The organism is bacterium, assembly GCA_016699045.1.
GTDB lineage: Bacteria > Babelota > Babeliae > Babelales > RVW-14 > AaIE-18.
In genome coordinates this window covers 691,232-921,917 of the sequence record CP064957.1, presented here as the reverse complement: position 1 = coordinate 921,917, position 230,686 = coordinate 691,232, and the positions used below count along the sequence as shown (strand labels likewise).

The 230,686-nt window shown below is 39.6% G+C and carries 191 protein-coding genes, 7 tRNA genes, 2 other RNA genes and 2 pseudogenes (1 of these 202 only partly in view); 81 read left to right on the top strand and 121 right to left on the bottom strand.

Annotation, left to right across the window (positions count from 1 at the left end; all coding sequences use genetic code 11):
- Nucleotide 1: 1 nt before the first annotated feature.
- Together IPF37_04145 and IPF37_04140 are read left to right on the top strand one after the other, a co-directional pair.
- A complete protein-coding gene (locus IPF37_04145) occupies nt 2-1,228 on the top strand; it encodes a hypothetical protein (protein ID QQR48728.1) in 1,227 nt (408 codons plus the stop codon).
- A 100-nt stretch (nt 1,229-1,328) separates the two neighbouring features.
- Entirely contained in the window at nt 1,329-1,847 is a 519-nt protein-coding gene (locus IPF37_04140) for an NUDIX domain-containing protein (protein QQR48727.1), read from the top strand.
- On the opposite strand, the gene IPF37_04135 is transcribed toward IPF37_04140, so the two are convergent.
- The 5 genes from IPF37_04135 to IPF37_04115 all read right to left on the bottom strand — a co-directional run bounded on the left by IPF37_04135 (nt 1,839) and on the right by IPF37_04115 (nt 4,868).
- A complete protein-coding gene (locus IPF37_04135) occupies nt 1,839-2,351 on the bottom strand; it encodes a hypothetical protein (GenBank protein ID QQR48726.1) in 513 nt (170 codons plus the stop codon). The two genes, IPF37_04140 and IPF37_04135, sit on opposite strands and share 9 nt — an antisense overlap.
- 87 nt (nt 2,352-2,438) lie before the next feature.
- A complete protein-coding gene (locus IPF37_04130; protein ID QQR48725.1) occupies nt 2,439-2,969 on the bottom strand; it encodes a hypothetical protein in 531 nt (176 codons plus the stop codon).
- 25 nt (nt 2,970-2,994) lie between these two features.
- Nucleotides 2,995-3,588, bottom strand: a complete 594-nt coding sequence (locus IPF37_04125; protein QQR48724.1) for a heavy-metal-associated domain-containing protein — start codon at nt 3,586-3,588, stop codon at nt 2,995-2,997.
- 22 nt (nt 3,589-3,610) lie between these two features.
- Nucleotides 3,611-4,444, bottom strand: coding sequence for a hypothetical protein (locus IPF37_04120; GenBank protein QQR48723.1), 834 nt, complete (start codon nt 4,442-4,444; stop codon nt 3,611-3,613).
- A 16-nt stretch (nt 4,445-4,460) separates the two neighbouring features.
- Nucleotides 4,461-4,868 carry a hypothetical protein gene (locus tag IPF37_04115; protein ID QQR48722.1) on the bottom strand — a complete coding sequence of 136 codons (408 nt, stop codon included), beginning with the start codon at nt 4,866-4,868 and terminating at the stop codon, nt 4,461-4,463.
- A gap of 262 nt (nt 4,869-5,130) precedes the next feature.
- Between IPF37_04115 and IPF37_04110 the strand changes: the two genes are divergently transcribed.
- The 10 genes from IPF37_04110 (at nt 5,131) to IPF37_04065 (ending at nt 12,517) form a co-directional block, all read left to right on the top strand.
- Entirely contained in the window at nt 5,131-5,292 is a 162-nt protein-coding gene (locus tag IPF37_04110; GenBank protein ID QQR48721.1) for a hypothetical protein, read from the top strand.
- Nucleotides 5,293-5,436: 144 nt separating this feature from the next.
- Complete coding sequence (locus tag IPF37_04105) at nt 5,437-6,225, top strand: amino acid ABC transporter substrate-binding protein (protein QQR48720.1); 789 nt, start codon at nt 5,437-5,439, stop codon at nt 6,223-6,225.
- On the top strand, nt 6,222-6,869 hold the full coding sequence (locus IPF37_04100; protein QQR48719.1) for an amino acid ABC transporter permease: 648 nt from the start codon (nt 6,222-6,224) through the stop codon (nt 6,867-6,869). Before IPF37_04105 ends, IPF37_04100 begins: the two co-directional genes overlap by 4 nt.
- Nucleotides 6,866-7,564: an amino acid ABC transporter ATP-binding protein gene (locus tag IPF37_04095; GenBank protein ID QQR48718.1), complete on the top strand. Its 699-nt coding sequence runs from the start codon at nt 6,866-6,868 to the stop codon at nt 7,562-7,564. Before IPF37_04100 ends, IPF37_04095 begins: the two co-directional genes overlap by 4 nt.
- Nucleotides 7,565-7,665: 101 nt before the next feature.
- Nucleotides 7,666-8,343, top strand: a complete 678-nt coding sequence (locus IPF37_04090) for a hypothetical protein (GenBank protein ID QQR48717.1) — start codon at nt 7,666-7,668, stop codon at nt 8,341-8,343.
- 122 nt (nt 8,344-8,465) lie between these two features.
- Nucleotides 8,466-9,329 (top strand): hypothetical protein, encoded by an 864-nt coding sequence (locus tag IPF37_04085; GenBank protein QQR48716.1) that lies wholly within the window; start codon nt 8,466-8,468, stop codon nt 9,327-9,329.
- 273 nt (nt 9,330-9,602) lie between these two features.
- Entirely contained in the window at nt 9,603-11,384 is a 1,782-nt protein-coding gene (locus tag IPF37_04080) for a DEAD/DEAH box helicase (protein QQR48715.1), read from the top strand.
- Entirely contained in the window at nt 11,384-11,848 is a 465-nt protein-coding gene (locus IPF37_04075; protein QQR48714.1) for a hypothetical protein, read from the top strand. Before IPF37_04080 ends, IPF37_04075 begins: the two co-directional genes overlap by 1 nt.
- Before the next feature lie 34 nt (nt 11,849-11,882).
- Nucleotides 11,883-12,101, top strand: coding sequence for a hypothetical protein (locus IPF37_04070; protein ID QQR48713.1), 219 nt, complete (start codon nt 11,883-11,885; stop codon nt 12,099-12,101).
- A gap of 191 nt (nt 12,102-12,292) precedes the next feature.
- On the top strand, nt 12,293-12,517 hold the full coding sequence (locus IPF37_04065) for a hypothetical protein (protein QQR48712.1): 225 nt from the start codon (nt 12,293-12,295) through the stop codon (nt 12,515-12,517).
- 96 nt (nt 12,518-12,613) lie between these two features.
- Here the strand turns inward: IPF37_04065 and IPF37_04060 are convergent, their stop codons facing one another.
- A complete protein-coding gene (locus tag IPF37_04060) occupies nt 12,614-14,146 on the bottom strand; it encodes a hypothetical protein (GenBank protein ID QQR48711.1) in 1,533 nt (510 codons plus the stop codon).
- Nucleotides 14,147-14,430: 284 nt separating this feature from the next.
- Here IPF37_04060 and IPF37_04055 point away from each other — a divergent pair, with 284 nt between their 5' ends.
- From IPF37_04055 to IPF37_04045, 3 genes are read left to right on the top strand one after another with little or no spacing between them, the layout of a single operon-like run.
- Nucleotides 14,431-16,881 (top strand): valine--tRNA ligase, encoded by a 2,451-nt coding sequence (locus IPF37_04055; protein ID QQR48710.1) that lies wholly within the window; start codon nt 14,431-14,433, stop codon nt 16,879-16,881.
- A gap of 11 nt (nt 16,882-16,892) precedes the next feature.
- On the top strand, nt 16,893-17,342 hold the full coding sequence (gene ybeY / locus IPF37_04050) for an rRNA maturation RNase YbeY (GenBank protein ID QQR48709.1): 450 nt from the start codon (nt 16,893-16,895) through the stop codon (nt 17,340-17,342).
- 19 nt (nt 17,343-17,361) lie between these two features.
- Nucleotides 17,362-17,982: a hypothetical protein gene (locus tag IPF37_04045; GenBank protein QQR48708.1), complete on the top strand. Its 621-nt coding sequence runs from the start codon at nt 17,362-17,364 to the stop codon at nt 17,980-17,982.
- Here the strand turns inward: IPF37_04045 and IPF37_04040 are convergent.
- The 3 genes from IPF37_04040 to IPF37_04030 form a co-directional block, all read right to left on the bottom strand.
- Complete coding sequence (locus tag IPF37_04040; protein QQR48707.1) at nt 17,938-19,326, bottom strand: hypothetical protein; 1,389 nt, start codon at nt 19,324-19,326, stop codon at nt 17,938-17,940. The genes IPF37_04045 and IPF37_04040 overlap by 45 nt on opposite strands.
- A gap of 161 nt (nt 19,327-19,487) precedes the next feature.
- Nucleotides 19,488-20,768: a hypothetical protein gene (locus tag IPF37_04035; GenBank protein QQR48706.1), complete on the bottom strand. Its 1,281-nt coding sequence runs from the start codon at nt 20,766-20,768 to the stop codon at nt 19,488-19,490.
- 22 nt (nt 20,769-20,790) lie between these two features.
- Nucleotides 20,791-21,477, bottom strand: a complete 687-nt coding sequence (locus IPF37_04030) for a TVP38/TMEM64 family protein (protein ID QQR48705.1) — start codon at nt 21,475-21,477, stop codon at nt 20,791-20,793.
- Between the two features lie 148 nt (nt 21,478-21,625).
- On the opposite strand from IPF37_04030, the gene IPF37_04025 reads away from it, so the two are divergent.
- Nucleotides 21,626-22,666: a mechanosensitive ion channel family protein gene (locus IPF37_04025; GenBank protein QQR48704.1), complete on the top strand. Its 1,041-nt coding sequence runs from the start codon at nt 21,626-21,628 to the stop codon at nt 22,664-22,666.
- Nucleotides 22,667-22,812: 146 nt separating this feature from the next.
- Nucleotides 22,813-23,193 (top strand): thioredoxin family protein, encoded by a 381-nt coding sequence (locus IPF37_04020; protein ID QQR48703.1) that lies wholly within the window; start codon nt 22,813-22,815, stop codon nt 23,191-23,193.
- On the opposite strand, the gene IPF37_04015 is transcribed toward IPF37_04020, so the two are convergent.
- Nucleotides 23,177-23,854: a deoxynucleoside kinase gene (locus tag IPF37_04015; protein ID QQR48702.1), complete on the bottom strand. Its 678-nt coding sequence runs from the start codon at nt 23,852-23,854 to the stop codon at nt 23,177-23,179. The genes IPF37_04020 and IPF37_04015 overlap by 17 nt on opposite strands.
- Nucleotides 23,855-24,136: 282 nt before the next feature.
- On the opposite strand from IPF37_04015, the gene IPF37_04010 reads away from it, so the two are divergent.
- The 4 genes from IPF37_04010 (at nt 24,137) to IPF37_03995 (ending at nt 28,455) form a co-directional block, all read left to right on the top strand.
- Entirely contained in the window at nt 24,137-24,838 is a 702-nt protein-coding gene (locus IPF37_04010; GenBank protein QQR48701.1) for an RNA methyltransferase, read from the top strand.
- A 284-nt stretch (nt 24,839-25,122) separates the two neighbouring features.
- Nucleotides 25,123-25,629 (top strand): hypothetical protein, encoded by a 507-nt coding sequence (locus IPF37_04005; GenBank protein ID QQR48700.1) that lies wholly within the window; start codon nt 25,123-25,125, stop codon nt 25,627-25,629.
- A 205-nt stretch (nt 25,630-25,834) separates the two neighbouring features.
- A complete protein-coding gene (locus IPF37_04000; protein ID QQR48699.1) occupies nt 25,835-27,022 on the top strand; it encodes an ATP-binding protein in 1,188 nt (395 codons plus the stop codon).
- Nucleotides 27,023-27,255: 233 nt separating this feature from the next.
- Nucleotides 27,256-28,455, top strand: coding sequence for a beta-lactamase family protein (locus tag IPF37_03995; protein QQR48698.1), 1,200 nt, complete (start codon nt 27,256-27,258; stop codon nt 28,453-28,455).
- Nucleotides 28,456-28,537: 82 nt separating this feature from the next.
- Here IPF37_03995 and IPF37_03990 read toward each other — a convergent pair whose 3' ends face one another.
- Nucleotides 28,538-29,845, bottom strand: coding sequence for a hypothetical protein (locus IPF37_03990; GenBank protein QQR48697.1), 1,308 nt, complete (start codon nt 29,843-29,845; stop codon nt 28,538-28,540).
- Between the two features lie 403 nt (nt 29,846-30,248).
- On the opposite strand from IPF37_03990, the gene IPF37_03985 reads away from it, so the two are divergent.
- The 6 genes from IPF37_03985 (at nt 30,249) to IPF37_03960 (ending at nt 36,297) form a co-directional block, all read left to right on the top strand.
- A complete protein-coding gene (locus tag IPF37_03985; protein ID QQR48696.1) occupies nt 30,249-31,256 on the top strand; it encodes a hypothetical protein in 1,008 nt (335 codons plus the stop codon).
- A gap of 233 nt (nt 31,257-31,489) precedes the next feature.
- Nucleotides 31,490-31,927: an NUDIX domain-containing protein gene (locus IPF37_03980; GenBank protein QQR48695.1), complete on the top strand. Its 438-nt coding sequence runs from the start codon at nt 31,490-31,492 to the stop codon at nt 31,925-31,927.
- A 14-nt stretch (nt 31,928-31,941) separates the two neighbouring features.
- The gene (locus IPF37_03975) at nt 31,942-32,718 is read left to right on the top strand and encodes an ankyrin repeat domain-containing protein (protein QQR48694.1); all 777 of its coding nucleotides are present in this window, start codon (nt 31,942-31,944) and stop codon (nt 32,716-32,718) included.
- Between the two features lie 175 nt (nt 32,719-32,893).
- A complete protein-coding gene (locus tag IPF37_03970; protein QQR48693.1) occupies nt 32,894-33,697 on the top strand; it encodes a hypothetical protein in 804 nt (267 codons plus the stop codon).
- Between the two features lie 34 nt (nt 33,698-33,731).
- Entirely contained in the window at nt 33,732-35,432 is a 1,701-nt protein-coding gene (locus tag IPF37_03965) for a vanadium-dependent haloperoxidase (GenBank protein QQR48692.1), read from the top strand.
- 142 nt (nt 35,433-35,574) lie between these two features.
- Nucleotides 35,575-36,297, top strand: coding sequence for an ankyrin repeat domain-containing protein (locus IPF37_03960; protein ID QQR48691.1), 723 nt, complete (start codon nt 35,575-35,577; stop codon nt 36,295-36,297).
- A 66-nt stretch (nt 36,298-36,363) separates the two neighbouring features.
- On the opposite strand, the gene metG is transcribed toward IPF37_03960, so the two are convergent.
- The 9 genes from metG to IPF37_03915 are packed head-to-tail and all read right to left on the bottom strand — an operon-like array spanning nt 36,364 to nt 45,538.
- Nucleotides 36,364-37,683, bottom strand: a complete 1,320-nt coding sequence (gene metG, locus IPF37_03955; GenBank protein QQR48690.1) for a methionine--tRNA ligase subunit beta — start codon at nt 37,681-37,683, stop codon at nt 36,364-36,366.
- Nucleotides 37,620-38,330: a class I tRNA ligase family protein gene (locus IPF37_03950; GenBank protein QQR48689.1), complete on the bottom strand. Its 711-nt coding sequence runs from the start codon at nt 38,328-38,330 to the stop codon at nt 37,620-37,622. Before IPF37_03950 ends, metG begins: the two co-directional genes overlap by 64 nt.
- Nucleotides 38,327-39,574 carry a signal peptidase I gene (gene lepB, locus IPF37_03945; GenBank protein QQR48688.1) on the bottom strand — a complete coding sequence of 416 codons (1,248 nt, stop codon included), beginning with the start codon at nt 39,572-39,574 and terminating at the stop codon, nt 38,327-38,329. Before lepB (IPF37_03945) ends, IPF37_03950 begins: the two co-directional genes overlap by 4 nt.
- 17 nt (nt 39,575-39,591) lie before the next feature.
- A complete protein-coding gene (gene lepB / locus IPF37_03940) occupies nt 39,592-40,815 on the bottom strand; it encodes a signal peptidase I (protein ID QQR48687.1) in 1,224 nt (407 codons plus the stop codon).
- 28 nt (nt 40,816-40,843) lie between these two features.
- Nucleotides 40,844-41,980: a spermidine/putrescine ABC transporter substrate-binding protein gene (locus tag IPF37_03935; GenBank protein QQR48686.1), complete on the bottom strand. Its 1,137-nt coding sequence runs from the start codon at nt 41,978-41,980 to the stop codon at nt 40,844-40,846.
- Nucleotides 41,973-42,767 carry an ABC transporter permease gene (locus IPF37_03930; GenBank protein QQR48685.1) on the bottom strand — a complete coding sequence of 265 codons (795 nt, stop codon included), beginning with the start codon at nt 42,765-42,767 and terminating at the stop codon, nt 41,973-41,975. The genes IPF37_03935 and IPF37_03930 overlap by 8 nt, the downstream gene beginning before the upstream one ends.
- Complete coding sequence (locus IPF37_03925) at nt 42,760-43,674, bottom strand: ABC transporter permease (GenBank protein QQR48684.1); 915 nt, start codon at nt 43,672-43,674, stop codon at nt 42,760-42,762. The genes IPF37_03930 and IPF37_03925 overlap by 8 nt, the downstream gene beginning before the upstream one ends.
- Entirely contained in the window at nt 43,674-44,765 is a 1,092-nt protein-coding gene (locus IPF37_03920; GenBank protein ID QQR48683.1) for an ABC transporter ATP-binding protein, read from the bottom strand. Before IPF37_03920 ends, IPF37_03925 begins: the two co-directional genes overlap by 1 nt.
- 35 nt (nt 44,766-44,800) lie before the next feature.
- Nucleotides 44,801-45,538, bottom strand: a complete 738-nt coding sequence (locus tag IPF37_03915; GenBank protein ID QQR48682.1) for a hypothetical protein — start codon at nt 45,536-45,538, stop codon at nt 44,801-44,803.
- A gap of 328 nt (nt 45,539-45,866) precedes the next feature.
- Here IPF37_03915 and IPF37_03910 point away from each other — a divergent pair, with 328 nt between their 5' ends.
- Both IPF37_03910 and IPF37_03905 read left to right on the top strand, forming a co-directional pair.
- Nucleotides 45,867-46,580, top strand: a complete 714-nt coding sequence (locus IPF37_03910; GenBank protein QQR48681.1) for a hypothetical protein — start codon at nt 45,867-45,869, stop codon at nt 46,578-46,580.
- Between the two features lie 37 nt (nt 46,581-46,617).
- On the top strand, nt 46,618-47,214 hold the full coding sequence (locus IPF37_03905) for a hypothetical protein (protein QQR48680.1): 597 nt from the start codon (nt 46,618-46,620) through the stop codon (nt 47,212-47,214).
- Nucleotides 47,215-47,253: 39 nt separating this feature from the next.
- Here the strand turns inward: IPF37_03905 and IPF37_03900 are convergent, their stop codons facing one another.
- The 11 genes from IPF37_03900 to IPF37_03850 form a co-directional block, all read right to left on the bottom strand.
- Complete coding sequence (locus IPF37_03900; GenBank protein QQR48679.1) at nt 47,254-47,964, bottom strand: PASTA domain-containing protein; 711 nt, start codon at nt 47,962-47,964, stop codon at nt 47,254-47,256.
- A gap of 77 nt (nt 47,965-48,041) precedes the next feature.
- Nucleotides 48,042-48,416: RNase P RNA component class A (rnpB, locus tag IPF37_03895), an RNA gene on the bottom strand.
- 65 nt (nt 48,417-48,481) lie between these two features.
- Nucleotides 48,482-48,724 (bottom strand): hypothetical protein, encoded by a 243-nt coding sequence (locus tag IPF37_03890; GenBank protein QQR48678.1) that lies wholly within the window; start codon nt 48,722-48,724, stop codon nt 48,482-48,484.
- A gap of 118 nt (nt 48,725-48,842) precedes the next feature.
- On the bottom strand, nt 48,843-49,805 hold the full coding sequence (locus tag IPF37_03885; GenBank protein ID QQR48677.1) for an MBL fold metallo-hydrolase: 963 nt from the start codon (nt 49,803-49,805) through the stop codon (nt 48,843-48,845).
- 13 nt (nt 49,806-49,818) lie between these two features.
- Nucleotides 49,819-50,877 (bottom strand): tRNA 2-thiouridine(34) synthase MnmA, encoded by a 1,059-nt coding sequence (gene mnmA, locus IPF37_03880; protein QQR48676.1) that lies wholly within the window; start codon nt 50,875-50,877, stop codon nt 49,819-49,821.
- A gap of 154 nt (nt 50,878-51,031) precedes the next feature.
- Nucleotides 51,032-52,231 (bottom strand): NupC/NupG family nucleoside CNT transporter, encoded by a 1,200-nt coding sequence (locus IPF37_03875; protein QQR49849.1) that lies wholly within the window; start codon nt 52,229-52,231, stop codon nt 51,032-51,034.
- Nucleotides 52,232-52,351: 120 nt separating this feature from the next.
- Nucleotides 52,352-53,413 carry a peptide chain release factor 1 gene (prfA, locus tag IPF37_03870; protein ID QQR48675.1) on the bottom strand — a complete coding sequence of 354 codons (1,062 nt, stop codon included), beginning with the start codon at nt 53,411-53,413 and terminating at the stop codon, nt 52,352-52,354.
- A 15-nt stretch (nt 53,414-53,428) separates the two neighbouring features.
- Nucleotides 53,429-53,656, bottom strand: coding sequence for a 50S ribosomal protein L31 (gene rpmE / locus IPF37_03865; protein ID QQR48674.1), 228 nt, complete (start codon nt 53,654-53,656; stop codon nt 53,429-53,431).
- A 13-nt stretch (nt 53,657-53,669) separates the two neighbouring features.
- Nucleotides 53,670-54,680: an SIS domain-containing protein gene (locus IPF37_03860; GenBank protein QQR48673.1), complete on the bottom strand. Its 1,011-nt coding sequence runs from the start codon at nt 54,678-54,680 to the stop codon at nt 53,670-53,672.
- 85 nt (nt 54,681-54,765) lie between these two features.
- Nucleotides 54,766-56,976, bottom strand: a complete 2,211-nt coding sequence (locus IPF37_03855; protein ID QQR48672.1) for a tetratricopeptide repeat protein — start codon at nt 56,974-56,976, stop codon at nt 54,766-54,768.
- Between the two features lie 33 nt (nt 56,977-57,009).
- Nucleotides 57,010-59,388: a tetratricopeptide repeat protein gene (locus IPF37_03850; GenBank protein QQR48671.1), complete on the bottom strand. Its 2,379-nt coding sequence runs from the start codon at nt 59,386-59,388 to the stop codon at nt 57,010-57,012.
- A gap of 191 nt (nt 59,389-59,579) precedes the next feature.
- On the opposite strand from IPF37_03850, the gene IPF37_03845 reads away from it, so the two are divergent.
- The 5 genes and pseudogenes from IPF37_03845 to IPF37_03825 all read left to right on the top strand — a co-directional run bounded on the left by IPF37_03845 (nt 59,580) and on the right by IPF37_03825 (nt 64,137).
- Nucleotides 59,580-60,305: a site-2 protease family protein gene (locus tag IPF37_03845; GenBank protein QQR48670.1), complete on the top strand. Its 726-nt coding sequence runs from the start codon at nt 59,580-59,582 to the stop codon at nt 60,303-60,305.
- Between the two features lie 8 nt (nt 60,306-60,313).
- The gene (locus tag IPF37_03840) at nt 60,314-60,946 is read left to right on the top strand and encodes a site-2 protease family protein (GenBank protein ID QQR48669.1); all 633 of its coding nucleotides are present in this window, start codon (nt 60,314-60,316) and stop codon (nt 60,944-60,946) included.
- Nucleotides 60,947-60,963: 17 nt separating this feature from the next.
- Nucleotides 60,964-62,158 (top strand): annotated as a pseudogene (locus IPF37_03835) (tyrosine--tRNA ligase).
- 29 nt (nt 62,159-62,187) lie between these two features.
- Nucleotides 62,188-62,715, top strand: coding sequence for an ankyrin repeat domain-containing protein (locus IPF37_03830; protein QQR48668.1), 528 nt, complete (start codon nt 62,188-62,190; stop codon nt 62,713-62,715).
- Nucleotides 62,716-62,832: 117 nt separating this feature from the next.
- The gene (locus IPF37_03825; protein QQR48667.1) at nt 62,833-64,137 is read left to right on the top strand and encodes a hypothetical protein; all 1,305 of its coding nucleotides are present in this window, start codon (nt 62,833-62,835) and stop codon (nt 64,135-64,137) included.
- A 3-nt stretch (nt 64,138-64,140) separates the two neighbouring features.
- Here the strand turns inward: IPF37_03825 and IPF37_03820 are convergent, their stop codons facing one another.
- The 3 genes from IPF37_03820 to IPF37_03810 all read right to left on the bottom strand — a co-directional run bounded on the left by IPF37_03820 (nt 64,141) and on the right by IPF37_03810 (nt 68,106).
- A complete protein-coding gene (locus IPF37_03820; GenBank protein QQR48666.1) occupies nt 64,141-65,457 on the bottom strand; it encodes a sodium:alanine symporter family protein in 1,317 nt (438 codons plus the stop codon).
- Between the two features lie 71 nt (nt 65,458-65,528).
- Nucleotides 65,529-66,815 carry an APC family permease gene (locus IPF37_03815; GenBank protein ID QQR48665.1) on the bottom strand — a complete coding sequence of 429 codons (1,287 nt, stop codon included), beginning with the start codon at nt 66,813-66,815 and terminating at the stop codon, nt 65,529-65,531.
- Nucleotides 66,816-66,819: 4 nt separating this feature from the next.
- Complete coding sequence (locus IPF37_03810; GenBank protein QQR48664.1) at nt 66,820-68,106, bottom strand: amino acid permease; 1,287 nt, start codon at nt 68,104-68,106, stop codon at nt 66,820-66,822.
- Between the two features lie 167 nt (nt 68,107-68,273).
- On the opposite strand from IPF37_03810, the gene IPF37_03805 reads away from it, so the two are divergent.
- The 7 genes from IPF37_03805 to IPF37_03775 all read left to right on the top strand — a co-directional run bounded on the left by IPF37_03805 (nt 68,274) and on the right by IPF37_03775 (nt 76,809).
- Nucleotides 68,274-69,359, top strand: a complete 1,086-nt coding sequence (locus tag IPF37_03805) for a peptidyl-prolyl cis-trans isomerase (protein ID QQR48663.1) — start codon at nt 68,274-68,276, stop codon at nt 69,357-69,359.
- Between the two features lie 83 nt (nt 69,360-69,442).
- Nucleotides 69,443-70,447 carry a hypothetical protein gene (locus tag IPF37_03800; protein QQR48662.1) on the top strand — a complete coding sequence of 335 codons (1,005 nt, stop codon included), beginning with the start codon at nt 69,443-69,445 and terminating at the stop codon, nt 70,445-70,447.
- A 96-nt stretch (nt 70,448-70,543) separates the two neighbouring features.
- Complete coding sequence (locus tag IPF37_03795) at nt 70,544-71,365, top strand: hypothetical protein (GenBank protein QQR48661.1); 822 nt, start codon at nt 70,544-70,546, stop codon at nt 71,363-71,365.
- Between the two features lie 135 nt (nt 71,366-71,500).
- A complete protein-coding gene (gene wecB, locus IPF37_03790; protein ID QQR48660.1) occupies nt 71,501-72,685 on the top strand; it encodes a UDP-N-acetylglucosamine 2-epimerase (non-hydrolyzing) in 1,185 nt (394 codons plus the stop codon).
- Nucleotides 72,686-72,719: 34 nt separating this feature from the next.
- Nucleotides 72,720-74,027, top strand: coding sequence for a nucleotide sugar dehydrogenase (locus tag IPF37_03785; GenBank protein ID QQR48659.1), 1,308 nt, complete (start codon nt 72,720-72,722; stop codon nt 74,025-74,027).
- A gap of 41 nt (nt 74,028-74,068) precedes the next feature.
- Entirely contained in the window at nt 74,069-76,270 is a 2,202-nt protein-coding gene (locus IPF37_03780) for a bi-domain-containing oxidoreductase (GenBank protein ID QQR48658.1), read from the top strand.
- Nucleotides 76,271-76,308: 38 nt separating this feature from the next.
- Nucleotides 76,309-76,809, top strand: a complete 501-nt coding sequence (locus IPF37_03775) for an ankyrin repeat domain-containing protein (protein QQR48657.1) — start codon at nt 76,309-76,311, stop codon at nt 76,807-76,809.
- A gap of 5 nt (nt 76,810-76,814) precedes the next feature.
- Here IPF37_03775 and mutL read toward each other — a convergent pair whose 3' ends face one another.
- The 5 genes from mutL to IPF37_03750 all read right to left on the bottom strand — a co-directional run bounded on the left by mutL (nt 76,815) and on the right by IPF37_03750 (nt 82,812).
- Entirely contained in the window at nt 76,815-78,677 is a 1,863-nt protein-coding gene (gene mutL, locus IPF37_03770) for a DNA mismatch repair endonuclease MutL (protein QQR48656.1), read from the bottom strand.
- Nucleotides 78,678-78,763: 86 nt separating this feature from the next.
- A complete protein-coding gene (locus IPF37_03765; GenBank protein ID QQR48655.1) occupies nt 78,764-79,519 on the bottom strand; it encodes a hypothetical protein in 756 nt (251 codons plus the stop codon).
- An 18-nt stretch (nt 79,520-79,537) separates the two neighbouring features.
- Nucleotides 79,538-80,152, bottom strand: a complete 615-nt coding sequence (locus tag IPF37_03760) for a hypothetical protein (GenBank protein ID QQR48654.1) — start codon at nt 80,150-80,152, stop codon at nt 79,538-79,540.
- A gap of 17 nt (nt 80,153-80,169) precedes the next feature.
- A complete protein-coding gene (locus IPF37_03755) occupies nt 80,170-80,649 on the bottom strand; it encodes a hypothetical protein (GenBank protein ID QQR48653.1) in 480 nt (159 codons plus the stop codon).
- 171 nt (nt 80,650-80,820) lie between these two features.
- Nucleotides 80,821-82,812 (bottom strand): sodium-translocating pyrophosphatase, encoded by a 1,992-nt coding sequence (locus IPF37_03750; protein QQR49848.1) that lies wholly within the window; start codon nt 82,810-82,812, stop codon nt 80,821-80,823.
- A gap of 201 nt (nt 82,813-83,013) precedes the next feature.
- On the opposite strand from IPF37_03750, the gene IPF37_03745 reads away from it, so the two are divergent.
- Nucleotides 83,014-83,571: a biotin transporter BioY gene (locus IPF37_03745; GenBank protein QQR48652.1), complete on the top strand. Its 558-nt coding sequence runs from the start codon at nt 83,014-83,016 to the stop codon at nt 83,569-83,571.
- Between the two features lie 64 nt (nt 83,572-83,635).
- Nucleotides 83,636-84,904 carry an amino acid permease gene (locus tag IPF37_03740; GenBank protein ID QQR48651.1) on the top strand — a complete coding sequence of 423 codons (1,269 nt, stop codon included), beginning with the start codon at nt 83,636-83,638 and terminating at the stop codon, nt 84,902-84,904.
- Between the two features lie 9 nt (nt 84,905-84,913).
- Here IPF37_03740 and IPF37_03735 read toward each other — a convergent pair whose 3' ends face one another.
- On the bottom strand, nt 84,914-86,470 hold the full coding sequence (locus IPF37_03735) for a 2,3-bisphosphoglycerate-independent phosphoglycerate mutase (protein QQR48650.1): 1,557 nt from the start codon (nt 86,468-86,470) through the stop codon (nt 84,914-84,916).
- A 120-nt stretch (nt 86,471-86,590) separates the two neighbouring features.
- On the opposite strand from IPF37_03735, the gene IPF37_03730 reads away from it, so the two are divergent.
- Together IPF37_03730 and IPF37_03725 are read left to right on the top strand one after the other, a co-directional pair.
- The gene (locus IPF37_03730; protein ID QQR48649.1) at nt 86,591-87,016 is read left to right on the top strand and encodes a hypothetical protein; all 426 of its coding nucleotides are present in this window, start codon (nt 86,591-86,593) and stop codon (nt 87,014-87,016) included.
- A 7-nt stretch (nt 87,017-87,023) separates the two neighbouring features.
- Complete coding sequence (locus IPF37_03725) at nt 87,024-87,770, top strand: 16S rRNA (uracil(1498)-N(3))-methyltransferase (protein ID QQR48648.1); 747 nt, start codon at nt 87,024-87,026, stop codon at nt 87,768-87,770.
- On the opposite strand, the gene tsaB is transcribed toward IPF37_03725, so the two are convergent.
- The 3 genes from tsaB to IPF37_03710 form a co-directional block, all read right to left on the bottom strand.
- Nucleotides 87,771-88,463: a tRNA (adenosine(37)-N6)-threonylcarbamoyltransferase complex dimerization subunit type 1 TsaB gene (gene tsaB / locus IPF37_03720; GenBank protein QQR48647.1), complete on the bottom strand. Its 693-nt coding sequence runs from the start codon at nt 88,461-88,463 to the stop codon at nt 87,771-87,773. It lies immediately after the preceding gene.
- A gap of 5 nt (nt 88,464-88,468) precedes the next feature.
- Nucleotides 88,469-88,651, bottom strand: coding sequence for a hypothetical protein (locus IPF37_03715; GenBank protein QQR48646.1), 183 nt, complete (start codon nt 88,649-88,651; stop codon nt 88,469-88,471).
- 268 nt (nt 88,652-88,919) lie between these two features.
- Nucleotides 88,920-91,139: a hypothetical protein gene (locus IPF37_03710; protein QQR48645.1), complete on the bottom strand. Its 2,220-nt coding sequence runs from the start codon at nt 91,137-91,139 to the stop codon at nt 88,920-88,922.
- Nucleotides 91,140-91,569: 430 nt separating this feature from the next.
- Here IPF37_03710 and IPF37_03705 point away from each other — a divergent pair, with 430 nt between their 5' ends.
- Nucleotides 91,570-93,039 carry a hypothetical protein gene (locus tag IPF37_03705; GenBank protein ID QQR48644.1) on the top strand — a complete coding sequence of 490 codons (1,470 nt, stop codon included), beginning with the start codon at nt 91,570-91,572 and terminating at the stop codon, nt 93,037-93,039.
- Between the two features lie 124 nt (nt 93,040-93,163).
- Nucleotides 93,164-95,590 (top strand): outer membrane protein assembly factor BamA, encoded by a 2,427-nt coding sequence (bamA, locus tag IPF37_03700; protein QQR48643.1) that lies wholly within the window; start codon nt 93,164-93,166, stop codon nt 95,588-95,590.
- Nucleotides 95,591-95,637: 47 nt separating this feature from the next.
- Here bamA and IPF37_03695 read toward each other — a convergent pair whose 3' ends face one another.
- The 3 genes from IPF37_03695 to IPF37_03685 form a co-directional block, all read right to left on the bottom strand.
- Nucleotides 95,638-96,072: a hypothetical protein gene (locus tag IPF37_03695; GenBank protein ID QQR48642.1), complete on the bottom strand. Its 435-nt coding sequence runs from the start codon at nt 96,070-96,072 to the stop codon at nt 95,638-95,640.
- A gap of 30 nt (nt 96,073-96,102) precedes the next feature.
- Nucleotides 96,103-96,330 carry a hypothetical protein gene (locus IPF37_03690; protein ID QQR48641.1) on the bottom strand — a complete coding sequence of 76 codons (228 nt, stop codon included), beginning with the start codon at nt 96,328-96,330 and terminating at the stop codon, nt 96,103-96,105.
- A gap of 68 nt (nt 96,331-96,398) precedes the next feature.
- Entirely contained in the window at nt 96,399-96,809 is a 411-nt protein-coding gene (locus IPF37_03685) for a hypothetical protein (GenBank protein QQR48640.1), read from the bottom strand.
- 269 nt (nt 96,810-97,078) lie between these two features.
- Between IPF37_03685 and IPF37_03680 the strand changes: the two genes are divergently transcribed.
- From IPF37_03680 to IPF37_03665, 4 genes are read left to right on the top strand one after another with little or no spacing between them, the layout of a single operon-like run.
- A complete protein-coding gene (locus tag IPF37_03680) occupies nt 97,079-97,714 on the top strand; it encodes a hypothetical protein (protein QQR48639.1) in 636 nt (211 codons plus the stop codon).
- Between the two features lie 19 nt (nt 97,715-97,733).
- Nucleotides 97,734-101,354, top strand: coding sequence for a mechanosensitive ion channel (locus IPF37_03675; protein QQR48638.1), 3,621 nt, complete (start codon nt 97,734-97,736; stop codon nt 101,352-101,354).
- A 29-nt stretch (nt 101,355-101,383) separates the two neighbouring features.
- Nucleotides 101,384-102,763 (top strand): ubiquitin carboxyl-terminal hydrolase, encoded by a 1,380-nt coding sequence (locus IPF37_03670; GenBank protein QQR48637.1) that lies wholly within the window; start codon nt 101,384-101,386, stop codon nt 102,761-102,763.
- 12 nt (nt 102,764-102,775) lie between these two features.
- Complete coding sequence (locus IPF37_03665; protein QQR48636.1) at nt 102,776-103,438, top strand: GNAT family N-acetyltransferase; 663 nt, start codon at nt 102,776-102,778, stop codon at nt 103,436-103,438.
- 242 nt (nt 103,439-103,680) lie between these two features.
- Here IPF37_03665 and ssrA read toward each other — a convergent pair.
- Nucleotides 103,681-104,077: a transfer-messenger RNA gene (ssrA, locus tag IPF37_03660) on the bottom strand.
- Between the two features lie 90 nt (nt 104,078-104,167).
- On the bottom strand, nt 104,168-105,862 hold the full coding sequence (locus IPF37_03655) for a serine/threonine protein phosphatase (protein QQR48635.1): 1,695 nt from the start codon (nt 105,860-105,862) through the stop codon (nt 104,168-104,170).
- A 136-nt stretch (nt 105,863-105,998) separates the two neighbouring features.
- Between IPF37_03655 and rsmA the strand changes: the two genes are divergently transcribed.
- Complete coding sequence (rsmA, locus tag IPF37_03650) at nt 105,999-106,808, top strand: ribosomal RNA small subunit methyltransferase A (protein QQR48634.1); 810 nt, start codon at nt 105,999-106,001, stop codon at nt 106,806-106,808.
- Here rsmA and IPF37_03645 read toward each other — a convergent pair.
- Nucleotides 106,709-107,923, bottom strand: coding sequence for a hypothetical protein (locus tag IPF37_03645; GenBank protein QQR48633.1), 1,215 nt, complete (start codon nt 107,921-107,923; stop codon nt 106,709-106,711). The genes rsmA and IPF37_03645 overlap by 100 nt on opposite strands.
- 104 nt (nt 107,924-108,027) lie before the next feature.
- Here IPF37_03645 and ppsA point away from each other — a divergent pair.
- A pseudogene (gene ppsA, locus IPF37_03640) lies at nt 108,028-110,417 on the top strand (phosphoenolpyruvate synthase).
- A gap of 62 nt (nt 110,418-110,479) precedes the next feature.
- On the opposite strand, the gene IPF37_03635 reads toward ppsA, so the two are convergent.
- Nucleotides 110,480-111,064 carry a hypothetical protein gene (locus tag IPF37_03635; protein QQR48632.1) on the bottom strand — a complete coding sequence of 195 codons (585 nt, stop codon included), beginning with the start codon at nt 111,062-111,064 and terminating at the stop codon, nt 110,480-110,482.
- A gap of 228 nt (nt 111,065-111,292) precedes the next feature.
- On the opposite strand from IPF37_03635, the gene IPF37_03630 reads away from it, so the two are divergent.
- The 7 genes from IPF37_03630 to IPF37_03600 all read left to right on the top strand — a co-directional run bounded on the left by IPF37_03630 (nt 111,293) and on the right by IPF37_03600 (nt 118,660).
- The gene (locus tag IPF37_03630) at nt 111,293-111,583 is read left to right on the top strand and encodes a hypothetical protein (protein QQR48631.1); all 291 of its coding nucleotides are present in this window, start codon (nt 111,293-111,295) and stop codon (nt 111,581-111,583) included.
- Nucleotides 111,580-112,446: a F0F1 ATP synthase subunit A gene (locus tag IPF37_03625; protein QQR48630.1), complete on the top strand. Its 867-nt coding sequence runs from the start codon at nt 111,580-111,582 to the stop codon at nt 112,444-112,446. Before IPF37_03630 ends, IPF37_03625 begins: the two co-directional genes overlap by 4 nt.
- Nucleotides 112,436-113,398 carry a hypothetical protein gene (locus IPF37_03620; GenBank protein QQR48629.1) on the top strand — a complete coding sequence of 321 codons (963 nt, stop codon included), beginning with the start codon at nt 112,436-112,438 and terminating at the stop codon, nt 113,396-113,398. The genes IPF37_03625 and IPF37_03620 overlap by 11 nt, the downstream gene beginning before the upstream one ends.
- 20 nt (nt 113,399-113,418) lie before the next feature.
- Nucleotides 113,419-114,564: a glycosyltransferase gene (locus IPF37_03615; GenBank protein QQR48628.1), complete on the top strand. Its 1,146-nt coding sequence runs from the start codon at nt 113,419-113,421 to the stop codon at nt 114,562-114,564.
- A 173-nt stretch (nt 114,565-114,737) separates the two neighbouring features.
- Nucleotides 114,738-115,010, top strand: a complete 273-nt coding sequence (locus IPF37_03610) for an acylphosphatase (protein ID QQR49847.1) — start codon at nt 114,738-114,740, stop codon at nt 115,008-115,010.
- A gap of 165 nt (nt 115,011-115,175) precedes the next feature.
- Nucleotides 115,176-118,046, top strand: a complete 2,871-nt coding sequence (locus tag IPF37_03605) for a BamA/TamA family outer membrane protein (GenBank protein QQR48627.1) — start codon at nt 115,176-115,178, stop codon at nt 118,044-118,046.
- 74 nt (nt 118,047-118,120) lie between these two features.
- Nucleotides 118,121-118,660: a dihydrofolate reductase gene (locus IPF37_03600; GenBank protein ID QQR48626.1), complete on the top strand. Its 540-nt coding sequence runs from the start codon at nt 118,121-118,123 to the stop codon at nt 118,658-118,660.
- A gap of 24 nt (nt 118,661-118,684) precedes the next feature.
- On the opposite strand, the gene IPF37_03595 is transcribed toward IPF37_03600, so the two are convergent.
- From IPF37_03595 to IPF37_03565, 7 genes are all read right to left on the bottom strand, one after another.
- A complete protein-coding gene (locus IPF37_03595; GenBank protein QQR48625.1) occupies nt 118,685-119,347 on the bottom strand; it encodes an ankyrin repeat domain-containing protein in 663 nt (220 codons plus the stop codon).
- Between the two features lie 26 nt (nt 119,348-119,373).
- Nucleotides 119,374-120,240, bottom strand: coding sequence for a non-homologous end-joining DNA ligase (ligD, locus tag IPF37_03590; GenBank protein QQR48624.1), 867 nt, complete (start codon nt 120,238-120,240; stop codon nt 119,374-119,376).
- A 57-nt stretch (nt 120,241-120,297) separates the two neighbouring features.
- Complete coding sequence (locus IPF37_03585) at nt 120,298-121,320, bottom strand: ribonucleotide-diphosphate reductase subunit beta (GenBank protein ID QQR48623.1); 1,023 nt, start codon at nt 121,318-121,320, stop codon at nt 120,298-120,300.
- 33 nt (nt 121,321-121,353) lie between these two features.
- Complete coding sequence (locus tag IPF37_03580) at nt 121,354-123,864, bottom strand: ribonucleoside-diphosphate reductase subunit alpha (protein QQR48622.1); 2,511 nt, start codon at nt 123,862-123,864, stop codon at nt 121,354-121,356.
- A gap of 418 nt (nt 123,865-124,282) precedes the next feature.
- Complete coding sequence (locus IPF37_03575) at nt 124,283-125,512, bottom strand: cation:dicarboxylase symporter family transporter (protein QQR48621.1); 1,230 nt, start codon at nt 125,510-125,512, stop codon at nt 124,283-124,285.
- 229 nt (nt 125,513-125,741) lie between these two features.
- On the bottom strand, nt 125,742-127,379 hold the full coding sequence (gene groL / locus IPF37_03570; GenBank protein ID QQR48620.1) for a chaperonin GroEL: 1,638 nt from the start codon (nt 127,377-127,379) through the stop codon (nt 125,742-125,744).
- A 27-nt stretch (nt 127,380-127,406) separates the two neighbouring features.
- Nucleotides 127,407-127,715, bottom strand: coding sequence for a co-chaperone GroES (locus tag IPF37_03565; protein QQR48619.1), 309 nt, complete (start codon nt 127,713-127,715; stop codon nt 127,407-127,409).
- A 398-nt stretch (nt 127,716-128,113) separates the two neighbouring features.
- Between IPF37_03565 and IPF37_03560 the strand changes: the two genes are divergently transcribed.
- Nucleotides 128,114-129,784: a hypothetical protein gene (locus IPF37_03560; GenBank protein ID QQR48618.1), complete on the top strand. Its 1,671-nt coding sequence runs from the start codon at nt 128,114-128,116 to the stop codon at nt 129,782-129,784.
- A 152-nt stretch (nt 129,785-129,936) separates the two neighbouring features.
- A complete protein-coding gene (locus tag IPF37_03555) occupies nt 129,937-131,262 on the top strand; it encodes a DUF1015 domain-containing protein (GenBank protein ID QQR48617.1) in 1,326 nt (441 codons plus the stop codon).
- Here IPF37_03555 and IPF37_03550 read toward each other — a convergent pair.
- Complete coding sequence (locus IPF37_03550; GenBank protein QQR48616.1) at nt 131,259-133,073, bottom strand: hypothetical protein; 1,815 nt, start codon at nt 133,071-133,073, stop codon at nt 131,259-131,261. The genes IPF37_03555 and IPF37_03550 overlap by 4 nt on opposite strands.
- Nucleotides 133,074-133,183: 110 nt before the next feature.
- On the opposite strand from IPF37_03550, the gene IPF37_03545 reads away from it, so the two are divergent.
- A complete protein-coding gene (locus IPF37_03545; protein QQR48615.1) occupies nt 133,184-134,026 on the top strand; it encodes a deoxyribonuclease IV in 843 nt (280 codons plus the stop codon).
- A gap of 2 nt (nt 134,027-134,028) precedes the next feature.
- Here the strand turns inward: IPF37_03545 and IPF37_03540 are convergent, their stop codons facing one another.
- From IPF37_03540 to nusA, 5 genes are all read right to left on the bottom strand, one after another.
- Nucleotides 134,029-135,126 carry an undecaprenyl/decaprenyl-phosphate alpha-N-acetylglucosaminyl 1-phosphate transferase gene (locus IPF37_03540; GenBank protein QQR48614.1) on the bottom strand — a complete coding sequence of 366 codons (1,098 nt, stop codon included), beginning with the start codon at nt 135,124-135,126 and terminating at the stop codon, nt 134,029-134,031.
- 83 nt (nt 135,127-135,209) lie between these two features.
- Nucleotides 135,210-136,328, bottom strand: coding sequence for a tetraacyldisaccharide 4'-kinase (lpxK, locus tag IPF37_03535; GenBank protein ID QQR48613.1), 1,119 nt, complete (start codon nt 136,326-136,328; stop codon nt 135,210-135,212).
- Nucleotides 136,329-136,357: 29 nt separating this feature from the next.
- Nucleotides 136,358-137,572: a hypothetical protein gene (locus IPF37_03530; protein ID QQR48612.1), complete on the bottom strand. Its 1,215-nt coding sequence runs from the start codon at nt 137,570-137,572 to the stop codon at nt 136,358-136,360.
- 9 nt (nt 137,573-137,581) lie between these two features.
- A complete protein-coding gene (locus IPF37_03525) occupies nt 137,582-138,769 on the bottom strand; it encodes a translation initiation factor IF-2 N-terminal domain-containing protein (GenBank protein QQR48611.1) in 1,188 nt (395 codons plus the stop codon).
- Nucleotides 138,770-138,841: 72 nt separating this feature from the next.
- Nucleotides 138,842-139,933 carry a transcription termination factor NusA gene (gene nusA / locus IPF37_03520; protein ID QQR48610.1) on the bottom strand — a complete coding sequence of 364 codons (1,092 nt, stop codon included), beginning with the start codon at nt 139,931-139,933 and terminating at the stop codon, nt 138,842-138,844.
- Nucleotides 139,934-140,678: 745 nt separating this feature from the next.
- Between nusA and IPF37_03515 the strand changes: the two genes are divergently transcribed.
- Both IPF37_03515 and IPF37_03510 read left to right on the top strand, forming a co-directional pair.
- Nucleotides 140,679-141,743 (top strand): C40 family peptidase, encoded by a 1,065-nt coding sequence (locus tag IPF37_03515; GenBank protein ID QQR48609.1) that lies wholly within the window; start codon nt 140,679-140,681, stop codon nt 141,741-141,743.
- Between the two features lie 90 nt (nt 141,744-141,833).
- Nucleotides 141,834-142,556: a M15 family metallopeptidase gene (locus IPF37_03510; protein ID QQR48608.1), complete on the top strand. Its 723-nt coding sequence runs from the start codon at nt 141,834-141,836 to the stop codon at nt 142,554-142,556.
- A 14-nt stretch (nt 142,557-142,570) separates the two neighbouring features.
- On the opposite strand, the gene IPF37_03505 is transcribed toward IPF37_03510, so the two are convergent.
- The 5 genes from IPF37_03505 to IPF37_03485 all read right to left on the bottom strand — a co-directional run bounded on the left by IPF37_03505 (nt 142,571) and on the right by IPF37_03485 (nt 148,823).
- Nucleotides 142,571-143,149 (bottom strand): uracil-DNA glycosylase, encoded by a 579-nt coding sequence (locus tag IPF37_03505; GenBank protein QQR48607.1) that lies wholly within the window; start codon nt 143,147-143,149, stop codon nt 142,571-142,573.
- Between the two features lie 84 nt (nt 143,150-143,233).
- Nucleotides 143,234-144,649 carry a hypothetical protein gene (locus tag IPF37_03500; GenBank protein QQR48606.1) on the bottom strand — a complete coding sequence of 472 codons (1,416 nt, stop codon included), beginning with the start codon at nt 144,647-144,649 and terminating at the stop codon, nt 143,234-143,236.
- A gap of 70 nt (nt 144,650-144,719) precedes the next feature.
- The gene (locus IPF37_03495) at nt 144,720-146,042 is read right to left on the bottom strand and encodes a hypothetical protein (GenBank protein ID QQR48605.1); all 1,323 of its coding nucleotides are present in this window, start codon (nt 146,040-146,042) and stop codon (nt 144,720-144,722) included.
- Between the two features lie 5 nt (nt 146,043-146,047).
- Nucleotides 146,048-147,553 carry a hypothetical protein gene (locus IPF37_03490; protein QQR48604.1) on the bottom strand — a complete coding sequence of 502 codons (1,506 nt, stop codon included), beginning with the start codon at nt 147,551-147,553 and terminating at the stop codon, nt 146,048-146,050.
- Between the two features lie 46 nt (nt 147,554-147,599).
- Nucleotides 147,600-148,823 carry a ComEC/Rec2 family competence protein gene (locus IPF37_03485; protein QQR48603.1) on the bottom strand — a complete coding sequence of 408 codons (1,224 nt, stop codon included), beginning with the start codon at nt 148,821-148,823 and terminating at the stop codon, nt 147,600-147,602.
- Nucleotides 148,824-148,854: 31 nt separating this feature from the next.
- Between IPF37_03485 and eno the strand changes: the two genes are divergently transcribed.
- Nucleotides 148,855-150,111, top strand: a complete 1,257-nt coding sequence (gene eno / locus IPF37_03480; GenBank protein QQR48602.1) for a phosphopyruvate hydratase — start codon at nt 148,855-148,857, stop codon at nt 150,109-150,111.
- Between the two features lie 67 nt (nt 150,112-150,178).
- Here the strand turns inward: eno and IPF37_03475 are convergent, their stop codons facing one another.
- The gene (locus IPF37_03475) at nt 150,179-152,458 is read right to left on the bottom strand and encodes a hypothetical protein (GenBank protein ID QQR48601.1); all 2,280 of its coding nucleotides are present in this window, start codon (nt 152,456-152,458) and stop codon (nt 150,179-150,181) included.
- Nucleotides 152,459-152,701: 243 nt separating this feature from the next.
- On the opposite strand from IPF37_03475, the gene IPF37_03470 reads away from it, so the two are divergent.
- Both IPF37_03470 and IPF37_03465 read left to right on the top strand, forming a co-directional pair.
- On the top strand, nt 152,702-153,436 hold the full coding sequence (locus tag IPF37_03470) for a hypothetical protein (protein QQR48600.1): 735 nt from the start codon (nt 152,702-152,704) through the stop codon (nt 153,434-153,436).
- A gap of 162 nt (nt 153,437-153,598) precedes the next feature.
- Nucleotides 153,599-153,853: a hypothetical protein gene (locus IPF37_03465; GenBank protein ID QQR48599.1), complete on the top strand. Its 255-nt coding sequence runs from the start codon at nt 153,599-153,601 to the stop codon at nt 153,851-153,853.
- On the opposite strand, the gene IPF37_03460 is transcribed toward IPF37_03465, so the two are convergent.
- Nucleotides 153,850-155,277 carry a glutamate--tRNA ligase gene (locus IPF37_03460; protein QQR48598.1) on the bottom strand — a complete coding sequence of 476 codons (1,428 nt, stop codon included), beginning with the start codon at nt 155,275-155,277 and terminating at the stop codon, nt 153,850-153,852. The genes IPF37_03465 and IPF37_03460 overlap by 4 nt on opposite strands.
- Before the next feature lie 190 nt (nt 155,278-155,467).
- Between IPF37_03460 and IPF37_03455 the strand changes: the two genes are divergently transcribed.
- The 4 genes from IPF37_03455 to IPF37_03440 all read left to right on the top strand — a co-directional run bounded on the left by IPF37_03455 (nt 155,468) and on the right by IPF37_03440 (nt 159,004).
- On the top strand, nt 155,468-156,442 hold the full coding sequence (locus tag IPF37_03455) for a cysteine synthase family protein (GenBank protein QQR48597.1): 975 nt from the start codon (nt 155,468-155,470) through the stop codon (nt 156,440-156,442).
- On the top strand, nt 156,420-157,256 hold the full coding sequence (gene dapF / locus IPF37_03450; protein ID QQR48596.1) for a diaminopimelate epimerase: 837 nt from the start codon (nt 156,420-156,422) through the stop codon (nt 157,254-157,256). The genes IPF37_03455 and dapF overlap by 23 nt, the downstream gene beginning before the upstream one ends.
- Before the next feature lie 87 nt (nt 157,257-157,343).
- Nucleotides 157,344-158,285, top strand: a complete 942-nt coding sequence (locus tag IPF37_03445) for an aldolase (protein ID QQR48595.1) — start codon at nt 157,344-157,346, stop codon at nt 158,283-158,285.
- A 26-nt stretch (nt 158,286-158,311) separates the two neighbouring features.
- Nucleotides 158,312-159,004 (top strand): TIGR00730 family Rossman fold protein, encoded by a 693-nt coding sequence (locus IPF37_03440; GenBank protein ID QQR48594.1) that lies wholly within the window; start codon nt 158,312-158,314, stop codon nt 159,002-159,004.
- Nucleotides 159,005-159,021: 17 nt separating this feature from the next.
- On the opposite strand, the gene IPF37_03435 is transcribed toward IPF37_03440, so the two are convergent.
- The 11 genes from IPF37_03435 to tpiA form a co-directional block, all read right to left on the bottom strand.
- Complete coding sequence (locus tag IPF37_03435; protein ID QQR48593.1) at nt 159,022-161,514, bottom strand: hypothetical protein; 2,493 nt, start codon at nt 161,512-161,514, stop codon at nt 159,022-159,024.
- An 11-nt stretch (nt 161,515-161,525) separates the two neighbouring features.
- Nucleotides 161,526-161,993, bottom strand: coding sequence for a hypothetical protein (locus tag IPF37_03430; protein QQR48592.1), 468 nt, complete (start codon nt 161,991-161,993; stop codon nt 161,526-161,528).
- Between the two features lie 67 nt (nt 161,994-162,060).
- Nucleotides 162,061-163,761 (bottom strand): pilus assembly protein PilM, encoded by a 1,701-nt coding sequence (gene pilM, locus IPF37_03425; protein QQR48591.1) that lies wholly within the window; start codon nt 163,759-163,761, stop codon nt 162,061-162,063.
- On the bottom strand, nt 163,758-166,877 hold the full coding sequence (locus IPF37_03420) for a hypothetical protein (GenBank protein QQR48590.1): 3,120 nt from the start codon (nt 166,875-166,877) through the stop codon (nt 163,758-163,760). The genes pilM and IPF37_03420 overlap by 4 nt, the downstream gene beginning before the upstream one ends.
- 45 nt (nt 166,878-166,922) lie before the next feature.
- On the bottom strand, nt 166,923-168,227 hold the full coding sequence (locus tag IPF37_03415; protein ID QQR48589.1) for a hypothetical protein: 1,305 nt from the start codon (nt 168,225-168,227) through the stop codon (nt 166,923-166,925).
- A gap of 105 nt (nt 168,228-168,332) precedes the next feature.
- Complete coding sequence (locus tag IPF37_03410) at nt 168,333-169,316, bottom strand: MoxR family ATPase (GenBank protein ID QQR48588.1); 984 nt, start codon at nt 169,314-169,316, stop codon at nt 168,333-168,335.
- A gap of 112 nt (nt 169,317-169,428) precedes the next feature.
- Complete coding sequence (locus IPF37_03405; GenBank protein QQR48587.1) at nt 169,429-170,724, bottom strand: sigma-54-dependent Fis family transcriptional regulator; 1,296 nt, start codon at nt 170,722-170,724, stop codon at nt 169,429-169,431.
- Between the two features lie 3 nt (nt 170,725-170,727).
- A complete protein-coding gene (locus tag IPF37_03400) occupies nt 170,728-171,522 on the bottom strand; it encodes an ATP-binding cassette domain-containing protein (GenBank protein ID QQR48586.1) in 795 nt (264 codons plus the stop codon).
- Between the two features lie 2 nt (nt 171,523-171,524).
- Nucleotides 171,525-172,298 (bottom strand): ABC transporter permease, encoded by a 774-nt coding sequence (locus IPF37_03395; protein QQR48585.1) that lies wholly within the window; start codon nt 172,296-172,298, stop codon nt 171,525-171,527.
- Between the two features lie 74 nt (nt 172,299-172,372).
- The gene (secG, locus tag IPF37_03390; GenBank protein ID QQR48584.1) at nt 172,373-172,717 is read right to left on the bottom strand and encodes a preprotein translocase subunit SecG; all 345 of its coding nucleotides are present in this window, start codon (nt 172,715-172,717) and stop codon (nt 172,373-172,375) included.
- A gap of 49 nt (nt 172,718-172,766) precedes the next feature.
- A complete protein-coding gene (gene tpiA, locus IPF37_03385) occupies nt 172,767-173,585 on the bottom strand; it encodes a triose-phosphate isomerase (GenBank protein QQR48583.1) in 819 nt (272 codons plus the stop codon).
- Nucleotides 173,586-174,013: 428 nt separating this feature from the next.
- Between tpiA and IPF37_03380 the strand changes: the two genes are divergently transcribed.
- Both IPF37_03380 and IPF37_03375 read left to right on the top strand, forming a co-directional pair.
- Nucleotides 174,014-175,192, top strand: coding sequence for a hypothetical protein (locus IPF37_03380; GenBank protein ID QQR48582.1), 1,179 nt, complete (start codon nt 174,014-174,016; stop codon nt 175,190-175,192).
- A gap of 19 nt (nt 175,193-175,211) precedes the next feature.
- The gene (locus IPF37_03375; GenBank protein ID QQR48581.1) at nt 175,212-176,249 is read left to right on the top strand and encodes a rod shape-determining protein; all 1,038 of its coding nucleotides are present in this window, start codon (nt 175,212-175,214) and stop codon (nt 176,247-176,249) included.
- 3 nt (nt 176,250-176,252) lie between these two features.
- Here the strand turns inward: IPF37_03375 and IPF37_03370 are convergent, their stop codons facing one another.
- From IPF37_03370 to IPF37_03260, 23 genes are all read right to left on the bottom strand, one after another.
- Nucleotides 176,253-176,516: a hypothetical protein gene (locus IPF37_03370; protein QQR48580.1), complete on the bottom strand. Its 264-nt coding sequence runs from the start codon at nt 176,514-176,516 to the stop codon at nt 176,253-176,255.
- A gap of 5 nt (nt 176,517-176,521) precedes the next feature.
- A complete protein-coding gene (locus IPF37_03365; protein QQR48579.1) occupies nt 176,522-177,394 on the bottom strand; it encodes a hypothetical protein in 873 nt (290 codons plus the stop codon).
- Nucleotides 177,395-177,488: 94 nt separating this feature from the next.
- Nucleotides 177,489-177,890 (bottom strand): hypothetical protein, encoded by a 402-nt coding sequence (locus IPF37_03360; GenBank protein QQR48578.1) that lies wholly within the window; start codon nt 177,888-177,890, stop codon nt 177,489-177,491.
- A 115-nt stretch (nt 177,891-178,005) separates the two neighbouring features.
- Nucleotides 178,006-178,881: a ribonuclease PH gene (gene rph / locus IPF37_03355; GenBank protein QQR48577.1), complete on the bottom strand. Its 876-nt coding sequence runs from the start codon at nt 178,879-178,881 to the stop codon at nt 178,006-178,008.
- A 27-nt stretch (nt 178,882-178,908) separates the two neighbouring features.
- Nucleotides 178,909-180,999, bottom strand: coding sequence for a polyribonucleotide nucleotidyltransferase (pnp, locus tag IPF37_03350; GenBank protein ID QQR48576.1), 2,091 nt, complete (start codon nt 180,997-180,999; stop codon nt 178,909-178,911).
- Nucleotides 181,000-181,064: 65 nt separating this feature from the next.
- Nucleotides 181,065-181,331 carry a 30S ribosomal protein S15 gene (gene rpsO, locus IPF37_03345; GenBank protein ID QQR48575.1) on the bottom strand — a complete coding sequence of 89 codons (267 nt, stop codon included), beginning with the start codon at nt 181,329-181,331 and terminating at the stop codon, nt 181,065-181,067.
- Between the two features lie 122 nt (nt 181,332-181,453).
- Nucleotides 181,454-181,529: transfer RNA gene (locus IPF37_03340), tRNA-Val, on the bottom strand.
- 10 nt (nt 181,530-181,539) lie between these two features.
- Nucleotides 181,540-185,652 (bottom strand): DNA-directed RNA polymerase subunit beta', encoded by a 4,113-nt coding sequence (rpoC, locus tag IPF37_03335; protein QQR49846.1) that lies wholly within the window; start codon nt 185,650-185,652, stop codon nt 181,540-181,542.
- A gap of 4 nt (nt 185,653-185,656) precedes the next feature.
- Nucleotides 185,657-189,982: a DNA-directed RNA polymerase subunit beta gene (gene rpoB / locus IPF37_03330; GenBank protein ID QQR48574.1), complete on the bottom strand. Its 4,326-nt coding sequence runs from the start codon at nt 189,980-189,982 to the stop codon at nt 185,657-185,659.
- Between the two features lie 151 nt (nt 189,983-190,133).
- Complete coding sequence (gene rplL / locus IPF37_03325; GenBank protein QQR48573.1) at nt 190,134-190,499, bottom strand: 50S ribosomal protein L7/L12; 366 nt, start codon at nt 190,497-190,499, stop codon at nt 190,134-190,136.
- A gap of 171 nt (nt 190,500-190,670) precedes the next feature.
- Nucleotides 190,671-191,180: a 50S ribosomal protein L10 gene (locus tag IPF37_03320; protein QQR48572.1), complete on the bottom strand. Its 510-nt coding sequence runs from the start codon at nt 191,178-191,180 to the stop codon at nt 190,671-190,673.
- A 29-nt stretch (nt 191,181-191,209) separates the two neighbouring features.
- On the bottom strand, nt 191,210-191,902 hold the full coding sequence (locus IPF37_03315; GenBank protein ID QQR48571.1) for a 50S ribosomal protein L1: 693 nt from the start codon (nt 191,900-191,902) through the stop codon (nt 191,210-191,212).
- 57 nt (nt 191,903-191,959) lie between these two features.
- The gene (rplK, locus tag IPF37_03310; protein ID QQR48570.1) at nt 191,960-192,385 is read right to left on the bottom strand and encodes a 50S ribosomal protein L11; all 426 of its coding nucleotides are present in this window, start codon (nt 192,383-192,385) and stop codon (nt 191,960-191,962) included.
- Nucleotides 192,386-192,435: 50 nt separating this feature from the next.
- Entirely contained in the window at nt 192,436-192,954 is a 519-nt protein-coding gene (nusG, locus tag IPF37_03305) for a transcription termination/antitermination factor NusG (protein QQR48569.1), read from the bottom strand.
- Nucleotides 192,955-193,022: 68 nt separating this feature from the next.
- On the bottom strand, nt 193,023-193,205 hold the full coding sequence (gene secE, locus IPF37_03300; GenBank protein QQR48568.1) for a preprotein translocase subunit SecE: 183 nt from the start codon (nt 193,203-193,205) through the stop codon (nt 193,023-193,025).
- A gap of 38 nt (nt 193,206-193,243) precedes the next feature.
- A tRNA-Trp gene (locus tag IPF37_03295) sits at nt 193,244-193,319 on the bottom strand.
- Between the two features lie 6 nt (nt 193,320-193,325).
- Nucleotides 193,326-193,484, bottom strand: coding sequence for a 50S ribosomal protein L33 (gene rpmG, locus IPF37_03290; protein ID QQR48567.1), 159 nt, complete (start codon nt 193,482-193,484; stop codon nt 193,326-193,328).
- Nucleotides 193,485-193,522: 38 nt separating this feature from the next.
- A tRNA-Thr gene (locus IPF37_03285) sits at nt 193,523-193,598 on the bottom strand.
- A 142-nt stretch (nt 193,599-193,740) separates the two neighbouring features.
- Nucleotides 193,741-193,816, bottom strand: a tRNA-Thr gene (locus IPF37_03280).
- Between the two features lie 12 nt (nt 193,817-193,828).
- Nucleotides 193,829-193,905 (bottom strand) — tRNA-Gly (locus IPF37_03275).
- 23 nt (nt 193,906-193,928) lie between these two features.
- A tRNA-Tyr gene (locus tag IPF37_03270) sits at nt 193,929-194,013 on the bottom strand.
- A gap of 106 nt (nt 194,014-194,119) precedes the next feature.
- Nucleotides 194,120-194,557, bottom strand: coding sequence for a tRNA (adenosine(37)-N6)-threonylcarbamoyltransferase complex ATPase subunit type 1 TsaE (gene tsaE, locus IPF37_03265; GenBank protein ID QQR48566.1), 438 nt, complete (start codon nt 194,555-194,557; stop codon nt 194,120-194,122).
- Nucleotides 194,558-194,584: 27 nt separating this feature from the next.
- Complete coding sequence (locus IPF37_03260; GenBank protein QQR48565.1) at nt 194,585-195,229, bottom strand: NYN domain-containing protein; 645 nt, start codon at nt 195,227-195,229, stop codon at nt 194,585-194,587.
- Between the two features lie 129 nt (nt 195,230-195,358).
- Here IPF37_03260 and IPF37_03255 point away from each other — a divergent pair, with 129 nt between their 5' ends.
- A complete protein-coding gene (locus tag IPF37_03255) occupies nt 195,359-196,270 on the top strand; it encodes a F0F1 ATP synthase subunit gamma (protein ID QQR48564.1) in 912 nt (303 codons plus the stop codon).
- Here the strand turns inward: IPF37_03255 and murA are convergent.
- Complete coding sequence (gene murA / locus IPF37_03250) at nt 196,251-197,585, bottom strand: UDP-N-acetylglucosamine 1-carboxyvinyltransferase (GenBank protein ID QQR49831.1); 1,335 nt, start codon at nt 197,583-197,585, stop codon at nt 196,251-196,253. The genes IPF37_03255 and murA overlap by 20 nt on opposite strands.
- 103 nt (nt 197,586-197,688) lie before the next feature.
- Here murA and kdsB point away from each other — a divergent pair, with 103 nt between their 5' ends.
- The 4 genes from kdsB to radA all read left to right on the top strand — a co-directional run bounded on the left by kdsB (nt 197,689) and on the right by radA (nt 202,098).
- Nucleotides 197,689-198,441 carry a 3-deoxy-manno-octulosonate cytidylyltransferase gene (gene kdsB, locus IPF37_03245; protein QQR49830.1) on the top strand — a complete coding sequence of 251 codons (753 nt, stop codon included), beginning with the start codon at nt 197,689-197,691 and terminating at the stop codon, nt 198,439-198,441.
- Between the two features lie 171 nt (nt 198,442-198,612).
- Nucleotides 198,613-199,971: a hypothetical protein gene (locus IPF37_03240; GenBank protein ID QQR49829.1), complete on the top strand. Its 1,359-nt coding sequence runs from the start codon at nt 198,613-198,615 to the stop codon at nt 199,969-199,971.
- Between the two features lie 124 nt (nt 199,972-200,095).
- The gene (locus tag IPF37_03235; GenBank protein ID QQR49828.1) at nt 200,096-200,719 is read left to right on the top strand and encodes a thymidine kinase; all 624 of its coding nucleotides are present in this window, start codon (nt 200,096-200,098) and stop codon (nt 200,717-200,719) included.
- A 26-nt stretch (nt 200,720-200,745) separates the two neighbouring features.
- Complete coding sequence (gene radA / locus IPF37_03230; protein ID QQR49827.1) at nt 200,746-202,098, top strand: DNA repair protein RadA; 1,353 nt, start codon at nt 200,746-200,748, stop codon at nt 202,096-202,098.
- On the opposite strand, the gene IPF37_03225 is transcribed toward radA, so the two are convergent.
- The 6 genes from IPF37_03225 to IPF37_03200 all read right to left on the bottom strand — a co-directional run bounded on the left by IPF37_03225 (nt 202,095) and on the right by IPF37_03200 (nt 207,125).
- Nucleotides 202,095-203,528, bottom strand: a complete 1,434-nt coding sequence (locus IPF37_03225; GenBank protein QQR49826.1) for a sodium/proline symporter — start codon at nt 203,526-203,528, stop codon at nt 202,095-202,097. The two genes, radA and IPF37_03225, sit on opposite strands and share 4 nt — an antisense overlap.
- 81 nt (nt 203,529-203,609) lie before the next feature.
- Entirely contained in the window at nt 203,610-205,085 is a 1,476-nt protein-coding gene (glmS, locus tag IPF37_03220) for a glutamine--fructose-6-phosphate transaminase (isomerizing) (protein QQR49825.1), read from the bottom strand.
- Between the two features lie 530 nt (nt 205,086-205,615).
- Nucleotides 205,616-206,026 carry a 30S ribosomal protein S9 gene (rpsI, locus tag IPF37_03215; GenBank protein ID QQR49824.1) on the bottom strand — a complete coding sequence of 137 codons (411 nt, stop codon included), beginning with the start codon at nt 206,024-206,026 and terminating at the stop codon, nt 205,616-205,618.
- Between the two features lie 155 nt (nt 206,027-206,181).
- Nucleotides 206,182-206,256: transfer RNA gene (locus tag IPF37_03210), tRNA-Thr, on the bottom strand.
- Nucleotides 206,257-206,307: 51 nt separating this feature from the next.
- Nucleotides 206,308-206,652 carry a TraR/DksA C4-type zinc finger protein gene (locus IPF37_03205; protein QQR49823.1) on the bottom strand — a complete coding sequence of 115 codons (345 nt, stop codon included), beginning with the start codon at nt 206,650-206,652 and terminating at the stop codon, nt 206,308-206,310.
- Nucleotides 206,649-207,125, bottom strand: a complete 477-nt coding sequence (locus tag IPF37_03200) for a nucleoside deaminase (protein ID QQR49822.1) — start codon at nt 207,123-207,125, stop codon at nt 206,649-206,651. Before IPF37_03200 ends, IPF37_03205 begins: the two co-directional genes overlap by 4 nt.
- A gap of 163 nt (nt 207,126-207,288) precedes the next feature.
- Between IPF37_03200 and gyrB the strand changes: the two genes are divergently transcribed.
- Nucleotides 207,289-209,712, top strand: a complete 2,424-nt coding sequence (gyrB, locus tag IPF37_03195; GenBank protein QQR49821.1) for a DNA topoisomerase (ATP-hydrolyzing) subunit B — start codon at nt 207,289-207,291, stop codon at nt 209,710-209,712.
- Between the two features lie 71 nt (nt 209,713-209,783).
- Here the strand turns inward: gyrB and IPF37_03190 are convergent, their stop codons facing one another.
- The 9 genes from IPF37_03190 to IPF37_03150 form a co-directional block, all read right to left on the bottom strand.
- The gene (locus IPF37_03190; protein QQR49820.1) at nt 209,784-214,718 is read right to left on the bottom strand and encodes a hypothetical protein; all 4,935 of its coding nucleotides are present in this window, start codon (nt 214,716-214,718) and stop codon (nt 209,784-209,786) included.
- Nucleotides 214,719-214,877: 159 nt separating this feature from the next.
- A complete protein-coding gene (locus tag IPF37_03185) occupies nt 214,878-219,980 on the bottom strand; it encodes a hypothetical protein (protein QQR49819.1) in 5,103 nt (1,700 codons plus the stop codon).
- 141 nt (nt 219,981-220,121) lie between these two features.
- Nucleotides 220,122-220,988 (bottom strand): A/G-specific adenine glycosylase, encoded by an 867-nt coding sequence (locus IPF37_03180; GenBank protein QQR49818.1) that lies wholly within the window; start codon nt 220,986-220,988, stop codon nt 220,122-220,124.
- Nucleotides 220,988-222,973 carry an excinuclease ABC subunit UvrB gene (gene uvrB, locus IPF37_03175; protein QQR49817.1) on the bottom strand — a complete coding sequence of 662 codons (1,986 nt, stop codon included), beginning with the start codon at nt 222,971-222,973 and terminating at the stop codon, nt 220,988-220,990. The genes IPF37_03180 and uvrB overlap by 1 nt, the downstream gene beginning before the upstream one ends.
- Before the next feature lie 184 nt (nt 222,974-223,157).
- The gene (locus IPF37_03170) at nt 223,158-225,560 is read right to left on the bottom strand and encodes a hypothetical protein (protein ID QQR49816.1); all 2,403 of its coding nucleotides are present in this window, start codon (nt 225,558-225,560) and stop codon (nt 223,158-223,160) included.
- Between the two features lie 311 nt (nt 225,561-225,871).
- Complete coding sequence (locus tag IPF37_03165) at nt 225,872-227,740, bottom strand: hypothetical protein (protein QQR49815.1); 1,869 nt, start codon at nt 227,738-227,740, stop codon at nt 225,872-225,874.
- A gap of 24 nt (nt 227,741-227,764) precedes the next feature.
- The gene (locus tag IPF37_03160; protein QQR49814.1) at nt 227,765-228,133 is read right to left on the bottom strand and encodes a hypothetical protein; all 369 of its coding nucleotides are present in this window, start codon (nt 228,131-228,133) and stop codon (nt 227,765-227,767) included.
- A 111-nt stretch (nt 228,134-228,244) separates the two neighbouring features.
- Complete coding sequence (locus IPF37_03155) at nt 228,245-228,613, bottom strand: hypothetical protein (protein ID QQR49813.1); 369 nt, start codon at nt 228,611-228,613, stop codon at nt 228,245-228,247.
- Nucleotides 228,606-229,127 carry a cupin domain-containing protein gene (locus IPF37_03150; GenBank protein ID QQR49812.1) on the bottom strand — a complete coding sequence of 174 codons (522 nt, stop codon included), beginning with the start codon at nt 229,125-229,127 and terminating at the stop codon, nt 228,606-228,608. Before IPF37_03150 ends, IPF37_03155 begins: the two co-directional genes overlap by 8 nt.
- A 123-nt stretch (nt 229,128-229,250) precedes the next feature.
- On the opposite strand from IPF37_03150, the gene IPF37_03145 reads away from it, so the two are divergent.
- Complete coding sequence (locus IPF37_03145) at nt 229,251-230,261, top strand: aminoglycoside phosphotransferase family protein (GenBank protein QQR49811.1); 1,011 nt, start codon at nt 229,251-229,253, stop codon at nt 230,259-230,261.
- On the opposite strand, the gene IPF37_03140 is transcribed toward IPF37_03145, so the two are convergent.
- A protein-coding gene (locus IPF37_03140) for a hypothetical protein (protein QQR49810.1) crosses the window boundary here: on the bottom strand, nt 230,262-230,686 show its 3' portion. Its footprint extends 253 nt past the window's final position; the window shows 425 of its 678 coding nt (coding positions 254-678); its start codon lies beyond the right edge, outside the window; it ends in the stop codon at nt 230,262-230,264.

Sequence of the window (230,686 nt, the reverse complement as noted above, 5' to 3'; positions counted from 1 at the left end):
TATGAAAAACATACTATCAAATCGCAAGTCTCTTGTATTTCATGATGAGTCGTTTGATTTTCAACTGATGCGCACCATGGCGCATACTGTTTGTGGCATGGCAGATATTAATGAATGTTTAGTAACTGCTCGCAACATTCAAGAAGGCAACTTTGAAAGCTGGTACCATGCATGGCACACACTTGCTGAACGAATCTTTAATATCGCAGAGCAATGCTTAAAAGAAGGACACCAGATCAGCGCTTTGTCTGCTTTTTTACGCGCAAGTAATTATTATCGAACATCAGAATTTTATCTTCACGGCAACCCGCAAGATACTCGCATACGCAGTGTCAGCAATAAAAGTCGCATCTGTTTTACAAAAGCCACGATGCTGGCGCCAACCACGATTACCGCAATAAAAATTCCCTACGAAAATACAATACTACCTGGCTACTTTTATCGTGTCGATACTAAACAACGACCAACACTTATCATACAATCCGGTTTTGATGGAACACAAGAAGAACTTTATGGCTACGCACTGGAAGGCGTTAAACGTGGTTATCATGTTGTAACCTTTGAAGGCCCGGGGCAAGGAAGTGTCTTGCGAGAACAACAATTACCTTTTAGGCCTGATTGGGAAGTAGTTATTCAAGCCGTTACCGATTTTGCAATAAAACAACCTGAAATAAACCCATCAATGCTTATTCTTTTTGGACTCAGCTTTGGTGGGCATCTGGCGCCACGCGGCGCCAGCGGCAATGACCACATAAAGATTTTGATTGCCAATACCGGCATTTATGATTGGCTTGAAGGTATTGCCAACAAATCAGGTTCATCAAAAAATGAGCTTTTACAAAAAGCAAAAAATCATAGTTCATCTTTTGATCATGCCGTTCAAGAAATTATGAAGGTAAAAACCGAAATACGCTGGGCATTTGAACACGGCATGTTTAGTTTTCAGGCTACATCGCCCAGCAACCTTATGAAAAAATACGCCGATTACACGCTTCAAAATCGTGCACATCTCATTACCAGCACAAGCCTAATTTTGGATTCAGAACATGAGCTGGCTCCAATGCAAGGACAAGCTCAGCGTCTGTACGATCATCTTACCTGCTCAAAAACCTTTATGTATTTTACGGCAGCAGAAGGGGCCGGCCTTCATTGCCAACTCGGCGCATTTCAGCTATCCTCACAACGTATTTTTGACTGGCTTGATACAAAAGTTAAAGAGTTATCATAAACCAAGAACGTTGCTATGAAAAATAATGTTGCCTTGCTTTGTCTAACAATTTTACTTTTATTCACAGCATCATACTTACAAAATAATTAATTACACAAACTTGCTCCGGAAAAAAATCATGCAAACGACTATCAGAAACACCGTTCGCTTTCTACTGCTCAATGATAACAACGAGCTCTTGCTTATGCGCGTCGAAAGCTTTGATATTGCCACACCCACCGGCAAAAGAAATAAACGCTTTTGGTGCACGCTTGGCGGACAGATTGAAGCTAATGAACCGCTGCACGACGCAGCCTTGCGAGAACTTTATGAAGAAGCTGGCATTAAAACGCACGAAGTTGAACTCGGGCCTGTGGTGTGGACCAATGAAGTTGACTTGGTGATTCATGGCAAACCAATCCACCTTTACCAGCAATTTATAGTCGCACGAACACAACAGCACACCGTTTCTCTTGATAACGCAACGCCAGAAGAACAGGATGTTGTTAAAGAATTGCGCTGGTTTTCATTGAAAGATATCCAAACAAGCAATGAGACGATCTTTCCTACTTTTTTGACTGATTATTTGCCAAGCGTTATTGCCGGGCACTACCCACCAAAACCGTTATATTTAGTCTAAAAATAATGCAGAAATAATCATTATTGCAGCCATGAGTATCATTAATAGATCTTCAAATAATGTTACGTAGGTCATGGAAATTTTAAAGACAGTCCCAAGACATGCACACATAATTTTTTTCCCTTGCAATAATTCATGCGCGACCCCTGCAGCACTTATCAGCATTAAGATTAAAGTAACCAAATTAACAAACGATAACTGCCAGCGCAACAAATACAAAGCCCCCAATGAAACCTCTATAAATGGGTATAGTAAGGCATATGATCGACTACGTTTTGCAACAAGATCATACATCGCATATGCTTCTGCAAAATTCCCTAATTTTATTATTTTGAAACCACCAAAAATAATAAAAAAGAATCCCATGAAATCAAGCATACTTGATTGTATAAATGAATAAATTTCAATGGCTGGCAATAAAATTTGTTTAATAATTACGAAAATGATGATAATCAAATACATAATAATGATGGGAAAAAAATCCTTCAGAGAATAATTTTTCATAGTTTTACCTACTTTAATTTAAGCTTTATAAAATATTTTGCACTACCAAAATGCCTATGGAAAAGAAGTCATAGAGTTAAAAAATATCTATTTTTCAGACACCTGAATCTTAGAAATCACAAGCACTTGTCCAGGCTTTTCATAGACCCGCCCTGTTATTTTTATCTCTACTTGATCATTAAAAGCTTCCTGCACAACCTCTTTAAGCCGTTGGTCATGCTCGTCTATTTCAAGATAAAAGGTATCATTTGTAGTTCCGATATGGAAAACAAGTTTTTGATTATTTTCTTTTATGGTTCCAGTTGCTGTAATATTGTGCATAAGATTACATGCACATCCGGCCTTTTTTACTGCCCTAAAAAGAAGCTGCTCAATGTCCTCAAAAGAAAGATTATTGCCTCTTTTTAAGTTGACACGAAATAATCCCTCTTTTAGCTCAAGAAGAGCAGTTTTTTCAACCTCTTTAATGTTTTTTACTGTATTGATTACCCCAGTAATATAACTTGATCCAACCAGCCCTTTAATTTTTATATCGACTTCTTTAATTTCTTCTTTGGCATATAAAACATTAGCTGTAAATAATGCAACAAGATACGTAGCCCTTCGAAACATTGTCATAATATATATTCCCCGCGATAAGAGACTATTCTGTAACAGCTGGCTTCATATTTTTTAGATCTGATACTCCGAATGAACCATCCGGATGCTTATGAATAAGTGCTATAATTTCAATCACACTGCTCTCATCAACAAAATGTGCCATACGTGATTCTTTTTCTTTGGATAAAGTATCGCCCTTTTTATGAGTATCATTCAAATAGATTTTTGATCCTACCACATTTGCAAAAAATCCAAAATCATCCTTTTTTACAACGCCGGTAGCAAAGATTGTATCAATGCCATCAAAAGAAAATGTTGCTTTTTTTATCGTATCATCAAGGCTTTTTTCAATCTCACCAAGTGATTTTGATGTATTTCCCTTAATTATTAAATCAACCTTACCACTTTGCAAGTCAATATTTTTTACCTTCTGAATATAGGGTAAGGCTTCAAGCGCCTTTTCCAAACTATAAGAACAAAATGGACACACCATACCTTTAATTTTAACAATCAGCTCTTGTACACTTCCCTTGGCATCAGGCTGCTTTATGCTATCCATTTGGGAATGTACTGAAGCAAATATCAGAATAAAAAAATACAAAACAACTGTTCTTTTGATAATGATTGAGTTCATCATCTTAAAAATCTCCTTAATTTATTTAAAAATGAAGGTCAAGACCTACGGCAAATCGCAAATCATGTTTAACTTGTTGACCATTTACATGCTCAATCATTGGTACCTGTATACCAGCTTTAAGTAATATATTTTTTTTCGATGCAAAAATCGTTGGGCCAATAAAAAATACATACCCACCCGAATCTTGATCTTCTTGATCAGCGCTTCTGTCTTTTGCGGTAAAAACACCATCAATTTCAATAAAAAATAACCAGTCCAAATTGTAATAAGTAGCTGTTTCCGGTCTAAATCCAGCAGCAAGGGTTAATGTTAACTCATTCCCATCTTGAAGACCATTTGCTTGTGTTTTAATATCATATGCGACAGTACCAAAGTAACTATTTTTTAGCATTTCCCTACCAGCTGCCAGTGCAATAATAAAATCAAGCAATCGATTTTCTAAGAAAGGATTTTTGTGCAAACCAACAGTAGGCAATCTAAAGCCTCCAATGAGTACCGCTTGGTCTCTTTTTCCATACAGATAATCTTTGTATATTCGTAACTTTGCTCGTATTTCTATTTTTCCAAGCCCCGCTGATTTATTAATCTGATTAGTTTGTTCATCTAAATCTTCTTTGTTAATAAAAAAAGGAATTTCTGCAGATATGGCAAGGTATTCGGTAACGCCATACATAATGTCATAATTTACCGTTGTTTCCTTTTCGTAACCCCTTTTTTCATGCTCAATTTCGCCCTCAATGGCAAAACCTCCCGTCCTAATAAGCTCAGGCCCTAGCCCAAAAAGAGGTTCATGCGCCCAAAGTTGTTTTGAGCAAAACAAAAAGACACTAAGCAATAGATAAAAAATCTTTTTCATGTCTACCTTAAATTTGTTACATGATTCCCAAAAATTTAAATAATGGAAGCGCAAGATATGCCATAAAAAAACCAATTAAAAGTATCGCTGCTGAAATAAAAAACATTGTCTTATTTAAGTTAGTTGCTATATCACATCCAGAATTGTGTTCTTGATGACTAGGCGAAATTGAAATAGGACATTCTTGTTGAATTTTGAAAAAAACATAATAAGCATTAATTCCAAGAAGGATAAAGCCTGCAATAAATAACCATATCTTAATTTTGCTTAAGGTTATAAGAAATGGAAAAATAGCAACAAGCCCTGCAAATGCAGCACCAAAACCCATCAGCCCTAAAAATGCCGGCAAAGCACAACACACAAGTGTGGAAAAAGAAAAAAAAAGCGAAACAACCTTGATTATCTTTGATACTATTTGGTTCATAAACCCTCATAAATATTTAGCATCCTTTTATTTTTATTTAGTACATGCTTTAGTACATACTATAATTATTATGAAAATTTCAACAAATTGATTATTTGGGTAGCCCTGCGCCAAGAAAACGCATAATTTAAAAAAGATTATATTGCGCACTTTTTTAGGATTAATCCAATCATTTTTCTCACATTTGACAAGATTATCTCAATAAAAGTATACTGGAGCTGAATAGTGATTTTATTAATTCTTTTTCAATGAGGGACTTCTCATGAAGAAAACATGCGCCGCAGCGCCAATGCAAGAACTGGCAAGCCAGTTACGCAGCACGCAAAACGCTCGCTCAATCACAAACTCTTTCGATGCTTTAGCATCATCAGTTGCTATTCAAGCACTTTCTCATTCCCATCTTCATCATCATCGCGCTCATTAATTCTGAGCACTTATTCCCATTTTTTTAATTAGTTAAAACGCTTTAAGCGTTGTTGTTTATATTTTTTTAGTTTTCCAAAACCGCCGAGTACTTGCACACTTTTGTGCACACACTTGCTGTTTTTTTTATACGAAAGGCTTTGTCATGAAAGCTTCAGTTAACATGTTTTTTGCATGCTTTGTATTCATTTGCATGAGTTTAGTTGCGTGGTCAACATGCCGTTTTACCACTAAAAAACAAACTACGAACACGTTGGTTGTTGGCACGGTAGGCGGCTACGCGCCATTTGTCAGCATGAACGAAAAGGGCGACTACGAAGGTTTTGATATCGATGTTGCACAAGCGCTGGCCGCAAAGCTAGGCAAAACATTGGTCCTGCAAGATCTTGGTTCCATGGCACCACTTTTGATGACACTTGAACAAGGCTCCGTTGACGTTGTCATCTGGGACATGACCATCACCAGCGAACGCTTACAAAAGTTTGCGATGGTGAGCTACCAAAATACCGAAATCAAAACAACTAACCCACTTATTTTTTGGCAAAAAGTTCCGGCTGGCATTACCACGCTGGCGGATCTGAAAGGCATGACCGTGTGCGTTGAGCCCACATCAGCCCAAAGTTCTATCATCAATAAATACCGCGACATCTTTATTTTACCAACAGAAAAGATCGATGATGCGCTCTTAAACATTCAGTACGGCAAAGCTGATGCAGCATTTGTTGACCAAGCCATTGCGCAAAAATTTAAGGCAAAATATCCAGAAATTCAAATCGTCGACATGCCGCTTGACGAAGAAGATTTTTTGCGCGGCAGCGGTATCATGATCAAAAAAAATAACACCGAACTGATTCGTAATGTTGAAGCCGCCGTCGAACAATTAAAAAAGAGCGGCGCCATCGCCACCTTCGAAACAAAATGGGGGCTAGCATGAACGCGCTGACAAACTACAGTGTTTTATTATTCAACGGCAGTTGTGTAACGCTTGGTGCCTGGCTTTTTGCCGGCACCATCAGCATGATACTAGGCACCTGCCTGGGCATTATCAGCTGCCAACAAATCGGCTCACGCGGCATTATTGCTACGATCAGAATTTATACGTTTGTGACAAAAGGCATCCCCGTTTATGTACAGATTTTACTAGCGTACTTTGTGTTGCCGCAACTGATTGGTATTAACCTGCCAGCATTTTTTGCAGCGACCGGCGCGTTGGCAATCTGCTCAAGCGGGTATGTTACCGAAATTGTACGAGCGCAGATTAATGCGATTCCGCGCGGCCAGTGGGATGCCTGCTTTGTGCTGGGTTACTCATTGCCACAAACTATTAAAAGAATTATTGCGCCACAAGCGCTTAAACATGCCCTACCGCCACTGATCGGCGAACTGGAACAACTGCTCAAAAGTACCTCACTACTGGCCACGATTGGCGTGACCGAGCTAACGCGCGTTGGCATGAATATCATCTCGCGCGAACTCAACCCACTCCCCGTCTACCTTACCATTGCCGTTATTTATTTACTGTTTTCAGGAATGTTAAATTGCTTAGCATGGCTTATTAATCGAAAGGCTTGCTCATGATCAGCGTTAAAAATCTTACCGTCGCCATCAACAACCAACCGTTATTACAAAATGTATCCTGTTCATTAACCGCGGGGCGCATCACGAGCTTTATTGGCAAGAGCGGGGCGGGCAAAACAACGTTGCTTAAAACCTTGGCGGGCTTGATGATGCCGACCAGCGGAAACATTATCGTGAATGATAAAAAACTTTCTACGCTTACCGCACGCCAACGCTCTGAAGAAATTGGCTACGTCTTTCAAGATTTTAATCTGTTTCCACAACTGACCGTTCTTGAAAATTGCATCGATCCGCTGCTTGTTCATGGGCAAGCGTACGAGCAAGCGCGGCAACGCGCGCTCAACTGTTTGCAAGATTTGGACATGACTGATTTTGCAAATCGCTACCCAAACCAACTTTCTGGCGGCCAGCAACAACGCGTTGCCATTGCACGTGCTTTGTGCTTGCAACCACGCGTTATGCTGTTTGATGAACCAACCGCTTCGCTTGATCCGGCCAACACCACCATCTTGATTGCGTTACTCAAAAAGCTTGCCGCCAACGGTTTGACAATCGGCTTTTCAAGCCAGGACATGAGCTTTGTGCGTGGTATGGTTGATCGCGTTTATTATCTTGAAGCAGGCATAATTGTTGAAAGTTGTGAAAATGTGCAAGAGCTTGAACAGTGCGTAAAAATAAAAGACTGGGTTGCGTGATAAGTTAATCACTCTTTTTTGCCATACAATTGACTTGCCTTTCTTAATTTCAGTACGGTCATCACAACAAATGATAATTGTGTATAAAAAGAAGGTTTTGTATGAAAAAAATGTTTGTGCTGTTACTTTTGATGAGTACTAAAATTTTTACTGCAAGCAGCAGCAAAGATGCACGTTCTTATCAAAAACCTTATCTTTGCATCGGCGCAACACCCATCGATGGCTCTCTTGATTTTTTTAATGAAGAGGGAATAAAATTCGCCCAAGAACAAATAATCCTTACACTAAAACATACAGAAAAAGAAACAACCCCAACGCCACTCCTGGAACTCTATCAATCACTAGCAAACACCGGCATAGAAGGAGCTTGCGATGAAGAAAGAGAACTAGTCAGAAATTTATTTTCTTTATTGTATCAATACAAACCAGAACCAGAAATACAAGCAAAAAAAAGCATTATTCCTTTTCCGCTCGCACTTGCTTGCATTATGGGTGCCCGAGCAGCCGATGACCGAGACCTAGAAAAACTTGCCTGGCACAAATGGCGCCGTTCAAGCATCTGGATTCTTAAAGAGATTGCAGAATACTCGATAAATAAAGATATTGATGATGCCGCACAACATCTCAACTTGCGCACTAAAGACCGAGCTACAGGCTTACAAAACCTTGTTGTAGCAAGTAAGCAAAAAAAATTACTCCGAGCTACACTATTTGCCTTGCTGCTTTTGTCTGAATATCATCGGCAACTTGATTATGAAAGCTTTGAACCTTATATCTAAAATTAATCCTAAAAAATCTATCTGACGGGCGTTTTACAAGTTTTATCATTTTTGAGATACTGGAAATTGGCGGGGGATTTATCCCAAAAAAAGACTATTTCTTTAAAAAAAATGGGGCAAACATGAAAAACGTTCTAAAAAAAATAATTCTTGGCGTAATCTTTTTTTGTTCGCATCTTCATGGCGCAGCCAACGCTGACTATAAAATTTTTGCAATTCCTGGTCAAAACGGCTTGGGCAGTAACCAATATTATGTCGCTCAGCAAGTGGGTGTATCACCAGAAAAGATTCTTATGGTTGATATTCCAACCGCGCAAGAAACAATTGATTTGGGCCAAGATAACTGCATCAAATATCTTGAAGATTGTTATCAAAATGCCAATGCGAAAAATTCGGATTATATCATTCACGCAACATCGCAGGGAACGGCAACGGCACTTAACTTTTTAGCCAAACATCCTGAAGCACAAACAAATCTCAAGGCTTTAATTTTGGAAGCACCAATGGCCAGCGGTAACAGCGCGATTATTCACAACGCCCACCAATTGGCCTGGTTGCCTGATTGGATCGTTCAATCAACAGCACCCCGCATTGCTAAAAAATTCATATTTCCAGCCTACGACCCCGCAGGCATGCAAGTGATCAAATCAATCGCAAAATTAACGAATAAAAAGATTCTTATCGTCCTTGTTCATTCGACCCATGACCGCTGTCTGCCATACCAAGGCGCATGCGCTCTGTACTATGGTCTGAAAGAAAATGGCTTTGAAAATGTCTATTTTATTACACAACAAGATTCTGACACCCACGTATACATTTTGAAAGATTCAAGCCTTATTCTCTCTATTCTTGAAAAGAGCAACATTGTGCCCGCACAACCTTGGGTAGTTAATGATGTCGATAACGGCAATTTGACCGTTCATCAGCCCGATCATGCCAAATTCAAAGACGATTACAAAGCCATCATGGCAAACGAATGGCTATAAAACAACATCCGAAGCTTACAAAAGGCCATTTTTTAGGCTTTTTTCTCGCTGAATAAATTATTAAAAAGAGGCCAATAGATCCATTGAATCGGCCCACTGGCCTCTTTTAATGACAAATATGTTATTTGGCGGTAGTATTTTTTGTCAAAGTCGAGTAAAATAAGATAGTAGGTACCCGTATCTATATGAATATATCCGATGTGTCGAGTGAGCTTCAGCATTATTCGCAGATTCTGATATTGGAAGAATTACTAATTTAAACCGAAGGACACTGTGAATAATACGTTTGATGATTTTTTACTCATGCCACAAATGCACGATGCACTCAAGACTCTTGGCTTTTCCACACCAACGCCTGTACAATCTGACGTCGTTCCACTTTTACTCGAAAATTTTAAACAAGACGTGCACGTACAAGCACAAACCGGAACCGGCAAAACATTAGCATTTGGTATCCCACTTATCCACGCTATTGACCCAACCAACAAGGCGGTTCAAGGCTTGGTTATGGCACCAACACGCGAACTTGTTTTGCAAATCTATGAAAGCCTTAAAAATGTTTCAAAAGGTACCGGCATTGTTATTGAACACATTTGTGGCGGCATGCCTATCAACGCTCAAATTTCTGCACTGAGACGCGGCGTACACATTATCATTGGTACACCGGGCCGTATCAATGACCACTTGGAACGCAAGACTCTCAAACTTGATGGTCTTAAAGTTTTAGTATTGGACGAAGCGGATATCATGCTCGACATGGGCTTCATGCTTGAAATTGATGCCATTTTAAAATTTGTTCCTGAAGAACGCAGCATTTGGTTGTATTCAGCAACAGTCATGTCTGGTATTCAAAAATTAATCCGCTCACACATGAAAAATGTGATCAGCATTAAATCATCACAAGGCGCTCCATCAAGCGCATGCATTAAGCAATATTATTGCATGGTGCCGATGAAAAAACGCCTTGAAGCAACTATCCGCTTTATTGAAGCAGCACCAAGTTTTTATGGTATTATCTTTTGTCGCACAAAAACTTTGACAACTGAAGTTACCGAAGAATTGGCAAGCAGAGGCTTTAAAGTTAACTGTTTACATGGTGATATGAAACAAACATTGCGTAATCATGTTATCAAAGGTTTTAAAAACAGAGACTTTTCTATCTTGATCGCAACTGACGTTGCTGGTCGTGGTATTGACGTTTCAGATTTGACTCACGTTATCAACTACTCGATTCCTGATGAATCTGAAGCATATGTCCACCGCATTGGCCGTACAGGCCGTGCCGGTAAAGAAGGCATCGCAATTATGTTTATTACTGGCTCAGAACGATATCGCCTCAAGCGCATTGAAGCCGTTGTAAAAACATCATTGTCTGAAATTGCCGTGCCACCAATCGATTCAATCATTACCGCTAAAATGAGCGGCATTGCTGATTTTATTGAACAAGCTAAAAAAATCGCTATTAAAGAAACGGGTGTAGACAAAGCGTTGACTGAGCTTATTAACTCATTCACCGACCAAGAAATTCGTTATTCCTTCGCTGTTGCGTTGAAAGAAAAGTTCTTGCAAGGCATTCGCGAAGATGCACACGATACTGAATTTACTGAACGCGGTTCATCTTCCGCTTATGGTCACAATGCACAGATTCCTCAAGAAATTTGTATTGAACTTGGGCAAGATGATGGACTTGACGAAGACATGATCAGCGAGTACATTTTAGCGGTGTGTGGTATTGAGCCACAAGACGTGAGCAAGTTACGCGTTTTGAGAAACAAGACGTTTATTGCCGTTCCTGAAAGCAAACTAAAAACAAGTATCAGCCAAATGCAAAGCACACCGATCATCGACAAAGCGCATCGCGTTCACGTGGTGCAAGATGTATACAGAGAAAAACAACAACAAAGCAGCGGCAGACCTCGTCGTTTAAGCCCACGCAGAGACAACAACAGAAGCAACGACAACCGTGGCAATGATAGCCGTGGTTCTGACAACAGAAGCCGCGATTACCGCTCTCGTGATAACAACAGAGATTCACGAAACCGAAGAAGTGCATAATGATTGTTGATGCAGTAGTAGTTTTTATTATTCTGCAAATTACTTTGTTACTATTTATGGTGGGACATGATTGGATTCATGTCCCACCATTTACCAATATTCCCGATCTCAAAAAAGCACATTCGTTTAACGACCGTGTACTCACCACCTGCATTAATACCAGTTTCGTATTGCTGCCATTGTTGCTCACCGTTCGGTACCAACCATACTTTCCAGAACGCGTTTCCATTATTTTGATTATTTTTTACAGCATACTTACGCTTGGCACCTTGTGCGCCTGGTGGATTCCTTATATTTGGGGTAGCTCTGAGCAACACAAGCACGGGTTTAGAGAATATCGTAAAACACACCATTTTCTGCCAAAACGCGGCACCAACGTTGTACCAAACACACTTCATGTTATACTGCATTTACAGGTTTGGGCGTGTCTTGCACTCTCAATCTATTTTTTGTTGCAACAATAATCGTACACAATGAAAACAATAAAGGAACTCGGCCATGCTTAGAGCACCACAATTTATCGTTGGTTTCATATTAACTTTTCTTGGTGTGTTTATTATTATGCCATTTCTTACCGCTGGCATCATTCGGCTTCTCATTGTCGTACTTGGATTTTATTTGTTGCTGTCTGGCCTCAGACTTATTCGCGAGTCATCAGTACCCAACAAAAAACACCGTCATCGAGATTTTTACGATATCAACGACGATCAAGAATAATATCCAATCCTATTCTTACTGCCTCATATAAAGTCATCTTACCCCATAGATTTTTCAAGAATCTTGCTTCATGAAAGCAAATCTTGCTATGCTCGGCGTACAAAATATAATATTTTCTGATATAAAATAGTAACGCAACGGTCATTAATGATTGGTAGAATGTTAACTAAAAAATGTAAAGGGAAGTAATAATGGATAATATGAATATGCCAAATCTAGAAATTGTTAAAGGCTTACTTGCTGTTATTGGCGGGGTTGTTCTGATATTTTTCGCCTTTAAAATGATCTTTCAGATCGTTTGCTTTGTAACAGGATTTTTGCTTATTTATTATGGACTTGCCATTCTCAATATCAAACAAGCTACCGATTATATTGATCAATTTTTAGCAAAAGTTAAATCAATCTTTGGGCGCTAAAAATTTTGCATAACGTTAAAATAAGAGAGAGCCTGTCATTTTAAAATGACAGGCTCTCTCTTATTTGACCTAATAATTATAGATTAAAAATATTAATCAAGCATTCGTCATGCGTTTTTTTAAGCGCTCACTTCTACGAGGCCCCTCATTCTGTAGCGTTCGTGCGAAAGAAAGATCTAGATCACGATCAGCTTGAGTTTGAGCTGGTACACTGATTTCTTGAACTGGAGCTACTGTCAGATCTTGATTAACTGCTTCTTCTGGTGCCAAAGCCACTGACTCCGAAACTGCATTTACAACAGGCTCAGCATCGCTTGAATTTTGAATGAGTTCTTGCAATGGAGCTGCTTGCTCAGCTGGAGCTGGCGCATTTTGATCAGCTTCTGCATTAAGAACTGGTTGCTGAACCGAAGCCTCTACCTCTGAATCTGAAGCTACTGGTAAATTCTGAACTGAGTTTACGTCAGGAACAAATGCTGGCATATTTATCGTCAAAACTACCGATTCATTGTGAGGAACTAAGCCATTCTTAACCGAAGCTCTGTCTTGAGTAAGCGTCGCCTCTACAACAACTCTTACACCTGAATTAGCTTCTGAATTGGAAGCAGCTTGCTGAACCGAAGCTTCTACTTCTGAACCTGAAGCTACTGGGATAACTTGAGCTGGGACTAAGTTAGGAACAGGTGCTTGTGTACCAGAAACAGAAATTTGTTCTTCGGCCACTTTGTCTACTGCTTGACCATCAGAACCAACCACAGATTCTGCGGCAATAGGCTTTTCACCAGAACCTGATGGTGCGTTAGCTTTCTCAGCTTCTTTACCATTTTCAACATCGTTCTTTTCTAAAATGTCTTTTTCAGGCTCTTTATCATTCAAAGAACTATCAGATTTTTTGTCATCAGATTCTGAACCTTGAGATTGTTGTCCAGCAGGTTGGCCTCCTGCGGGTTTATCATCTGCTGGTTTTTTAAATTCTTGCCATACCATCCACGCACTCAAGCCCAACAACGCAAGTTCCAATTTTGCTTCAAGAGACTTTGGCTTGCTTGCCAAAAACACCGAAGCCATACGAACAAAAGAATTCAATGCATCAGCTTTTACTTGTTGTTCTGGATTATCAGTTGCCAGAGCTGAAAAAGTAGTCAGTACGGCTTCTGACAGCGGCAACAAAACATATTGAAGACTTACTAAAAGTTTATCAACTTTTTTATGAAGCTTGGCATCACCTTTTTGTTTTTCTGGTGCATCAAAAGATGTTATCATAGCAACTAAGTCGGCAGACAACGCGGCTACGTCATAACCAAGCCACGCAAGATTGTAATGTTGTTTATTTGTTGTCGAATTATGCAACGCCAAAACACCATTGCTGACACGTAACACATCAAGTAACACCGCAAGCGCTGCCGCCCTTTTAACATTACCTTTTTTTTCATGATAAATATGCGAGAAAAGCGCTGGGCCTCTCAACGCTGCGGTAGTAATTTGTGCCAACTGTTCATAAGAATATTTATCATTGGTGCTTGATAAAGCCTTATTTTCTTCGACTGAATAAACATTGAACAAGCAAAAACCTGCAACAAGTAACGTAGCTATGCCTGAACGCAACGTCTTGTGATGGAACAAGTACATAAAAAAATCTCCTGAGTGTGTGATTAAAAAACAACAGAAATTGCCGCAAATATATGAACAACCCTTGCTAAAACCGTGTTGCATTTTAACAAATGAACAATGAATGTAAAGCAAATAATCAAGACTCTTTCGCTATTTCATACTATCTGAAAACATGATTGCGCAATTTTTTGCCCAGCTATTTACTAACACTCAAAAAACAGACATCCGTGCGTTTTTAATTTTGAATTTTGTGATATACTAATTTCCACATTCAGTCATTTTTTTATCATAAAGGCAGGGCCATGGATAAACGGTACGATCATTTAGTATGTGAACAAACTGCACGTACATTGTGGGAAAAAGAGTCTATTTATTCTTTTAATCATGAAAGCACAAAACCAGTCTACAGTATTGATACCCCACCACCAACCGTCTCTGGTACATTACATATTGGCCATGTTTTCTCATACACTCATGCCGACCTTGTTGCTCGCTATAAACGCATGCAAGGTTACAACGTTTTCTATCCGATGGGCTTTGACGACAACGGCCTACCAACCGAACGCTTTGTAGAAAAAAAAAATAAGACCAAGGCCCACTTAATGAAGCGCTCTGAATTTGTAGCACTTTGTTTAAAAGAAACTGCCGACATAGAAAAATTATTTGAAAACTTGTGGCGCACCATGGGCTTGTCGGTTGACTGGACAAAAATTTACTCAACCATTTCTGATAATGTACGCAAAGTTTCTCAATACTCTTTTATCGATTTATATAATAAAAAATTAGTCTATCGCAAACAAGAACCATCGTTGTATTGCACTACCTGCCAAACATCAGTTGCGCAAGCTGAAATAGACAACATGGAAGTTGCAACAACATTTAACGACATTTCGTTCACCACAGAAGACGGACAACAATTAACCATTGCTACAACACGCCCCGAATTGTTGCCTGCATGCGTTGCAGTATTTTATCATCCCACCGATGCGCGCTACCAACACTTGGCGGGCAAGTATGCCATTACGCCAATTTTTGAAAAAAGAGTGCCACTCATTGCTGACGATCAAGTAGACCCTGAAAAAGGTTCTGGCTTGGTTATGTGTTGTACCTTTGGCGACCAGATGGATATTGCCTGGTTTAAAAAACATTCGCTGCCAATTATCGAAACGATTGGCCGTGATGGCAAATGGGCAGCATTGGCAGGCGAACTTGCAGGACTGCGTGTGCACGAAGCGCGCAAAAAAGTACTTGAGTTACTTGAGCAAACCGGCAAGCTTATTGCTAAAAAAAATATTACGCACAATGTTAATACCCATGAACGCTGCAAACAAGAAATTGAATATCAAATTCTTGAGCAATGGTTTGTTAAAATTCTTGAAAACAAAGATACATTCATTGCCTTGGCAGACAAAATTAATTGGCGACCTGCGTATATGAAAGCCCGCTACAAAGACTGGGTTCAAAATTTAAACTGGGACTGGTGCATTTCACGCCAACGTTTCTTTGGTATACCGTTCCCATTGTGGCATTGTACCGATTGTAAAACCATTGTTTTAGCTGATCTTAAAGATTTACCAATAGATCCACAAGAGCAAGCATTTCCCGGCGGCAGCTGCACCAACTGCGGCTCAACAGCACTCACACCAGAAACTGATGTGATGGATACCTGGAACACTTCATCGCTCACGCCGCAAATAAATGCTTTGTGGCCAAGCAACAACTCACCATTTTCTATGCCGATGTCTATGCGCCCTCAAGCACATGACATTATTCGTACGTGGGCATTTTATACCATCATAAAATCATACTATCACCACAACCAAATTCCGTGGAATGATATCATGATTTCTGGGCACGTACTGGCCGGCAAAGGTGAAAAAATTTCCAAATCTAAAGAAAATGAAAAAATGACGCCTGACGGACTTTTAAAAGAATTTCCTGCAGACGTCATACGTTTTTGGGCCGCAAGCGGCAAACTTGGTACTGATACAGCCTTTAGCGATAATCAGCTTAAAATCGGTCAAAAATTAGTCACAAAATTATGGAACGCTTTTAGATTTTGCAAAGACTTTTTAGCAGACTATCGCCCATTAACAAACAAACCATCGCTCAATCAATTGAATGAATGGTTATTCGATAGACTCGAAAAAACCACAAAGCAATATAAAGAAGCTTTTGAAGAATACGAATACAGCCAAGCACTTGATGCTGTTGAACGATTCTTTTGGCATGATTTTTGTGATAATTATCTTGAGTTAATTAAAGATCAATTATTCAATCCTGCCAATTATGATCAAGCAATTATACAAGGAACGCAGCACACGCTCTACGAAGTTGGCTTTGGTATTTTACAATTGTATGCACCATTTGTGCCACACATCACCGAAAGCATTTATCAGCTGATGTTTAAAAAACACGAATCCACGATTTCGTTGCACATCACCAAACTTGACTACCAACGCTTTGCTCAATCGTACAGCTCCAGTGCGCAGATCATAGAACACGTGCTGGCAATTGTTGCTCATGTACGCCGACTTAAAAGTGAACAACAAGTCTCGCTAAAAACTTCATTGCAATGTTTAACCATTTGCGGTAAAGACCAAGATTTATTAGACTCTCTGCGTACCCAAGCTACTTTGTTGCAAGGCATAACCAAAGCTGAAACAATTTCTTTTGTAGCAAACGATAGCGCGACACGTATAAGCCTTGATGGCGAGATTCTTGCCGCAACTGTATCGTTAAGGCTCGAGTAGAAAGTAAATCCATGATTAGAATAATTAATAAGCAGCGCAAAATTTTAGTTAATGAAACATTAATTAAAAAGACTGTGCATAAAATGCTGGCAGTCCTTGGCTACGAACATTTTGATATTGGGATTTATTTAACAACCAATAACACCATCAGAAAATATAATCGTGAGTTTCGTAAAAAAGATAAACCGACCGATATTTTATCGTTTCCTTTTCATCCAGACTTGGTAGCAGGTAAGCGCATTGTTGTTACCTGCCCAGAAGATGAAAATCTTGGGGACATTATTATTTCGCTTGAATATGTACAAAAAAAAGCACCTGAGTGGGAGCGTTCTTTTGAAGAACACGTAACCGCCTTGCTTGCACACGGCATCGCACATCTTTTAAATTATGATCACATCACTGACAAAGAATATCGCATCATGAGTAAAGTTGAACGTAAACTTTTAAAAACAGTTGAATAATAAATCGTAAGGAAATTTTATGAAAAAAATAAGAGTAATCAACGTTTTTGTATTTATGCTTATGCCTTTTTTTATAGAAGCAAAACAACTCACCAGCCCTGAAATGCAATTTTTGAATATGTCATTGCAAACAATGCCATACGTTGCAGCGCGCATCAAATTGTCTAAACAAAAAAGCAAAGCCATTCTTACGGATCTTAAACAAGAACGCGATGCCTCCAAGGAAAATAAAGAAAACGTAGAAACAAAAAATACCGCACAACCAAGCGCTGAAGAAAAAGCGTTTATTCTTACACGCCTTCAACACATGATTCATCCAATTCAAGAATTCTTTAATGAGGTACGCAATTTTAGCGGGATTGTACTTTCTTTAATTAAAGAAAGTTTCCCAGAAGAAAAAGTTGGAAAACTCTACATTAGCAATTTCTTAAATGGAACCGAAAAAGATATCCTTGTCTACTTCCATCGAGAAATTACCACAAAGAAACAACTTGCTTCCTTGGCAAAAGAATTTACAACACTATTCACAAATATTGAAGACAGTATGTCAAAAGAAGCACAAGAAGCGTATCAACAATTTGTTAAAGATCTCAAATCAAAAAAATCGGTCAACACTCATCCTGGTGCGCCCGCTGCATAAGTAATTATACCAAAATCGATTGATATGAGCATTTTTAGCATAAGAGCTTTTTGAAGTCATAACACTACGCAAAAAGTTTTGTTGATGATCAACAAAGCGCAGTCTTCTCGGAGGGCACATGGTATTAATCAGGTGCCCTATTTTCTTATAAAAATCCTCTTTTTCAAATGAAGTAATATTACTTTTAATCGCTTGATAATAGTTACGGTCATCAATATAACGATAAATAATGCGCTTGAGATCACCAAGGCTCTTAACTTCATCACCAAGCCTGTTGTTGGTAACGAAAGAAATATTAATATTTTCCCAAAACGGATGTACTGTCGTATGATCAATCAGCATAGGCAGCTTCATGTACAAAGCCTCAGTAATAATACTTGGCCCTGGCTTAGTAATTAATAAATCTGACGCAGCCATCAAGTCTGAAACACGATCAGTAAACTCAACAACACGCAAAGATACTTTCTTTGAGCACGATATTTTTTTCAAGCGCGTGCCCAAATATTCATTCTTGCCAACCAACACCATGAGATGAACATCGCGATTTAATTTAGCAATGATACGAGCGTAGCGGTACATCAAATTAGAACCAGCCCCACCCATCACTAACGTTATTACAAACTTATCGTCAGGAATCTCCCAATTCCTTTTTATAGCCGCTATATCCTTGGTTTCAAGAAAATCTTTGCGCACCGGAAAGCCAGACATGGTAATGCGTGTATCAGGAATACCTGCATCTCGCAGCATAGGCCTGGTAAGAGGTGTTTCAAAACCAATGGTCGTCGCAAATTTTTGATGCGTTAAGTCTTTAAGTCCCGGAACCCATGCCGTCAAATCGTTATCCAACGTAATTAATAAAAAAGGAATATTAAGATTTTTTGCCGCATTGCTAGCCGGCAAACTAATAACAGGAATAACTGAAATAAGCATATCAGGTTTTATTTCGGCCAAATAATTAGTCAATAATTTTTCTACTTGATTTGCTTGCCGTCTGGCAGTAGGCAGACCAATATTGCGCAGACAAAAATTAAGCACACGCGTCCATCCAGAACGAAGCATCGAATTGTACGCTTCTTCGCCATCATAATTATTGAAGGTTATTTTTTTTACGATATCAAGAGAAACAAGAACTGTTTCAAAAGGATTAATCGTAATCATTTCATAATCATGCCCAAAAAATTCTTCTAACGATTTTGCAACAGCCATATGCGTATAGCCACCCTTGCTCGTTAAGATAACAATTTTCTTTTTAGCAGAATTTCCCACAATATGAGCATACGCACCATGCTGTACTGACAAAAACATACCAAGCAATAATAATATAAAACGGCACCAATTTTTCATGAATTTTCTCTTGTGTAAAAAACAATAACAACCCATCTGTCGCTCTACCTTATAATCCTATCACAAAAGTGACTAATTGAAAAATGGGAGAGGGGCGTTAAGCACTCTCCATCATTTTCATGGAAAAAGGGGATTTTTATCGATTTTTGAGGTTTTTAAACTTAGCCTGAAAGCTGAAAATTAACCTCTGGCAACGTTGGCGGACACATGGAAAAGACAATTGGCTTTATATTTTGAGCAAAATTATACTGAGAAGATTGCTCAAGTTTTTGCTTGAAACCCTGATAATATTCCTTATCATCCCTCATTTTTTGCAAAATTCCGGGCACATGACGTAAACTTTTTATCACCAAGCCATACCCATTATTTTTAACATATTCCATATTGGGCCGCTCCCAAAATAGGGCGGGCTTAGTGTAGTCCAGTAACATTGGCAACTTCATAGTCAACGCTTCACTAATACTGCCCGGCCCTGGCTTGGTTATCAAAAGATCTGAAACTGCCATCAAATCTGAAACACGTTCGGTAAATGGAATAATCGTTACCGAAACATTTGAAGGAGATTTTTTTTGCATAAACCGTGCTATCTTTGTTTGCAACTTTTTGTTTCTTCCGATACACACCAGCACATGCGAATCAATATCTGCCGAAACAATCTTTTGCACATAATCAAAGGCGGTTGCACCACCGGCACCGCCCATCAAAATCATCGTCGTAAATTTATTATCAGGAATTGCCCACTTTTTGCGAATCGCCTTAACATCTTTTAATTCAAAGAAATCATTGCGAACGGCAAAACCAGTAAGTCTAATTTTTTCATCTGGAATAGCACACTGATGCAAAAATCCACGTGTTTGAGGAATATCAAAGCCAATTGTTATCAAATAATTTGAATGCGAAATATCTTTAAGACCTACTCGCCAATTATGCAGGCCACCATCAACCGTTACGATTAAAAATGGAATATTGAGATTTTTTGCCACATTACTTGCTGGGAAATTAACAAACGGCATCGTTGAAATAAGCATGTCAGGCTTTTCTCGATTAAGATATGCAGCAAGCGCTTTTTCCATTTTTTTGTAATTGAACCGTACAACAAACGGTACAATATTATCACACACAACATTGAACGTCCGTATCCAACCACGCTGCAAAATACCATTATACATATCTTCAGAATTTGCTTTGCCTCGCGTCATTTTTTTTATGATATCAAATTCGTCAAACAACTCTTCGATCGGCGTCACAATTTTGATGTCATAATAATCTTTAAATATATTATTCAGTGCATTGCACGCAGCAACATGGCCATAACCACCCTTGCATTGCAAAAGCACTAATTTCTTTTTTTTAAAAGAATGCAATCCGGTACCCATAACGACAGGAAATAACGTTGTTGTTAAAAAATATCCCAAAAGAATCATCATTTTTTTTATTAACACAAGCTCTCCCTGCATTTTTATTTTATGATTTTAAATCTTCATTATCAGTTAAAGCATGCACAATAACCGGTAATAAAACAAGCAGGCTGAACATAACAAGAGCTATAATAATACGCGGCGACAAAGCATTGTCGACAGCAACAAGCGACCCACTTTGTTCCGCAATAAACGCATATACCAATGAACATGGCAATACGCCAATGGTTGTTGTCCATAAAAAAGTAACCGGCGATAGTGTGGTAAAACCTGCCGCAATATTCACTAGAAAAAATGGAACAAATGGCATGAGTCGCAATGAAAATAAATACCACAAACCATGGTGCTTAACATGGCTATTAAACGAAGCAAGCCGAGATGCATAACGTTTTTGAAAATCATTACCCACAAGATACCGCGTGAGTAAAAAAGATCCAAAAGCTCCCAAAGTTGCTCCCACAGTCATCAACACTGACCCGCCAACCATACCAAATAAAAAACCGCCAACGATACTAAGCGGAAACAAGCCATACAAAGAAAAACTTGCAAGCACGGCATACGCAGCAACATAACCAAAACTTGCAAGTACGTAATTGTAGTCAACAAGTTTTTTTATCTCAAGCATATCAATTGAGGTGTACTCAAAAGGCAGATAATGTATTAACGGACTGCAGCACATACTGACAACCATACTACTCACGATTAAAAGAAATACTATCCATTTCTTATTCATAAAATAACCCTTTCGTCAATTTTTCAAATCATAAAATACCACACCAGCGTATGCCTAGATTTTTTAAGAAAAGGGCCTTTTTTTGATCTCTCAGGTAATTTGTGGTTTAATGAAGACAGACATCAACACTCCTTCTCTTAAAAATACAATGGACCTAAATATGGAATTGTCTTGTGCACTAATCAGTGAATTATTATTTATTATTTTTCTAACCGGCATAGCTTTTGCAGGAGCACGCTTTTTAATGAAATTGTTATCAACATCAAAGCATGTCTGGCAACAATCGTTGGCCGATGCGCTCTGCCTGCCACTCAGATGTTTTATTTTACTTCAAACATTTTTTACCATTTTTTCACTCTTTTTTACTGATCAGTTTTTGATCGGACGGCTCGCACAACTACGCGTAGTCTGTTTAACGGGTGTCTTGGCATGGCTGCTCTTACGCACTAAATATATGTTTGAAAAACTACTAGAGCGCTATTTTACCACCAACAGCGCTGACAAAATCTTTATCACCGCCGCCGACAAAATTATAACGCTTGGCATTATTATGGTCGCCCTCATCATGATTCTAGATGCTTTTGGTATCTCATTAACCGCTCTTTTTGCCTTTGGTGGGATCAGCGGCATTGCTATAAGCTTGGCAGCAAAAGATGTGATAGCCAATTTTTTTGGCGGACTCATGATTTACATTAATCGCCCGTTTGTAATTGGCGACTGGATTCGCTCTTCTAATAAAGGATTTGAAGGCGTCGTTGAAGATATTGGTTGGTACATGACCAGCATCAGAACACGGGACCGCCGACCATTGTACATTCCGAATGCCCTGGTAATTGACGCCATGGTAGAAAACTACGGGAAAATGCACAACAAGCGGCTTAAAACAATAATCGGCATTCACTATGAAGACCTCTGTTTTGTTGAACAGATTGTTACTTCAATAGACACCTTTTTGCACCATCATCACGACGTTGACCAAGCGCAAAAGATTAGCGTTTCTCTTATTAATTTAGCTAACTACGCTCTAGAAATTGAATGCTCTGCTTTTATCAAAACGATGGATCCTGTAGAATTTTCCATCATTAAACAGGACGTCCTTTTAAATATTGCCAAAATCATTCAACATCATGGCGCCCGCATAGCCCTGCCAATCAACATAAACCAGCTCAAGCAAGGAAATTCTTTATAATCATCACGCCAAATTTATTATTTGTTGATTTTTCTATTTGAAAACTTTTATGCTTATTATAGGTAAATATGGGACCTTGCGTAAAGTTTAAAAGTTTCTCACTAAAAAGAATTGGGCGTATTATGAGATTTTTTAGGTTATCATCCATGACTGTAGCTGGCCTTGCTTTGATGTCTGTTTGGTACATAACAGCCCGCGCTAGTGAGCTGAATATCAATAAAAAGGGTGAATTTCTCGACCTTTTAACAAACAACGAATACGTTGTCGTCAAGTTTCATGCAACGTGGTGTGGTGCCTGCAAAGCCATGAAATCAGTGGACGAAAAGATTATCGACAACTTTGGCTCTAAACTAACATTTGTTCATATCGATGTTGATCAAGCCCAAGAACTGCAAAAAGAATACGGCATCCAAGGAATACCAACCTATCTTCTGTTCTTTCGAGGCAACGAAGAAAAGCGACTTGTCGGCTCAATAGACTATGACGTCTTTAAAAATCATGTTGAAAGCTTTATTGGCGACCGATAACTGACTGAGCTTGCTTAAAAAAATTTTTGAGTAAGTCGACATAAGAAGCAAAAAGCTCATCATTGTTGACAAAATCTTGCGTACAATCAAGTACCAAAACGGGAATATTTTTAACATTATCCGCAAGTCCTTCCTTCTTAATCAAGAAGTTTTCGTGCTGATCATGGATTTGGCGTACATATTCAAGGCTTATTCCTTTTTCACTTTCACGCCCTCGCAGACCAATCCGCTCAAAACAAACTTCTGGTGTTGTACGCAAGTAAATAAAACCGTGAGGCGGTAGGCATTTTTTGCTAAACGAATAATCAATCCATTGTGAATAAATCAACCATTCTAGATCTGAAAGAAAGCCATTAAGCTTGCTATTAATCCCAAAACAATAATGCCCGGAATAAATAGAGCGCTCCATCACGCGCAAAGGATTAGCGTTTTCTTGCTCACGCAAGTGGTCTCGAATACGAGCTATCATGGTCATCGTTTCAAGCGTGTATGCCCAACGTTTTGGGTCAGCATAAAAACGCTCAAGAAGGGACTGACCCGAAAAATGCTTATCCCAGCTATCTAATGGTTCTTGAACAACCGTAATTTCTGGACAATGCTGTGCAAATTTGGTTAAAAAGGTTGACTTACCCACGCCAATATTACCTTCTAACAAAAACATGATCATTGCCCTTTTTTTATTAATACAGTTTCTTAAATCTCGGCCCTCAGTATAGACACTAATGGGCAGTCTGTGAATTATTATTGATTATCACCAGCCAAGACATGTTTATTAAAAAACCTATATTTTTAGCTGAAAATCAGCTTTAATGATGCAACCAATGGCACTTTTTTAGAAAAATATGGACAGAGTTTGCTGATTGTCTTTCTTTGGAGTAAACTCTAAAAAGATTGAATATATAAAGACTTTCTCCCCATACGCTCCTTTTTTACTGGATTAATTGTGGCTAAAGAAAAATCAAAGAATATAAAGTCCATTTTATATGGCGCACATCCTATTATTGAGATGCTCAAGGCAAAGCGCCGTAAGCTTTACACACTCTACACACGCAAGCCATTATCAAAATCATGGGACCGGCTCAAACCCTACCTGCCAAAAACTATGCCCAACATTCAATATGTTGAAAAAAATGCTCTCGATGGCATTGCAGAAACAACTGACCACATGGGCATTGTAGCGCTGGTTTCGCCCTACCAATTTATCTCCAAAATGTTTGACCCTAAAAAGAAACCATTCATTTTGTTGCTCGATGGCGTACAAGATGTTGGCAACCTGGGCGCCATTTTACGTTCAGCATACTGCGCCGGCGTTGATGGCATAATTTTGTGCAAATCAAACTCAGCACCCATGACGCCCGCCGTGTTTAAAGCATCGGCCGGGTATGCAGAGCATTTAGACATTTATGTTGCCGCATCAGCTAAAAGCGCGGTACAAGAAATTATTGAAGCTGGCTACAATTTATATATGGCGGTTATTGACGGCAAAGACGCCACCAAGATTGACTTTCAAAGACCAACCTGCTTGGTAATTGGTAACAAGCTTCTGGTATTGATAAAGATATCCGTAAAAAGGGCGAACTTATTACCATTCCACAACGCTCACCAGATATTTCATACAACGCTTCAGTTGCCGCCGGTATATTAATTTTTACCATTGCAACACACTGCCAAAAATCTTAAAACAATCACATAAACTTTGTCTTGAAAAAGAGGGCTGTTTTTCTACAGCCCTCGTAATTTTTATAACAAAATCTCCTATTTTTCACACCAAACTACTCACAATCAAAATACTATTTCAAATGTAAAATATTTATATAGGCTTTGCTACAAAGCAGCCATTAACCCATTTGCATAAATCTGCCAAAATGCGAAACTAAGAGGAGATTGAAAGATGAATCGATTACGGAAAATCACCAAAAGGACACTTTTATGAAATTTTTCAAACTATTCTCTTTTATTTTCTTATGCTTGTTTTCGGACATTGATCCAGAAATCAACCAAGCATCAACTCCGACAACCGTTGCCCAAACTCAAACCCTCACCATCGACAGCATCCAGTGGGGCAAAATTATTGTTAACACAAGCAGCGATAGCCAAGCAAAATTTAAAGATTGTATCTGTACACCACAAGGTGCCAAAGCTTGGGACTGGGGCATTACTGGCATGAGCCACAATCCAGGCATCGGCATTGCCGAAGTTAAAGATTTAGTCGACCAAACCGACGTTTTTGTTCTTTCTCGCGGCGTTGACCTTGTTTTACAAGTGCAGCCAGCCGTTGTGGACTATCTCAAAAAAGCTGGGAAAACAGTTATGGTAGCAAGAACTATTAACAAGCCTGACTATGACATAACCGTTCCTGGTACTGCTGTTTATGAATACAACAAGCTGGTTCAAGAAGGAAAACGTGTTGTAGGGCTTTTCCACTCAACCTGCTAAAAGCAGAAAATTCTCGTTATTTCAAAGGGTCTTGTTGAAAAACAGGGCCCTTTTTTATTAGCATCTTTTCAAATCCATTCATTCAAACTATTGACTTTGCGAGATGCATTGAGTAATTTTACGAGATGCGCTGAGTAATTTTACTCAACGTATTGAGTATTTTTACTCAGCGCATTGAGTAAATTCCTAAATCGAATGGATTTTTATGCAAAAACGCCACATTTTTGAGGTGCTCCTCAAACGAGTCCAAGAGCCACGCCGGTTCATTCAAGTCCTTTTGGGCCCCCGCCAAGTTGGTAAAACAACCCTGGCCATCCAAGTGACCGAGGCACTCAACAAGCCATACCATTTTGTTTCGGCAGACTTGGCGTCTTTACAAGATTTGGCAGCACTTCAACAACAATGGGAAGTTGCACGCACAAAAATAGTCCCGGGCAAAGGCTGTATTTTTATTATCGACGAAGTACAAAAAATTCCTCATTGGTCTGATTTGATAAAATCCTTGTGGGATGCCGATACCCGCAACGGGATCGATTTGTCTGTCATGATCCTTGACTCATCGCCATGGCTTATTCAAAAAGGGCTGACTGAAAGCATGGCAGGGCGCTTTGAAATCACGCCAATCACACACTGGTCATTTGCCGAAATGAATCAAATATTTGGTTGGTCTTTAGAACAATATGCCTATTTTGGCGGCTACCCTGGCGCCGCTCCACTGGCTGATGATCACAACCCATCGCGCTGGATAAATTACATTAATGACTCGCTCATTGAAACAACTATTTCTCGCGACATTCTGTTAATGACGCAAGTAAACAAGCCCATTTTATTGCGCCGCCTTTTTCAGTTGGGCTGCATTTATTCTGGACAAATGCTTTCGTACACCAAAATGCTGGGCCAAGTTCAAGATGCAGGCAATACCACAACATTGGCACATTATTTAGATTTATTCGCGGGAGCAGGGCTTTTATGCGGCTTGCAAAAATTTGCACAACAAGCGGTTAGACAGCGCATGTCCAGCCCAAAATTTGCTGTGTACAATACTGCACTTATGACCGCCCAATCAAACAAGACCTTTAAAGAAGCACAAGAGGACCGCGCGTTTTGGGGAAGACTGATTGAATCTACCATTGGCGCTCATTTGTTAAATAGTATCCGCGGCACCCAAATTGAACTTTTTTATTGGCGCGAGGGCGACAAAGAGGTTGATTTTATATTAAAATATGGCGACAGCCTTACCGCTCTTGAAGTGAAAAGCGGCTCTGAAACCTTTAATAAATCGGGCATAGATCTCTTTGTAAAAGAGTTTAAGCCAACGCGTGTTTTATTGGTCGGGGACCAGGGCATTCCTGTTGAAAAATTTCTTAGGGCGCCCATTACTGATTTTGTATAAACTGCTAGGCAACAATATCGGCCAACAGCATATAAATACCAAAAGTTGTGCTAATTTGTACCTTGGCTACCAAATTAGCACAACTTTTTAATTCAAACCAAAATAACCCTAACTGAAACTATTTGGTGATTATAATATTACGAACGACAACCACCCATTTGCAGTTATTGCCTAAATGAGATACAATAGCTAAGTAATTGAACCGTACTCATATCAACACAATTGGAGTCGTTATGATTTTTTCAAACAAGAAATCTACCATCGTTACAAATTTATTTTTTGCTCTTTTATTTTCTGTTGTCAGTTCTTACAGCCCTTTGGTAGCCACAATCGATCAGGGATCAAGCGACGCATCAATCGAAGCACTACTTGAAAAACTTGCCGATAAAGGAAATTTTTCTGGCAGCGTGCTGGTCATGCGCAACAAAAAACCAGTCTTGCGCAAAGCGTACGGCGTCTCTGATTTAAAAAGAAGCCAAGATGATCATACTGAAATGTCTTTTATCCTTTCGCCAAACACCGCCTTTTTGATTGGCTCGTTAACCAAATCATTCACCGCAAATATTATTTTGCAGCTTGCGCAAGAAGGCAAATTGTCGCTCGACACGCCGGCGTTCTCTTTTGTTATAAATTGCGACGCACAGTATTTTATGGATCCCGCACTGATGTACAAACACACCGGCATAGATTGGTCCACCACCATCGAAGACCTGTTAACGCACACTGACAAAACTTGGGGCAAATTTGAGCACGAAGATTATATGTCAACCAGCAACAGCTTGCTCTCTCGAATTATTGCAATCGTTGATGAATGCTCATATGAGCAAAGCTTGCAAACACGTATTTTTGATAAACTTGGCATGCATCACTCATTTGCATCAGATGATGCCTACTGGCAAGCACGCGCCAATTATTATAAAAATTCCAAACCTGATCAAAAAAATACTTTCCCATTGCTGGCACTCATACCTTGCTCGGGCCAAGCTTATTGGATGGATGAAGGTCAAGATTACTATAGAACCTCACCTCAGACTTCTTATGCGTACGAATCAATCATTTCGACCGTTGATGATTTATATCTTTGGGCGCAAGAGGTCAAGCAACCAACTTTACTTTCGCCAAAATATGATGCAATTTTAAAAACATCATGTGCACATTATGATTGCAACCACGGTAAAAAATATCACGAATCAAACTACTTGCCTGAAAAGTGTTGCCACGACGGCTTGATAGCACACTTTACTTCAAAAAAGACTACCACTCCACAAGATGCTGATGACGAGGTGGTTATGATTTTCTTATCAAACACCGGCACCATTCCACACGTTGTTGAAACAATTTTGGCGGCCGCAGACATTTGTGGCTGCGAAATCGCATTGAAAACCGTCATTGAAGATCCAATGTTTTTGTTTGGTAACATTACGTTAGCGTAAATTATTCTTAAGAAAATTTTAGAGGCCGAGCTGCGTTGAATGCAGCTTGGCCTCTTTTTATTCGATCATTTTTTAATGCGATTTATTCGATCGTTTCACCATTTTGAATCAACTTGTTATTTGTTCTACCAACAAACAACGCAATTGGAATCCACACGGCAATGATTGCCAAAGAAATTACTGAACCGTACGTCAGCAACACCGAAGTTGCTGGGAACATGGCGACAATCGTTGCACCACTCGTTTTTGCAGAGCGGCTACCTTGCACATCAATCCAGCTCTTTGCTTTAAACTTAATGTCCTTGCTCGTCGGAATGTACATCATTTCTTTGCATGGATTATTGAGTGCATAACTCAGCCCTTTGGCCGCCACTACTGCTACCAAAAATGCCCACATACTTGGAAGCGCCCACGTGTAGCACACTAAACATGCCAGCATGGCTGGATACGCAATCAAACAGGCAGCGATGCCAAAGCGACGCATAAAAAAGCTCGCACCAAGCAACGCAAACAACAGCGAGACCGTGTTGGTTGCCATGCCATAAATGCCCAAAAACGATGAGACTTTTTCTATACTGTCAAACGTTGCATACGCTGTAGAATTCATATGAAATTCAAACAAAACCGTTATTACTTCGTATACCGTTGAAACAACCAAAATACCCATCAAATATGGCTTGGTACAAATAAGTCGAAGCCCTTCAATAATGCCCGTTGGTTTTTTATTTTCTTGCGCACCTGAAACCACAAATGCTCGTGGGTGGTGAACGGTAAAAAGTCTAATCATTGGTGAAATCATCAGCATCGACATCGCGGCAATGGCCGTCAGTAATGGTATGCCAAGTGTTGTTGATTGTGTTGCCACCAACGCCGTGCCAAGTATTGAGCCAAATTGCGCACCAAAAACAATGAGCGGATACCCGCGCTTGCCAGATGCTGGGTCCATCGAACTTGCAACAAAAGACCAAAAGAGCGCGATAACAATCGAGCCATAACTTTCTGTCGCAACATAAAAAATCCAACCAAGCGCCTGATTAGCTGCCGATGGCAATACGGAACTACCAATGGAAGAAAGCGTAAACAAATATGAAAATGATAAAAAGAGGGCGCCATAAAAAATAGTAACCAAATAAATCAGATTAGTTTTTTCAAACCAGTCGACCAATTTGTTATAAAAAAGCACCAGCACAAGCAAAGATACCAACGATACCATTTTGGCATATGGCAAATGCTGCGGCGAAACTAAATGCATAAACGATGCATTTTTAATCAAGCGCACCATCCAGTACGCACCAATCATAAAAAGAAAGACAGCAGAAAGAAGTCCAAATTTTTTGAACTCTTCACGAGAAATATCGCCCCACAGGACGCGGCATAGTTTTGAAAACATAAGAAGCTCCTCGAGATAACAACCGGTTATCTCATAAAAATATCAGCGACAATTTTATACTACGGAAGCGCCACCTATCGCTTTTGCAGCGCGGCGGGAAACATCCGTGTTTTAATATGCCCAGATATTAAGGAGAAGAAAGCCAAACTCGCAACATTTCTATAAAATGCCCATTGGCCCCACGGTATTTTCCCGTGTAATGATCATTTCTGCATCATTATGCATACTTTTTCAAGTTAATGATTATTACGTTTTAGTATATTATGCGAAAAAAAATTCTGCAAATTTAACTAAAAAAATGACTATCTTTAAAGAAAAATAGGATAAGTTTTTGAAATAGGCAGTTTTGATCCTTTTTGCTAAACTTGCCAAAATAAACATTTTCAAAAAAAGAGTACTGAGTATGGTTCTGAAGAAAAAATTAACCACGACGTTATTTAGCTTCATAATAAGCATTGCTGCATTTAATAGCATACAAGCTAACGAAATGAACTTACAAAAAGATGCCGATTTGCCATTGCACGCTTCAAACGAGTACGCGGCCCAGGTTCAAGAAATGATTAAACTGGTGCGCGAAGCTGCGCATCAGGAAATCTTACCACGCTGGCAAAACGTAACGATAGAAAACAAAAGCCAAGAACATTCGTTTAAAGATTTGGTTACCGAGGCCGACAAGCAAGCAAGTTTGTATATCCTTAAGCGCATCAGGCCAACAATCCCCGGCTCATATTCTGAAGAACACAAACACGCCGACCGCTTTGATCATGATATCGTGTGGCAAATTGATCCGGTTGACGGCACACAAGAATTTTGTGAAGGATACGAAAACGGCTACACAACACTTGCCGCACTCTTAAAACGTCAAGATGATGGCACCTACGCATCGATAGCCGGCATTATTTATCTGCCAGCAACTGACACGTTGTGGTACACCAACGATTCAACCACCGTTGTTTTTATGCGTAACAGCAACGAGCTCCCACTCCCAACCTACCAACGAAATGAGTTACGCATTTATCAGCGAGCGGTAGACCATCTCAAAGGCATTAATGATTTTGCCGAATATTTGGGCAACCAACTTAATCTTCCAACGCACATCGTTGAATCTGGCGGCGCTGGAGCGGCGGTTGCCGATCTTTTAGAGGGGAAAATTAATCTTTTAATTTTCAATAACGATAGCACTAAAGACTGGGATTGCGGCATGGCGGCACCGCTTGTTAAGGCGCTTGGTGGTTTTATTTGTGATCTTGACGGCAATGATCTTACCTTCAACCGACATGACGAACCAGGCCTTTCGGAACCATACAATTTACGCGGCTTTATTATGTCGATCGTTTTTAAAAAAGAAGAAATTATGCCGCACACCAAACACCTAGTTTTTGACCATCGATTGGTAATGCCAAAGAAATAAATGTCTGAGAAAATTTTAGAGGCCGGGCTGCGCTGAATGCAGCCCGGCCTCTTTTTATTTTTGATCTCTTGCCTCAATTATTTTATATCCAAGCATTTATGACATCCTTTTTCTGCAGCAATAATTATTGAAAGAAAATTAAAAAAAATAAGCACGATTTCTCTTTCTCTTCATAAAAATTTAATCTACAATCCTCGAAATATCTCCATTTCACAACACGAGGAGTTTGTTCAATGCCCCATCAACTTGCAGCTTACGCAATAGTCATCATGCGTAAAGACAATAAAATTTTGCTCTTGCAGCGAAACGAAAGCGCATCGTTTGCACCAAACCATTATTCATTAATTGGCGGCGCACTGGAAAAAGATGAATCATTTCGAGAAGCAGCCGTTCGCGAAGTATTTGAAGAAATTGGCATAAAAATTAAAGTAGATGATCTTAAATTTGTTCACACCTTTCAGCGCAGAAAAGTTGCTCACGAACTCGTTGTCTGCGTTTTTGAATGCACAACCTGGCAGGGCGAACCGTACAACAAAGAACTCAAAAAGCATACCGCTCTGGCATGGTTTAGCGAAGAGGCCTTACCAAAAAAAATGATTCCCGCACATCGCAACGCTTTAACGCTCATTAAACAACACCTATTTTATTCTGAACATCAAGACCCCTCATAACCAAAGCGAGTATCATGAAAACATTTGCACAATCACTAAGTACTACAAGTTTTGTTTTCTTTCTCACTATAAATTCCTGTTTTGGCGCCGCACAACTTATAAAAAAACCTAATCCACCATTTGCCGATCTTGCTCTAACAATTGAATGCTACCATCATATTTCTAAACTAACCGATCAATCAATTTTTTTTAAAGCAATCAATAAAGGCAAAGTGCATCACGTAAAAAAATATCTTGAACAACACTATCCTATCGCCATGCAAGATAAACTTGGTAAGACACCCTTGCACATTGCCACAGCTCGTGGTGACATAAAAATGACCAATTTTTTATTGAAAAACAATGCTCCAATTGAAACACAAGATTGTGAAGGCAAGACTCCGCTCTTTGAAACCGTTAAACATACCGAAACCACCATTGCTCTTTTATTGCTCGAAAATGGCGCTAATCAAAAACAACAAGATATGTATGGCTCAACAGTACTTCATTACGCTGTTATTGCCGGCAATGAAAAACTAGTAAAATTTTTAATGACTCTCGATGTCGATATTTTACAACAAGACGATCAAGGCAATTCATCACTTGATTATTCAGTAATGAGTAATTTTCCAGAAATTACCAATCTTCTCAAAATTGGGCTTGCAACACAAGCACGAGCGAAAAGACTAATGCGAGACCACATCAATAGCCCCTGTTTTGAAGAAATTTTCAGACCACGCAGCCCTGTAATACCACTCAGCTTTCACAAGCATCATCGACAAGGAAGCCTTCCGGACACGGCGAGTGCATAAGCACAGCAGCTCCCTGCGGATTTATTTCTTACATCACACAAACTTTTATCATGCAAAAATAGCTCCAGATGGAGCTATTTTTATTTTTTTTAAAGATTGTTGAAAAAAAAAAGAATCATTTTTTATAATGATGGTGATTCGTAAAAAGTCCGCGTCCGTAAAACAAGGAGTCTCCATGAAGCACCGCTCTTTCCGCACACTCGTCGTGTTGGGCATGGTTGCATCGAGCTTGAGCGCTCGGCATTGCAACCTCGATCAAACGATGCAGTTCAATGTCGGATCAACATTCTGTCATGTTCAGTCAGATTTTGGCGATATGCCAACCACGCTTGGATATCAAGCCGGTATTCATACCGATTTGACCTATTCCAAAGAAGAAAGTTTTTACGCACAACTTCAGTTTGATGGCAGCTGGAACGCTGGCTACATCGCTGGACCACTCGCACAAAAAAGCAAAGTTGGCGACTACCGCCCAGAAGGTTTAATCGGTTACAACTTTGTCAGCTCTTGCGGCAAAATGGTTTTCACACCATTAATCGGTTTTGGTTATCATCATTTTTCTAACGAATTGTCACCAGACATCATAACCTACAACTACCACCATCTTTACATCCCAGTTGGTTTTGATTTTGCTTATCCAATCCGTAATTGCAATTTTGAAATTGGCGCGCGCGTAGTTGCACGTCTCGGCGTTGCAGCATGGTTAGATTTAGAAACACCATTAATTAACCTTGGCAATGACGACGACGATAATGACCTTGATCTTGAATGGTCATATGGCGTTCGCGTTGAAGTGCCACTCACTTGGCACAAAACCACCGGCAACGACATCAATTGGCAAGTCAAAGTTGTTCCGTATTTTGATTGGAACCATTTTGGCGAAACTGAAGACACCGGCATATTTAACTTGCCAATCGGCGTGCCAGAAGTTGACCGTTGGCAGCTTGGCCTTCACGTAGATTTCGGCATGCGATTCTAAATAAAACGAAAATTGAAGAAACGAGGCAATTATTATGAATAAAAAAATTATCCTGACACTGACGGTTCTCTGCTCGTACGGGCTTGTACACGCAGATCCGTTTACCGTTGTCCGCCGCGCCAACCGCCGGTTTAATGCAGAACTCGTGCGCAATGGCACCGCTGACCGTTGTGTGCGACAAGACCTTGCGGCACAACCAACCAATGGCGATGAACAGCTTTATGAAGACTTGCGTGGAAATTTTGGTAAGGGCTTGAAACAAATAACTAATGATACTGACTCAAGCTTGGTTGACCCAGAAGCTTATAACTCATTATTGTTTGCACTTGCAACTGGAAACTCAAGTGATTTTGATAAAATTCAAATGCACCTTACCCCTGCTCAACGTAAACTCGTTACCCCGCAAGCAGGGCTAGATTTCAACCTAGCTGGTCCAGACAGCTGGATTCATTCAATCATAGCACCGCCAGCCATTGCATCAGCAGAAAAAGCTGGTGAAATGGTCGAAATGTATGAAATAGCTTTGTTGCGCGATTTTAATTTAAGTTATACAGCTCCCATCTCATTCACCGCTCAAAATGCAATTAATGCCTTAAATGCTTTATCAGATTTCAAAGGACCAAAAGAAGGCGGAGTAGTTACTCCTCAAACACTTTTCAGATCAAATATTCCTGGCGCAACAACTGGTAATTATATTTCACAATTTTTATTACAAAATGTTTCTTTTTCAGATACCTCATTTCTTCAACAATATATGGTTCAAGCAAAGAACATTAACTATTTAACAACGCGCACTGGCTGGGTTGATAGTCAAAAAGGAATAAATGTTACTGCCGTTGCCCCATCCGTAGGACCTCGCTATATCATCACACCTCGAGACCTTGCTAGTTTTGTTCATAACGATGCAGGACAACTTCCTTATATTTTTGCATTGTTAATTCTTCTTAGTTGGGCAGATACTGACCCAATGAATGTTTTTGATGCTAACAACCCATATCTTGGCACCAATTCACAACAAGCATTTGCAGAATTTTATACCAAGCAACTCATTAGTTTGATTGGCATGGCTTGCGATATGGCAATCCGCGCAGCATGGTATCAAAAATGGTTTGTACATAGAACCATTCGTCCAGAATATTTTGCATGGCTTGTTGATAGAGCAAAAACAGGAACTCCTGGCTTTACCGGAATATTGCATAATGATGTTCTCAATTCAGCAGTTACCGCTGCAAATCCAGCGGGAGGCAGTATAAATACCTTCAATACTAATGCTGGTGAAGACAACTGGCTCCTTCCTCAAGCATATGTTGAAGGTTGCCCACTACATCCAACCTATCCAGCTGGACATGCAACAACTGCAGGCGCTTCAGTTACTATTCTCAAGGCATTTTTCAATGAAGATCATCCATTTCCTCAAACTGCGGTTACTTGCCAGGCTATGCAGCCAAATGATGATGGCTCTGCACTCACACCATATGCAGGCGATCCTATTACCATCGGCGGCGAACTCAACAAGCTAGCAGCAAATATTGCTTATGGCCGTAACTTTGCCGGCATTCACTACCGCTCAGATGCTGAAGAATCTATGCGTCTTGGTGAAAAAATTGCCATCTCACTCTTGGAAGATTGGGCATACACCATGAACATTGATTTCAAAGGCTTCTCATTAACCAAATTCGATGGTACCAAAATAACCGTTGGCACCAAGAAAGTTATGGCAGGCTTGCCTCGCTAACACATCGTTCTGATTTTAAAAGAGGGCTCCGATCGGGGCCCTCTTTTCATGCCTTGCTTTGGCACAAAAAAGCGGCTATAATCCATCGCACTTAAATATCATGTTAACTTTAAGCACACAACAAGCACGACGATTGTCCTTCATGAAAAAAGAATGCTCTTTCTTGTTCGCGCTCTTAGGAATTTTGCTGATTGGTGGGGGAGCTACTGCTCAGGCACAACCACACACCATGAACGAAATTAAAGCCGCTCAGGCATTGGTCATGCTTAGCCAACAATCATTGTTTTTTTATCATAATCTCAACAGAAGTTTTATGGACAACTTCGTCAGCCAAGACCCATCAAAAATTACAGAAACTCTTAGGCAAGCTCCTCGTTTGATTACTATTCGAGATACAAAGGGAAACACTCTGCTGCACCGCGCTATCAAGCTCAATACACACCCAAGAGTCAAACAAGTTTTGCTCGAATGCTTCGCTAACTCATATCTCATAAATGAAGAAAGCATATTTTTGGCAAAAACACACTTTCTTGCCTTACCCAATAAAAAAGGAAAAACCGCCCTTCATGCCGCGATAATTAAGGGCTCAGAGGATATTGTTTATGAGCTTTTAATGCACGGCGCCAATCCAAATGCCGCAACCTACGAAAGAGGTTCTTTCTCTTATCTCACGCCACTTCACACCGCCATCATATTCGACCGCATAGAAATTCTTAACCTGTTATTACAGCATCCCTCAACAGATATTTATGCTCATGCTTGTATGAATGAATCAGTAATTTCTGCTTTTAGCCTTGCATCGATATATGATCGTCCCTACTGCCTTGCCCTACTCAAAAACTATTTTAATAAAAACAATAATTAAATCGATAACTAAAAAAGAGGGCCTTCAGTCTGAGAGCCCTCTTTTTATTTGTTTAAAAAACTATTTTTATTGAAGCCTGGTGCCATTTGGTACAGCATGCCCAACCGTGCTCATGCGCAGCACATCGTCAGCATCTTTAGCAAACAACATCATGCCGTGAGATTCCAGTCCCATCATTTTACGCGGCGCCAAGTTGGTAACAAAAATACCTTGCTTACCAACTAAATCTTCTGGCGTGAAATCTTTTTTGATACCTGAAAGGACTTGTCGCATACCAAGCTGCCCAAAATTAACCTGCAACTTATACAATTTGTCTGAGCCTTCAATGGCCTCACACTGCTCAATAGTACCAACGCACAATTCAACTTTTGCAAAATCATCAATCGTAATCACGTTCTGTTCCTGTTTTTTTTCTTCTTGAGTATTTGTCGTTGCTGGTACTTCAACCGATGGCTCAGGGCGCACAAAAAGCGGCTCTGATGTCATGGTCAACACAAATGATTTGTTCCATTTATTTTCACGCAAATCTTGTTCGTAATCTTTGCCAAGTTCAAGCGTATGCCCAAGCGAGGCTAACAGCGCTTCCATTTTGGCAGGCATAATCGGCCACAGCATAATGCCGATCGCACGCAAACAATGGCAGGTAGCAGCAATAACTTCGTCAAATAATTCACGATTCGTTTGCGCTAAGGCCCATGGTTGCTGTTCGTGAAAAAATGCATTTACCAAAGAAATAAATTTCCAAAGTTCAGCCAACGCAACGTGGTACAGGCCTTTGTTCATTTCTTCCCAATAAAAGCGGTAGGTCTCGGCGCAATGCTCACGCAAAATCAGCGAGCGCTTTTCCCACGCACTGGTATGGCACGTACCATCTTCAGTCATTGGCGGGGTTACTTTATCAAGACCATGCTTTAATGCCAGCGATAACGTGCGATTAAGCAGATTGCCCAAATTGTTTGCTAAGTCTGCAGTAATATGTTCTTCAAGATCTTTCAAACTAAAGCTACCGTCTTGCGTGATAGCCATTTGCCGAATCAAATAATAACGCACTTGATCAACACCATAACGCTCAGCTAACGATAATGGATCTACCGCGTTGCCAAGTGATTTAGACATCTTTTGACTGTCAATCAAAATGTAACCGTGCACAAGCAAACGCTTTGGTAGCGCTAAGCCAGCAGCCATCAAAAAAGCTGGCCAATAAACGGCATGAAAACGCACAATATCTTTTGCTAGCAGCTGCACTTCTGCCGGCCACCAAAAGTTAAAATTTTCACGCGCTTGTGCAGAATCATTTCCATACCCAAGTCCACTGATGTAGTTCACGAGCGCATCGCCCCACACATAAACGGTATGCGCTGGATCCCCGGAAATGGAATACCCCACGAAACGGTCTTGCGCGAAATACTTAAATCTTTTAAGCCCGACTTAACAAACGAAATCACTTCGTTGATGCGATCTTTGGGCGTAATAAAGTTAGGATTATTTTCATAGAAATTGAGCAACTGCTCTTCGTACGCCGAAAGCCTGAAAAAATAACTTTCTTCAGAAACTTCTCGCATCGTACGAACACATGAAGGACAAATATAAAGACCTTGAGCATCTTTTGGCGACTCATTATCAATTGTCACAAATGTTTCGCATGGCACACAATACCAACCGGTATAGGCCGATTTATAAATATCGCCTTGATCGATAAGTTTATTAATAAACGCTGTTACTGCTTGCACATGTTCAGCGTCGATGGTGCGAATAAATTTGTCATAGCCAATATTGTAATGCTGCCACACTTTTTTAAATTCAGGCACAATTGCATCAACAAATGCTTTTGGTTGCTTGCCAGCTTCAAGCGCTTTTTCTTGAATTTTTTGGCCATGCTCGTCTGTTCCTGTTAAGAAAAAAACCTTTTGACCAAGCAACTTGTGCCAGCGTGCAGCCGCGTCTGCCAACAAGGTTGAATAGAGCGTTCCTAAGTGCGGCTTGGCATTAACATAATAAATAGGAGTTGTTATATAAAATTTATTTTTGTTCATGACTTTCTTTCTTCTGCTTGGTAGCGTGGCTCATTAAAAGTATCGAGCCTTGCAAGGATAGAGCCCCAGCGTACACGCTTGGTCCAAAACGTTACCGGATGTTTTACTAAATCTAACAGCCATAACGGCTCTTCACTATCTATCGAATACATCACAAAGCTGGCGCGACCATGAATTAATCGTTGGTCAAGCAAGCCCCAATAACGGCTATCCCGACTATTTTTGCGGTTGTCGCCCATCACCCAGCACATGCCAGGCGGTACTGTTATCGGTCCAAATTTGTCGATATTGTAAATAGATTCTTGATGCATTGTTTTTTTCATAACATAAGTCGGTGTAAATGGCTGGCTCAACATAAGCTCACGAGATGCTACATCACGCACCACATCACGTTCTTTGAGATGATAAAAAGGTTGCTGATCAAAAGAAGCACGAGGATCGTACGAATAGTAGGTTGTTTTATGTGACGCGCATAATGCTGCGGGCATTTTAAGGCCTAAAACTTTGTGCTGTTTAAAAAGACCGGTTCTTTTTTCAACTTTAACTAACGGATACCGATTTACGTAAGGCTCTTCAAGTAAGGCGCCATTTAAATAAAGCACCGTACGACCATTTTCAATCCGACCTTCAACCGTATCGCCCGGCACGGCAATAACACGCTTAACCCAATTGTCCGCCCCGCCAGAAAGCCCAAGGGCTGGAATACCAATGCCCACATAGCGCTGCCACCACAAAGCGAAACAATTTTTTTTGTCATATTCAAATTCTGGATTATCAAAAATAACCAAATCGCCATGTTTAATTTTGTCTAAATAGTAGGCCATTTTGTTGCCCCAAATTCGATGGCCAACCAAAATGTTAGGCTCTGCAGAACCGCTTGGCACATGATAAAGCCCAAAGATAAAGCTCCGCAAAACTACCGCAACAACAAAAGCAAGTGTGATGGAATTAACCCATTGCCGCCACTCAGGCAACGTGAGATTGTACAACTCACCATAAACTGAACGCAAATCGCGCAATTTATTTTTGAGTACCATTTCTTCAGCTTGACCTTCAGCTGTTGGTAGCAAGCCCATATTAATTTCGGTCACATAATTTTCAGCATCGCGCAAAAGCTGCTCTGCCTCATCAGCTTTTTTTACTGAACCGGACGCACGCCATCGACCAATACGCTTTAAGAAAAATTTCTTACGTCGCTCAAATTGAGCACGCGTTTTTTCAAATGAACGGCTTATTTCGCTCATACCACCTACCAGGTTTATTATTCTTTTGCTTGCGCAATTACCGTATTGTTCAACATTTTAAGCGTACGATTCCAACGAACATGCTTTGTCCAAAAATCTAGTGGGTGCTTAACCAAGTCAAACAACCAAAAATCTTCTTCGCTATCAAGCGAGAAAAGAACAAAACTTGCACGACCACGAATATACTTTTTATGCAATGGACCCCAGTAGCGGCTATCTTCACTATTTTTTCTACTATCGCCCATGGTCCAATACATATCTTTTGGCAACGTAAACGGACCAAATGTATCGCGACTGAAAAATTCTTTATAACCAACTTTCATATCATAATTTGGCGTGTATGGCTGATACAAAACAGGCTGGCCGGTGTGTGAATCACACACAATGTTTTTTTGAATAATTTCATAAAACGGCTGTGCTTCGTACGGCTTGGTTGGCACATAGGTATAGCGCAATTCATGCGTCCAGTGTCTACGCAAAAAGCCAGGAACCATAAACGGCCCAACGTTATCTAAATTAATAAAACCTTTTTCTTTGCGCATGGCAATGAGTGGATATGGATTTACATACGGCTCATCTAATTTTTTTCCATTCAAATAAACAGCTGTCTTCCCATCTTCAACACGACCTTCAACCGTATCGCCAGGAATCCCAATAACACGTTTTACCACATTAATCGGGCCGGCATGTAAACCAAGAAGCGGGACCGGCAAACCAACAAAACGCTGCCACAAATATTGAATGGTGCTCGAGCGATCGTAAATATGGCGAGGGTCATCAAAAATAACCAACTCACCGCGCTGAATCGGATGAAAATAATAGGCCATTTTATTGCCCCAAATTCGATCGCCAACCAAAATGTTTGGCTCGGCAGAACCGGTGGGCACATGATAAGGACTAAAAATAGTATGCCGTAAGATAAATGCTAAGACCAAGGCAACAACAATTGCTTCTACCCACTGCTGCAAAATTGGCTTAGTTATTTCATGCAATTCTTTATAAATTTTGGCAAAACGTTTTACTTTTTCTCGAGCCACCGCTATATCAGCTGTTACTGAAGAAAGTTCGTTTTGTAATTCTTGTGAGAGAATATCTGCTTGCTCAAGCAACTGTTTACCGTTACGACACTGTTCATCGTTACCTTGTACGCACCACTTTGCAACTTTTTTTTTAAAAAAATCTTTCTTGCTTTGATACTTACCATTAGTAGCTGTAAATTTTTTTCTTAAGCTTTCTATCATAATCATCAACCTAACTTTTTATGCGCCTTTAGGAACTTTTAACCGTCAGCCACATCTCTTCAAGTTTTTTGCGTGGCGTATCGTTATGCAATAATTGAAGCTTAGCAAAGATATCGTCACTTGGGAAAAAATGCTTATTCTGAGAAAATTCTGGGTCTACCAAATCATAAGCAAATCGATTGGGTGGGTTGTAACCATAATATTCGGCATTGTACGCAGAAATCTTTTTGGTCAACATAAAATTAATAAACAAATGTGCCGCATCAACTTTTTTAGATTCTGCTGAAATACAATAACCTTCCAGCGTAAAAATGCTGCCTTCGGTTGGAATCTGAAAACCAATATCGTCAGAAACGGCATACACTCGACGAATATACTGGTTCGGCGTAATGGCAACCTGAAAAACATCCGCGAGGAAAAAATAGCGCAAATCTTGATGAAAATAACTTTCTGCCCATTTTTTTTGGTTAAGTAACAAGTCTTGAATCTTTGCAATACGTTCGTCTGTAAAGTCTTGCGCATGCTCATGGCCAAATAAATAAAAGCCAGCAAAGCAACTCATTTCACGCGAGTCTTCAAGAACCGCAATTTTATAATCTGATGTTATTAAATCAGGATGTACCGATTGAGACGGTTTTTCAAAAATTAATGAAAGACTAATTTTTTCCGGCTCTTTGGAAAAAATACTTTTTTTATAAGCAATACCATAAGGCGCCCAGCAACCTGGCATCGAATAAATATTACCAGGATCACAAAAATGATTCATCAAGCGCGGATCAAGCTCTTCTTTGACTGGCAGCTTGCTATGATCAAGCCGCATTAAAAGATTTTCTTTACGCAAAATATCAATCATATACGCACTTGGTATTACTACATCGTAACCTTTGCCTCGTGTTATTTTAAACTTTGCCAAAAGTTCTTCGTTGCTATCAAAATATTTTAAGCCAACTTTAATGCCATAAAGCTGCTCAAATTCTTGTATCGTTTCAATCGCTATCATGTCGGCATAGCTATAGATATACAACTTATTGTCGGCCATAAAAAATTCTTGAACGTGGGGAATATATAAAAAGAATCCAATAACTACCAAGTAACCAAAAGTAATAAGAGAACGGATACCCCATTTTCTTAACAACACAGGATCAAGAGTGAAATATTTATTCATGACCAAGCACCTGATCGGCAACGCCACATGCACATAAAAGCAAGACAACCACACTGCTGACAATTAAAAAACAAGCAGAAAGCGCATTAATCGTTGGATCTATCCCTGCGCGCGCTAACGAATAAATGTAAACCGAAAGCGTTTGCACTGATGGATTAGAACAGAAAAATGCAATCAAGAAATCATCGAGAGACAAGGTAAAAACTAATAATGATGAAGCAAGAAGCGATGGCCTGAGCAACGGAATATAAATTTTGCGCAACGTCTGGCCATAGGTTGCCCCAAGATCGAGCGAAGCCTCAGTCAAATAAGGATCAAGTTCTACAAAACGAGCTCGCACAATCGGCACTACAAAACCAAGCCCCAGCAAAGTATGCCCGGTAATTAAACTGCCATAACCAAGTGGAATATTAAAAAAAACAAAAACACTCAACAAGCCGATAGCCATCACAATTTCTGGCAACAAAATGTTGGTGTAAAAAATATTAAACAAGAAGGGCGTCTTCCACCAACGACTTGCCAACACAAAACAAGTGCCCAGCAACACGCTCAAAAATGTCGCGCTAACCGCAACCACAAAAGACACTTGTAATGATTCTAATAAATCAGCATTCTTAAAAAGTTCTTGGTACCAACGCACGGTAAACCCAACCCAATGAGAAGAAACTTCAGAATCATTAAAGGAAAAAATTGCTAAAACAATGACCGGCAAATATAAAAAAACATACGCCATCGCAACAAAAATTGGATGCAAAAAGCGAAAGAAGAAGCGTCTATTTTCAACCATTGTCCACATCCTTCATAAAATCTGTATACAACGCATACGCAACACGCTGAAATTTTTTGTGCAGGGTATCGAGACAATAAGCCAAAAATATCATCGTCAACGGAAAACTCACCATGACCAACGCCAAAGCAGCACCCGCTCGCCAATCACGCGATATTAAAAAGTTATTAACAATGATGTTGCCTAAAAAAATTGTCTTCCCGCCACCAAGCAATGTTGGCACTGCAAACTCACCAAATGAAGGCAAAAAAACCAGCACAAATCCGGCATAAACACCCGGCAATGATTGCGGAAACACTACGCGGCGCAGGGTATCAAAACGACCAGCTCCAAGGTCTGCAGCTGCTTCCAACAAGCGTTTGTCCATACGCTCAAGAACGGTAAAAATTGGCAATATCATGAACGGCAAATAAACCGATACCATACCAACAATAACAGAAAAATAACTATTGGTCAGGTTAATCGATTGCGGCAAAAGACCGGTCCAATAAAAAAATTGATTTAAAAAACTATTTTTATCAAGCAAAAACATCCACGCATAAATTTGTACAATCAAGCTGGTCCACGATGGTAAAATTAATGAAAAAAGCAAAATCGTACGAAAACGCTTTCTTACTTTTAATGCTAAAAAATAAGCAACCGGGTAAGCAATGGCAAAAGAAATCATAGTCGTTGTAAATGCTACGCTCAATGAATTTAAAAATACTTTGAAATACACAGCAGAAAAAATATCACGATAATATTTGAGTGTGAAAGTAAAAGTCCCCGTCGCTTCAGCATAATCACAAAAACTATACAAAACGAGTAATGCCAACGGCAAATATAAAAAGAAAAATTGCCACAACAAAACAGGACACGCTAGGAAATAAGAAAATTCTTCAGCAATCAATACACGCAATCGTTTCATTAATACTCCAATAATCCAACGTTTTCTTTTTGAAAGTATAAGTAAACTTCATCATCGTAATCAATCGTTTCTGTTGGAAAATGCTCGTCATTTTGTTGAAAAACCATCAAGCGTTGTCCACTGTCTACCACCACGCGAAAGGCAGTTGAGCGACCATAATAAATCAAATCGATCACTTTGCCTTTAACACAATTCGAAAAACCTTCATTAGGCTTTTTGGTGATATAAATTTTTTCTGGTCGAATATTCATAAGCAAGCGACAACCAGAAATCAGCCATGGTTTTTCCAAAGGAAAGTAAACTGAAAAAGTACCTAAGCTATCAACATTAACAATCTGTTTGCCGTCAATAACATGATAGGTACCTTCAATAAGATTAGTACTGCCCACAAACGTTGCGACAAATCGCGAGGTTGGAAATTCATAAATTTCTTTAGGTTTACCAATTTGCTCAATGCGTCCGTTGGTGCTCATGATCGCCATTTGGTCGGCAACCGTCAGCGCTTCAAATTGATCGTGCGTAACGTACACAAAGGTTGTTTTAAGCTTGTCTTGCAAGTCAATGAGCTCAAGCAACATCTTTTCTTTAAGTTTAAGATCAAGCGCTGCTAATGGTTCGTCGAGCAATAAAACTTCTGGCTTGTTGATAACAGCCCGCGCCAAAGCTACACGTTGCTGCTGCCCACCCGAAAGACTGCGTGGGTATTTATTTTCATGACCAAGTAACCGCACAATAGCCAACGTTTCGGCAACACGCTCCTGAACTTCTTGGTTCGGCACACCCTTGACGCGCAAACCAAAAGCAACATTTTCAGCAACGGTTAAATGAGGAAACAACGCGTATTGTTGAAAGACGGTATTCACACGACGCTGATTGATGGGCACATTGGTAATGTCTTCGTCTCCCAAAAATATTTTACCAGAATCGACCGTTTCAAGGCCAGCAATAAGACGCAACAACGTGGTTTTGCCACAGCCGCTGGGCCCCAGCAATGCAAAGAATTTACCAGCGGGAATCTCGAGCGAAAGATTATCAATAATAACTTCGCCATCATAATATTTGGTTACAGATTCAAATCTAATGCGTCTCATCTATCGCTCACCTTTTAATCAAAAAGATTACCTGATCACTTTTTTGCTTTGCCAAGTTTCGCTTTACCAAACAAGGCAGGAATAACAACGTCGGCCAAGGTACATGGAACCAACACTACAACGATCATGTACAAGAATACAAAACCCATGCGCGTCCACCAGTCATGAAAACCAAAGCTAACCAAATATAAAATTGACGCCATTGAACTGATGAAAATATGAAAAAAATGAAAACTTACTGAATAAAAAACTTGGCGACTGCGCTCATGCCCACTCATCACCCAACCATTGATAATACCAACAATCAAGAATGGCAGGACGGTATCCAAATGCTTCAAAAAGCACCAGTGAAAGTGCATTGGCAAATTAATAAACTTACCACCAAGGTAGGGCAGTATTGCATCGGACATGGTACAAAATACCGCCGGCACACAAAAACCAACGACCATGCCGCCCAGCGTACTTTTGGAATATTTGCGAAACATCAAAATAGTTCCCGTACCGGCAAACAACAAATGCAGATAATGGAAATTATGAAATAATTTGTACGCAATTGAATGATGCCCGCTCACAGCTCCTTGGTCGCCAGAAATTGAAATCAAGCTTAAAAAAACCATCGACAATGCTACCGAAAAAATGGCAAACGGAAGATGACACAAAATCTCTTCCCAAATCGTGTGATGATGCTCTAAAACGCTATGGTCTTTCGTACCATTTTCTAACTCAGTATGGTGGTGGTCGTGTTTCATGATGATAGCTTTCTCATTACTCATTTTTGACATATGTTAATAGCTCAAAATTCTTTGCTTTTATGCGCTTTAAAGATAGCTCTAAAAGGCCTAGAGCGCAAATAAAACAAGGAGATTTATGATATCCTATAAAAAATGAATGTAAAGAATAGTCATTAAAATTCAAAAAGAAAGATGTTTCTATTTGTCACTCTGGCAATCTATACCAGCACAACGGCCTACACGCTCTCAAATACGCTTTTCTCTTCTTTTAATTTTTAGCTTGAATTATACTCCGAAACGCGTATTAAATGAGAACGTGCACGAAAACTGTATGGTGTTATTTTTTATGAAAAAGGTCATGAGTATGTTAATGAAAAAATGTCTTTTGCTCGTTCTTTTTGTTGTGTCGACCAACGCTGTTCACGGAATGGGAAATTGGCTGGAAAACTACTGGGCAAGTAGGCAAGCTGCTCGCATTGAAGCCTATCGAAAAGAAAAAGCTCAAGCAAAAATAGCAGCGCTTGAAAAAAAAAGAGCCGACGCCGAAGAATCTTTTTACCAAAATTTGAAGCCTGCAACAGCGTGGTGGCCCGATCTAAGCGATATAGAACGATATCGTCACGACGAATGTATCCAAGCTATTGAAAGAAAATATGGCATCAGCGGCGATATTTTTAGGGCCTCAGACTTAGTTAAAGAAGCGTATACCCAGATGCTTATCTACTTTCTTAGACACCACGTCGCGGGCGATGACCAGGTAACTATTGTGACCGACAACTACAAAACTATTTCGCTCAATCTCGACAAGCAATCACTAAAAAACCTTGTTCGCTATGCTCATGAGTATTTCTGGCAACGGCATGGATTTCTTTATGAATTTATTTTTGATCAAGTCGCATCGGACTATGAACAATTTATTGAACACATTATTATCAAAAAAAAATCGAGCAGTTTTAAAAAAGTTCCGAAAGATCTGATCCCCGAAACTTTCCATAGCTTATTATGTTTTTGGTTTCTTAAAATAGTTGCTCTTCAACTCGATAGTCCCGACCTTGAAAATTGCGCTGGTTCGTTTTGCTGTTAGTAAAATAAGCAGTAAAAAAGTGAAAGGTTTTTCGTTTATGCTTACATTAGTTGCATTATTGTTGATCATCTCAAACTCGCTGTACGGCGCCGCAGGTAAGGAAAAAGAAGAGGCCAAAGAAGTAAATGATTCAACTCAGTCCGCCAATTTCCTTCTTGCTTATTGGGCAGATCCAGAGGATATTGCACAATACGGACCAAGCGTTAAAAAACGCTATGACGATTCATTGATTGGTTTTCTTAAAGAACATGCAGCAGGCAATCAAACTATCATTATTCAAACCTGGGCTGATGAACAATACGAACTAAACAAGGTCTGTATCGCAACGTTATCAACACTTGTCAGCTTTGCATCTCGCGAACTTTATGAAAGAAGTTGTGCGTATAAGAACAAAAACCCCCTGATAAAAAGCTACCTCACCTTTATTGCCAAAACTATGTTTGATGAAGAGATTGATGGACAAACAATTATACGCAACAACTACCATCAAACGCTGCTCCACATGCTACCAGGACTCGCCAACAAAATCGCGAAGGAAAGACAGACTGAGGAATATACCTACGATGACGATGAAGCAATCGAAGGAATTGAAGCGTTATTCTTTATATTCAAACGTGTTTTAGGAGGTAGGTAATATTTTTACGTGAGGCGGTGCCGTTGGTGGTAACGAGCGCTATTGAAGCCCAACTTGCAAATGAACATGCTTAAATTTTGCGAGATCGATAATCGTGCCGACCATGGGATTTTGCTCAACAATCGTCACGCGATCAGTTGGTAAGCGTGGGCCATCAAGCCCCACCACCTGAACCTGAACACCTGAACGTTTGAAAAAATCTTGCGCTTGATCAAGTGGCAAACCAACAACATTGGGCATGATCACTAATTCATCATCACCAGCAGAAATATACGCAATCATTTTAAGTCGCTCAAGTGGCTGGCCCGGCGTTACTGACTGCGCAAAACAGAGATTTTTTGGATAACGACTTTTGAGCTGAATTTGCTTGGTCGCAATTTTTAAATGAGCAGCATTGCGTTCAATCGTGCTACTATCTTTATGAAAAAAATCAGGCGCCAGTATTTTTTGCGGAGCCTTGGCAATCGTCACAAAAATCGATTGTTGCGGCCGCACGCGCTGATACGCTGCCGGCACCTGCTGTAAAATAGTCCCTTCAGGAAATTGTTCATCTTCTTTTTCCGCACGCAAACGCATGGCCATGTTGTGGCGCGCCAAAACGCCGACCGCCTCTTGCACCGTCAAGCCCATAATGCTAGGCACCTCAACGCTTTTTTTTTGCATATAAAAATAAGCACCGGCATAGCCAACCATAAAAAATAGAAAGGGAACTGCCCACATTGCATAAGAAATTTTTTGTAGAATCTTCATGATTTACTCACTCAACCGTAACCGATACCCAAAAAAAAGAGCCGCACTGAGTGCGGCACATTTAAACATACATAATTCTTCTGGGTTTGCTTGTAAGCTGGATTCTGTACTTTTTACACAGCGAACTGTGATCAAAGTGGCAACCATCTATCTAAGCGACGTACCCGCAAATATGTAAGAACAAGAAACTTGTCATTTGCTGCTCTGTCTTGCTCCAGGTGGGGTTTGCCTCGAGAATACATTACTGCATTCAAGTGTGCGCTCTTACCGCACTGTTTCACCCTTACCCTCAAGCTACCTCAAAGGCGGTTTATTTTCTGTGGCACTTTCCGTGAACTTACGCCCCCCTCACTTGAAACCATGTTCTCGTGAGACACCTCTCTTGTTTGGAGTCCAGACTTTCCTCTCACGTGCAAACAATGTCTGCAGCAAGCGATTGCCCCACATACCCAAAAGAACAACATATGTTACTGAAAGTGTAGCAGAGATCTTCATAAAAGTAACCAGCAAGCTCACATTATGGCCTAAAATAAGCTTTTTTATAACAAATTGGTCGGTAATCAGGGCGATAGTCACAAGCAACGGGACGGCCAGCTCGCCAGAGCCGCGGACCATTTTTTTGATAAAAATGACCAAGGCAAAGAGCGGCAACAAATACAAAAGAGCCACGCCAAAGCGCGCGTGTAAAAAGCAATCTTCCAATAAAAAAAAGATCAATGCCAGCCACCATTGCACACTCAGTTCTTTGTTGTTGTAACAATGAAACGAGACTCTAAAAAGATGTACCAAAAGACTTGAAACCAACCATTGCTGGACTAACGCAAAACAAAAAAAATCAACGAAAAAAAAGAGTAAAAACAGCATAATTACTACTCAATTCAAAAATGACACGGCTCCCCGAACTTCACAATGTGCAGCGTCTTGCAACGCAACACTTCAGCACGAGTCTGCCATAATTCTTGCAAAAGAAGTAGCGGTCCTTCAAAAAGATCTGAACCAGATTTAAAAGTGCCCCAGTGCATCGGAATAAAATGACGCGCACCCAAATCTAAAAATGCTTGCACCGCCTCATGCGTGCTGACATGCGAACCTTTCATAATATAGCGCGGCTCGTTGGGGCCGATAGGCATTAGCACTACATCAATCATTTTAAAATACCGCCCGATCAGCGCGAAGTGCGAGGAGTAGGCCGTATCTCCCGCAAAATAAAGCGTAAAATTTTTATAGGTAACCATCCAACTTGCCCACAAAGCTTTGTTTAAATTGAAGGCATGGCGCGCCGACCAATGAGCGGCCGGCAGACAATGAAATGAAATATTAAGCGCACTCAAGACCTCCATCTCCCACCAATTTTTTTCAACAACGTTGGTAAGGCCCCACTGCTCCAGCAAACGCTTATTGCCAAGTGGCACCAGAATGGTGGCGTTATGATCACGCAATGCCTGCATGCTGCGCTTGTCTAAATGATCTTTGTGGTTATGAGAAATTAAAATATAATCGATACGCGGTAACTGCTCAATTGTCAAAGCTGGAGGCATCAAGCGACGCGAGAATGCTGAAATTTCAAAAAAAACGGGGTCCGTTAAAATGTTCAGCTCGCCAATTTGAATCAAAAAAGTAGCATGTCCTATCCAGGTAATAATGGGCTCAATACTGCGCCCTTGTGGCATACCCTCGTGGCGCCAGGCCACCAAGGCGGGAATCATATCTTTTTTAAACTGCCAAATTTTACTTTTAAGAAAATGGAGAGCCGTACGAGCAATACTCAGAATGTGCTGCCAGATACTTTCTCGACGATGATTATAAAATCTTCGCCACCAACGATGCGGTTTAATCTTCACAAAATCCCATCATTTAACAAATGGTCGCCGAACCTAAACAAATATCGTGCTGATAAAAAACGGCAAACTGACCAGGCGCAATTCCTTGATCTTGTCCATCAATAACAATCTGAGCTTTTGTTTGGTCCTGATCAAGAAAGGTGACCGAACAACCGTATTCAAGCTCACCATGACGCAATTTAAGTGTCAGCCCGTCGAAACACGCCGGCTTGCCGGAAAGCCAATTAATATGGCTCACGTCAAACTGATTACGCAGTTTTTCTGGATCGTGATACTGTCGCGAAATATAGACAATATTTGCTACCGTATCTTTTGAAACAACGTACCACGGCCCACCCGAAAGGCCTATACCTTTGCGCTGGCCGATAGTGTAGTACCAAAAACCTTCTTGCTCGCCAATTTTTTCATTCGTTTCAAATTCTATCAAATCGCCTTTTTGAATACCAAGATGATGTTTAACAAAATCACTAAATTTTATTTTTCCCAAAAAACAAATACCTTGGCTATCTTTGCGACTTTGGGTTGGCAAAGCAAACTGTTCTGCCGCTGCGCGCACTTCGCTTTTGAGTAAATGGCCGATGGGAAAAAGAATGCGTGACAACTGTTCTTGGTTTAATTGGGACAAAAAATAAGTCTGATCTTTAACCGGATCTTTGGCTTTTTTAAGATACGTTACGCCAGCAATGGTCTCAACCTGTGCATAATGCCCAGTCGCAACTTTTTCAAAACTTGAATCAAGTGTGTCAAAAAAGGCACCAAATTTAATAAGTTGGTTACACATCAAATCTGGGCTTGGCGTGCGACCAACTTTGACTTCGGCCAACGTATACGAAACCACCTTGCTCCAGTAAGCTTCTTGCAATGGAACGACTTCTAACGGGACATCAAGCTTTTCACAAACAGCGCGGGCGTAGGCAAGATCCTCTTCCCACGGACAGTCACCCAAATACGCCAGCTCGTCTTCAAGCCAGATTTTAAGATAAAAAGCAGTAACGTCGTGACCTTGTGCTTTAAGCAGCGCAAGTGCAACAGAGCTGTCTACTCCACCAGAAACTAAAACTGCAATTTTCATACCGTCATAATCCGTTAAATATGCCCCCTGAGAAACTTATTACGCTTTCAGGTTATCATAAAAAACATTTTAATTAAAGACACGGCTAGAATTAGAAAAGTCTTTAATTGGGTCTGGCGATGAATTTTGCTACCGCCAGACCTTGTAAAAAATCTTAAACAAATAAACTGGCAATGGCCGCATTAAGCAAATTGGTTAGCATACCACCCAAAAGCGCCAGCAAACCAAGCTTGGTCAGCATCGTGCGTTTTTCAGGACAGATAGCACCAATGCCGCCAATTTGAATACCAATGCATGAAAAGTTTGAAAAGCCAGCAAGCGCATAAGTCATAATAGCGCGAGAACGCTCAAGCATTTCAGAACCGGTAAATGTTGCATAGGCAACAAATTCATTAATAACCACTTTTTGACCAAGCAAGCTTGCAGCCAATGAACGATCTTCTGGCGCAATACCAAGAAAGAACGCAACAAAGTAAAATGCTTTTGCAAAAATATCGTTCAACGACAAACCAACAACTGACGTCAAAATGGTATTCACAAGCGCCATCAAACTAATAAAAGCAATAAGCATAGCGCCAACATTAACAGCCAAATTTAAACCATCGGTAGTACCACGTGAAATAGCATCAAGAGAATTTTTGGTTTCTACTTCAAGTTTGATTACTTTGCCACCCATCGTCTCTGGCATACCGGTCTCTGGTATCAAAATTTTAGCAATCAAAACAGCACCAGGAATGGCCATGATCGTCGAAGAGAGCAAGTGCTCGATTGGTACACCCATACTGCCATAAACAGCCAACAGCGAACCACTCAAGTGCGACATGCCACCAACCATAACCAGTAACATTTCTGATGAGGTCATTTTTGGCAAATAATGTTTGATGAGCAATGGCGCTTCAGTTTGCCCAAGCATACTGTTGGCAGCAACTGAAAGCGTTTCGGCGCCCGAGGTGCCAAGAATTGGTCGAATAACAATCGCCAAGCCTTTAACAAAAATTTGTACAATGCCAAGATGGAACAACAACGCCATCAATGCACCAAAAAAGATAATGGTCGGAATAACTTTGATCGCAAAAATCATGCCCCATGGGCCTTGGATATCTGCCAAATTGCCAAACACAAAACGTGCACCTTCATCGGCAAAATGATACAACGCCTCAAAGCCATGCGAAATGGCCAAGAAAATACTTCTACCAACAGACGTATTTAAAATAAAAAAAGCCAGCACAAACTGCATGAGCAGGGCGCTAGCAACAAGGCGCGGATTAATTTTTGTTTTATTGTTCGAAAAGAGAAAGGCAATGCCGATGATAACAAATATGCCGATAATACTGATATAATGATTATCTTTCATCAAAAATTCAACAATATTAAACATAAAAAATCCTGTCGAAAAAAGGTGAGTAAAACAGTTACGCAAGTTTGGGTACTATACCCGAAAACGTTGAAACCTTCTACAAAAGATTACAGGATTTTATTCGATAGAACTTTTCTTGCGTCGCTGTTCACGATCCCAGTCGATCAGCGGCTCAAGTAAGTCATTAAGATCGCCTTCCATCACTAAATCAAGCTTTTTAAGCGTAACATCAATGCGATGGTCGGTTATGCGATTTTGTGGAAAATTGTAAGTGCGAATTTTTTCTGAACGATCGCCAGAACCAATTTGCTCTTTTCGTTGCGCACTCATTTCTGCATCGCGGCGCTGACGCTCAGCTTCATAAATACGAGATTGCAGCACTTTCATAGCGCGCGCTCTATTTTTAATTTGAGAACGCTCATCCTGACATGAAACAACAACGCCGGTTGGTATGTGTGTAATACGCACGGCCGAATCGGTTGTGTTAACATGTTGGCCACCGGCACCCGTTGAACGATACACATCGATCCGCAAATCTTTTTGATCAATGTTAACTTCGATATCTTCAACTTCAGGCATTACCGCAACGGTAACCGTCGACGTGTGGACACGCCCAGCGGTTTCAGTTTTTGGTACGCGCTGCACACGATGCACGCCAGACTCGTGCTTAAAATATTTATAACCGTTTTTACCTTTGACGTGAGCAACAATTTTGCTGTACCCGCCAATGTCGGTATCGTTTGCTTCAACAACCGACATAGTCCAATGTCGACTCAGAGCATAGTTAGAATACATACGAAATAAATCAGCAACGAAAAGCGCCGCTTCTTGTCCGCCGGCGCCTGCCCTGATTTCTAAAAATACCGAACGGCTATCACGCTCATCTGGTGGATAAAGAATATCCTCCAATTCCTTGGTCAGCTCCTGGACTGCTTTTTTAGAAGATTCTATCTCTTCCAAATACAATTCTTTAAGCTCACCTTCTTCGCCCGCGGCTTGCTGTTCATTATCCGCTATGGTTTTTTCAAGTGCTTCAATTTCTTTATGCAGTTTAAGCAAGCCAGAAAGTTGCGAAGCACGTCGTTGCATTTCTATGCGCTCTTTTGGCGCAACCGACGAAGAAGAAAGTTTGTCTACAAGCAGATCATATTCTGCTTGTATGATATTCCAGTCCAACATATAAGCGTAATACTCTTAACGTTTCTTGTTTGATTTGACAGAAGAACCTTGTTGGAATTTTTGTTGAAACTTTTCAATACGACCAGCGGTATCAACAAATTTTTGTTCGCCCGTAAACAACGGATGGCATTTTGAACAAATATCAACAGACAACTCAGTTGAGGTGGTAATTGTTTGGAATGAACTACCGCATACGCAATGAGCGCTTACTTCGTAAATTTCTGGGTGAATACCTTTTTTCATGATGATCCTCGTTTTATATTAAAATACCTTTTTGCTGATGTTTATTTTTAAGCGCATCAATTAGTTGGACGGGAGCAGAATCCACACCCCGTTTTAAAGCCAGATAATATGAGGCACAATCAGCCCATAAAACCATATTAAAAAGCTGATCACTCAAAGTATCGCCCAAAATAGGCGGTTTGTAAAGATTAACCCCATGTTCCTGCATAAGTTCTTCAGTCGCGCCAATCGCTTTTTTGAGGTTTTCTGGCAAAAAATGAGTGTAGAAAAATAGAACACATGGGGCTTTTTTTACCTGCGTAAAGCCAACAATGAGGTTGTGACACAGCTCTGGGAAGGCAGAACTTACTGGATGAACCTTGCTATTTTCATTAAATTGGGTCTGGGCCCGATACGCAAATGCCTCACTATCGCCACTCACGCCCCAAATATGAAAAAATTCATCATCCTGCACCTGGGCAAAAAAATCATCAAAATAAGCACTATTGGTCAACTTTGGCAAATTTTGCTGCGCTTGCTTTTTAAAACCCTCAGCCATAGCCTTGCCATTTTTTAGAAAGCCACCAAATTCTAAAAGGGTCATAATAAAGCCTAAAAAGTTACCTAAAGCTGACCGCGGCGTCTTAGAGGCAGGGACGATTGCGTATGGCAAACCATGCTTTTTAGCTAACTCAAGGGCTCGTCCACCATGCGTAATAACAACAGTAGGAACCTTTTTTTCAATAAGTTGATGCAAAACATCAAGCGTTTCCCAGGTATTGCCAGAATATGAAATAACAAGAGCCAGAGTCGTTGAATCCAGGTAAGCCGGCACCATCGACGTGGCAATAACAGTTGATGTAACGCCTTCGCGATCTAAAAATGTTTTGAGCATGCGCCCAGCAATCCCCGAGCCACCCATCCCCACAAAGGCTATATTGTTACTATTTTTTGGCAATACATCAGCAAATTGCTCAATAAATATTTGTGCACAAGCAATACCATCGCTCAATTTTTGTTGCCACAAGCGGACTTCTTCAATCATATCCCACCTCAAATGTTTACCTTACCAAATAAAAAGAGCCCTCGTTGTCGAGAGCTCTTCGTCTTATTTTTAACAAGCACTCTTTTTATGCAAAACCAAGTTCTTTCATTAAATTCAAGCCATCTTGCTTAATATGCTCATGCTTGGTATTAGCAACCAACTGCTTAAGTTCGCTCACGGCCTCTGTTCGGTTGCCAAGTTCATTCAAACATTTTGCAACATGTAGTTTAGCGTATGGATAATTTTCAGCATCTTTTTCATCACACAATTTAAACATAGCCAACGCTTCGTCATAGTTCTTTGAATTAATCAATGATTGCGCATAATTATAGCACAACCCAATATCGCCGTTGCTACGCTTAAATGCATGGCCAAAATTTTCAGCTGCTCTGCTAAAATCACCCAAACTATAATACGCACCACCCAACAATACAGCCACGTCTTGATAATTTTTATCAAGCGGCTCCAACAACTGCGCTGTGCGTTGATAATTGCCAATACTATAAAATGAGGTAGCGCACAAATATTGTACATCTTGATCACTATAGTCACCACGCAATGCTGCTTCAAAAGCTTCCGCAGCTTCAGTCATGCGATTTTGCTGTTGATATATTTTACCCAAACTAATGTTTGCTCTGCTGTAATACGGACGCAGTTGCAGGGCTTGTTTAAAGCATAATTCAGCTGCTTCAAGATTGTTGGTGGTATAATGCAAAATACCAAGATTATTGAAAAGCTCTGGATGTCCTTCGCCAATTTCAATTGCTCGACGATAATTTTCAAACGCTTTATCGTTATCACCCATATTTTGATAAATTGAACCTAGGTTGATGTGAGGCTCTGCGTACCAATCATCACGCTTAATTGCCATATTAAAAGCTTCAATTGCTTCAGCAGCTTTACCAACGGTATAAAGCGAAGTACCAAGATTATTGAAACAACGAGCCTTGCCAGACTTTTCACTCGCGTCTTGCCAAAATGCTAACTCTGAGCTCCACACCAAGTTTCTTGTTTGTGTTGCATAACCCATTAATAAAACAAAAACACTGACCATGCCAATACTATATTGATGCATTTTTTCTTTGGTCAACGAACTTGTTGCCATTTTAACAAGATAAGCCAGACCAACTGCAATCAAAAGCAGCACACCAAACGAAGACAAATAGGTCTTATAATCACATACTAATTCTGTTGAAGGGAAAATACTTGCACGAAGTGCAATACCAACAAAAAACCATGCCACACAAAAACTAATAACATTTGTTTTCTCTTGCCACCACAAACGCACAGCAACACAAATCATTGAAAGTAAAATAATAAATGGCACAACAACATCAACACTGAAAACACTTTTAGAAATGCGCACATCGTAATCAAAACACAAACCAAATGGCCAAAAGAAAATTTTGATGTAATGCAAAATAATCTTAAATTGAGAAATAAAGTAAGGAAACAGCGTAATACGTTCGGTTACTGCTTCAGTCAACACATTGCCACGATTGTTGGCCAACGGCGTTACCGTTACTGATGCAAGGTAGTTAGTTTTAATAATATTAAATTTAACCAACAGGCCAATCATCACCAAAAAGTACATGCCATGAATATACCAACGACTTACAAATTGTTGCCAATCACCTTCTGCCAAAAAGAACCAATCAAAAAGAGCGATGAGTACTGGCAAAACAACAATCGCTTCTTTAGTCCCAACCCCAAAAGCAAGCAGCACATACGACAGTACATACCAGCCAATTTGTGCAGATTGAGTCTTTGCTTTAACCGCCAACACAAATGTCAATAACACAGCAAACGTGAAAAGGACCACCAAGCCTTCTAGTCGCATTTGTGTGACATACGTTGCTGTTTGTGTTTGCACAGGATGTAGTAAAAACAAAGCACTGACCAGCGTTGCAAGTAAATAAGCATTACGTTGTAAAAAATCATTCTTTTTCAAATCTTTAAATACCATTGATACCAAAGCAAATATCATTAGCCCAATGGTAATATGCATAAAAAGATTAAAGCTGCGATAAGCAAATGGCTCTGTTTGCCAGTAACGATAGGTAAACTGATTTAAAACACGAGAAACCCACCGTGAATTAGCAAAAAATTGCTCCGCAGGATTGAAAACACGAACATAAAAATATTCAACAATTGTTGGCAAATCGTCAAAAACAAATCCATACCACAATGATGATTTATAAAATAAAAAAGTTACAAACGCCAAAAGCGTTGGGATAATTACCGAAGGCTGCAAAATCCATTTTTGTAGAGTTTCAAAACTATTCGTTTTTTGCATTTTTTCTCCTTTTTTCTAACAACTCTTCATTCATTACGCAACGGATGTAGACATTTGTTTTACCGCTGTTTTAAAATCACTCAACTTCACCGAACCATTACCTTCTATCATTTTCTCTTGTAAAGACAACCGTGCAAGCTCTGTATTAACGGCATTTTTAAAATTATCATCAGACTTGAGCGTAAGTAATTCGTTTAAATATCCCTTGGCATGGTCTTCTTGCTTAAGCATCTCAAAACATTTAGCAACTCTAAAAAATGCTTGTGGCAATGGATCGGAAAAAGTAGTCGATTTTTTAAACAAGTTTAATGCTTTGTCATAATCTGCCTTGCTAAAATGTGTTTCTGCTAAATTGTACACATAGCGCTTGTCAAGCGGATTACTTTTTACCAAGCGTAAAAATATAGACTCAGCTTTATCAAACTGATTTACCATAAAATAGGCATTGGCCAAGTTAAATAACACTTGTTCATTTTGCATACCACGCGCCCACGTTGTTTCAAGAGCCTTTACCGCCTCGTCATATTTTTGCAATTTCAAGCCCATCAAACCAAGCTTGAAGAAAACTTCAGGAACGTCTAAATCACCCAACGTTGCTTGCTTTAAATGGTGCCACATTTTTTCTTCATTATTTTTGACTTCGTACATCCGTGCAAGATTGTAGTGAGCCTTGCCATAATACGGACGCAAATAAAGCGCAAATGTCAACGCACGTTCAGCATCTTCAAATTCTTCTTTTTGTAACAATAATGACCCGATATTGTTGTACGCTTCAGCATAATTTGGACAAATTTGAATAGCAGCTCGCAATGACTCAATCGCTTTATCTATCTCACCCTTCATTGAATAAGCAACGGCAATATTACTCAGTGGATCTTGATAATGTCGATCCATTGAAATTGCTTTTTTATAAGCAACAATTGCTTCATCAAGCTTTTCAACTTCTGAATAAGCAACACCAAGATTGTTATGTACTCGCGCTTTGCCAGGAGCTTTTTTTGCGTTATCTTCCCAAAAATCAACCGCAGAACGCCAAATTTGATTACGCAACACCGTACCCACGCCGTACGGCACACTCACAAGAGCTAACAACACAAAATAAACATGTGCTTCACGCGCATAACTTTTTTGAGCAAATTGTTTAAAAAAATAAGCTGATCGTATGAACGCACAAAGTTTATTAAGTACATAAATCAATCCAACACTCATAATAAAAAGCACGCCAATTGAAGCAAGATAGGTCTTATAATCACAGACTAATTCTGGCGAAGGAAAAAAGGTAGAGCGTGGAGCAAGCGCAATTAAAAACCATGTAATACCAAATGCCATAAATGTATGCCGTTTTTTTATCGTTGCCCATAAAACATACAAACCAAGGGCTAACAATGCTAAAAATGGAAAAAGGGCATCAATTGCCAAAAATCCTTTTACTAACTTCCAATCATATTCAACACTGATGCCAATCGGCATTAGGAAAATAAATATGTAATGCAAAATTACTTTAAATTCAGAAATAAAAAACATGTAGGGCGTAATATCATCCAATGGCTCAACTGTTAACACATTTCCACGATTATTAGTGGTAGCAGTATCAAGCGAGACAACTTGCTTAGCAAAACCAACGCCCAAATAATGCATCATCAAACCGATAATAAAAACGGTAAATAATGCGTGCACCCACAAACGCGTTTTAAAACTTGACCATTTTTGTTGAGCAACAAAAAACCAGTCAGTGATCAGCAACAAGAACGGCAACACAATAACAATTTCTTTGGTGCCGCACGAAAAAAAGCCAATAATCAGCGAAAGCGCCAAGAAGGACCATTTTTGTATTTGACTTTTCGTCGTAAATGCCTGCACAAAAAGGGTTACTGTTGCAACAATAAATAATGTTGCCAAACCTTCAATACGCGCTTGAATTACATAACTTACTGTTTGCGATTGAACAGGATGAAGCAAAAAGAGTGCAGAGGTTGTTGTGGCAATCAACAGTGCATTGTCATGCAAAAATCCTTTAATTTTGCGACTCAGACTCAATACCAAAAAGAACACAAAAACACCAGTTGCTACGTGAATTAAAACGTTAAAAAGACGATACGAAAAAGGATCAAATCGACCAATTTGAAAATTAAGCGTATTCAACCAATCACCAAACCAACGAGAGTTGGTCCACCAACGGCCCAATGGATTGTCAAAGCGAATAGCAAACTTTTTAGTAATGTTGGCAATGTCATCAAATTGAAAGGGGTAGCTGAGCGATGGCGCATAAATAATAAGTGTCAAAATGCTCAGAACAGCAGGGGGAAGAATTTTTTCCCATAACGTCAATTCGCGCTCACTTGCCGCCGTACCGTAGGCGGAGCCGCTAACTTGATCAACAATATGATCATTTTTCTTTTTCTTCTTCATCATCGCATCTTCTCCTTGTTTTTCTCAAGCTCTTCATTCGGGTCATTGCTCTCTACCGAAAATTCTAATCCAAAAAAAGAAGATGTCGAATAAAAATAAGATCTGTATTATTTTCAAGATATTTGACCATCAAGCTAAACTTGCTTAATCTTTGAGTTTTGATGGTATTGTGCGACATTTTGAATTTTTAGGGTATGACAATGGTATCACCACATTTTTTGGGCTTGATCAATGAACTAGCTCTACTCTTTCCAATCTTCCTTCTTGTTTTTACCTTTCGTGGTTTTTTCAAAGCACTTATGGCTTTTATGATGGGCGATAACACGCCACAACGCCACGGCTTTTTAAGCTTGAATCCTCTGGTTCATCTTGATATTGTCGGCATGAGTATCTTTATTATTTTATTTTTTTTAATTGGCAGTATCTTATCTGGTTCTATTCAGCGCCAATTATTACTTTTTATGTTACTCGCTCTTGGCGTGCGCTGGACTATCGATGTTCCTATTGATGACAGCAATTTCAAACATTACAAATTTGGTGGCATCATGACCTGCTTGGCTGGCTCCATTGGAAATTTCTTGCTTGCTTTTGTTGCGTTGGCATTTTTACGCTTTATACCTTTTAGTAACCTGCCTCCCTACGCTGCCTTAACATTTTTAGAAATTTTAAATGGCATCATCGATATTGGTATTTGGTTTGGCGTGCTCGATTTAGTACCAATCCCACCATTTGATGCGGGATACATTTTTTACTATTGCTTGCCTTACAACAAGCGCTTTATCATTTCGTGGCTTGAAGAATATTCTCTCATTATCATTATGATACTGTTTGTGGTACCAATCGTAAGCCATGTGTGGTGGGGGCTTCTTTCTGTCGCAAGTAACTTTATTAAGCAAGGTATGTTTCGTCTGTTATTTTAGGAACAATTATGTTGAATCCAAGCGTAGGTTTTTTTGCACAACTTGCAATTATGCTTCCTGCTTTTTTAATTTCTTTGTCGGTACATGAATGCTCACACGCACTAGCAGCAACGTTGCTGGGCGATAATACTGCCCGCCGCCAAGGCCGCCTTACCCTCAATCCACTCGCACACATCGATCCAATCGGATTACTTTTTTTAATGGTTTTTAAAATTGGCTGGGCCAAGCCGGTTATCTTTGATCAGCGTAATTTTAAACATCCCCGCTTATACGCCATCTTGACTGCACTTGCTGGACCACTCTCAAATTTCGCGCTCGCACTGATGTGTTTTTATATGTTGGCTTATTTTCCAACGGGATTCTTTTCAATCGCAATTGGTTTAACATTCATTCAAATTATTCAGGCAACAGCGTATGTTAATCTTATGCTGGGCGTTTTTAATATGCTGCCCATTCCACCACTTGACGGCAGCCATGTCATTATCGCATTACTCATGAAACACCACCCACACCTTGTTACCTTGCTTTATGAGTATTCAATTTTTTTCATTTTATTTATATTTTTATTACCACAAACGCGCACTCTTCTGGTACAATTGATCATTATTGCCGAAAACGTATTACGAAGCTTGGTGTTTTAACCTACAAAGTGAATCACATGAGTATTAAACAAGATGTATTCGAATTTTTGAAACAAGGCACCATTCAAGTTACGCCTGAAGAAGATTTCAAAAAAAATTAGCTAAAAATAAACCACTCAGAATTAAGCTTGGCGCCGACCCAACCGCTCCCGATCTTCATTTGGGCCATGCGGTTGTTTTAAATAAAATGCGTCAATTTCAAGATTTAGGACATACGGTTATTTTTTAATTGGTGATTTTACCGCTCGCATCGGCGACCCTTCAGGACGTTCAAAAACACGCCCCGCGATGACAGAAGAAGAAATTAAAAAAAATGCTCGTACCTACTTGGAACAAGTCAGCAAAGTACTTGATCCGGAAAAAACCATTATTTGCTATAACTCAGAGTGGCTTGGCAAACTTAACCTGGTCGACATGATTAAATTAGCAGGACACGTAACCCTTGCCCGAATTATCGAACGTGAAGATTTTCAAATGCGTCTTCAAGAAAAAGTGACCATCGGTTTCCACGAATTATTTTATCCTATTTTTCAAGGATATGATTCCGTTGCACTTGAAGCAGACGTTGAATTAGGCGGCACCGACCAAACATTCAACTTGTTAATGGGCCGACACTTGCAAGAACAATATGGCCAAGAAGCGCAAGTTATCATGACATTGCCATTACTTGAAGGACTTGATGGCGTAAAAAAAATGTCCAAGAGTTTAGGTAACTACATTGGTTTGTGGGAACCTGCTCAGCAGGCGTTTGGCAAACTTATGTCCATGTCTGATCAATTGATGTGGCGTTACTATCTTTTGTTACTCGACAAAACTGAGCACGAAATTGCTCAACTACAACAGGACGTTCAACAAGGAACTTTGCATCCCATGAACGTAAAAAAACAAATGGCGTTCGGCATTATTAAGCGTTATTGGAGTGAAGCTGAAGCACAAGAAGCCCAACAAAGCTTTGAAAATCTTTTCCAAAAACAAGATTATTCTCAAGCTCAGGAAGTCCAATTGCTCGATAAATTTCCAGATCCAGTTTGGATTGTAACATTGCTCAAAGAACTTGGCGCACTAACCACCTCATCAGAAGCCAAGCGATTGATTGAGTCCAATGCTGTTCATGTTGATGGAAGCATCATCAATGATTTTAAAGCAGAGATTTCGTGCACGGCAGGAATGATTATTAAAGTTGGTAAACATCGTATTTATAAAATATCATAAAACTTAAAACATCAAGGACAAACAAAATTATGATCAAAAAATATGGTTATTTTTTTATGGCAGCTTTTTTTGCAACCTATTCACAAGGATCACTACAAGCAACCGCAAAAAAACCTGCAAAAGCACCTCAAGATCTTTACCGCAATACTCCACTACATCTTGCATGCGCACGCCCAAATGAAGGCGAGGTCGAGATGTTGTTATTTCTAAACAAAGATGATATCTACGCAAAAAATATCTCACAATCACAACCAATTCATCTCGCTTGTTTTTCAGGCAATGCTAATATTGTTAAGCTTCTCATAGAATCAGATACTCAGCTTAATGAAGTTGATGGCTCTGGTAGAACGCCGCTCATGATTGCTCGAGAACGCTACGAAAGCTATATGCTTTATCAAACCGTACTTTGTAAAACAGAAAATGGCAGAGATGAGATACGAGTACCGTCGAAATATAATCAAGAAATGGCAAAAAAATTTAAGACCATTATCGATTTGTTAACAACAGCACTAGACCAAGAACTAGCTCAGTTAGCACAAGAACTAAACCTCGATTAATTTTTTATTAAAAAAATCAATGCAACTCAAATAATTTAAAAATTTGGGTTGCATTAACCAACCACATTCGATACGCTTTTTTCTGTTGTTATTCCCCCAAAAAGAACGGAGAAAAAGATGAAGAATATAAAACAATCATTGTTGAGGATTGTGCTCTCGCTAGCATTTTTTCCTCCTCTTGTTGGCGTAGAAAAAACGGCCCAGGAAGTTTTTGGCGATTTATTTTTAACACAAAAGATCTATGCCGACTGCAATCTAACAACCATGAGCACCCAGCTCAATGACGATTTTGTCAAAGCATTTGAGCATCAATGCGAATGTAACGCTGTCACACTTAACTCAGCCTATCCATTTATTACAAGACTCACCGGACAAGATGGCGTTCCTTTTGATCGACCCATCAATCCTATTTTTTATAATAACTTATCAACAATCTATCACTATTTAGAAAACAGCGACCCCGCACTTATTGATTTTTTACAAACATTACACATGTCAACGCCTGAAACATTGATGATTGAACATGATACACATGGAGCAGAACTTGCCGTAGAAAAATATTCTATTCTTTTTGAGATGTTTTTTGCACAATCATCTACACATGCACAAAAGACATATTCCCTTGCTGCAGCAAATCGCATCTTTGAATTATGTTTTGGGGTCAACACATTTAATATGTGTTATCGAGCTTATCTTAATACATGGCAATATTCGATTTTGCGTTTTTTTTACGTTGGCATGTGGAAAAATTTTTCTGTTGAAAGCTGGCATTGTTGGCATGAAAATTGCATCAACGAACTGAAGCAAAAAGCAGCAGAAAATAAAAAAATTATATATATCCATGGCGGCTATGATATCTGCCAGCTTTTACGCTCAGGCATTTATAGTTTTACAATCATCGATCTCTTTCTTAATCAGCATGAAAATGCAAAAACCGAATGGCTCATTAAGAGTGATCAAGATAATCTTGGCATTGGCGACAAACTTATTTTTAAATGGGAAGATAAAACACTAACTCTTGAACGAAAATCGATTGAAACGGCTGATACTTTTTCTTTACATACCCCCAACGAGCAAAAGCTTGAAATGATGGCCAGTGTAACAACGTGGACAGTCACGAACGACACTCAAGAAACATTGGGCCTTATAAAATTTGTTCGTCGACCATTAAAAAGTGCTGATTTTGAATATCACAAAAATAAAATTATTCTCATGTCTTTTGACACTCTTTTCCACACAGCAATTCCTGATTTTCTTGGCGGCTATGGGATTGATGTAAAAAATTTAGATCCTCATATTTCTCTTGCAATCAAACAACTGCGCGCACCCGTAAGCAAAGAAGTGATGCTTAATATCCGCATCGCAACACTACTAAACTTAAGCGATCTTCAATTTATTTCACTGGGCAACACTAGGTCATAATTATTATTGTTTAAACGTAAATATATCTTTGCGCTTGCATGCCAAAATAATAATGGCACATAAATTGATCAATGCGACCGGTACAACAAAGAAATCTTTAATCGTCCACAATAACTCTACATCAAAAATTGACCCGATATAAACAATCGCTGCAACAAGCAGATAATAAAAACCCATACCACGTTTTTTGGTTAAATATACGTAGCACTGGCTACCATTAAACGAGTTGCCCAAAATGGTACCAAATGCAAACAAGAAAACACTAGCAACCAAAATAATTGAACTTGATGGAAAATATTGTGCAAAAGCAACGGCCACCATGTTGATACCCAGGCTAACTGATGGATCTTCCCAGGTGCCACTTAACAAAACTACCAAACCACTCAACAAACAAATAAAGCCAATTGAGTACGCACTGACCATCGACAAAACACCTTGATCAAAAGCATTTTGTCCACCAGATTCTGAATGTGGAATGGTAGCAGTTCCAATACCAGCCTCGCTTGCATAAATGCCATTCGCAAGACCCCAACGCAACATCTTTTGCCAACCATAACCAAGAAGCATACCAGACGCACCTGCAGGGGTAAAAAATGATTGGAACATCAAACTCAACATGGCAGGCACGCGACCAATATTCAGGGCAATAATCCACAATGCCGCACCACAATAAAGCACAAACATGCATGGCACCAAAGTACTTGATAAGTTCCCAATTTTTTTAATACCACCCATCAAATAAAATGTTACCAACCCTGCCATTAACAAACCAGTAACACCAGTTGGCATGCCGTGCGTATGCAAAATGTCGGCCAACGTATTTGCTTGATTGCCCGACCAAACCATCAATAAAATTGCGGCAAAAAATGCATACATCGTTGCCAATTTTGGATGAAATTCTTGACTCAAATACGCCATTGGGCCGCCGCTGTACGAACCATCTTTACGCTTAGTTCGATAGTGCATTGCCAGCGTCACTTCAACAAAGTTCGTTGCCGCACCAAAAAATATTGCGATCAAAAAACCTAACAAAGCACCTGGCCCACCAAGACGGATTACCACGGCTGGCGACACAATATTGCCAATACCAATGGTTGTCGACATGGCAGTAAACAGCGCCTTGTGAGCAAGGACGGTATGCTCACCCTCTTGTTTTTTTCTGAAAAGACTTCTAAAAAGCAACCGCACCATGTACGGCAACATACGCACTTGTACAAAGCCAGTCTTAAATGATAAAAAAATACTACCAAAAAAAAGGGCCACGAGCGGTACTAAAAGAACGGTTTCGCTCAATTCTTTAACTGAATAACCAAACAACATAAAAGACCCTTTTCTTTAAAATTCTTGCATTACATGATTTTAAATAAGTACTACAAAGAAACAAGCGGCTACTAAGAGCGAGACGGTTGATTCAAAAACTGTTTGCCTTGATACGCAACAATGCCAATACCAACGACAATTAATAACGGAATAAGATTATACATGCCGGCTTCGACCAAAGTTCTAGAGCACAAGTATAACAGAAACGAACAACTGCCCAAGGCCGCCAAAGTAACAATTTTATTCTTACTCGCTACCAAAAATGCAATGGTTGTCAGCAAGTAGCCGATGGTAACACCAAAATCACCAATCACCACCAAATAGCTGTCTGCTGTCGTTAACAACAAAAAGATGCTCAACAGAGAAAACTGCACCATCAAACAAGCCCATGGAATTTGGTTTTTGGTTAATTTGGTTAAGAATGCCCCGCCAATGATATTTTTGTTCTGCGCAATGGCATACAAATTCCAACTGTTGTAAAAATACATGCCATAAAAGCCGCCCAAAAATGACAACATAATGGTTGCATACACAACCGTGCTGAGCGCATCAACCATACCCTGATTGCTCGTTAATTGGCTGATAGCATGCAAGAACGGATTAACATCAGCACCTGCCTGCACACGCAATGCGCAATATTGCAGAACAACGTAAACCAACATGATAATCCCAAACGACGACCAAATCACTGCCGATGCTTTTTTCTCATTATCGCCAATTTTATCGGCAACTGCGCAGCAGGCCTCAAAACCAACATATGCAAAAAAGACCATCGGAATCGTTCCAAAAAAATTAGTGAAATTCCACGATTGCGCAACAATTGGCGCCGTTGTGCCCACACACAAAGCGCCAACTACCAGTACCAACATCGGAATCGTTTTCATGATAACAAAAAAGACGTGCGCACGTTCCATAAATTGAACGTTCATCATATTCAACATCGTAAAAAATAATACAAGGAACAAATCAAATTTTAAACCAAGAAGTCCACATGGTACTAGCATCTGATGCACAGGCGGCACATTTTGTAAGTAGCTTGAAAATGCGTGGATCACGGCCGCATTGCCAGCCGTAGTACCAACAAAGTAACCCCACCCGCTCAAAAAGCCCCAAAAGCTTCCCAGTGATTTTTGACTATAAACATACAAACCGCCAGCTTCAGGATAGCGCTTGGCAAACCACGCAAATACGGCAACAAGAGGCATTAATAAAAAGCCACAAAACAGCCATGCAAATGGACTCAAAAATCCACTTTTCATGCTAATTGATTGCGCACCTAAAAAAAATGCAGCACCAATCACAATGTTAATATTAATAATAACCGCTATCCAAAAAGGGATCGTTTGTTTTTTCATCATATAATTATTTTTTCTTGCTTAAATATAAAAAAGTTCCGAGAGCGACACCAACAAGCAACGGACTTGCATAACAAAGCCGCAGCATATTGCTGCCTTCAATTGAAACCCAAGAAAAATAACCAAGTGCGCCACATGAACCAAAACCAAGAACGGTTAAAAATAATTTCCCAAAATCCTTTTGTTTAAGCTGCACACGAGCAACTGCCACCAACGTCAAAGTATAAGCAGTTAAAACGCCCAGCGTTGAAAGCGCTAACAAAATTTCAGTCTTTGGAATAAGCGTTATGAAACCAAAAGTTATCAAAGCTATAATCGCAATAACGCACACAGGACGATCGTAGCCATTAACCATTGTCATTTTTTTTGGATAAGGAAAAAGCTTTTCCTGTGCCATATTGAAAAAATTCGTAATATTGGACAGGGTAACGCCATAAATTGCATTCGCAAAACTTAAGAGCAAAATTACCGTCAAGCCACGTTGCATGATGGCAACAACATCGGCTGATTGGAAACCCAAGAAATTAACCATAGACGGAACGCCTTGAGCTGCTAACTGCGCAGCACCCATGATATGCAAAACGCCCAAATGAAAAATTGCATACAAAGACACAACAATAAAGAACGCAGTCAAAATAACACCAAACGCTTTTTGCGAACCACCTTTGAGCAAGTGACTGATATTGCTGCAACTTTCAAATCCAGAATAACCAAAAATAGCAACTGGGATAGCTAGTCCCAAATTACTCATATCAGCAACATTAAAGACATACAAACTGTCCCAATAAAAAGGCAAAATAAATATAACCGCGACCATCGGAAGGATTTTGATAATCGTTACAAAACTTTGTATTTTGCTAATAAGTTCAACTGAAACCAAGTTAAGCAAAGCCAAAATAAAGATAAATCCAGCATTAAATAGCAAACTATGCTCTTGCCAAAATGGAGTAGGAAATTGAGCAATCAAAAGATCTCGAAACGCCAACGTTTGCGTAGCCGCTACACCAATAAATCCCCACAGATATGCCCAAATAGCAATAACGCCAAAGGTTTTATTAATACCTTGAGTACAATAATTGTAGAAACTGCCACCACCAGGAAACATACGCGCAGCCAAGGCAACGCCCCAAATAACAGGAAAAAGCATCAAAGCAACAAGCGGCCAGCCCAGAAAACTCATAGAGCCAGCTCGGGTTGTCATAATTTGCGGACCAAAATAAATACCAACACCCACAATAATGTTAATACTCATTAATACTGCAGATAGAAATGAAATTGAACCTTGTTCTTTCATAATCGAAAACCTTTCTTGATTTGCTTTAAATCACCTTAAAAACAAAAAACCCCACCCCCAACGCTACTCTTGCAAAATTAAGTTCGTGTGATACGATGGTTATGTTATTTTGCGTAAAGTTAGTACAGTGATGTGGCACTCATATTAGGTTATATTAGGGATTTTTTATGAAAAACACAACCATCAAATCAGCGCTACTTGCCCTTTCGGTCGTGGTTTTACCAGGATGTACTCTTGTCAACACCATCAAGGAAAAACTTGTTGGATCTTCCGATGCTCAATCTGCTGAATCAAAAAAAGAAGCAAAGCCAAAAAAAGTAAAGGCAGCAACTAAAGACGGCGGCAAGGTTTTGTGCAGTATCAACGGCACCCCGGCCATTACCGAAAAAGACTTCAACCAAAGCATCCAACAAATGCTCCAAGCAAATCCATATTTTCGAGGCGCAGGCGCTGAATCACTTCCCGCTTCCATCAAGAAAAAATTCTTCGATGAGTTGGTAAAACAAAGAATTATTATCACCAACGCTCAAGAATCTGGCTTACTTAAGGACTCCAAATTTATCGAAGCGTACGAAGAAATGAAAAAACTCGTTAAAGATTCGCTGACCGTACAATTCTTTGAAAAAGAAGTGTTTGACAGCATCGATGCTTCAGATAGCGAAGCACAAAAATACTTTGCTGACAACAAAGATCAATTTGTTAAAATTGCTGGCGGCGTTCTTGTTTCAGGAGCTCGCTTTGAAAAAGAAGCTGATGCAAAAGCATTTAAAGAACAAGTAAAAGGCAAAACTGAAGATGAATTTAACACGCGGGCAAAAGCTACCAGCAATGCTAAATTAAAAGCCTTTGGTCGCGTTAACAAAGCTGAAGAAAAAGGTTTTGGCGCCTCAACCGTTCCTGGTCCAATCAAAGATACCGCGTTTGCCTTAATGGACCTTCCTGCTGTTGAAATGGTTAAAGTTGCCAAAGAATTTTGGGTTATTCACGTTTCAGACAAAGAAGAAACAGTCTATTTTGAACTTGATGAAATTAAACCTCAAATCTTGAATATTCTTAAAAACAATAAGTTTAAAGAAAAACTTGATGAGAAACTTAAAGTAATTAAAGCAAAAATGAATATTGTAAGTGACGAAGACTTCTTTAAAGATTCCCAAAAATCTAATCTTGAAGCACCTTCCGAACAATTTAAAAAGACAGCACAAGCAGATGAAACAAATGCACCAGTAGAAAAATCAGCAGCAACCGCGGTCTAAGTAAGTAGTAAGCAAGAAGAAAAAAGTACTATACAAGGACGAGCTCAACACTCGTCCTTTTTTTTATCAACAGAGGCACTTTCATGAAAAAATTATTGATTTCAATCGTAATTCTTCTCTCATGGCACTCACTGACAACAGCAAAAACAACTAAAAAGAAAAAACTGGCACACCCGAAAAAAGTTTCTCTTACTAAAAAAAGCGACACACAAAAAAAAACAAGCGTCAAAAAAGCTGCTACACCAGTAACTACGCAAGCTCAAACAAGTACCCAAACAGTTGCTACATCAACAACATCAGCACCAGAGACAAAACAAGAACGTAAGCGCTGGGAAATTGATAAAATTATGGTACGCGTGAACGGCAACAACATTTTGCAATCACATCTTGAACAACCACAACTCGGCAAAGAAGGCGGCTTTTACACGCTCAACGAAATGGTTGAAGAAGAACTTTTATGCCAAAAGGCCGTCGAGCGTCACATGATTCCAACACCCGCAGACATCAACCGCCAGATTGTAAATCTTAAAATTCAAAGTGGCATGCCAAATGTGTCTGATGATGAATTTGAAAAACAACTTAAAGAAAACGGCTTCAACCTACCAATGTACAAACGCCAACTCAGCCGCTTGATGGCAGCGGAAAACTTGAAGCGTGCAGAAATTAGCGAAAAAGTAATTATCACTTCGCAAGAAGTTGAAGCGCATTACAAAAATAATCCAATCGTGTTACCAGCTCGTTATCACCTCAAAATGGCCACTATCCCTGAAGACAAAATTGCTGATTACAAAAAGTTAATCAAGGCGCAAGAAATTACTTGGAAAGATTTAGGCTGGGTTGAAAAAAATGAAGTTGGCGAACAATATTCTTCGGTACTAGCCATGAACAAAGGATTCGTTTCCAAACCAATAAAATCACAAGAAAAATATCACAGCATCTTGTTAGCGGACAAAGAAGAAGGACGCGTCAAATCCTTGGATGAATGTTACTTTACCATTGAAGCACAATTGCGTAATCAAAAGCGCGAAAAACTTCTTGAAAAATTGATGTGCGATATTAAAGAAAAAGCAGTTATCGTAAACCTTTAAACTCAATTTGACATTTTGATAGCAGTTATTCAAACTGCTGTCACTTGTTTATTTTTAATAAAATTATCCAGCAGTTTCACGAAAATAGGAGTTTTTATGAAACGTCGTTATATCCTCACATTTATTTCTTTGCTATCACTTAACACATCCGTAAGTCCCATTTCAGAAAACACGGCAACCATTGGTTCCATTGGCGGTGGTGCCGTAACAGGTGCTCTTTCTGCATGGCTTACTTCGTTAGCACTTAATCAACGCAATGCAACAAATGATACCTTAAGCCCTTCAACAAAATATGCTATTGCAGGCCTAGTTGGTGCAGGCGTGGGCGGGCTCACGTGGTACGGCCTCAATCAATATCTTCACACACTAACGCCAACCGGACGCTTTAGAGCGGCAAGCGACTTAATTATGTTTGCAGAAACCGATTCGTTTATTACACGCAAATTCCAAAGCGTTAATGAAATTATTAACCACGCAAATGGACGCTTTGGCACAAGTTGGCCACTTGTGTTGGCCCGCAATCATTGCATGACCATTAGAAACAGCTTGTCTACCGCATATAGTTTGCTCAGCGCTTCCAACAGTGAAGCAATGGGTAAATTTGAATATGGCGACTTATGCGCACGCTGCTGCACACAACAAAATAAAATTCAGGTCATGACAGAACTCCTTGAGCAACGCGTTAATGCGGTGGTTGAAAACGAGTCATACCACTTTCAAGTCAAACTACACGAAGAATATCTAGAACAACAACGAGCACTAGAGGCACAAAGGCAAGAAAAGCAACGGGATCGAGCACATGAATCATACGAAAAAAACAAAGACAGGCTCCACGAATCTTTTGAAAAATATAACGACCGCCTGCTCAAAGAAAAACTTGTTCAGTCTGCATCAGGCCCCGTCATGATCAAAGTATAGGAAATTTTTTACACCAAACAATGCACAACGTTTTAAATGGCACTTTTTCTTGCATTCTTGGCACCCTTTGCTATCTTTCAATGATGATTGTCTTCATTTAAGATAATTGTTAAAAAAAGAGGTAGGTGGGAAAACATGAAAAGACCAGTTGTAGTTGTTGTGGTAGGAACTCGACCTGGCGCTATTAAAAGCATGCCAGTCTATCTTGCGCTCAAAAAAGCCGGGGTCCCTACTGTTCTCTGCGCAACGTTTCAGCATGAAGGCCTATTACAAAAAGTTTTTGATCTTTTTAATGTTGAACCAGACATTAAACTTAACATCATGAAAAAAGATCAAGATCTGTTTTACTTAACGACAACAATTCTTGAAAAATTAAAAGTAGTTTTTCAAGAATTGAATCCTGATCTTGTTTTGGTTCATGGAGATACAACAACTGCTTTTACCGCAGCATTAGCCGCTTTTTATCTAAAAATTCCTATCGGCCACATGGAAGCAGGGTTACGAACTGGTGATAAATATTCGCCATTTCCAGAAGAAATTAACCGTAAATTTATTTCCCACATAGCAACCTACCACTTTGCACCAACGGCACTTAATGTTGGCAATCTTTTGGCCGAAGGAATTGATCGCAAAGGTATTTTTTGCACAGGTAATGTTATTGTTGATGCGCTCACTATGATCCGCCAACGCATCGAATCAAACAGCATAAAGCTCGACCAATCGATACTAGAAAAATTGGCCTACTGCAAAAAAATGAATCTTAAACCAATTTTGCTGACCGCACACCGCCGCGAATCATTTGACGGCGGCTTGATGCGCATTTTTACCACCGTTAAAAAATTTGTACAAAAACATCCTGACCTTTTCGTTTTCTATCCTTTCCACCCAAACCCCAATGTTTTAACAGCACTAGAAAGCTCAGGAATAAAAGAATTAGAAAATATCTATTGCTGCCCACCCCTTGAATATACCGACCTTATCCATTTAATTTTATCAGTGGATTGGGTCATGACTGACTCTGGTGGCATTCAAGAAGAAGCAATCAGTATTGGGAAAAAAGTACTTATTCTGCGCGATATCACTGAACGAATAGAGGGAGTCTGGGAAGGACATGCAGAACTTGTAGGAACTGACGAAAAAAGAATTACACACGGTATGACGATGTATTACAACGCACCATTACAGAAAATGACGCCAACTTTTATTTATGGCGATGGCAACGCCAGCCAACGAATTGTTACCATGATAAAAACAACAATTCTTCGACTTGATAATAAAGAAAAAAAATGCTCCGAAAAAAATAACAATATGGTGCCTTAACGAAAATTAAAATTAATAGTTTGGAGAAACGGTAATGAAGCGTATTTCTATTCTTGGGCTCGGCTACATAGGCCTCCCTACCGCGATCTTGGCGGCAGAGTGTGGCTATGAAGTCTTTGGTTTTGACATTAATAATGATAAAATTACGCGTATCAACGCGGGCGACCCAACCATTCTTGAACCAGAAATAAAAAAACGCTTACAATACGCCTTAAAAAAGAAAAATTTTAAAGCGAGCACTAATTTAGAATACGCCGATTGCTTTCTTGTTACCGTTCCCACGCCTCTCAAGCCAAGCGGCAACCCTGATCTGCAATATGTTTTTAAAGCAAGCGAATCTATTGCTAAACGTCTTATGCCTGGCAATTTGATTATTATTGAATCAACGGTACCAGTCGGCACTACTGAAAAACTCGCAAAATACATTGAAGATTTATCAGGACTAAAACAAAGCGCTGATTTTTTTATTACGCACTGTCCAGAGCGTGGATTACCGGGCGTTCTTTTTAGAGAGTTAATTGAAAACGATCGTGTTATTGGCGGCATTTGTCAAAAATCGTGCGAACTTGCCTATAGTTTTTATTCAAAATTCGTCAAAGGTTTTCTGCACGTCACTGACGATAAAACTGCCGAAATGATCAAATTGGTTGAAAACAGCTCGCGCGATGTACAAATTGCTTTTGCCAACCAAGTCGCATCAATGTGCTACTCAGCAGGCATTAATCCTTACCATGTTATCGAGCTTGCCAACAAACATCCTCGTGTTTCCATTCTAAACCCAACCTGCGGCGTTGGTGGTCATTGTATTGCTATTGACCCAGCATTCTTAATTGACAGCTTTCCAAATGATACACAATTATTGCAAGTAGCTCGTGAAGTGAATAACAACAAACCGTTAAGTGTTATTGAACGCTTACTTCAAAAGGTTGATGAATTCAATGAAATCAAGGAAAGCAAAGCATCTATATTGGGACTTGGTCTTTCATTTAAACCGAATGTTGACGACATAAGAGAATCGCCAGCTCTCTTTATCGCCCAAGAATTAAACAAAAAAAAGGACGTGCTCACTTTTACAGCATATGATTCGTATGTTGATCCAGAGCCTGTCAAAGCGCTTGGCTTGAATCTTGCAACAAATTTGCGCAAAGCCATGAGCGAAGCAGATATTATTCTAATTTTAGTAAAACATGATGAATTTAAAATGATCACGCATGATCTTTTATGCAATAAAATTGTCGTTGACTCATGCGGCTTACTTCACGAAATAGGCAAAAGCCAAACTCAAACATTTCTTACGGGCGCCGTTAAAGCAAGTTGCAACCTTGAAAACATAACCTTTTAACCATGATGTCATCAGTTTCACAAAAACAAGAAAGAGTAGTAATGAGGCAAGTATTTCTACAAAAAGGACGCGCTTGTGTCCATAATGTTGATCACCCACACATTGGCGACCAAGAGCTGCTTGTGCAAGTCCACCACTCATTTATTAGTAGTGGAACCGAAGGAGCAACGCTTAACGCCTCTGGCCTTTCATTACTACAAAAATTCAATAGTAACGTTAAAGAAAATACCAACAAAGTTTTGGGTGCTGTCCAAGAAAACGGCATTAGCGGAACGTTTGCTTTAATAAAAAGCAAGCGCAATCAAATTTTGCCAGTCGGTTATTCATGTTCTGGCGAAGTACTACAAGTTGGCAACAAAGTCACCGGTTTTGCCGTGGGCGACTTTGTTGCATGTGCAGGGGCTGGCATTGCCAACCATGCTGATTTTATCGCGGTACCATCGCCATTAGCGGTCAAATTACGCGATAAAAAAAATCTTAAAATGGCAAGCATCACTACCATCGGCGCTATCGCACTACAAGGCATCAGACGAGCTCAACTCCAAGTTGGTGAACGCGTATGCGTTATTGGCCTTGGCTTAATTGGACAAATTACGGCACAACTTGCAAAGATTTCTGGCGCACACGTTTTTGGCGTTGATATCAACGAACGACAAATAAGACTCGCCAAAAAATTAGGCGCCGATATCTGCTTAAATGCAACAGAATGCAATGTGGTTGAAGAAATTAATTATACTACACATCACTTTGGTGTGGATACCACTATCATTACCGCCAGTGCTTCAAGTGGTGAAATTTTAGAACAAGCCATGAAAATTACACGCCGCAAAGGCCGCGTTGTTTTGGTTGGCGATGTAAAAATTGATTTTGATCGTGAAGAGTTTTATCGCAAAGAAATTGACTTGCTCATTTCATGTTCTTACGGCCCCGGTCGCTATGATCCTTCATACGAAAAAGATGGCAATGATTATCCTTATGCTTACGTTCGCTGGACTGAAAATCGCAACATGGAGCTTTTTTTAGAGTTGATCGAAAAAGAAAAAATTTGTATCGAAAAACTCATCAGTCACGAGTTTAACATTGAACAAGCCGAAGAAGCTTTTCAATATTTACAACAAAAAAATTCCTTTGGTTTGATGCTCAACTATGAAGCCTCTACAACCAAACCACTTTCTTATTTGGTTAATCAACAAGAATATGAACCAAAAAGCTATCAGTATACACCTCCAAAAGATACATTAAATGTTGGCATCATTGGCGCAGGAGGGTTTTGTAAAATAAAACTACTCCCAATAATTTCTAAAGTACCAAAAACAACAATCCATTCTATTATTGATACCGATCAGGCAAACGCTTTAAATACGGCCCGTCAATATAGTTCTTCGATTATTGGCAACGATCATCGCAAATTATTAATGAATGAAAATGTTCATGCAGCTATCATTGCAACACCCCATCATTTGCACGCAGAACAAGCAATCGATTGCTTAAAAAACAACAAAGCGGTTTTTGTAGAAAAACCAGCAGCGGTAAATTTTGAACAGTTTTACGAAATAAAAAATTTCATGCAAGCCAACCCACAAGCATTGTATTGCGTAGATTTTAATCGCTCATTTTCGCCCTTCATTAAAGATATTTATGAAGTCGTGAGTAAACGAACCAATCCACTGGTGATTCATTATCGGCTCAATGCTGGCTTTTTACCACGAGAACACTGGATTCAATCTGACGTTAATCGTGGCCGTATTATTGGCGAAGCGTGTCATATTTTTGAACTTTTATGTTTTTTAACAAATGCCCGCCCTCGCGTCGTTTCAGTCTACGCCATGAACGCACTCGGACCCGATATTCCAACAACTGATAATTTTGTTGCCAGTATCAGCATGACCGATGGTTCATTCTGTTCATTTGTTTATACATCGTTAGGCAGTGGTACTGCCGGAAAAGAATATATGGAAATATTTTTTGATGGAAAAACAATTATCATGAATGACTTTATTGAATTAAAAGGTTACGGCTTGCCGTTAGCATTCAACAAAAAAGTACGCACCGCAGACAAAGGACATGCTGCGTTGATTGAAGAATTTTGTTATGCAGCTCAAACACGCAACGCCCCATCTCCAACACCATTTGAACGAATTGCTGATGCCACAGAATTAAGCCTTGTTATCGATTTACTGGCACGCTCGGGCGGCGGTTGTCGCAAATTGCCGTATACCGGCGAACAACCACGCAATAGTTAACAACGCACACTTTATCATTAAAAATGCAAAGGTATATCATGGTCAAGAAATTTATAGGTTTATTGTTTCTCGTTTGTCATATAACTACCAGCTCAACGCTGCACGCTGGAACAACTGAAACACTCATGTATTTTATTAGTGAAAATCGCATTCCGGCTGCTTTAGAACTTATACAAAGTAGAAAGGTCAATGTTAATACGTTGTCAGAAGCAGAATGGGCACCTTTGCATCACGCAGCAGCAAAACGCAGCTGTTTAGAGATTGTGAAAGCGCTGGTGGCAGGTGGAGCCGATGTTAACTTGATAGACACGAATGGCTGGACCGCGCTTCATTATGCTGCAAATAACAACAACGCACCTGCAATAAATTATTTACTCAGCCAACATGCTAACCCAAATATCACGGCTCAAGACGGCATGACACCACTGCAGCTAGCAATACGAGGCGAATATTCTGCCTGTATTGAAGCATTAATTCAAAGCGGTGCTATATCGCCAAACGAAATTAGCTCTTCATCACAGAAAATAGAAACAGAATAGCGGTTTCAACAACGCCTAAAATGTTTTTCGAGATCGCGCTTTGACAGCGTCCACATCGTTGGGCGACCGTGAACACAAATAAAACGATTGTTGGCTTTCGTTAAATCAGCAACCAACTGTTTCATTTGTTCTTCAGTCAGCTCATCGCCAGCCTTCACCGCTGCTTTGCAGGCCAAATGGCTGTGCACGTGCTCATTCAGTTGCTTTCTAAAAAGTGTACGATCTAACTGTTCATGATCTTGAATAAAAGAGGCAACATCCAACATTAATTCACGCAATGAATGGCTTTGAATACCGGGCGGCGATGTTTGAATCGCAATGTCATTTTTACCAAAGAGCTCAAACTCAATACCTTGCTGCGCAAAAAAATCACGCTCAACCAAAATCAAGGCGAGCAGATGATCTGGCAAATTAACCAGTTCTGGAAAGAGCAGGGTAACGCCATCTTTTCGTTCAAAATTTTTTAAATAACGTTCATACAAAATGCGCTCGTGTGCCGCATGCTGGTCAATAATTACCAGCTGGTCATCGCGATCGAGCACGATGTACGTTTTAAAAAGCTGCCCCACCACGTGTGCGTGTGGCTCATAAGAAGCGACTGGTTCTGGAACATGCGTATGTTTGGGTTCTGGCGCAGCAAAAACTTGGCGCTGTTCATTTTTTTCTGCCGGTTCTTCTTTTGGCATGGCGATTTCGGGAAAAAACGGCTGTGGTAAAAAATCATGCTTAAACGACTGCACAGGCGCAGGCCGCTGCCACGGCAAAGGCACATTATCAAAAGATTGGTGGCGAAGTGGTTGTTCGAATGTTTCAGAAGCACATGGCGGCAGGGCGCTTTGTGCTCCCACCACGTGCGACGTTAAACGTTGGCTCACGCGATTTTCAAGCGTTTGTCTGACCAGCTCTTGCACGCAGGAATAAACCGTTACCGGCTTAGTAAAGCGCACCTCTTCTTTTTTTGGATGCACATTGATATCTACGCACGCTGGCTCAATATCAATAAAAATAAAGGCTGCTGGAAATCTGCCCGGCGGCAAAATATTTTGATAGCCCTTTAACAATGCCTTAGATAAATCATGGTCTTTAACCCAACGACCATTAACAAAGAAAAATTGCTGAGTGCGGCCATAGCGCCAGAAATGCTGGTCTGAAATAATGCCGCGCACGGCAAACCAGCTCGTATTTTTATGTTCAACAAGTTCAATTAAATTTTGAGAAAAATTATAATCCCACAACTGGCTCGCACGGTCGTGCAATGTTTTTACCGCCGGCGCATTCAGCACCAATTTGCCGTCATGAAAGACTTTAAAAGAAACAGACATGGTGCTCAAGCAAAACGCTTGAATCAGATTAAGCAGATGGTTCCATTCTGTTTCGTCACGCTTAAGAAATTTCTTGCGCGCTGGCATATTGAAAAAAAGATCTTCAATTAAAAATTCGGTACCGGCAGGGCAGGGCAGCACTTCTTCATGCTCAAGAACGCCAGCTTTATAAACAAGTTTTATACCAAGTTCGTGATCATGCAAACGCGTAGTGAGCGTCACTTTGCTCACGGCGCCAATGCTTGCAAGCGCTTCACCGCGAAAGCCAAACGAGGCAATGGTGGCCAAATCATCAAGCTTTTCAATTTTGCTGGTTGCGTGCGCCACAAAGCACAAACGGGCATCGTCAGGACTCATGCCGCATCCGTCATCAACAATACGAATGAGTTTTTTTCCCGACTCTTCAAAATAAAGTGCTAGATGCTGGGAGCCAGCATCTAGCGAGTTTTCAATAAGTTCTTTGACGATATTGGCAGGCCGTTCAACGACTTCGCCTGCGGCAATTTTTTGAGCTTCGTGTGGTGCAAGAATTTTTATTTTATTCACGGCAAAATTTCCCGCTTATTGTCTACATTAATTGATGTTTGGACAACAACCTTATCACGAAGAAGGGCAGTTAACAAGCGCAAGGTTTATTCAAGCGGGTCGCTCCACGCGAATGGCTCAAGGCCGGTAATATCAACCAACTTTTGAGAGTAGTACTTATCGGCATAAATGAAATAATTAGTAATGCAAGAAAAATAACGAGGATTTTCTTTTATTTTAGCAACCTTTAAATGATATCGCATCGCCCTTGTAGACACGGTCTCCGCACGGTCAAACTGCAAAAAATCCTCATCAAAATATATATTAAACAGCTCGGGCAAGCGAAGACATTCGAGGAGCTCTCTTTTTTCGTAATAATCAAAAAAGCGCGTTCTCAAAACCTCGCGATAATACTTTTTTTTCACGCCCATTAAAAATACATGGTCATCGAATACAAACCAGGGTTTAACAATTACATTCTCTCTCGATAACCCCGTGACTGGAATTTTTAGAAAGCTGGCAGCCGGAGGCTCTATACCAATCTCAACGGCCATTTTATAAATTGTTCTTGGATCAACTGAATACAAAGGTTCATTGCCAGGCCTGATAAACGTACCACCATTCGGACACTTGCTGCGCACAGTTGATCCCTCGGTGATCATGAAATAAACACAGGGCGCTGTTTCTTCGGCTTTATCATCACAATTTGCTAATTCATCATCCAGAATCAGTTGCTCTGCATCGGGCTTTAACGACCCGCCACAATCATCCATCTCAAACATCTCGTCAGCAGCAGCTGACAATGAACATTGCTCAACACCAAAAACAAACACAAGTCCCAAAAGAAACTTTATCGCTTTCATAACTTGCTCTCCTTCAATTTATGTTTTTTTGCATCGTTTTTTTCGTATACGCCCTGCACGTCGTTGTCGCGATTCCTCCGCATGTTTTTCAAGGTTAATGATCGTACTGACCGGTTCTGTCTGACTGCCACTGAAGGTAACAATATTAGTTTTTAAATTCAAGAATGCTTCATTACTCTTCAAAACTATTGGTACTTTTTGATCGTTTTGCTCAACACAAACATTGCCAAAAAAGCGACACGTCATATCGTGCAACAACATTTCTGCTCTATCTGCCGTGACAATATTTTTTTCACGAACAACCTTAACATTATGTTGAAACGTAATTGATTTAAACAACGATAGTTTATTGTTGGTCGGCTGATCAGCCGTAGCCGTTTTTTTTGTATCAAGCAAAACCGTCAACAGGTTGGCGGTAACCACGCTGTTGTCTGCAAAGGTTGCCTTAACATCTTTTTCATAATCACACACAAAAACTTTTTTTTGATCAGGCGCCTGATAGCAACGCACTTGCTGACTGATGATCGTAATTTTTGAAAACGGATCAATAGCAAAAATAAAAACGGGCAGCCCGGTAAGCCATACGCTTACCAAGACCGCCCGAAAAAATAATACTTTTTTAATTACGCACATAACATCATTTCAGCATTTCACGCCGCTTGAAAATTACAATCGGTCGTAAAACGTTTAAGGACCATTTTTTTAATATCGCTGAAAACTTGTTTCATTGAAGCACCAACGCGCGGGACATACGGAACCACCACATCATTAACAACAAAAAACACCGTTGCTTTACCAAAATAAAGGCCGTGATAAAGCATTTTTAATGAATGATGCACCATTTGTTGTTGATTGGAAAGCACACTTATTTCATCGTTACGCGCTTCACGTATTTCAATTACATCGTGACCATTAATATGAAAATTATGCAAAAGCTCGTCCACATTGACGCCTTGAGATTGTAATGTTCTTGTTAATTCATCAATTTTTTCTTCAATTGATACAAAACGCATCGCACCAGTTGCTGAGTCATAATCACAAACTAATGCCTGCCTGATCTCTGTTGCCATGCAGTTATTTGCACTAAACAGCACAAACAGTAGCGCAAAAAATAAACCGTTCTTTTTCATAGATTACTCCTAATCTTAAAAAATATACCTGTTGAAAATGTGTCATGTTGTGGCTGTAGAATAAAGAATAAATGGAAAAAATCAATGACAGAAATAACGATTTATTCAAGCAAAAAGGCGCGAGTATTTTTTTACCCGCGCCTTTTATTATTTATATCAAAAAATAATGAACTAAATTGTTGCCAACAACAATGAAATTACAGACATCAATTTGATCAAAATGTTAAGTGATGGACCAGATGTATCTTTGAATGGATCACCAAGCGTATCCCCAACCACCGCTGCTTTATGAGCAGGTGAGCCTTTGCCACCAAAGTGTCCTTCTTCAATATACTTCTTCGCGTTATCCCACGCACCGCCGCTGTTTGCCATGGTCAATGCGAGCAACGCACCAGAAATAGTAGCGCCAGCCAAGAAACCACCAAGAGCAACGTTACCAGACATCGGTGCGTTCAAACCAAAACCAAATTTAATAACGATTGGTGCAAGAATAGTAACAACACCTGGCAACAACATTTCCCACAATGCTGCTTGCGTACTAATTTCAATACATTTTTCATAATCAGGTTCAGCTTTACCTTCCATTAAACCAGGAATTTCTTTGAACTGACGACGAACTTCTTCAACCATTTGCCATGCAGCTTTACCAACTGAACGCATAGTGAATGCTGAAAGAAGGTACGGTAACGTGGCACCAATGAACAAACCGGTAATAACCAACGGATCAATCAGATCAAGTTTTGGCACTTTTGATTCTTCGCAATATGCTGCAAACATCGCCAACGATGCCAACACAGCAGAACCAATTGCAAAACCTTTTCCAAGCGCTGCTGTCATATTGCCAAGCGAATCAAGCTTGTCGGTAATTTTACGAACTTCAGGACCAAAGCCTGACATTTCTGAAATACCACCAGCGTTGTCTGCTATTGGGCCATATGCGTCGACCGTCATGGTAATACCAACGGTTGCCAACATTGAAACGGCTGCCAAGGCAACACCAAATAATTGACCAAAAAATTCGAATGAAACGAAAATGATAACCGCGATAGTACACACCGGAACTACCAATGATTCAAAACCAATGGAAAATCCGAAAATCAAATTTGGACCAGCACCAGATTGCGATGCCTCAGCCAATTGACGGACTGGTTTACCACTTGTGTAATAATCGGTTACTAAACCAATAACCACACCAGCTGACGCACCAAGTACCACAGAACCAAACAAAGCCATATCTAAACCAAGCCAGTTCATGTACACATACGTACCACCAATAAATGCTGCGATAGCTACATAAGCAGCTTTATGCAACATTGCTGAAAGTTTAAGCTTGAAAATGAATGAAGAAGCAAGCCCAATCATCGAAGCAACAAGACCAATAGCGCACAACATAATTGGCAATGAAATGTATTCAATTTGACCAGCATGTGATGTTAATGCAAGTGCAATAGCACCAACAACTGACGCGATATAAGATTCAAAAATATCAGCGCCCATGCCGGCAGTATCACCAACACAGTCACCAACGTTGTCCGCAATAACCGCAGGATTACGTGGATCATCTTCAGGAATGCCAAGCTCAACTTTACCAACCATATCAGCACCAACGTCTGCAGCTTTGGTAAAAATACCACCGCCAACACGTGCAAACAAAGCAATAGAGCTTGCACCAAGGCCGTAACAAGTCAGAATGCGAATAAAGATAATTCTTTCGCCACCAACAAAAAGATAAAACAAAGCACCAAGACCAAGCAAGCCAAGTGATGCCACAACAAAGCCCATCACAGAACCACCAAGCAACGCTACTAAAAATGCAGCGCGTTCGCCTTTGTCGCGAGCAGCAATCGTGGTTGCTTCGTTAGCATGAGTTGCAGCACGCATACCAATGTAGCCAGCAAACATTGATGACAAAGCACCAAGTGTGTAAGCAAAGGCAGCATGAATATTAAAAACATAGCTAATAGCAAGAAAGGCGATAGCAATAACAACGGCCAGTATTGAATACTCTTTGCGCAAGAACGTCATAGCGCCTCGGCGAATGAGTCCAGCAATATGTGCTGACTTTTTATCGGTGTTTTTAAAACCGACAATATGTTTATAAATGACCGTTGTTAAGGCAAGTCCTGACGCAGCAACTGCCATAAAAACGTAACTATATGACATCAAATCCATTGATGGCTCCCTCTGGGTTATGTAGACACTCACTGAAATCGCAGATAAACAGCATAAAACACCTACGTTTTTTGTAAATATATCCCGTAAAAAAAATAGATCCTATCGCAAAATTGCCATAAAAAAAATATCGCACTAAGCTAATGACCGCTTTTACAAATAGTTCAGATCGAACAACAAGAAGGGATTTTTATGTACAAATCAACACAAATAGCAATGCGATCACGCATCAACTCTTTTCTCTTATGCTTTGCTCTATCGTGGTTTTATGCGTTGTGCTCGCAAATTATCATACCTATGCCTTTTAATGCTGTCCCGTTGAGCATACAGCCTTTGCCGCTCTTGGTGGCTTCATTAATCTTGGGTTGGCCGGCAGTGTATGCTTTCATGCTTTACTTGTTGCAAGGAACTCTTGGCGCACCAATTTTTGCTTTTGGTCTGGGTGGCATTGGCCGGCTTTGTGGGCCAACAGGCGGCTATTTGATCGGTTTTTTATTTGCTGCCATTTTTTTGGCGTGGGCCAAACAGCGCCATACTTCGTCAACTATCACACTCATGGCAAAGCTTATAGTGGCAAACCTCATTACTTTTTTCTGCGGCCTTGCACAACTCAGCCTTTTTGTTCCTGCACACAAGCTTCTCTCTCTCGGCTTTTTTCCTTTTGTGATTGGCGACTTTGTCATTAAATTTGCGCTTGCGATCGTTCTGGTCAAAAGGTTACCTCTTGCTCTGCCGCCTAAATTGCGCTAGAATCCAAAATACCAATCATTCAATATTATCATTATCCCCCTTTTTTGCCGGAAAGGCGCATTCCATGAATCAAGGCAAATTTAGTTTTGTAACCGCCGTACTCATTTGTCTTAACACTATCATGGGCGCTGGTATTTTCATTAACGCAAAGCCGCTGACTTTTTTAGCGGGATCATTTGGTTTTATTAGTTATCCAATCTGTGCGCTGTTAATTTTGCCCGTAATTTTGAGTATTGCAGAACTTGCAAAGCTGCATCCCGTTTCAGGCGGCTTGTACGTTTACAGCAAAACTCACCTACACCCCCGCATTGGTTTTTTTGCCGGCTGGAGTTATTTCTTAGCCAAAACAACCACCTGCGCTCTCTTGGTTCACTGCTCAACCACTTTTTTTCAAACATATATTCCCGCACTGCGCGTTATTCCAACGTTGATGTTTGATTATGGCATTATTGCTGGCCTAATCACGCTCAACATTTTTGGCGTGCGCGTGGGCGGTAAAGCACAATACGTAACCTCAGCGCTCAAAGCACTACCAATTCTGTTTACTTTTTTTTGCGGCCTTTTTGCCAAACCTGGCTACGCGCCAATCTGGCAGGATACCAATACCATCGAACCACTCACACTCATTCCTGTCGCTATTTTTGCGGTGATTGGTTTTGAAATTATTTGTTCAATCGCTGGGCTACTTTCAAAACCAGCGCAAACCATAAAACCGGCAATCTTGACGTCGTTTTCTATTGCCGTGTGCCTTGCAACATTTTTTCAATTTGCTATGTATCACGCGCTGGGGCCCGATTTAGCACAAACTGGCACACCACTTTTAGCACTTGGTAGCACGTTTTTCCCGACCATGCCATGGATCGGAAAACTGTTTAATGGTTTTGTATTTGCTTCAATTTTTGGCGGTTCATTTACCATTTTGACAAGCAACTGCTGGAACTTGCACACGCTTGCCAAAGACAACCATTTACCGTTTTCACATATTTTAACGAAATTAACAACAGCCAACACGCCATGGGCTAGCTTAATTATTGAAGGCATTTTGTGCTGTTTTATTATCAGCATTTCCCAACAACAAACCGCCTTGCAAAACATGTCAATCTTTGCTCACTTTGCTTGCTACAGCTTAACATCGTTAGCACTACTGCAAGCGATTAGAAAAGGTTTAGTCAGACAAACAATGATCGTCCCACTTTTAAGCCTTGCCAGCTGTTTTTATGTTTTTAATTTGTGTTTTAAAAACTTAATCACGTACGGCATCTCGTTTTCATTTGTTTCAATTTTTATTATTGGCTTTATGCTTTCTTGCTTTTCGGGTAAAAAAATCTCGTAACAAAAACCATCAAAAAATTGTTTCTTGATTCATGACAGCAGGAATTTTAAGCTCAAGATATTTCAACAATGTTGGCGCAACATGCGCAAGCCCGAAGTGCGGCTTGCTTTCAACAAAACCAATTTCGTGAGCAAACTGCCTGCCAACCGCCAAAAAAGGCACCGGGTTGGTTGTGTGCGCCGTCAGCGGGTTGCCTTGTTCGTCAGTTTTTTGCTCAGCGTTGCCATGATCAGCAACAATAAATAACAAACCATTGCGCTTAACCACCACCTCGAGATATAAAACACCAAGCTGCTCATCAAGAATTTGACACGCCTTGACGGTTGCCTCAAAATTGCCTGAATGACCAACCATGTCGGCATTGGCATAATTAACTAAATAAAAAGAAGCTGGTTGTTGTTCAAGCGATGCAACCAATCGATCGGTAATAATGTTGGCCGACATTTCTGGATGATCAACATAATTTTTTGCTTTTATTGATGGCACAAATTCGTACTGTTCATGAGCCAAGCGCTGGTCGCGCATACCGCGAAAAAAATAAGTAACGTGTGCCATTTTTTCAGTTTCTGCTATCACAAAAACCGGCATATTACTTTGAGCTGCCAACTCGTCAAGCAGGGTGTGCTCAACAACCGCATCGTCAAAAAGTATCTGGTTAGTAAAATTTTTTTGCACGCGAATAGCGGTAATAAAAAAAGAAAGAACTGTGTCAGCGCGTTTTATTTCTGTGTTGGCAGAATCTACAAACGCCGCCGTGAGTTGACGGGCTCGGTCAGGGCGAATATTAAAAAAAACTACGCCATCGCCTGATTCAATACCGCCGCGCACATCAAGTAGGGTGGGCTCAACAAACTCATCATTAACGCCATCAGTGTACGATTGCTCGAGCAACGCATGCCAGTCAATAAACGGACTGCGCGGCGGGTTAACATTGCCACATAAGACATCGTAACTTTTTTGAGTACGATCCCAATTGTTATCACGATCCATAGCAAAAAAACGACCATGAATACTTGCCAACAATGCATTGGGATACTCGTGCAAAACATCCGCAAGATGCTGCAAATACAACAATGCCGACTGTGGTGGTACGTCGCGACCATCCAAAAATGCATGCACATACACCCGCTCAAGCCCACAATTTGCCGCCAATTCAAGCAAGGCAAATAAATGTTTTTCATGGCTATGCACGCCAGCATCTGAAAGTAAGCCCATCACATGCAACGCCTTACCAGACTTTTTTAACTCAGTAAATGCGCGCAACAAATCTTCACGTTTAAAAAAACTGCCATCATCAATCGATTCGTGAAAACGACATAAAACACCTTTGACCACACGCCCCGCACCAAGCGTCAAATGCCCAACCTCAGAGTTGCCAATGCCGCCAGGCAAAAGACCAACAGCAGGTCCCGCCGCAGACAACAACGTTGTATGATAGTGCTCACGCAGATAATCATAATGCGGCATACGCGCTGCAGCCACGGCATTACCGTGGATATTTTCGTTATGCCCAAAGCCATCGAGAACAACAAGCATCACCGGAAAATTGTTTCTATTTGTACGCATTTTGACTCCTTTAATTTTCTGCGCTATGCTTACCTCCTTCAATACTGAGATGATCAATGTTGTGATCATTTTTTTTATACCATAACGATTTATAAGCATCCTTGTAAAAAAAGGAAAATTATGACCGTAAAAACTGCTGTTTTAGCCCTTCTTTTTGCAACAGCGTTACAAAGCCCTTTTAGAAATTTAAACGCACAAAATATTACCGACGCACCATCATGCGAAAAGGTTTTAGAACAAGAAGAAGATTCATTTGATGATATTTTTGATGAATTACAAGGTTTGGATGAGTTAGACATTACTCTTGAAGATATAGAAAATATCTCCAAAGAATCTGGCATTAAAACTGAACCTTCTTTGCCAGATCAAATAAAGCTCGCCTGGATGTTTATCAAATTTAAAGCCCAGCAAAAAACAGACGAAGCAAAGCAACACTTCCAAGACCACCCAGAAGATTTTGTAGTAGGTAGTCTTATCGCCGCCAATTTTACCATTGCTGCTATTTTGTGGTGGCTTATTTTGCGCGATAAAGCTCAAGCTAAATAGTTTATGTATGAAAACAAATAAACACATTTTTGCACTGTACGCACCCACACTTTCGTTAAGCATAGTACACAAGAAAAATGATCTCATCTCGCTGCACGACAAAGATTTGTATAAACGCATTTTTAATGTTTTGCGACTAGAAGAGAGCGATCGGGTAATGTTGTTTGATAAAAACTATCATGTAGAAATATGCTTGAGCACAACCCAACAAGACAAAAATATGATTGTCGGCCGGGTTGCGCACATTGAAAAAAATGTGGCTCCCGCACCAGGCATAACATTTTACCAATGCGTTACCAAGAAAAATGTTTTTGAAGATATTGTGTATACCGCCACTCAAATGGGCGTACAGACCATCATTCCGGTTATCTCTGAAAAATCTGAAAGAAAATGGGAACCACGCGAAACTGAACGTCTTGAAAAAATTATTGTTGCTGCCATTGAACAATCGAAAAGTTTTGTTTTCCCGCACATTGCACCGGCACAAAAACTTTCAGAGATCCTCAAAACAACAATCAAAGGCACTAATATTCTTTTCGACGCACACGGCCAAGCTGCCCGTACGCTACTTGAAGCGCCAAGTAATCAGCAACTAAACGTTATGTTGGGCGCTGAAGGCGGCTTAACTGATAACGAATTAGCAAATTTATGCGCTAACGGCTTTAACAGCTACGCACTCACCACCAGTATTTTACGCTCGCGCGATGCAGCACTAGTAGGCCTTGGCTTGTTGCGAAGCTTGATCAGAAATTAATTATAATGGTGGTTTTTTTAAAGAAAAATATTGCGTCTTGAGATATAACGGCTCAACTTTGGTCGTAATATTTTTTTGCTCAAGCCAATCTTGATATGCTCGCAAGCCAACAAACTCGGCCGTTGCAACCTGAAATTCATCAAGTAATTGAGCACGCGGTAAGGCTTCTTTAATTTTTTCTGCGTGCAGCTGAACGGCATTACCAGCAAAGACAAACGATAATTCCGGATAGCCTGCTTTAAGCCGAGCAAGTAAGTCCTGAATTTTTTCGCATCCTTCTTCGCGATCATTACCAACCGTTTCAAGCGCATAATAAACATCGTCATTGTACGCATTGAGCAACAAGACAAAATTTTTTGATTCATCAGCAATAGATGCTTTAACTTGATCAGACAATGCCTGCAAGCCATTGACACCGATTAGCGGTTTGCTGGCCGCCAAGCCAATACCGTTTACCGTTGCCAAAACAACACGTAACGACGTAAAGGCGCCCGGCCCTCTATCAACAGCAATAAATGCACAATCGTTCAATGATAGATTATGCTCTTGCAATAATTCTTGAACATACGGAACAAGCTCAGAACTTGCACGTTTATCATTTTTAAAAACTTCTTGAATACATATTTTTTCGCGAAAAAGAGCTATATAGAGACCTTGATAGCCTCCCTGAATACTTATAAAAAATTTTGTCATGTGTATTAATTATTTTGTTTTTTGATCTTCTGTCGCTGATAAAAGAGACTAAAAGCATCATCCCTTATTGTATTTTCACGCTTTTCAATAATTTTGCCACAATTCAGGCACTTCCAGCCTTCAAAGTTAATGAAGTGATCAAAGAACGATTGCATGATCATTAAACCACCGCACTTGGGGCACTTCATACGCTCTCCTCTACGCTCGCCAACATTATCATAAGCATAAGATTAGACTATCAAAAAATATCTCACATGCAAATTTCAGCCATAATCAATTTTTTTTGCATGCTTTTGATTTGAAACTTTAATCAACATTTCAAAAAATCAATGTACGAACTTCCTTACTAAAGATCAAGAGTATTTTCAAAAGGACCAAAACTTAAAACAAATACTTGAATTTTTATGCATAAATTTGCTATTAATTTTTTGCTCGGCAACAAAGTCAACACATTTTTCACTCAAGCTCTTCGTTTAATTCTTCAGATTTAACAACTTCGGCGTTCTGCATCGATGCGCGTTCTTTCCGTACTTGCTCGCGCACCATTTCAAGCTCTTCACGCTCGGCGCGCTCAACTTGCAATCGCAATGTTTCATGCTCAAGACTTTCAAGATTATTTTGCATTGATCGTAAACGCACCGTTGCCACCTCTTTTTGATTTTCATGGTACTCAAGTGCTTCTATAGCGCCATCACGCAGATCTTCAAGTTCTCGCTTTTGATCTTTTAATGATATTTTTTTAAATCTCTGCACCGATGCCTCGTCAAGCAACTGAGCCTCACGGCCCTCATGAGCAAGGCGCTCTTTTTGTAAATAAGCATTAATTGAATCAATCATTTGACCAGCAAGCTCTTCAACCAAACTGGTATGCTGCTCTGCTTCCTTTCGTAATGTTGTCTGAGCTCTAAGTAATGCCTCTGCCTGCGCCGTATCTTGACGCGCTTGCGTTACACGATCTTGCATCACGCGAACTTCAGCTTGCAACTGTTCTGCTTTTTCTTCAAATTTTTGCGCTTGAGCAATAGCTTGTTCAAGTTGAATCTTCAAATCAATACCTTGTCGTTTTTCCTCCTCAAGGCGTGGAATAAACAGACGTTTTACGCTTTCGACTGCCTCATCACGCTCCTCAAGAGCCTGCAATCTGTCTCGTTCGCGCTGACGCTGATTGCGCTCTTCTCGCTCGTTTGATTTGGCATACGCTTGTGCCACTTTATCTTCAGCCAACTCAGCACGCTTTTCTGCCGCTTGAGCATACTGCAGTGCTTGCTCAAGATCATCTTTCAAATCTTGTACATGCCCCTGAGCATCGTGCTGAATATCATTAACGCGCTGTTTGGCAGCACGAGCAACCTGCTTTGCTTGCCGCATTTGTTCTTCAGCTTTGGTTATGCGCTCTTGCGCTTGCCCTGCGTGCTGTGTCATCAGCTCGTTATTCGATTGAGCTTTAGCGACAGCATCTTTTAAATTGGCGTTTTCTTCTGTTTTGGCTTGTACTTGGGCATTTAACACTTCTTTTTCGATAGTAGTTTTTTCCATGCGTTGTACAGCCGCACTCATTTCTTGCTGCGCATGCTTCAAGTTGCTGCGCTCTTGGCGCAATTGAATTTCAAGATCAAGCCATTCCTGTGTTTTATTTCTAAGCTCATTATTCATTTGCTGCTTTAAAAGTGATTTATCCGCACGCATTTTTTCTAATGAATTACGCGTTGATTCAAGCTCCGTCTTGACCTGATCAAGCTCGCCCTGTAATTTTTGTACCATTACCGGGATAATATGAACAGTAGTTCCGTCTTTAATTTCTACACCAGATACATCAGCTGTCATCGTTTGAAAATTATTCGAATAATCTTCAAACGCACGTCGCACCACAACATTGATCCTGTTTTGATCAAGCTCAAGAGGGCGTTCCAAGCTGCCAAATTTATTTTTTTCCTGTTGAACCTGCTCGTTAATATCATACAAAATAGCTAAACGCGCCTTCTTTTTTTGATCGTCAGACAAAGACTTTTGAACGCTTATTTGATCCAACAATATATCGGCTTTTTTCTGCGCCTGCACAATACTTTGCAATGTTGCTTGTTTATCTAACAGTTGTTTGTACGACATATCGGCTCGCGATTGCGTTGAACTTAATGTTTGATCAAACCAGTTATTTTGTTTGTTAAATCGCTGTGAAAAATCTGCAACCTGATCACTTGTTTCACCCTCGGCTATTATATTTTTCATGAACGACATGTCGGTATAAAAATCTCGAGAGATCTGATTGCGCCACTCTGGCGTAATAGTCTGAGTGGGCATAGCACTAAAGCTTCTCGAAAATAACGACAACGCCGGAGCTGGTACTGAAACGCGATTAAAAGAAAAGTCCTTGGCGCCAAAACTAGTCATTTTACTGTCCAACGAAATATCTACCGACCGTTGAAACTTTTGTTCAAGCTGTCGACGCTGCTCTTCAGCTTTTAATTCGAGGGCCTTGTGCTCAGCTTGGCTCATAATAATAAGTTTTTCTTTTTCAGCTTGGTAGTTAAGTTCAACGGCCTTAGCATCAATGTCATTCTTAAGCTGTTCAGTCATTTTTTCAGCTTCAGTGCGCACCATGGCTATCTGTTGCTCAACCTGTGCTTTAATCTGAGCAATTTGGCGAGCCGTTTGCCCTTTAAGCTCTTCGTTTTGCATAGCAATACTTTGATCAATTTTTTTATTTCAAGTGCCGCTTGCTCACGCAAAGAACTCGCAACCGAAATGTCACCAGCCTGACAAGACGATGCCCAAAAAAATAATGTCCCAATAATTCGCATTATGCTCAACAAAGCCTTTGTACTAATTTTCATGATTTCCCCACTAACCCCTTAGTTTTGATACTTCTTTAGTAACCTCAGTTATAAGTCTAAAAAAAAAGCCCCTATTTATCAACGAAATATCAATTTGAAATAAAAAACCTCTGACTATCAATACAGTCGTAACCTCTTTTTTAAAAATTATTTGAAAAAAGAAGCGGCATTATCATACTAAAAAGACAAAAATTATGAGCTTGTTGTATCTGGACATGCAAAATGGGTTAGGCTTAGAAAAAGGGCATTTTTTTACTAAAATAAGGCAAAGTACCATGAATCCAAAAAAAAATTCTCAACTTCTCATAACGCTCATTATTGTAGCAAGTGTAATGGGATGGGCCATAAAGTATTCGCCTGTTTGTCGCACATGGCAGCAATTACGTAGCTTGTGGCAAACAAAAAAGCCCGCCATCGCACCATCAACACCGCGAACGCCAGAAACTTGGATGACCGTTTTTGTCCACGGCACGTTCGGCTCTGTCATGAGCCTTTTAAGCGCCAAAAAAGTTTTAGCTGATGATTTGAAAGACAGCCGTTACCGCATTGTTAATAAAAAAATGCGAAAAGACCCTTATTTTTTTAAAGATCAATTTATATTAGACCGAGGGTTGGTTTCAATACCAAAAACACTTGATACAGACCTTACCACTAGTGATCGCTTTGCTGCTTTTCCTTTATCCAAGGCATACGCCACTATCGCTGACTATACAACCAAAGGCCAAGAAAAAAATCTCTTTTATGCATTTGGCTGGAGCGGATTAATGAGCCAACAGCGCCGTCGCTCAGAAGCAATCCGCCTTTACAACAGCTTGATAGAAGAACAAGAACGATTACGAACCGAAGGCATTAATGCAAAAATTAGAATTATTGCCCACAGCCATGGCGGCAATCTAGCGCTCAACCTTGGCGGCATTGGAAAAATTTTGGCAACACAATCATATGATCCTCAACAAAAATTCTCTCCGATTGACCAAGAACATGAATCGTTACAAGAAATGTTTTCGCTCATCAATCAATTAATTACTAAAGAAAATGCCATACAAAAAAAAGGTCAAAAGAGTCTCGATTATATTCCAACACATAAAACACTTTTGATTGATGAGCTCATTTTACTTGGCACACCAATCCAACCAGAAACTGAATACTTTGCCCTTTCTCATATTTTTAAAAAAATTTATAACTTTTATTCATCTGAAGATATTGTGCAACAAATTGACTGGTTTACAACCAAACAATACTACAGTAACCAACGTTTTCACGAATCAATAATCCATAAAGGAAGAAAAAAAATCACCCAAATTAAAATTATGTGTGATCATCAGCAAGTACCATCAGAAAAAAATACGTCCTACGCACGGTCGTGGTTTAACGCTATCAACGCACTTCTTTCTCGTCAAAGCAAAGATCCCACGCATAAAGAATTGTGGTTTATCAACTGGAAGCCAGCAAACAGCGAAACTAATACTTTTTTCATTTCACCGCTACCAGCCGTTGTCCTCATGCCCATCATTTTAAATGTACTTGCAACAAAACCAACACTTGCTGACGTTGATATTAATTTAAGTAAAAAAAATAATTTATTAGAGGTAGTTTTACATCGTCATCAACAAAATTTTGCTGAAAGCAGCAGATATATTCCTATGAGTTTAATTGACGAAATTAAAAAAGAATTCAAAAAATGGGAACCACCTGATCTTTCTGAGCCGACCGGTTTTGACGCCATCTATCGTCATCTCTCGTAGGAACGTTAAGAAAAAATAATAGCTTTTTTTTATGCACATTGTATCATGAATTCCTAGTTGTCTAATGATGCTATCACTAATAAAAAAAATGAGACACCATTCTGGCTACACAAGGAGAAAGTTCATGATTTCTCGCATGTCGAGGATGTTTGTAGTAAGTGCTGCTTTGGCTATTTTTTGCCCCCTCGCTACGCTAAAAATATACGCAGACAGCAGCTCACATAAACACACCAATAAAACGTATACCATCAAGGAAATTATCGTTGAAGGAAATAAAACGATAAAACAAGAGCTTATTCTAAATAGTATTCCCTATCGTCTTGACGATGTTTTTGATGCTCAAAAAAGTGAGCTTGCCATTAACAATCTCTATGCCCTGGGGCATTTTCGACAAGTAAAACTCGAAGGAGAAGAAATCGATGATGCATCGATGGCATTAATTGTTACGGTTGAAGAAAAGAAGCTTTTGGAAGATTTACACATCAAAGGCAACAAAAATATCGAAACTAAAAAAATCAAAGAAAAGATTAACAGCGCCAAAATAACCTCGATCGACGAAGAAACGATTAAACAAATTTGCGAACAAATTAAAAAAATGTACGCAGAAGAAAATAAGCACTTCGTTACCTTTACCACAACACTCACACCAAACAAAGATAATCCTCATAAAATGACCGCTGAAATTGTAGTGCACGAAGGCCCAACAACCAGTGTAAAATTTGTTCATTTTGAGGGTAACGACAAGATTCCTGACCGCAACTTAAACAAGCCACTGTTCACACGAGAAGCATGGCTGTTGGGCTTTATGGACCAAGCGGGCAGTTACAACGAAGAGCAGCTTGATGCCGACAAGCATCGCATTGAATATTATTATCGCGATCACGGCTACTTGACCGCAAAAGTAAGCAAAACTGACACTGAGTTCTCGCCAAACAAACGCGATGTTGCGATTACTTTTCACATCAGCGAGGGCGATTTATTTACGGTCAACTCGGTATATGCACATGGCGATGAGGTATTTTCAGACAATGAATTAAAACCGTACATCGACGTCAAAGTTGGTCATCCATTTTCACAATCTGCAATGATGAAAACAATCAGCAAGCTGCGTGATTTGTGGGGAGAAAAAGGCTATATCTTTGCCGACGTTTATCCACAAGTTAAGCCAAATGAAGAAACTAAAGAAGTAGACATTGTTTTCAATATCGACCGCGGCAAACAAATGTACGTTAATCGCATCGAAGTTACCGGCAACCATGCAACTCGCGACAAAGTGATTCGCCGCCAATTGGAAATTATTGAAGGCGAAATGATTACCTCCAAGAAATTGACGCGCTCAAAAGCGAATGTTGAATATTTAAGCTTTTTTGAACGCGATGGCGTTAATTGGAAAATTCACCGCCTCACCGATGAATTAGCAGATCTTGAAATGAATGTGCGTGAAGCAAAAACCGGCAGCTTTAACTTCCAAATGAGTTATGGTACCGATCGCTTTAACCCACGCCCATCGTTGCGCGGCATGCTGGTACTTGAAAAAAGCAACTTGTTCGGCCTTGGCTGGGAAGTGGGCGGCTTGATACAAGCAAACAAAGAACGCGTACAAAAACTTGAATTGCGCTTCATAGATCCATATCTTTTTGATTCAAACATTTCAGGCGCATTTTATTTCTATAAACGCTGGGACGAGTACGAACAGTGGCGCAGCTTGAACCGCTCACCAATCCAAATTGTAACCGGTGGCCATACGCGTTTTGGTTTCAGACTTCCTCAAATTGATAAGCGCTTACAACTGTTGCTTGATATTGGCATCGAAAACCTGCACAACAAAAATAAAATCACAACTTCAGACGCAGTCTTTGCACCTGTCGTCAACCGTTCATTCCAGGAAGGAACGCTGAATTGGGTTGGTCTTGATTTGATTAAAGATACGCGTAATCACCAGATTTATCCTAACGAAGGATACAAGCTTACGCTGGCCACAAAAACAGCACTGCCGGGCCTAAATGATGATTTCTCATTCCTTAAAGGCGAAGCTCATGGCAGTTGCTACACATCTTTGATTGGCAAAGACACACTCGTACTTGGCTCACAGCTGCGGTTAAGCGCAGTACGTTCGCTTGGTAAATCAAAACTGACGCCGTATAAAGAGTTGTTCCACATGGGCGGCCAAAACACGGTTCGAGGACACGTATTTGGTGGCGCTGGTCCAGCATGGAAAACCCCGGGAGATATGAATGAAGGTAGCCCATTGGGCGCACAAAATGCGTTCTTGTTTAGTACTGAACTTATTTTTCCTCTAATCCCAGATTATTCAATGAAAGCACATTTCTTTTATAATGCCGGGTGCGGTTGGGATACACCAAAAAATGATATTCCAGATCATTCCTACATCAAGCGCGATAAATTTCAACCACGACACTCTGTTGGTTTTGGCTTGAACTTGGTCAACCCATTCCCCGCCAAAATCGACTGGGGCTTTAAGCTTGACCGTAAAAAGAGCCAGAACGAATCTGCTCATGAATTTCATTTAACCATGAATTATGCTTGGTAATTAAAAAAGGCCCCGAAGTTCGGGGCCTTTTTTATGTGATCAAAGTTTTATTTTTTCGAAACAATATATGCTTCAGTCACATCAGGCATCTGCTTCATGTGAAAATAAAGCGCTGTTTTACTGCTGTACATCCCCGCAAAAAGATCGAGCTGGTAAAGATTGTCGGCAAATGCACCACCCGTATCAGCCAAAACACCCAAGCGAACTTCGTTTTTGCCCGTCACTGCATTAGTATAATTAATGGCAATCAGCTTGCCCAAACCAATAGTTTTAACATCCCCAGCAAAAACTACATTGGCACGATAATTAAATTTATCTATATATAAAGGTGCCGCTTGTGCGCTCGTCTCACGAAAATACCAATATGTTTTGTTTTTGCCACTTCTTTTAAGCTTCTTTTGGTAATGTATTTTATTATTTTGATGAATCATAAAAACACGGCTTCGGCCATCAGGCATGGTAGCTACTATTGTTCCTTGCATCAAAGCCTCCCCGATAGCTTTTTTTTGCAGTCACACAAGCGACCTCACCATATTTTTATACTGTTCGGTTTCTAGCGCTCCTGCAAAAATTTCATGCTTTGTACAGGGCGGAATATCTACACTACTGGTTAACGCATACAAAGCATGAGTATTTTTTTTTGTTTTTACATAGCTACCGGCAAAATTATAAATAGCGTAATGAGTCAACCTAATCTTGCCAATATTCTCATGCGTAAAATTCTTTTTACTCGACATCATAAAATAATCCCCATCTTTCTGCGCACCTTGAATATCAGGAGTCCAACGATGAAAAGAAAAATTTTTGTTTAAAAAGGCAGAATTACAAACTCTAAAAAACCCGTCTTTCTGTCTTCTTCGATAATCCGCACCAGATAATCCAGCGTTTCTTGAGCCTTTTGAGAAGAAATTACATAGTTGGCAAAAGCAGGGGAGCCAAACAATTTGGCATGAGTTTTGGCATATTTTTTCATATAACGCAGAGTATCTTGTGCCGCTTTTTGCAACGACAATGGATCGGTTAAAACAGTCATGCGTCCATTCAGTGGATCATTGGCCAACGCAAAAGACTTCTTAATGACCTGCTCATTTTCATCAGACCCCGGCACATGCTCAAAACGCTGTATCATCTGCTGCTTATCAATACAAAAGCTACGTACCGAATTGGGAGCCAACATTATGCTCAAGCTTATGACGAACAATATTAATCCATGTAGCATGAATAACCCCTTGCAAATTTTAACTATTATAAGCCTATCTATATAAATTATAGCCAAATAGTAAATAATTTAGTCAAGGATTAAGAATTTACAAGCAAAAAAGGGCGTTGCCTTGGGCTTTTTTTACGTGCCAGATTGTGCTCAAAAAAAGCATTTGGCACCTCTCCATAAAAAAATCACTCAAATATTGCATAATAAGGGCTCAATTTTATACGATTGCGGGTATAGTATGAGAAGAGTAAAAAAAGAAAACACCCCAAGGAAAACCAATGCCCAAAGAGACAGCCATCGCTGGCTTTGTAATTAAAAAGTTCTTACCCTCCCAGTCAAAAATATCATTACTAACAGCCTCACTTGGCAAAATAAGTATTTTTATTAAGAATCAAAAAACATGTGAAACTTTGTGGCCCGGCATGCTCATTTCACTCACCGCCACTCACACAGAACATAATTACAGGGCCGACACCGTAACAATTATCGCTATGCCATCAATTACTTCCAACGAAGACATCACGTGGGTTCATCATTTGTTGGAACTGTGCTATTACATTATCCCCCTCCAAAACCCAGCTGAAAATAACTTTGGACACGTAGCACAGTATCTCACGATTCTTGATTATAAAGAGCATTTTGAGAACTCATTATCAATACTACAAATGCTCTGTATCTTGCACTTGCTACATACAACTGGCAACACTGACGAGAAATTACTACACAACACGCCCCTCCTGCAAACAATCAATTCCTTACCAGCCCTTCTCGCGCATGAATCAAGACAATCATTGAAAAAAAATTTAGCATTGTTTGATTCTCATGATCTAGGTAACATAACAACAAGCATAAAAAATTATCTTCGCCAACACCCATGTTTTAATTTATTTAAAACAGTAAAATTTATGTATTAGAACTAAAAAAAGGAAGCCCATGCGCGCAAAAATTATTATTCTTTCTATTTTTTTGATTTTTCCATCTGCAATACTCCAGCCAGCTATAGAGTTTTTTCTTCCGCAACAACCAGCGCGGCTTCCTTTTTTAACTGCCAAAGATGCTAAAAAAAAGCAACACAAAAAAGTCACAACAGAATTTGAAGAATTTCAAAAAAACCATATCGAAAAAAACAAAAAAATAACCGCCACCCTAGAAGCTATTGCCAAAGATGCCGCAGAACTTGAAAAACAAAAAGCAGCACCAAAGTCACCAGAAATACTTCATTACTTCAATAAAAAAAATGATCTTTTAACCAACCAAAAGCAACACCTCATACTTATTCAAAACACTATAAAAAACATTGAAGAAACCTATGAAAAAAATATACAAGTACTAGAAAAAACGATCGACTTTTTACAAGCACCACGCGCACAGGGTCTTAAGACGGTTTATTCCTGGCAAGAGCTAAGAACTGCACAAAAACAAGCAACAGATACTCTGCAAGAAATAACCGAAGAAGAAAAAAAGAAAGACGATTTAAACAAGCTTAAAAACAAAGAACGTGAGCTTATCAATTCACTCAAAAAACAAGTTGAAATCAATCTTAAAGAACGCGACAAAGTTGTTAATGAAGCAAAAAGTGGCGATAAAAAAGAAATGCTAGCCATCCCTATTCAAGACACTGAAGATCTTTACAACCAAGAAAACAATCTACTCGAACAAAAAATTGATCTGAGCGATCACAAAATAAAGTTACTTGAACAAGAAGCTCGCCTCAAAGAAAATGAAGTAGACCTTCTTAAAAATCAGCACATCAGACAAAAAGAAACCCTAGCACTTATCGAAGATTTACTGGTCCTCACGCTCAGCGATGTTGATTTTGCAAAAAAAGAACTTGATGAAGCCCAACAAAAAGAACGTAAAGAACGCGATGAAATCGACAAAAAAATTAAACCTAAGGAAGCTGAAAAAGGGCGCGTTAGTATTCAACAAGATGCCTTTCGCCGCAAAATTAATACGTTCCCAGATGACAAAAAAGATACCGTAAACTACTACCTCAATGAAAGCGAATCTAGCCGCCTACACGCTTTATATGCAGTTTTAGAAAAAGACATAAAGCTTTTAGAAAGTAAAAAACTAGTAGCAGCACAAGCAACACAACTCAAAGATCTTCAATACCAACTCGTTGATATTCGCTATAAAATTTCAACACAAAAACTTGATCTTGATGAGTTTTTAAACAAATATTTAAATCTCAAACATGTTTCCACCCAAACCTTGGAAGAATACAAAAAAGAGCGCGAAAAAATTAGCATCAAACAACTCGATGTCGGACGCAAAAAAGAAGATTTGAAACTTGAAAAAAATAAACTTCTTGAAAAAAAAGATACGGTATTTAAAGATCAGGCTCCAGCGCTCCAAACAATCATCAAGCGCTTAACCGTCATCAAACAACTACTCAAACAACAAGTTGATTTAAGTAACGAATATTTGGTTGTTATTTCTGCATTGATTAACAAACAAGAAGAAATTAACAGTCAGTACGAGCTCATTATTGAAATGATTGAACGAAGAAAGAATTACGAAGGCTTATGGAAGGTTTCGCCAAAAGCCATTTCATTTGAAGACTTCAAGCGTTCGTTATTGGAAGCCGAAAATTTTTTTAAAGAATTTTTCTGGGACACGCCACAATATCTTGGCCCATCAATCTTACTTGCTGCCATAAAAACAATAAATTTTTATGACATTTTGGCGCTCTTTTTCTTCTTGTTTTTCTTCCTGTTTATTTATGCGTGCCTCAAAATTATTTTACAATTTATGCTTAAGCGCGCAACGCTGCGCCTCACAGGCGACCGTAAAAATATCGGCTTCTTATCGCTCAACATTATCATTTCATTGCTTAAATTTAGCTTGGAGCATCTGGGCATTATGCTTGGCTGGGTCTTTATTTATGCGCATATTATTTTTGATTTCAAATTCATTTTTTCGACCATCAGTTTTTTTGCAAAGCCGTATTATGTCTCAATGTTTTACTTACTCACGATTCCTATTTTTGTTTATTTATCGCGCGAATTGCTCGTCAGTTTAAAAGAACTCAATCGCCGCTTAAGTTTCTTTTTCTTTGCCGAAAAATTACAAGATCGCTTCTTGCTCCTGATTACCTTCGTATGCTACTCAACCGCTACATTACTCCCTCTCAGACGCGCGTTTTTAAGCTACTATCCTGACCAACCAACCATCTTCCCAGCGGTTTTGATTGGCGCCTATTCGCTCGTTTTGGTAATTACTGTTCTGCTTTTTTTTAGCAAAGAAGATGTGTTACGCCTTATTCCAGAACGTTATACTTTTTTAGTGTGGATCAAACAACAAATTGACGCACACTACTATCCCGTATTTTTCTTCATTATGAGCTTGCTTATTTTGTCCAATCCATACATCGGCTACTCAAACTTAGCGTGGTTCTTAGCATTTGTGGTGCCATCAACCGCACTACTCATTTCTGCGTTATTTATTGTGCATTACTACATTCGTAAATATTCTGTCTTTTTGTTTATGAAAGAAGAAGAAGAAGAAATTATCGACAAATTTGAGCATGCTAAAACTTACTATGGCTTTGTCGTAATTTTCAGCTTCTTTACACTCATGATCGTTACCTTCATTTTAGTAGCACGCATTTGGGGTTTTGCCTACACACCAGCAGATTTATGGCGCCTCTTTTCTACCGAACTTGTTATCCCAATCGGCCCTGAACACAAGCTTGGCTTGGTCCAACTTGTTTCGCTTATTTTATTTATTGTTGGCGGCTTTATCGCTTCATCGCTACTACACAAATTTGTACTCAATAAATTATTCGACATTTTGCGTACCGAACCCGGCGCACAAAATACGTACTCACGCATCTTGCATTATGCCATCATTTTATCAGCATCTGTTCTTGGCTTTATGTTCATCCATCTTGAAAATATGTTTTGGTACGTTGGTACGTTGCTATCTGTTGCTGCCGGTTTTGCCGTGAAAGATTTAGCAGCTGACTATATCGCCGGCTTTTTGGTGCTGATCGAGCGACCGATTGAAATTGGCAATTTTATCATGGTTGAAGACAACGAAAGAGCACGAGGCACCGTCCATAAAATTGATGCGCGCACGACAACCATCGTCAATATTTACAATCACTCAATGATCATCCCGAATAAAGATTTAATCGCCAAAAAAATAGATAATTGGAGCAAGGGACGTTTTGCTACCGGCTTTGATATCAGAATCCGCGTTGACTATAAATCAGATCCCGACTTGACCAAAAATATTATTACCGAAGTTATTCAAAGCAACCCGACCATTTTGCGCGTGCCACGATTAATTGTACGCTTAGAAGATTTCGAAGAAAGCGCTTTATTTTTCCTAGCTCGTGCATTTATCAGCACGCGCCGCGTTAAAGAACAATGGACCATTGCTAGCACCATTCGCGAGGATATTTTTAAAGCGTTTAAAGAAAAGGGCATCCACTTTGCATTTCCACAACGCGTTTTGCATATGGAAGAAAAGAAATTTCATAACTTTGATCAATCACCATCATCTTCTTCACAAAGCCCTATTCAATTTAAATTTGATTCTCAATAAAGGAATAATTTTTAAAAATCGGAGTAATTATGAAAAAGATTTTGTTGGGCTTAATGCTCAACGTTGTGACTATTTCGCAAATGTTTGGCACAACAAAAACCACGTTGGACAGGCTTTATAAATCACCACCGGTTGGTATTAATAACTATATGGGAAACTCATGTTTTATGAATGCTGCCATGCAAGCCTTGTACTACATACGGCCGCTAACACAACATCTTTTTTCTCAACCATTTAAAGATGCCTTGGTGGGCAATGAAAACACGGTAGCAGGAAAATATGTAGATTTTTTAGAAAAGCTAATAACTACTAGTCCAAAGGCTTTAACTACCGATGATGCCAAGACGTTTCGCGACTTTATTACGTGCCGAGCAATGCAATCCAACATTCTTAATGAAGTACTACAAGTGCCATCCATAATCCAAGGATTGCGAGGTGAAGCCTACGAACTCAAAGAGATACCACCAATCCAACTTGCTCCAGGCACAACAAAGCTTACAAAAGATCAAAAAAATCTGTACACAAATCTTCATACTTATAACAATCTCATACCTTTTTTTGAAAATCAACAAGATAGCGATGAGTTTCTTATGCCGCTTATCGACTCACTAATCACGGTTGATAAAAAAAACAACTCTGTTAAAAAAATGTTAAGTTTTGAAACTAAAGATACTATTCAACACAAAAACATTACTCAAGCCAATAAATCACATAAAACAGAAAAAACAGAGCAAGGTCGTAAACTAATACTCAATTTTTCTCAACCACTACCTGAAAAATCTTCAACTACTATGCCAATGGAATTCTTACTTGATTACTATTTTCAACAAGAAAATATGACGGGCGATAATCAGTGGTTCTGCCAAGCATGCAACGCAAAAGTAGATGCAACCAAGGGTATTTTACTTGACGCAAACAACCCAATGCCAGAAATTCTTATCGTTCAATTGAATCGCTTTGCCTACGATATGATTCAAGATATCACGACAAAAATCTACAATCCTGTACCTCTTAACAATTATCTCATTCTTAAAAGTAACTATTTTTCAAATCAAATAACAGAGCCTGTATACTACAAACTTATCAGCTTTGTTTTGCATCAAGGGCCTTTTGGTGGTGGACATTATACGGCTTTTGTTTATAACCAAGCAGATAATCACTGGTGGTATTGCGATGATGAAACAACAACAAAATTTGAATCAAATGAAATCAATAAGGTTCTTTCGGCAGGCATATATCCCCACGATGGAAATCTTGAAAAAAAAGCTACAGGAATATTCACACCCTACCTTCTTTTTTATCAAAAAACAGAAAGCCCAAACCAACAAATGGAAAATTTGACAACTGCCCTTCAAGCCCTCAAATTTAAATTGGCCGAGCTGGCAACAAAGTTAAGTTCGTTAAAATAGGAAAGAAATATTGTGAAGAAATTACTACTCTCTTTTGCTTTACTTGCGCAATTAATTATCTCAGAAAATGTTTTTAGTGCAGCACTCGAAATTCGAACATTTTCAGGACCTGAAGCTCGACAATATTCCAGCGACATTATTAACATTCGCTTTCTTTTTAAAGAATTTCCGTATCTGTACCAAGGCACGGTTGAGTATGAAGTCGAGTATTTAGAAACTTATTTTAAATCGCCAAACGCTATTATTTTGCTGGTATTTGATAATGACAAAGTTGTAGGTTTTGCAAATGCAATCCCACTCGTAGAAGAACTTGAGGAAATAAAAGCACCATTCATCAAAAAAGGTCTCAATCTCGATGATTATTTATACATCGGCGAAGTTATGCTGTATCCGGAATATCGTAAAAAAGGCATTGTAAAACGTTTTTATGAAAGCTTAAAAATTGTAGAAGACGATGCTCGTGCAAAAGGATTTCGCTCAACCATTTTTATGATGGTAGACCGACCAGAAGATCATCCTCTCAGACCAGAAGGTTATCAACCACTGGATGCTATGTGTCGATACTTTGGTTATGGATTGGCGCCTGATATGAAAATAGCACTGGCGTGGACACAAGTTGATACTGGCATGGAAACAGACAACACACTCTCGATTTGGGAAAAGAAAATTAGTTAGAAAAAGTGGAGCCCTACTTCGCTCTTATCAGAGCTTTGAAGGGCATACTTTATATTGATTAATCATCTAAGAAAATGGCTTGCCAGGCATTTCCTGCGGAAATGAAAAGCGGGGCCCTACTTCGCATTGCTACGCAATTAGCTTCGAAGGGCATACTTCGCATTGCTCTAACGAGACATAATCTTTTATAATTATCAATCCGTTAAAGAAAATGGCTTGCCATACGAAGCCTTGGCGAAGTATGGTGGAGGCGATGGGAGTCGAACCCATGTCCGCAACACTCGGAACTTTAAGCACCACATGCTTCTCCCCTGATTGTACTCTTACATCTCCTCTGGGGCATAGTTAAATGTAAAAGCCAGTTTAGTGATACAATTGCGCTACCCAACTAAAAAATCTTACGCAAAGGTTCTATCTTTTTAATACAAGTGGATCTTACTGATAGACACGCTCAATCCTCTAGACTAACCCTAACGAATTAGGCACATACAGCAGCGCCATTATAATAGCTTGCTGTATTATTAGTAACAAACATATCGTTTGCATTTATTGTTTTTTGAATGTTTTTTAACGAGCCCCCATACAAAACTCGGCATGCTCTCAAAGCACAAAATACCACGTCGAGACCGTTACGCCCCCGTACTTTGCTTTTCAAAGATAATTGTTTATATGGTATCTCAATACCCGCACAAAGTCAAAAATGCCCTTATTTTATATATTTTGCTCACATTAATGCCCTGGTGCTAATCTCGCCAATTGCTCTGCCAATACTGCAAATTTTGTTTTGAGGGCCTTAAGAGCTTCCTGCAAAGTTATTTCTAATTTTTTCGGTTTAGGAGCTGATGGTAACATATCACCCAATTTTGATCTTAAATCTTCTTCTTTCAATGGCACGCTAAGCCAATTAATTTTAAGCTGTTTGTCTTCAACAGCAATCGCACCTCTTAAATCGCTTGTGATTGAACCAATAGCAACATATTTTTTATTACGATTTGATATCGACGCATCCTGAATTTTTGAAACTAACTCATTTGGCAAACCTGTTTCATAGATTTTTAAGCGCCAGTTATCATAGAGTCCATTACCAACCATAACAATGCCATAACAATCGAAGGGCACCGATTGGCCTTCTGATGCTGAAGTAAACGTAAAAATTGGTTTATAATCTTTAACTAAAAAGCCATCTGCTTCTCTTTGATGAGAGTCAGAAACAATATATTTCCAATGATAGGGACCAAACGGATAAACCCCAAATCGCTCTTTCTTGCCTTCAATAACCGCATTCTTCTGAGCCTCATTTTCAAAAAACATTTTAAAACCATAACACTGATCTTGATGGCCTCGAAAAAAAGCTTTGAGATTATTTTGATTTAAGTATTCTTGCCCCCCAGCAACCGTAGCTTCTATGCCATATTTCGTCCCACGACATCCCGAAGCAAAGTCTGAGTCATCTTTATCCTGAGAAAAATCACTCCACTGAAAGCCTTCTTGAAATTTAGAAATTTTTTGAAATTTTTTATTTTCTTTAATGAAAGGCTTGACATCAAAAAGATCTGTGTCTCCATCATTCACGGCTATGCCAGCATGGCAACATTGTACAAATTCATTTTTATCTTTAACACCCAAAAAGATTGCAAAGGGCAAAAAGTGATAGAGATTTAAAATTTTTTTACCAATTTCTCCCTGCTCAGATCGTTCTTTTTCAATATCAGTTTCAAATTTAATACAAACTTCGCCCTCTAACTTTCCTTTACCCTTGATAGCACTCCACCCTAAAAAGCCATATTTTTTACTTGCCAAACTTGTCTCATGATTGCCACGCAGCAAATGAACTTTGTCCCAATTGGCAAGCTTAAGTTGCATCAGTGAGTACCACACTTCAGCCCCATAGCGGCCGCGGTCAACAAAATCGCCCAAAAAGATCAGATAAAAATTATCTTTTTTAAATTTAAAATTGTCGTCAAGATATCCATCAACACTCAACCGCCATAGATTGCGCAACAGTGAATGCACGCTACCGTGATAATCGCCCATAAAACAAACTTCGCTATTTGCTGGAATCTCTAATCTTTGGATAAATGCATGCTCAAATTCATTATCATGCTTTGCTTGAATATCAAACAATGAATCTTGTGGCGCATCAGCACTCACCCAATTATCTTTGACTTGAAGCTTTTGCTTGCTACGCTTTGCAAATTTTTCCATCTTATCTTTGAATTGTTGAGCAGTCAGCGTTGTTTTGTAAACTTCTGATAGACTCTCACCATTAATAATATCATACCCACTCAAATGGTCATATTCTGGTAGTTTGGTAAAACAAGCAACTGACCAATCGGTCAACGTTGCATAATCAGCCGGGGTAGCAGCAACAACCGGCCATTTCACAAATAAGCTCAATAAAAATAACCATAGAAAATTCTTCATCCCCGCCCCGGTTAAGAAAAACCCCAAATTACCCCAAAAAGATCAATTTTTGCCTTTGGCCCAAAATTATGCTTAAATTAAAGCATAATTGACCTTTTCCTACCTTAACCGATTTTTTAACAGAAAATAAAGATTAATGAATAAAAGACCGAAAACCAAAGACTATTCCTACAAATCAGAGCCACGCAAGAAGAAAGAATTTGGACAGCATTTTTTGCGTAAGCATTCTACGGTGGACAATATGATCAGCGCGGTGGCCGTAACGCCCGAAACAACAGTTCTTGAAATTGGCTGTGGCGACGGTTTTTTAACGCGCGCTATTCTTGAACAAACACACTGCAAAAAACTGATTTGTTATGAAATTGATCCGGAATGGATTGAGGTCGTTCAAAAAAAAATAAGCGATCCGCGCCTTGAAATCAGGCACCGAAATTTTCTTGATATTACGCATGAAGATTTTCAGGCCGATGCGCCATGGGTCGTTTTGGCAAACGTTCCCTACCAAATTACCTTTCCCATTTTCTTTACCTTCGTGAAACACAAACAGTTTATTACCGAAGGCGTGGTCATGATCCAAGAAGAAGTAGCACAAAAAATTGCGGCAACGCAGGGGCGGGGCTACAACCCAACAAGCTTGTTGCTGCAGCATCATTTTGATGTTTCTTTGATGGAAAAAATTGAGCCAGCCGCTTTTGAGCCAGCGCCAAAAGTTCATTCACGACTTTTGTATTTCAAACCAAAAGCCATTGTCAAACCAATTCCACAAGAAGAAGATTTTTGGAAATTTGCTAAACTCTGTTTTTCTTCACCACGCCGCACACTTGCCAACAATCTTAAACAAGCGCACTATCCGCTTACACAATTAGAAAGTGGCACACTGCAACTGCGCGCACAGCAACTTTCTTTTGATATGTTGCTTGATATCTGGCAGCGCTTGCAAAGCTGAAGCGACGATACATTTCGCTCATCTTTTTCTAATATTGCAATGGTATTATTATGCAACACTGGCAACCCAACCGCCTGGTACTCAAGCATTTTCGTGGGACGCGAAACCCAATTAATCACATCACGCTCTCTAAACAACAAGCCAAAATCAGCTGCCGCTAAGTAGCGATACAACTCTGCAGCTTTTACCGATAACACACGAAAGTGATCCGTTGGCACCTGCGCTTTTACTAATTCCTGCGCAAAAATTTCATGATCGCCGGAAAGTACCAATAAGAAACTTTTTGGTTCAACGCGCAGTCGCTCAACGAAAAATTGAACCGTCTGCGGCGCACACTGCCACGGCTTAAAAGAACCACTGTAACAATACACAATCGCATCACTGGGTATGCCAAGCTGGCTGCGCACCTCAGCCCGCCATTGCACAACGGTTGGCTGAGCAAGTGTTTGTGGAATATCTTTTGAAGCGATAGTAATCAAGCGCGGGTCTGCTTGAAATTGCTCAATCAGATAATCTTTAAGCGCCGGACTCACCGCTTCAACAACAACATCTTTCAATCCAAACTTGGTACCAAAAACATCGCGCTCAATGCTTTCAAGGCGCCCATAAACAATTTTATACAACCATGATTTAAGTAATGATTTCCTTTTAAATGAACGATCATACCGATATTCTTCGGCACATAAACCACGCGCTTGTATCGTTATTTTTGGCATAGCCACACTCGCATTACCATGCCTTTTTTGCCAACCCACTAACTGCCGCATGGCATGCAGTAATACAAAACCTGCTAAAGGACCGCGGGCTATCAGCTCGTCAGGTTGTGTAATTGCTAATAATTTACCAAACTGGTAGGAAGCAATTTTTAAACCGTTTTTGCCAACAAAGGGCGTTCTACGGCTGATTACACAATGCAATCGTTCATGTGCAGGAATTATTGAGATGAGATCTTTGTCCGATGGGCGTTTCTGCTCAAATGAAACAAGCGTAATCTGAATGGTTGAATGGGCATCAAGCATCCCCATCAAGGGAGCCAAAACTTGGCTTTGAAAAACCGAATTTTTAATACCATCGAACAAAACAAAAACTAAGTTTTTGCCAACCTCTTGCCTCATAATTATCCTTTTTATTTTCAAAAAAATCTCAATCGTCTACTCTAGTGCCACGAGTTTATGAATCAGGTGCGGTACCCAAAAACCTATGCCAGGGATATTAGTTTATGAAATTTATAAAATTATTCGAAGAGATTAGTATAAAAGACATCAATAGTGTTGGCGGGAAAAACGCTTCGCTTGGCGAAATGATCCAAAATCTTACCACCAAAGGCGTCATGGTACCCGGCGGGTTTGCTATCACTGCCCAAGCATATCGTCATTTTTTATCAGCCAACAATCTTGAAGAACCATTACAAAAATTACTCGCACAACTTGATAAAAATAATCTTGAAGCTTTTGTAGCCCTTGGCCAACAAATTAGAACGCTCATTGCGCAAGCACCAATTCCTGCCGATCTTACCCAAGCCATTAAAGAAGCTTATCAAAACCTAACCAAGCGCTACCCCGCACCCTGTGATGTTGCCGTACGTTCATCTGCCACCGCAGAAGACTTGCCAGCAACCTCTTTTGCTGGCCAGCAAGAAACTTATTTGAATGTCCGCAGCGAGCAAGAACTCATGACGGCATGCAGCAATGCTTACGCATCGTTATTTACCGACCGCGCGTTGTCGTACCGCATTGACCATAATTTTGATCACATGGACGTTGCTCTTTCAATTGGTGTACAAAAAATGATACGCTCAGATTTGGCAAGTGCGGGTGTTATTTTTACCCTTGATACTGAGAGCGGCTTTAGAGATGTTATTTACATCAGCGGCTCATATGGCCTTGGCGAAATGGTGGTACAAGGCAGCATCAATCCCGATGAATTTTATGTCCATAAACCAACACTTGCGCAAGGTTTTAAACCAATTCTAAAAAAACGCATTGGCAGCAAACAACAAAAACTTATCTATGCCGACCATGGCCAAGCAACAAAAAAAGTTGAAGTTGAAACCAAAGACCGCGTACAATTTTGTTTGAATGATGATGAAATTCTTTTCTTGGCGCGCCAAGCAGCTATCATTGAAGATCATTATTCTCAAGAGCGCGGCATGTGGTCACCCATGGATATCGAGTGGGCAAAAGACGGCCTTGACGGAAAACTGTACATTGTTCAAGCGCGCCCAGAAACGGTCTATTCTCAAAAACAACAGCAATCTTTTTTTGAAGAATATGTACTGGATAAATCAACGATTTCTAAAGAAAACATTATTGTGCACGGCAAAAGCGTGGGGCGCAAAATTGTGGTGGGTAAAGCACGCGTTATTTAAATATTAAAGCAATGCACGAAGTGCAGCCGGGCAATATTTTGGTTACCGACATGACCGACCCTGATTGGGAACCAATCATGAAAATTGCTGCTGGCATTGTCACTAATCGTGGAGGCAGAACGTGTCATGCCGCTATCATTAGTCGCGAACTGGGCATCCCCGCCATTGTAGGCGCCGAAGATGCAACTGCCAAAATTACAACCGGCCAAGAAATTACGCTTGATTGTGCCAATGGCGAAGTTGGGTCTGTCTACCAAGGCCACTTTCCTTTCGAAATTAAACGAATAGAAACAAGCCATCTTAAAAATCCGCCAGTAAGTTTGATGATGAACGTAGGCAACCCTGACGAAGTATTTAACCTGGTTAATATTCCAAATGCCGGCGTGGGCTTGGCTCGCTTGGAATTTATTATTAATAACGCGCTGCAAATCCATCCGATGGCACTTATTCATCCCGACAAAATTTCTGACGAAAAAGATCGTACACTCATTGCGCAATTGACCGCTGGTTACACTGATAAAAAACAATATTTTATCGACAAACTAGCACAAGAAGCGGGCACCATTGCTGCTGCTTTTTACCCAAAACCAGTTATTATCAGAATGTCAGATTTTAAAAGCAATGAGTACCGCAAATTGATTGCTGGAAAAGACTTTGAACCAGAAGAAGAAAACCCAATGTTGGGATTTCGTGGCGCTTCACGTTATTATCATGAAAAATACCAGGAAGGCTTTGCGCTGGAATGTGCTGCTATGAAAAAAATACGGCTTGAAATGGGCCTGACCAACGTTAAGCTGATGTTGCCATTTGTACGTACGATTGAGGAAGCGCACAAGGCACTACAAGAAATGAATCGACACGATTTAATCCAAGGACAGAATGGCCTTGAAGTTTATATGATGGTTGAAATTCCTTCAAACGTTTTACTGATCGATGAATTTGCAAAACTTTTTGATGGCTTTTCGATTGGATCAAACGATTTAACACAAATGACACTAGGCGTTGATCGCGACTCAGGCCTTGTTGCCTCACTGTTTGATGAGCGCAATGCCGCGGTCAAAATGATGCTGACTATGGCAATTCAAGGCGCTAAAAAAGCTAACAAGAAAATTGGGATTTGTGGCCAAGCTCCTTCAGATTATCCAGAGTTTGCACAGTTTTTAGTTGATCAAGGAATCGATTCTATTTCGCTCAACCCAGACAGCGTTTTGAAAGAAATGTTACTTCTCAACAACGTTTAAACACAAAAGAGCGGCTATGTCGAGTAGCCGCTCTTCTAAAAAGTTACCTAAAAATTGAGTATCTAGACTTCCCAAGCATTCAATATATTTTTAACTTCATTGACAACTTTTTTGCCAATATTGACAACTTTTGAAGGATAAGGATCGTTGAGGTACAAACGGTACGAAACACCATTCATATTTACGGTAAAATAAAGCAAAATTTTCTGGTACTTATCACCTTGATTAGCACTTGCAATGCGGCCTTCTTTTTCCAAAAGTGTTATCAAATCTGGGTCATCATGCAAGGTAACTTGTTGATCTCCATTTTTGTGCATCCAATCGGCAGAAAAACCAAGTCGCTCGGCACTATAAGAACCATGAATATTGGCTCCGCCCGTTGTCCAATTACATTCACTATCGGTAAAAACTTTGTTATTTTTGCCACCAGGCACCAGAAAATGGGCAGCCTTTTTTTTTAATCTGGTATTAATCAAATTCCATAACTGAATCACCGTAAATGTTGCTCCTGGTTGAACTTTTTGACCCTCAATATCCCGTGGAATTTTATTACGCGCAAGCGAAGAAGAAGCGTTTAATGAGCACACTCCGCCAACAACAACCACTACCGCAAAAAATGCACGTAAGAAAAGCATGCCTTTTTTCATTATTCCCCCTCAATAGTATTATTCCCTTTACCCCTCTTCCCGTCCACCCTGAGGAGACCAGCAACACTTGGCGTCTCGAAGGGCATTTTTCTCATAGTAATCAAATTTGAGCAGCAGAAGCAATATTTTTATTAAGATGGCCCCAGAATGTATTCTTTTACTTGCACATGTCGCCATTTCGTACTAGCCTTTATAATTAGGGCAAATTGCTATCACAGGAGTGCATTTATGACAACAACAACGCTATTCATCTCAATCGTATCTGGTCTCTTGGTAGGCTTTGCGTATGCCTATTTTTTTGTTACTCAAACGCAAAAGGCATTTTCAACAAGCCCTGAAACTCCACCTTCTCGCTTTTTTGTACAACCTTTGTTATGGTTTGTTGGAAGGTTTTTTATACTTATCATCACCGTATCATTATTGTATTTTTGGCTACATGTTACCTTGCCGCTCTTCCTTGTTGGTTTTGGTATTAGCTTTTGGTCGTATACGCTCAAAAAAACACAGGCGCATTCATGAATATTAATCTTTTTAAGTATAAAGAAATTGCACCTTTCAAGGTATTTGGTCTCAATGGCCCCTTTTGGCACCTACATTTAGACACATTAATGTACACCTGGTTTGCCATGGGGATGCTCTTTGTTTTAGCAATAGCGGGCAAATATCTCTTAAAACGTAACCCAACCATCATCTCGGTTGCCTACGAAACGGTCATTGGCTTTTTTATTGATTTAACCAAAGAATCATTTGGTAAATTGATTTATAACCACTTTGCTTTTATTACGTCACTTTTTCTATTTACTCTTTTTTGTAGCGCCACCAGCCTTATCCCTTTTTTGGATGAATCAACGAATGATCTAAATACAACCGTCGCTTTGGGGCTTACCAGTTTTACCTACGTACAATGGTACAAAATTAAATTTAAAGGCATGAAACATTACTTAAAAGAATTTATACAACCAATTTTCTTTTTAGCACCAATCAATGTTATTGGTGAGCTTGCCAAAATTGCCTCAATGTCTTTTCGACTTTTTGGTAATATTTTGGGTGGCAGCATTATTTTTAGCATGATTATGCAATTTGTAGGAGGCCCCCTTAAATTTCATTTTCTTGGGCTCACGCTCGTAATGATCTTGTTAAGCATCATTACATATCGATTTCCAGTACTCAAACACATTACTTATTTTGCACGCCTGCACAAAATATTTCATATCATGCTTTTTGCCTTGGTTTTCATTCAAATGTTTTTTGGCTTTTTTGAAGGACTAATCCAAGCATTCGTTTTAACTATGCTAACAGCAACTTACTTATCGATGGGCGTAACAGACCACGATGAACCACAACCTTTAGTATCAGAAGAAAGTGATCACGATGTTTGCTAATTTTCTTCATTATTTTTCGGCTATTTTGGCACTAGGCCTTGCAACTATTGGCGGTGGATTGGGACAAGGCTTGGCAGGCATGAACGCCTTACAAGCAATGGAACGCCAACAACTCGGCCGAGACAACACGTTTAAAGCAATGCTTATCGGCCTTGCGCTCATTGAAAGCGGCATTGTGATTGCACTTGTTATGTCACTTTTGATGCTACTAGGCGCCCCAAAAGAAATAACATTAGAACTTAGCTTATCAGAACTCGGCATTGGACTAGCCATTGGTTTGGCCGCTCTTTCAACCAGTATTGCTTCAAGTTTTGTAGTAAGTGCTGCCACGCAAGGAATTGGCCGCCAACCTTTTTTTGCTCAAAAAATTATAACGCTCATGTTGTTATGTCAATCAATTATTGAAGCCCCTGTTCTCTTTTCTTTTATTATTTCATTACTTATCAAAACAACCATCAACGACAATATGGTCGTTATTGATGGTGTTAAAAATTTAGGCGCGGGCTTAGTCATCGGCCTTGCCAGCATTGGGCCTTCAATCGGGCAAGCACTTTTTTGCCAAGCGGCCTGTACAGCCGTCAGCGTTAACAAAAATGCCTACAACAAAATTTTTCCTTTCGCGCTATTTGGGCAGGCATTTATTGAAACACCTATAATTTTTTGCTTGCTCCTTGCACTCATGTTTCTGTTTTATGTCCCAACGCTGGGCACTACGTTTTTGCCACAAGGACCTGTTATTTTAACAGCCGCAGTTACCTTGGGACTTGGAGCTCTGGGCACCGGAGCTGGCATTGGCCTTTCAGCATCAAAGAGTTGTGAACAAATTGCTCAAGAGCCAAACAGCTATCCCTTGATGATCAAGCTCACCTTGCTGACCAGCACATTTATTGAATCATCAGTTATTTATGCCATGATCGTGTCATTTTTACTGATCTTAAAAATAAGCAGCTAAAACGCTTTTGAAAGAGCATAATGAAGAAGACTAAAAACCTCCACGTGGTTTACATTGTCACAAAACTTGAGCTTGGCGGAGCACAAAAAGTTTGCCTTTCTCTTGTTTCAGGAATCAATGATACTGATTTTTCAACAAGCCTCATCTCGGGCAACCAAGGACCACTTGTAACGCATGCAAAACAATTTGATCAAGTATTTCTTCTTGATTCATTTAAAAACGAAGCACGCCTCAAATCATTGCTTAATGAAATCAAAAATTTTAGAAATATTGTACGCATTTTGCGTACCTTAAAAAAAAAATACCCCGCTATTGTCGTGCACACACATAGTACCAAGGCGGGCATTATTGGTCGCTGGGCTGCATTTTTTGCAGGCATTAAAACACGCGTTCACACGATTCATGGTTTTGGTTTTAATGATTATCAACCGCGCCTGCGCTGGCTTTTAATTTACGCATTTGAATGGATAACCACATTAATCACCACCCACTTTGTTTGCGTTTCAACAAAAGATCACACAGAAGGATGTAAGCTTTTGCCAGACTTTGCACGTAAAAGTTCGATTATTAGGGCTGCCGTTGAATATGAAAAATTTTATCTACCAGCTCGCTGCCTCAACCGCATGAAGCCGTTTCGTATTGGCACGGTGTCATGCTTCAAACCTCAAAAAAATCTTCTCGATTTACTCAAAGCATTTCAGCTTGCCACCACATTAACTACTCATCAAACACTTGAATTAGAAATAATTGGCGACGGCATATTACGCACGGAACTAGAAGAATGGATTAAACGCAACAACATGCACGATTCGGTACATCTTCTTGGTTGGCAACACGATATCAGGCCATGGCTCACTTCGTGGGACGTTTTCGCGCTCAGTTCGCTATGGGAAGGCTTACCATGTAGTATTATTGAAGCACGTTTAAGCAAAATTCCTGTAGTTGCTTATAATGTTGGTGGAATCAATGAAGTTATTCAACATGACATTAATGGCTATTTAATTGAACCCGGAAATTGGCAACAATTAGGCAAAATGATCGCCATAATAGCCAACAATAAGGCACTATATCAACGTTTAAGTAATCATCAAGATTCATTAACTGACTTTGGCGTTCCCGCCATGCTTGCTCAACATATGGCACTTTATCGCCAAATATTGAATTAAGAAAATAACTTCTATTAAGAAACATACCACCATTTTTTGTAATAATTTTTTTCACTTAGTTTAAAAAAAATTATACTTTTTTTTTGACTTTTCAAAAATCGGTCTGATACTATTACGCATGATTCTCGCGAGGAGGCAAAAAGTGAGAAAGGGAAATTCCTATGAGGCAATGTATTAAGATAAAAGTCGTTGGCAATGTCCAAATGGCATCGTATCGCGAATATGTTCGCAAAAATGCTCAACGGTATGATATTGAAGGAACCGTGCAAAATGCAGAGGACAAGCAAAGCGTTATCATCTTAGCATCTGGCGTCGCTGAAAAACTTGATGAGTTTATTGATGCTTTGTACAAAGGCACTTCGGAATCCAAAGTAGATGAAGTCCAAGTAGAACCAATGATAAAAGAAAAGGATTTTAGAAGCGTTTTCAGAATCATTGGTGATTAAATCTATACTATTGACCTCCTCCACTTTTCTCATAAAAATTTTCATCTTTTTTGGCAACCCCAAAAAACCACTTTATCCCAAGAAATCTCCTGGGACAATACAAATTTTCACAAAAATAGTAAAGTTATACTTAGGAAACTTTATTGATCAAAAACAGGACGTTCCGTGCTCAAGCGCTTATTATTTATCATCTGTTTTTTTATTGCCAGCACATTGGCGCCGTCACTATTCGCTCATGTAAAACAGTGTTATGGCGGCAATTTTCATGAATACTATCCTGAAGAAACCACAACGCTGTACGTCACAAAAATTTCATATCAGTCAGACATCGAGATTAGCCCAGAAGAATTTAATCATCTGGTTGAACTCGTTCCCAACACCTTTATTTCTGTCAAACAAGTTAATCAGGCGTTTAAAAGCCTTATTCGCAAAGAACGCCTGCAATCAGTTGATATCAATTGCCATGATTATGAAAATGGCCAACATCTCACATTCACGCTCAAAAGTAATTGGATTTTAAGGCGCATGACCTTTAAAGGAGTATTTTTTGGCCAACAAGAGTATACCAATTTGTACATCCAGCAACCGGGCAACATTTTTAATATCTCTTTACACGAAGAATCACTTAGCGCCATTAAAGCAAAATTCAAAGCCGAAGGCTTTTTTGATCATCTCATAACCGATGAATTTGTGTATGAAAAAAAAAATAAAACTATAACGGTTATCATTAAAACAAAACCAGGCAAACACTATCACATTGAAGACGTCTCTTTTGATATTAAAACTCATGAAGAACAAAGTGATACACAAGCACCAAATACACTCAAAGAAAAACTAAAGCGCTTTAAAAAAAACTTATTAAATACCAATTACGAAAAAAAACACATCGAAAAACAGGCAAAAAAGATACGAACCTATTTGCAAGAAAAAGGGTACTTCGACAGCCACTTAAGCATGAAGCGACTGATTAATCATAGGAATTATACGGTTAATATTGTATTTTTTATTGATCTTGGAAAAAGAAAACTTCTGAATTTTAGTGGCAATCATCTTTTTTCAAATCATGCCATCAAGGAAGATATTATTGGCGTTGACTTGCCCGAATGGCTTTTTTCTCCCGATATTATTGCAGAACAACTGCTACATGAATATTACAAAAAAGGGTACTGGGGAACGACTATTTCTTACACTCCAACACAAAAATATGATTATGATTTTACCATTCAAGAAGGAAACCCAACCTTCATTAAGAAAATCGTTTGTAAAAATGTTGAGACTGGGACTCATGAAAAACAGTGCTTACACTTTTTTGATGAGCTTCTGAGCAAAAAAACCTTTGATCAAAGCCGCCTTGATGCAGCACTTGCAAGCGTAAAAGATTATTATTTTTCTCAAGGATTTTGGAATTTTGAAATTGTTGAAACGCGCTTCATTAAAAAACCTAACAATTCATACGCTATTTTAGTACTCATCAAAAAAGGTGCTCAGCATTTTTATCATGGCTTTGATTTCAAAAATTTTCAGCACTTAGCAATTCACTCAGTGTTTACCAACCCACAAAAAAGTACAACGCATAATTTGGTCCCTTTCAATATTCACTGGCTTCATGAACAAAAAGTCTATTTACTCAATTATTTTCAACAACATAGTTATTGGTACGCTCGTGTCAGCCCGATTTTGACCAGTAAAATTGCACCACATGGCATTGATGTTTTTACCACCTGGAATATTGAACCAGGACCACGCGTACGCTTTGGAAAAGTTTATTTACGTGGCACCACCAAATTACCATTTAAACGCATCATGCGCGAAGTACGTTGCCATGAGGGCGAATTGTGGAATAAAGAAAAATTAGAACTCACGCGTAAAAAATTACGCAGCCTTGATATTTTTAAACAAATACAAATTCAGCCATACCATTTATCAAATACCAAAAGCAAAAAACCGCTGATCATAACACTGGTTGACGACGAACCAATTGAATTGCGTTTGCGCGCTGGCTATTTTTTAACAAGCAAAAATTTTATGTTTAAAAAACAATCAACAGCAAAATTAGGCGCATCCTTAGTCATAAAAAATCCAACCAATCGTGCCGACAATTTTACCATTAATACAGAAATTACGCGCTTTGAGCGAACACTTGATGCACATTACCAACAACCAGCGTTATTAGGATTTCCCGTCATGGGCAAACTCAAAGGTTACGCAAACAAATACACACAACCCATCGCCGTTGGTTCAAGCGACTCGGCATACGAAGCGGTACAGAGTGGCTTTTTGGCAGGCCTGAGCGATGAATATCGCGAAAATTATTATTGGGGTATTACGGTTGGTAATGAGTGGATGCGTACGAGCAGAGTGCGCGGCAACCTTAACTTAGATCCGGACTATATTGATCGCACCTTGCCCTATTTTTTCCTTGAACCAAGTTTAATTATCGATACACTCGATGACCGCATTAACACCACCAAAGGCCAGTTTAGTTTTCTTTCAATGAAATTAATGGTCCCTGAACTTGCAGCCGGTTTTTCGGTACGCTTAATGGCCGAGCAATCATATTTTAAAGCATTACACAACGACGTTATCGGCAGCTTTCGATTACGCTTTGGTCATATTTTCAGACGCAAATTTAACCAGATTATGCCCATCGAACGCTTTTATTTGGGCGGCCCTTACTCGGTCCGCGGTTATGAAAAAGATGCGTTGCCGCCACTGGGCATGAGCGAGTTTATTGACGAAAATGGCGTCATACAGCAAGAATACACCATTCAAGGCGGGAGCTCGATGATCAACCTCAATCTTGAATTACGCTTTCCAATTATTAATAAACTCGGCATGGTTATTTTCCAAGACGTTGGCGTTTTGAGTCAATCCGGTATTCCTGGCTCAGGTACCTGGTTTCCTGGCTCTGGTTGTGGGCTGCGCTACAAAACACCCATCGGCGCCATTCGTTTTGATATCGGCTGGAAATGGAAAACGCGATTGCCGGGCGATAGCGCTTATGCCTGGTATTTAACGCTTGGCGAAGTGTTCTAGTCCTGTTAAATTTCAATTATTTATGATACTTTATTGCCATATTATTAGTCTTTAGTTTTCTACAAAGGTCGCTCATGAAGCCACAAGTCATTTTGTATATCGCGATAAGCCGCGATGGATTTATCGCCGACGAAAACGGTAGTGTTGATTGGTTAAATTCTTTTGCTGCCGATCTGCCACCTGACATGGATTGTGGTTATCACGATTTTTTTGCTTCTCTTGATTTAATTGTGATGGGCAGAAAGACGTATGAACAAATGCTGACGTTTGGCGACTGGCCAAATGCAGGAAAACATTCGTACATTTTTACCGAAAGCACCGAACAACCAGCGCAGGCAGACATAACGTTTGTTAATGAAAGCGTTACTGATTTTATTAAAAAGATAGCAGGCGAAAAACCTGGTTGTAAAATTTGGCTTGAAGGCGGCGCTTCGCTGGTACAACAATTTCTTGATGCTCATTTAATTGATGAATCAATTATTACTATTATTCCCATTACACTCAACGAAGGCATTGCGCTTCCGCACGATCTTGTTGTTGGCACAGGGTTTAATGAAATAAACTCGATCGATTATTCGCACGACATTATTCAGAAGCATTTTGTAAAAAAATAATGTTATAAATTTTTCATGATAACGTTATTGAACACTACAGCCACAACAATTGAAGCATGCCGTCCATATGCTTGCATTTAATTCTTCCTCAGAATCTTTGTCCAACGTGTCTTCGATTTCTTTTTCCCATTTCTCGCACGCTTTGAGGAGAATATCTCCGATGTCTTCATGACCGCGTTTGCGTGCTATTTCTTCTGGCATAAGGTATTTGTACGTGCCTGCGCATGGAGCGAGTATGGGATTTGCCCCCGCAGCAAGTAAAATTTCTACACACTCTTTATAACCATCGGTAATCGCAAGGTTGAGCGGTGTAGCTCCATTGTTGGCAATGGCATTAACGTCAGCTTTTTTTACCGTTAGCGCCCTAACGCATTCGGTATGGCCTTCGCAAGCAGCATAATGCAATGGCGTAAAACCTGACACATCGACAGGACTAACTTCTGCACCATTTTTTAAAAGCAATGCTGTCAACTCGTCATAACCATTTTGAGCAGCAAAATGAAGGAGTGTTTTATTATTGACATTGAAAGCATTAACATCGGCATCTTGTTTGATAAGTTCTATTGCCAATACAACATCGCCCTTTTTAGCTGCCTCAAATAGTTTGCATGTTGCTGGCGCCATTGGCATAGCATTGGTAGAAAACGCAAGAGCTGCCAAAAATAATCCTACAAATTTTTTGTTCACACAAATCCTTTCTTCTCTCATTATTATTACAAATCTTTTAAGCGCGTAGCAACTTTAGTAAAATCGTGCCAAGGATTTTCTTCGTGCGTCAAGCGTTCAAAAATATTGTTTATCGTAAATCGCTGCGGCGTCATACGTGCCAGCTCTTCCCAAAAAATTGGTGCGGCCACTGGCGCCTTTTCAATCGCACGCACGGCATACGGCGCGACTGCCGTAGCACCATACGAATTGCGCATACAATCAATTAAAATTTTATGAGTGCGAGCCTCTTTGCGCGGATTGATGGTTAATTTGCTTGGATAGCGCTCCACCAAAATAGTTGCGACATCGCGCGCATAAGCACGCACCGCCTCAAACGTTGCTAAGCGCTTAAGCGGAACCACAACGTGAAAGCCGCGCGAGCCGGTTGTCATTAAAAATGATGGAATGCCAAGCTCAGTTAAAAGATCATGCAGTTGCTTGGCCGCCCAACGCACTGCCGCAACATTAGTACCGGCAGGATCTAAATCAAAAATCATACGATCGGGATAATTGAGTTTATCAATTTTGCTTAGCCACACGTGCGGCGTAATGCAGCCCTGCGTTGCAATATATGCCAGCGAAGCGGCATTATTACAAACAGCGTACGTTGTGTAACCAGCTTCTTTATTTTTTATTTTTTTAGAAAGTAACCAATCAGGAAAATAGTCACCAACATTTTTTTGATAAAAACCTTCTTGATCAATGCCACCAGGAAAACGATGCATTGTTAACAGTCGATTTTTGGTAAAGGACAGCATAAATGGACTGATATCACGATAATAAGCAACAATATCACCCTTGGTAATTTTGCTTTTGGGAAACCATATTTTTTCAGGACCAGGAACTTCAACAACATAACGACCAATTTTCATTACTTTGTTCCCCAAAAAACGAAGAGGCCTGCCCGAAAGCAAGCCTCTTCGTTTTTATTAATCCCAGCTTAGAGAGCCGGCGGATTGGTATTCCGTAACACGTGTTTCAAAAAAGTTCTTTTCTTTGGAAAGATCGGTTGCCTGAACCATCCATGGAAATGGATTTTCTTGGTTGTATACTTTTGGCAAGCCCAAGCGCTCTAAGCGGCGATCTGCCATATGTTCAACATAGTTGCAAAACTGTTGCGCATTAATGCCCAACAAACCACGCGGACACGCATCAAAAGCATATGTTTTTTCAAGTTCAACAGCTTGTTCAATTAAACTTACCACTTTATCTTGAAACGCTTTGTCCCACGCTTCAGGATGTTCAACTTTGATGGTATTAATCAAATCACAACCAAATGCAAGATGCAGACTTTCGTCACGCATAATGTACTCAAATTGTTCTCCAATCCCCGTCATTTTTTGCTGGCGTTTGAGCGCAAGCATCATAGCAAAACCAGCATAAAAAAATATGCCTTCCATGATCACATAAAATCCAACTAAATCAAGTAAAAAACGTTGAATACTTTCTGGCCCATCAAGCTTAAAACTTGGATCAAGAATGGTGGTTGTCATGTTAATAACAAACTCATCTTTTGCTTTGATTGATGGAACCGTATTGTACATATTATAAATGTACTCTGGATCAAGACCAAGCGAATCGCAGCAATAAATAAACGTATCGGTATGAACCGCTTCTTCAAAAGCCTGACGCAATAAATATTGTCGACATTCTGGATTTGAAACGAAACGATACACCGCCAAAACAATATTGTTGGCGGTTAATGATTCTGCTGTCGAAAAAAAACCAAGATTCCATAAAATCAGACGTCGCTCATCATCATTAAGCACCGAGCTTGACTTCCACTGCTCAATATCTTTTTGCATCGAAATTTCTTCAGGCGTCCAGGTATTAGCAATGCCATCTTTATAATGTTGGCGCGCCCATAAATATCTCATCGGCAATATTTTATTTGGATCCGTTGACTCACTTGATAAAACAGTATCTCTTTTTGCCATTCTAGCTCCTTGCATAGTTCTTATCCTTTTGTTTAAAACTTTTACTATCTACTGGCATGAATCACATGAAAGATCATCAATATTACACGCAGCTGCTGATTCTTCAGGGGTCGAGACTGCATTTTGACCAGCATTTGCATCATATTGACGCTTTTGTGTAAACCCGAATTTTTTTGCATCAAGCGTTGACTTTTCAATCTGACTTGCAGCCATGGAGCGCAAGTAGTAGAATGTCTTTACGCCGGCTTTCCAACCCGCAATATACAAATCATTTAACTTTTTACCTGAAGCACCAATCATAAAAATATTAAGTGATTGACTTTGATCAATCCACTTTGCACGACGTGCGGCAAGTTTAACCAACCACTCTTGATCAATTTCAAATGCTTCCTTGTATTTACTTTTGAGAGCATCTGGAATTTCATCGATCATTTGAACACTGCCATCAAAATACTTGATCTTGTCAGCCATATCTTTTGACCATAGACCAATTTTTTTCAAATCATTCACCAAATATTGATTGATAACAATAAACTCCCCGCTCATATTTGATTTAACATACATATTTTTATAAATCGGCTCAATTGATGGAAAACACGCAACAATATTTGAAATTGTTGCGGTTGGCGCAATCGCCATCAAGTTAGAATTTCTCATACCATACTCTTGCACCAATGCTCGTACAGGAGCCCAATCAAGTGAACTGGTTCGAGGAGTGTCGATAGGCACGCCACGTTCTTTTTCAAGAAGATCAAGTGTATCGACGGGGAAAATATTACGATGCCATTTGGAGCCCTTAAAAGAACCATACGCACCACGCTCTTGCGCCAACAATGCAGAGGCTTTAATCGCATGGTACGATATCTTTTCTTGAAGCTGGTCTGCCAATGTAAGTGCACGGTCATCTTCAAACGCAACATTCATTTTAAAGAGCACATCCTGAAAGCCCATAATACCAAGCCCTACGGGACGATGGCGCAGATTACTTGCTTTTGCTTCACTCGTTGGATAAAAATTAACATCGATAACGTTATCAAGCATGCGTACCGCTGTTTCAATAGTACGCGTCAGTAGCTCATCATCAAGTTTATTGTCAACCACATGCCGAGCAAGATTAATAGAACCAATGTTACACACCGCCGTTTCTTCTCGTGAAGTATTCAACGTAATTTCAGTACACAAGTTTGATGAATGCACTACGCCGGCATGATCTTGAGGTGAACGAATATTGCACGCATCTTTAAAATTAACCCATGGATGCCCAGTTTCAAACAAGCGCGTTAACATTTTACGCCACAATTGCTGAGCCTTTATTACTTTGAAAAATTCAATCTTACCTTGCAAGGCCATGTTTTCATAATGAACGTAGCGCTCTTCAAATTTTTGTCCGTAAATTTCATGCAAATCTGGGGTTTCGTGAGGAGAGAAGAATGTCCAGTTGCCATCGCTTATGACACGCTTCATAAACAAATCAGGAATCCAGCTAGCAGTATTCATATCATGCGCACGGCGACGTTCATCGCCCGTATTACGACGCAAATCTAAGAAATCTTCATAATCCAAATGCCATACTTCAAGGTAAACGCATGTTGCTCCACGACGACTCCCACTGCGATTAATAGCAGACACAACGTCGTTAGCAATGCGCAAAAATGGAATCAAACCTTGGCTTTCAACGTTAATACTTTTAACAGGTGCTCCAGTAGCACGTAACGCGGTCCAGTCATTGCCAATGCCACCAGAAAATTTTGAAAGATTAGCGTTGTCCCGCAAACATTTAAAAATATGATTCAAATCATCATCAACATACGTCAGGTAGCATGAGCTCAATTGTGCATGCACAAGACCAGCATGAAATAATGTTGGGGTACTAGCAACGTAAAGCAACGATGAAAGAACATTATAAAATTCAACAGTCTTACCAAGCTGATCTTTTTCATTGAGCGCCAAACCCATGGCAATGCGCATCCAAAAAGCTTGTGGTAATTCCAAAATATTCTTTTCAACACGCAAAAAATAGCGTTCATACAGCGTTGCAATACCCATGTAGCGAAACAATTTGTCACGCTCAATAACCATTTTTTTTGCTAATTCTTCAAGAGGAAAATCAGCAAGCTTGGGATTTAAGCGCCCGGCTTCAATACCTTTTTTAATACCGATAATAAATTGATTTTGATACAATTGCGCAACGGTATTTTCGGTTACTGAGATGCCAATAATTTCTTTATAAATGCGTTGTAAAAACAAACGTGCAGCCAAAACATCATACGCAGGATCACGCTCCATCAACGCTACTGCGGCCAAAATCAGCGCGCGTTCTAAATCTTTGGTTGGAATACCATCGTAAATATTGCGCATTAATTCTTCAATGATCAAATCAACTGAAACATCTTGCAAACACTCAGCACAACAACGTCGAATTGCTTGTTCAATTTTCAAACGATCAAAAGCAACATCTTCTCCCTCACGCTTACCCACGCGAAAATTAAATGCGTCTAAAAGGATATCTCCTTGCCTTTTCATCGAATCTGAAAAAACGGACCCACTCGTACTGCTCATACTATTCCTTTCTTCAACATCTTTACGTTCACACTGACCAAATCTAGCGTGCCCTTGCTCACCACTCCGAAAACCCCCTCATGCATTTTTGTTTTTTCATTTTCAAAAAGAAAATTCTAAACTTTCAAATCTGGAGTATAATCTAGCAGGTTACCAACCTACAATCAAATAAATTTTTAAATATCTGAAAGATGCTGTAGCAGCGCTACTTTTGAGCAATTTTGCATAAAAAATTTCAAGCTGATTTTTGAAAAATTAATAATCAAAAAAATTATTATCATTAAATAATTCTTAGAAAATTTTTTTAAAAAAACCAGCCTCATTTTTACCAACATACATTTTTTTTAAAAAAAATTAGTCAGAAAGGCGTTGCCGTTTTTATGACAAAATAAGATTTTGATGATAGGAAAGTTTTATATTATTCATACAAAAAATCAATACTCAATTCGAACAATAAAAAACAGTCCCATGAAAAATTATTCTGAAGAGATACCCCATTTTTTAAAATTCGATTGATGATAATAATTAACGCACCATCACCCATTACATTGGCCGCGGTGCCAAACGAATCGAGCAATAAGTACAAAGCGGTAATCAAACTAATCATGGACGGCGTAAAGCCAAGAACCGATTTTAAAATAGGGATCATAACAATAATCCCGCCACCCGGAATACCCGAGACGGCAAACATGCTAATACCAAAATAACAAACGAAAACAAAATATTGCATAAAGTTTGGCACAAAACCAAAAAATAGATGCATTGATATAATGGCCAAAATTGGCGTGCTGATACTATCGCCCAATAAATGAACGTTGGCCATGATTGGCATCCCAACTTGCGCCAACGGACGATTGTGTGTATTTTTTACCGCACACTCAACTGACACCGGCACCGTCGCCGTGCTAGACATGGTACCAAATGCCGTCAAATAACTTGGCAATGCATTTTTAATAGCTTTCAACGCTTTGTCCCACGAGCAATGAGCCGCGACAAAATAATAAAGCGCCAAGAAACAAATTTGAATAGCAACAATCAATAAAAAGGCGCCACTGTAGTGCTGCATAAGCGATACAAACACGCCCTCATAACTCATTTTCAATAAAAAACCAATCACATAAAGCGGCAACATAGGAATAAAATAATTAATCAAAAAGCTTTCAATAGCATTCTTGAAACTCAAAACCATCCGCTCGCCCTGCGACCAACGCTTGAAAGAACCAATAATTCCCAAAACCAACGCCAGCAACAACGCGTGTTCAGAACGAATAAGCGTCGGCAAATTAAAAACAAAGAATGGCACAACCACCGCACACTGGTCGGCAACTTCCAACGCCATAGAACTCAACAAACTGGGCGCCAAGACCACAACCGCGCCATACGTTGCAATGGCGATAATAAAATTAGAAATAAAAATACTGGCAATCAAAATCCCCAAAATTAAAGGCGCTCTACTTTTAAGAGAAAGAATACCTGAAAGTACAAAAGAAAAAATAACAAACGGCAACATGAAGCCAAGTATTTCTTTGAAAACTAAACTGATAGTAAAAAAACCTTGCGTAACAACAAGCGGAATCAGATGACCGAAAAGAAGAACGGCCATGATGACCAAAAATAATCGCATCGGCAACGAAATACGCAAAGCCATAACAGTTTCCTTATGATAAATATCAAGAAAAAAATTGCAGTGATAACACAAAACTGAGCAAACATTTTTCCACAGAGTATCATGCGTTTATTCTGATGACAAGCAAAAATAGTGCCGCTATGAGCATTAATTTAATCATAAAATAAAAGTGCAACCGATCTAAAGCACTCATTGAAAAGGGCACGCTTTCGCGTGCCCCATAAGATACTTATTCTGCTGATATAAAATCTTAGTACATGCCCGGCATCATACCAGGATGTCCTGCACCAGCTTGAGGAGCTGATGATTTTTCTTCAGCACTATCGCATACCATTGCTTCTGTTGTTAACAACAAACCAGCAATCGATGCGGCGTTTTGCAATGCATAACGCGTTACTTTGGTTGGATCAACAACGCCGGCCTTCATGAGGTCGGTATAGGTTTCGGTGCGAGCATCAAAACCTACGTTGCCTTTTTCTACATTCTTAACACGGTCAATAACGACTGAAGGTTCATAACCAGCGTTTGCTGCAATAATGCGTGCAGGCTCTTCAAGCGCACGTCGAATAATGCTCACGCCAATGCGTTCATTACCTTCAAGCTTAAGGTTGTCCAAAGCATTTTGTGCACGCAAGAGCGCAAGCCCGCCGCCTGGAACAATACCTTCTTCAACCGCAGCACGTGTTGCATGCAATGCATCGTCAACACGGTCTTTCTTTTCTTTCATTTCAGTTTCAGTTGCTGCACCAATCTTGATCACGGCAACACCACCAGAAAGTTTTGCAAGACGTTCTTGCAACTTTTCTTTGTCATAGTCGGATGTTGTTTGATCCATTTCAACTTTGATTTGTGAAACACGAGCTTTGATCATGTCCGCACAACCTTTACCATCAACAATAACGCAATTGTCTTTGGTTACACGTACTGTTTTAGCACTACCAAGATCTGCCATGGTAAGGTTTTCAAGTTTGACGCCAAGATCGTCAGACACCACTTGGCCACCCGTCAATACCGCAATGTCATGTAACATTGCTTTACGACGATCACCAAAACCAGGCGCTTTGACAGCTGCTACGTTGAGCGTGCCGCGCATTTTGTTAACAACCAAGGTTGCAAGCGCTTCGCCTTCAATATCTTCAGCTATAATCATGAGTGGCTTACCTTGCTTTGCAACATGCTCAAGAATTGGCAACATATCTTTCATGCCGCTCAATTTCTTTTCGCAAATCAAGATCACCGGATGATCAAGAACGGTTTCCATTTTTTCTGGATTGGTCACAAAATATGGAGAAACATAACCACGATCAAATTGCATACCTTCAACAACATCAAGACCGCTTTCAATGCCTTTTGCTTCTTCAACGGTAATAACACCGTGTCTGCCAACGCGGTCCATCGCATCAGCAATCAAATCGCCAATGAATTTGTCTGAGTTTGCAGAAATAGAAGCAACTTGTGCTATCTCTTCTTTGCTGTCGATAGACTTGGACAAGTTTTTAAGTTCAGCAACAACAGCTTCTACTGCCTTATCAATCCCACGCTTAACTTCCATTGGGTTTGAACCAGCAGCAACGTTCTTCATGCCTTCACGATAAATTGCTTGTGCCAACACGGTAGCGGTGGTGGTACCATCGCCCGCAACGTCGGCAGTTTTTGAAGCAACTTCGCGCACCATTTGGGCGCCCATGTTTTCAAGTTTATCTTTTAATTCAATTTCTTTTGCAACCGACACACCGTCTTTGGTAATGATTGGGGAACCAAATGAACGTTCAATCGCAACATTACGGCCCTTGGGCCCCAAGGTTACTTTTACTGCGTCAGCAAGCGTATTAACGCCTTTTAAAATTTTGGCTCTGGCGTCTTCGCCAAAGATAATTTTTTTAGCCATTGTTTTATTCCTTGTTTAATTCAGTCATTAACCTTCAATACGACCAAGAATCTCTTCTTCACGCAAAATCAAAAACTCTTCGCCGCTCAGCTTAACTTCAGTTCCTGAAAATTTGCCGAAAAGCACTTTGTCGCCTTCTTTAATTCTCAATTGGCGCACGGAGCCGTCGGCCATAAGTTTACCTTCACCAGCAGCAATGACCGCTCCAAGTTGAGTCTTTTCTTGCGCGGTATCAGGAATAAAGATGCCGCCCTGGGTTTTTTGTTCGCTTTCTAAGCGCTTAACCAGGACTCGATCGTAGAGGGGCTTTATTGCTCCCTTAAATGTATCTGCCATAACAACGTCCTTCTTGTGTTAAAAATAAATTATTGGTGACAAAAAACTCACTTTTTCAATGAATTTACGAAAATCACACATTCTTAATTCGATTTAATTATAGGGCAAAAAATAGAAAAATCAATCTAAAACTTACACCAACAGACTAAACTTTTCTACCTGTTTATGATAAGATTTTTAGGTCTTTAAAAATCGAAAAAACCTCATTATTGCTTGATTTCTTGGCCTTTTGAAGAATAAAAAGCCCCTTTTTTAAGTTTTTTAAAATTGGTCTATTTTTGAAGAATTATTCTATGAGCAAAAATAGGGCACCCTCATTTTACAAATATTTATTATATTGTATAATTATAATTATCAACCTGAAATTAAAGAGGTGTGTATTTATGGAGGTACTTGTTATGAAACGTTTTTTAAACCTTTTAACACTCACACTTGCGATCAGCATACCCGCAGTAAGTCCTGCCGGCAGCAGCTCATCGTCAAGATCATATTCAACAGCAAGAGATATTCCTTTTTTACAAGAACTTGCTTTTTTGCCAGGAATACAAGAATTGATAGCAACTATCAAACTCAATGAACCATTAAACTTTGAGGCTATAAACCTTTGCAAAATATTGGCTGACAATCAAAACATATCAATTTTTTATCTTTGCAAAAAATTCAATATCAATACTCAGTTGCTACACCAAATAATTACTGACGACCATTGCCACAAAGCAGACATCTTGACTATCACGCCACTTGATGACAATACAATTGTAACCGGATCTCGAGACAATACGACCAAAGTATGGAAACGTAACCCTGATACCAACTCGTGGTACTGGGTTGCTGACCTTGCTGGACAACATCAACACACTCATTGGGTTTCTAAGATCACCAAAATTGATCGTAATACTATTATTACTGGATCACACGATGGTACCGCCAAGGTATGGACTCAAACTCCTGGCACCAACGATTGGCAGTGGGTTGCAGATCTTGCTGGAGAACACCAACATACCGGAACTATCTTATCAGTAATCATCTTTAATGACGATACTATTGTCACCGGCTCGCACGATCAGACCGTCAAAACATGGACCCGGTCTCCTGGTACCAATAATTGGACGTGGGTTGCCGATCTTGCTGGCGAGCACGGCCACGAAAGCCCTATCACCAGCTTAACAAAACTCGATGACCATACCATTGTTACCACATCATGGGACCATGCCGCCAAAGTGTGGACACAAAATCCTGACACAAATTCTTGGGATTGGTCAACTGATCTTGCAGGCGACCATGGACATACAGACTCCATTTATCAAACAATCGCCCTTGATCCCAACACTATTGTTACTGGATCATTAGACCATACAGCAAAAATATGGACGCGCACACCAGACATTAATACCTGGGCATGGGTTGCCGACCTTGCAAATGAGCACAACAGCCAAGACTGGATTTCCTTCATAATAAAATTTGATCGCCATACTGTCATTACCGGATCGAGCAGCGGCATAGCATCCGTGTGGACATGTACGCCAGACATGCAAAACTGGCATTTGGTTGCAAACCTTGCAGGCGAGCATCGCCATACCTACTGGATTTCTTATATAACCATCCTCGATCTCACCACCATTATCACGAGTGATGGTAATGGTTATATAAAAATATGGACTCGTCGCAGCCTTTCTGCACATGACTGGGAATGGCTTGCCGATCTCACAGAGAGCGCAACTCGTTTAGGCTCAACTTACTCAACCATTATGATTGATAACAATACCATCGCCACGGAATCTGTAGACAAAACAAAAGTTGCTATATACACATTCCCATCATTTACACAGTTTATACTTATACACAAATTGGGTCACCAACACACAGGAAAGCACGAAATAATTTATCTTGATAAAGGATGGTATAAAATTTATGAACAACTTGCACCTGCCTACAGAGCAATGTTTCCTAATGTTACAAAAATAGATAATTCAAAAAAACGTAAGCGAAGCAATAGCGATGCAGAGGGCAAAGAAGAAATGACCTCAGAAGAATACACAGCATGGCAAAAAAAACAAAAAAGGGAATAAAAACGATTTTGTACAATTAAAGAGAGGAACGACAAATTCTTCTCTTTAATTGCTAAAATTGTACGGGTTCTAGAAAAAATATCCCTTCTCAGGCTATACTTAAGATTGTCTTTTTGAATAGAAAAAAAGAAATCAAAAAGGAGGGGTCACTAATGATTCGTAAAAAAAAGATAGGTTTTATACTATTTTTACCGATATTATCCTTAACATTATCAAAACAAAACTTTCTCATTGCCAGTCAAGCGACCATCAACTTTCGTCCTTTTCAAGCCTATCGCCCCACCAATAAACTGGTACCAAGCTTTACCTGCCCACCCTACAACTCAATCAACAGTATTCATGCCTACCAATTTGCTTGCTCACACAAAGACAATTTTATTCATGTTATTCGACCTACGATTAACCTTTCAACCGAATCCGATTTGTATGACAATATGGCAGCACATGCAGGAAAAGCTTATTTAGAAGCGTTAATAAAAAAAGAAACACTTAAAAAAGATACTAAGCCTGCGTACTATCTTTATGGTCAACAAAAAGACGGATCAACCATGTTTGGCATCATTGGCGAGTTAGCGCTGGATAATTACCAGCATGATCTTGTAAAGCCACACGAAAAAATAATTTCTACAAAAAAAAGAGCTGTTACGACATTTACTAAAATTCAACAAGCTCAAATTGATCCGATTGTTCTTGCCTACAAAAGCAATCCTACAATTAATGCAATTATTGAACGCACGGCCCAACAAAAACCAACTCAACAGTGCGTAACTGAAGACAATATTACACATTATCTATGGGTTATTGATAAACAAGAAACAATTATAAAACTTGAAGAAGCGTTTAACTCTATCTCAAAACTTTATATAGCCGATGGCCACCATCGCAGCGCTTCTGCAAAACAACTCTTTAAAAAAGAACCTCATAATGTCTTTTATCATCATATTTTGGCGGCACTTTTTTCTGATACATCAATTACCATTTTAGCATACAATCGCCTTTTAAAAAGTTTGGCAGGCCTGAGTGGTTATGCTTTTTTAAATATTATAAAAAAATCATTTTACCTTAAACGGGTAGCAGATGCCGCTCAAGCAGAGCCGCTCAAAGCTCATGACTTTGGCATGCTGCTTGATGGTTCATGGTACACATTAAGTTTGCATAAAAAATTTATAACCATGCGCCAAAATAATCCGGTCGAATCACTCGATATTACTATTTTGAACGAACTACTTTTGCAGCCGTTTTTCCAAGTAAGAAAATTAATTATCGATCAAGATATCGAATTTATTGGCGGCCTCAAAAATACCAATGAACTGGAGGAAGCATATCGTCAAGGCGGCTGGCATGTTGCCTTTGCGCTCTATCCCGTTTCATTGCAACAACTCATGAGCGTTGTAGATGCTGGCCAGCTGATGCCAGCCAAAGCAACCTGGTTTGAACCAAAAATACGTCCTGGCTTTATAGTGCGCTGTGCGAACTAAGCACGCACAAGCGCTAAAACATCGTCAGGGTTAGCGATACCGGGCACCACGGTAAATGTGCTCGTCACATTACCATCAAGCGCTAGCACAGTTGGAATGTAAGCATTAAAAAATGTCTGTTGAGCAACCTGCGCCAACTGCGTCAACGCCATGGTGTGGGTTGCTACCATGCCGCACGTATTACCTGGTCTGCCTACTGCTTCTACAAATTGATACGCCAACTCTTCTCGTTTTTGAAATGTCGTACCTTTAAATAATGAATCATCAATTAAAATACAACCAAACTTATTTGGCTCTAATTCTTGAATTTTTTTTAAACAACCGTCTGCGCGCGCCAACTCTGCCACCATCAACGATGTATCGCACGTGATATCATCAGTCACCGTTATGTATGTCATAAGCGCATCAAATGGTGTCATTTCGACATCACGAGCACAAACAATCCCAAACGATTGGGCTAAAATAACATTCAACCCCAGCGCTTTCAATGTGCTCGATTTTCCCGCTTTATTGGGCCCAGTAATCACCATGATAGTCGGCGCATTATTTACACCAAGTTCAACATCGTTAGTTGTAACCATGTCGGGATTGAGCATGATATTCCATAAGCCTTTCATAATCAACGAAGGCGTCGTTGCATCTTTTTTGAAGCGCACAAAACTCATGCGCGCATCACCATGTTGATGTTCACGCATCACCTGCGCTAGAGTTGCGTACGCATCAAGCTGCCCAACTGCCTGCCAAACATTTTTAAAAGAATCTCGCTGTTCACGCAGCAACCGGTAAGCTCGCAACGTTGGCCCAACGGTAGAAAAAAAACCAAGCTCATCATCAAGTTCAAAGGCACCACTAACAAACAACTCACTCAATTCTGGCATGATTTTATGCTCTTTTAATAACATTGACATATCGGGAAAAACGCGCGCAAGAACTTCATTGCGTTGAACTAAACTAGAAAGCTTCTCAACCGTTGCAAAGCACTGTTGCACGGCAATTACTTGATCATGCACATAATCAAGTACCGCAACTTGTGCTTTAACATAACTAATCATTTCATAAATACTGATCGCATGAAGACCAAAATGCCCAATTTTTAAGGTTAAAAACAAACCTTTAACAGCTGTACTTGCACCTTCTGCTGGTTCAAGATGGTCCATAACACACGAGTGCCCATCGCAGCCATGATGGTGGTGTTTATGCTGATGGTCATGATGATGACAATGCCCATCAGTTTTTTTATCTTCAGCGATTACCTGATAAATATAATCCATAGCAAAGTGAAAAAGAAGATGTTCTATCACCGGCATAAATAAACCAAATTTTTTAAAAATATCGCGCAATGTTAAAGCCAAAGCACTATCATTGTACGAACGCATCATTGATAATGAAAAATAATAAGTCTTCAAAATTTCTTCGGCGGCCACGTCGAGGCTTTTATGTAAAAAAAAATCTACACCGTATTGATACGCTTTTAGCTGCTTTAACAAATGCGTTACATTATGCAAAAGTTCTTGATTCTCAAAGAGTTCTTGAATGGCGATTTGACGCTCTTCAATAACTCTCACATCCGCCGTGGGGTTGGTAAAAAAATGCGCAATACAATCCCGCCCAAACATTGTTTGAGGGTTACCAAGCTTGGCAACAACACCTCGATGTGATTGATTAAGCGACCCAGAAAGCTCTAGATCACGTTGCTCAAAAAAAGTAATAATCGAATCATCTGCCACGCAAGCAAAAGGCATCATTAATGCCGGCAACAAAACAAACACCAAACAAAAACTCTTTACCGCTAATCTGCCGTGATAATTCATGACCAAACCCCTAAAATATATAATTAATAAAAAAATAGTATAATGCAAAATCAACACTTCTCATGCATAATTATTTTAAGGTAAAAATCTGATAACCAGAAAGGACTCCCATGCCTCATAATAAAACGTTGATTGGTGCTCATATTTCGGCAGCAGGCGGCCTTTACAAATCAGCTGAACGTGCTCTTGAAATTGGCTGCACTACCATGCAAATTTTTACCAAAAGTAACAGAAGCTGGTTTGCGCCCGCGCTCAAGCACGATGAGATTGACGCATTCAAAGCAGCGGTAAAAGAATCAGGGCTTACAAAAATCATGGTCCATAGTTCTTATTTAATTAATTTGGCGGCAAGCAATACTGATGTTCGTCATAAATCAGTTACGTCGCTGACTAAAGAACTACAACGTTGCCAAGATTTAGAGATTCCTTATTTAGTACTGCATCCAGGCTCACACACCGGCGCTGGTGAAGAAATTGGTATTGCACATATCACTCAAAATTTAAAAACAATCTTAGACAGAGTTCCTGGGGACTCAATGATTTTGTTGGAAACCATGGCGGGGCAGGGGACCAATATTGGCACTTTTACACACCTCAAAAGTATTATTGAGCAGATTGAAGACAACAGCAGAATTGGTGTATGTCTAGATACGTGCCATGTTTTTGCTGCTGGTCATGATATCAGCACGCCACACGGTTATGAAACTATGATGGACGATTTTTGTAAAACCATTGGCATTCGTCGCCTCAAAGCGTTGCATCTCAACGATTCTAAAATGCCATGCGGTTCAAAAAAGGATCGCCATGCAAGTTTGGGCGAAGGAGAAATTCCACTGACTACGTTCAAAAAAATTATGCACGATGATCGATTGATACACGTGCCAAAAGTTCTTGAAACACCAAATCCTGAAAAATATGCTGACGAAATAGCAACGCTCAAGAGTTTTGTGTAAAACTATTTGACCTGCTCGTGGCGCTCTGAAATTGTCGACTGATTCATGGCTACTCGCTTGGCGCCAATAATACTTTTTGGCTCAAGGTCTTCAGGCTGAATACGAAATAACGCCGGAGAAAAAATAATAAAAGTCCACGCCCCTAAAAAAAGAACCCCTGCGCAAACAAGCAGTGGCAACGTTATTATTTTACTCAAAAAGAGCAGCGCGCAAGCCGATAAAATACTTCCCATAAAGCCGGTAAACAACAGAACCTGCTCTTTGCTCCATCCTTTTTTAATCAAATAAATACAAAAATGATGGGGGCTGCCGCGAAAAAATGGAATCCCAAGCCATGTTCGAATGATCACCAAACAAGAAACTTCCAACAATGGAATACCTAAAATAATTGCCGGAACGTAGTACGCATCTAAAAATTGATAGCTCCACGGAAACAGCAGTGGCATCGCCGCCAAAAAACCACCAATAAACATAGATCCCGCATCGCCCAAATAAATTTTTGCAGGTGGCTTATTGTGCAAAAAGAAAGCAAATAGCGGCCCCAAAAAAGCGAGCAACAAAATGCTATAGGCATATTGTTTAAAAAATAATGCAACAAAGAAAAACGATACGGCAGCAACCATGGCAATAAGCGACGAAAGGCCATCCATGACATCAACAAGGTTAAATGCGTTAATAACAGAAAGCATCCAAAAGCCAGCGATAAAAATATTGAGCCCTGACGAAAAAAACACGGTTTTAAGCGACAAGCCGCCTTTCAAAAAACAAAGCACAGCAATAATTTGACCAAAGAGTTTTTGTCCTGGTTTCAATACTTTAAAATCATCAATTAGGCCAACCAGTAACAACAAACTGATGCCGAGCAAAAGCCAGACAATAATAGTTTCAAAAGGATAAACAAGACTGAGTGTTGCAACAAACGGAATGTATACCGCCAGCCCGCCAAGATAGGGAACCGGCGCTTTATGAACTTTAATAGTACCATTTGGCTCATCTAAAAAACGCAGCCGACGAGCTGCTTGCGCAATAAGAGGTAACAAATAAAAGGCAACTAAAAATGAAAAAAGAAATGAAAAAACATGCCTCATGACCAGCATCATAAACCATCTCTCCTTAACGTTTCATACCACCCTGCTCTTTTTAAAAAAGGATAATATCTTTATGGTAAAAACTCAAACAACATTTAAGAATGGTCTAAAAGATTTGTTAAAAGAGTGAAAAAACGCTGATGATCATGCGTTTGCAAAAAATCAAACGTAACGCGAATAACATACCACTGAATTTTACTGGATATTTTTTGCACGATAGGCTGCAACTTAACCCAATCTTTTGCAGTCGTCACCGCAATAAAACAATCTTTTTCTTGCGCATACTGTTCAATTTTTTCAAGATCAGCACATGAATAATCATGATGATCTGGAAAAATAAATGAAGCACAAGAAATAAGATCCGCATCAGCAACCGTGCGTTCAAAGCCACTCGGCGAACCAATACCAGCAACAATCATGCACAATCGATAGCGAAGATTTTTCGTTTGATCAACACCAGCATTATGTAAAAAAATACCAGCATACGCATGCTTGCCTGCAAAAATAAATTTTTCATCCACGCCAATCAATAAATTCGTGGTGATAAATTGTAAAAAAGCTGGAGAAACCTGGTCTGCATGCATGAGGAAAAAAAAATGCGCACGACGATAGTTTTTTTCGCGCAATCTGCCAGCCGGCAACGTATGTCCATTATCGAATGGTTTGCGCGCATCTAACAGCAAAATTTCAACGTTTTTGAAAATTTTGTAATTTTGGTACGCATCATCAAGAATAATGGTCTTTACAGCATTATCTGTTTTGCGTGACCACGCTTCAAGCAGTTGGCACGAGCGCAAGCGGTCTGCACCAACAACCACCGGTCCACAAAACGATTGTGCAAACATACATGCTTCGTCGCCACTTGTTGCCACATCACATAAAATATTTTTTCCATCGCTGACCAGTATATTAGTACCGTCGTGCGCAGCACGCCCACCATAACCACGAAGCACAATTGCTGGCGCTCGGCTTGCTAAAAGATTTCCCAAAAAAGAAACTACTACTGATTTGCCAGTCCCACCAACCGAAAGATTTCCAATCGACAACACTGAAAAAGGCACCCTTGTACCACCCGTTTTTTTACGATAAAACTTGACAATAAAAAAACCTGCCCGATATAAAGGTTCGAGCAGGCATAAACTACAAAAGAGTATTTTTTCAAAAAACGTTAACTGCTGGAGCGAGCTTGTTTTATCCCAAATACGTTCAAGCATGGTGCGCATAAGCTACAACCAAAAAGGTATTACCCTTTTACTTTGGCCAAATACAAGACCACGTCATCTTCTTGCCAATCTTGGAAAGAGTCCGCAATAAAGGCAAATTCATAACCCGCATGCACTTCTTTAACTACTTTACGATCGCGCTGCAAGCTATTAATTTTTCCTTCAGCTACGACCTTGGAGCCACGAATACATTGGAACTTGTTGTCGCGAGAACAAAGCCCTTCGCGCAAGTAGCAACCAGCAATTGTTCCTGTTTTTGTTACAAAAACTTTACGCACAACTGCTTCACCAACTTGTTTCCATACTGCTTCAACAATACGCTTTTTCTCAATTTGTTCTTGCAAATATTCAACCAAATGATAAATCACATCGAAAAGTTTAATTTCAACGACTTGTTCTTTGGCTGCCATCTGTGAATTTTTTTCAGCTTTTATGTGGAAACCAATAATCATCGAATGAGTATTAGCGGCCAAGTCAACGTCACTTTCAGAAATATCGCCAACGCCAACATAAACTATGTTCAGCGGGCATTGAACTTCTCGAGAAAGATCAGTTAATTTTTTCAACAAGCCCATCAGCGCTTCTTTAGAACCTTGCGTATCAACTTTGATTAAAAGATTCATTGATCGCTGAGACACTTCACGAGAAGCAAGAGAAAGTTCTTGTTGCATTGCTTGTGCGGTTGTAGACAACGGAGCTTGAACGGTTTTACCAGCACGAGCTTGGTTGTAATCATGCGCAGAAACAACTTGCAGCCATTCGCCCGATGAAGCAAATTCATTAAAACCAACAACTTGTACTGGCATTGAAGGCCCAGCTTCTTTTACTTTTTGGCCGCCGGAATCTACCAACAAACGAATCTTGCCACTGCTGTTGCCGCACACAAAATAATCGCCTTGTTTAAGCGTACCTTCGGTACAAATAACAGAAGCAACTGGACCAAAGCCCTTTTCTAAACGCGACTCCAAAACAAACGCTTGCGCAGGTCTGTCAGGGAATGCTTTAAGTTCCATCATTTGTGATTGAAGAACAATCATTTCAAGAAGCTCGGCAACACCCTGTCCTGTTTTACCAGAGATCGGCACGCAAATAATATTGCCGCCCCAATCTTCTACCAACAAGTCATGCTGCGCAAGTTGACGCTTAACAGTTTCCACCGCTGCTGGCGCAACCTTGTCCATCTTGTTAATAGCAATAATAATAGTTACGTTGGTTTGACGTGCATATTTAATCACTTCAACTGTTTATAACTTAACGCCGTCATCAGCTGCTACCACCAAAACAGCAATATCAGTAATTCGAGCGCCTTTTTGTCTCAAATAAGAAAAAGCTTCGTGCCCAGGCGTGTCCAAAAACACAATCTTGCCATGCTTGCTATTAACTTCATAAGCACTAATGTGTTGCGTAATGCCACCTTTTTCACGAGCCGCAACATTCATTTTACGAATAAAGTCTAATAACGTTGTCTTGCCGTGGTCAACGTGTCCCATCACCACAACAACCGGCCAACGCTGAATGCCATCTTCAGTTTGTTTAATTTTTGCTTGAATGCTTTCGACATTTTTGTCGGGAGCTGGCGCTGCAACGGATGTTTGAATACCAAATTGTGCAGCCAGAGATTCGATAACGTCTGTTGAAAGAACATTGTTGCGATTGCAGACCATGCCACGCTTTAACAAGGCCAAGATAAGCTCGCCATCAGACTTACCCATCAATTGCGCAACTTCGAAAAGAGGCAAGCTTTTTGACAACACAACGTCAGTAATCGGTGCACTATGTTGCTGTTGTTCAACAGCAGCTCGCGCCGCACGACGACGGTGATGTTGGCGTCTACTCGACCGTGAGCCTGTGTTTTGTTGAGTGTTAACGCCACGAGATCCTTTAGAGCGATCAAACGTCATACTACTTGTAGCTTGCTTGGTCGAAATATCTAAAAATCTTACGTCCTCTTCTTCAGGAACTAAAGAACGAACAGGTGTTTTTTGATTAATTGGTGCAGCGATTGTGGGACCCTTTATCTGATTAGAAGAGGTTGTTTCTTGTTTTGGTTGTGCAGAAGCAACATTCCTCGTAGCTATTTCAACGTCTTTTTTTTGCGCCGTTTCGCCTGGTTGTTGTTTTTTTTCGACCGTTTTGCTGTGTACTATCGTCTTCTTTTCTGGCTCTGCAACCTTTAAATCAGGTTCTTTTTTCTGAGTAAGAGTTTTTTTGACAGAAGTCGATTTTTTTTCAGGTGTTGGCTTTTTTTCAGCCACAATTTTTACTTCGGCAAGCTTTGGCGTCTTTTTCCCAAAAGTCTTTTTGACAAGCTCAATGTCTTTTTCTGTTAGCATCGACATGTGATTTGAGACAGGCGATCCCTCATTTTTCAAAAAGACTACCAGTTCCTTGCTTGAAATATCGAGTTCTTTTGCAATCTCATATACACGCATGTTACTGCTCACCTATCTTTTTTTAACATTAAATTTTTACCGGCAACAAAAAAGTGCTGTCTCGGGCAACAATTAGTCTTCCGTGCCGTCATTCTCGTCTTTGTGCTCAAAAGGTCGGTCAATAAAGCCTTCTTCGTGGCCACGCGGCGGTTGTATATCTTGCAGGTGAATTTCCAAACCAGTCAACTTAGACGCCAAGGTTATATTTTGTCCAAGTTTTCCAATGGCCAGCGATCGCTGATCTTGAGCCAGCCAAACCATTGCTACACTTGATTGCTCATTTACCTCTACTTTGTCGATATCTGCAGGCTTAAGACTATCTTTTACTAAATCGTCAAGATCGTCGGTTGCCTCAATCAAATCAACTTTTTCTTGCCCGAGCTCCCGCAAAATAGGCTTAATACGCGCACCACCAACGCCAACACACGTTCCCACAGGATCAATGTCTTTGCTAGTCGAAGCAACGATTGCCTTGGTTTTATAACCGGCAGTTCGAACAATTTTCCTTATTTCGACAATTCCTTCATAAACTTCAGGAATTTCAAGCTCGATAAGGCCCTTAACAAAATCTGCCGAAGCGCGATCGAGAATAATTTGGTAATCGCCCCTGGCCGCAACAAGCACGTCTTGTACAAGAACGCGAATTTGGTGCCCTACCTTAATTGTTTCGCCAATAGGAATGTTTTCATTAGGCAACAAGCCCATAATTTCGCCAATCTTTATTACCATGCCTGCGCGTTCACGTTTATGCACAGCACCAATAATAATAGCGCCCTTACGGTCTTTAAACTCATTGTAAACCGCCATATGCTCAAGTTCCCGAATCTTTGCAGAAATGATTTGCTTGGCCGCAATAATTTCAACGCGACCAATTTCCTGTTCGAATGGAACATGAATAAGTGAGCCAAGTTCAGCTTTTGCATCAACCATTTTGGCTCTACGAAGTGTTATTTCGGTATCAGGGTCTTCAACCGTATTTACAACTTCTTTTTCAGCCAAAATTTCTACGAGACCGGTTTTTTTGTTATAAGTAACCAAAACATCAACGTAGGGATATTTTTTTGTATATGCCGTTTGAATACCGTCGCAAACGATGGCGGCTATTTGATCCCGATCAAGACCACGCTCTTCAACGAGATTTTCTATTACATCTGCAAGATTCACGGTTTCCATGCCCTCGATTGTTAAGGTAGATATAGCAATTTTGATTGCTGAGTACTTAAACTGGTTTAATATGAAAGTTATGCACTATCGACAACTTAGAACCCAGTCTAAAGCAAAATCCCCTAAATGTGAAGAACAAAGAATATAACTCTTTTGAAACATAATAATTTTTATTTTTGGGAAAAATGAGAAGAGGGGCTTTGTTCATAAGTAAATTTTTTATATATATCTTAATATTATATATTAGATAGTAATAATGAGCAGCCCATTTTTTGTGGATAACTCAGAGTATTTTTGCTAAAAAGCCTTTAGAATTCTACTAAATTCTATGATTTAAAATATGTTGATAACTTGTTGATAACTTGTTGATAACTTATTTGTCGCCACTGAATAGTGCCTATGAGTCGATGTTTTCTGGCATTGGTTTTTAAAGTACTTATCTATTCTACGTTTTGATATAGATACATGCACTTTGACGCGTGCTGGTCGATTAAAATTATCAACAATGCTATTTTTGTCGACTGGCTCGATGTTTTGGGAAAATAGATAAAAGTTATCAACAAGTTATCAACAAGTTATCAACAAGTTATCAACATCTCTATTTGTCAATGAAAAGCTCGGTAAGTGCTTTATTATTGTCTAATATTTACGCTATTGTTTATTTTTATTTGTTAATTATCGTAAAATCATAAAAGAAGATTTTGGTGAGATTCGGGGTAGGGTTTTATGATGAGGGGGCTGTTTTATGAAAATTTTAATACGATGTGTAGCTGGTCTAGGGGCATGGCTTTTGGCAACTGCTGTTATTCAGGCAGGAGGGCTGCAAAAAATGGTTGTTTGTGTGCCGGTGGCAGATGTGCGCAATGAAATAAAGGCAGCGCCTGCTGGCCTGCGTGGTCCTGCTCTATTTAAAAAGATGAAAGGGCAGCTTTCACAAGTTCTGATGGGAGAATGTATTTTGGCTGAGCCTGACAGGCCAGGCTGGTTGCGCGTAGAGTTGCTTGAACAAAAAAATTGGCATAAAAATAAGTTTTCAAGCATGGTTGGCTATATTCAGGATCATCAGGCGGTGCCGGTTGAATCTTTTCCGACTTGTACAAGCGTTGTGCGTTCTTTGTGGGCTCCCGTTGTTTATAAAAATAAAAAATTGTTTTTACTTTCGTGCGGGACAAAGCTAAAAGCTCGGCGCGTGAGCGATGAGTGGTGCAAAGTGATTTTGCCGGTCGGCAAGGTTGGCTTGATGCGTTTATCTGACATTTCTTTTGTGCAACCTGCTCTTGTTGGCTCGTCTGAACAGTTAAGAGAATCGGTTGTTGATTTGGCAAAGCAATTTCTTGGAAGTCCTTATGTGTGGGGTGGCCGCAGTGCGTATGCGCTGGCAAAGAATAATCAAATTACCAGCATTGACTGCTCTGGCTTAGTTAATGTTGTTTTTCAATCGGTTGGTTTGCAAGTACCGCGCAATTCGGTGAGTCAGTTTAAAACTAGTAAGTCAGTTTTGCATGGTAAAGATTTAAAGCCGGGCGATTTAATATTTTTTGGGTCCTCTGAAGATCCAGTTGCTTCGATTGCGCATGTTGGTATTTATGCGGGCAATGATACGTTTATTGAAGCGACTGGTCGTGATAAAAGCTTGAGTACTCGCATAAGTACTCTTCAAGATGTTGCCGGAGAGTCTCTGACGAACTTAAAAAATGGGCAGCAGTGTGTTGGTGGGTCGCGGCGGAACGAGTATATTTTTTTTGGAAGCATGTTGGCTGACCAAGTGCTTGCGCAGCAAATGCATAATGACTGGCTTGGTCGCGATTAATTTTTTTTCTTGTTTTACTGCGCTATTTTTGTAATCTAGTCCTGTGCATGTCTGAAATAGCTTTGAGTAAAAATTTTTGAGGAGATAGGGATGAAGAGTGTTTTTCGTGTTCTTATTATGGTGCTAACTTTTTTTTATGCTGGTACCAGCTTTGGTGTGGAAAATATGAGCTTTGGGATTGAAAAGAGAGGTTTTGTTAAAACAGATTTTGTAAATATTAAAAAACTTTGTCCCAGTATTCAGGTTGATTTGATTTATTCGCACGACAGTAATTTTACAAAAAAAGTGGTGTATAATGACTGCCCTTCTGATGTTTGCTATCTACGTTATGGAACCGCTAAAAAACTTGTTGCTGTTCAAGAAGAACTTGAATTACAAGGTCTTGGTTTAAAAATTGCCGATGGCTATCGCCCCCAGTCTGTGCAATATACTTTTTGGGAGCTTATGCCGGACGAGCGTTATGTTATCAATCCACATATTGCCGGCCCAGGAAAAGGATCTAAGCATAATCGAGGCGCTGCAGTTGATCTGACACTGATTAACCTTGCTACTGGTCAAGAACTTGAGATGCCTTCAGTGATTGACGATTTTACTGAAAAGGCACATAGAAAGTATGAAGCCATGGAGCCTGTGGCAGCTCATAATTGCAGATTGTTGGAAAATGTTATGAAAAAACATGGCTTTAAGCCGTTCTCTTTTGAGTGGTGGCATTTTAATGATGCAGACTGGCGGGAGTATGAGCTCTGCGATATTTCATTTGCTGAGCTGGCAAAGAATGAAAGCTTGGAGCAGCCTGAATTGATCCAACGATAAAGAGCCTTTATTTTCTATTCAAACTCTTTGAGCTTTTCCATAATTTTTTTCATGTCTTCCCACACCGTTCGCTTTTCTACGGGATTGCGGAGTAAGTAGGCGGGATGGAACGTTGGCATGACGGGAATGCCTTGGTATTCAAAAAATTTTCCGCGTACCAGTGAAATTTGAACGTCATCGCCGAGCAATGCTTTGGTTGATGGGGAGCCGAGCGTGCAAATTATTTTTGGCTGAATGATTGCAATTTGCGCTACCAACAGTAAATTTTTACACGTTTCGCGCTCAAGCGTGGTTGGTGTGCGGTTGTTTGGTGGGCGGCATTTAACAACATTTGAGATATAAACTTTTTGGCGAGAGAGGTCCATTGCTTCAATAATTTTGGTAAGCAGTTGGCCGGCGCGGCCGATAAAAGGCTCGCCTTTTAGGTCTTCATTAAAGCCAGGCGCCTCGCCAATAAACATTAAGTGTGCGTCCGGGTTGCCAACACCAAAGACAACTTGGGTGCGGCCCATGGTGGCAAGGGGACATGCTTGGCAGTTAGCATATTTTTGATAAAGAGCGTTGAGGACTGCTTGTTTCTTGATGATGTGCATTTTTTTGACCAAAAGTATTAAAGTTAAAAAAGAAGCCTTGCGTAGTATAGCAAGGCTTCTTTTTTAAGAAAAGCGTGAAGATGGTTAGCTTAAATAACGTCGTAAAATTTCAGACCATTTTGTTTGTTGATCAAAAATTGTTTTAAAGTAGGTATCGTCCATGCGGCGCGTTGGAAAGTAAAATGACAAACCAAAAGCATTTGGCAAGTTAATGCCTGTCGCATTCATAAGAATATAATTTTGCATCATGCTTAAACCTTGCAGAGCAAGTAAACGAATGTTCATAAGTTTTTCGCGCGTAGAACCTTTTGTGTCTGGTAATTTTATAGCAATTATTTCATTTAAGCTTTTATAAAAGTGACAAAAATCTATATAGTCATAATCGCAAAAACTGGTGGTATGGCGTCTATTTTTGCGAATGGATTGCAAGAGCGCTTTAAAGTCAATTGATGTTTCAGTGTCAATAACATTTGTCATCAATAGTGTGATGTCTTTGATATTTTTTTCTAGTTTTTCAAACTCATTTAAATTGATAGCTGATTGTGTAAAATCCGCATTGATGCCTTTATAATGTTGGGCATATGCTTTAACCGCCTGGCAAGCAAACTCTTGTGGCGACAGTGTGTTATGCGTGAATGGTTCAAGAAGAAACGAGTAGTTGTATCCTGGGCCTGGTTCTATTTCTTCTGATGCTGCCATGTAATTAACGGCACTTTTTACTTGTGAACCAACTTCGACCATGGCCATGTGACAGGCATCCATCAATAAAAGATCTATTTTTTTTCCAAGAAGTTCTTTTGAAACTTTTTCAAGAACCATCGTAAGGTCTTGGTTGGTTAAATATTCTTCATAGGTATCATTAAATGCAATGCCACGTCTTTTTAAGATTTCATAAGTGTAGGAAATAAATCGTTGTTCTTCTTCGTACTTGTCCAGATGGTAGCGTGCGATATGACGATTTAATTCGAGAAGTCCTGTTTTGTCATTGAAGGCAAAAAGTTGATCGCGATTTTTCATTAACGTGCGGCCCCAAATGTGTGGGTCTTTAATGCCGGATCCATGGTTCCATAGAACAATAGCATGATTGTTGGCGGGGAACTTTTGAATGCTCCATTTCATAAATTCATACAGACTTTGCTTGGTGCCACTTGTTGAAATTTGTGTGTGATCAGAAGTTGCAACGGTGATGGGATTGTTTTTTTCAATGTAATAGCGACTCACTTCTCTCTTACCGTATTCATCCAATTGAACCAAAATATTAAGATCAGGCGTTGAGCCAACAGAGATCATTTGCATGAGATTGGCAATGGCAAACGTGTGCAAGTTATTGTTGGCGGCCATGTAGACCATAAAATTCCAGTCTTTGCGTGCGCGTGAAGCTGGTGATACATTTCCTTCGGTAAAACTTGGTGAGTCTTGTGGTGCGTTCAATACTTCTGTTTTTGCTTCTGATGAATAAGCTGCTAGCAGCATGCATAAAAAAACATATGACTTCTTCATTCCGATTACTCCTTTTGAAAAATTAATGAATACTTATGTCAGTATTGAGAATGTTTACTATAAAATTTTTTTACTGAACAAGCCTCCTTTTTTCTATAAGATACTGCTTAAGTAATTCAAAAAATGGATTGAAAATGATTGCAACATCAGCAGCCATTTTTTTTGCAAAGTTATATGAGGATTTCCTGTTGTTGATAAAAAATTCTTTATCAAATAAAAGACTGAGTAGTGTTGTACATAACTCATTTTTTGAGTCGACAATATTGAAAAAATGATTGTCTTTGAGGGGTTTTAAGTAAGCCATTTTTTCACAAGGCCCTATAACAATGGCGTTTTTTGCAATGGCGGCTTGAAATATTAAGAAAATTTCTTCCGCGGCAGCACCTTCATCACATACAAAAATTGGCACAATGTTGTTTAAAAAAAAGAGTGGGCCGCTAAAACAGGAAATAAAGATATTATTCGCTTGAAAAATGTTTTTTAAGTTGGTAATAAAATGTGATTTTTTGCCGTATAGATCAATATTTTTGTTCCACAGAAGTGCGTTCAGATTTTTATTTTTTATAAACGTAGTGAGCTCGTTTTCCCACGATGTTACCGAGCTCGTTGATATAATAAGTTTGAGATTGGGGATCTTTTTGTGTAACTCTTCATACGCGTTAAGATAAAGTTTGATCCTATTTTTGTTGTACGTATGCATTAAAATAACCGGATAATCAAAAATAGGAGTGGATATTTTTGGTTCGAGTCTAAGTTTTTTTAGGAAGTAATTTCTTCTCGCAAAAATATTATACAAATGTGCAGGTCCTGAAACGGTTGTGTGTGTTTGCTTGACGCCTAATTTTTCAAATGCTTGTCGATCTTCTTCGTGTGAGCAAAAAATGCCGGTAAGCGCATTAAACAGCTCTTGATATAAATACGGAGACATACAGAGTAGCCGCTCAGTTGTTTGTGATACTGAAGCATTTAATAGAAAAATTGGCGTCTTGTGTAAAAAAGATAAAAGCGCCAGGCTCAGTATTATGTTGTGTTTAACCAAAATGATGGCTCCTGGTTGTAAGTGATCATATAAACTTGCTATTGCTTGTAAATTATCTTGAGAGATAAGATGCACATGTAGCTTGGGAAAAAGATAATTAATGATTTCTTTCGTTTGGATGAGCGTTGTAGTGATAAAAATTTCTACCTCTGGCAGCTCGGTAATAATACGCATGACAAGTCCCATCACAACTGAAAGATCATCAATACTTTCTAAATGCAACCACAGTGGACTTCCTTCTTGGTCGTTAGTTTGAGATAAACATGCATAGGTTGTGTGGATATCGCTGCATTGTAGTGACTCGCTTGAAGTTAGGGAAATTAATAACAAGAAAATACCAAGTATTTTTTTCATACGATTTAACTTTCACCTAATTTTTGTAGATTGAGAGCGAATGTTGTTAAAAAAGTTGACCACTGGGTTTTTTGATCAAAAATGGTAGTGCGATAATATGAGTCTATTGATCGTCTTGGAAAGTAGATAGCAAGGCCTTGGGCATACGGCAGGTTAAAGCCAGAAGTGTTTTTGATAATGGTTTTTTTGAGTGCAATCTCTAAGCACTGATTAATAAGTTCTATTGTTTTGACAATTGTTGTCATGGTGATGTTGGCAATTATTTCATTCCCCAGTAATGAGATTAATTTTTTTTCTAAATTTTGAAAAAACAAACAAAAATCAATGTAATCAGGGTCGCCAAATTCGGTGGTATATCGTCTACTAAATCTGATAGATCGAATAAATTGAGTAATGATAGTAGATTCTTTTTGTAGTAAAAAATTTAGGTTGGATGTGATTTTTTGCATCAGTTCTTCGAGTGGCTCATAAGATTCTAAATGAATGGCCGATTGCGTATAGTCAGCATTAAAATTTATATATTCCTGTTCGTATGCATGTACTAAGTGGCAGGCAAATTCTGATGGGGACAGATTTTTGTGTAAAAAAGGTTCTAGCGCGTACATATAATTATGTCCGTTGCCTGGCTCAATTTCTTCAGAGCCAACCATATAACAAACAGCGCTTTTGATTTGTGATCCAATTTCAATCATGGCCATGTGGCAGGCATCAAAAAATAAGAGATCAATTTTTTTATTATTGAGAATGTTAGTGCTTAAGGTATCAAGTGTTTCGGTTAGTTCTTGGTTGGTAATATATGTTTCAAAGGTGTCATTAAAAGCAATGCCACGATTGCTTTGATCTTCATAATTATTATCGAGAAGATGACGATTGAGTTCTAAAAGACATAACTGGTGATTGAAGAAAAAAAAATCATCGCGATGAGCAATGATTCGTTTTTCCCACAGCCGAGGATCTTTAATACCAGAGCCATGATTCCATAAAATAAGTGCTTGGTGTTTGGCTGGGTATGTTTGGATTGCCCAGGTTACAAATTCTTCTAAGCTTTGTCTGGTGCCGCTAATGGTAGCTTGGGTATGATTAAAAGAATCAATTAAGATTGGATTATCTTTTTCAAGATAAAATCTGCTGATATCTTCCATCCGATAGCCATCAAGCTGGACAATAATATTAATGCGCTCGTTTGAGCCAATATGAATCATTTGTTGTAAATTTTTAATACTAAACATGTGGAGATTGTTGTTGGCTGCCATATAAACAATGATATTCCAATCTTTTATTTTTTTTGTTTCCTGCAAAATTTCATCATTTGATTTTGTTGTTTTGGTAATAATGCTTGGTGGGATGAGAGCATGCATATGATTGCAGATCCAGGTGTTGAGTGCAGTTAAATAAGGATAATGATGAATAAGACTGAATGTTGTTGTTTGGGGGGTGCAGCCAGATGGTATGACTAAAAAAGCTAAAAGCAGAAACAGTTTTTTTATGGTGGAATCTATTCTTGTTTTCATAGATATCCTGGTAACCACGACAAGAATTTTTGCCATAAAAGAAGAGCTAGATTGTGTGGGCAAGCAACGCTAAGGTAAAGGTTAGCCCAAAGGTTAATTGGAAATCAAGAAAAAAAAGTTGTATCGGATTAAACAACAAAATGAGCAAGCAGGCAATAGTAAGCAAATGTAAAAAATGTGTTGGTCGTGCTAAAAGGGCGCCCAGTTGTGTGAGTATAAAAACAAGAAATGCGCGAATAAAAGAAATACTAATCCAACTGAGCATGCAATAACAAAAACAGCAGCATAGCAAGATAATTCGTTTCCATTGCAGCGGTAGCGGAATTAAGTTCAGTAAAAATGTCCACATAAAAATGAAAAGTACAATGTGTAAGCCAGAGCGTGCCAAAAAGTGTGCGAGGCCCCACTGATTAAATAAGGCGCGCAGTGAATCATATTTTGCAAAATACTTGTTGCCCAAAAAAATTAACGAAAAATACGTAAACGTGATGTGCGAAAGTTTTTGTTTGCAGGCGTGGTAGAGATTCATTTTTTTAGTCCACAGCCAGCGATTAAAAGACCAGATTGGTCTACTTTGCAGGGTGTACGAAGTTTTATGATCGATAAAAAGCGAAGAGAGCGCATCTTCTTTCATGAGATAATCAGCAAAGGTTGGCTTGTCGCTCATTGAGGCTGTGTGCGATGTTTTAAGTATAACATTATGAAGAATTATTTGGTCGCTTGGTAACAAATCAGTAATTTTTTTGCTGTAACACAAAACATTAAATGAGGTCGATTGTTTTTCATTATGCAGTTCAAGATCGGAAACGCTTAAGCGCCATTGTTCTTTAAAAATGCCGGTACATTCTTCTTTATTACTGATGGTGCCGTACAGCGTTATTGGTTGATTGCCGTAACATGTGAGCAACATGGCGGCATGATTTTTTTGATATTGAAATGTAAATGCCCCTACCAAACAAAAAACGGGCATTAATAATGCAAGGGGTGGGATGTCTTGTACGCATAGTGTGACAATTGAGCTGGCAATGATACCAAGCGCAACCAGCGGCAAGGGAAGAGCGAACCATGATTGTAAAAAAATACCACTTATCAAGCTTACCATTAAGAAAAACAAAAAATTTGGTTTTAGGGTCTGGCGTGGTTTTATAATGAGGCTGTACCATGCAAGAGCAAGCGTGGTGCAAGGGATCGCGATACGAAAAAGAATATTGATGGCATTGGTCAGCATGAAGGTTAGTTTTGTTAATTTGTTTGTACTGTTTTTGAACAACTTATCTTAGCATAATCAGGTAAAATAGGAAGTGGGTATGAAGATAAAAAGCCTTACGGGCCGCCAAATTTTTGATTCTCGAGGGTTTCCAACATTAGAATGTTCTTTGTTGTTGGATGACGGTTTTTTAATTCAATCAAGTGTGCCCGCCGGTGCTTCGGTTGGACATTGTGAAGCACTTGAGTTGCGAGATGGAGATCAGGCAGTTTTTGCTGGAATGGGTGTTTTAAAGGCGGTTCTTACGCTTGAAACAGTTATTGCGCCTGCATTGCGCCAGCATGTGCCGAATCTTATCGAGATGGACGAGTTACTGGTCAATCTTGATGGTACTTCAAATAAAAAAAGATTGGGAGCCAATACAACTTTGGCGGTAAGTATTGCTATAGCGCGTGCCCAGGCTCATATTGAAGGGCGTCATGATTATGCATTACTTGCTGAATTGTTTAAACAAAAACCAGTGCTGCCTCGTTGCATGGTGAATATTTTAAATGGCGGCATGCATGCTGATAATCATCTGATGTTTCAGGAATTTATGATTATGCCGCTCAGGGCTATCAGTATGAGTGAGACAATGGCAATTATTTTTAAGGTGTATCAAGAGCTTAAACATTTATTGCATGATGCAGGATATGTAACAACGGTCGGCGATGAAGGCGGCTTTGCTCCTCAGTTTATTGGAAAAGGTTTAAAAAAACAGTTGGCAGCATTAGACCTTTTGGTGCAGGCGATCGAAAAGGCCGGTTTTACCTTTGATGACGTGGCAATTTGTTTAGACGTTGCTGCCAATTATTTTTTTGATACAAAAACAAGGTGCTACATTCTTGAAGGCGATTCGTTAACAAGTGCAGATTTGGTTGCACAGTATGAAGAGCTTGTTGTGCGTTATCCAATTGTTTCTATTGAAGATGGCATGAGCGAAGACGATCATGCTGGCTGGGTTTTATTAACAGAAAAATTGGGAAGCAAAATTCATTTGATTGGAGATGATATTTTTGTTACTTCAACAGAAAAATTAATGCATGGTATTGAAGAGGGCGTTGCCAATGGCGTGCTGATCAAGCCAAATCAGTGTGGGACTATTTCTGAGGCGTATGCGGCATTGGCACTTGCTCAAAATGCTGAATATATGACGGTTGCGTCACATCGTTCTGGCGAAACAAATGATTATTTTATTGCAGACTTTGCCGTGGGTTGTGCTGCCGGTTATATCAAAGCGGGGGCGTGTGTTCGTGGCGAACGCGTAGCAAAATATAATCGATTACTTGAGATCGAAAAACTTCTTGGTTAAGTGTTTTCATAGCATTGTATTTTTTAAATTAAAGGCCCGCAGTGAATTACTGCGGGCTTTTGTTGTACTAGTTTGCGTTATTGTAATCCAAGTAACCCTGTACTTCAAGGTGGGCGCCGCTGAAGACATGCAAGGTGGCATCATTGTCACTTGTTGTGCCATCGCCAATCGTTACGGCGTTGGTGCGTGTGATGTTTGGTGTTACACCATCAGCTAACAAATTGATGATGGTACATTTGTTATCAAAAGCCATAGTGCCTCTTAAAATTTGTACGCCGTTTACAGGGGCTTCAAATGTTGCCTGATCAAGATAAAAGAATGATGTAGTGTCAGCAAAACGCATCAATGTTCGGTCTGTGCTGCTCGTACCGCCGCCAGGAATATATCTGAACGTTGAAGCCGGATTACAAATGAGTGCTGAGTTTGAAGTTATATACAATGGGTATAATGATTCGTATATAAACTTGTTGGTACCGCAGATATGAACATCTTCATGAACAAATAATTTTCCATCGGCAAAATGGAAATTGTGATCAAGGAAAATAGCTGAATCTGCAAGCGCAAGCGCCGCTGTGCCTGCTCCTTCTAGATCTATTTGGATGCCTGACAAATTTTTAAGTTTAACGTTTCTGAGTGTAAACGTGACGCCTGCTGAAACGGCAAATTTTGCATTGTTATCAAGAAAAATATCATTACCTTGACCATCGATAATAGTATTGCTATCAATGCGAACAGTTTTATTTGCAGGGATAGTTAAACTCCCAGTTAAAATTAAGGAATGACCATTGCCTTGCAGTAAACCGCCGTTGGTAAAATAAACATTTGCACCAAAATAGACATCGCTACCAAATGATAGTATGCCGGTATTGTTCAGATTAATTTTACCGCTTATTGGTAGAGGATCGTTTAGTATCAGGGTTTTGCCAGCGGCAACAGTGAATCCAGCTTTATAGTAATTGAGAGCGCAGATAGTAGTTGTGGCTACAAAGTTTGAATTGTTCAGGAAGATATGAGCTAACCGTTCAAGAGCAACAATAGCATTACTATTTTGTTTAATAAGTGGGCAAGCGCGATTGATGGCATTACTATTTTGTTTGACAAGTGGCGTTAAAACGTTGATTAAGTTACTGGTTTGTCTGAGAAGTGGTGCAAGAGTAGAGTCAGATGAGTTTATTGTGTTGCTAGTTGTTCTGACGAGTACCAAGAGATTTGTTATGGCGTTACTATCAGTTCTGACAAATGTTTGAAGACTGAGTAAAGCGTTGCTGGTGGTTCTGGTGTTGTAAATAAATGCATTACTGCTTGTTCTGACAAGCGTAGCAAGATTGGTTAGCGCATTACTATCAGTTCTTACGAATGTTTCAAGGTTGACGAGAGCATTGCTTGTAGTTCTTACAAAGTTTTTCAAGTTTACAATGGCATTACTATTTTGTTTGACGAGTGGCGTGATAACATTAATTAAATTACTGGTTTGCCTGAGAAGTGGCGCAAGAGTAGAATCAGATGAGTTTATTGTGTTGCTAGTTGTTCTGACCAGTACTAGGAGATTTGTCAGGGCATTACTATCGGTTCTCACAAATGTTTGAAGACTGACAAGTGCATTGCTGGTGTTTCTTCCAAGGTCTTTCAAGCTTACAAGGGCATTACTATTTTGTTTAACGAGTATTGAGTAATGATTGATGGTACTACTGTTTTGTTTAACGAGTGGCGTTAAAACATTGATTAAGTTACTTGAATTTCTTACAAGTGTTGTAAGTGTTGTGAGATTAAGTGCATTGATAGCATTACTATTTTGTTTTACAAGCGGCGTGATGACACTAATTAAATTACTGGTCGTTCTCAAAAGGGTGGCAAGTGTTGAGAGACTAAGAGAATTCATCGCATTACTGTTTTGTTTAACGAGAGTAGAATAGCGTCTGATAGTGTTACTATTTTGCTTAACAAGTGGGTAAAGGCCGTTGATGGCGTTACTGTTGATACGGACAAGGTACGTCATGGCGTTACTGTCAGTTCTTACGAATCTTTGAAGACTTACGATGGCATTACTATTGTTGTAAATCATGTTACTTGGTGCCTTGCGTCGACCAGTACCAATTTGAACACCAGCGGTATATGTTTCTGTCCATGCGGAAGGGGCGTTGTTGCCATAAGAAACAATAATTGAGTCTTGTGTCCAGCCGGTTATTCCGGTAAGACTGCCTAACATTATGCGCGAAGTTCCGGCAGTAGGATTAATGATTAAGTTAGTGTCGCGATTGGCAAAATCAAGAATACAAAAAATATTTTTTGGAATGATGATTGTTATTAATAAAGCAATGCAAAAGATCTTACTAAAGTAATTCTTCATTTTCTTTTTTTTCTCCCTTTTTTTTTATCAAAAAATTGACAATGCAATATTCGTGCAAATTAATTTTTGATTTTTTCAATCTAGCACTCATGATATGTTTGCACAATGGTTTTGAAATAAAAAACCCTTTTCCGTTGTTAATTAGGTAGGAAAAACAGTTGTTTTATTGACGACAGGAAGGATTTTATACTAGCTTGAGATGTTAAGGTTGTAGGCTGTGTAATTTGAGGAAAAGGAGTAAGAATGAAGATTCGTGTTGCGAGTTTTTTTTATTTATTTTTAGTGACGGGTTTTCAGTGTTACGGTACTGATGTTCGAGACTTATCGAGCCAGCAACCAAATGAGATTGGTCAAGGCGTTGTCGAGCACGTCAAAGATTCAAAAGATGAGTTACTAAGATTTTTGGCTGTTGTAGAATGGACAGACTGGAGTACGTTGGCGCGATATTATCAAGATGCAACTGCTGCATTAAAACGTTTTGGTGAGTTATATCCAGCAAAATTGAAACAAGCGAATACTTCTGTTGTTGCAGCACCCGTCGCAAAACCTGTGGTCGCTTCTGTTGTAAAACCAGCAGCGGCTAAGCCAGCAAAAGCTGTAGCTGCCGCTATGCCGGTTGTTGCTAAGACTGTTGTTTCTGCACCTGCCAAGCAAGTGGTTGCGCCGGCAGTCATGCCTGTTGTTGCTCAACCAGCAGCGGCAGTCGCTGAAGAAGTTGAAGAAGAGTTCGAAGAAGATGTAGCAGAAGCTGAAGTGGCAGAAGAGTCAGTTGCTCAAGAAGAAACGGTTGATGTAAGCGAAGGTGCAGAGCAGCAAGAAGAAGCAAGTCCAGAAATTGCTGAAGCTCAAGAGCCAGCTGTAGAAGAAGAATTGACTGAAGAAGAACCAGCAGAGCAAGTTGTCGCCAATCAAGCAGAAGAGCCCGCTCAAGAGGGCGAAGAAGAGGAAGTGGTTGAAGAGGGTGGCGCTGAAGCGTAAAGTTTTAAGTTCTTTTTAAAAAGTTATAAAGTAAAAATGCCTCACTTACAGGAAAAGTGAGGCATTTTTTTTAAGTTTTTTACAATTGGGGCGATCCCCCCTAAACTAAGACATAACAAGGATCGGAAACAAGGGCCTTTTTAGCCGTGGGGGTATGAAATCATGTATTGCAAATACTATCAAGCGCAAGTACTAAAAGAGAAGACATGGTTGGTCATAGGTGTTTTCCGCAATGAAGATAACGTTGCTTTTGCGCGTGCCCTTGAGGGTCGCCGCAATGTTATCGAGTTCTTTGTTCCTGACAGCCAAGAGGAACAATTTCTTTACGTTATTGATTGTTTAATGGAAAAAGGGGCTATTCTTTCATGTGAAGAAAAGCCAAATAGGATCAAAGAGGATGATCTTGCCATTAGTTAATTCATAGATAAACGTTGTTCAATAATAGCAGGCTGCAGTATTGTAAGAAGATCTTTAATGCCAATGCCTTGGAATTGACCAGTCAGCAAGTATCGTAATGAACCAAAGAGTTCTTTCATGCTGATTTCGTGTTTTTTACAAAGTGTTTTTAGGTGTTCAAGGAATAGTTCGATATTAGGTAAAAATTGTTTGCACTCTGCAATGCTGTGCAAAATGTGTTCTGTTTTTTCTGCGCCCACATGTGCCACAAGATCTTCTTTGTGAATGACGGGCGTGTCAAAATAAAAAGCAGCGAGCGGTACAATATCGTTCAATGTTTTTAATTCTGGCTTCAACAATGTTATTAATTTTTCAAGTTCTTGAGCATCCGTTTGCATGCTTGTTGGAATATCTTTGTGCAGTAAGCTTTTTAATTGTTCAAGCATTTCATAAGAATTAGAACGAGCAATCCATTGATGATTGATCCATGTTAATTTTTCAAGATCGTATTTAATTGAGCTGCTGCTGTGTATATGTGAGAAATCAAAATTGGTAACTAATTCTTCAAGTGATTGAATTTCTTCTTTAAATGATGCGCCAATGATTGCCAAATAATTAACAATGGCAGCTGGCAAAAAACCGGCAGTTTTGAGATCTTCAAGGCTGAATCCGAAATCGCGTTTAGAAAGCTTTTCTCCCTTGTTGTTGCAAATAATTGGCAAATGCCAAAATATTGGCAATGGAACAGAGAAAGTATGATAAAGTTCTGCTTGCATGGCGGTATTGGTCAAATGATCTTCGCCACGAATGACGTGCGTAATTTCCATAAGCCAGTCATCAACAAAATTGGCAAACATAAATGTTGAAGAACCGTTAGTTCTGGTAAGTGCAAAGTCTGAGAAATTTTTCATATCAAAAAAAATGCTGCCTTTTGCCATATCAGCGATGGTGGCGGTGTGTCCATCTTCTATTTTGCAGCGCCATATAAATGGCAGATTGGTGGCAAGTTTTTCTTGGATTTGATTTTCGGTAAGGCGCAAGCAGGTGCGGTCATAGCGCGGCGGTTGTTTGAGTGCGATATGGCGTGCGCGTTTGTTTTCCAATTCTTCAAGGGTACAAAAACAGCGGTATGCTCTTTTCATTTCAATGAGTTGTGCTAATTTTTCTTGATAAAGATGTTCGCGTTCCGATTGCAAGTAAGGCGCGTAAGGGCCGTTTTTGTAAGGACCTTCCTGAAACTCAAGGCCAAGCCACTCGAGATCGCTCAAAATTTTTGCGCGAGCTTCTTCAATATTTCTTTTTTCATCAGTATCTTCGATACGTAAAATAAAGGTACCGGCTTGGTTTTTGGCAAAAAGATAATTCATGAGTGCGGCTCGAACGTTGCCCAAATGCATAAATCCAGTTGGGGATGGTGCAAAACGAACTCGAATATTATCTGCCATGAGCGACCTCTTTATTTTTATATCAGTAGGGATACCGTCAATCGTTATTATGTTATGGATTTAATTATCGCGCTAATTGTGCATAATTGCAACTGGTGTAAGTTCGAGGTGGTAAGAATTAAAAAAAGGTTTTACACTAGGCGGTACCTTTTTTAGTCCTGTAGGTCGTTCAAAAAGTAGGATTTAGAATATGAATGAAACAACCAAAAAATACAAAAGTATGCTTGATATGATTGGGAATACCCCACTCATTAAACTTGATCTTGGCGTGCGGCCAACCGTTTTGGCTAAGCTAGAATTTTTAAATCCAGGTGGCAGCATCAAAGACCGCAGTGCTTTGTTTATGGTCGAAGAGGCTGAGCGTACCGGTAAACTTAGGCCGGGTGGTACTATTGTTGAAGCGACGTCAGGTAATCAAGGAATTGCATTGGCGATGATTGGTGCGGTCAAGGGCTATCGTGTGATTATTACCGTACCTGACCGCACAGCTGAAGAAAAAGTAGCTATATTGCGGGCTTATGGCGCCGAAGTTTATGTCTGCCCGAATACCGATTCGCACCATGATCCGCGAGGCTACCATGCCCGAGCGGAGGCTTTATGTAAAGAAATTTCGGGCGCATTTATGCCAAACCAATATTTCAATCCGCTTAATCGTAAAGCGCACTACTCCTCAACCGGGCCTGAAATTTGGCAGCAAACCAATGGTGCGGTAACGCATGTTATTGCCGGTGCTGGGACCTGCGGTACTATGTGTGGCATTGCTGAATATCTCAAAGAACAAAACCCTGCCGTCAAAGTTGTTGGGGTTGATGCGGCAACGTCATTTTATTCTTCGCCAACGCCCAAAGCGTACAAAGTTGAGGGACTGGGTATTGACGTGATGAGTGATGTTTTTGTTGAATCACTGATCGATACCATTGTGCCAATTACTGATGAAGATGCTTTTGCCATGACGCGCCGAGCGGCAACTGATTATGGCTTGTTGGTCGGAATCAGCAGCGGGGCGGTGTTACACGTTGCGTTAGAATATGCCAAAGGTCTTGATGAAAACGATGTTGTTGTGGTGATCTTGGCAGACTCTGGTCGCTCTTATTTGAAAAAAGTTTTTATGAACGAAGAGATTTCTAAAAAAACGACTGCTTATGTTGCTGAAAAACTTTATTAAATATCAATCGTTGGGCAACGATTTCATTGTGCTTGATTGGTACAAAAAGCCCGATATGTACATTCAAAGTATGCTGGGGAGTCAGCGCTGGCACGATTTTATTGTCAGTATGTGCAACCGGCATACTGGCGTTGGTGCCGATGGTGTTTTAGTATTAAAAACAGATCCAAGTCGGCATTTGCACGAGATGCTTATTTTTAATGCGGACGGATCGCAAGCGCAGATGTGTTTAAATGGTTTGCGCTGCATGGTGCATTATTTATTTACGCAGTACGGGCTGAGTAATGTTATCGACGTGCGGCTTGGGGCGCGCATTATGAATAATCAGGTTGAAGGTACGCGTGACAAGCTTGAAGAGATAGTGATTACGACGCATGTTGGACAAGTAGATTACCAAGAAACTTGTGCAATAAAAATTGGCAAAGAATCGCTCGTTGGTAATTGCGTTAATGTAGGGAACCCGCATTTTATTGTCATGAAAGAAGTTGATACAGCCTGGCTTGGGCAGTATGGTCACACTATTGAGCGGCATACAGCGTTTCCAGAAGGAACTAATGTTGAGTTTGTCTGGCCAGATGCTCATGAGTCTGATCTTTTTCATATGCTGGTGCATGAGCGTGGCTGTGGCATAACGCAGGCTTGTAGCTCTGGTGCGGCGGCAGTTTTGTCTGTTTTAAAAAAACAAAAATTATTAGAAGCGGGTCGCGTAGTACGCATACGTATGCTGGGCGGAACGGTACTTGGTTGGTGCAACGATCAGAACGAGATTTTTTTAAAGGCTCAAGCAATCTGTGTTTTTCAGGGTAATTTTTAGATTCGTTTAAGAATGACTTCTTAATGGTCTATGCTCGTTGCAGCTAGTTTAGAAAAAAATGCTAAAAAAAGAGGAGCGTTGTAGATTATGGCCAAGTCGATACGTAGAATTGTTGAAGAAAAATCGGTCCACATTCCGGCGAGTGTGCCGCAAGCGTTGCGCAAAGAATATGAAAAAAATTATTTACGAGTGACTGCCAGCTCTGGGCGACTTTTTCTTTTTGCGGCAGACCAAAAGCTCGAGCATTTAAATCACGATTTTGTTGGTAAAGGTATTGCTAAAGATGCCGCCAATCCAGAACATTTATTTGAAATTGCAAGCAAAGGGCGTATTGGTGCTTTTGCTACGCAGCTTGGGTTGATTAGTAAATATGGCAGCGATTATCCTGATGTTTCTTACATTGTAAAAATGAACGGTAAAACGAACGTCGTGCCGACCAGCGATAGAGATCCGGTTAGTCGTTTGTTGTGCACGATTGATGATGTTCTTGAGTTCAAAAAAAACTCGGGCTTAACAATTGCCGGCATTGGCTACACACTTTATGTTGGCAGCATTTACGAAGCCGACATGTTGGCCGAAGCTGCCCAAGTTATTTATCAAGCACAGCGGCATGGGTTGGTTACGGTTTTGTGGTGCTATCCGCGTGGCAAGGCAGTTAAAAATGAGCTGCATGAAAATATGATTGCTGGGGCAGCGGGCGTTGGTGCGGCACTTGGTGCTGATTTTGTCAAAGTAAATGCTCCTGATGCTGCCAACGGTTTTGAAAGTGCGCAGCGCTTGGTACAAGCTACTCATGCTGCCGGTCGGACCAAAGTTATTTGTGCTGGTGGGCCATCAAAAGATCCAAAGGCTTTTCTTGAAGATTTATATCATCAGATTCATACGGGTGGGACAAATGGCATAGCCATTGGTCGCAATATTTTTCAAAAGCCACTCAAAGAAGCGTTAAATTTCTGCAAGGCTGTCGCAAAAATTGTGATTGATGATGGCGCTGTTGAAAAGGCAAAAGCTTTGCTTGGTGAAAAATAACCCAATTTCTGTAAGGAGATTGTCGTATGTTCAAGCGCTTAAAATATTATATGCGTTTCTTAAAAAGTTTATTTCAAATAAATTTTCGTCTTTTGTGGGGCATGTGGCGGCTTACTAAATTACCACAACCAACAATTACCGTGTTTGGTGGTTCACGGATTGATGTAAATAGTATCTATGCTCAAAAAGCACGTCAACTTGCAAAAATGCTGGTTGCTGATGGCTTTTCAATTATTACGGGCGGTGGCCCCGGTATTATGGAAGCAGCAAATGAAGGTGCGCTTGATTTTGTACAAGAATGTGATGTCAACGACAGAACGCGTTGTAAGCCAATTGTTTCTGCTGGTATTGGTTTATTGCGCTTGAACAAAGAAGAAGCAAATCCTTATGTTCAAGAAAATATTGTGATGGATCATTTTTTTACGCGCAAATGGTTGCTTGTGCGGTACTCAATCGGATTTGTTATATTTCCGGGTGGCTTTGGCACACTTGATGAATTGTTTGAAATAGTAACGCTCATGCAAACCGATCATATGCAACAGGCGCCCATTGTGCTCGTTGACAGTTCTTATTGGCAGCACATTATTCAATGGATTGAAGAAAAGGCATTGGCAGAAAACCTCATTGCACCAAAAGATCGCAATATTATTCAAGTGGTCGACACGGTTGAAGAAGCCTTCAAAATCATCAAAACGTTTTGTAGTGAACAGCAAGAATAACAAATACTAAGTCGTTTTTATGTGATCTTTTTGCGTGATTTTAATTCACTCAAGGGATCTTCGTTTATCGTTGCTTTCTTCGCGTTGGCAAATCTATTGCTACGACGCTTTTTCAACTCTTTTTGCTGAGCAATTGCTTCAGAATCTTTAAAATATGGATCTTCTTGAACGTTGACTGTTTTCGGGGCGCTTTTTCCATAAATAAAATTATCAACGGGGCGGACGCGGCCTTCTTTAGCATCAGCAATTGTTTGCTGAACTGAATAATTGGTTGGTTTGAAAAACCAGCGTTGAATTGGGTCGCTGTCTTTGATATACGTATCGGCTTTCATAATTTGGTATTTTGCATAATCAAGTTTGAGTTGCGTGTATTCGTCAGGGGTGCCTTCAAATTTTGGTTTAATGACCGATGGTCTGATAAACACGTACAAATTGGTTTCTGTTTTACTTTTGGTTTTACTTTTAAATAAATTACCAAGCAGTGGTATGCTACCCAAAATTGGTGTTTTCCATAAATTGGTTTGCTGATTGCTTTTTTTCAAACCGCCTAAAACCAATACTTCGCCAGAGCCTATGTTGACGCGTGTTTCAATGTTACGGGTACTTTTGTTTGGTGGTTGCGAGAGGTCAGCGCTATCAAAACTGTCGAGTTGAATTTTAACAATTAAATCAATCATGCCGTCAGAGTTTATTTGTGGCGTTATGTCAACGCGCGTTGCTGCGTCTACGGCTTCTTTGGTGGTACGGGCTTGTTCGCCGCGTTCTGAACGCAAGCCTGCATCAAGACGACGCTGATCGGTTACTTCAATAAAACAAGGCTGGCCGTTGTTGGTAACAATGTATGGCTGACCAATAATATTAGTATTTTGAGTCGTGAAAACACTGCGTACGATTCCCCAGATATTTTCATAGCGTGTCCCATCTTTAAGAATACCTGTTTTCCCCAAAGTTAAAAAGCTCGGAAACCCTTGCCCGGTCGCTTCTGGTAGAGCAAGATCGATATAATTTTTTATAGGTATTTCTTCAGTTGCACCTGTTTCTGTTTTACTGGTAACATCTGCTTCTGAGCTTAGATTTTGTAACCTAATACTATTAAAGCCCATGCCAATATCTTTTTTATTTTGGAACTGGGCTCCAAGCTCTTTGTCTTGATTGAGCGAGACGTCGACAATCAAAACTTCAAAAGCTACCTGGGCCTGAGGTTTATCTAATTTTTCAATAAATTTTTCGAGGCGTACCCAGTCTTCTTGGTTGCATGCGATAACTAACCGGTTACCGCTGCCGCGCCCGGCCTCATCACCTTGACCTTCTGCTGCGATAATGACATCTTCAAAAAATTTAAAACGTCCAACAACGGAGCTTTTTTCTGAGCCTTGGCCTGCTGGTGGCTTGGTAATAGACTCAAGAATAGGCTTGAGAGTTTCTGCCTTTGCGTAGCGAATTTCTTTAATATGAAGTCGTGACTTGGCAGTACCAATTGGTACATCGATATGTTTGTAAATAAAGTCGCTGATGCGTTCAATATTTTTTTGCATGCCGAGCAAGATGATAGAATTTTTTGCTGGGTAGGCAAACATTTTTGTTGCTGATGAAAAATATGATTTTCCTTGTTGGGATGCTTTGTTGATAAAGCGAATGCGGCGCGATTCGTCTTCAGTTCCCAAAACTTCTTTAAATAATGCTTCTACTGCTTCAGAGTCAGCTTCTTGCAGTTGAATAATTTTTATGCCTTCGCGTAGGCCGCCAATATCAAGTTCTTTAACAATGCGCATGGCAGCTTTAATGTTAAAGCACTTTTCTTTCATAATACAGACTTGGAGATCTTGGTTTACCTGAACGGCGCCATCGCCTTCAAGCATGGTGCTCAAAATGCTTTGGGCAACTTCAGCTTGCATATTCTTGAAAAAATAGATGTAGCGCACAACCAGATCGCTGTCAGGCAGATCTTCAGGTTCTGTTCCTTTGCGTGATGAGTAGCTTGGTAATGGTTCACGGCCATTATCTTTGTTAGAAATAACACGATAAAGGTCGCCAACTTTAATGATACTAAAACCATTGATTTCTAACAGTGTGAGCAGTACATTCCATGCTCGATCGAGCGAAAGGGGTTCGCGTGTTGTTAATGATACTTTTTGTTCATCAAGATCGCTTTGTGGCAACACATTAATTTTTTTTTGTTCTGCCAAATAATTTAAAACGCTTCCTAGGCTGCTATTTTCAAAATTAAGATAAATATTGTCAGTCTCTTCATCATTTTCTGTAGTTGATTGGTTGTTATTTTTTTTATTAGGCTCAACTTTTTCTATTTTTTCTGTTGCTGCCGTACTCGTGCCATCTGGTTGGTTTGTCGTATCGGCGCGGGGCATATCAAAGTTAACCGCAACATTGGCCGGTTTTCGTGCCGGCTGGGCAAGCGATGGTTGAGTAGCCTGTGCACCAACGCACAGCACAAACACCAATAAGATTGCCCTGGCAATCACGCGATAATAATGATTGATTGTGCATCGCATTGGTCGTTTCCTTATTTGGCTTTAATCGTGGCAATTACTATATCGAAACTAATCTTTTTATCTTTACTGCTTTTGATGTTGATGCTTTTGGTTGACAGTATTTCTTTTTTTTCGATTTCTTCAAGTATTTTAACTAACTTTTCAGTTGTTTGATCTTTAAAGGTTGCATTGAGTGCAATTTCATCAAATTTTTCGTTAATTGAACGGACGTCTGTGTCCCAGCCTGCTTCTGGCGTGATATGCTGTTCTTTATAAAAAGCTTCAAAAAAACTCTTTATATTGAAATCTTTATTTTTATTCAAAAGACCTTGGATGCGCTCTTCTTCGCCAAGCAGCATTTCGTATTTTTCTTGCATATCACTTGTTTTGGCATCAAGTTTTTCTAACTGTTTGATGTGAGTAACAAAGGTATAACTTTTGGTATAAATAAAATATTTAATGGAAGTTATCAATAAGCCAATACCAAGCAAAAGGCTCAAGAGATATTTTTGAGCTCTTTTGGTGCAAGGTGTGCGATAATATTAGTAAAGTTAGTAAAAAAATCCATCATACTTGTTCTTCGTCTGCTTCTTCGTGTTTCTTTAGTTCGATATTAAATTGAATACCTTTGTCACCTGCTGGGTGCTCGGTAAATTTTTTTGGCTTGAGTAAATTAGAGCTATTAAACCTTCTTTGAAGCTCGGTAAATTCTGCAAAGTGTGAGCCGGTGCCCTTTTTAGATTTAAAATATCCATCAATTTCTACTTTTAAAATATCAGAGCCGCGAGCTGCTGTATCGATAGTAATGCCTTCAACATCAATCATAAATAATTTATTATCCATGATGCTGGTTAACTCAAGTAATATTTCAAGCGGCTGAATGCGCTCTTTTTTAAAGGGCTCCCAGAGTTCCATTTTTTCATTAAGCACTTTTTCTGCTCGTGAAATAACGGTTTTAAGCTGGTTGCTACGTGGGCGGTCTTTGCGTGGAATCATATCAATTATTTTACCAATCTCCCGGCTTTCAAGATCATTGGACGTTGTTTTTAGTGTATTAATTTGAAAATAACCCTGCATGATTATTGTGGTAAAAAGTGCGACAATTAAAATAATGCCGGCAATAAGCTGTTTTTTGATTAAGTCATAATCAATCAATTCAAATTGCTTGCGACGTAAATCAAAGTTTTCATGTGTTGGCAGGACTAATGCTACGCCCAAAACGGTGGCATATTCGTGCCACACAGAAGGTTCTTGGCGTAAGTTTTTTTTCTTAATATTTTTGTTAGTAAAAATGCTTGAAGGGTCAAAAATAGTGCACGGCAATTGTAATAAATCGCCACAAAATCGCATCAAACCAAGCAAGCCGGCCGCTTGGCCGCAAAATAAAATTTTGTTAATGCCTTTGTAATTAGGTAGCTTGAGACTGAATGAATTGAGTGTAAATTGTATATCGTAAAAAAAGTTGATCATATGTTGTTGAACACTTTTATCAAAAGCATCATCACCACCTGGCTTGAGGCCATAACGTACTATTTTTTCGAGTGCTTTTTCGGTTGATATATTTATTTCTTTGCCAACTTCTTGCGCAACGGCGGCAATGCCGCGTGGGACGTGACGCGTCATGCGAAGTTCGTTGTGATGAATGAGCGAAATGCGCGAAGAATATAAATCAAGCTCAATAAGTGCGTTGGTTTCTTCGTTTTGGCTAAATTCTGGCATTTGCAAATAAAGGCCGTAGAGGGCAAAAAGATCGATAGTAACATGATTGGCGGTAAGGTCAGCCTCTACAAAGATATCAAGAATTTTTTGAAGGTCTTGGTGGCGTACGGCAGCTACTAAAATTTGTGCAGAATTGAGGCTTTTATTTTTTTTAGTGATGATAAAATCAACAACTGCATCATTAACTGAAAATGGCAATTTTTCTTCAATTTCATATTCAAGTACCATGCGAATTTTATCTTCATCAATGAATGGCACTTCAAGCTCTTTAAAAACAACGATTGAGGATGGTATGGCAATGTTAAGTTGGTCATAATGCTTAACATTGGTAACGAGTTTTTTTAATGCTTGGGCGGTTGCTTGTTCATGGGTACTGTTTTCTTGTTTTTCTATTGGCTGCTCATATAAATTTTCAACCGAAGAACAAGCGTTTTTTGCATAAACAAGGGTGCCATAAACTTTATGCTCATCAATCGAGATACCAAAAATATACTCGGGATAAAGACGATGCGAGCCAATTTTTGCCGGGAAGAATATTTTCTTGATCATGCGACATCTTCCTCTTCTTCCTGTGCAAGAGCTGATGAAATTGATAAGTTCGGGCTACGTCTCTTTAGTGTTTGATTTTGCGAAAAAAATTCTTTTAAGCTGCGTCTTTTCAGGGGCATTGAATCTTGTTGTTGCGGTATATTTGTAGCGGTGGTAATCACTGGCCCTTGGTTATTAATTACCTTTTTAAGTTGTTCGCGCTTAGATTGTGGGGCTACAAATTCTTTGAGTGATTCTTTTTTAAGTGCTGTTTTTACGGTATTTTTTGTTCGTACTGGCGGTGTGTTTTGGTCAAACGCATCAGAGATAACGCTCTTGAGTTGTTGACGGCGTTTTTCAAGATTTTTGTCAGACATAATTGATTTGCGTGCTTGTGGCTGTGTGTTGGCAACTTGTTCAGTAAGTGTTTTGGTTGCACCTATTTTTTTAGATGGCGATTCAGTTTGTGGCATGCGTTGTTGCATTTGGGCTGGTGGGGCGCTTTGCGGTATATTCTTTGGTTCTGTGATAGTGTTTCTTTCAGATGGGAACAATGTTTTTGGTGAAAAAAGCGTATCAGCCTCTTCATCTTCGATGCCAGACTTTTCTGCTCGTTCGGTATGAACGCGGTAGAAAGAATCATTTCTTATATCAACGGTGGTTGGCTGATAGCGGGCGTTAGCAAAATCAATAACTTTATGTGAGTAATTTTCGGCATACTTACCACTTTTTGGATTAAAAAACCAGTCAAAAATAGGATCGCGCGTTTGCGTTGTTCGTATGCTTTCTTCAAGGTTTGCAGTGATATCATGCAGTTTCATTTTGGTATAAAGTTGCATGCCCGGCTGTTGGCGTGGCTTGATAATTGTTGGGCACATAAAAATAAAGTTATAATCCTGCGTGACGGTACGATTTTGATTTTTAAACAACCAGCCAAGAACTGGAATATCGCCAAGAAGAGGTGTTTTATTTACTGATTCAGAAACTTGCGTTTGTACAAAACCGCCAAGTACGAGTACTTGGCCATCGGCAACCGTAACATTAGTATCAAGTTTTTTGATGGATTTATTGCCCAATGATGGATTTGTAAATTCTTCAATTGTCGTACTAATGCTCATTTTAATAATGCCATCAAGGTTGATTTGCGGTTCGACATCAATTTTGGTTGAAGCGTCGATAGCGACATAACCTTTGGCGCTACCAGCTTCTTCTTGAAGAACGCGTGTCGTTTGACCAACGGCGAGTGATGCTTTCTTTTTATTGGCAACCGTTAAAAAAGGTTGCGTTAAAATAGTGGCATGAGTAATTGAGTTAATTGCCTGGAATACTGACCAAATATTGCTTGCTTTGCCGATGGTTAACAGCGATGCTCCTTGATTTGAAACCAATTGATTTAAAAGGTTACCAAGCAAACTAACGGCATTGCCACTATCATCGGGTTTTTCGTATTGCAATTGTGACTTTCCGGTTAAGGGCGTTGATTGAAAATCAAGATGGTTGCCAATTTGACCATGTTTTTTATTGCGAAGCATGCCGCCAAGTGCTTTCATATCAGTAGCACTTACCGAAACGATATACGTTTCCAGTGCAATTTGTGGTTGTGGCTTGTCTAAATCTTGGATTGTTTTTTTGAGTAAGTGCCAGTCTTCTTTGTCGGTACTTGAAACAATTAAACGGTTGCCTTCTTTGTCGACTGAAAATTTCATACCTTTAAAATATTTAACGCCTCCACGAATGGCGCCATATTGCGATGCTTGCTGACCTGGGCCGCCTTCAGGTGCCGCGGTAACTGCTTGCAAAATATCAGCAATTTGAGTGACGTCGGCATATTGTAGTTCAAAAATATGCAGCGGCGAGGCGGCAGATTTGAGGGTTGTATCAACGTTGTTTATAATAAATTCTTCAATTTTTTTGATAGGTCCTGGAGCGCCAAGCAGAATAATAGAATTAGTGCGTGGTTCTGCAATAATTTTGGTGCCGGCCGGAAAGTATTTCGTGGTGCCTTCAGAGGTTTTGCCCAGCAAGCGTGCAAGCGCGCCTTGGCCGCCTTCAGGTTGATCAATTAATGAATTAAGTAATGTTTTAACATCTTCGGCATTTGCTTGTTTTAAACGAATTACTTCAACCGTTTCTAGTTCGCCCGTTTGGTCAAGTTCTTGAATAAGCTTGACGGCGGCTTTAATGTTGTACGCTTTGTCGGTAATGATAAAGCCGTTAACATCATTCTGGGCGATGGCATCAGATGTCGTGCTGAGCATGCTTTTTAAAAGGTCGGTCAAACTTTCAACTTTGATGTTTTCAAGGAAAATAACGTAGCGAATCATGATATCGCTGTCTGGTAGACTTTCTGCGGGAACGTTGATGTAGGCCGGTAGGGGTTGTGTTAATTTTTGATCTTTCGGCACTATTTTATGAACATCACCAACTTTAATAATACTAAAACCAGCCATTTCTAAAACAGTTAAAAAGATGTTCCAGGCGCCATCAATGGTTAGGGGTTCGCGAATAGTGAGCGAAACTTTATTGCCTTCAAGTGACTTGTCCGGGATTAAATTTATTTTTTTTAAATCCGCCATGTAGTTAATAAAGTTTGCCAATTCAGTGTTGTCAAAATTGAGATAAATATTTTGCTCAACGCTTTCTTTTGGTTCTTCAGTCGTTTCTTTTTCAGAATTTTCTCGATAAGGTTCTTCGAGTTCTTCGGTATCTTCGGCGTCTGGCTGCGCATTTGGCTCATCTGCGGGCTCGTCCGTTTTTTCTTCAGTATCTTCTTTGGTTTCTTCTGGTGCGTCGGCCGTATCAGCTGTATTCTGTTTTTCGTCAGAAGATTTTTCTTCCGTAGTATTATCTTGAGCTAAAGTGTCGTCAGTTGATTCGCTAGCTGATTCGTTAGTTGTTTCTTCCTCGGTGTCCGGTTCGTCGGCGTCTGGCATGCCGGCAGGCTTTGATGCTGCTGGAGCTGTTTTTTTTGTGGTTTTTTTTGGTTTGTCGTCAGCTTTAGGCATTTCGACATTTTTTGGAGCAGGAGAAGTTTTTTTTACTGGCGTGGCTGAATCAGGTGCCGCGGGTGGCATGGCAGCAAGCTTTTGTGCTGAATGAGCAAGAAAGAGTAAAGCCAGAAAAAACCTTATTGTCATGATTTTTATATACCTATTTTTTGTCATGTGGCATTACGTCCTTTTTTATTTTTTCTTGGGTGTATTGACTGGTTGAGCTGCTGCTGTTGGTGGCGCTTGCTTGGTAGGGTCAGAGACTGTTTGAATGGCTGGTTGTTTTACTACTGCGTTGCCTTGTTGTGGTGTTTGCTTATTACCTTGTGCCTTATCATTGGGTTTATCTTGCACTCTTGTGCGGGTATTTTTCAAGCGTTCGCGTAAATTTTCCAATAATCGCTGCCTAATCTTTGCAATAGCATTGCCTTGGTCGTTGTTAGGATGGCGCTTTCTGAATTCTCGAATTAGATTTTCGCGCTCTTGTGTTTTGCTCATTTTTAATTTTTCTGCTTCATCTTTTTTCTTATTTTCAGTCTCTGGTTTTTTGCCCGTAAAGATCTTTTTCTTTGCTTTACTAATGGTTGTTAATTGGTATGTTTGAACCAACTCTTCATCGCCGCGTTTAATTTTTACGGTAATATCACTCTTGAGTTTGAGTGCGGTTACCGTATCGTAAATTTTGAGTCTATTTTTCGTCTCGGCAGTCTTGATGTCATTAATTGAGACAATAATATCATAATTTTGTAAACCAAGCGCATGGCCAAGTTCATCTTTTTCTAATGTGCCGATACGAATACCAATAGGTGTATTTTTTTGATATGCCGTGCCAACAATACCGATGCGTTCAATAAAATTACCAAGCGAGTCGACAGCTTGTTTAAAATTGTTTGGATCAATTTGGTAGGTAGTGTCATCAACTTTTTTAACAACGTACTGCCACTTGTCCATGCCGGGGGCGTCAAGCTCAAGTTCGGGATCGTCTTTACGTAAAAAGAATACTTCTTGCTGGCCATTAGCGCGCAAAAAAACAACGCGATTGCGAGAAATTTTAATAATTTGAGCGTCTTTAACTTTATCGCCCAGATGGTACAGCCCTTCTTTTTGAGCTTCGTCTTCAACCATGACAACACTTTTAAGCTCATCAGAAGATATGATAATGCCTTTAAGTGTTATATTGAGCGCATCAATAAATTCTTGTTTTTTTGCTTCAGGAGCTGGTTTGATAGCTGGTGCGGCAACTTGAGGAATTGGAGTAACTAGAGATACTTTTTCTGGTTTAAATTCTTTGGCTACGTATGTTTTAAATACGTCATTTTGATAGATTTTTTCCCATGATGACGCAGGAAGAGTTTCTTTTTTTTTTTCAATTTTTTCGGCAAAGCTTCGTTTCATGCGAACTCGAGGTGGTTCTATCTTTAAAAGTTGTGCAACTACTAAAATTGCAAAAAAAGTCACCAGAAGTGAACTATTTAGTATCCATAATTGCTGCTTCATAGCCAAATATCCTCTTTTAGACTACGAAGATACTGTTACCATCTCTTTTCTGTCAAGAAAACAAAATTAAACCGTCATACATCTTGTAGTGTGCTGGGCTCATCGTTAGGGAGTTGGGATGGTCCGTAAAATTTGTTGTATGATTTGGTCGGTTGTAATGTTTTCTGCTTCGGCTTCGTACGTGAGCAAAATACGGTGACGCAAAATATCGGGAGCAACCGCTTTTACGTCGTCCGGTATCACAAAATGGCGCTTGCGTAAAAAAGCATGTGCCTTTGCGGCTTGGTTGATAGCAAGAGTTGCGCGGGGAGAGGCGCCGTATTGAATAAAAAAATGAATATCGTCGAGGTTAAAGTCTTGAGGGGTTCTGGATGCAAAAACAAGTTTAAGTGTGTATTCAATTACTTTATCATCGATATACACCTGGTTGACCAAGTTTTTTGCGGCGTTAATTTCTTCTTTATCTAAAACGGTATTAATTTTTTGTTGGTTATTTGCTTTGTAAACGATTTCTTTTTCTTCTTGTATTGTTGGGTAGCCCATCAATAGTTTAAACATAAAACGGTCAACTTGAGCTTCTGGAAGGCGGTAGGTACCTTCTTGGTCGATCGGATTTTGTGTTGCAAGAACCAAGAAATTATCTTCGAGATGAAATGTGCTGTCGCCAAGTGTAATTTGTCGTTCTTGCATGGCTTCAAGCAATGCAGATTGTACTTTGGCGGGGGCGCGGTTTATTTCGTCAGCAAGTAACAGATTGGTAAAAATGGGGCCCTTGCGTGTTTGAAATTCTTGTGTTTTTGGGTTGTAAACTAAGGTGCCTAATAAATCTGCTGGCAAGAGATCGGGTGTAAATTGAATGCGTTTGAAATCAAGGCCAATTGCCTGAGAAATTGTTTTAATTAAGGTTGTTTTTGCAAGCCCCGGAACGCCTTCAAGTAAAATGTGGCCGCCACACAAAAGACCGATAAAAATACGATCAATGACATATTCTTGACCGACAATAGTCTTTTGTATTTCACTTTTGAGTGTTTGCCATTTAAGACTGTGTTCTTTTATTTGTTCGGCTGCTGCATTCGTTATGCTGTCCATGGTAACTCCTCATTCTCTATTCAATAATCTTATGAGTTGTAACTTATTACATTTCATGTTGATATTTTAGCAGGTAATTAACTAATGTCTAAATGAATTTTTTACCTGAATTTTACGAGCTTTTTATATCATCAATATTAAGATCGAGCATCTTGGATCGCAGTTGAGAAGTGTTAATACTAAGCTTGCTTGATACTTGATCAAGGTCATATTTATTTTTTCTCAAAAAATACAGGAGAAATTTTTTTTCAAAGGTAGAGGTGGCTTCATTTAAAGAATTAAAAAAAGTAAAACTTTGTTCTTCAACAAATGCCAGGTCTTTTTCCTTGAAATACATTTCTAGTTTGTCTTGTGTAACAACGTAATGGTCTTCAGGTGCCAACAAGGTAACCTTTTCGATAAATTGTTCAAGTTCTCGGACGTTGTCGGTCCATTGATGGTTGCGGAGCAAGCGTACTGTGCTTGTTGGAAAAATAATTGTTTTGTGGTGTTTTTCTTTATTTTTTTCTACAAAGTATTCAATCAACAATGGAATATCATACGGACGTTTGTTGAGAGCTGGAATTTCAAGCGGAGTTACGTTAAGCTTGAAAAAAAGCAGACTGTTAAAGGAACCGTCGTGAACCCGAAAAATCAGCGAAGAATGTGCCGATGCCATGAAGCGTTGGTTTTCTAGTGTTTTATTTTCAAGATGCGCGGCAAGTTTTTTTTGCAAACGCATTGAAAGCATATCAATATTTTTAACAAATAATGTGCCGGTTTGTGTTAAAAACGTATCGAATAGATCATCATCATCGTTGTCCGATCCGCAGTTGAATGTCTGAAACGGCAAGTCTGCCATGGTGCTGAGTGCGTGTGCATAGTGCGCCATCATACTTTTGCCGGTGCCGTGATGACCATAAATGAGGAGAGGAAGTTTTAATGGTGCAACGCGTTGGATTTGATCAATAAATTCTTGGAAAAAATAACTTTTTCCAACAATGCCGTATTCTTCATGTTTTCTTTTTTGAGAGTTTGGCTTTGTGGTTTGCAGGGTTGTATCCGTTTTTAAGAATTCGAGCTTTGGTAAAATCTCGTCTAAATTTAAAGGCTTCTCTATAAAGTCGTACGCGCCTTTGCGGATTGCTTCAAGTGCAAGAGGAATATTGCCATATCCAGAAATGATCATTACTTTTTGTTGAGGGTATTCTCTTTTTATGTTGTCAAGCAAATCAAGGCCATTGATGTGTGGCATAGAAATATCGAGCAAAATCATATCTGGTACTAATTGACCAATAAGCTCGAGTGCTTCACGTGGTTCTGCAAGTGTTTGCACGCGAAAGCTTTCATCTTCTAACGCTTCTTTGAGAGTCTTGAGAATAGCGGTTTCGTCATCGATAATTAAAAGAAGTGGTTTTTCGTAAATCATAGTTTATGTATCATCTTGGCTTGTTGGAGTGTTACTTGAACTTGCTGGTTGTGTACTTATTTGTTTTATAGGTCCGTCTGGGAGGCCGCGAATAAATTGATAAATGTAAGGATTATCGCATTCCCAGATTGTTTTTGCATCGCCTTTATAAACAATTTTACCTTCGTAAAGCATAGCAACATGTGTTGCAAATTTGAAGACTTCAATATCGTGCGATATGACGATAGTGGTGATATTAAATTTTTTATGCGTATCAAAAATTAATTCATGAATGAGACGGGTGGTCATTGGATCAAGACCGGTCGTCGGCTCGTCATACAATAATATTTTTGGCGTGAGCATGAGTGTGCGTGCAAGGCCAACGCGTTTTTTCATCCCGCCCGACAGTTCTGCTGGGTATTTATCTAAAACGTCTGGGCCCAAGCCAACGCTGGTAATTTTTTCAAGAACGAGTGGAAGTACTTGCTCTGTTGGTATATTTTCTTCTAATAGAGTGATGCCAATATTTTCAAAGACGGTTAATGAATCAAGCAGGGCGGCAAACTGAAATACGTAGCCGCATTTTTTAAAAACTTCTTGTTGTTTTTTGCCTTTGAGTTTGGTGACGTCTTCATCGTCAATAATAACTTGGCCGGAATCAGGTTTGATTAAGCCAATAATCTGTTTGAGTAAAACAGATTTCCCCTCGCCAGATTTACCGATGATAGCAATAAATTCGCCAGCATTGATGGTTAAATCAAGGCCGCACGTAATTTCTTTTGTTCCGAATGATTTTTTTAGATCAATAAGTTGTATCATGATTAAAACAGTAAAGAGGTTAGAATATAATTTGCAATAAAGATGGTAACGTTAGAAAAAACGACGCTTTCTGTTGTTGCGATACCAACGCCCTTTGAACCTCCACTGGTTGTATATCCTTTGTAGGTGCTGACAAGTGTAATCAAAAAGCCAAAAAAACATGCTTTTAAGAGTCCAATGGTAATATCAGAAAGTTCTGAGCTTTCGCGAATGGCTTCCATATAAACTTCTGAGTTAATGCCAAGTGCGTAAACTGCAATCAGATAGCCAGAAAGTATTCCAGATAAAGAACAAATAATGGACAGAAATGGCAAAATAAACGTGCCTGCCAAAATGCGAGGGATTACTAAATACTGCTTAACATTAATGCACAAGGTTTGTAGGGCATCAATTTGTTCCGTGATCCGCATAGTACCAATTTCAGCCGTGATAGCAGAGCCCGCGCGACCAATAACCATAATGGCGGTAAAAACGGGGCCAAGTTCGCGCGTCATTGAAAGAAATACAACGGGACCTATAAATCGTTGCGCACCAAAGCGATGCAGGCCGATATAGCTTTGCAGCGCGAGTACAGCGCCACCAGTAATACCAATCAGCCCAACGACGCCAAGCGAATTGACGCCGATATAGTTCATATAATAAAAAAGTTTTTTAAGTTTAAGTCGTGTTGTAAATAACGTAATGACTGAATCACCAAGAAACAGACCTATTTCTCCAAGGCGTTCAGCACAACTAATTGATTTTGCACCAATGTAGTCAGCAAGTTTAATTAACACCGCTCTCCTATTTCCTATGTTTCAAGGTGGTGTGTTACTTTGCTGTTAATATTTTTGCGCGTAACCAGAGCTTTTTAAACAGTATCTTTACGGTCAGTTGCTAAATCCATATCAAGAGATTTAGTTTCTTGTGCTACTTCTCTGGAAGCAAGCTTTTTGCTTACAAAGCCTTTTAAGCCTGATTCTCTGGTGGTTTTTGCTTTGAGTACCGTGAGGCCAAGAGAGCCAAACAAAAATATAGCGCCAAGAATCCAGGTGGCTTTTTCAAAAAAGTTTTGTCCGCCTGAACCGCCAAAAAGCATTTGAGTGCTGCCACCAAGGCTACCCATACCCATATCGCCTTTGCCTTGTTGAATCAAAATTAAAATGGCAAGAAGAAGTGATGAGAAAATAAATAAGGTCATTAAAAGAGTAAACATGGTTCCTCGCAACGTGCCCCTGGCCGTGTATAATGCCGGGTGCTTTCATTTAAACTAAACAGTTCTCGTGTCTCTGATGAGTACAGTATACTATTTTTTCAAACTCTTGAAAATCCAAACTTGCGCCTCCAATTAAAAACCCGTCTAAATATTCTATTTCTTTCAATAAAGCAGCATTGTTTGCTTTAACGCTGCCTCCGTACAAAAACTTCCAATTAATTATTGGGGCTACATTTTTTGTTTGGTTGGCCAGCCAAGCAAAAACGGTATTCAAATGTTCAGGTTGCGCAACAATCCCGGTTCCGATAGCCCAAATGGGTTCATATGCGATACAAATAGGCAGATCGCGTAAGGCGTATTTACTTGCCTTGATCAAAGAGAATATTTCTTTAAGTTGATTTTCTAGAACAGTAAGAGCTTGATGTGTTTTATATTCTGTTTCATTTTCGCCAACACAGATGATGGGTGCAATTCCCTGGTCGAGCAAGTGTTGAAATTTTAGAGCAATTTGCTCATTTGTCTCAGCATTAAATTGGCGGCGTTCGCTGTGGCCAATTATGCAATATGAACAGCCTAACGCCTTAAGACTTTTTGCGGAAATTTGACCGGTAAAAGCGCCTTGATTATGTTCGGAACAGTCTTGGCCGCCCAGTTGAACTGGTGTTGTTCTAAAAATATTGCTGAGTGTATGAAGCGATAAAAAAGAAGGACATAAAATAATTTCATGATACGGATTGTTGGCAAGTTTGATGAAATTATCATAATTTTCTGAGCCGATACGAATTTCTTCATCGATTGATGCATACATCTTCCAGTTTGCAACAAAAATTTGGTGATTTTTGTTCGATGATTTTTTTATTGCATCCATCAGTAATTCTCTGGTAAGAAGTTACACTTTCCTTTTTGTTGAATTTAATCTACATCAATTTTAATATTTAGCATAGAACCAATTGCGATGATAATATAATTTACGATGGTAATATTATCGAGGATTATTTCTCGCTAAAAATTATAATATAATCGCCGATAGTTTCCTTGACTAAACTTGAATTTGAAGTAATCTCAAAACTTGCATTCAAGCGTGTTTTTGCAGTGCAATTTTGTATCATAACACCTTAACGTCGTGGTGGAAAAATGATGCCTCACAGAAAGCATTTTTTATTTTTAGTAGCTTTTTTTCTGACAATTATCGATAACCTTTGTGCAACTCATAATGGAAATCGTTATTTTCCCTTTTTCGAAAAACCTGAAGATTATGGATATCATGATAAACAGGTTTTAGATACTTCGTTTTTTATGACTTTTGCATCAACGGCATTTAGTCGCACACGAAGTACAGTAGGGATTCCTGAGTTGTGGGGGCAGTATGATTTAAATGCAATTATAACTTCCTACCAAGCTGCTGGTGATCCCGGTTTTGTTAATCCATTCATTGCTAAATACGGTCCTGGTTTTGACTTGGTAAGTGCTCCTTTCAAAGTTAGTCAGCGTATTAGATCGCGCGGGGTGACTTTTTCATACAAGTATCCTTACAAAATATCTGATGAGCATCATTTGTTATTTGGTTTTTGGATGCCTGTGATACATTTGGATACAACTTGTCGTTATCAATTTTTAAGTGAAAAATTTCAAGAACAGTCTTTGCCGCGTGCATTGACAGATAAAGAGCAAGCTGACCTCAATGTGACCATGGACAAAATTCGCCGACAAACGCATGACTTGATTGGTTTTAATCAAAATGCTTGGCAAAAGGGTGGCTTGGGAGATCTTGATCTTTTTGCTATGTACAATTTTTATACCGATCACAAATTGTTGATGCGAAGCATTAATGTTAATGGTCGTCTTGGACTTATTGTGCCGACAGGTGGTTTTGCCGATAACGATGTGCCAACGTCGATACCATTTATGGGCAATGGGCATTGGGGTCTTTACTTTGACTTCGTGCCAGAATTTGAACTTAAGCAAGATGTAAAAGTTGGTTTAATGGTTGGTTTTTTAGGACAATTTAGAAAGACGATGGTTAGACGCATTGCTGTTTATCAAGAACCAGATATTTTCAGTTCCTTGGTTGGCGATATTCAAGTAGATCCGGGATTTACGTTTAAAATTTCACCGTACTTAATTCTTGAAAATTTGACTGACGGTTTGAGTGTACAAGGTCGTTATACTTATTTGCGTTATGGACAGGATGAATTTCATGATGTGCGTAAAGATAAAATAGTGCCAAGTTATTTGAGTCGTACTCCTGCGGTTGATATTACACAGGAGGCAATTAATGCAAATATTGCCGACAAAGAAAATAAAACAAGGCGTCGATCTCATTATGTGACGCTACAATTTTTGTATGATGCTAAAAAAGCTTTGCAAAATTGGTCTTTGGATCCTACTATTTATGTTGCATACGATATTCCTGTAGGTGGTAGCGCGATCTGTAAAACACATCAGGTTTCATGTGGAGTAGAACTGCATTTTTAATTTGAGGTAAGGATACGTAATGAAATATTGGCCAGCTAGAAAGCTTTTTAGCTTTTTTTCAAATGATATGGCAATTGATCTTGGAACGGCAAATACGGTAATTTATGTTAAAGATCAAGGTATTGTTCTTGATCAGCCTTCAGTTGTTGCTATTAAATCTTCAACAAACGAAGTTCTTGCTGCTGGTAATAAAGCAAAATTAATGCTTGGCAAAACACCAGAAAGTATTATCGCGAGCAGGCCAATGCGTGATGGTGTTATCGCTAATTTTGAACTTACTGAGAGCATGTTGCGTTATTTCATTCGTGAAGTTCACAACAATCGTAAAACACTTGTGCGACCACGTATGATTATTGGTGTTCCGTCTGGTATTACCCAAGTTGAAAAGCGTGCCGTAGAAGACTCTGCTAAGCAAGCAGGAGCGCGTGAAGTATATACCATTATGGAACCAATGGCGGCCGCTATTGGCGCAGGCCTTCCTGTTGGCGAACCAACTGGCAATATGATTGTTGATATTGGTGGCGGGACGACAGAAGTTGCGATTATTTCTCTTAAAGATATTGTTTATTGCAAATCAGTGCGTGTTGGAGGCGATGAAATGGATCGTGCCATTGTTCAATACGTAAAACGAAAATATAACTTACTGATCGGTGAAAAAACGGCAGAAGATATTAAAATAAAAATTGGCACAGCTATATTGTCGGATGAATCTCAGCAAATGGAAATTAAGGGGCGCGATTTAATTACCGGTGTGCCAAAGACTTTGACACTGACTGATGCTGAAGTTTTTGAGTCATTGACTGAGCCTATTTCAGTGATTATTGATGCAGTGCGTTCAGCTCTTGAAAACACACCGCCAGAGCTTTCATCTGATTTAGTTGATCGTGGTATTATGATGTCTGGTGGTGGCTCATTACTAAAGAAACTTGATGTTCTTATCTCAAAAGAAACTGGCTTACCCGTGCGTGTTGCCGAAGATCCACTTCTGTGTGTGGTACTTGGTGCTGGTAAGGTTCTTGATGAGTTGAATTTCTTTAAAGATGCATTAATGAAATAATCGTTAAAAATCTAGCTTTTCAGGATTATGTTTATTAGTGATAATGCTGAGAGTGTCTATTTTTCTGTATAAAGTACTTCTGCTAATACCAAGCATTTTTGAAGCAAGTAAGTAATTGTTATTAGTTTCTTGTAAAACTTGTTCAATAACGTAGCGTTCTGTTTCGTTCATGATAAGCGGGTGAATATTGCCCGCTCCGTTTTTGCCGATGCCTACGATCATACGTTTAATTTCGCGTTTTAAAAGATCGTATAGTGATAGCGCCATAAATTCTACATCCCCTTTGGTTGAGTATACTTCAAAAAATAATTCAAATAAAATTGATCAAGTAAACAGAATGTTGATCCTGTTTTTAATGCATAGTCGATAGTATACAATTGTTCGTGCAATTCGGATAGATCTTGAAGTTTAAAATTTTTCCAATATTTATTCATGAATGAATAAGGAAGGCGATAGCCAATTTTTTTTGCTTGAACGAAGTCGTTTTTTTGTAGAAATTTTTTTGTATGATACGCGCGCCATATCTGTTCTGACCAGTATGATAACCAAAATATATCGGGATATTCGGGGCCAACTTTGCTCCACGTACTAAAAAAGGCGGGGGCGTTGCCGGAAAAAAAATATTCTGAAAGCTGCATAAATGATGGCTGTGTATCAAGTGATGTTTCAAGATAGGTAAACAGTTGATCAAGTAAATGCACGCTTACCAAATCCAATATATTTAAAATATTGCAACAGGTATTGAGTGGCAATGTTGATGAGTGAGTAAATATTTTTTTAAGAAAAAGTATTTTTTTTTCAGGAATAGTTTTTTCATAAAAAGAAAGCAACGCTTGAAATTCAGTATAGTTAATTGTCGCAGGGATCGAGATAAGTGTGCATGGATAGTTCGAAACATTTGTTTCAAGATCAACAAAAAAACTAATACTGTTGGGCCCTTTGTACGAACAAAAAAAATTGATTAAGTTTTTTTTTGCCTTTTCAGGCAAAATAGCTGCTCCATCGCCGAACCAAAAAAAAGAATCAATTCCCAGCATATTTTGAGCGAGCATTGTTTGAATTTTTTTTTCATCCAACACGGTAGCCCATGTTTTTGTTATCTCAGAGGGTAAACAATTATTCTTTTCTAGATGAGGAAAAAGCATTTTGAAAAAAAAGTATGGATAGGCAGATCCTTGAAAGCAATAGTTTTTATTCTGTTGCCAGAATTGAGGAGTAAGTGCTCGGCTTAGAAACGTTTTAAAATCCATCTTTTTTCAGAAATCGCCTAAAGTAGCGTTCAATTTTTGGCGCTGCTTGGTTTATTAATTGTTTATATTCAAAAGTTGAGAAACTACTATTAAGAATAGGATTTCTTGCTTTAGATATCAAGGTCGAAAAACGAAATGTTTTTTGTTGAACGAGTTTGTGAGTAAAATCATACAGCGAACATACCAATTCTAATTGAACCGTTGTATGAAAAAGTAAGATATCTGGAGAGACAAATTTTCTTAATGATGACAGGTCTTTAACTTCGATATGCAAGGTATAGCCGTCCTGTGGCTTTGTAACAAGATGATAGCCAACGCGTGCGCAGTGGTCGGTTAGTGCGTTGTAAATAATACTTGAGACATCGCGAAAAACAAATTTACTGAGCGGCATTTGAATAAATAGTGGAACATGTGAATCGCGCGAAATTTGACGCCTAGGAAGGCATGCTGCAAAAAAGGTAATGACGCATATTGCCAAGAATTTTTTTAAAAATGCGCGTGAGCAACTAGCTCTTTTGTTGGAGAGCATTGATTCGGCCTGCAATGCTAAAAGGATTTATGCGAGTTGTTTGAGTAGGTTGAGGTGTAACCGATTTCTGTTCTAGTGCCGCTTGATGAATAAAGGGCAAGAAATCTTCTTGTTGTATCGTTAAAACTGGAACAACAGTTGCTGTTGTTATAAAAAGATCTTTAATACCTTTAATGGCGATATCTTTGATTTGTTCAAAAACGCTCCAATCAACGGGATCTTTTTCTGCGGTGCCTTGTAGCTCAATAAGCTTGCCAGATTGTGTTATAACGACATTAAAATCTGCTTCTGCTTGTGAATCTTCGGTATAATTTAAATCGATCATGGGAGTTTTTTGTACGATACCAACAGAAATGGCGGCGATAGACTCTTTAATCAAATTGTGACGAATGACGCCACGCTCGCGCCAGCGATTTGCGGCGACGTTAAGTGCAAGGCTTGCGGCGGTAATACAGGCCACGCGTGTGCCACCATCTGCTTGCAAGACGTCACAATCAATGTTAATCGTTTTGTCTGGAATCAGGTCAAGATCGACGACTGTGCGTAAACAACGGCCAATCAGGCGTGATATTTCCACATTCCGAGAGTTTCTTTTGCCAGCAATAATTTCACGTTGAATGCGTTGTTGTGTGGAGCATGGTAGCATTGCATATTCAGCATTGAGCCAACCAGTTTTTTGACCTTTTAAGAAGCGAGGGACACCATCTTGCAAAGTGACCGAAACAAGAATTTTTGTTTTTCCGAGTTCAAATAAAATGGAAGCATCTGCAAAACCAATAAGGTCGTAGTAAGTTTTAACGGATCTTACTTGATCGACGGCTCGTCCGTCAATACGACGCTTTGTTGGTTCCATGATGCTTCCATTTAAAAATTGAGATTTCTATTTTTCAAGTTCTGGTGCAATTAAACGAATGCGTCCAGTTTCTTTATCAAAATGAATAACTTTAACTTTAATAACGTCATTTATTTTGTACATGCGCTCAAGGTCGCGTTGTTTGTCGCGCGCTATTGATGAAATATGAACAAGGCCTTCTTTTCCAGGTACTAATTCAACAAAGATACCAAAATCGACAACACGACGCACGATGCCATCATATGAGCTTCCTGGTTCAATATCACCAACAATGGTTTTAATCCAGTTACCAGCTTCTTTTGCAGCAGCTTCATCTTTGGAGAAAATCTTAACCGTACCGTCATCTTCGATGTCGATTTGTGTTTTTGTCTTAGCAATAATTTCTTTAATAACTTTCCCACTGGGCCCAATAATTGCGCCAATTTTATCTTGCGGGACCTTAAAAGAAGAAATACGAGGAGCAAGGCTTGAAATTTCAGTGCGTGGTGCAGCTAACGTTTCAGACATTTTTTTCAAAATGTGCAGACGAGCGGTACGTGCTTGTTCAAGCGCTTTCATTAAAAGTTCACGTGGCAGACCAACTTTGTCTTTAATGTCAAGCTGGAAGGCCATGATACCTTTTTTAGTACCGGTTACCTTGAAATCCATCAACCCAAGTGCATCTTCAGTGCCAAGAATATCAGTCAAAACGTGATAGTTGCTTTGAGAATCTTTTACCAGTCCCATAGCGATACCGCCAACCATTTGACTAATTGGTACGCCAGCATCCATTAACGCCATGCTCGTTGCGCAAACAGTAGCCATTGACGAAGAGCCATTACATTCCAAAATATCAACAACAGAGCGGATTGTGTAAGGAAAGCTGTTTTCAGAAGGTAAAACGTTACGGAATGATGATTCTGCTAAAAAGCCATGACCAATTTCTCGTCTTCCTACACCGCGAATTGCGCGCACTTCACCAACGGAAAAAGGAGGGAAGTTGTAATGAAGCATGAATGAGCGTTCTTGTGTTGCCCCAAAAAGAGAATCAACTTTTTGTGCGTCTTGGGATGTGCCAAGTGTGATGCTTGATAACGCTTGCGTTTCGCCGCGCATAAATACTGATGAGCCGTGCACGCAAGGTAAAAGGCCAATTTCAATCGAAATAGGTCTTACTTCATCAAGTTTTCTACCATCCATGCGAACTTGTTTTTTTGCCAGAACATCAGAAAGAAGAACTTTAATGCGATTTTCAAATAGATGGCTAACAATCTCTTCAGTTAGTAAACCTGCTTCAAAATCTGCTACAAAGTTTTGAATGACTTTATCTCTCAGCGCTTCCATAGCAATGCTGCGCTCTTTTTTTGTTTCACCAAAAACACTAGTCATATCGTTTTCAGCTACAAAAGCATCAACGCGTTTTTGTAAAGCATCCCAATCATACTCACTTGAAAGTTCAAGTTTTTGCTTGCCAACGGCTTTTTGAATTTCAAGTTGCCAGTCGACTTGGGCTTTAATTTTCTCATGAGCCAAGAATAAAATATCAATCAACTCAGTTTCAGATAAATCATTACAGTTGCCCTCAACCATGGAAATACCATTTTTGGTGCCTGCGACAATAATGTTTGTGTCTGATTTCTCTATTTCTTCATGACTGAGATTAAACTTCCATTCGCCATTAATACGCCCAATTTGTACCCCACCGATAGGCCCCATGAATGGGATTTCAGAAATGGTTAAGGCAATAGATGAGCCGATTAATGAAAGAATACTTGCGGGAAAAGCACCATCTGAGGAATAAACTGTCGAAAGAAGCTGTACTTCGTCAAAATAATAAGTTGGAAAAAGAGGACGAATAGGACGATCGATAATGCGGGAAATAAGAACCTCATGATCAGATAGTCGACCTTCTCGCTTTAAGTAGCCACCAGGAATTTTGCCGGCAGCAGAGAGTCTCTCGCGGTATTCAACAGTCAACGGAAAAAAACCCGCAAAGCTTTTTCCTGCAGGAGCTGCAACAACCGTAGACAGTACGATATTGTTGCCCACCTTAACCCAAGCGGCACCATGAGCTTGTCGGGCAAATTTACCAATTTCAACTTCAATACCCAACTCTGGCAGATTGAATTTCATGTGCATTATAATCGTACCTCTCAGTAAAAAGAAAAGACTTCACCATAAAATAGGATGAAGACAAGAATGATCTAAACTACTTCTTTCATAGATTGGGAAATAGTGCTGTAACTTTTGAAATCAGTTTTTTCCAAATACTTAAGGAATGCTTTACGACGACCAAGCATACACAGAAGTCCTCTGCGAGAATGATTGTCTTTAGGGAATTTTTGTAAATGCTCAGAAAGCTGATTAATTCTCTTTGAGAGAAGTGCTATTTGTACTTGTGATGAGCCGGTATCGTTTGCTGATTTGGCAAATTGAGTAATGATGGCACTTTTTTCATCTTTATTTAACATTCAAGAACCTCAAACTAAAAACTATTTTTTGATTACAAATAGTCAATTTAACTTCTAAAAATACACAAATCTATAATATCGTTTATTTCTATTTTAATCAAGAACAACTTCTCTCGTTTAAATGGTAGGCACGAGCGGAATCGAACCGCTGACCTCTGCTACGTCAAAGCAATGCTCTACCAACTGAGCTACGTGCCTACAAACCTATTTAATCAAGAGAAATTTTATCAAGACCAATTTCAAGTCTTTCTTCATCTCGAGCTTGTCGTTCGAGATGAGAAATTTCCTCTCCAATGTGCTGGAGCTTAAAAGAGGCAACCCCTGTTCCAGCTGGTATTAGTTTACCAATAACTATATTTTCTTTCAATCCATAAAGATAATCAACTTGGCCAGCCAATGACGCTTCAGTCAAAACATGTGTTGTGTTTTGGAATGATGCGGCAGATAAGAAGCTTTCAGTACCCAAGGAGGCTTTGGTTATACCCATCAAAATTGGTTTTGTTGTTGCAATTTTTTTACCCGCCTGAGCAATAAGCCTATTAACTGCTTGCAAATGATTCTTATCAACACGATCACCGACAACAAAATTAGTGTCGCCAGCATCTATGATACGAACTTTACGTAACATTTGCTTAACAATCAGTTCAATATGTTTATCGTTTATCTCAATACCTTGTAAGGTATAAATTTCCTGAACTTCTTTTACCAGGTACTTTTGTACATCATCTGGTCCCAAAATTCTCAAAATATCATGAACGTTGAGAACGCCAGAACACAATGGATCACCAGCTTTGATTGCTTCATTGTCTTCGACAAGAAGTTGCTTATTTCTTGGAATGCTGTACTCGAAAATTTCGCCTTCTTCGGTAGTAACGGTAACACGTCGCTGGCCTCTATGCAAGCCGCCAAAGCGAACAATACCATCTACTTCACTGATAATGGCGGTATCTTTTGGAATACGCGCTTCAAACAATTCTGCAATGCGTGGCAAACCGCCGGTAATATCTTTCGTTCTTGTTTCTTCACGAGGCAATTTAGCAAGAGCGTCACCAGGAACCACCATCGCATTTGGTTCTACAATCAAGATAGCGCCGGTTGGGAGATAATAACGAGCTTCTTCGCCGCCTTCTTTGTCAAATACGACAACGCACGGTTGACGTTTTTCATCGCGCCGCTCAAGAATAATCTTGAGTGACATACCGGTTGTTTCGTCAAATCGTTCTTGATAAGTAACGTTTTCAATTAAGTCAATGAATTGAACCGAACCATTCTTTTCTGACATAATAACTTTGTGTGGTTCCCATTCGGCAATTTTCTCGCCAGACTTAATCATTGCATTGTCATCAACAAAAATGATAGAACCGTATTCGAGTTTATATTCTTCTAACTCGCGTCCATCTTCTTGAATGATAACAACCTTTGATTTACGATTCATGACCGTCCATAGTCCATGACGATTTTTTATCGCGTGAACATCTCGATATGAAACTCTGCCATCAAAACGTGCTTTGTAATGGTTTTGTTCAATCAATCCGCTTGCGGTACCACCGATATGGAACGTTCTCATGGTAAGCTGCGTACCTGGTTCACCAATTGATTGTGCGGCAATAATACCGACGGATGCACCAATTTCAACCAACTTTTGAGTTGAAAGATCCATGCCATAACATTTTGCACAAACGCCACGTTTGGCTTGACAGGTTAATGCTGAGCGAACGTTTATTTTGTTTACTGCCGAGTCATTGATTTCTTCAACAATACTTTCGGTGAGCAATGAATCTTGTGTAGCAATCAATTTTCCCGTGAATGGATCTTTAATATCTTCTGCTGCAATACGGCCATATGCTCGTTTGCCGATAGATTCAATAATTTCACCAGATTCGGCTATGTCGGCCAAACCAATATAACCAAGTGTTTGACAATCAGTTTGTGTAACAACCATATCTTGTGCAACGTCAACAAGTCGACGTGTTAAGTAACCAGAGTCAGCTGTTTTCAGTGCCGTATCTGCCAAACCTTTACGCGCTCCGTGTGTTGATACGAAGTATTCAAACACGCTCAAGCCTTCTTTAAAGTTTGCCAAAACAGGCGTTTCCATAATTTCACCAGATGGTCGAGCCATAAGACCCCGCATACCAGCCAACTGTTGAATTTGTTGCTTAGAACCACGAGCCCCTGAGTCTAGCATCAGAAATACGGAGTTAAATGGCTTGTTGTTTTTGTCTACGTTTGTAGCAGCTGCTCGATCTTCTTTTTCAAGAACCGTTAACATTTTGTTAGCGACATCTTCCGTAGCACGAGCCCAAATTTGAATGATCTTGTTCAATCGTTCACCGTTGGTAATAACGCCATCGACGTACAATTGCTCAGCTTTTTCAACTTGTTTTTTACTCTCATTCAAGATGCCTTGTTTTTCATCAGGAATTATCAAATTCTCGATAGACAACGAAACGCCCCCAAAGGTTGCATATGAGAAACCAAGCTTCTTAATTTTGTCCAATGTTTTTACCGTTGATGGGCTGCCAAAATATTTATGTAAAGATGCAACCAAAACGCCAAGATCTTTTTTCTTAACGGCTTTATTTACCCAGTTGAAATCAGAACCTTCAGGAAGCGCTTCATAAACAATAACGCGACCAACGGTGGTTTCAACAAGAACATTATTTTTTAGGCGCACTTTAATTGGTGCATGAATACTTATTTGTTCATGCTGATAAGCATAAATGACTTCATGAATACTTGAAAATACCAAACCTTCACCAGGTACATTTTTGCGACCCTTAGTCATATAATACAAGCCAAGAACCATATCTTTAGTTGGTGTAGAAAGAGGACGACCATTTGCGGGCGAGAGCAAGTTGTTAACAGAAAGCATCAAGTTGACTGTTTCTGTGCGAGCTCTCTTGCTCAATGGTACGTGTACTGCCATTTGGTCACCGTCAAAGTCTGCGTTAAATGCTGCGCAAACAAGCGGATGAATTTTAATGGATTTACCTTCTACCAAAATTGGATAAAAAGCTTGAATACCTAAGCGATGCAGTGTTGGAGCACGGTTTAATATCACAGCTCGGTCTTTTACAACTTCTTCTAAAGCTTCCCAGACCTCAGCAGTCATCTCTTCAACCATACGCTTTGCAACACGCAAATTGGTTGCAAGTTCTCGTTTTTGTAATTCTACATAAACATATGGTTTAAAGAGTTCAAGTGCCATCAATTTAGGCAAGCCGCATTGATGCATTTCAAGTTCTGGTTCTACCACAATGACAGAACGACCTGAGTAGTCAACACGTTTACCCAAGAGGTTTTGACGGAATCGACCTTGTTTACCGCGAAGCATTTCACTTAACGATTTAAGAGGACGACGATTTGAGCCGCGAACTGGTTGACCTCGACGACCATTATCGATCAAGGCATCAACCGATTCTTGAAGCATACGTTTTTCGTTTTTGATAATAACGTCTGGTGCTTCAAGTTCGATAAGACGCTTAAGACGAATGTTTCTGTTCAAAACACGTCGATAAAGATCGTTCAAATCTGAACTCGCAAAACGACCACCCTCAAGAGGTACCAATGGACGCAAGTCTGATGGAATGACTGGCAAGACTTCAAAGCAAACCCATTCTGGACGAATAGTTGCTTGAAGCATACTGTAAAGTACTTTATAACGTTTTGCAAGTCTGTGCTTTACGGCAATAGAGGTTGTTTTTTTGTATTCTTCTTCAATTTTGCGAACTTCAAAATTTAAATCAATACCTGTGAGTAATGTTCTAATTGCTTCCGCGCCCATCCCTGCATCAAACGTAATGTCGTCAACATGTGTGCTGGCATACTCTTCATATTCTTGACTGTTGAGTAAAGTTTTTTGAGGGTATGGTGAATTACCTTGATTGATAACAATATAACTATCAAAGTAAATAACGCGTTCAAGATCGCGAACGGTCATACCCATAATTAAACTTAAATAACTAGGTATACCTTTTAAGAACCAGATATGACAAACTGGTGAAACAAGATTAATATGTCCCATCCGTTCACGACGTACGCGTGATTGAATAACTTCAACACCACACTTTTCGCAGGTAACCCCACGATGTTTCATACGTTTGTATTTGCCGCAATTACATTCCCAGTCTTTTACTGGACCGAAAATACGTGCGCAAAATAGACCATCACGCTCAGGTTTAAGTGTGCGATAGTTAATGGTTTCAATTTTCTTAACTTCACCATACGAAAGAGAGCGAATCTTTTCTGGTGAAGCAATGCCTATTCTGATCGCATTAAACTGTGTTGTATTGATGTATTCACGAAATCGTTCAAGCATTCTATTATTCACCGACTTGCTCCTTACTTGTCTTAAACAGATCTACTTGCAAGCCTAAGCTTTGCAATTCTTTAACCAAGACATTAAATGATTCTGGTATTCCTGGATCAGGCACTTCCTCACCTCGAACAATAGCTTCATATGCCTTGATACGACCATTAACGTCATCTGATTTAATGGTAAGCATTTCTTGCAAGGTATATGCAGCGCCGTACGCAAAGAGTGCCCACACTTCCATTTCCCCAAGACGTTGACCACCGAATTGTGCTTTACCACCAAGTGGTTGTTGCGTAATCAATGAGTATGGTCCAACAGAACGAGCGTGCAATTTGTCGTCGGCTAAGTGATTCAGTTTCATCATGTAAATATAACCAACTGTAACAGGCTGATCAAAAGCGCTACCTGTCTGACCATCATACAACGTATAAGTGCCATCGATAGGAAGACCTATTTTTTTCAATAGTGGCTGAATTTCAGTACTGTAATCGGCGCCTTCAAAGATCGGGTTTTTAGTTGCAAAACCAAGATTTTTTGTTTGATCAATCAGATCTTGAATTCCTTGTTGGCCATATTTTTTTTCAATATTATCAACAATTTCTTTGCTATAAAGTTGGCATAATTGATTTTTGATTTCTTTTTCATTCAGATTATTAATGTGCTCAGCAAAGTCTTTACCAATCTTTTTCCCAGCCATACCTAAAATGGACTCTAAAATTTGTCCAATGTTCATACGACCAGGTACCCCGAGTGGGTTAAGAACAATATCAACAGCTGTACCATCGTGCATATATGGCATATCTTCGATATTAACAACGCGTGAAACCACCCCTTTATTCCCGTGTCGTCCTGCCATTTTATCACCAACTGACAAGCGGCGTTTTTTAGCGACATAGACTTTAATCATCTTAATAACACCAGAAGGAAGATCATCGCCTTTTCTCAAGCGAGCTACGTGTTCTTCTTTTAATGCTGTTAACACACGAATTTGGTTATTAAGAATTTCCTTGTAGCGTTTAATGTCGTTATTGATATCTTTGTGTGCTGTTTCAAATTCTACAAGAGCTTCTGGCTCAAGCGTTTCTAAAACTGCTTTAGTTGCGGCTTTATTAGCAAGTTCTTTAATCTTGCTATTCTTTATAGTTTGACCATCAAGCAATTTAACAAGTTGTTCTTTGATTTGTTGTTGAACAATACTTGTTTGATAGGCAAGATTCTCTTCAATTTTTTGAGATTCTTTTTGCGCAATTTCTTTGTAACGCTTATCTTTTCGAATACCGCTTCGAGAGAAAATTTTCACGTCAATAACGGTTCCTTCAATTCCAGGTGGTACTCTCAATGAGGTATCACGCACTTCTCGTGACTTTTCACCAAAAATCGCCCGCAACAATTTCTCTTCAGGAGATACTTGAACGTCACCTTTTAAGGTAACCTTACCAACCAAAATGTCTCCTGGTTTAATAATGGTACCAATTTTTACAATACCATCATCATCCAACGCTTCCAAATCTTTTTCTGAAACGTTTGGAATATCTCGGGTAATTTCTTCAGCACCAAGTTTGGTGTCGCGAGCTTCGGCAACAAATTCCTCAACGTGAACGGATGCAAAAACGTCCTCACTTACCAAGCGCTTGCTTACCACAATAGCATCTTCAAAGTTGTAACCGTGCCATGGCATAAATGCAACAAGAACGTTACTACCCAAGGAAAGATCACCATTATTGGTTGCTGGACCGTTTGTCAAAATATCGTCGCGTTCAATTCGCTCACCAACTTTTACAATTGGGGTATGATGAATCCATGTATTATGACTGGATCGTGCAAATTTCTTAAGATTATAAACATCGATAGATTTAAGTAACCAATTGTTTTCATTAAGATTTTTTTTATCCAAATTAATAATAATCTTGTCGGCTGAAACATAAGAAACAACACCAGAATTTTTGGCGCGCAAAACGACACCTTCGCTGGATCCAATTTCTCGTTCCATGCCCGTTCCGACTAATGGTGGTTGACATCTAATGAGAGGAACTGCTTGACGTTGCATGTTCGAACCCATCAATGCCCGGTTAGCATCGTCGTTTTCTAGGAAGGGAATTAATGATGTAGGAACGGAAAATACTTGACGAGGTGAGGCATCGATGAAAGAAACCTCTTTTTCATCAATAGTGACAATGTCACAGTCTTTTCTTACCAATACTTTAGATGATTTAAAGCAATTGTCTTGATCGATTTCGGTAGCTGCTTGGGCAATTTTTTCGCCTTGTTCTTCAAATGCGTCTAAATAAATAGCCTTATCTTCAACAATACCATTAACGACTTTGCGATATGGTGTTTCAATGAAGCCGAGATCATTAACTTTAGCGTAGGTAGCAAGAGATGAAATCAAACCAATGTTTTGACCTTCGGGTGTTTCAATTGGACAAATACGGCCATAGTGAGAAGAATGAACGTCACGAACTTCAAAAGTTGCACGCTCACGAGTAATACCGCCGGGCCCAAGAGCTGAAAGACGACGCTTGTGAGCTGTTTCTGCCAATGGATTGGTTTGGTCCATAAATTGTGAAAGTTGACCTGTACCAAAAAATTCGCGCATTACCGCTGCCAATGGTTTAACGTTCAAGAAATCATAAGGCATTAATGCCGCATAATTTTCTTGCAAACGGAATCGTTCTTTGACAATTCGTTCAATACGTGCAAAACCAACGTAAAGTTGACTTTGTAACAATTCACCAACAAGACGGATGCAACGATTTCCTAAATGATCGATATCATCTAGTTCGCCTTCGCCCCGTTCTTTAAGGCCAATTAAATATTGCAAGGTTGAAATAATATCTTCTTTGGTCAAATGTGATATTTCGCTGTCGATATCGAGATTTAGTTTTCTGTTAGTGCGAATACGACCAACGATGGTTAAATCATAAAAACGAGAGTTGAAGAATAAATTATGAATATATTCTTCCATGATTTTAAGCGAAGGAACATCCCCTGGCTTAAGTTTATTATAAACGTCTTTTAATGCTTCTTCGTAGTTAGAAACATTATCTTGAGCGAAAGTAAGAGCAATCGTTGGTTGCAGTACGTAGCCTGATGACTGAATAACACTGATTGATCCATCGCTTAGAGTTGAGATGTGATCAATCATTTCTTCATTCAAAATAGTGCCATGTACAATTAAAATCTCACCGGTATCGGTATCGATAATATCTTGCGCTACAATTCTATTCAAAAGACTATTTTTTCTTACGATTAATGTATCGACACCACTTTTCAACAGTTTTTCGATGTGTGCTTTGGTTAAACGACGACCAACAGTAAATTGGCTTTCAAGTTCTTTTGGCAACGAATCTGCTTCTAAGCGTTGACCAATGAGTTGATCATTAACTTTTTTATAAAATTTACCCTTTTTGATATCAATTGCTTCGAAATCATAAAAAGTTGAAAGAATTGAACTGCGTTCAATGCCTAACGCTTGTAAAAAAGTGGTAACAAGAATTTTCTTTTTTTTATCAACACGGATATAAAGAAGGTCGTTGTGATCAAACTCAAAATCAATCCACGATCCCCTGCTTGGAATTATACGTGCGATGTGACAAGGTTGTCCTCTGAAGTCTTTTGATTTTTTGCTCAATGCAAACATTACGCCAGGGGCGCGATGAATTTGACTGACAACAACACGATCAACGCCATTAATAAGAAATGTTCCGTGGCTACCTAATTTTATACGTTCTTTATCATCTTCGTACAAATCAATCATCACAGGAAGATCACAGAAAAAAACATCTTGTTCTTTAATATCACGAACAGTACGATTGCCAGTTGTGTCGACGTCCCAACAAATAAGTTGCATCTTAACTTTGAGTGACATTGAAAAAGTTTTGCCGCTGTAACGACAATCGTCAACGGAGGAGGTGTTTTTTATGGAAACACGAGAGAAACAAACTTTACAATGTGTGTAACGAGCAGCTTCTTTTTTACAAAATGGACAGGCATTGTTTTCTTCCAGGCGACTACAACCATTTTTTTTGCAGGCAGTACAAGCCCATTGATAACGATTTTCAACACCGGTTAAGGCGCCGCATACACAAGCCCACTCACCAAGTTCATAGCTGACGTATTCAAGAGAAATACGGTCATTGTGCTCTATAGGAAAAGTATCACGCAAGACTTTTTCAAGCCCAACATTCTTACGCTCTGCTGGAAGATAGTCGAGTTGAACAAAATCATTGAAAGATTTAGACTGAACTTCTATAAGGTTTGGCAGCGAAACTACTTCTTTAATCTTGCCAAAAGATTTTCTAACAACTTCCTTGTTTCTTCCAAAGTGAGACATCCAATTGCTCCTAACCCTAAAAAAGCACTAGCAACTTATCTGAACACAAACGCCTAATGACAAGAGAATCCCATTTTAAAACAACGTATTGCTTAAAATGGGCATTCTCAAAAATGCACTAAATAAAAAAAGTAAAAAAAGTAACAAAGAGTTAAGAGAGCTCAACCTTTGCGCCGGCTTCTTCAAGAGCTTTTTTGATTTTTTCAGCTTCTTCTTTAGGAGCAGCTTCTGAAACGGTAAATGGCACTTCATCAACTGCTTTTTTAGCATCACCAAGAGAAAGTGTTGTTACGGTACGAAGAGCTTTAATTACTTTAATTTTTTCGCTACCACCATCTTTAAGGACAACTTTGAATTCAGATTTAGATTCTGCTACTGGAGCTGCGTTGCCTGCTGCTGGAGCTGCTGCTACTGGAGCCGCCGCTGAAACACCAAAAAATTCTTCAATTTCTTTAACAAGTTCAGCAAGTTCCATTACAGACATTTTGCTTATTTCTTCAACCAATCTTGACGCCATGAGACAACTCCCTAACAACTAACGAATTACTATTAATAAAAACTTAATCAACAATCAAAATCTACTCAAAAATCTACTTTTTGATTATTTCAACCCTGTTATTATAACAATTATGTTATCACACAGATTGACAATATACAAGTATTTAGCCCAGATTTAAAGGCTTTTTATTTATATATTTTCTTTTCTGCTTTCAGCAATCAAATTCAAAGCTCGTGCAAATTGCGCAATTGGTTCTTTTAATGTGCCAGCAAGTATAGCCAACAACACATCTCGAGAAGGCAAAGAAGCATATGTTTTTAATTCATTTACTGAAAGAAGACGTTGCTCATACAAACCCGCAACCAATTCAAAAGATTGGTTATCCTTTGAAAAGTTTACAAGTCTTTTTGCTAATGCTGAAATATTATCTTCTTTGCTAAAAACAAGGCCTACTTGGTCATGAAAATGCTCCTTGAATTCAGAAAGTCCTTGAACATCTGAACCAACTTGTTGCGCAGCAATTTTCATAAGACGTGCTTTGGTAATTTTTAAATTACCGCCATCTTCACGCAGATTTTGTCTGAGTGATTGCATGTTATTAACACTAAGGCCTTTATATTTAACAAGAATAGTGCTTTGTGAATCTGTAAGAATTTTTACAAAATCAGAAATAGAACTTTCTTTTTGTTGGCGGTTCATGGTTTAATTCCTTTTGCTTATATGCTTATTTATCCGATTTCATCAGGATTAATTGTTAAGCCAACACCCATCGTTGATGAAATGGTAATCTTTCTTAAAAACTTACCTTTTGAGGATGCAGGTTTGCATGATTGAACAGCTTTAACAAGTGCTGCAAGATTTTCTATAAGCTTTTCTGAGCCAAAAGAAACTTTACCAAACGGTGCATGCAAGGTGCCGCCTTTGTCGTTACGAAATGACAAACGACCCTTTTTAAGGTCAGAAACAATTTCTGCAACATCGAAAGTAACGGTGCCAATTTTTTTGTTTGGCAGCAATCCTCGAGGTCCCAATACTTTTGCTACTTTCCCAACAAGGCCCATTAAATCAGGCGTCGCAACAGCTGCATCAAATTCCATCCAGCCACCTTCAATTTTTTCTACAAGATCATCAGCGCCAACATAGTCGGCACCAGCTTTTAATGCAGCTTCTTCGTATGACCCTTTAGCAAAAACAAGAACACGAACCTTCTTACCAAGGCCGTGCGGTAACAATACCGAGCCGCGAACAGTTTGATCGCCCTTTGACGCATCAATGCCGAGTGAAATATCCGCATCAACTGATTCATCAAATTTGGTATACGCATTTTTAATGACAAAGTCTAATGCTGACTTGCATGAAGTTATTTCAGCGTTTGCCAGTAGCTGTAATGCCTTTTTATGATTTTTACTAACGTTCCCCATGTATAGATCCTACTTCAATAATTAATTTTAAGATGAACCAGTTATAACGACGTTATATTACTCAATAACTTCAAGGCCCATGCTACGAGCACTACCAGCAATCGTTTTCTTTGCTGCTTCAAGGTCTACAGCATTTAAGTTGACCATTTTGATTTTAGCAATTTCTTCAATGTCTTTCATCTGAATTGTTCCAGCAGAAGCTTTCCCAGGGGTACTAGAACCTTTCTTGATGTTTGCTCTCTTTTTCAGCAAATCTGATACTGGAGCAGTTTTGGTAACAAAGTCAAAAGTTTTATCAACGTAAACAGTAACAATAATTGGTACTACTTCGCCTTTTTGACTTGCGGTTGCCGCATTAAACTTTTTACAAAAATCCATAAGATTAACGCCGTGTTGACCAAGCATTGAACCTACTGGCGGAGCAGGAGTTGCAGCGCCTCCTTGAAGACGTAATCTGACATTAGCTTTTATTTTTTTTGACATGATTTTACCTAAAATCTACCTACTGTTATTGCCTTTTAGTGATCCTATTGCTATTTCTTTACTTGATCAAAACCTAGTTCAACTGGAGTTAATCTACCAAAAATGCTAACCATGACGGTAAGCCGTTCTTTTTCATCATCTGTCTTATCAATAATGCCAACAAAACCAGAAAACGGTCCACTGCAAATATTGACTTCGCTTCCAACTACAAACGCTTCTTTCTCTGTCGCAATTGCTAATTTTCCAGACATTTGAGAGAAAATACGCTCAACTTCTCTATCAGAAAGAGGAGCTGGACTTTCCCCGCCCAGAAAGCGTGTAACGCGAGGGTTTGATGCAACAATCCTGAATGTTTCGCCAGTCATATCCATGTTGATAAGTAAATACCCAGGAAAAATTTTTTCCTTTTTGGATTTTTCCTCAGCAAAGAAACTTGCTACTTCGCCTGTTGGGACCAAAATTTCGCCGAATAATTCAACTAAATTCTCTTCCTGGACGCGTTTTTCTAAATCGGTTTTTACAATATCTTCGTATCCGGTGTAAACCTGGACGACATACCAACGTTTCATAGCCTAAATCTAGCCCCACGTAATTATAGAGTTTACTTTAAAAAAGCATTAATTTAAAGCCCAAAAGGCTACATAATAATTTTTTTTATAACCAAACTAAAAAAGAAATCCATGCCACCAAGAATTGTTGAAAGAACTAGTACAAGGATACAAACAATAATAGTTGCTCCTACAAGTTCATCTCGACTTGGCCAAGAAATCTTTCTTAGCTCATTTTTCACTTCGTTAACAAACACGAGAATTTTATTCATTTTTACGCTCTTTGCCTTTTCTTCACCTTGAAAGAGACTGGCAGGTCAGGAGGGATTCGAACCCCCAACACGCGGATTTGGAGTCCGCTGCTCTACCATTGGAGCTACTGACCTACAGATCTACTTAGTTTCTTTATGTGTTGAATGCTTCTGACATGTTGAGCAGTATTTGTTTAATGCCAACTTACCGAAAGCTCGTTTCTTAGAGACTTTTTTACTATAATTTCTAAGGTTACAATCTTTACACTCAAGATGCATAATCACTCTATTTTTTGCCATGGTCAACTTTCATCAAAACTAGCATGAGGTTTGTGAACTGGAGCCCGCGACCGGGATTGAACCGGTGACCTCTCCCTTACCAAGGAAGTGCTCTACCAACTGAGCTACGTGGGCGCTTGTTTCTCGTTTTACTTTATCGATCTTTATTTTCAGACTTCTTTATGTTAATTCAGCTTGTTACTAGCTTACCTTAACTTTTATATTTTCACAAATTTTACCAATCGCATCATGGTGATGAGCAAAAAGTAGCAAAAAATGGAGCTGGCAACTGGACTTGAACCAGTGACCTGCTGATTACAAATCAGCTGCTCTACCAACTGAGCTATGCCAGCAAAATTCTCTTCTGGAGCGGGAAACGGGGCTCGAACCCGCAACCTACAGCTTGGAAGGCTGTCGCTCTAGCCAATTGAGCTATTCCCGCGCAATATCCGCGCTCTAAAATTATGGTGGGGAGAACAGGATTCGAACCTGTGAAGGCATTGCCAACGGATTTACAGTCCGTCCCCTTTGGCCACTCGGGAACCTCCCCACGAAAATTATTTCAACAAAGCCCTATCCCGTTATTTACACGTGATAGTGAGAATTATCATAGTTATTTTACTAAAGATTTCAACTTTTTTCGAAAAAAAAATTAATTATTCCAAGGCGCAGCGTCTTTTCTTGATGTTTGTTGGATGGTAGGACAGTATTATATGGCAAACAATTTCTTTGTCAATCAATTGATCTAGAAGTGGTTTTATGATTTCCGGCCATTCAATAAAACATAAAGATTGCGGTGCGTTGAGATATTCATCAAATCCTGCAGCTATAAATGCGTCCAAGGAGCCTATTCGATATAAATCGAAATGATAAAACGTTATTTCTTCGGCATTTTTATAGCTATTAACATACCCAAAGGTAGGGCTTGTTACGGTCTCTTTAACGCCACTTTGGCGTAAAATTTCTTTAATGGTGGTGGTTTTGCCAGCGCCCAATGGCCCCGTAAAGGTAAAAATGCGATGTTTTTGTGTGAGTGGCAGGAGCGTTGTCTGAACAAAGTGTGGTAGCTGCTCGGCATTAAATTCGTAGATCATGAGTAGATTTGCAGGTTTTTTGAAAAATTAGTGTAACTTTTTTATTTTATGATAAAGCTTTTTTTCTTGTTTAGAAAGCTTTTTTGATACGCCAAGACGATCTTTTCTCTTTGAAACTTTACTTGCTTGGCTGGGTTCTTTAATTTTGGTATCAATGCTGGCGCTTTCCATGAGTGCATCAAGGGCTTGCTGGTCGATCGTTGTCGAAAAAATTTCTAGATCTTCCAGCGGTTCATATTTTTGAATAATTGAAGAAGAGGGCGTTGATGATTGTTGTACATGTTCCAATAAAACATCTTGTACAATTTTATAAAAATCAAAAACATCGATAGAATTGACGCCGTATTGTTCGCATGTTTGAGCAAGTTTACGATCCAGGCTGACTAAAAGAATATCGTGGGCGGCTTTTTTTTCTGCATATTCAATTATCCAATCATCGGCAGATGATTTTTGTCCGGAAAAAATAATAACAATGCCATCTTTAACTTCGCGAGAAGCGTGTCCAAAAGGACCAGCGTCAAACACTATTATAATTTCTTTAGCTGTTTCTTGTTTCTTTTTTTTGTACAAACCAAGTTGTGCGATCAGTTGCCTGCGCTGTATATCCAAAAGGCCTTTAGCTTTTGGGAAAATATGTCGTAAAAGATTGTAGCCATCTATAACTATAATCACGGTAAGATTCCTGTCCTTTAAATTGCTTTTTGGCGCCCCCTCAATTTTTAATTATAGTTTAATTTGTTGTAAATCCGCAATTTTTTGTTTAGCTTAGGGGGTATAGTACTTGTAAATGAGGTTTTTATCATGAGCGAATTAGTAAGACTTAAGCAACAAATAAAATCGATTCAAACGACGCGCAAGATTACCCATGCTGTTCGTTTGGTTTCTATGTCTCTGTATGCACGGCTTGAAAAGCAAAATACAGGGCTTGATTACTACATGGATAATATTAAGCGTTGCTTGCTGGATTTAGTTGCCGGTTCTGGCGGCATTGAGTGGAAAAATGATTTATTGTTTCCTGATGATATTTTAGATTCAACGCCTTTGTACATTATTATTTCAAGTGCTAAGGGCTTGTGTGGTTCTTTTAATTCTTCATTATTTCGTTATATCGAACGTTCGTTATTTATCGAAGAGCATCAAAGTCCGCGCTTTATTATTGTTGGACAAAAAGCGATGCGTTTTGTTAATTCAAAAGCGTGGGGCGATGTTATTTGTCACTACAGCGAACTTAATTCGGGCAATTATATGAGTATTGCCAATGATTTAGTAAATAAGATTTTAACGAGTAAGTCGGTTCCATCTTCTATTGTTTTTTTTAATAACTTTTTAAAATCATTTTTTATTCAAGAGCCGTCAAAAACAGTTTTTACACCGTTATCGTTGGATGGCATTTTTTCAAAAAAAACCAGTTCATCTGTGCATCATAGCAATGAGCAGCCAGAAGAAACAAAAGCTCCCTCTGTGGACTATGTTTGGGAGCAGGAACCACAAGATGTTTTGGATAGTGTAGCGGTTTCTTACATCAAAGTTTTTATTATGAATGTGTTGTTTCAATCGTTACTAGCAGAGCAAGCTGCTCGATTTTTGGCTATGGACAGCGCAACTACCAATGCTGATAAATATCTCGATAAGCTTGTTTTGCATTACAACAAGCAGCGACAATCTGCCATTACGCGTGAAGTTGCTGAGTTGTCTACAGGTATGATTCCGTAAAGATTGTTGCTGATTGTTCATGTTCAACAAGAGTAATGTCTGCGCCGAGCTGGGCTAATTTTTTTTCTAATTGATCGTAGCCACGTTTCCAATGATAAATCCCCGTCATTTTAGTTTCGCCAACTGCCACAAGCCCGGCAAGTACAAGAGCACATGATGCTCTGATATCGTTAGCAATTACTTCGCATCCATATAGTGAATCGACGTTTCGAATGGTAGCGATAGGGCCGTTGATAGAAATTTCAGCACCCATTTTTTGAAGCTCTTTTACGTGAATGAAGCGATTTTCAAAGACTGTTTCTTCAATCGTGCTAGTGCCGTGCGTCAAGCATAAGGCCGCCATCATAAGTGGTTGTAAGTCGGTTGGAAAGCCCGGATAGGTGCCTGTTTTTACCGCAATTCCCTGGGGATGGTTGCTGGCCCGTAAACTAATTCCCTGGAGAGGATATTCGTCAGTTGGGTTGGTGCCTGTTTTGACGACGTGTCCCATTTCTTTTAATTTTTCCAAAAACATATCAAGATGGTCGGCTCGTGCATTTGGCAAATTGATGGAGCCTTTAGTGATGGCTGCCGCCAACAAAAGAGAGCCGGTTTCTATGCGGTCAGGGATGATGGCGTGTGTTATTGGATTGAGTTGAGTAACGCCAATAATTTTTATCATGAGCCCTGGATAACAGATAATATTGGCGCCCATTTTTTTGAGTACGTCAATCAAATCAAGCACTTCTGGTTCAATAGCGGCGTTGATAATTATTGTTTCACCAGTTCTAACAGCGGCAAACATAATGAGATTTTCGGTTGCGCCAACGCTTGGATATTCTAAAACAATTCTGATCGGATCAGTTGTTGCTGTTTTTGGTAAATAAGCTTCGATGAAAGGGCGGTTTTCAATGATGTTAACGCCGCACTTAGCAAAGCCTTGGAGATGGTAATTAATTGGTCGTGCGCCAATTAAGTCCCCACCTGGCAATGCAACATGTGCTTTGCCAAAGCGGCCCAACAGTGGGCCCATGAACAAGATCGATGCGCGCATTTTGTTCATAATTTCTGCATCAATGGCGTAGCTATTAATGGTGCTCGTGTCTACACACAAAATTTTATCTTCGGCGTTAAATTCTACCAAAGCTCCCAGATTTCTTAAAACATGAATAAGAATTAAGACGTCTGCAGAATTGGGGACATGGTGTAGTGTTGATTTGCCGCGGGTTAAAATCAACGAAATGATAATCACCAGAACGGCATTTTTGGCGCCAGAGACGTTAACAGATCCGTGTAAAATTGATGATTGCTGAATAATTAGGTATTCTTTGTTCATGGTTATTTTTTTATAAGAAATTTTTGGTATCCGATGATTGTTACATAATAAAGCGTCATGATATCATCAAAAAAAAGCTAAGAGAAGAAGAAAAAGGAAAAAAATGATTGGCAATAAATCTGTTGTGTGCGTAATCCCCGCTCGTTTAGCCTCGACGCGTTTTCCAAATAAAGTTATTGCACCATTGCTGGGCAAGCCACTTTTGCAATGGGTTTGGGAAGCGACACAAAAAGTGAAGCTTTTTGATCACGTTGTTTTTGCGATAGATTCAGATATTACGGCCGAGTATGTTAAAGCAGTTGGGGCGCCTTATATTATGACATCAGTTGATTGTTCAACAGGGACCGATCGATTGATTGAAATTGCTCAAAAGGGATTGCTTAAGGCTGATATCTGGGTCTTGTGGCAATGCGATGAGCCGTTTATTACGGCGATGATGATTGATGCGTTGCTGCACAGTTGTTCGTATGATGGTGCTGATATGTGGACGCTGAAAAAACGTATTTTTGAAGATAGTGTTATTTTTTCTCCGCATGTTGTAAAGGTTGTGAGCGATAGCGCAAACAGAGCTTTGTATTTTTCGCGCAGTCCAATCCCTTGTTACCGTGAAAAAAATCTTGAGCAATTTTATTATCAACACATTGGTATTTATGCTTATACACAGGCATCTCTTGCGCGTATTGCCAACTTTGGACAAGCGCCGTTAGAGCTGGCAGAAAGTATCGAAGTTTTGCGTCCCTTGCATTATGGTCTTAAGATTGGCATTCATGAAACAGTTCATAATGCTGCAGAAGTTAATACCTACGAAGACATGTTGTTGGCCGAGCAATATGCGCGTGCCGTATACTTACGCTAAACCGCAACCAGCTTTCATTTTGTTTGCAACGTGAATAAATAATAAAATTATTTACTTCTTTTACGCTATTTTTTTATGCTAAATGTATGTCATATTGACATAAATGCGAGGCGCGTTAAGATTATGAGCTTTTCATTTGTATCGCGATGGTACATTTAACAAGGATTACCAATGAATATGAAAAATAGCATCAGAAATATTTTTGTCTTTATTTTCAGCGTTTTTATAGTGATAGGGATGATGCCATTTTGCTTGCCAAAATCTTGTGGCTCAGCAGAGATAGTTCTTAATTTAAGAGAACAAAACAGTCAGCATCAAGCTTCATTTGAAGATGTGTATTATGAGTTAGTGAAAAGTGGTCATTTTGGCGATCTTTATAATAATAATCTCATTATAGATCCAATTATCGATGATCATTTTACCGAAAATGGTGCTTCACTATTGTGCTTGGTTGAGTGGCTGCAACAACAAAGTGACTTTGACAGCGCCTTTTTACTTAAGCGCATGAGTAAATTCTTTTGTTTAGAATTTCAGCGTTTATTGTCTAAAATAGAGGCGCCTAAAAAAATTCAGGCTACCTTGTGTGATGACTTTTCTCGAATTTACAACCATAAAGTTGTTTTGGAAGAACAATCAATTAAACCATTTCGGGCGACCTTAACCAAGGCGATTATTTTTATTTTTATCATTTCATACAGCGAGCTGCATTACCTACAAAAAAAAGAGGCATTGGTTTTTTATCTTGAAAAGATTAAGAAAGAGTTTCGTCTTATTAATGGCGCATTATCAGGACAAAGTCTTGATGAAAATCTTATTGCGCAGTTTGTTTCTCGCATGCAGGTTTACGCATTGCAAGAGCCGTTGGTTGAAACACGAAGCATAAAACGATGGTTGTTGTATGGCTCAATTACGTTAGTTGTTGTGGGCGTTATTGGGTATTACATCAACAAAGTTGGTGTTGAAAAAATCAAACGAGATATCAAAGAAGTCTGGAAATCGCTTTTGGAAGAAGTGTCTGACGTAGTTGCTGAACGATTTATGGTTAACCCAGAAGTTAAAAAAGCGGCGCAAGGTATGGCGGATAAAGTTGATGGTTTGGTTGCTAAAACAGTTAATGATATTGGTGTTATTGTAAATGGACCAAAGCCGGCAGAGTCAGGAGAGCCTGTTGTTGGAGATGCTCCCGTTGCTAATAAAGGTTTGGCAACAGGTATTGTTGATCAGCTCGATCAGCGGGTAAATCTTACTGATAAAGTTAATCAGGTAAAAGATCTTGTTCAGCGAGTTGAAACTATTGGAGAATATAAAACAAGAGCTGCTGAATCAAGTGTGCTGAACCCGTTCAATTGGCCTCAAAAGATTATTGCACGCACGTTGCCTGATGTTAAAGGTGCGTCGGTTCAAGAGGCGGCTGCGCCAGTTTCTAGCGAAGCTTCTGAAATATTGTCAGATGATGTTCCACCTGCTGCGCAGTCACGATGGAGCTGGTTTGGAAGTTGGCTTTTTAGTGGGCCAGGATTATTTGAGTAAATAATTTTTAGTTTTTTATTTTGAGGACTACAAAGAATTCTTTGTAGTCCTCAAAACCTTGGTATACTTTGGTTCAAGAAAGTTACCTACATAAATTTGATAACGAATGGAGAACCGATACACAATGCATAATAAAAATAAAAAAGGCAGATTAGAAGTTGTCTGTGGTTCAATGTTTTCAGGTAAAACAGAGGAACTTATGCGTCGGTTAAAACGTGCAGAGTTTGCCAAACAATCTGTCTTAGTTATTAAACATTCAATTGATAAGCGTAAAAATGAGGCCTGTATTGTTTCTCACGATGGTCGCGAGCGACTTGCTTTTTTGATTGATCAAGGCGTTGAAAAAATTTTGGAATTAGCACATAAAAATGTTGATGTTGTTGGTTTTGATGAGATTCAATTTTTTCCCGTTGAAGTGATTGATGTTATTTGCAAACTTATCGACCAAGGAATGCGCGTTATTGTTGCAGGGCTTGATCTTAATTTTCGTGGTGAACCCTTTGGTATAACGCCCTTGTTGATGGCTGTTGCCGACGAAGTTACCAAATTAAAAGCAATTTGTGTTATGTGTGGCTGTGATGCGTACCATACGCAGCGTATTGTTAATGGTAGGCCAGCTCGTTATGAAGATCCAACGATTTTGGTTGGGGCTGAAGAATGTTATCAAGCTCGTTGCAGAAATTGTTTTGAAATCGACAAGCCGCCCGTGTATCGAAAAAAACCAGTCGCAGTGGCTGCAAATATTTAGGAACATAGTTGGCTGTCAAACAGAAAATGTCTTATTCGTGCACCAATTGCCAGTACGTTAGTGTAAAATGGGTTGGGTGCTGTCCTGGTTGCAGTGAATGGAATAGTTTTATTGAGCGGCAAGTTTCGGTCCTTGCAAACGTTTCAGGTTCAAAGACCAGTTATAGTGCGGCAATTAAACCAACAACGCTGGTTAATTTAAATCAAATTGAAGATGAAACACAAGAACGCATGTGTGCCGGCATTCAGGAATGGGATCGTGTGCTTGGTGGAGGTGTATTGCCGGGCTCCTTTATTATTTTGACGGGTGACCCTGGTATTGGAAAATCTACGTTGCTAATGCAGGTGGCGCATTGCATTGCGCAGCGCCACAAAGTTATTTATATTTCGTCTGAAGAGGCATTGCATCAAGTAAAAAATAGAGCGCGTCGGCTGGGCGTTGGTGCTACCAATTTACTGTTTTCTGACCAGCCAGATTTAGAAAATATTATTGCTACCGGCTTGCAACACAAGCCGGACCTTCTTATTTTAGACTCAATTCAAAATTGTCACCTTTCGTTTGATTCGCATGTCATTCCAGGTACTGTTGCGCAGTTGCGTGAGGTTGGTTTTAGGCTCATGAAGTTTGCAAAAGAAAATAATGTTGCGGTCTTGGTAACTGGCCATGTGACCAAAGAAGGCCAGATGGCGGGGCCAAAAGTTTTAGAGCACATTGTTGATGCGGTATTTTATTTGAATGCTGAAGATCGTTGGCAGACTCGCGTTTTGCGTTCGGTAAAAAATAGATTTGGTGCAATTAATGAAGTTGGTTTTTTCCAAATGGAAGAGCATGGTATGGTTGAATTAACCAATATCAATCAGCAACTTATTGCCGAAAGCTCCAGTACGCCGGGTTCGGTGTTGGTTTGTAGTGTTGAGGGATCTCGTCCCTTGGTACTTGAATTGCAGGCATTGGTCGTGAGTTCAAAGTTTGGTATGCCGCAGCGTGTGGTAACAGGTCTTGATCAAAAACGTGTTGTGCTGATTGCGGCGATTCTTGAAAAATATTTACATATCAAATTTAGTAATCAAGATATCTTTTTTAAAGTAAGTGGTGGGTTTAAAATTAAAGAAAGTTCAAGCGATCTTGGGATAGCGCTTGCATTGCTTTCAAGTTATTTTCAAAAACCGCTACCAGGGCATTCGGTTGCGATTGCTGAAATGAGCCTGACTGGTCAAATTAAACCAGCCAATCAGGTTGCGGCTTGTATTAAAGAAGTTGAAAAATTTGGTTTGGAACATATTTTTGTTGCTAAAAATCAAAAGGTCACCAGTTCGTGTAACCTGGTAACCTTTAAAAATGTCTATGAATTGCTTCAGTTATTTCCTGAAGATTCTTAAGTTCTCTGGCTGCGTTTTTTTTCCGTAATTCTTGAAACAAGGTAAATACTTACAAAGCTCATAATAAAAGCGGGAATGAGTGGGGCATTAAAACCTGTTTCAAAATAGCGCCAGCTGCCTGCAACTAAACCGCCAATCAGGATGCCGGAAAACGCTCCTTCTTTGGTGATAGTTGATTGCCAATAAAATGATGCGAGTAACAGAGGGCCAAATGATCCACCAAGGCCGGACCATGCGTGGTACACCAGGTCTAAAATAGAATCGTGGTTGTTGAACGCACAAATAAATGCAATAGCGGTAATACCTAACCCACCAAGACGCGAAATGTACATAAGATGTTCTTGTGAGACTTTTGGATTGAAGAACTTTCGATAAAGATCTTGTGCAATAGTTGATGCTGCAACAAGAATTTGAGAATCCATGGTAGTAATTGCTGCTGCCAAAATACCGCACAAGATGAAGCCAGCCAAATAAGGTGGAAACATTTGTTGAGCCATTCTTACAAAGACCAGTTCGCTGTCTGTAAGACCGGTGTTAGCAAAAAATACAACACCAAGTAAGCCTATTAATGTGGCCGAAAAAATGGTTGTTAAAATTTGCCACATGATGCCGAGCCTGTGAGCTTTTTTAATATTTTTTACGTTATCAATACCCATAAAATTCATCAAAATATGTGGCATACCAAAGTAGCCAAGGCCCCAACCAACGGCAGGAACAACAGTGTGCAATAATGTATGCCATGAAAAATCTGGGAATGGCGAAAGAGAAACATGTTTGAGTTTGAGTGCTTCAACAATGGCTGTAGGGCCTCCCAAATACCATCCAGCATACATTGGCACAAAAAGCAAAATAAACAAGACAAACATGCCTTGAATAAAGTCGTTCCATGCAATGGCGATAAAGCCGCCGAGTAGGGTGTAGGCAACAATGCCAAGCGTACCAATGGAAATTGCCATATGATAATTTACGGCAAAAGCTGCTTCAACCGCACGACCAAGGCCAACAATGCCGGCAGAAATGTACAACGTAAAAAATACCAACGAAATAATGGCGCCTAGCAATCTGATATGGCCGGCAGGATCGTTAAAACGTTTTTCAAAATAACTAATAAGTGTTGGGCTGTTGGTTGTTTCACTGGCAACACGCAATTTTGGTGCGATGTATTTCCAGGTAAAATGCATGCCAAGCGTGAGTGCTACGGCAATCAAACAACCAGGCATTCCTTCACGATAAATCAAGCCTGGATATGCCATAAAGAGCCAGGTGCTCATGTCAGTTGCGTGGGTTGCAATGGCAGTTACCCAATAATTAAGCGATCGATTGCCAACCATAAAATCGCCAGCCTCTTTTTGTTTGCAATAAAAAGAGATACCAACAATTATTAAGATGGCAAAATAGAGAAAAAATGAAATAAAGTAAGCAAGGTTCATGACAAGTCCTTTTTTGATAGTAGTATGCAGTAATTAACGTTTCTAGAATAATCGCTTAGTTGCGATTTTCTGACAAATCATTTACTCAACGGTAACTGATTTTGCCAGGTTTCTCGGCTTGTCAATGGGTCGGTCAAGTGCTCGTGTAATTTCGTAAACAAAATATTGCATAATGCCTGTCATGGCAAGAGGACCAAGGAGAGGCTTAACTTGTGGAATGATAAATGCCGTATCCGCAAGATTAATGAGTTCTTTTTGTCCTTCAAATGCAAAGACAATCAGATGGCCGTGACGAGCTTTGACTTCTTGAGCATTGCTTAAAATTTTCCAGTAAATTGTTTCATCAAGTACTGAAAATATGACAACCGGTGTTTGATCATCAATCAGTGCTATTGGGCCATGTTTAAGTTCGCCGGCAGGATAGCATTGTGAAAATATATAAGAAATTTCTTTAAGCTTGAGCGAAGCTTCCAATGCAAAAGGATAACTGATGTGGCGTCCAAGAAAAATAAACCTGTTGTACTGACTGTACTTTTTCCCAAGTTCTTGCGAAATACTTAATTTGTATGTTTCTATAACGGTTTCCAAAATTTCAGCAGTAATCAGAAGGTCTTCTTCTGTTTCATGCATTTCTTGTTGACTGATAATGCCGCGTTCAAGTGCTATGCGGTTTGCCAGCCAGTAAAGAGAAGCAACTTGTGTGGAAAAAGCTTTAGTTGAAGCCACCGATATTTCTGGGCCTGCCTGCATTGGCATAAATCCGTCGGCTTCGCGAACAATAGTACTTGAGGCAACATTGGTTAGCGCTATTGTTTGCAAATTTGCAGCAGTAATTAAGCGCAATGCTTGGAGTGTGTCGGCCGTCTCTCCTGATTGCGAAATTAAAATGTACACGCTATTTGAGTCAGGGAAAAATGGCATATGATGAAATTCTGATGCCAGCGAAACGCGTGTTGGAATTTTACAAATAATTTCGAAAAAGAATTGAGCGATACGCGCCGCGTGCCAGGAAGTGCCGGCAGCAATTAAATTGAGCGATTTTAATTCTTTCACATGAGAAGTGGTAAGCCCAAGTTGGCGCCAAATACCATCGCTATACTCGTCTTTAATAGAAAAAGAAGAGGCTCCATGATTGTTGCCAATAATTTTAAAGAAAGAGACCGTGCGGTTGATTGCTCGTTTTTGTTCGTAAATTTCTTTAAGCATATAATGCTCAAAGCCTTGCTTGTCGGTAGGGCTAAATGTTTGATCAATGGTTTGTGTTTCTGCTACGATTTGATTGCCGGTAAAATCGTATAATGCTACCGAATCTTTTTTTACTACTGCAAAGCTGTTGTCTGGTAAAAACATGGCTGTTTTAGTTTGATCTGAAAAAGCCATATAATCAGAGGCGGCAAACATTTCGTTTTCTCCGATACCGATAACAAGCGGAGAGCGCCTTCTGATTAATAAAAGTTGGTCCGGATATGCTTCCATCATGATAACGAGCGCAAAGGCTCCATGAAGCCGAGTAGTGAGCGCCATAGCGGCAGGCACAACATCTTTGTGTTGAGTCAAGAGAGCTAAATAAGTGCGCAATAACTTCCGTGTCTGTTCCCGAATAAAATTCGTGACCTTCTTTAATAAGTTCTTCACGAATTTTATCGTAACCTTCAACAATGCCATTGTGAACGATAGCAACGCTTTTATGGCAATTGAAATGAGGGTGTGCATTTACTCGATCAACAACACCATGTGTTGCCCATCGGGTGTGCCCCATACCAATAAAACCATCAACTTTAGTTGTTTTAACTAATTTCTTGAGTAAAGCGACGCCACCAGCTTCTTTTTGATAGTTAAAATGCTTATGCTTGTTGTCAATACAGATGATACCAGCAGAGTCGTACCCTCTGTATTCAAGGCGTGTTAGACCATCAAGAATAAATTGCCGACACAATCTATGGCCGACATACGAAACTATGCCACACATTATATTTTAGCCAATTGCATTAAAAATAACATTTCTTATTACCTTGTATGATGCTGCCCAAGTGTCAGACTCTAACAAGATGTACCTTAGCAGTAAACGAATGGTAAGGCTAGAAAGATTATCTTTTTACGAATTGGAACTTTCTACGAGCGCCACGTTGACCGTATTTTTTACGTTCTTTAACGCGAGAATCAACGGTAAGTAAATCATTTTTACGAAGAGTAAGTCTCAACGCTTCATCAGATTCAAGGAGTGCTCGTGCAATGCCAAGACAAATAGCATCTGCCTGACCTCTTAAACCACCACCATTAACGCTAACTTTTGCATCAAAGCTTTTTTGATTGGTAACCTTGAAAGGAACCAAGAGTGCGTTACGATTAATAAGCGTATCAAAGTATTCTTCATGATTTTGACCGTTAACCGTAATTGTTCCGCTGCCTTTACTCAGCCAAACACGTGCTACAGCTGCTTTTCTTCGTCCAACACCATGAAGTGTAGAGCTTGTTTTGCTTTTTTGAGCGTCTTTCATAAATCCATAAACCTAGGCTAAAAGGACTAAAATTATAACTAAAATCGTACCAATTAATACAATAGAGTAGTCATAAAAGCTCATTTTGTCAAAAATGAGCAAAAATGACAAAATCCTTAAAAAAACAACAAAGAAGAGTTTCAACTAGAAAAGACTGGAGCCGATGATCGGAGTTGAACCGACGGCCTACTGATTACGAATCAGTTGCTCTACCACTGAGCTACATCGGCATTTCTGCAGGTTTTACTAGGCAATTCCTACTGTATTCTATCCTGAAAAAATTATCCTTCAAGGTCTTCTTGGCAAACAATGCATCGAGCGGCATAAGGAAAATTTTCTAAACGTCTTTCTGATATGTGTTCTTCGCAGTCAATACATGAGCCATATTCTCCGCGCTCAATTCGAGTTAATGCATTGTCTATTAAGCGTAGTTCATCAATTTCGTTTTGCTCGAGTGAGTTTTTCAGGTTTTCCATGGTAAGAGAAAGAGCCTCGTCGCCACTATCCTGAATTTGGTCATCGGCAAATTTTTCGTTTGTTGATGAAGAAAGAAGCGAAGTCATTTCTACTTTTCTTTGTAGAAGTCTATCCTTGATTCTGTGTAGCGCGTCTGTTCGTTGTTTCACGGCTGCCCTTTCTCTTTTTTCCTAACTTTTTTGAAAAACGATTTTAAGAGGGAAAGACTTTCTTCATTTTCTACTCCACCCTCAATTTTTAAATCTTGCATATAAAATGGTGCTTGATCTGCTATTTCATTAATGCCTATACCGAATAGTGTTGATTTGCCTCCAAACACTATTCCCTGTAATCTACTGAGTTTAATGAGGCCTAGGCACATTAAACAAGGCTCAAGGGTAACATAGATCCAGCATCCGTTCAACCTCCAATTATTAACCTTTTTATAAGCCTTTTGAATGGCTAAAATTTCAGCATGAGCGGTTTGCGATTGCATTGTTTCAATTTTATTATACGCTCGGGCTATAATTTTATTATCGGAGCCTACAATGACGGCGCCAATAGGCACTTCTTCAAGCGCTAAAGCTTTTTTAGCTTGCTTGAGGGCTTCTTGCATAAAAAATGTCTTTTTTTCTTTTTGCATAGTACTTAACGCATCTTTTTCTTTACAAATTTTGATACATGACCTTAATGGTGCTATACTAGGTCCCACGTGTAAATAATACAAAAAAATTCTTTCAAAATTAAAGCTTCTTTTTGAATGTATGGTTTTTTAGGTCCTCGACTACAGATTTTGGAGTTATCCCATGGAAGAAGAAAAAGTCAAAGCTAAGGGCGGTAGTGTTCCCGAATATGGTGCAAGTTCTATTAAGGTGCTCGAAGGCTTAACTGCCGTCAGAAAGCGCCCAGCTATGTACATTGGCTCAACGCATGCTGACGGTCTTCATCATTTGGTGTATGAAGTTGTTGATAACTCTGTTGACGAAGCATTAGCCGGCTATTGTACCACAATTAATGTTATTGTCCATGCTGATGGTTCTTGCTCAGTGCAAGATAATGGTCGGGGGATTCCTGTTGCTGAACATCCAACTGAAAAAATATCTGCCGCTGAAGTTGTTATGACCAAATTGCATGCTGGTGGTAAATTTGAAAAAGAAGCGTATCGTTATTCAGGTGGCTTGCATGGGGTTGGTATTTCTGTTGTTAACGCGCTTTCAAAAAAACTTGAATTACGGATTTTTAGGGACAACAGAGAATATTTCCAAATTTATAGAATTGGTGTGCCAGACGCGCCGCTTAAAGATATTGGTAAGACTGACCAACAAGGTACCTATGTCCGTTTTTGGGCTGATGATACTATTTTTGAAACAACCGATTTTAATTTTGAAACATTGTCTGTTCGTTTAAAACAATATGCATTTCTTAATAAAGGACTTCATATTGATTTTAAAGATGAACGCAGTGGCGAAGAAGAAGTATTTTTCTTTGAAGGTGGTATTGTAACGTTTGTTGAGCATGTAAACTCAAAAAAAATTCCACTCCTTGATCACGTTATCGAATTTTCTAAAGACGATGGCGTTTATATTTTGGATCTTGCGTTTCAATATAACGATGGCTACAGCTCGCAAATTTTTAGTTTTGTAAATAACATTCACACCGTTGATGGCGGTAGCCATGAAACAGGTTTTCGTTCTGCATTAACTAAAGTTTGCAATCGTTATGCTCAAAAATACAACATGCTCAAAGAGGAATCTCTTTCGAGTGATGACGTCCGTGAAGGCTTGGTATGCGTTATTAGTATGAAAGTACCAGAGCCCCAATTTGAAGGTCAAACTAAAACGAAACTTGGCAACAGTGAAATTAAAGGCCTAGTAGATTCATGGATTTACTCCTTTTTAGATACATTGTTTGAAGAAAATCCTGGTATTGCTAAAGCAATTTTACAAAAAGCAGTTTTGGCACAACAAGCACGTACCGCGGCAAAGCGTGCGCGTGATTTAACGCGGCGTAAAACGGTTCTTGAGGGATCAGTATTGCCGGGTAAACTTGCAGACTGCTCTGAGCGCGAAGCAAGTAAATGCGAACTGTACATTGTAGAAGGGGATTCTGCAGGTGGTTCTGCCAAGCAAGCGCGAAATCGTTTTGTGCAAGCAGTGTTGCCAATTCGTGGTAAATTACTGAACGTTGAAAAAACCCGCCTTGACCGCGTTTTGGGCAATGATGGTATTAAAGATTTAATTACGGCCATTGGTGCAGGTGTTGGTAATGATGAGTTTGATAGCGAAAAAGTGCGTTATCATAAAATTGTTATCATGACCGATGCTGACGTTGACGGTTCGCATATTCGTATTTTACTTCTGACGTTCTTTTTCAGATATATGTTACCAATTATTGAAAAAGGATATTTATATGTTGCGCAGCCACCTTTGTATAAAGCAAAGGTTGGTAAGTCTGAACGCTATCTGCAAGATGATTCTGAACTGACGCAATTTTTATTCGATTGGGCAGGATCACATGCTTTACTTGAGCAAGCTGGTAAAAAACTTGAGCATGCTGAGTGGGTTTTGTTGCTTAAAAATATTCTTGCTTATGAAAATGAAGTTACTAAAGTTGGACATCAAGTTGAAGTATCTCGCAAAAATTGTCATGAGCTTGTTGCTTGCCTTGATGCACTCAAGTGGGAGCCGGGCAAATATACTCCTGAAGAATTAACACCAAAAATTGCTGAATATTTCAAAGATTATACCGTTGAAATGTTGGTTGAAACTGAAGCGGGTGAAGGTGATATTCGAACACGCAGAGTATTGAGTTTTAAGCAAGGCAAAAAGACCTGGGATGTTTCTTTTGCTTTCTTTAAATCAAATGAAGTTTCTAAGTTGTTAGAACTCTTTAAGCCAGTAAAAATGCTTGAAGATAGCCAGTGGTCATTGTCCGTAAGCGGTAAAGGTGGCGATAGCTTTGGTATCGGTGCACTTGCTTTGTGTGACGCGATTATTGCTGCCGGCAAGTCGTTAATGACCATTCAACGCTATAAAGGTCTTGGGGAAATGAATCCTGAGCAATTGTGGGAAACGACCATGGATCCTGAGCGCCGCATGTTCTTGAAGGTAAACATTGAAGATGCGTTGAAAGCAGATCAATGGTTCTCTTCGTTGATGGGCGATGAAGTTGAAGATCGTCGATCATATATTGAGAAGCATGCACATTTTGTAAGAAATTTAGACGTTTAAAAATATATTTTTACATTTCTGTTATTAAAAAAGGCTCCGAATCTTTCGGGGCCTTTTTTAATAACTTCAGTTTAACGAATAGGTTGTTGTGCTTGCGGAAAGCTTTGTTGAGGGATTGGTTGCGAAGGGTAGGCGCTTGGTATATTAGCTTGTTGAATCATGCCCATTATGCCAGGTTGAGGTTTGGGAGCCAGGTATCCTGTTTGTTCGTATTCTGCTTGTTGGTAGGCTTTTTGAGCCGTATCGGTATAAGCTTGTTTTGTTTGAACAGTACTTTGTGTGGCATATGCTTTTTGCTGTGCAACTTGTGTTGCTGTGTGGCTGGCAAAAGCGTCCGTTTGTTCTTGTGTTAAAGCGCCACCTTGCTGAGGAATTGGTGGTGTTTTACCTTGCATTGTATTGAGGGCTTCGAGTCCTTCGGCGGTGTAAATATTTCTAAATTCAAGTGGTACATCCCATGAGCCAATGCCAATAAATTTAATAGTTTTCCAAGGGTAAGGGTCTTGCCACTGTATAATAATATTTTTACCAATTTCGTCACCAAAGCCCAAACTAATCATACCATCGTTAATGCCAATCCAATAAGCTTTAAATTGGCCTTGAGACAATTGTGAAGCACGGTGAGCTTTGCTGGTAATGTCTACTTCAGCTGCTGAACGGCCTAGGCTTTGGATGCGGATAACATTTTTGTTATTATCCCAGCCGCCAATAACCGTTTCATAAAGCTCTGTTTCGGTGTTACGCACGTTAACGGCTTCTTGCGAAAAACATACAAATACGTCATTGCTGCCGCGTACTTCAAAAATAAGCCAACCAATATTTGGGGTTTTGAGGGCCCATGGCAGCCATAGGTATTCGCCATAAAAAGAAGGTATGGTGAAAGCAAAATCAGGGTCTTGTAGTGAGGCATTAAAAAAGGTTTTTCCGATATCAGAAATAGTAAAATACCAAGAATCTTTTGCAGCAATATCATCTTTATTTTTTGCGTCTGTAAGGTAAAGATTTGAATAAGCGCGTACCAGTACATCAAGAATAACCATGAGTTGCTCTGGATTTCCGGGGTAATATTTAATGATACTTGCAAGATCATTTAAAATAGTTTTCTTCACGGTTGGATCTGCAATAACTGATGGATGAATGATATTGCGAAGAATATCAATATAAATTTTTAATAATACTGGGTAATGGCTTTGATTTGAAAAGACAAATTTTTTGCTTTCTTGCAATCGTTGTGCAACTGTTGCTGTGCTATCTTGTGCTTCGGTGGGGATTGACGATGTAGTACCAAGGTCTTTTTTCGGTTGTTCGATGTATGCGTAACTATTTTGGCTTCTAAAACCATATTGTGCATCAAGGCGCATTTTTTGTGCTTCGGCGGTTGCATCTGCAACTTTAATTTGACCAGCAGCTTTTATACCAGCAGCTGTTGTTGCAAGTCCGATTCCAGCCCCAGCACTTGCGGCTGCACCAATCATCGAAAAAGGATCAATTGAAAAGGCAAGAGAACCAGCAACTTGTAGCGCAATTTGACTACTCGCGTTGACAACGCTTGCGGATGCTTCTGCTATTTTTGCTGCTTTATTAGCTTCTATTTCTTTGAGTATTGCTTGTTGTTGGAGTGCTATTTTTGCAGGAGCTTCTTTTGGTTGTCTCATAATTTGTACGGTAGGTGCGCCGACCGGGTTGATATCAATTAAAAAAACATATTCACCTTGTTGCTGGGGTGTGCTTAACACATTAAATGCTTTGCCACTGACCATGTCTTTCATGGTTACCCAGCGACCTGTTTGTATAAAATCGTAGCGAAAAGGTCTGTAGAGTGTCATGGAGCCTTGGTATGGTTTGCGATTAAATTGTTGTTCGGTGGTAATTGGTTCATTGCCGATACCAATAGTAACAGCTGGTGCAATTTCGATATTGCTAAATTTTTGGTCATGGTCAGCGGGTTGAAAGCCTATTTTAGTAATGTTTTCCAGAAGGTCTCGGTCTTGCCAAGCCATAAAAAGATTATCACCAATTTTTCCTTGCCCGAGCATGATGGTACCGCCAAAAATACTCACCCAATAATCAGTGGGCTTATCTTTAGAAATACGTGCCATGGGCAGCAAATCTGTTAATAGTTGGTATACAACGGTACCATTTCGTTCGATTTGTAAAAATCTGTTATGCTCGGCGCCAATAATAACTTTGTATCGATCGCCTTTTTTATTTTCTAAAACAACGGCTACTGAATATTTTGCATGTGCAGTAAACGCAATACTTGCTTCATTTGAAATACGTACTGGCACATCAATAAACGTAATTTTTTTATCGTCAGCTGTCAGTGTAATGTCATGTTCCACTTTTGTGTAAGTTTCTTTTTCTGCAATCGCATGAAGTGCGGTTCCCACTTGAACTTCAGCGTAATCAACAGGGCCATCGTGCGAGCTCAAGCCAACATAAGTAACGGCTGCAGCGTTGGGAATGTATGCCGACATTATAATGCCGCTGCCAGGCGTTCCAGCGCCAACAAGCATGAGTCCGTTGTTGATAGAAACCCAGTAAGGAACAAAGCGGCCTGGCATTATGTGAGAATCTGTAGCTTCAGCAATAAGTTTTCCATTAAATAAAATTTGAGATGTTGTATTATTAAGACCACCAATAATAATTTGCCATAATGCTTCGGTATTTTCTTCGGTATTGAAAATAACTTCTATGCCGCCACGGTCGGTAGCTTGAGCAAGAAATGAGATCATGGCTTTGCCAGGAATTGCCAATGGTGTATCAATCCATGCAATACCTTTGCTAAACATTTTATCAAGAGTGATCATTTTGCTTGGTCCAAATCCTGTAATTGGAGGTTCTTTTGCAAAGCCTTCAAGAATCAAAGGTTCTAATAATTCATATTTTTGATTAACAAGTTTTGCTGTTTGCATTAAAGTACCAAAACGGTTTGTTTTTAATGGATAGGCGGTGTTATTATTGATCTGGCTAACAACGCCAAATCCTGCCGTTAATTCTGATTTCACAAGAGACTTGCTGACACTTGTTGTCGCTAGTTTTTTATCATACCAAAATTGATTTCCCTGAAGAAACATAAAAATGTCTCGCGCTGTTTGTTGTGGATTTTTGGTGTTGCTTGAAATGCCAGTGTCCGGGATATCAGCAGCTGAATTTATTGCTTGAATGGAAAAATATTGAGCGCCGCCAAGATCTTGTTGACCATAAAAATCATCGGGCCAGTGACTTGCATCTTTGGTAGCGACCGCTAGTTCAAAGCTGGTGAGATTTTTAGTATCTGGATTAGCCCAACTAAATTGATTAACCCAAAGATTTCGTTCTTGTGTCTGTGGCGCCATGCTTTGAAGGATGACCGTATCGCGGGAATGTATAGGCCCTGTTTGATTGTAGGGACTTATAATTTTAAACGTTTGCCAACCATCTTGCGCATGTGGGTGGTTGAGTAATGAAACGCGAAGATCGCATTGATCAGGCTTAAGTAAATAATGACTATCATTAACCCACCATTTCCATTCTTTGCCTAATGGACCTGCTTTTTTAGTATTTCCTTCAACGGCATAAAGCGACCAAATGGTTACTGTGTCGCCAAAATTAATAACATTATTTGCTTTATCATCATTTGCTGTAGTGAGTGTAAAAAAACAACCAATATCTTGGCGCTTGTCTTGGGCATTAAAGTTTTTTACTTGTTGATCTTTCTTTTTTTGAGTTTCTTTTTTTTCTTTAAGTTGCTGAGTTGCTTGTATTTTTTTGCCCGCTTCTGAAGTCGCTTGTTTAGCTTTCTTTGTTTCCTTTTCAATTTTAGTTTCTTCAATGTCTATAAGACTGTCTTGCATTTCTGCAGATAGTGCAATTTTTACAGGACCTGTGCCAAGACTGCCAACTAATAATTCAACAAAATTGTTTGGAGGGCTTGCTTGTGCATCTTGGTCATAATAACTGTCGGCATGGGTCCAAACGCGCATAAAATCAACATTTGGTCCCGCAATAATGCGTGCCATTTGTGTGCCACGAAGCTCTGGTCCTTGTGCTATGGCTAGCATTGCGATATCGCTTGGTGTTGGTTTATAAACAAGAAGATTTTTTTGCCCGTCTATTGCCACGATTGTGCCGTCATAGCCAATGGCGATATCATTAAAATTATTGGTGCTTTGTATTGCTATCCAATCACTTTTTCGTTTGCCGCTTGCCCCGGGGACAAGTTTCCAAGCGCGGTTTTCATAATCAAGAAATATGGTGTTGAAGGTATCTTTGACGAAGATTTTTTTTGGATTGCCCATGTTAAATGTTGCGGGCCTGATAATATCTTCCCATATTTTTTTAAAGCGATTAAATGTGCGAATAACTTGGTTTTTAGTAACAAGTAAGACTTTGCCATCACCGCCACACGCTATATGTACGCCTTGCTCAGGAATTTTTTGCCAGGTGGTTTCTTGAGTCACCGGGTTCTTTTTACGCCAAAGATTGTTGGAAGTGTCTCGAGCCCATATCTCATTTTTATTACCAACGCTCAGTTGGGCAGGTATAGATTTTGCTGTTTTGTTAGGTGTTGTTTTTATTTGTTGCCATGTTGTTTGACCACTTTCTTGATACCAGTAATTATTGGTGTCATCAAGACACCAGATTGTGCCATCAGCACCAACCGAAAAATTTTTGAGTACATTCGTTGGCGAGATATCTGTCCAACTGTTCCAATCTTTGCTGAGTTTTAATAATTTGCCATCAGCAGAGAGCCCAAAAATTAATGGATTATCGCCACCACAAGCAATATCGATAGCTTGTAAATTTGAAGAGGGTAATGGAACGAACAAATTGCTTGAAATTGTTTGTTGTGGTTCGTCGGGAGCTAAAATTGTTGCGAGTGTATCTTTGATAGCATCTGTTGCTTTTGATGAAGTTGTGCTGTCTGGTGTGATTGCTGTATTGGCTGCTATGTTCTGGCAGTTACAGAGCTCAATAATTAAAAAAATGAGCAGAAAAAAATTATAATTTTTTTGTTTAAGCATGGTTTGTCTCTCGTGGTTTTGGGGTAAAAGATTTATCTATTTAAAAGAGCTTGCAGGTTTATAGTACAAAAATTTTCTTGCAAATTTGAAGCATCTATTAAAAAAGGCCCTCGAATAATGAGGGCCTTTTTTAATAAGCAAATAAATTACGAGTAAATATTAGTGTGTTCTAATTTGTGGGACTATTGGTGGTATTTGTTGCATTTGCTGAGGATAGCCAGTAGGGTATCCGGTTGTTGCAGGATATCCTGCAGGATATCCGACACCTGGTCGCATCAAATAGCCGGTTTGTGCATCATCGCCTTGTTTGTAAGCTTGTTGTGGCGTGAATCCCTGAGCTTGTACTTCTTTAAAGTTTTGCGGCTGTGATGTAATATTTTGAGAGCCTGCTACTTGAGCTCCTTGGTAAGCAGCAAGAGCTGCTTGTTCTTGTTCAGACAGTGCTTCTGGTTGTGGAAGTGGGGTTGCTTGCGGAGTCATTGTTTTTGAGGCTTCTATTCCTTCCGCGGTGTAAACATTTCTAAATTGCAGTGGTACGTCCCAGGTGCTTATGCCAATAAATTTAATTGTTTTCCAAGGATAAGGGTCCTGCCATTCGGCAATAATATTTTGTCCAACTTGGTCACCAGAGCCCATGCTGATCATGCCATCATTAAAACCAACCCAATAAGCTTTGAAATCTCGTTGAGAGAGTTGTGATGTTTTTAGAGCTGATTTGGTGATATCAATTTCTGTTGCTGAACGACCAAGACTTTTTATTCGAATAACATTTTTGCTATTTTCCCAACCGCCAATTACCAGTTCGTAAAGCTCTGTGTCGGTATTGCGAACACTGACTGCGTCTTCGGAAAAGCATACAAAAGCATCGCTTTGTCCTTGTACTTCAAAAATAAGCCAACCAATGTTTGGTTTTTTTACTTCCCATGGAATCCACAGATATTCGCCATAAAGTGGTGGTATAGTAAAGACAAAGTCAGGATCTTGCAGTGAGGCATTTAAGAATGCTTTTCCAATGTCTGCAATCGTGAAATACCAACGATCTTTTGCTGCTTTATCGCGTTTATTTTGTTCATCAACAAGGTAAGAATTTGAATAAGCCCGTACCAACACATCAAGAATGACCATGAGTTGATCTGGATTGTTTGGATAGTATTGTCTTGCTTGGTCAAGATCATCAAAAATATTATCTTTAATTACTTTGCTGTCAACAACAAATGGATGTGTTATGTTGCGCAATATATCAATGTAAATTTTTAACAAGATTGAATAGTTATTAGGATCAGAGAAGGTAAATTTTTTGGTTTCGCCAAGTAATTGACTGACCGTTGCAGCATTTTGTTGAGCTTCTGCAGGAATAGTTTCGCTTGCGCCAAATTCTTTACTTGGTTGCTCAACGTAAACATAGCTATTGTGAGCGCGGAACCCAAATTGTGCATCAGCACGTGCTTTTGAAGCTTCCGCCATCAAATGGGCAGATTTGGTTTGTCCGCCCGCTTTTATGCTCGCAGCACCTGTTGCCATACCGATACCTGAAGCACTTAATGCAAGGCCTGCAAGAGACATGATCATGTTTGGTGACATACCAAAGCTACCACCAGCTTGTAATGTTGCTTGTCCTGCTGCTTCTAAAACACTACCTTTTGCATTCGCAATTTCTGCTACGTGGTGCGCTTCTATTTCACGCAAGATAGCCCCCTTTTCAAGGGTTATTTTTCCTGGTGCATCTTCTGGCTGTTGCATCAGTTGTATTGATGGTAATCCAATTTGATCGATATTGATCATAAAGACATATGATGCGCCTTGTTGTGGTGTGCTTAAAACGCTAAATGTTTTGCCGCTTACCATATCTTTCATGGTGACTTTTACATCAGTTTGAATGAACTCATATCTAAATGGTCGATGGACAGTCATCGTTCCTTTGTACGGAAAGCGTCGTATTTGTTGTTCGTACGTAACTGGTTTTTTTTCAAGGCCAATGCTAACTGGTGGGGCAACTTCTATATTGCTAATTTTTTGCTCATGATTAGAAGGAGCAAAGCCGACTTGTGTAATGTCGCTAAATTCTTCAGGGTCTTGCCATGCGATCAAGAGGTTGTCGCCGATTTTGCCTTGCCCGACCATAAGTGCGCCACCAAAAATACTTACCCAGAAATCAGTAGGTGTATCTTTTGAAACGTGTGCCGTTGGTAGTGATGCGGTTAATAATTGGTGTACTATTTTGCCATTGCGTTCAATTTTAATTAACTTTTGCGCATCGGCATCAATAATAATTTTGTAGTTATTTTTACCTTTTTTATTTTGTAGTACAACGGTGAGGTCATGCTCTGCTTGCGCGGTAAAGGCAACACTTGCTTCATTTGGCAAACGCACAGGAATATCGATAAGGCTTGTTGTTTTGCTATTTGCTGATAATACGATATCGTGTTGTACTTTTGAATAAATTTCTTCTTCAGCAATCGCGTGGACTGCTTGCCCAAGTTGTACTTCGGTATAATCAACAGGTCCGTCATGAGAGCTCAAACCAACACGATTGACAGGAACGGCTTCAGGCATTAACCCAGACATAAAAATGCCAGTACCTGGTGTGCCAATCCCGACAAGAATCAAACCATTATTGACTGAAACCCAGTAAGGAATAAATCTGCCAGGGACGGCGCGTGCCAGTGGTGCTTCTGCTATGAGTTTGCCGTCAAGTAAGATTTGGGATGTTGTATTGTTGGATCCGCCAATAATAATATGCCATTTTGCCGCAGTGCCACCTTTGGTGTCAAAAACAACCTCAATGCCACCGCTATCTCCAGCTCGTGCAAGAAAACTTATTGTTGCTTGGCCCGGTTTTTCAAGTGATGTGTCGAGCCATGCAAAACCTCTGCTAAACATTTTATTGAGCGTGATCATGCGGTCTGGGCCAAAGTCAGCAATTGAAGGTTCTTTTGCAAAGCCTTCAAGGATTAATGGCTCGAGAAGTTCATATTTTTTATTGAGAATAGAATCGTGCAGAGGGCAGATACCAAGACCACTTGTTTTGATTGGATAGTCCGTATCATTGCGTAACTCTCTCACGACACCAAGACCTGATGTTAATTCAGATTTAATTAACGATTTTGTAATGGTTGTTGTTGCCAACGATTTATCTGCCCAAAATTGGTCGCTCTTAATACTGTTGTAAACATCTCGTGCAGCTTGTTTAGGATTTTTTATATTTGCTGAAATCCCGGTATCAGGAACATCTGATTCTGAGTTGATTGCTTGCAAAGTAAAATATTGTGCGCCGCCAAGGTCTTGTTGACCATAAAAATCTTGAGCCCATAAAGAAACGTCTTTTGATGCAACGGCGAGTTCAAAAAAGCTTGGGTTGCTGGCGTCGGCATTCATCCAGTTGTATTGATTTACCCACACATTTTTTTCTTGAGATTGTGGTGCCATACTTTGAATGATAACGGTATCATTTGAGCGGATTGGGCCGGTTTGGTTGTATGGACTTACCAGTTTAAATGTTTGCCAGCCATCTTGAGCGTGTGGATGATTGATTAAAGAAACGTGAATATCTTGTTGATTTGGCTTCATTAAATAATGGCCATCACTTGTCCACCATTTCCATTCTTTACCTAAAGAGCCGGCTTTTTTATCATTTCCTTCAACGGCGTAAAGCGACCAGATGCTGACAGTATCACCAAAATTAATAACATCAGTTGAATTATCGTCTGCCGCTTTTGTAATACTAAAAAAGCAGCCAATATCTTGTCGCTTGTCTTTGGTATTTTCAAGGTTAATGGTGTTGTCTTCTTTTAATTTTTTCTTTTCCTGGGGAGATAATTTTTGTTCGGCTTTTTTCTTTTTTTCCTCCTCGACTGCGGCTAATTGTTTTGCTGCTTCGCTACTTGTTTTTGATGTAGTATCTTGTGCTTCGGTAGTACTATCTGTGCTTTGTAGTGCATCAGAAGATGGTTTTTTGTCCAGCGTTACCATGCCTTTTTCTAAACTACCAACCAGTATTTGTACAAAATTTGCCGGTGGGTCTGCTTGAGCATTTTGGTCATAGTAACTGTCTGCATTGGTCCATGCACGCATAAAATCACTGTTTGGACCGGTAATAATGCGGACCATTTGTGAGCTGCGAATAACAGGGCCGCGTGCTGTGTTTAATGCATTCACGGCATCTTTGCCTGGCTTATAAGTAATCAGGCGATCTTTATTGTCGATTGCTACTATGGTGCCGTCATAACCAATTGAGATGTCTTTAAATGAGCCGGAGCTTTCAATTGAAAGCCAGTCGTTTTTTCTGAGGCCGCTTGCTCCAGCTTTTAAGAGCCAAGCTTGTTTGCTGTAATCTAAAAATAAGGTATTAAGTTTGTCTTTTATCGATATTTTAAATGGATTTCCCATGCCAAAAGATGTTGGTTTAATAATAGTTTTCCATTTTTTTTGAAAGCGATTAAATGTGCGTATTGTTTGGTCGTTAGTTGCTAATAAAACTTTACCATCCCCGCCGCAGCTGATAAAAACACCTTGCTCATCAGGTATTTTTTGCCAGGTAGAATTGGTTGTTACGGGATTTTGCTTTCTCCATAAAACGTTGTCTGAATCACGAGCCCAAATTTCGTTTTTGTTACCAACGTATAATTGGACAAATTTTGCAACGACAGGTTTTGGTGTTTTGGATTTTTGTTTGCTGGCATTAGAGTCGGAAATATTTGGCTTGCTCAATTGTTGCCATGTTTCTTGTTCGCGGTACCAACATGTGCCATCTTTATCAAGCCCCCACAAAATGCCATCAGCACCAACAGAAAAATTTGCGAGAGGGGTTGTTGATGAGATATCATTCCAGCTACTCCAATCTTTAGCAAGTTGAAAAATTTTACCATCGGGCGTGAGGCCATAAATTAATGGATTATCTCCACCACAAGCAAGGTCAATCGCGTTTAGTTTTAGGGCTGGCAAATCTGTAAAAAGATCTTTAGAAAGTTTTCCTTGTGGGCTTGTTTCTGTGATTGTGTCTTGTTGTGTATCGTCAGTTGAAGGTTGTCCGGATTTTTTTTGAGCATCTTTTTGCTGTTGTTGCTTTCTTTTTTTTGCATCTGCTGCCAGTTTTGCAGCTAGCGCGGCTTGTTGTTGTTGAAGCTTCTTTTGGTCTGCTGCTTGTTTGGCCAAAAGTTTTTGCTGGTCTTGTGCTGTGGCAGCAAAAATTGGCTGAGATACGCCAAGCAAGAGGCTTAGTAAGAGCCCAAAGCTTAAGTACGAATTCATTCTTTTTTGTTTCATCGCGATTCTCTCTTTTTTGAGGGTGAAACGTTAAAATACTAAAAATAGTTTTCACTATCCTAGTTCAAAGAGAAACGAGAACTCAAGAATTTGGAAAAAATGTTTTAAAAGATAATGCAGTGCTTGAGGACAAGAGATTCATTATGCAAGCTTTAAACCACGAGGTGTTTTTTGAATAAAACCTTCCTGGTACAGTTCTTCAAGCATTGTACTGGTTCGTTCTGCTGGCCGATCAATTTTTTGCATAAGTTCTTGTTCGGCAATGAGTGGTTGCTCAAGTAAAACCTGTAAAATCATGCCGCGAATTTGACGATCAGAGCCTTCAAATTTAGATTGTTTGGTGTAATGCTTGCTGAGTTTGCACAAGTTGCCCACATTTTTTTTCAGCATAACGCCGTAGTCCATGAGGGCGTAGTACCAGGTGCGGGGTTGTTCTTTGTCTACCGTTTTTTCAATAAGCGGCATAAGTTCTTTATCGCTGATAGCAATGCTGTGGCGATAGAAAAAATAAATAAAAACCGTTCGAATATTGGTTTCAATAAATGCTGTCGGCCTGTTGTGAGCAAACGCACAGATCGAAGCTGCCGTTGCCTTGCCAATGCCGGGCAGCGTTTCCAGTGTCGCAGGGCAGTTTGGTAAGGTACTTTCAAATTGATGAGCGATATGCTGCGCTATTTTTTGCAAATTAAGAGCGCGGCGGTTGTAGCCCAAACCTTTCCAAAGACGGAGCACTTCTTCAAATGGGGCGCCAGCGAGTTGATTGAAATTTGGGAAGTGCGCGACGAAGGCATCAAATTTTTGTGCAACACGATGTGTTTGTGTTTGTTGCAACATAATTTCTGAAACCACAACGCGGTAGGGCGTTACCTCCTGCCGCCATGCAAAGGTTCTGCCGTTGCGTTGGTAGTAATCGTAAATAACTTCCTGAAAAGCGCTAATAGTTTGAGCAGACATGCCCTGCGCCTTAAAAAGATCAATACATTCTTGTTCTAAGTTAATGTTGTGCATTATGTTTTTTCTAAGAATTGTTTTTGGAGTGCAAGAATACGATCGCGCAATTCAATAGCGCGTTCAAAATTTAAATCTTCTGCTGCTTGTTGCATATCAACTTCAAGTTGTGTAATCAGGGTGCGTGCATCCGCGGCATTTTTTGGCTTAATTTTTTTGCCCTGTTTTTCTGACTTGGATGCCGACTTGATTGCTTCTTGGAGCTTTGAAATACTTTTAGCAACTTCGCGCTTAACCGTTTCTGGCGTAATGCCACGTTCTTCATTATATTTTTTTTGAATAGCCCGACGTCGGTTAGTTTCATCAAGCGCGCGTTTCATTGATGCAGTAACTTTATCGGCATACAAGATTACTTTGCTTTCAGCGTTTCGTGCTGCTCGCCCTATTGTTTGGATGAGTGAACGGTCGTTGCGCAAAAAGCCTTCAATGTCTGCATCCATGATTGCAACCAGTGCCACTTCAGGCAAGTCTAAGCCTTCACGCAAAAGATTGATACCAACCAAGCAGTCAAAAACGCCTAAGCGTAGCTTGTGCAAAATCTCGGTACGCTGTGGCGTTTTAATTTCGCTATGCAGGTAGCAGACTTTTAATTTTTGATTTTCAAGAAATTGCGAAAGATCTTCGGCCGATTTTTTAGTCAAAACGGTAATCAGGGTTCTGAAACCTTTTTTATTGGTTGCCTTGATTTCTTTAATCAGGTCTTCAATTTGCCCTTCGCGCGGGCGCATAATAACTTCAGGATCAATAATCCCGGTTGGGCGGGCAATCTGTTGAACGATTTGATCGCTGTTTTTCAGTTCGTATTCGCTTGGCGTGGCCGAAACAAAAATGACGTCATTAAAGAATTTTTCGATTTCTTCAAATTTGAGTGGGCGGTTGTCTTCTGCCGTTCTGAGTCTAAAGCCATACTCGATCAATGCCTGCTTGCGTGAAAAGTCGCCCTTGTACATGCCGCCAAGCTGCGGAATGGTAATGTGTGATTCGTCGATAATCAGCAAAAAATCTTCATCAAAGAAATCAAACAGAGTGTAGGGCGCGCTGCCCGGCATGCGGCCGTCAAAGTAGCGGGAGTAATTTTCAATACCGCTGCAATAGCCGGTTTCGGTAATCATGTCGATATCGTGCTTGGTGCGGGTGATGAGCCGCTCGCGGTAGAGCGGGTTAGTAAGCTGAGCCGCCTCGCGTTCCAAATCTTCCTTAATGTTTTCGATAGCGGTTTCGCGCTTGTTTTTGGTAGTCAAAAAGTGTTTGGCGGGAAAGATCAAAAAATTATCAAGTTCCTGTAAAATTTTATGCTCGCGCTTGTCTACCAGCTCAATCAACTCGATCTTACTGCCCGAAAGTTCTACGCGGACATTGTCATGCAAGTACGGCAGATTGATGGTGATGGCATTGCCCACCACGCGAAAACAGCCCGAACTGAGTTCAACGTCGTTGCGTTTGTACTGAATAAAAATAAGCTTTTCAATAAACTCTTTGCGCGAGATCTTATCGTCGACCTTAATTTGAAAAGTAAGCTCGCGGTAGTCTGTTGGGTTACCAAGCGAATAAATGGCGGAGACTGAAGCAATAACAATTACGTCGTTGCGATTGATAATCGACGCTGTTGCTTCAACGCGCAGCCGTTCGATTTCGGTATTAATTTTAGTTTCTTTGGCGATGTAGATATCTTGTGCCGGCAGGTACGATTCCGGTTGGTAGTAATCGTAATAACTCACAAAATAACACACCTTATTTTCAGGGAAAAATAATGAAAACTCTTCATAAAGCTGCGCCGCCAACGTTTTGTTGGGCGACAAAATGAGTACGCTTTTACCACGCTGAGCAATTACATTTGCCAGGGTAAAGGTTTTGCCGGAGCCGGTTACGCCAAGCAATGTGGACTTTCTTGGTCTGTTTTCACTCAGTTGTACAATTGCTTCTGGCTGGCTGCCCGCAGGCTTGAACGGTGATGAGAGTTTGAATTTATTTTTTTTATTAAACATATCATTAGTCTAGCGCAAAATGGGGGATTAAGAAAGCGGCCAGGTCGGTAGGCCTTTTTGGGGGCCTTGAACAGCTTTGATGGGAGTTTTTTTGTGGGGGCTGGGCTGGTTACAAGAAAACGGGGGCGATATTTAGGTATCGCCCCCTGATTAAAAGATCTGTTTTAAGTAACTAATTGTTTGGTTATCCCAAGTTTAGTGCACTTAATTTTTCGCAAATATCTTCAGAAAATGCTTTGTTAGTCGGTTGATAATCAGGATCTGTTGCTAAGCGTACTAAGTGCTTTTTGCACCAACTTGGTAATAGTGTCTCTATAAAATCTCTTTCGGCTAAATAATGGGCAAGAGACAAAGAATTGTTTTTTGTTTTTGTGTCAGCTTGGTCTGAGTTAATTCTATATTGAAATGTTACTAGATATGCATTGAGCTTTGGTAAGTATGAAGCAGCATAGTCATAGATGGCATTAATGCCTAACTCATCTTCAGCGAGTTGCATAATCTGATTTGGTGTTAATGGATAGCGATCGTGAATCATTGGCAGAAAAAACTTAAGAACAAAGGATTGAGTTTCGTTGAAGTTGCTATCTTCGTAAATAGCGCCCACAAGCGATTCTATGATATCACTCAAGATAGAGATAGATATTACAGATTTATGGTGTTGAATATATTTTTGCAGACCTAATCTTATATTCAGAGCGGCTAGTGACTCTTGGCTTACTAAGATTTGGTACATGGTAGTAAGTTTTTCTTTGTCGGCATCTTTATAGTTTTCAGATAACATTTTTGTAATAATAGTATTCAATATGGTTTCACCTAAAATTTTTAATTCGACGTAATTTTTTGCCGGACTTTTTTCTGGTGATGATAATGCTTGGGTTAAGAGATCCTTGTTTTGAAAAGTGTACCCAAGTATTGCTTCGATTTTTTTGATGGTACACTGGTCAAGACTCTTTGTTTTTGTTGAATACTGCATACGTAAGTGTAGCATACTGTTACTTATACCTAGATCTTTAAAAAGATTAGTTAACTGTTCAACATTGCTCTGTATAAATTCGATATCAGTAGAATTTTCAATATGCGCTGATTTTGTTTGCTTAAGTTGAAATTCTTCTTCACTAGGAATTTCGGGAATAATAGGTTTTATTTGTGGGCTAAATTCTGAGCAAGACTCAGAGTTAGAATCTATGTTAGAAGCTAGTTCTGAGTCTTGACTAGAATCTACATTTGATTCTGAAATACCATTTGAACTAACGTCGTCTTCGTTAGAGTTTGTTTCTGATGATGTTGTATTGCTTTGTTGTTTTTCTTTTATAGTTTGCTGTTGTGGCAATGATTTTGCATCGAGTGGTTGATAATCATCATCGATAGCCAGGCGCACTAATTTTTTTCTATATTGCTTAGACAATTGTGTTTCTATAAATTCTCTTTCAGCTAAATAACAAGCAAGCCGCATTGGATCAGTTTTTTTATCTCCAGAAGATTGATTAACGCGAGGATTAATCTTTTTTGATCCCTTTTTGTGCTTGTTGATATTACATAAATAAAAAGAGGTAGCATCATAACTTACATCGATTTTTAATTTATTTTTTGCCTTCCCAATTATTGTATCCATCATTTTGGGCTGACGACCTTTTATCATTGGTAGAAAAAATTTGAGAGTAAATGATTGAGTTGCTTCTGCTGCGCCATCTTTATGCATTGCGCCAATGATTGATTCTATAATATCGCATAATGTTGAGATAGGCACCTTTTTTTCAGTGTGTTGAACGTAGTTATGCAGACCTAATTTGACACACAAGGCAGCCATAGGTTCTTGACTGACTAAGGCTTGGCGCATTCCAGTTAATTGTCCCTCATCGGCTTTGGGGTAGTTTTTAAGCAACATTTCAGCAATAGTAGCATCCAGTATTTTGTCTCCTAAATATTCCAAAGCTTCATAATTTTTTTTAGGATTCTGTGTTCGAGATGTTAATGCTTGGATCAATAGATTCTTGTTTTGAAAGGTATAGCCAGTAATGGCTTCAATTTCTTTAATAGCGTTATCATCAAGCTTTCTTCCTGGAATTGGATAGTGCATACGTAAACGCAGCATGCTGTCTCTGATTCCAAGATTTTTCAGCGTAGCTACATCGCCAGCTGCAAAAGCAATATCAATACTATCTTTATTAACTGCTGGTACAAGTGGTGGTATTGCTGGTTGTTTTGGTATAATCGCCGGTATTTGTTTCACTTCCTGTTTTTGTTCAAGTTTTGGTTCCTGTTCTTGAGGAATTTCTAACTTTACAGGAACGGCTACTTTTGCAGGGATTTCTTGTTTTGAAGATGATGATTGTGAATTTTGTGCAACGGCTTGTTCTGCTAGCTTTTTTTTCTCAGCTTGGCTTGCTTCCCATTGTTCATAAGCTATTTGTTGGGGAGATTTTTTCTTGACTTCTTTTTTCTGCTTGAGCTTTGGTGCTTGTTTCTTTTGTTCTACTTTTTTCTTTTCTTCTTTTTTAGCTGCTGCAACAAGTGTTTGAGTCGGCGCAGAGAAGTCGAGTAATGAGCTTAACAACACAAAAGATAAATACTTTTTATACTTCAACATAATAACCCCCTAAAATAACAGTAACAGTAAATAATGAATAGTTTCTATTCTGTTAAATATAATACTATTTGAAATTAATTTCCAATTAAGGTGTAAAACAGGGGTAAATGGTCAAAATAACGCTTTATAGTTAGAAAAAGCGGGCTATTTGTAGATATTTTGATTAGATGGTTGCCCTTTGTTTAGCCTTTTTTAGCTCAGAATGGGGTATTAAGTTTTAAAAAAATAGAAGTTTTGATAGTTTTTGGAGGGAGAATGGTAAAAAGAAGGGGGCTTTGAAATAAAAGCCCCCTGGTTAAAAATATTCGGTTTTAGGCAACTGAGCGGGTCAGTTCTCTTTTGAGCAGCTTGTTGGTTAGGTAATAAAGTGCTATTTCTGAGGCATCTTCTTCTGATTCTGCCTTTGAAGATTTTTTGCAACCAGAGAAATCTTTATTTCCAAATGTTTGATTCGCAAGCGTAATCGTTGTTTTATATTTAAGTCCGGCAGCTACTGATCCTGAGCATATGCTTGTTTGTATGCATGGCTCTTGCATAGCTAAACAACGGCAATAGTGTAATAGTAAGCCTTTTTTGTTTGATTTTGTCTTTTTAAGTTCATTAATATGGTACAAAAGTTTTGGTGATATCAAGTGATTTGCAAGATGCTTGATCAGTATAATCACTCTTCTTGCTGCTTCCGCTCGTGCTTGTTTTTCAGTAGGGGCTGATGAGCCTTTAAGAGCTGAAAAAAGCCAAGGAGCGTTTACCTGAGTATAAAAGACTTGCTGATCTTCTTTTTCTTTAACAAAGCTTTCATATGCTGGTATTGTCAGTTTATGTTTTTGGCAAAACAAGTTTAAAGATGTTATTGGATCTTCTAAATCGAGTGTTCCTGCGTCTTCTGTTGGGAAAATAAGGCAGGTTGAAGAAATGGCATCGGATGTTGGAAGAATAATATTTTCTTGGAGTACGCTGTACGCCATTTGAGCAGCTTTTTCTTCTGCGCGTGTTTTTTTTATGCAATGGGCTGCCGCGAGAAAATGGGGATAGAGGTGTCGAGAATATATGGATTTTTGCTCTATCTCAACCTTGCAACAAAAGCCAGGGCGATCTGGAGCCGCGTAAGTATAATACACAGGTTGAGGTGAGCCCAATATTTGCGTGAGTGTGTGCAGCTTTTCACGAGCATTTCTTTGAATACCTTCTTGCCATGACGATACATTGAGTGATAAGACGTTCTCCGCTGGTTGGTAATCAGGATCTGTTGCCAATCGAACTAATTTTTTTTGATATTCACTTGGTAATGACGTTTCTATAAATTCTTTTTCTGCCAAATAACAGGCAAGGCGCATGGGGTCTTCTTTAGTGTCTTTTTTTGATTTTGACTGTCGTTGGCCAATCTGAGGTAATACGCCTTTTGGAGCAGGTTGTACATCTCGAAGATAGTGAGAACTATGCTCATAGCTTACATCAATATCTAATTCTTTTTTTGCTTGTTGAATAATCCTGTCCATCATAGCCGGGCAGCGATCTTTAATCATGGGTAGAAAAAATCTAAGTACAAAGTTTTGCGCTGTTTCTGGGCCACCATCTTTATAAAGTGCGCATATTAAAGATTCGATGATATCGCAGAGCGTTGATATGGGAATTACTGATTTAGTGTCTTGAACGTAGTCGTGTAAACCGAGTTTTACGCACAAGGCCGCTATTGGCTCTTGGCTAACCAAGGCACAGCGCATTTGAGTGAGTTGAGCTGGCGTAGGGTTTTCGTAACTGGTGAGTAACATTTCGGCAATAATTTTTTCCAAAATGGCATCGCCTACAAATTCGAAAGCTTCATAATTTTTTTCTGGATTTTTGAGTTCTGATGTGAGCGCTTGAATTAAGCGACTTTTTTTCTTAAACGTGTAACCAATAATCGATTCGATTTCTTTAATTGCATGAGCGTCAAGTTCTCTTCCAGGAATTTGATATTTCATGCGCAAATGAAACATGGTTTTGTTGATGTCGAGATTGCCAAGAAGCTCAACCAAGCTGTCTATATCGCCGTCTTCAAAAGCTTGATCCGTAGGAGTTTTTTGGATTATTGGATATTGTTTTTGAGCCGCATGAGCTGCTGCAGTAATTGTTTGTGTTGGTGTAAAAGAGCCAACAAGTAAACCGAATAAAATGCTGGAAAGATATTTTTTGTAATTCACGATAAAACCTTTATCAAATGTTGTTTATGATACTGAACCATAGCGTGCAACTCTTTTGCTGGCATCTTCTTCCTGCCAAAAAGCGGCATAACGGTCGCCGTACGAAAAATGCCAATATTCAAATGGATAATTAGTAAGGCCGGCTTTCGTTGCTGCAATCAAAAGAAATAAGCGGTTTAATTTTTGACGGTCAGTAAGATCTTCAGAAAAAGTTGCAGCGGTTTTGTTTTCGCCCCAAATGACGCCGAAATCTCCCAGATCTACAAAATTATTGGTGCTTTCGTCCCACAAGCGAATATCAATTGCCGCTCCCGTTGAATGTACTGGTACATTATCTTTGACGGGCGATACCAATTTTGCCGCTTCAAGCTCAGCTTTTTCTTCTGTTAGCATAGAATGATTTTCGCTTTCTTCTTCATCACAATAACGTCTTTTTCTTTTTTTTACTTTGTAATATTTCTTTAACTTTGGATTGAAAGAGCATCTCTTGAGTTTTTAAATCTCTTAATCCTTCAAAATTTTAATAGAGATGCTTCTTGGTACATAGCCAAAATAGATAGAAAACTCATCCAAATAATCAATGAGTCTTTCTAATCGGCGATACACTTCAGCGCGTATTTGTGAGGCACTTGGTAAGCCAGAATTATAAAATGGTGCGTAAAAGGGTTCATTTAAAAAATGGTTGGGTAGCATGCTGATACGAAGAATGATCGGCGCATTGCCGGTTGCAAAATATTTATGTTGATCGAAGATTATGGTCAATGCAGAGTCATTGCATAGTATTGAGTTTGTAAGTAAAATTTCTGACCATGGTTTGGCGGTTAAAGCATTATGAGAAAAAAGAAGGATCGTAAAAACAATAATCTTATTCATGGTTGATGCCTCGGTTTGCATGTGTATTCTGCATAATAATTTGGTTAAATTTTTCTAAATCAAATCCTACCGAATGGTTAGTCTCGGAAAGTGGGATGTAGTTTTGAGGATTAAAGGGCGGGGTATTCACGGCAGCAATTATAAAATTTTTATCAGGAATAGTAAAATGTGCTTTGTATGGTTCGATAACGATTACATCACCGGTTGTTACGTGGAGCTCTTGATCGGTAATGACGACGAGCGCTGAGCCTTGCAGAACAAAATAAATCTCGGTTTCGTTATTGTCATGATAATGCGGTTCGGCACATGCAATATGCCGCATATCGGCAATGGCAAAACTTTCTGCCCCCAACCCTTTTATGGTGTTTAATTCATACACTAAGCCGCACCCGACATTTTTGGGGGTGGTTTCTTTAATAAGATTTTCCCAATTGAGATTTTTGATAGTTTGTTGCCAAAAAAAGATTAATGTTTTGATGTCAGGAACTTGGACGACTTGTTTATTAACAAGCATAGTAGGCCCTTGGTTGTATTCAAAAATTCACAATTTTTACAAAATCTGTACCATTGATTCAACGTAAACTATTTTTGAATTTTTTCACAGACCCGCGGTATTTTTTACTGGTGAGCTTTGATTATGCTAGAAAAACAATCTGTTTCAGACCAACACATTATTGACTGTCTCAATAACTACTATGGCATGAGCGTCGCTATACTTACCTGCCTGCCGTTGGGTGCTGATGCGGACGCATCAGTATATAAAGCTCAAACGCATGAAAATTTAGCTTATTTCGTCAAGTTAAAGCGTGGCCAGTTGCATCATGATATTGGCATTACCATACAACTATTGTTGCATGATGCCGGCATTCAACAGATTATTTCTCTGATCAAAACAAAGCAGGGCCAAATTTCGCAATCGCTCGATGGGTATACGCTTTTTGTGTATCCGTTTATTGCGGGAAAAGACGGGTTTGCGCAAAACCTCACTAACAACCAATGGATTACGCTTGGCAAAGCGCTTAGACAAGTTCATGACTTGGTACTGCCGCCGTCAATGCGGGCACAGATAAAACGAGAAACTTATTCACCAAAATGGCGAGAAGTGGTTCGGTCAGTTTATCTTCGCATAGAAACGGAAGAGTTTGGCGATAGTACTGCGCGTCAGTTGAGCGCTTTTATGAAAACACATCAAGCAACCATTCAACGGTTGGTTGAGAGGGCAGAACGACTCAGTTTTGTGCTCAAAGAACAATCACTGCCGTTTGTGCTCTGTCATTCAGATATTCATGCAGGTAATGTATTAATCGGCGACAATGGCCTTCTGTACCTTGTAGATTGGGATGCACCAACCTTGGCCCCAAAAGAACGGGACCTTATGTTTATTGGCGGGGGTGTTGCTAATGTGTGGAATAACCATCACGAAGAAGAGCTTTTTTATCAAGGTTATGGAAAAACTGATATTAATAAAGCAGCTCTTGCCTACTATCGACACGAACGAATTGTAGAAGATATTGCTGACTATTGCCAACAGTTGCTTTTTACCACAGACGGTGGGGATGATCGCTCAGAAATGTTTAAACAATTTACTGATATGTTTGAGCCTCGCGGGGTGGTGGAGATAGCATTCAAGACTGATGTGGACGTGTAATTAACGAACTGAATCAATTAAAGATTTTAATTCGCGTGCGATATCAGCGGCAGAATTACTGCCAGAGTCAACCACCACATCATATTTTCTATCGCCATAGACCGTGAAGTAATGACTTCGTGCATGACCTTTTGGTGATGTTGCGCGCGCTTGCTCACGTTGTTCAAGCACCTCGAGTGGTATTTGAACGGCAACATAATAGGTTTTGAATCGAGAACATTTTTTTTCTAGATCTTTGAGCCAGCGCTGGTCGTATGCGATATAATCCACCATAACGTTGCAGCCATTTTGTGCATAAGCAGCAATCGCACTATTCATGGCGTATGCTACTTTTTCCCCTTGGGTGCCAACTAATAAGGTAATTACTTTATTGCCTTGATCATCTTGAGATGTTTCAACCCAACGAATGGGATTTGACGATTGCC

Coding starts and splice junctions, on each gene's coding strand:
- IPF37_03810 (QQR48664.1), bottom strand. CDS start 68,106: ATGAAAGAACAAGGTTCAATTTCATTTCTATCTGCAGTATTAATGAGT.
- bamA (QQR48643.1), top strand. CDS start 93,164: ATGATTTCTCGCATGTCGAGGATGTTTGTAGTAAGTGCTGCTTTGGCT.
- uvrB (QQR49817.1), bottom strand. CDS start 222,973: ATGTTTAATAAAAAAAATAAATTCAAACTCTCATCACCGTTCAAGCCT.
- rpoC (QQR49846.1), bottom strand. CDS start 185,652: ATGCTTGAACGATTTCGTGAATACATCAATACAACACAGTTTAATGCG.
- IPF37_03630 (QQR48631.1), top strand. CDS start 111,293: ATGACAACAACAACGCTATTCATCTCAATCGTATCTGGTCTCTTGGTA.
- IPF37_03455 (QQR48597.1), top strand. CDS start 155,468: ATGAATGAAACAACCAAAAAATACAAAAGTATGCTTGATATGATTGGG.
- IPF37_03805 (QQR48663.1), top strand. CDS start 68,274: ATGAAAAACACAACCATCAAATCAGCGCTACTTGCCCTTTCGGTCGTG.
- pnp (QQR48576.1), bottom strand. CDS start 180,999: ATGCACATGAAATTCAATCTGCCAGAGTTGGGTATTGAAGTTGAAATT.
- rpsO (QQR48575.1), bottom strand. CDS start 181,331: ATGTTAAATAAAGATGAAAAAAGTGCCATCATTACTCAATTTGCCAAA.
- IPF37_04075 (QQR48714.1), top strand. CDS start 11,384: ATGATTGTTGATGCAGTAGTAGTTTTTATTATTCTGCAAATTACTTTG.
- IPF37_03825 (QQR48667.1), top strand. CDS start 62,833: ATGAAGAATATAAAACAATCATTGTTGAGGATTGTGCTCTCGCTAGCA.
- IPF37_04025 (QQR48704.1), top strand. CDS start 21,626: ATGGACCTAAATATGGAATTGTCTTGTGCACTAATCAGTGAATTATTA.
- IPF37_03820 (QQR48666.1), bottom strand. CDS start 65,457: ATGTTGTTTGGTTATTCAGTTAAAGAATTGAGCGAAACCGTTCTTTTA.
- IPF37_03695 (QQR48642.1), bottom strand. CDS start 96,072: ATGCAAGGAACAATAGTAGCTACCATGCCTGATGGCCGAAGCCGTGTT.
- IPF37_03800 (QQR48662.1), top strand. CDS start 69,443: ATGAAAAAATTATTGATTTCAATCGTAATTCTTCTCTCATGGCACTCA.
- lpxK (QQR48613.1), bottom strand. CDS start 136,328: ATGCTTGAACGTATTTGGGATAAAACAAGCTCGCTCCAGCAGTTAACG.
- IPF37_03765 (QQR48655.1), bottom strand. CDS start 79,519: ATGAAAGCGATAAAGTTTCTTTTGGGACTTGTGTTTGTTTTTGGTGTT.
- IPF37_04055 (QQR48710.1), top strand. CDS start 14,431: ATGGATAAACGGTACGATCATTTAGTATGTGAACAAACTGCACGTACA.
- IPF37_03745 (QQR48652.1), top strand. CDS start 83,014: ATGTACAAATCAACACAAATAGCAATGCGATCACGCATCAACTCTTTT.
- IPF37_03635 (QQR48632.1), bottom strand. CDS start 111,064: ATGAAAAAAGGCATGCTTTTCTTACGTGCATTTTTTGCGGTAGTGGTT.
- rph (QQR48577.1), bottom strand. CDS start 178,881: ATGGAACCAACAAAGCGTCGTATTGACGGACGAGCCGTCGATCAAGTA.
- IPF37_03145 (QQR49811.1), top strand. CDS start 229,251: ATGCTAGAAAAACAATCTGTTTCAGACCAACACATTATTGACTGTCTC.
- IPF37_03410 (QQR48588.1), bottom strand. CDS start 169,316: ATGGACAGCATAACGAATGCAGCAGCCGAACAAATAAAAGAACACAGT.
- IPF37_03685 (QQR48640.1), bottom strand. CDS start 96,809: ATGCTACATGGATTAATATTGTTCGTCATAAGCTTGAGCATAATGTTG.
- IPF37_03540 (QQR48614.1), bottom strand. CDS start 135,126: ATGATGCTGGTCATGAGGCATGTTTTTTCATTTCTTTTTTCATTTTTA.
- radA (QQR49827.1), top strand. CDS start 200,746: ATGTCTTATTCGTGCACCAATTGCCAGTACGTTAGTGTAAAATGGGTT.
- secE (QQR48568.1), bottom strand. CDS start 193,205: ATGAATAAAATTCTCGTGTTTGTTAACGAAGTGAAAAATGAGCTAAGA.
- IPF37_03875 (QQR49849.1), bottom strand. CDS start 52,231: ATGAAAGATAATCATTATATCAGTATTATCGGCATATTTGTTATCATC.
- IPF37_03525 (QQR48611.1), bottom strand. CDS start 138,769: ATGCGTGTATATGAGATTGCAAAAGAACTCGATATTTCAAGCAAGGAA.
- IPF37_03690 (QQR48641.1), bottom strand. CDS start 96,330: ATGATGTCGAGTAAAAAGAATTTTACGCATGAGAATATTGGCAAGATT.
- secG (QQR48584.1), bottom strand. CDS start 172,717: ATGTTTACTCTTTTAATGACCTTATTTATTTTCTCATCACTTCTTCTT.
- IPF37_04000 (QQR48699.1), top strand. CDS start 25,835: ATGCAAAAACGCCACATTTTTGAGGTGCTCCTCAAACGAGTCCAAGAG.
- IPF37_03180 (QQR49818.1), bottom strand. CDS start 220,988: ATGCACAACATTAACTTAGAACAAGAATGTATTGATCTTTTTAAGGCG.
- IPF37_03970 (QQR48693.1), top strand. CDS start 32,894: ATGAAGCACCGCTCTTTCCGCACACTCGTCGTGTTGGGCATGGTTGCA.
- IPF37_04120 (QQR48723.1), bottom strand. CDS start 4,444: ATGAAAAAGATTTTTTATCTATTGCTTAGTGTCTTTTTGTTTTGCTCA.
- IPF37_03670 (QQR48637.1), top strand. CDS start 101,384: ATGAAAAAGATTTTGTTGGGCTTAATGCTCAACGTTGTGACTATTTCG.
- IPF37_04065 (QQR48712.1), top strand. CDS start 12,293: ATGGATAATATGAATATGCCAAATCTAGAAATTGTTAAAGGCTTACTT.
- rpmE (QQR48674.1), bottom strand. CDS start 53,656: ATGAAAAAAGGTATTCACCCAGAAATTTACGAAGTAAGCGCTCATTGC.
- IPF37_04085 (QQR48716.1), top strand. CDS start 8,466: ATGAAAAACGTTCTAAAAAAAATAATTCTTGGCGTAATCTTTTTTTGT.
- IPF37_04115 (QQR48722.1), bottom strand. CDS start 4,868: ATGAACCAAATAGTATCAAAGATAATCAAGGTTGTTTCGCTTTTTTTT.
- IPF37_04125 (QQR48724.1), bottom strand. CDS start 3,588: ATGATGAACTCAATCATTATCAAAAGAACAGTTGTTTTGTATTTTTTT.
- IPF37_03965 (QQR48692.1), top strand. CDS start 33,732: ATGAATAAAAAAATTATCCTGACACTGACGGTTCTCTGCTCGTACGGG.
- IPF37_03255 (QQR48564.1), top strand. CDS start 195,359: ATGAGCGAATTAGTAAGACTTAAGCAACAAATAAAATCGATTCAAACG.
- IPF37_03470 (QQR48600.1), top strand. CDS start 152,702: ATGAAGATTCGTGTTGCGAGTTTTTTTTATTTATTTTTAGTGACGGGT.
- IPF37_03465 (QQR48599.1), top strand. CDS start 153,599: ATGTATTGCAAATACTATCAAGCGCAAGTACTAAAAGAGAAGACATGG.
- IPF37_03960 (QQR48691.1), top strand. CDS start 35,575: ATGAAAAAAGAATGCTCTTTCTTGTTCGCGCTCTTAGGAATTTTGCTG.
- wecB (QQR48660.1), top strand. CDS start 71,501: ATGAAAAGACCAGTTGTAGTTGTTGTGGTAGGAACTCGACCTGGCGCT.
- IPF37_03705 (QQR48644.1), top strand. CDS start 91,570: ATGAATCCAAAAAAAAATTCTCAACTTCTCATAACGCTCATTATTGTA.
- rplK (QQR48570.1), bottom strand. CDS start 192,385: ATGTCAAAAAAAATAAAAGCTAATGTCAGATTACGTCTTCAAGGAGGC.
- IPF37_03625 (QQR48630.1), top strand. CDS start 111,580: ATGAATATTAATCTTTTTAAGTATAAAGAAATTGCACCTTTCAAGGTA.
- IPF37_03160 (QQR49814.1), bottom strand. CDS start 228,133: ATGCTAACAGAAGAAAAAGCTGAGCTTGAAGCGGCAAAATTGGTATCG.
- pilM (QQR48591.1), bottom strand. CDS start 163,761: ATGATCAAGAAAATATTCTTCCCGGCAAAAATTGGCTCGCATCGTCTT.
- ybeY (QQR48709.1), top strand. CDS start 16,893: ATGATTAGAATAATTAATAAGCAGCGCAAAATTTTAGTTAATGAAACA.
- IPF37_03845 (QQR48670.1), top strand. CDS start 59,580: ATGACAATGGTATCACCACATTTTTTGGGCTTGATCAATGAACTAGCT.
- IPF37_04130 (QQR48725.1), bottom strand. CDS start 2,969: ATGACAATGTTTCGAAGGGCTACGTATCTTGTTGCATTATTTACAGCT.
- IPF37_03585 (QQR48623.1), bottom strand. CDS start 121,320: ATGCAAGGAGCTAGAATGGCAAAAAGAGATACTGTTTTATCAAGTGAG.
- IPF37_03445 (QQR48595.1), top strand. CDS start 157,344: ATGGCCAAGTCGATACGTAGAATTGTTGAAGAAAAATCGGTCCACATT.
- rpsI (QQR49824.1), bottom strand. CDS start 206,026: ATGAAAGACGCTCAAAAAAGCAAAACAAGCTCTACACTTCATGGTGTT.
- IPF37_03990 (QQR48697.1), bottom strand. CDS start 29,845: ATGTTTTCAAAACTATGCCGCGTCCTGTGGGGCGATATTTCTCGTGAA.
- IPF37_03575 (QQR48621.1), bottom strand. CDS start 125,512: ATGGCTTTGCGTATTTCGTTGCCGATGCGATTATTTTTGGTCATCATG.
- IPF37_03950 (QQR48689.1), bottom strand. CDS start 38,330: ATGAACAAAAATAAATTTTATATAACAACTCCTATTTATTATGTTAAT.
- IPF37_03505 (QQR48607.1), bottom strand. CDS start 143,149: ATGCACATCATCAAGAAACAAGCAGTCCTCAACGCTCTTTATCAAAAA.
- IPF37_04095 (QQR48718.1), top strand. CDS start 6,866: ATGATCAGCGTTAAAAATCTTACCGTCGCCATCAACAACCAACCGTTA.
- IPF37_03975 (QQR48694.1), top strand. CDS start 31,942: ATGAAAACATTTGCACAATCACTAAGTACTACAAGTTTTGTTTTCTTT.
- IPF37_04135 (QQR48726.1), bottom strand. CDS start 2,351: ATGAAAAATTATTCTCTGAAGGATTTTTTTCCCATCATTATTATGTAT.
- IPF37_04045 (QQR48708.1), top strand. CDS start 17,362: ATGAAAAAAATAAGAGTAATCAACGTTTTTGTATTTATGCTTATGCCT.
- IPF37_03315 (QQR48571.1), bottom strand. CDS start 191,902: ATGGGGAACGTTAGTAAAAATCATAAAAAGGCATTACAGCTACTGGCA.
- IPF37_03365 (QQR48579.1), bottom strand. CDS start 177,394: ATGCTTTTTCCTCATCTAGAAAAGAATAATTGTTTACCCTCTGAGATA.
- IPF37_03235 (QQR49828.1), top strand. CDS start 200,096: ATGCATAATAAAAATAAAAAAGGCAGATTAGAAGTTGTCTGTGGTTCA.
- IPF37_03910 (QQR48681.1), top strand. CDS start 45,867: ATGAAAAAATGTCTTTTGCTCGTTCTTTTTGTTGTGTCGACCAACGCT.
- IPF37_04030 (QQR48705.1), bottom strand. CDS start 21,477: ATGAATAAGAAATGGATAGTATTTCTTTTAATCGTGAGTAGTATGGTT.
- IPF37_03460 (QQR48598.1), bottom strand. CDS start 155,277: ATGGCAGATAATATTCGAGTTCGTTTTGCACCATCCCCAACTGGATTT.
- tsaE (QQR48566.1), bottom strand. CDS start 194,557: ATGATCTACGAATTTAATGCCGAGCAGCTACCACACTTTGTTCAGACA.
- IPF37_03620 (QQR48629.1), top strand. CDS start 112,436: ATGTTTGCTAATTTTCTTCATTATTTTTCGGCTATTTTGGCACTAGGC.
- IPF37_03225 (QQR49826.1), bottom strand. CDS start 203,528: ATGAACCTTGCTTACTTTATTTCATTTTTTCTCTATTTTGCCATCTTA.
- IPF37_03675 (QQR48638.1), top strand. CDS start 97,734: ATGCGCGCAAAAATTATTATTCTTTCTATTTTTTTGATTTTTCCATCT.
- lepB (QQR48687.1), bottom strand. CDS start 40,815: ATGATAGAAAGCTTAAGAAAAAAATTTACAGCTACTAATGGTAAGTAT.
- IPF37_03150 (QQR49812.1), bottom strand. CDS start 229,127: ATGCTTGTTAATAAACAAGTCGTCCAAGTTCCTGACATCAAAACATTA.
- dapF (QQR48596.1), top strand. CDS start 156,420: ATGTTGCTGAAAAACTTTATTAAATATCAATCGTTGGGCAACGATTTC.
- groL (QQR48620.1), bottom strand. CDS start 127,379: ATGGCTAAAAAAATTATCTTTGGCGAAGACGCCAGAGCCAAAATTTTA.
- IPF37_03760 (QQR48654.1), bottom strand. CDS start 80,152: ATGTGCGTAATTAAAAAAGTATTATTTTTTCGGGCGGTCTTGGTAAGC.
- IPF37_03495 (QQR48605.1), bottom strand. CDS start 146,042: ATGAAAAAAATACTTGGTATTTTCTTGTTATTAATTTCCCTAACTTCA.
- IPF37_03655 (QQR48635.1), bottom strand. CDS start 105,862: ATGAAGAATTTTCTATGGTTATTTTTATTGAGCTTATTTGTGAAATGG.
- IPF37_03995 (QQR48698.1), top strand. CDS start 27,256: ATGATTTTTTCAAACAAGAAATCTACCATCGTTACAAATTTATTTTTT.
- IPF37_04020 (QQR48703.1), top strand. CDS start 22,813: ATGACTGTAGCTGGCCTTGCTTTGATGTCTGTTTGGTACATAACAGCC.
- IPF37_04110 (QQR48721.1), top strand. CDS start 5,131: ATGAAGAAAACATGCGCCGCAGCGCCAATGCAAGAACTGGCAAGCCAG.
- IPF37_03375 (QQR48581.1), top strand. CDS start 175,212: ATGAAATATTGGCCAGCTAGAAAGCTTTTTAGCTTTTTTTCAAATGAT.
- IPF37_04105 (QQR48720.1), top strand. CDS start 5,437: ATGAAAGCTTCAGTTAACATGTTTTTTGCATGCTTTGTATTCATTTGC.
- IPF37_03615 (QQR48628.1), top strand. CDS start 113,419: ATGAAGAAGACTAAAAACCTCCACGTGGTTTACATTGTCACAAAACTT.
- IPF37_03440 (QQR48594.1), top strand. CDS start 158,312: ATGTTCAAGCGCTTAAAATATTATATGCGTTTCTTAAAAAGTTTATTT.
- IPF37_03240 (QQR49829.1), top strand. CDS start 198,613: ATGAATATGAAAAATAGCATCAGAAATATTTTTGTCTTTATTTTCAGC.
- IPF37_04090 (QQR48717.1), top strand. CDS start 7,666: ATGAAAAAAATGTTTGTGCTGTTACTTTTGATGAGTACTAAAATTTTT.
- IPF37_03475 (QQR48601.1), bottom strand. CDS start 152,458: ATGAAGAATTACTTTAGTAAGATCTTTTGCATTGCTTTATTAATAACA.
- IPF37_03850 (QQR48671.1), bottom strand. CDS start 59,388: ATGATGAAGAAGAAAAAGAAAAATGATCATATTGTTGATCAAGTTAGC.
- IPF37_03925 (QQR48684.1), bottom strand. CDS start 43,674: ATGAAACGATTGCGTGTATTGATTGCTGAAGAATTTTCTTATTTCCTA.
- IPF37_03785 (QQR48659.1), top strand. CDS start 72,720: ATGAAGCGTATTTCTATTCTTGGGCTCGGCTACATAGGCCTCCCTACC.
- IPF37_03510 (QQR48608.1), top strand. CDS start 141,834: ATGAAGAGTGTTTTTCGTGTTCTTATTATGGTGCTAACTTTTTTTTAT.
- IPF37_03400 (QQR48586.1), bottom strand. CDS start 171,522: ATGATACAACTTATTGATCTAAAAAAATCATTCGGAACAAAAGAAATT.
- rplL (QQR48573.1), bottom strand. CDS start 190,499: ATGGCGTCAAGATTGGTTGAAGAAATAAGCAAAATGTCTGTAATGGAA.
- IPF37_03780 (QQR48658.1), top strand. CDS start 74,069: ATGAGGCAAGTATTTCTACAAAAAGGACGCGCTTGTGTCCATAATGTT.
- tsaB (QQR48647.1), bottom strand. CDS start 88,463: ATGACAAAATTTTTTATAAGTATTCAGGGAGGCTATCAAGGTCTCTAT.
- IPF37_03840 (QQR48669.1), top strand. CDS start 60,314: ATGTTGAATCCAAGCGTAGGTTTTTTTGCACAACTTGCAATTATGCTT.
- rsmA (QQR48634.1), top strand. CDS start 105,999: ATGAATAAAAGACCGAAAACCAAAGACTATTCCTACAAATCAGAGCCA.
- IPF37_03185 (QQR49819.1), bottom strand. CDS start 219,980: ATGAAACAAAAAAGAATGAATTCGTACTTAAGCTTTGGGCTCTTACTA.
- IPF37_03420 (QQR48590.1), bottom strand. CDS start 166,877: ATGACAATAAGGTTTTTTCTGGCTTTACTCTTTCTTGCTCATTCAGCA.
- IPF37_03580 (QQR48622.1), bottom strand. CDS start 123,864: ATGAGCAGTACGAGTGGGTCCGTTTTTTCAGATTCGATGAAAAGGCAA.
- IPF37_04015 (QQR48702.1), bottom strand. CDS start 23,854: ATGTTTTTGTTAGAAGGTAATATTGGCGTGGGTAAGTCAACCTTTTTA.
- IPF37_03515 (QQR48609.1), top strand. CDS start 140,679: ATGAAAATTTTAATACGATGTGTAGCTGGTCTAGGGGCATGGCTTTTG.
- IPF37_03415 (QQR48589.1), bottom strand. CDS start 168,227: ATGAAGCAGCAATTATGGATACTAAATAGTTCACTTCTGGTGACTTTT.
- IPF37_03190 (QQR49820.1), bottom strand. CDS start 214,718: ATGCTTAAACAAAAAAATTATAATTTTTTTCTGCTCATTTTTTTAATT.
- IPF37_03860 (QQR48673.1), bottom strand. CDS start 54,680: ATGATTGAAGAAGTCCGCTTGTGGCAACAAAAATTGAGCGATGGTATT.
- rpoB (QQR48574.1), bottom strand. CDS start 189,982: ATGTCTCACTTTGGAAGAAACAAGGAAGTTGTTAGAAAATCTTTTGGC.
- IPF37_03980 (QQR48695.1), top strand. CDS start 31,490: ATGCCCCATCAACTTGCAGCTTACGCAATAGTCATCATGCGTAAAGAC.
- IPF37_04040 (QQR48707.1), bottom strand. CDS start 19,326: ATGAAAAATTGGTGCCGTTTTATATTATTATTGCTTGGTATGTTTTTG.
- IPF37_03155 (QQR49813.1), bottom strand. CDS start 228,613: ATGAATAAGATTATTGTTTTTACGATCCTTCTTTTTTCTCATAATGCT.
- IPF37_03795 (QQR48661.1), top strand. CDS start 70,544: ATGAAACGTCGTTATATCCTCACATTTATTTCTTTGCTATCACTTAAC.
- IPF37_03730 (QQR48649.1), top strand. CDS start 86,591: ATGACCGTAAAAACTGCTGTTTTAGCCCTTCTTTTTGCAACAGCGTTA.
- IPF37_03550 (QQR48616.1), bottom strand. CDS start 133,073: ATGAATTATCACGGCAGATTAGCGGTAAAGAGTTTTTGTTTGGTGTTT.
- IPF37_03740 (QQR48651.1), top strand. CDS start 83,636: ATGAATCAAGGCAAATTTAGTTTTGTAACCGCCGTACTCATTTGTCTT.
- IPF37_03405 (QQR48587.1), bottom strand. CDS start 170,724: ATGATTTACGAAAAACCACTTCTTTTAATTATCGATGACGAAACCGCT.
- IPF37_03725 (QQR48648.1), top strand. CDS start 87,024: ATGAAAACAAATAAACACATTTTTGCACTGTACGCACCCACACTTTCG.
- tpiA (QQR48583.1), bottom strand. CDS start 173,585: ATGGATGCAATAAAAAAATCATCGAACAAAAATCACCAAATTTTTGTT.
- IPF37_03815 (QQR48665.1), bottom strand. CDS start 66,815: ATGATGAAAAAACAAACGATCCCTTTTTGGATAGCGGTTATTATTAAT.
- IPF37_03680 (QQR48639.1), top strand. CDS start 97,079: ATGCCCAAAGAGACAGCCATCGCTGGCTTTGTAATTAAAAAGTTCTTA.
- lepB (QQR48688.1), bottom strand. CDS start 39,574: ATGAGCGAAATAAGCCGTTCATTTGAAAAAACGCGTGCTCAATTTGAG.
- IPF37_03645 (QQR48633.1), bottom strand. CDS start 107,923: ATGAGGCAAGAGGTTGGCAAAAACTTAGTTTTTGTTTTGTTCGATGGT.
- IPF37_03710 (QQR48645.1), bottom strand. CDS start 91,139: ATGCAAAACGAAGAGCTTAAAGGGCAAACGGCTCGCCAAATTGCTCAG.
- IPF37_03775 (QQR48657.1), top strand. CDS start 76,309: ATGGTCAAGAAATTTATAGGTTTATTGTTTCTCGTTTGTCATATAACT.
- IPF37_03560 (QQR48618.1), top strand. CDS start 128,114: ATGAAACGTTTTTTAAACCTTTTAACACTCACACTTGCGATCAGCATA.
- IPF37_03750 (QQR49848.1), bottom strand. CDS start 82,812: ATGTCATATAGTTACGTTTTTATGGCAGTTGCTGCGTCAGGACTTGCC.
- IPF37_03490 (QQR48604.1), bottom strand. CDS start 147,553: ATGAAAACAAGAATAGATTCCACCATAAAAAAACTGTTTCTGCTTTTA.
- IPF37_03360 (QQR48578.1), bottom strand. CDS start 177,890: ATGCCGCTCAGTAAATTTGTTTTTCGCGATGTCTCAAGTATTATTTAC.
- prfA (QQR48675.1), bottom strand. CDS start 53,413: ATGTTGGACTGGAATATCATACAAGCAGAATATGATCTGCTTGTAGAC.
- IPF37_03600 (QQR48626.1), top strand. CDS start 118,121: ATGAAGCCACAAGTCATTTTGTATATCGCGATAAGCCGCGATGGATTT.
- IPF37_03715 (QQR48646.1), bottom strand. CDS start 88,651: ATGAAGTGCCCCAAGTGCGGTGGTTTAATGATCATGCAATCGTTCTTT.
- IPF37_04145 (QQR48728.1), top strand. CDS start 2: ATGAAAAACATACTATCAAATCGCAAGTCTCTTGTATTTCATGATGAG.
- rpmG (QQR48567.1), bottom strand. CDS start 193,484: ATGGCAAAAAATAGAGTGATTATGCATCTTGAGTGTAAAGATTGTAAC.
- mnmA (QQR48676.1), bottom strand. CDS start 50,877: ATGAAAATTGCAGTTTTAGTTTCTGGTGGAGTAGACAGCTCTGTTGCA.
- IPF37_03380 (QQR48582.1), top strand. CDS start 174,014: ATGACTTTTGCATCAACGGCATTTAGTCGCACACGAAGTACAGTAGGG.
- IPF37_03370 (QQR48580.1), bottom strand. CDS start 176,516: ATGGCGCTATCACTATACGATCTTTTAAAACGCGAAATTAAACGTATG.
- IPF37_04070 (QQR48713.1), top strand. CDS start 11,883: ATGCTTAGAGCACCACAATTTATCGTTGGTTTCATATTAACTTTTCTT.
- IPF37_04100 (QQR48719.1), top strand. CDS start 6,222: ATGAACGCGCTGACAAACTACAGTGTTTTATTATTCAACGGCAGTTGT.
- IPF37_04005 (QQR48700.1), top strand. CDS start 25,123: ATGAAATTTTTCAAACTATTCTCTTTTATTTTCTTATGCTTGTTTTCG.
- IPF37_03915 (QQR48682.1), bottom strand. CDS start 45,538: ATGAGTAATGAGAAAGCTATCATCATGAAACACGACCACCACCATACT.
- IPF37_03200 (QQR49822.1), bottom strand. CDS start 207,125: ATGCAAAAAGAAAAAAAGACATTTTTTATGCAAGAAGCCCTCAAGCAA.
- IPF37_03935 (QQR48686.1), bottom strand. CDS start 41,980: ATGAATAAATATTTCACTCTTGATCCTGTGTTGTTAAGAAAATGGGGT.
- IPF37_04060 (QQR48711.1), bottom strand. CDS start 14,146: ATGTACTTGTTCCATCACAAGACGTTGCGTTCAGGCATAGCTACGTTA.
- IPF37_03900 (QQR48679.1), bottom strand. CDS start 47,964: ATGAAGATTCTACAAAAAATTTCTTATGCAATGTGGGCAGTTCCCTTT.
- IPF37_03830 (QQR48668.1), top strand. CDS start 62,188: ATGATCAAAAAATATGGTTATTTTTTTATGGCAGCTTTTTTTGCAACC.
- nusG (QQR48569.1), bottom strand. CDS start 192,954: ATGAAACGTTGGTATGTCGTCCAGGTTTACACCGGATACGAAGATATT.
- murA (QQR49831.1), bottom strand. CDS start 197,585: ATGAACAAAGAATACCTAATTATTCAGCAATCATCAATTTTACACGGA.
- IPF37_03545 (QQR48615.1), top strand. CDS start 133,184: ATGCCTCATAATAAAACGTTGATTGGTGCTCATATTTCGGCAGCAGGC.
- IPF37_03435 (QQR48593.1), bottom strand. CDS start 161,514: ATGCGATGCACAATCAATCATTATTATCGCGTGATTGCCAGGGCAATC.
- IPF37_03755 (QQR48653.1), bottom strand. CDS start 80,649: ATGAAAAAGAACGGTTTATTTTTTGCGCTACTGTTTGTGCTGTTTAGT.
- IPF37_03930 (QQR48685.1), bottom strand. CDS start 42,767: ATGGTTGAAAATAGACGCTTCTTCTTTCGCTTTTTGCATCCAATTTTT.
- kdsB (QQR49830.1), top strand. CDS start 197,689: ATGATTGGCAATAAATCTGTTGTGTGCGTAATCCCCGCTCGTTTAGCC.
- IPF37_03855 (QQR48672.1), bottom strand. CDS start 56,976: ATGCAAAAAACGAATAGTTTTGAAACTCTACAAAAATGGATTTTGCAG.
- IPF37_03905 (QQR48680.1), top strand. CDS start 46,618: ATGCTTACATTAGTTGCATTATTGTTGATCATCTCAAACTCGCTGTAC.
- IPF37_03170 (QQR49816.1), bottom strand. CDS start 225,560: ATGTTGAAGTATAAAAAGTATTTATCTTTTGTGTTGTTAAGCTCATTA.
- IPF37_03920 (QQR48683.1), bottom strand. CDS start 44,765: ATGAGACGCATTAGATTTGAATCTGTAACCAAATATTATGATGGCGAA.
- IPF37_03555 (QQR48617.1), top strand. CDS start 129,937: ATGATTCGTAAAAAAAAGATAGGTTTTATACTATTTTTACCGATATTA.
- IPF37_03500 (QQR48606.1), bottom strand. CDS start 144,649: ATGAAGAAGTCATATGTTTTTTTATGCATGCTGCTAGCAGCTTATTCA.
- gyrB (QQR49821.1), top strand. CDS start 207,289: ATGGAAGAAGAAAAAGTCAAAGCTAAGGGCGGTAGTGTTCCCGAATAT.
- ligD (QQR48624.1), bottom strand. CDS start 120,240: ATGAAAATTGGTCGTTATGTTGTTGAAGTTCCTGGTCCTGAAAAAATA.
- IPF37_03735 (QQR48650.1), bottom strand. CDS start 86,470: ATGCGTACAAATAGAAACAATTTTCCGGTGATGCTTGTTGTTCTCGAT.
- IPF37_03565 (QQR48619.1), bottom strand. CDS start 127,715: ATGGCAGATACATTTAAGGGAGCAATAAAGCCCCTCTACGATCGAGTC.
- IPF37_03320 (QQR48572.1), bottom strand. CDS start 191,180: ATGAACCGCCAACAAAAAGAAAGTTCTATTTCTGATTTTGTAAAAATT.
- IPF37_03985 (QQR48696.1), top strand. CDS start 30,249: ATGGTTCTGAAGAAAAAATTAACCACGACGTTATTTAGCTTCATAATA.